This is a genomic window from Phyllobacterium sp. T2-21, from assembly GCF_055378485.1.
Genome location: NZ_AP027912.1, coordinates 2745325 through 2970346, shown reverse-complemented (window position 1 = coordinate 2970346; position 225022 = coordinate 2745325). Strand labels below are relative to the sequence as shown.

At 59.7% G+C, this 225022-nt stretch carries 218 protein-coding genes, 1 pseudogene and 1 riboswitch (2 of these 220 running past the window's edge); of the genes and pseudogenes, 110 read left to right on the top strand and 109 right to left on the bottom strand.

Translation table 11 applies throughout. From position 1 onward, the window contains the following. The 6 genes from ACZ5FP_RS14910 to moaA form a co-directional block, all read right to left on the bottom strand. Positions 1–188, bottom strand: partial view of an ABC transporter permease gene (locus tag ACZ5FP_RS14910; RefSeq protein WP_346305436.1) — the 5' portion only. The gene continues 523 nt to the left of window position 1, outside the view; 188 of the gene's 711 nt are visible here — the first part of the coding sequence; the start codon lies at positions 186–188; its stop codon lies beyond the left edge, outside the window. A gap of 156 nt (positions 189–344) precedes the next feature. Continuing rightward, on the bottom strand, positions 345–1136 hold the full coding sequence (locus tag ACZ5FP_RS14905; RefSeq protein ID WP_223612901.1) for an ABC transporter substrate-binding protein: 792 nt from the start codon (positions 1134–1136) through the stop codon (positions 345–347). A gap of 233 nt (positions 1137–1369) precedes the next feature. Further along, complete coding sequence (mobB, locus tag ACZ5FP_RS14900) at positions 1370–1879, bottom strand: molybdopterin-guanine dinucleotide biosynthesis protein B (protein ID WP_223612902.1); 510 nt, start codon at positions 1877–1879, stop codon at positions 1370–1372. After that, the gene (gene mobA / locus ACZ5FP_RS14895) at positions 1876–2523 is read right to left on the bottom strand and encodes a molybdenum cofactor guanylyltransferase MobA (protein WP_464661057.1); all 648 of its coding nucleotides are present in this window, start codon (positions 2521–2523) and stop codon (positions 1876–1878) included. Before mobA ends, mobB begins: the two co-directional genes overlap by 4 nt. A gap of 3 nt (positions 2524–2526) precedes the next feature. Further along, complete coding sequence (locus ACZ5FP_RS14890) at positions 2527–3456, bottom strand: DMT family transporter (protein ID WP_464661056.1); 930 nt, start codon at positions 3454–3456, stop codon at positions 2527–2529. A gap of 91 nt (positions 3457–3547) precedes the next feature. Continuing rightward, the gene (moaA, locus tag ACZ5FP_RS14885; RefSeq protein WP_464663286.1) at positions 3548–4537 is read right to left on the bottom strand and encodes a GTP 3',8-cyclase MoaA; all 990 of its coding nucleotides are present in this window, start codon (positions 4535–4537) and stop codon (positions 3548–3550) included. A gap of 182 nt (positions 4538–4719) precedes the next feature. On the opposite strand from moaA, the gene ACZ5FP_RS14880 reads away from it, so the two are divergent. Then, positions 4720–5100 carry a gamma-butyrobetaine hydroxylase family protein gene (locus ACZ5FP_RS14880; RefSeq protein WP_464661054.1) on the top strand — a complete coding sequence of 127 codons (381 nt, stop codon included), beginning with the start codon at positions 4720–4722 and terminating at the stop codon, positions 5098–5100. A gap of 276 nt (positions 5101–5376) precedes the next feature. Here ACZ5FP_RS14880 and ACZ5FP_RS14875 read toward each other — a convergent pair whose 3' ends face one another. Then, the gene (locus tag ACZ5FP_RS14875) at positions 5377–5610 is read right to left on the bottom strand and encodes a hypothetical protein (protein ID WP_464661052.1); all 234 of its coding nucleotides are present in this window, start codon (positions 5608–5610) and stop codon (positions 5377–5379) included. Here ACZ5FP_RS14875 and ACZ5FP_RS14870 point away from each other — a divergent pair. Next, positions 5591–7465 (top strand): L,D-transpeptidase family protein, encoded by a 1875-nt coding sequence (locus ACZ5FP_RS14870; protein WP_464661050.1) that lies wholly within the window; start codon positions 5591–5593, stop codon positions 7463–7465. The genes ACZ5FP_RS14875 and ACZ5FP_RS14870 overlap by 20 nt on opposite strands. 172 nt (positions 7466–7637) lie before the next feature. Here ACZ5FP_RS14870 and ACZ5FP_RS14865 read toward each other — a convergent pair whose 3' ends face one another. The 7 genes from ACZ5FP_RS14865 to ACZ5FP_RS14835 form a co-directional block, all read right to left on the bottom strand. Continuing rightward, a complete protein-coding gene (locus tag ACZ5FP_RS14865; protein ID WP_464661048.1) occupies positions 7638–7964 on the bottom strand; it encodes a hypothetical protein in 327 nt (108 codons plus the stop codon). 431 nt (positions 7965–8395) lie between these two features. Further along, the gene (locus ACZ5FP_RS14860; protein WP_105732382.1) at positions 8396–9127 is read right to left on the bottom strand and encodes a proteasome-type protease; all 732 of its coding nucleotides are present in this window, start codon (positions 9125–9127) and stop codon (positions 8396–8398) included. Positions 9128–9158: 31 nt separating this feature from the next. Continuing rightward, the gene (locus ACZ5FP_RS14855) at positions 9159–9956 is read right to left on the bottom strand and encodes a transglutaminase family protein (RefSeq protein WP_464661046.1); all 798 of its coding nucleotides are present in this window, start codon (positions 9954–9956) and stop codon (positions 9159–9161) included. 5 nt (positions 9957–9961) lie between these two features. Then, complete coding sequence (locus ACZ5FP_RS14850; RefSeq protein ID WP_346305865.1) at positions 9962–10903, bottom strand: alpha-E domain-containing protein; 942 nt, start codon at positions 10901–10903, stop codon at positions 9962–9964. Between the two features lie 72 nt (positions 10904–10975). After that, complete coding sequence (locus tag ACZ5FP_RS14845) at positions 10976–12388, bottom strand: circularly permuted type 2 ATP-grasp protein (protein WP_223612911.1); 1413 nt, start codon at positions 12386–12388, stop codon at positions 10976–10978. Between the two features lie 226 nt (positions 12389–12614). Beyond that, the gene (locus tag ACZ5FP_RS14840) at positions 12615–13100 is read right to left on the bottom strand and encodes a BA14K family protein (protein ID WP_464661043.1); all 486 of its coding nucleotides are present in this window, start codon (positions 13098–13100) and stop codon (positions 12615–12617) included. Between the two features lie 185 nt (positions 13101–13285). Then, entirely contained in the window at positions 13286–13969 is a 684-nt protein-coding gene (locus tag ACZ5FP_RS14835; RefSeq protein WP_464661041.1) for an HAD family hydrolase, read from the bottom strand. Between the two features lie 243 nt (positions 13970–14212). Here ACZ5FP_RS14835 and rpiA point away from each other — a divergent pair, with 243 nt between their 5' ends. The 3 genes from rpiA (at position 14213) to gor (ending at position 17078) form a co-directional block, all read left to right on the top strand. Further along, complete coding sequence (gene rpiA / locus ACZ5FP_RS14830) at positions 14213–14908, top strand: ribose-5-phosphate isomerase RpiA (protein WP_288192507.1); 696 nt, start codon at positions 14213–14215, stop codon at positions 14906–14908. A gap of 36 nt (positions 14909–14944) precedes the next feature. Then, a complete protein-coding gene (locus ACZ5FP_RS14825) occupies positions 14945–15565 on the top strand; it encodes a DUF2059 domain-containing protein (RefSeq protein ID WP_403176289.1) in 621 nt (206 codons plus the stop codon). 121 nt (positions 15566–15686) lie between these two features. Further along, positions 15687–17078, top strand: coding sequence for a glutathione-disulfide reductase (gor, locus tag ACZ5FP_RS14820; RefSeq protein ID WP_464661038.1), 1392 nt, complete (start codon positions 15687–15689; stop codon positions 17076–17078). 41 nt (positions 17079–17119) lie between these two features. On the opposite strand, the gene ACZ5FP_RS14815 is transcribed toward gor, so the two are convergent. Continuing rightward, positions 17120–18619: an FAD-dependent monooxygenase gene (locus tag ACZ5FP_RS14815; protein ID WP_464661036.1), complete on the bottom strand. Its 1500-nt coding sequence runs from the start codon at positions 18617–18619 to the stop codon at positions 17120–17122. Positions 18620–18724: 105 nt separating this feature from the next. Here ACZ5FP_RS14815 and ACZ5FP_RS14810 point away from each other — a divergent pair, with 105 nt between their 5' ends. After that, positions 18725–19363: a TetR/AcrR family transcriptional regulator gene (locus tag ACZ5FP_RS14810; protein ID WP_464661034.1), complete on the top strand. Its 639-nt coding sequence runs from the start codon at positions 18725–18727 to the stop codon at positions 19361–19363. Positions 19364–19380: 17 nt separating this feature from the next. Here ACZ5FP_RS14810 and ACZ5FP_RS14805 read toward each other — a convergent pair whose 3' ends face one another. Then, entirely contained in the window at positions 19381–20265 is an 885-nt protein-coding gene (locus ACZ5FP_RS14805) for an alpha/beta hydrolase family protein (protein ID WP_464661032.1), read from the bottom strand. A gap of 196 nt (positions 20266–20461) precedes the next feature. Here ACZ5FP_RS14805 and ACZ5FP_RS14800 point away from each other — a divergent pair, with 196 nt between their 5' ends. The 7 genes from ACZ5FP_RS14800 to gltX all read left to right on the top strand — a co-directional run bounded on the left by ACZ5FP_RS14800 (position 20462) and on the right by gltX (position 29794). Next, positions 20462–21841, top strand: coding sequence for a class II 3-deoxy-7-phosphoheptulonate synthase (locus ACZ5FP_RS14800; protein WP_464661030.1), 1380 nt, complete (start codon positions 20462–20464; stop codon positions 21839–21841). Between the two features lie 158 nt (positions 21842–21999). Next, positions 22000–23187, top strand: coding sequence for a Na+/H+ antiporter NhaA (nhaA, locus tag ACZ5FP_RS14795; protein WP_464661028.1), 1188 nt, complete (start codon positions 22000–22002; stop codon positions 23185–23187). Between the two features lie 78 nt (positions 23188–23265). After that, positions 23266–23685, top strand: coding sequence for a GFA family protein (locus ACZ5FP_RS14790; RefSeq protein ID WP_223612922.1), 420 nt, complete (start codon positions 23266–23268; stop codon positions 23683–23685). A 78-nt stretch (positions 23686–23763) separates the two neighbouring features. Further along, positions 23764–24114 (top strand): diacylglycerol kinase, encoded by a 351-nt coding sequence (locus ACZ5FP_RS14785; protein ID WP_223612923.1) that lies wholly within the window; start codon positions 23764–23766, stop codon positions 24112–24114. Positions 24115–24167: 53 nt separating this feature from the next. Continuing rightward, the gene (locus tag ACZ5FP_RS14780; RefSeq protein ID WP_464661025.1) at positions 24168–25841 is read left to right on the top strand and encodes an NAD+ synthase; all 1674 of its coding nucleotides are present in this window, start codon (positions 24168–24170) and stop codon (positions 25839–25841) included. A 549-nt stretch (positions 25842–26390) separates the two neighbouring features. Next, on the top strand, positions 26391–28205 hold the full coding sequence (locus ACZ5FP_RS14775) for an ABC transporter ATP-binding protein (RefSeq protein WP_464661023.1): 1815 nt from the start codon (positions 26391–26393) through the stop codon (positions 28203–28205). Between the two features lie 215 nt (positions 28206–28420). Beyond that, a complete protein-coding gene (gene gltX, locus ACZ5FP_RS14770; RefSeq protein WP_464661022.1) occupies positions 28421–29794 on the top strand; it encodes a glutamate--tRNA ligase in 1374 nt (457 codons plus the stop codon). Here the strand turns inward: gltX and ACZ5FP_RS14765 are convergent. Both ACZ5FP_RS14765 and ACZ5FP_RS14760 read right to left on the bottom strand, forming a co-directional pair. Further along, positions 29712–30752: a DUF2865 domain-containing protein gene (locus ACZ5FP_RS14765; RefSeq protein ID WP_464661020.1), complete on the bottom strand. Its 1041-nt coding sequence runs from the start codon at positions 30750–30752 to the stop codon at positions 29712–29714. The genes gltX and ACZ5FP_RS14765 overlap by 83 nt on opposite strands. 92 nt (positions 30753–30844) lie before the next feature. Continuing rightward, positions 30845–33142: an NADP-dependent malic enzyme gene (locus ACZ5FP_RS14760; RefSeq protein WP_464661018.1), complete on the bottom strand. Its 2298-nt coding sequence runs from the start codon at positions 33140–33142 to the stop codon at positions 30845–30847. Between the two features lie 227 nt (positions 33143–33369). Between ACZ5FP_RS14760 and ACZ5FP_RS14755 the strand changes: the two genes are divergently transcribed. Together ACZ5FP_RS14755 and ACZ5FP_RS14750 are read left to right on the top strand one after the other, a co-directional pair. Then, on the top strand, positions 33370–34191 hold the full coding sequence (locus tag ACZ5FP_RS14755) for a UDP-2,3-diacylglucosamine diphosphatase (RefSeq protein WP_223612928.1): 822 nt from the start codon (positions 33370–33372) through the stop codon (positions 34189–34191). 27 nt (positions 34192–34218) lie between these two features. Beyond that, positions 34219–35277 (top strand): glycosyltransferase family 4 protein, encoded by a 1059-nt coding sequence (locus tag ACZ5FP_RS14750; protein ID WP_464663285.1) that lies wholly within the window; start codon positions 34219–34221, stop codon positions 35275–35277. Positions 35278–35294: 17 nt separating this feature from the next. Here the strand turns inward: ACZ5FP_RS14750 and ACZ5FP_RS14745 are convergent, their stop codons facing one another. Next, on the bottom strand, positions 35295–36035 hold the full coding sequence (locus ACZ5FP_RS14745) for an RDD family protein (protein WP_464661016.1): 741 nt from the start codon (positions 36033–36035) through the stop codon (positions 35295–35297). Between the two features lie 277 nt (positions 36036–36312). On the opposite strand from ACZ5FP_RS14745, the gene ACZ5FP_RS14740 reads away from it, so the two are divergent. Continuing rightward, a complete protein-coding gene (locus ACZ5FP_RS14740) occupies positions 36313–37515 on the top strand; it encodes an MFS transporter (RefSeq protein WP_463012216.1) in 1203 nt (400 codons plus the stop codon). A 17-nt stretch (positions 37516–37532) separates the two neighbouring features. Here ACZ5FP_RS14740 and dgcA read toward each other — a convergent pair whose 3' ends face one another. Next, positions 37533–38516: an N-acetyl-D-Glu racemase DgcA gene (gene dgcA / locus ACZ5FP_RS14735; RefSeq protein ID WP_464661014.1), complete on the bottom strand. Its 984-nt coding sequence runs from the start codon at positions 38514–38516 to the stop codon at positions 37533–37535. Between the two features lie 190 nt (positions 38517–38706). On the opposite strand from dgcA, the gene ACZ5FP_RS14730 reads away from it, so the two are divergent. The 3 genes from ACZ5FP_RS14730 to ACZ5FP_RS14720 all read left to right on the top strand — a co-directional run bounded on the left by ACZ5FP_RS14730 (position 38707) and on the right by ACZ5FP_RS14720 (position 41242). Beyond that, complete coding sequence (locus tag ACZ5FP_RS14730; RefSeq protein WP_288192495.1) at positions 38707–39579, top strand: ABC transporter ATP-binding protein; 873 nt, start codon at positions 38707–38709, stop codon at positions 39577–39579. A gap of 12 nt (positions 39580–39591) precedes the next feature. After that, a complete protein-coding gene (locus tag ACZ5FP_RS14725; protein ID WP_105732406.1) occupies positions 39592–40584 on the top strand; it encodes an MlaD family protein in 993 nt (330 codons plus the stop codon). A gap of 103 nt (positions 40585–40687) precedes the next feature. Then, positions 40688–41242, top strand: a complete 555-nt coding sequence (locus tag ACZ5FP_RS14720; RefSeq protein ID WP_374042692.1) for an ABC-type transport auxiliary lipoprotein family protein — start codon at positions 40688–40690, stop codon at positions 41240–41242. Positions 41243–41251: 9 nt separating this feature from the next. Here the strand turns inward: ACZ5FP_RS14720 and ACZ5FP_RS14715 are convergent, their stop codons facing one another. After that, complete coding sequence (locus ACZ5FP_RS14715) at positions 41252–41677, bottom strand: rhodanese-like domain-containing protein (protein WP_464661012.1); 426 nt, start codon at positions 41675–41677, stop codon at positions 41252–41254. An 85-nt stretch (positions 41678–41762) separates the two neighbouring features. On the opposite strand from ACZ5FP_RS14715, the gene ftrA reads away from it, so the two are divergent. Continuing rightward, on the top strand, positions 41763–42764 hold the full coding sequence (gene ftrA / locus ACZ5FP_RS14710; protein WP_464661010.1) for a transcriptional regulator FtrA: 1002 nt from the start codon (positions 41763–41765) through the stop codon (positions 42762–42764). Positions 42765–42927: 163 nt separating this feature from the next. On the opposite strand, the gene ACZ5FP_RS14705 is transcribed toward ftrA, so the two are convergent. Beyond that, positions 42928–44460 carry an FAD-dependent monooxygenase gene (locus ACZ5FP_RS14705; RefSeq protein ID WP_464661008.1) on the bottom strand — a complete coding sequence of 511 codons (1533 nt, stop codon included), beginning with the start codon at positions 44458–44460 and terminating at the stop codon, positions 42928–42930. 320 nt (positions 44461–44780) lie between these two features. Beyond that, entirely contained in the window at positions 44781–50009 is a 5229-nt protein-coding gene (locus ACZ5FP_RS14700) for an apolipoprotein A-IV repeat region-like domain-containing protein (protein WP_464661006.1), read from the bottom strand. Positions 50010–50310: 301 nt separating this feature from the next. Between ACZ5FP_RS14700 and ACZ5FP_RS14695 the strand changes: the two genes are divergently transcribed. From ACZ5FP_RS14695 to ACZ5FP_RS14685, 3 genes are all read left to right on the top strand, one after another. Further along, the gene (locus tag ACZ5FP_RS14695; RefSeq protein ID WP_223612938.1) at positions 50311–50685 is read left to right on the top strand and encodes an Hpt domain-containing protein; all 375 of its coding nucleotides are present in this window, start codon (positions 50311–50313) and stop codon (positions 50683–50685) included. Between the two features lie 105 nt (positions 50686–50790). Next, positions 50791–51111 (top strand): 2Fe-2S iron-sulfur cluster-binding protein, encoded by a 321-nt coding sequence (locus ACZ5FP_RS14690; RefSeq protein ID WP_240370589.1) that lies wholly within the window; start codon positions 50791–50793, stop codon positions 51109–51111. A 109-nt stretch (positions 51112–51220) separates the two neighbouring features. Further along, positions 51221–52246, top strand: a complete 1026-nt coding sequence (locus tag ACZ5FP_RS14685; protein WP_464661003.1) for an NAD(P)/FAD-dependent oxidoreductase — start codon at positions 51221–51223, stop codon at positions 52244–52246. Positions 52247–52277: 31 nt separating this feature from the next. Here the strand turns inward: ACZ5FP_RS14685 and ACZ5FP_RS14680 are convergent, their stop codons facing one another. After that, on the bottom strand, positions 52278–52898 hold the full coding sequence (locus ACZ5FP_RS14680; RefSeq protein ID WP_464661001.1) for a DUF922 domain-containing Zn-dependent protease: 621 nt from the start codon (positions 52896–52898) through the stop codon (positions 52278–52280). A 139-nt stretch (positions 52899–53037) separates the two neighbouring features. Between ACZ5FP_RS14680 and folP the strand changes: the two genes are divergently transcribed. Beyond that, positions 53038–53877, top strand: coding sequence for a dihydropteroate synthase (gene folP, locus ACZ5FP_RS14675; protein ID WP_464660999.1), 840 nt, complete (start codon positions 53038–53040; stop codon positions 53875–53877). Continuing rightward, complete coding sequence (gene folK / locus ACZ5FP_RS14670) at positions 53874–54398, top strand: 2-amino-4-hydroxy-6-hydroxymethyldihydropteridine diphosphokinase (RefSeq protein ID WP_464660998.1); 525 nt, start codon at positions 53874–53876, stop codon at positions 54396–54398. Before folP ends, folK begins: the two co-directional genes overlap by 4 nt. Here folK and ACZ5FP_RS14665 read toward each other — a convergent pair whose 3' ends face one another. The 4 genes from ACZ5FP_RS14665 to ACZ5FP_RS14650 form a co-directional block, all read right to left on the bottom strand. After that, the gene (locus tag ACZ5FP_RS14665; protein WP_464660996.1) at positions 54399–54941 is read right to left on the bottom strand and encodes a hypothetical protein; all 543 of its coding nucleotides are present in this window, start codon (positions 54939–54941) and stop codon (positions 54399–54401) included. Between the two features lie 106 nt (positions 54942–55047). Further along, the gene (locus tag ACZ5FP_RS14660; protein WP_464660994.1) at positions 55048–56133 is read right to left on the bottom strand and encodes a YcjF family protein; all 1086 of its coding nucleotides are present in this window, start codon (positions 56131–56133) and stop codon (positions 55048–55050) included. Further along, a complete protein-coding gene (locus tag ACZ5FP_RS14655) occupies positions 56130–57593 on the bottom strand; it encodes a YcjX family GTP-binding protein (RefSeq protein WP_464660993.1) in 1464 nt (487 codons plus the stop codon). Before ACZ5FP_RS14655 ends, ACZ5FP_RS14660 begins: the two co-directional genes overlap by 4 nt. Positions 57594–57671: 78 nt before the next feature. Beyond that, entirely contained in the window at positions 57672–58187 is a 516-nt protein-coding gene (locus tag ACZ5FP_RS14650; protein WP_464660992.1) for a SixA phosphatase family protein, read from the bottom strand. A gap of 638 nt (positions 58188–58825) precedes the next feature. Here ACZ5FP_RS14650 and dksA point away from each other — a divergent pair. After that, complete coding sequence (dksA, locus tag ACZ5FP_RS14645) at positions 58826–59242, top strand: RNA polymerase-binding protein DksA (RefSeq protein ID WP_091877580.1); 417 nt, start codon at positions 58826–58828, stop codon at positions 59240–59242. A 72-nt stretch (positions 59243–59314) separates the two neighbouring features. Here dksA and ACZ5FP_RS14640 read toward each other — a convergent pair whose 3' ends face one another. Further along, positions 59315–60403, bottom strand: a complete 1089-nt coding sequence (locus tag ACZ5FP_RS14640) for a hypothetical protein (protein WP_464660990.1) — start codon at positions 60401–60403, stop codon at positions 59315–59317. Positions 60404–60740: 337 nt separating this feature from the next. Between ACZ5FP_RS14640 and cckA the strand changes: the two genes are divergently transcribed. Both cckA and ACZ5FP_RS14630 read left to right on the top strand, forming a co-directional pair. Next, the gene (gene cckA / locus ACZ5FP_RS14635) at positions 60741–63329 is read left to right on the top strand and encodes a cell cycle histidine kinase CckA (RefSeq protein ID WP_464660988.1); all 2589 of its coding nucleotides are present in this window, start codon (positions 60741–60743) and stop codon (positions 63327–63329) included. A gap of 88 nt (positions 63330–63417) precedes the next feature. Next, on the top strand, positions 63418–64113 hold the full coding sequence (locus tag ACZ5FP_RS14630; protein ID WP_464660986.1) for an ArsR/SmtB family transcription factor: 696 nt from the start codon (positions 63418–63420) through the stop codon (positions 64111–64113). A gap of 180 nt (positions 64114–64293) precedes the next feature. Here ACZ5FP_RS14630 and ACZ5FP_RS14625 read toward each other — a convergent pair whose 3' ends face one another. Beyond that, entirely contained in the window at positions 64294–65007 is a 714-nt protein-coding gene (locus tag ACZ5FP_RS14625; RefSeq protein WP_223612951.1) for an SDR family oxidoreductase, read from the bottom strand. A 322-nt stretch (positions 65008–65329) separates the two neighbouring features. Here ACZ5FP_RS14625 and ACZ5FP_RS14620 point away from each other — a divergent pair, with 322 nt between their 5' ends. Next, positions 65330–65854, top strand: coding sequence for a GNAT family N-acetyltransferase (locus tag ACZ5FP_RS14620; RefSeq protein WP_464660983.1), 525 nt, complete (start codon positions 65330–65332; stop codon positions 65852–65854). A 70-nt stretch (positions 65855–65924) separates the two neighbouring features. Then, positions 65925–66584: a YiaD family glycine zipper/OmpA-like lipoprotein gene (locus tag ACZ5FP_RS14615; RefSeq protein WP_403176163.1), complete on the top strand. Its 660-nt coding sequence runs from the start codon at positions 65925–65927 to the stop codon at positions 66582–66584. On the opposite strand, the gene ACZ5FP_RS14610 is transcribed toward ACZ5FP_RS14615, so the two are convergent. Both ACZ5FP_RS14610 and ACZ5FP_RS14605 read right to left on the bottom strand, forming a co-directional pair. Then, positions 66577–67506: a pseudouridine-5'-phosphate glycosidase gene (locus ACZ5FP_RS14610; RefSeq protein WP_223612954.1), complete on the bottom strand. Its 930-nt coding sequence runs from the start codon at positions 67504–67506 to the stop codon at positions 66577–66579. The genes ACZ5FP_RS14615 and ACZ5FP_RS14610 overlap by 8 nt on opposite strands. 32 nt (positions 67507–67538) lie before the next feature. Further along, entirely contained in the window at positions 67539–68489 is a 951-nt protein-coding gene (locus ACZ5FP_RS14605) for a carbohydrate kinase family protein (RefSeq protein ID WP_464660981.1), read from the bottom strand. 318 nt (positions 68490–68807) lie between these two features. On the opposite strand from ACZ5FP_RS14605, the gene recA reads away from it, so the two are divergent. The 3 genes from recA to ACZ5FP_RS14590 all read left to right on the top strand — a co-directional run bounded on the left by recA (position 68808) and on the right by ACZ5FP_RS14590 (position 73629). Next, the gene (gene recA / locus ACZ5FP_RS14600; RefSeq protein ID WP_182549139.1) at positions 68808–69902 is read left to right on the top strand and encodes a recombinase RecA; all 1095 of its coding nucleotides are present in this window, start codon (positions 68808–68810) and stop codon (positions 69900–69902) included. 348 nt (positions 69903–70250) lie between these two features. Beyond that, complete coding sequence (gene alaS, locus ACZ5FP_RS14595; protein ID WP_464660980.1) at positions 70251–72908, top strand: alanine--tRNA ligase; 2658 nt, start codon at positions 70251–70253, stop codon at positions 72906–72908. A 166-nt stretch (positions 72909–73074) separates the two neighbouring features. Next, entirely contained in the window at positions 73075–73629 is a 555-nt protein-coding gene (locus ACZ5FP_RS14590) for a hypothetical protein (RefSeq protein WP_464660979.1), read from the top strand. A gap of 333 nt (positions 73630–73962) precedes the next feature. Here the strand turns inward: ACZ5FP_RS14590 and ACZ5FP_RS14585 are convergent, their stop codons facing one another. Beyond that, the gene (locus ACZ5FP_RS14585; protein ID WP_223612958.1) at positions 73963–75177 is read right to left on the bottom strand and encodes an NADP-dependent isocitrate dehydrogenase; all 1215 of its coding nucleotides are present in this window, start codon (positions 75175–75177) and stop codon (positions 73963–73965) included. Positions 75178–75391: 214 nt separating this feature from the next. Between ACZ5FP_RS14585 and ACZ5FP_RS14580 the strand changes: the two genes are divergently transcribed. Together ACZ5FP_RS14580 and murI are read left to right on the top strand one after the other, a co-directional pair. Next, entirely contained in the window at positions 75392–76261 is an 870-nt protein-coding gene (locus ACZ5FP_RS14580) for an RNA methyltransferase (RefSeq protein WP_464660978.1), read from the top strand. Further along, positions 76254–77054: a glutamate racemase gene (gene murI / locus ACZ5FP_RS14575; protein ID WP_288192477.1), complete on the top strand. Its 801-nt coding sequence runs from the start codon at positions 76254–76256 to the stop codon at positions 77052–77054. Before ACZ5FP_RS14580 ends, murI begins: the two co-directional genes overlap by 8 nt. Positions 77055–77096: 42 nt before the next feature. Here the strand turns inward: murI and ACZ5FP_RS14570 are convergent, their stop codons facing one another. Then, positions 77097–78161, bottom strand: a complete 1065-nt coding sequence (locus ACZ5FP_RS14570; protein ID WP_464663283.1) for an LLM class flavin-dependent oxidoreductase — start codon at positions 78159–78161, stop codon at positions 77097–77099. Positions 78162–78436: 275 nt separating this feature from the next. Further along, complete coding sequence (locus ACZ5FP_RS14565; protein ID WP_464660976.1) at positions 78437–79078, bottom strand: NAD(P)-dependent oxidoreductase; 642 nt, start codon at positions 79076–79078, stop codon at positions 78437–78439. Positions 79079–79227: 149 nt separating this feature from the next. On the opposite strand from ACZ5FP_RS14565, the gene ACZ5FP_RS14560 reads away from it, so the two are divergent. Together ACZ5FP_RS14560 and ACZ5FP_RS14555 are read left to right on the top strand one after the other, a co-directional pair. Beyond that, entirely contained in the window at positions 79228–79644 is a 417-nt protein-coding gene (locus tag ACZ5FP_RS14560; protein WP_464660974.1) for a winged helix-turn-helix transcriptional regulator, read from the top strand. A 264-nt stretch (positions 79645–79908) separates the two neighbouring features. After that, positions 79909–80100, top strand: coding sequence for a DUF3008 family protein (locus ACZ5FP_RS14555; protein WP_464660972.1), 192 nt, complete (start codon positions 79909–79911; stop codon positions 80098–80100). 19 nt (positions 80101–80119) lie between these two features. On the opposite strand, the gene ACZ5FP_RS14550 is transcribed toward ACZ5FP_RS14555, so the two are convergent. Beyond that, positions 80120–81016: an extensin-like domain-containing protein gene (locus tag ACZ5FP_RS14550; protein ID WP_464660970.1), complete on the bottom strand. Its 897-nt coding sequence runs from the start codon at positions 81014–81016 to the stop codon at positions 80120–80122. A 295-nt stretch (positions 81017–81311) separates the two neighbouring features. On the opposite strand from ACZ5FP_RS14550, the gene rpsD reads away from it, so the two are divergent. From rpsD to ACZ5FP_RS14530, 4 genes are all read left to right on the top strand, one after another. Continuing rightward, positions 81312–81929 carry a 30S ribosomal protein S4 gene (gene rpsD, locus ACZ5FP_RS14545; protein ID WP_105732437.1) on the top strand — a complete coding sequence of 206 codons (618 nt, stop codon included), beginning with the start codon at positions 81312–81314 and terminating at the stop codon, positions 81927–81929. A 178-nt stretch (positions 81930–82107) separates the two neighbouring features. After that, a complete protein-coding gene (locus ACZ5FP_RS14540; protein WP_464660968.1) occupies positions 82108–83037 on the top strand; it encodes a glutaminase in 930 nt (309 codons plus the stop codon). Positions 83038–83272: 235 nt separating this feature from the next. After that, the gene (gene ttcA, locus ACZ5FP_RS14535; RefSeq protein ID WP_464660966.1) at positions 83273–84136 is read left to right on the top strand and encodes a tRNA 2-thiocytidine(32) synthetase TtcA; all 864 of its coding nucleotides are present in this window, start codon (positions 83273–83275) and stop codon (positions 84134–84136) included. Further along, positions 84126–84953 carry an inositol monophosphatase family protein gene (locus ACZ5FP_RS14530; protein WP_464660964.1) on the top strand — a complete coding sequence of 276 codons (828 nt, stop codon included), beginning with the start codon at positions 84126–84128 and terminating at the stop codon, positions 84951–84953. Before ttcA ends, ACZ5FP_RS14530 begins: the two co-directional genes overlap by 11 nt. 9 nt (positions 84954–84962) lie before the next feature. On the opposite strand, the gene ACZ5FP_RS14525 is transcribed toward ACZ5FP_RS14530, so the two are convergent. Together ACZ5FP_RS14525 and grxD are read right to left on the bottom strand one after the other, a co-directional pair. Next, positions 84963–86168 carry a multidrug effflux MFS transporter gene (locus ACZ5FP_RS14525; protein ID WP_346305307.1) on the bottom strand — a complete coding sequence of 402 codons (1206 nt, stop codon included), beginning with the start codon at positions 86166–86168 and terminating at the stop codon, positions 84963–84965. Positions 86169–86308: 140 nt separating this feature from the next. Next, entirely contained in the window at positions 86309–86641 is a 333-nt protein-coding gene (gene grxD / locus ACZ5FP_RS14520; protein ID WP_105732441.1) for a Grx4 family monothiol glutaredoxin, read from the bottom strand. Positions 86642–86816: 175 nt separating this feature from the next. On the opposite strand from grxD, the gene ACZ5FP_RS14515 reads away from it, so the two are divergent. Further along, positions 86817–87560, top strand: a complete 744-nt coding sequence (locus ACZ5FP_RS14515; RefSeq protein ID WP_464660962.1) for a phosphodiester glycosidase family protein — start codon at positions 86817–86819, stop codon at positions 87558–87560. Between the two features lie 13 nt (positions 87561–87573). Here the strand turns inward: ACZ5FP_RS14515 and ACZ5FP_RS14510 are convergent, their stop codons facing one another. The 3 genes from ACZ5FP_RS14510 to ACZ5FP_RS14500 form a co-directional block, all read right to left on the bottom strand. Next, positions 87574–87807: a BolA/IbaG family iron-sulfur metabolism protein gene (locus ACZ5FP_RS14510; RefSeq protein ID WP_223612969.1), complete on the bottom strand. Its 234-nt coding sequence runs from the start codon at positions 87805–87807 to the stop codon at positions 87574–87576. A gap of 43 nt (positions 87808–87850) precedes the next feature. Continuing rightward, complete coding sequence (gene purL, locus ACZ5FP_RS14505; RefSeq protein WP_464663280.1) at positions 87851–90082, bottom strand: phosphoribosylformylglycinamidine synthase subunit PurL; 2232 nt, start codon at positions 90080–90082, stop codon at positions 87851–87853. A gap of 306 nt (positions 90083–90388) precedes the next feature. Further along, positions 90389–91810, bottom strand: coding sequence for an aminotransferase-like domain-containing protein (locus ACZ5FP_RS14500; protein WP_464660959.1), 1422 nt, complete (start codon positions 91808–91810; stop codon positions 90389–90391). 93 nt (positions 91811–91903) lie between these two features. Here ACZ5FP_RS14500 and ACZ5FP_RS14495 point away from each other — a divergent pair, with 93 nt between their 5' ends. Together ACZ5FP_RS14495 and ACZ5FP_RS14490 are read left to right on the top strand one after the other, a co-directional pair. Next, positions 91904–92149 carry a DUF1127 domain-containing protein gene (locus ACZ5FP_RS14495; protein ID WP_464660958.1) on the top strand — a complete coding sequence of 82 codons (246 nt, stop codon included), beginning with the start codon at positions 91904–91906 and terminating at the stop codon, positions 92147–92149. A 146-nt stretch (positions 92150–92295) separates the two neighbouring features. Then, positions 92296–92517: a DUF1127 domain-containing protein gene (locus ACZ5FP_RS14490; RefSeq protein ID WP_223612972.1), complete on the top strand. Its 222-nt coding sequence runs from the start codon at positions 92296–92298 to the stop codon at positions 92515–92517. Positions 92518–92562: 45 nt separating this feature from the next. On the opposite strand, the gene ACZ5FP_RS14485 is transcribed toward ACZ5FP_RS14490, so the two are convergent. The 5 genes from ACZ5FP_RS14485 to purC all read right to left on the bottom strand — a co-directional run bounded on the left by ACZ5FP_RS14485 (position 92563) and on the right by purC (position 95458). Next, complete coding sequence (locus ACZ5FP_RS14485) at positions 92563–92979, bottom strand: hypothetical protein (RefSeq protein WP_223612973.1); 417 nt, start codon at positions 92977–92979, stop codon at positions 92563–92565. Positions 92980–93011: 32 nt separating this feature from the next. Beyond that, the gene (locus ACZ5FP_RS14480) at positions 93012–93671 is read right to left on the bottom strand and encodes a glutathione S-transferase family protein (protein ID WP_105732448.1); all 660 of its coding nucleotides are present in this window, start codon (positions 93669–93671) and stop codon (positions 93012–93014) included. A gap of 77 nt (positions 93672–93748) precedes the next feature. Further along, a complete protein-coding gene (purQ, locus tag ACZ5FP_RS14475) occupies positions 93749–94417 on the bottom strand; it encodes a phosphoribosylformylglycinamidine synthase subunit PurQ (RefSeq protein WP_182549117.1) in 669 nt (222 codons plus the stop codon). A gap of 3 nt (positions 94418–94420) precedes the next feature. Beyond that, positions 94421–94660: a phosphoribosylformylglycinamidine synthase subunit PurS gene (gene purS / locus ACZ5FP_RS14470; RefSeq protein WP_105732450.1), complete on the bottom strand. Its 240-nt coding sequence runs from the start codon at positions 94658–94660 to the stop codon at positions 94421–94423. 33 nt (positions 94661–94693) lie between these two features. Further along, positions 94694–95458 carry a phosphoribosylaminoimidazolesuccinocarboxamide synthase gene (purC, locus tag ACZ5FP_RS14465; RefSeq protein ID WP_105732451.1) on the bottom strand — a complete coding sequence of 255 codons (765 nt, stop codon included), beginning with the start codon at positions 95456–95458 and terminating at the stop codon, positions 94694–94696. A gap of 312 nt (positions 95459–95770) precedes the next feature. On the opposite strand from purC, the gene ACZ5FP_RS14460 reads away from it, so the two are divergent. Continuing rightward, positions 95771–96088 (top strand): DUF1476 domain-containing protein, encoded by a 318-nt coding sequence (locus tag ACZ5FP_RS14460; protein ID WP_223612975.1) that lies wholly within the window; start codon positions 95771–95773, stop codon positions 96086–96088. Between the two features lie 195 nt (positions 96089–96283). After that, positions 96284–97060 (top strand): HpcH/HpaI aldolase family protein, encoded by a 777-nt coding sequence (locus tag ACZ5FP_RS14455; protein WP_464660954.1) that lies wholly within the window; start codon positions 96284–96286, stop codon positions 97058–97060. Positions 97061–97314: 254 nt separating this feature from the next. On the opposite strand, the gene ACZ5FP_RS14450 is transcribed toward ACZ5FP_RS14455, so the two are convergent. Beyond that, positions 97315–97863 carry an RBBP9/YdeN family alpha/beta hydrolase gene (locus ACZ5FP_RS14450; RefSeq protein WP_464660952.1) on the bottom strand — a complete coding sequence of 183 codons (549 nt, stop codon included), beginning with the start codon at positions 97861–97863 and terminating at the stop codon, positions 97315–97317. 172 nt (positions 97864–98035) lie between these two features. On the opposite strand from ACZ5FP_RS14450, the gene ACZ5FP_RS14445 reads away from it, so the two are divergent. Beyond that, positions 98036–98935 (top strand): VOC family protein, encoded by a 900-nt coding sequence (locus tag ACZ5FP_RS14445; protein ID WP_464660950.1) that lies wholly within the window; start codon positions 98036–98038, stop codon positions 98933–98935. 65 nt (positions 98936–99000) lie between these two features. On the opposite strand, the gene purB is transcribed toward ACZ5FP_RS14445, so the two are convergent. The 5 genes from purB to ACZ5FP_RS14420 form a co-directional block, all read right to left on the bottom strand. Then, positions 99001–100308, bottom strand: coding sequence for an adenylosuccinate lyase (gene purB, locus ACZ5FP_RS14440; protein WP_223612979.1), 1308 nt, complete (start codon positions 100306–100308; stop codon positions 99001–99003). A gap of 111 nt (positions 100309–100419) precedes the next feature. Further along, entirely contained in the window at positions 100420–101157 is a 738-nt protein-coding gene (locus ACZ5FP_RS14435; protein ID WP_464660947.1) for a DUF2259 domain-containing protein, read from the bottom strand. Then, a complete protein-coding gene (gene rpe / locus ACZ5FP_RS14430; protein ID WP_346305302.1) occupies positions 101157–101831 on the bottom strand; it encodes a ribulose-phosphate 3-epimerase in 675 nt (224 codons plus the stop codon). The genes ACZ5FP_RS14435 and rpe overlap by 1 nt, the downstream gene beginning before the upstream one ends. Positions 101832–101899: 68 nt before the next feature. Further along, complete coding sequence (locus tag ACZ5FP_RS14425) at positions 101900–102907, bottom strand: P1 family peptidase (protein WP_464660945.1); 1008 nt, start codon at positions 102905–102907, stop codon at positions 101900–101902. Beyond that, on the bottom strand, positions 102907–103989 hold the full coding sequence (locus ACZ5FP_RS14420) for a branched-chain amino acid ABC transporter substrate-binding protein (protein WP_464660943.1): 1083 nt from the start codon (positions 103987–103989) through the stop codon (positions 102907–102909). Before ACZ5FP_RS14420 ends, ACZ5FP_RS14425 begins: the two co-directional genes overlap by 1 nt. A gap of 228 nt (positions 103990–104217) precedes the next feature. Here ACZ5FP_RS14420 and ACZ5FP_RS14415 point away from each other — a divergent pair, with 228 nt between their 5' ends. From ACZ5FP_RS14415 to ACZ5FP_RS14380, 8 genes are all read left to right on the top strand, one after another. Next, the gene (locus tag ACZ5FP_RS14415) at positions 104218–104718 is read left to right on the top strand and encodes a flavin reductase (RefSeq protein WP_374042771.1); all 501 of its coding nucleotides are present in this window, start codon (positions 104218–104220) and stop codon (positions 104716–104718) included. A gap of 18 nt (positions 104719–104736) precedes the next feature. Then, positions 104737–105663, top strand: coding sequence for an AAA family ATPase (locus ACZ5FP_RS14410; RefSeq protein WP_403176049.1), 927 nt, complete (start codon positions 104737–104739; stop codon positions 105661–105663). 1 nt (position 105664) lies between these two features. After that, positions 105665–106921 (top strand): vWA domain-containing protein, encoded by a 1257-nt coding sequence (locus ACZ5FP_RS14405; protein WP_464660940.1) that lies wholly within the window; start codon positions 105665–105667, stop codon positions 106919–106921. 19 nt (positions 106922–106940) lie between these two features. After that, positions 106941–107273, top strand: coding sequence for an XdhC family protein (locus ACZ5FP_RS14400; RefSeq protein ID WP_464660939.1), 333 nt, complete (start codon positions 106941–106943; stop codon positions 107271–107273). 9 nt (positions 107274–107282) lie between these two features. Beyond that, positions 107283–107996, top strand: coding sequence for an XdhC family protein (locus ACZ5FP_RS14395; protein ID WP_464660937.1), 714 nt, complete (start codon positions 107283–107285; stop codon positions 107994–107996). After that, complete coding sequence (locus ACZ5FP_RS14390) at positions 107993–109612, top strand: NTP transferase domain-containing protein (protein ID WP_464660935.1); 1620 nt, start codon at positions 107993–107995, stop codon at positions 109610–109612. The genes ACZ5FP_RS14395 and ACZ5FP_RS14390 overlap by 4 nt, the downstream gene beginning before the upstream one ends. A gap of 15 nt (positions 109613–109627) precedes the next feature. Continuing rightward, positions 109628–110506 (top strand): alpha/beta hydrolase family protein, encoded by an 879-nt coding sequence (locus ACZ5FP_RS14385; RefSeq protein WP_464660933.1) that lies wholly within the window; start codon positions 109628–109630, stop codon positions 110504–110506. Between the two features lie 128 nt (positions 110507–110634). Continuing rightward, complete coding sequence (locus ACZ5FP_RS14380; protein ID WP_105732466.1) at positions 110635–111081, top strand: hypothetical protein; 447 nt, start codon at positions 110635–110637, stop codon at positions 111079–111081. A 47-nt stretch (positions 111082–111128) separates the two neighbouring features. On the opposite strand, the gene ACZ5FP_RS14375 is transcribed toward ACZ5FP_RS14380, so the two are convergent. Beyond that, positions 111129–112040 (bottom strand): diacylglycerol/lipid kinase family protein, encoded by a 912-nt coding sequence (locus ACZ5FP_RS14375; protein WP_464660931.1) that lies wholly within the window; start codon positions 112038–112040, stop codon positions 111129–111131. Between the two features lie 69 nt (positions 112041–112109). Beyond that, positions 112110–113399 carry a glucoamylase family protein gene (locus ACZ5FP_RS14370; RefSeq protein ID WP_464660930.1) on the bottom strand — a complete coding sequence of 430 codons (1290 nt, stop codon included), beginning with the start codon at positions 113397–113399 and terminating at the stop codon, positions 112110–112112. 169 nt (positions 113400–113568) lie between these two features. On the opposite strand from ACZ5FP_RS14370, the gene ACZ5FP_RS14365 reads away from it, so the two are divergent. The 6 genes from ACZ5FP_RS14365 (at position 113569) to ACZ5FP_RS14340 (ending at position 121563) form a co-directional block, all read left to right on the top strand. After that, positions 113569–114264: a fumarylacetoacetate hydrolase family protein gene (locus tag ACZ5FP_RS14365; RefSeq protein ID WP_464660928.1), complete on the top strand. Its 696-nt coding sequence runs from the start codon at positions 113569–113571 to the stop codon at positions 114262–114264. Between the two features lie 316 nt (positions 114265–114580). After that, entirely contained in the window at positions 114581–115063 is a 483-nt protein-coding gene (locus tag ACZ5FP_RS14360; protein WP_464660926.1) for a hypothetical protein, read from the top strand. A 297-nt stretch (positions 115064–115360) separates the two neighbouring features. Beyond that, complete coding sequence (gene mprF, locus ACZ5FP_RS14355; protein WP_464660924.1) at positions 115361–117892, top strand: bifunctional lysylphosphatidylglycerol flippase/synthetase MprF; 2532 nt, start codon at positions 115361–115363, stop codon at positions 117890–117892. Continuing rightward, complete coding sequence (locus ACZ5FP_RS14350; protein ID WP_464660923.1) at positions 117889–119283, top strand: virulence factor family protein; 1395 nt, start codon at positions 117889–117891, stop codon at positions 119281–119283. Before mprF ends, ACZ5FP_RS14350 begins: the two co-directional genes overlap by 4 nt. 147 nt (positions 119284–119430) lie before the next feature. After that, positions 119431–120315, top strand: coding sequence for a LysR family transcriptional regulator (locus ACZ5FP_RS14345; RefSeq protein ID WP_464660921.1), 885 nt, complete (start codon positions 119431–119433; stop codon positions 120313–120315). A gap of 84 nt (positions 120316–120399) precedes the next feature. Then, positions 120400–121563 carry a TDT family transporter gene (locus tag ACZ5FP_RS14340; RefSeq protein ID WP_464660919.1) on the top strand — a complete coding sequence of 388 codons (1164 nt, stop codon included), beginning with the start codon at positions 120400–120402 and terminating at the stop codon, positions 121561–121563. Here ACZ5FP_RS14340 and ACZ5FP_RS14335 read toward each other — a convergent pair. Beyond that, positions 121560–122579, bottom strand: coding sequence for a bile acid:sodium symporter family protein (locus ACZ5FP_RS14335; RefSeq protein WP_464660918.1), 1020 nt, complete (start codon positions 122577–122579; stop codon positions 121560–121562). The two genes, ACZ5FP_RS14340 and ACZ5FP_RS14335, sit on opposite strands and share 4 nt — an antisense overlap. A 92-nt stretch (positions 122580–122671) precedes the next feature. On the opposite strand from ACZ5FP_RS14335, the gene ACZ5FP_RS14330 reads away from it, so the two are divergent. Next, a complete protein-coding gene (locus tag ACZ5FP_RS14330) occupies positions 122672–123532 on the top strand; it encodes a LysR family transcriptional regulator (RefSeq protein ID WP_464660917.1) in 861 nt (286 codons plus the stop codon). On the opposite strand, the gene ACZ5FP_RS14325 is transcribed toward ACZ5FP_RS14330, so the two are convergent. The 4 genes from ACZ5FP_RS14325 to ACZ5FP_RS14310 all read right to left on the bottom strand — a co-directional run bounded on the left by ACZ5FP_RS14325 (position 123529) and on the right by ACZ5FP_RS14310 (position 128514). Next, positions 123529–125328 (bottom strand): GGDEF domain-containing protein, encoded by a 1800-nt coding sequence (locus ACZ5FP_RS14325; RefSeq protein WP_464660915.1) that lies wholly within the window; start codon positions 125326–125328, stop codon positions 123529–123531. The two genes, ACZ5FP_RS14330 and ACZ5FP_RS14325, sit on opposite strands and share 4 nt — an antisense overlap. Before the next feature lie 147 nt (positions 125329–125475). Continuing rightward, positions 125476–127269: a chloride channel protein gene (locus ACZ5FP_RS14320; RefSeq protein WP_464660913.1), complete on the bottom strand. Its 1794-nt coding sequence runs from the start codon at positions 127267–127269 to the stop codon at positions 125476–125478. A gap of 98 nt (positions 127270–127367) precedes the next feature. Beyond that, positions 127368–127670 (bottom strand): hypothetical protein, encoded by a 303-nt coding sequence (locus ACZ5FP_RS14315; protein WP_464660911.1) that lies wholly within the window; start codon positions 127668–127670, stop codon positions 127368–127370. Between the two features lie 223 nt (positions 127671–127893). Next, positions 127894–128514, bottom strand: coding sequence for a hypothetical protein (locus tag ACZ5FP_RS14310; protein ID WP_346307819.1), 621 nt, complete (start codon positions 128512–128514; stop codon positions 127894–127896). Positions 128515–128807: 293 nt separating this feature from the next. On the opposite strand from ACZ5FP_RS14310, the gene ACZ5FP_RS14305 reads away from it, so the two are divergent. Beyond that, on the top strand, positions 128808–129725 hold the full coding sequence (locus tag ACZ5FP_RS14305; RefSeq protein ID WP_464660909.1) for a GntR family transcriptional regulator: 918 nt from the start codon (positions 128808–128810) through the stop codon (positions 129723–129725). Here the strand turns inward: ACZ5FP_RS14305 and ACZ5FP_RS14300 are convergent. Both ACZ5FP_RS14300 and ACZ5FP_RS14295 read right to left on the bottom strand, forming a co-directional pair. After that, the gene (locus tag ACZ5FP_RS14300; RefSeq protein ID WP_464660907.1) at positions 129722–131599 is read right to left on the bottom strand and encodes a TRAP transporter large permease; all 1878 of its coding nucleotides are present in this window, start codon (positions 131597–131599) and stop codon (positions 129722–129724) included. The genes ACZ5FP_RS14305 and ACZ5FP_RS14300 overlap by 4 nt on opposite strands. 8 nt (positions 131600–131607) lie before the next feature. Next, positions 131608–132621 (bottom strand): TRAP transporter substrate-binding protein, encoded by a 1014-nt coding sequence (locus tag ACZ5FP_RS14295; protein ID WP_464660905.1) that lies wholly within the window; start codon positions 132619–132621, stop codon positions 131608–131610. A 329-nt stretch (positions 132622–132950) separates the two neighbouring features. On the opposite strand from ACZ5FP_RS14295, the gene ACZ5FP_RS14290 reads away from it, so the two are divergent. Next, positions 132951–133625: a GntR family transcriptional regulator gene (locus ACZ5FP_RS14290; RefSeq protein ID WP_223613010.1), complete on the top strand. Its 675-nt coding sequence runs from the start codon at positions 132951–132953 to the stop codon at positions 133623–133625. 3 nt (positions 133626–133628) lie between these two features. On the opposite strand, the gene ACZ5FP_RS14285 is transcribed toward ACZ5FP_RS14290, so the two are convergent. From ACZ5FP_RS14285 to ACZ5FP_RS14275, 3 genes are read right to left on the bottom strand one after another with little or no spacing between them, the layout of a single operon-like run. After that, positions 133629–134921 (bottom strand): MFS transporter, encoded by a 1293-nt coding sequence (locus ACZ5FP_RS14285; RefSeq protein WP_464660903.1) that lies wholly within the window; start codon positions 134919–134921, stop codon positions 133629–133631. A 41-nt stretch (positions 134922–134962) separates the two neighbouring features. Next, positions 134963–135088 (bottom strand): hypothetical protein, encoded by a 126-nt coding sequence (locus ACZ5FP_RS14280; protein WP_464660901.1) that lies wholly within the window; start codon positions 135086–135088, stop codon positions 134963–134965. Continuing rightward, positions 135085–135489: a VOC family protein gene (locus ACZ5FP_RS14275; RefSeq protein ID WP_464660898.1), complete on the bottom strand. Its 405-nt coding sequence runs from the start codon at positions 135487–135489 to the stop codon at positions 135085–135087. The genes ACZ5FP_RS14280 and ACZ5FP_RS14275 overlap by 4 nt, the downstream gene beginning before the upstream one ends. Before the next feature lie 149 nt (positions 135490–135638). On the opposite strand from ACZ5FP_RS14275, the gene ACZ5FP_RS14270 reads away from it, so the two are divergent. Then, positions 135639–136310, top strand: a complete 672-nt coding sequence (locus ACZ5FP_RS14270; RefSeq protein WP_464660896.1) for an HAD family hydrolase — start codon at positions 135639–135641, stop codon at positions 136308–136310. A gap of 168 nt (positions 136311–136478) precedes the next feature. Here the strand turns inward: ACZ5FP_RS14270 and ACZ5FP_RS14265 are convergent, their stop codons facing one another. Both ACZ5FP_RS14265 and ACZ5FP_RS14260 read right to left on the bottom strand, forming a co-directional pair. Then, positions 136479–138020: a malonate--CoA ligase gene (locus ACZ5FP_RS14265; RefSeq protein WP_464660894.1), complete on the bottom strand. Its 1542-nt coding sequence runs from the start codon at positions 138018–138020 to the stop codon at positions 136479–136481. A gap of 161 nt (positions 138021–138181) precedes the next feature. Continuing rightward, complete coding sequence (locus tag ACZ5FP_RS14260; RefSeq protein WP_223613014.1) at positions 138182–138490, bottom strand: PsiF family protein; 309 nt, start codon at positions 138488–138490, stop codon at positions 138182–138184. A 437-nt stretch (positions 138491–138927) separates the two neighbouring features. On the opposite strand from ACZ5FP_RS14260, the gene cml reads away from it, so the two are divergent. Continuing rightward, entirely contained in the window at positions 138928–140133 is a 1206-nt protein-coding gene (gene cml / locus ACZ5FP_RS14255; protein WP_464660891.1) for a CmlA/FloR family chloramphenicol efflux MFS transporter, read from the top strand. A gap of 63 nt (positions 140134–140196) precedes the next feature. Here cml and ACZ5FP_RS14250 read toward each other — a convergent pair whose 3' ends face one another. Beyond that, positions 140197–140718, bottom strand: a complete 522-nt coding sequence (locus ACZ5FP_RS14250; RefSeq protein ID WP_464660889.1) for a hypothetical protein — start codon at positions 140716–140718, stop codon at positions 140197–140199. Positions 140719–141022: 304 nt separating this feature from the next. On the opposite strand from ACZ5FP_RS14250, the gene ACZ5FP_RS14245 reads away from it, so the two are divergent. The 3 genes from ACZ5FP_RS14245 (at position 141023) to ACZ5FP_RS14235 (ending at position 143706) form a co-directional block, all read left to right on the top strand. Continuing rightward, entirely contained in the window at positions 141023–141868 is an 846-nt protein-coding gene (locus ACZ5FP_RS14245) for a MetQ/NlpA family lipoprotein (protein WP_464660888.1), read from the top strand. A gap of 118 nt (positions 141869–141986) precedes the next feature. Beyond that, complete coding sequence (locus tag ACZ5FP_RS14240; RefSeq protein WP_464660886.1) at positions 141987–143069, top strand: methionine ABC transporter ATP-binding protein; 1083 nt, start codon at positions 141987–141989, stop codon at positions 143067–143069. Continuing rightward, a complete protein-coding gene (locus ACZ5FP_RS14235) occupies positions 143050–143706 on the top strand; it encodes a methionine ABC transporter permease (protein WP_464660884.1) in 657 nt (218 codons plus the stop codon). The genes ACZ5FP_RS14240 and ACZ5FP_RS14235 overlap by 20 nt, the downstream gene beginning before the upstream one ends. On the opposite strand, the gene ACZ5FP_RS14230 is transcribed toward ACZ5FP_RS14235, so the two are convergent. From ACZ5FP_RS14230 to trhA, 6 genes are all read right to left on the bottom strand, one after another. Next, entirely contained in the window at positions 143703–145025 is a 1323-nt protein-coding gene (locus tag ACZ5FP_RS14230) for an LLM class flavin-dependent oxidoreductase (protein WP_464660882.1), read from the bottom strand. The two genes, ACZ5FP_RS14235 and ACZ5FP_RS14230, sit on opposite strands and share 4 nt — an antisense overlap. A 65-nt stretch (positions 145026–145090) precedes the next feature. Then, complete coding sequence (locus ACZ5FP_RS14225) at positions 145091–145843, bottom strand: ABC transporter permease (RefSeq protein ID WP_223613021.1); 753 nt, start codon at positions 145841–145843, stop codon at positions 145091–145093. Next, positions 145840–146781 (bottom strand): ABC transporter ATP-binding protein, encoded by a 942-nt coding sequence (locus tag ACZ5FP_RS14220; RefSeq protein ID WP_403175904.1) that lies wholly within the window; start codon positions 146779–146781, stop codon positions 145840–145842. Before ACZ5FP_RS14220 ends, ACZ5FP_RS14225 begins: the two co-directional genes overlap by 4 nt. Then, positions 146778–147935: an ABC transporter permease gene (locus tag ACZ5FP_RS14215; protein ID WP_464660879.1), complete on the bottom strand. Its 1158-nt coding sequence runs from the start codon at positions 147933–147935 to the stop codon at positions 146778–146780. Before ACZ5FP_RS14215 ends, ACZ5FP_RS14220 begins: the two co-directional genes overlap by 4 nt. 71 nt (positions 147936–148006) lie before the next feature. Continuing rightward, complete coding sequence (gene osmF / locus ACZ5FP_RS14210; RefSeq protein ID WP_464660877.1) at positions 148007–148918, bottom strand: glycine betaine ABC transporter substrate-binding protein OsmF; 912 nt, start codon at positions 148916–148918, stop codon at positions 148007–148009. Positions 148919–149128: 210 nt separating this feature from the next. Next, on the bottom strand, positions 149129–149779 hold the full coding sequence (gene trhA / locus ACZ5FP_RS14205) for a PAQR family membrane homeostasis protein TrhA (protein ID WP_464663279.1): 651 nt from the start codon (positions 149777–149779) through the stop codon (positions 149129–149131). 453 nt (positions 149780–150232) lie between these two features. Here trhA and ACZ5FP_RS14200 point away from each other — a divergent pair, with 453 nt between their 5' ends. After that, positions 150233–150934, top strand: a complete 702-nt coding sequence (locus tag ACZ5FP_RS14200) for an antifreeze protein (protein ID WP_464660876.1) — start codon at positions 150233–150235, stop codon at positions 150932–150934. A 55-nt stretch (positions 150935–150989) separates the two neighbouring features. Here ACZ5FP_RS14200 and ACZ5FP_RS14195 read toward each other — a convergent pair whose 3' ends face one another. The 5 genes from ACZ5FP_RS14195 to ACZ5FP_RS14175 form a co-directional block, all read right to left on the bottom strand. Then, the gene (locus ACZ5FP_RS14195) at positions 150990–151295 is read right to left on the bottom strand and encodes a hypothetical protein (protein WP_464660875.1); all 306 of its coding nucleotides are present in this window, start codon (positions 151293–151295) and stop codon (positions 150990–150992) included. Between the two features lie 495 nt (positions 151296–151790). Next, positions 151791–152534, bottom strand: coding sequence for a GGDEF domain-containing protein (locus ACZ5FP_RS14190; RefSeq protein ID WP_464660873.1), 744 nt, complete (start codon positions 152532–152534; stop codon positions 151791–151793). 111 nt (positions 152535–152645) lie between these two features. Further along, positions 152646–153881, bottom strand: coding sequence for a sensor histidine kinase (locus tag ACZ5FP_RS14185; protein ID WP_223613028.1), 1236 nt, complete (start codon positions 153879–153881; stop codon positions 152646–152648). Positions 153882–153883: 2 nt separating this feature from the next. Beyond that, a complete protein-coding gene (locus tag ACZ5FP_RS14180; RefSeq protein ID WP_464660870.1) occupies positions 153884–154540 on the bottom strand; it encodes a hypothetical protein in 657 nt (218 codons plus the stop codon). After that, a complete protein-coding gene (locus ACZ5FP_RS14175) occupies positions 154540–155187 on the bottom strand; it encodes a response regulator transcription factor (RefSeq protein WP_288193163.1) in 648 nt (215 codons plus the stop codon). The genes ACZ5FP_RS14180 and ACZ5FP_RS14175 overlap by 1 nt, the downstream gene beginning before the upstream one ends. 189 nt (positions 155188–155376) lie before the next feature. On the opposite strand from ACZ5FP_RS14175, the gene ACZ5FP_RS14170 reads away from it, so the two are divergent. The 4 genes from ACZ5FP_RS14170 to ACZ5FP_RS14155 all read left to right on the top strand — a co-directional run bounded on the left by ACZ5FP_RS14170 (position 155377) and on the right by ACZ5FP_RS14155 (position 157293). Beyond that, the gene (locus tag ACZ5FP_RS14170; RefSeq protein ID WP_223613031.1) at positions 155377–155751 is read left to right on the top strand and encodes a hypothetical protein; all 375 of its coding nucleotides are present in this window, start codon (positions 155377–155379) and stop codon (positions 155749–155751) included. Positions 155752–155861: 110 nt separating this feature from the next. Continuing rightward, positions 155862–156356: a hypothetical protein gene (locus ACZ5FP_RS14165; RefSeq protein ID WP_464660868.1), complete on the top strand. Its 495-nt coding sequence runs from the start codon at positions 155862–155864 to the stop codon at positions 156354–156356. A gap of 78 nt (positions 156357–156434) precedes the next feature. Next, positions 156435–157064: a TetR/AcrR family transcriptional regulator gene (locus tag ACZ5FP_RS14160; RefSeq protein WP_464660866.1), complete on the top strand. Its 630-nt coding sequence runs from the start codon at positions 156435–156437 to the stop codon at positions 157062–157064. 10 nt (positions 157065–157074) lie between these two features. Further along, positions 157075–157293: a YjiS-like domain-containing protein gene (locus tag ACZ5FP_RS14155; RefSeq protein ID WP_464660864.1), complete on the top strand. Its 219-nt coding sequence runs from the start codon at positions 157075–157077 to the stop codon at positions 157291–157293. An 86-nt stretch (positions 157294–157379) separates the two neighbouring features. Here ACZ5FP_RS14155 and ACZ5FP_RS14150 read toward each other — a convergent pair whose 3' ends face one another. Further along, positions 157380–158021 (bottom strand): glutathione S-transferase family protein, encoded by a 642-nt coding sequence (locus ACZ5FP_RS14150; RefSeq protein ID WP_464660863.1) that lies wholly within the window; start codon positions 158019–158021, stop codon positions 157380–157382. A gap of 313 nt (positions 158022–158334) precedes the next feature. Between ACZ5FP_RS14150 and ACZ5FP_RS14145 the strand changes: the two genes are divergently transcribed. Continuing rightward, on the top strand, positions 158335–158943 hold the full coding sequence (locus ACZ5FP_RS14145) for a PadR family transcriptional regulator (RefSeq protein WP_464660861.1): 609 nt from the start codon (positions 158335–158337) through the stop codon (positions 158941–158943). Between the two features lie 57 nt (positions 158944–159000). On the opposite strand, the gene ftsZ is transcribed toward ACZ5FP_RS14145, so the two are convergent. Further along, the gene (gene ftsZ, locus ACZ5FP_RS14140; protein ID WP_223613037.1) at positions 159001–160035 is read right to left on the bottom strand and encodes a cell division protein FtsZ; all 1035 of its coding nucleotides are present in this window, start codon (positions 160033–160035) and stop codon (positions 159001–159003) included. Positions 160036–160342: 307 nt separating this feature from the next. On the opposite strand from ftsZ, the gene ACZ5FP_RS14135 reads away from it, so the two are divergent. From ACZ5FP_RS14135 to sugE, 4 genes are all read left to right on the top strand, one after another. Next, positions 160343–161167 carry a mechanosensitive ion channel family protein gene (locus ACZ5FP_RS14135; protein ID WP_464660859.1) on the top strand — a complete coding sequence of 275 codons (825 nt, stop codon included), beginning with the start codon at positions 160343–160345 and terminating at the stop codon, positions 161165–161167. A 73-nt stretch (positions 161168–161240) separates the two neighbouring features. Further along, on the top strand, positions 161241–161555 hold the full coding sequence (locus ACZ5FP_RS14130; RefSeq protein ID WP_288193173.1) for a PepSY domain-containing protein: 315 nt from the start codon (positions 161241–161243) through the stop codon (positions 161553–161555). A 220-nt stretch (positions 161556–161775) separates the two neighbouring features. Continuing rightward, the gene (locus ACZ5FP_RS14125; RefSeq protein WP_464660857.1) at positions 161776–162525 is read left to right on the top strand and encodes a F0F1 ATP synthase subunit A; all 750 of its coding nucleotides are present in this window, start codon (positions 161776–161778) and stop codon (positions 162523–162525) included. A gap of 28 nt (positions 162526–162553) precedes the next feature. After that, positions 162554–162871, top strand: a complete 318-nt coding sequence (sugE, locus tag ACZ5FP_RS14120) for a quaternary ammonium compound efflux SMR transporter SugE (RefSeq protein ID WP_223613041.1) — start codon at positions 162554–162556, stop codon at positions 162869–162871. On the opposite strand, the gene ACZ5FP_RS14115 is transcribed toward sugE, so the two are convergent. Further along, on the bottom strand, positions 162828–163802 hold the full coding sequence (locus ACZ5FP_RS14115; RefSeq protein WP_464660855.1) for a DMT family transporter: 975 nt from the start codon (positions 163800–163802) through the stop codon (positions 162828–162830). The genes sugE and ACZ5FP_RS14115 overlap by 44 nt on opposite strands. A gap of 63 nt (positions 163803–163865) precedes the next feature. Between ACZ5FP_RS14115 and ACZ5FP_RS14110 the strand changes: the two genes are divergently transcribed. The 3 genes from ACZ5FP_RS14110 (at position 163866) to ACZ5FP_RS14100 (ending at position 166657) form a co-directional block, all read left to right on the top strand. Next, a complete protein-coding gene (locus ACZ5FP_RS14110) occupies positions 163866–164747 on the top strand; it encodes a LysR substrate-binding domain-containing protein (RefSeq protein ID WP_464660853.1) in 882 nt (293 codons plus the stop codon). A gap of 72 nt (positions 164748–164819) precedes the next feature. Further along, positions 164820–165662, top strand: a complete 843-nt coding sequence (locus ACZ5FP_RS14105; protein ID WP_464660851.1) for an NAD(P)-dependent oxidoreductase — start codon at positions 164820–164822, stop codon at positions 165660–165662. A 146-nt stretch (positions 165663–165808) separates the two neighbouring features. Continuing rightward, complete coding sequence (locus ACZ5FP_RS14100; RefSeq protein WP_464660849.1) at positions 165809–166657, top strand: universal stress protein; 849 nt, start codon at positions 165809–165811, stop codon at positions 166655–166657. Positions 166658–166696: 39 nt separating this feature from the next. On the opposite strand, the gene ACZ5FP_RS14095 is transcribed toward ACZ5FP_RS14100, so the two are convergent. From ACZ5FP_RS14095 to ACZ5FP_RS14075, 5 genes are all read right to left on the bottom strand, one after another. Then, on the bottom strand, positions 166697–167839 hold the full coding sequence (locus tag ACZ5FP_RS14095) for a PQQ-dependent sugar dehydrogenase (RefSeq protein WP_464660847.1): 1143 nt from the start codon (positions 167837–167839) through the stop codon (positions 166697–166699). A gap of 100 nt (positions 167840–167939) precedes the next feature. Next, the gene (locus tag ACZ5FP_RS14090; protein ID WP_223613047.1) at positions 167940–168350 is read right to left on the bottom strand and encodes a DUF2147 domain-containing protein; all 411 of its coding nucleotides are present in this window, start codon (positions 168348–168350) and stop codon (positions 167940–167942) included. Between the two features lie 194 nt (positions 168351–168544). Beyond that, positions 168545–171658 (bottom strand): efflux RND transporter permease subunit, encoded by a 3114-nt coding sequence (locus ACZ5FP_RS14085; protein ID WP_464660846.1) that lies wholly within the window; start codon positions 171656–171658, stop codon positions 168545–168547. Then, positions 171655–172896: an efflux RND transporter periplasmic adaptor subunit gene (locus ACZ5FP_RS14080; RefSeq protein ID WP_464660845.1), complete on the bottom strand. Its 1242-nt coding sequence runs from the start codon at positions 172894–172896 to the stop codon at positions 171655–171657. Before ACZ5FP_RS14080 ends, ACZ5FP_RS14085 begins: the two co-directional genes overlap by 4 nt. Positions 172897–173186: 290 nt before the next feature. Continuing rightward, a complete protein-coding gene (locus tag ACZ5FP_RS14075) occupies positions 173187–173888 on the bottom strand; it encodes a response regulator transcription factor (RefSeq protein ID WP_464660843.1) in 702 nt (233 codons plus the stop codon). 131 nt (positions 173889–174019) lie between these two features. Here ACZ5FP_RS14075 and ACZ5FP_RS14070 point away from each other — a divergent pair, with 131 nt between their 5' ends. Both ACZ5FP_RS14070 and ACZ5FP_RS14065 read left to right on the top strand, forming a co-directional pair. Beyond that, a complete protein-coding gene (locus tag ACZ5FP_RS14070) occupies positions 174020–174703 on the top strand; it encodes a response regulator transcription factor (RefSeq protein WP_464660842.1) in 684 nt (227 codons plus the stop codon). Next, positions 174690–176081 (top strand): sensor histidine kinase, encoded by a 1392-nt coding sequence (locus tag ACZ5FP_RS14065; RefSeq protein ID WP_464660840.1) that lies wholly within the window; start codon positions 174690–174692, stop codon positions 176079–176081. The genes ACZ5FP_RS14070 and ACZ5FP_RS14065 overlap by 14 nt, the downstream gene beginning before the upstream one ends. On the opposite strand, the gene ACZ5FP_RS14060 is transcribed toward ACZ5FP_RS14065, so the two are convergent. From ACZ5FP_RS14060 to ACZ5FP_RS14040, 5 genes are all read right to left on the bottom strand, one after another. Continuing rightward, positions 176066–176806: a polysaccharide deacetylase family protein gene (locus ACZ5FP_RS14060; RefSeq protein WP_464660838.1), complete on the bottom strand. Its 741-nt coding sequence runs from the start codon at positions 176804–176806 to the stop codon at positions 176066–176068. The two genes, ACZ5FP_RS14065 and ACZ5FP_RS14060, sit on opposite strands and share 16 nt — an antisense overlap. A gap of 120 nt (positions 176807–176926) precedes the next feature. Next, the gene (gene bamA / locus ACZ5FP_RS14055) at positions 176927–179305 is read right to left on the bottom strand and encodes an outer membrane protein assembly factor BamA (protein WP_464660836.1); all 2379 of its coding nucleotides are present in this window, start codon (positions 179303–179305) and stop codon (positions 176927–176929) included. Between the two features lie 212 nt (positions 179306–179517). Further along, positions 179518–180120, bottom strand: coding sequence for an invasion associated locus B family protein (locus tag ACZ5FP_RS14050; RefSeq protein WP_464660834.1), 603 nt, complete (start codon positions 180118–180120; stop codon positions 179518–179520). 238 nt (positions 180121–180358) lie between these two features. Continuing rightward, positions 180359–181618, bottom strand: a complete 1260-nt coding sequence (locus ACZ5FP_RS14045; protein WP_464660832.1) for an ATP-binding protein — start codon at positions 181616–181618, stop codon at positions 180359–180361. Beyond that, positions 181615–182340: a response regulator gene (locus tag ACZ5FP_RS14040; RefSeq protein WP_464660830.1), complete on the bottom strand. Its 726-nt coding sequence runs from the start codon at positions 182338–182340 to the stop codon at positions 181615–181617. The genes ACZ5FP_RS14045 and ACZ5FP_RS14040 overlap by 4 nt, the downstream gene beginning before the upstream one ends. Before the next feature lie 217 nt (positions 182341–182557). On the opposite strand from ACZ5FP_RS14040, the gene ACZ5FP_RS14035 reads away from it, so the two are divergent. Together ACZ5FP_RS14035 and ACZ5FP_RS14030 are read left to right on the top strand one after the other, a co-directional pair. Beyond that, on the top strand, positions 182558–183196 hold the full coding sequence (locus ACZ5FP_RS14035; RefSeq protein ID WP_464660828.1) for a hypothetical protein: 639 nt from the start codon (positions 182558–182560) through the stop codon (positions 183194–183196). A gap of 58 nt (positions 183197–183254) precedes the next feature. Further along, positions 183255–183413 (top strand): hypothetical protein, encoded by a 159-nt coding sequence (locus tag ACZ5FP_RS14030; RefSeq protein ID WP_464660826.1) that lies wholly within the window; start codon positions 183255–183257, stop codon positions 183411–183413. A gap of 26 nt (positions 183414–183439) precedes the next feature. Here the strand turns inward: ACZ5FP_RS14030 and ACZ5FP_RS14025 are convergent, their stop codons facing one another. Next, positions 183440–183913, bottom strand: coding sequence for a VOC family protein (locus tag ACZ5FP_RS14025; RefSeq protein WP_346306597.1), 474 nt, complete (start codon positions 183911–183913; stop codon positions 183440–183442). Between the two features lie 106 nt (positions 183914–184019). On the opposite strand from ACZ5FP_RS14025, the gene ACZ5FP_RS14020 reads away from it, so the two are divergent. Continuing rightward, entirely contained in the window at positions 184020–184757 is a 738-nt protein-coding gene (locus tag ACZ5FP_RS14020; RefSeq protein WP_464660824.1) for a pentapeptide repeat-containing protein, read from the top strand. A 76-nt stretch (positions 184758–184833) separates the two neighbouring features. Here ACZ5FP_RS14020 and ACZ5FP_RS14015 read toward each other — a convergent pair whose 3' ends face one another. Then, positions 184834–185763, bottom strand: coding sequence for a LysR family transcriptional regulator (locus ACZ5FP_RS14015; RefSeq protein ID WP_464660822.1), 930 nt, complete (start codon positions 185761–185763; stop codon positions 184834–184836). Between the two features lie 133 nt (positions 185764–185896). Here ACZ5FP_RS14015 and ACZ5FP_RS14010 point away from each other — a divergent pair, with 133 nt between their 5' ends. The 9 genes from ACZ5FP_RS14010 to ACZ5FP_RS13970 all read left to right on the top strand — a co-directional run bounded on the left by ACZ5FP_RS14010 (position 185897) and on the right by ACZ5FP_RS13970 (position 194353). Beyond that, positions 185897–186412, top strand: coding sequence for a hypothetical protein (locus ACZ5FP_RS14010; RefSeq protein ID WP_464660820.1), 516 nt, complete (start codon positions 185897–185899; stop codon positions 186410–186412). Between the two features lie 32 nt (positions 186413–186444). Then, entirely contained in the window at positions 186445–186723 is a 279-nt protein-coding gene (locus ACZ5FP_RS14005; protein ID WP_463012302.1) for a metal-sensing transcriptional repressor, read from the top strand. 13 nt (positions 186724–186736) lie between these two features. Next, complete coding sequence (locus tag ACZ5FP_RS14000) at positions 186737–188056, top strand: MFS transporter (RefSeq protein ID WP_464660818.1); 1320 nt, start codon at positions 186737–186739, stop codon at positions 188054–188056. A 162-nt stretch (positions 188057–188218) separates the two neighbouring features. Next, positions 188219–189037, top strand: coding sequence for a chromate resistance protein ChrB domain-containing protein (locus tag ACZ5FP_RS13995; RefSeq protein ID WP_464660816.1), 819 nt, complete (start codon positions 188219–188221; stop codon positions 189035–189037). Between the two features lies 1 nt (position 189038). Further along, positions 189039–190448: a chromate efflux transporter gene (gene chrA, locus ACZ5FP_RS13990; RefSeq protein ID WP_464660814.1), complete on the top strand. Its 1410-nt coding sequence runs from the start codon at positions 189039–189041 to the stop codon at positions 190446–190448. 185 nt (positions 190449–190633) lie between these two features. Next, entirely contained in the window at positions 190634–192085 is a 1452-nt protein-coding gene (locus tag ACZ5FP_RS13985) for a metal-dependent hydrolase family protein (protein ID WP_464660812.1), read from the top strand. A 41-nt stretch (positions 192086–192126) separates the two neighbouring features. Further along, positions 192127–192942 carry a hypothetical protein gene (locus tag ACZ5FP_RS13980; protein ID WP_464663277.1) on the top strand — a complete coding sequence of 272 codons (816 nt, stop codon included), beginning with the start codon at positions 192127–192129 and terminating at the stop codon, positions 192940–192942. A 102-nt stretch (positions 192943–193044) separates the two neighbouring features. Beyond that, positions 193045–193665, top strand: coding sequence for a 3'-5' exonuclease (locus tag ACZ5FP_RS13975; RefSeq protein WP_464660810.1), 621 nt, complete (start codon positions 193045–193047; stop codon positions 193663–193665). Positions 193666–194080: 415 nt separating this feature from the next. Further along, positions 194081–194353 (top strand): usg protein, encoded by a 273-nt coding sequence (locus ACZ5FP_RS13970; RefSeq protein WP_346306607.1) that lies wholly within the window; start codon positions 194081–194083, stop codon positions 194351–194353. A 104-nt stretch (positions 194354–194457) separates the two neighbouring features. On the opposite strand, the gene ACZ5FP_RS13965 is transcribed toward ACZ5FP_RS13970, so the two are convergent. Continuing rightward, positions 194458–195111 carry a hydrolase gene (locus ACZ5FP_RS13965; protein ID WP_464660808.1) on the bottom strand — a complete coding sequence of 218 codons (654 nt, stop codon included), beginning with the start codon at positions 195109–195111 and terminating at the stop codon, positions 194458–194460. 154 nt (positions 195112–195265) lie between these two features. On the opposite strand from ACZ5FP_RS13965, the gene ACZ5FP_RS13960 reads away from it, so the two are divergent. Further along, the gene (locus ACZ5FP_RS13960; RefSeq protein WP_464660806.1) at positions 195266–196153 is read left to right on the top strand and encodes a LysR family transcriptional regulator; all 888 of its coding nucleotides are present in this window, start codon (positions 195266–195268) and stop codon (positions 196151–196153) included. A 251-nt stretch (positions 196154–196404) separates the two neighbouring features. On the opposite strand, the gene ACZ5FP_RS13955 is transcribed toward ACZ5FP_RS13960, so the two are convergent. The 5 genes from ACZ5FP_RS13955 to ACZ5FP_RS13935 all read right to left on the bottom strand — a co-directional run bounded on the left by ACZ5FP_RS13955 (position 196405) and on the right by ACZ5FP_RS13935 (position 200562). Then, a complete protein-coding gene (locus ACZ5FP_RS13955) occupies positions 196405–196767 on the bottom strand; it encodes a ribbon-helix-helix domain-containing protein (protein ID WP_223613073.1) in 363 nt (120 codons plus the stop codon). A gap of 26 nt (positions 196768–196793) precedes the next feature. Then, positions 196794–197351 (bottom strand): DJ-1/PfpI family protein, encoded by a 558-nt coding sequence (locus tag ACZ5FP_RS13950; RefSeq protein ID WP_464660804.1) that lies wholly within the window; start codon positions 197349–197351, stop codon positions 196794–196796. A 404-nt stretch (positions 197352–197755) separates the two neighbouring features. Then, positions 197756–198601 (bottom strand): arylamine N-acetyltransferase family protein, encoded by an 846-nt coding sequence (locus ACZ5FP_RS13945; RefSeq protein ID WP_464660802.1) that lies wholly within the window; start codon positions 198599–198601, stop codon positions 197756–197758. Next, on the bottom strand, positions 198598–199935 hold the full coding sequence (locus tag ACZ5FP_RS13940) for a glycosyltransferase (protein ID WP_464660800.1): 1338 nt from the start codon (positions 199933–199935) through the stop codon (positions 198598–198600). Before ACZ5FP_RS13940 ends, ACZ5FP_RS13945 begins: the two co-directional genes overlap by 4 nt. A gap of 30 nt (positions 199936–199965) precedes the next feature. Further along, complete coding sequence (locus ACZ5FP_RS13935; protein ID WP_464660798.1) at positions 199966–200562, bottom strand: TetR/AcrR family transcriptional regulator; 597 nt, start codon at positions 200560–200562, stop codon at positions 199966–199968. 206 nt (positions 200563–200768) lie between these two features. Beyond that, positions 200769–200864: riboswitch (yybP-ykoY riboswitch) on the top strand. 77 nt (positions 200865–200941) lie between these two features. On the opposite strand from ACZ5FP_RS13935, the gene ACZ5FP_RS13930 reads away from it, so the two are divergent. Further along, entirely contained in the window at positions 200942–202372 is a 1431-nt protein-coding gene (locus ACZ5FP_RS13930; RefSeq protein ID WP_464660796.1) for a cation diffusion facilitator family transporter, read from the top strand. Between the two features lie 1054 nt (positions 202373–203426). Here ACZ5FP_RS13930 and ACZ5FP_RS13925 read toward each other — a convergent pair. Continuing rightward, positions 203427–204143 (bottom strand): annotated as a pseudogene (locus ACZ5FP_RS13925) (YoaK family protein); the annotation flags it as partial. Here ACZ5FP_RS13925 and ACZ5FP_RS13920 point away from each other — a divergent pair. Next, positions 204042–204251 (top strand): hypothetical protein, encoded by a 210-nt coding sequence (locus ACZ5FP_RS13920; RefSeq protein WP_464663350.1) that lies wholly within the window; start codon positions 204042–204044, stop codon positions 204249–204251. The pseudogene ACZ5FP_RS13925 and the gene ACZ5FP_RS13920 overlap by 102 nt on opposite strands. Here ACZ5FP_RS13920 and ACZ5FP_RS13915 read toward each other — a convergent pair. Next, the gene (locus tag ACZ5FP_RS13915; protein ID WP_113095787.1) at positions 204248–204511 is read right to left on the bottom strand and encodes a helix-turn-helix domain-containing protein; all 264 of its coding nucleotides are present in this window, start codon (positions 204509–204511) and stop codon (positions 204248–204250) included. The genes ACZ5FP_RS13920 and ACZ5FP_RS13915 overlap by 4 nt on opposite strands. An 83-nt stretch (positions 204512–204594) precedes the next feature. Between ACZ5FP_RS13915 and ACZ5FP_RS13910 the strand changes: the two genes are divergently transcribed. Both ACZ5FP_RS13910 and ACZ5FP_RS13905 read left to right on the top strand, forming a co-directional pair. Next, positions 204595–204846, top strand: a complete 252-nt coding sequence (locus tag ACZ5FP_RS13910) for a rhodanese-like domain-containing protein (RefSeq protein WP_464660794.1) — start codon at positions 204595–204597, stop codon at positions 204844–204846. A gap of 11 nt (positions 204847–204857) precedes the next feature. Next, on the top strand, positions 204858–205070 hold the full coding sequence (locus ACZ5FP_RS13905) for a hypothetical protein (protein ID WP_464660792.1): 213 nt from the start codon (positions 204858–204860) through the stop codon (positions 205068–205070). Positions 205071–205091: 21 nt separating this feature from the next. Here ACZ5FP_RS13905 and ACZ5FP_RS13900 read toward each other — a convergent pair whose 3' ends face one another. The 3 genes from ACZ5FP_RS13900 to ACZ5FP_RS13890 form a co-directional block, all read right to left on the bottom strand. Then, positions 205092–205214, bottom strand: a complete 123-nt coding sequence (locus tag ACZ5FP_RS13900) for a hypothetical protein (protein ID WP_464660790.1) — start codon at positions 205212–205214, stop codon at positions 205092–205094. A 104-nt stretch (positions 205215–205318) separates the two neighbouring features. After that, positions 205319–205846 (bottom strand): GNAT family N-acetyltransferase, encoded by a 528-nt coding sequence (locus ACZ5FP_RS13895; RefSeq protein WP_464660789.1) that lies wholly within the window; start codon positions 205844–205846, stop codon positions 205319–205321. Next, positions 205843–206238, bottom strand: coding sequence for a DUF983 domain-containing protein (locus ACZ5FP_RS13890; RefSeq protein ID WP_464660787.1), 396 nt, complete (start codon positions 206236–206238; stop codon positions 205843–205845). The genes ACZ5FP_RS13895 and ACZ5FP_RS13890 overlap by 4 nt, the downstream gene beginning before the upstream one ends. Positions 206239–206489: 251 nt before the next feature. On the opposite strand from ACZ5FP_RS13890, the gene ACZ5FP_RS13885 reads away from it, so the two are divergent. Beyond that, positions 206490–207236, top strand: coding sequence for a spermidine synthase (locus ACZ5FP_RS13885; protein ID WP_464660786.1), 747 nt, complete (start codon positions 206490–206492; stop codon positions 207234–207236). 191 nt (positions 207237–207427) lie between these two features. Here ACZ5FP_RS13885 and ACZ5FP_RS13880 read toward each other — a convergent pair whose 3' ends face one another. The 4 genes from ACZ5FP_RS13880 to ACZ5FP_RS13865 all read right to left on the bottom strand — a co-directional run bounded on the left by ACZ5FP_RS13880 (position 207428) and on the right by ACZ5FP_RS13865 (position 211203). Then, positions 207428–208351 (bottom strand): SphA family protein, encoded by a 924-nt coding sequence (locus tag ACZ5FP_RS13880; protein WP_464660784.1) that lies wholly within the window; start codon positions 208349–208351, stop codon positions 207428–207430. 260 nt (positions 208352–208611) lie between these two features. After that, complete coding sequence (locus tag ACZ5FP_RS13875) at positions 208612–209604, bottom strand: DUF1254 domain-containing protein (RefSeq protein ID WP_464663275.1); 993 nt, start codon at positions 209602–209604, stop codon at positions 208612–208614. 32 nt (positions 209605–209636) lie between these two features. After that, positions 209637–211043, bottom strand: coding sequence for a DUF1254 domain-containing protein (locus ACZ5FP_RS13870; protein WP_464660783.1), 1407 nt, complete (start codon positions 211041–211043; stop codon positions 209637–209639). A 16-nt stretch (positions 211044–211059) separates the two neighbouring features. Continuing rightward, positions 211060–211203, bottom strand: coding sequence for a hypothetical protein (locus ACZ5FP_RS13865; RefSeq protein ID WP_464660782.1), 144 nt, complete (start codon positions 211201–211203; stop codon positions 211060–211062). A gap of 913 nt (positions 211204–212116) precedes the next feature. Here ACZ5FP_RS13865 and ACZ5FP_RS13860 point away from each other — a divergent pair. The 8 genes from ACZ5FP_RS13860 (at position 212117) to ACZ5FP_RS13825 (ending at position 223591) form a co-directional block, all read left to right on the top strand. Beyond that, positions 212117–212497, top strand: coding sequence for a hypothetical protein (locus ACZ5FP_RS13860; RefSeq protein WP_464660780.1), 381 nt, complete (start codon positions 212117–212119; stop codon positions 212495–212497). A gap of 119 nt (positions 212498–212616) precedes the next feature. Continuing rightward, on the top strand, positions 212617–213015 hold the full coding sequence (locus ACZ5FP_RS13855) for a FixH family protein (RefSeq protein ID WP_464660779.1): 399 nt from the start codon (positions 212617–212619) through the stop codon (positions 213013–213015). Then, a complete protein-coding gene (locus ACZ5FP_RS13850; RefSeq protein ID WP_464660777.1) occupies positions 213012–214445 on the top strand; it encodes an efflux RND transporter periplasmic adaptor subunit in 1434 nt (477 codons plus the stop codon). Before ACZ5FP_RS13855 ends, ACZ5FP_RS13850 begins: the two co-directional genes overlap by 4 nt. Further along, entirely contained in the window at positions 214442–217633 is a 3192-nt protein-coding gene (locus ACZ5FP_RS13845; protein ID WP_464660775.1) for an efflux RND transporter permease subunit, read from the top strand. Before ACZ5FP_RS13850 ends, ACZ5FP_RS13845 begins: the two co-directional genes overlap by 4 nt. Next, positions 217633–218100, top strand: a complete 468-nt coding sequence (locus ACZ5FP_RS13840) for a DUF411 domain-containing protein (RefSeq protein ID WP_464660774.1) — start codon at positions 217633–217635, stop codon at positions 218098–218100. Before ACZ5FP_RS13845 ends, ACZ5FP_RS13840 begins: the two co-directional genes overlap by 1 nt. A 293-nt stretch (positions 218101–218393) precedes the next feature. Next, the gene (locus tag ACZ5FP_RS13835; RefSeq protein ID WP_464660772.1) at positions 218394–220916 is read left to right on the top strand and encodes a cation-translocating P-type ATPase; all 2523 of its coding nucleotides are present in this window, start codon (positions 218394–218396) and stop codon (positions 220914–220916) included. A gap of 61 nt (positions 220917–220977) precedes the next feature. Further along, positions 220978–222993, top strand: coding sequence for a bifunctional DedA family/phosphatase PAP2 family protein (locus tag ACZ5FP_RS13830; RefSeq protein ID WP_464660770.1), 2016 nt, complete (start codon positions 220978–220980; stop codon positions 222991–222993). A 31-nt stretch (positions 222994–223024) separates the two neighbouring features. Further along, positions 223025–223591, top strand: a complete 567-nt coding sequence (locus ACZ5FP_RS13825; protein ID WP_464660769.1) for a Chromate resistance protein ChrB — start codon at positions 223025–223027, stop codon at positions 223589–223591. A gap of 402 nt (positions 223592–223993) precedes the next feature. Here ACZ5FP_RS13825 and ACZ5FP_RS13820 read toward each other — a convergent pair whose 3' ends face one another. Next, positions 223994–225022: the 3' portion of an arylsulfatase gene (locus ACZ5FP_RS13820; RefSeq protein ID WP_464663273.1), read on the bottom strand. The gene runs 519 nt beyond the window's last position; only the last 1029 of its 1548 coding nucleotides appear in the window; its start codon lies off the right edge, out of view; its stop codon occupies positions 223994–223996.

The following is a 225022-nucleotide window of genomic DNA, read 5'->3' as shown; positions in this document are numbered from 1 at the left end:
GTGGTGTACATATTGGCAGCAAGCCGGATGGACGGTTCTTCGGCCTGTTTGCCGAGAGCGACGAAAAATCCGATGAGCAGTCCGACGGGCAATGTCGCAAGTGCAAGAGTGACAGTCACAAGAATGCCGCTTGCTATGCTCAGGCCCCAGCCGCCTTCACCAAATCCCAATAACGCAATTGAGCCCATAGGCTTCTTTCATTCTTTTGCAGGCCATTCCCCAGTGCCCGATTTTTCGGGCCGGCCCGTCATTTTTGAATTTAAAGTTCAGGTTCGAATTTGGAGTTCAGAAAGGGATGGCGGAACAGATCCGCCATCCCCCTTGGTCAATTCACAAGGCTAAAATCAATTTTCGGCGCCATAAACGTCAAGCTTGAAGTACTTGTCGTTGATCTGCTTGTATTTGCCGTTCTTGCGGATCGCAGCGATGGCAGCGGAGAACTTGTCAGCAAGGGCCGTGTTGCCCTTCTTGACAGTGACGCCAGCGCCCGGACCGTGGATGACCGGATCCGGCGTGATGGTGCCGAGGAGCTTGCAGCACTTGCCGGCATCGCTGTCGAGCCACTGGCCCAAAACGACGGAGTCGTCCATGGCAGCGTCGATGCGGCCATTGGCCAGATCGAGCTTATATTCGTCGGCGGTCGGATACATCTTGATGTCGGCGCCGCTGTATTTGGCTTCGGCAAAGTTGGAGTGGCTGGTCGATGCCTGCACGCCCAGTGTCTTGCCCTTCAGGGATTCCGGCGTGACGTCCTTCAGCTTGGAATCCTTCGGTACGGCAATGCCCGGAGGCGTGTTGTAGTACTTCTTGGAGAAATCGACCTTCTTCAGGCGCTCATCCGTGATGGACATGGATGCGATGATGGCATCGAACTTGCCGGCCTGCAGGGCGGGAATCATGCCATCCCAATCCTGGGTGACGAAGGTGCACTGCGCCTTCATCTCTTCGCAAAGCGCCTTGCCGATATCGATGTCAAAGCCTTCCAGCTTGCCGTCCGGCGTCAGGTTGTTGAAGGGCGGGTAGGCTCCCTCTGAAGCGATGGTCAGCTTCAGGGCGTCCTCTGCATGGGCCGCTCCCATGGACAATGCAAAGGCAACGGCAGCAACGCCGAGTGCGAGACGCTTGGTGATACGCATTATTCAACCTCTCTTTTGTGGCCCGGCTGTTCCCCTGTTCTTTTGGACAGCCTTCCGGGCAAGGTCGCAGTTTTTTCACTGCTCCTGACCGGCGATATTCCCACTAGTTTTCTGATAAAAGCAACCGGGAATCTTTTACCGGTCGGCGATTCAGGACGGCAAAACCACATAATTGTTTGAGGATTATATTTTTCTTGCGCAGCGTCCGCGCGAAACGTCATTTCCTGACCCGCCTAGCGGGCAAGCCCCATCTCATGCTCGATAAAGTCGGCCAATCCTGTCGTGTTATCCAGGTCGAAGACGGGAATCTGCTCGTCCGTCACCGGAAAATCGCTGGCGATGGCGACGATGCCGGGATCATTTTGCGCCAGGCTCCCGCCGGGCCGTCCCTCCAGCCGCCGCGTCTCGATCTTCTTGTGGCCTTCGCGCTTGTAGCCCTCCACCAGAACGAGATCGCATGGGGCGAGCCGCGCGACAATCTCTTCGAGGGAAGGTTCAGCCTCATCCGCCAGTTCATGCATGAGCGCCCAGCGGCGGTCGGAAACAATGGCCACTTCTCCGGCGCCCGCTTTGCGGTGGCGGAAGGAATCCGTGCCTTCCTTGTCGATGTCGAAATCATGATGGGCGTGTTTGACGGTTGAAATCTTCCAGCCGCGCCGCGTCAGTTCCGTTACGAGCTTGACCGTCAGCGTTGTTTTGCCGGAGTTCTTCCAACCGGTGATGCCAAAGATGCGGTGGGTCATGACCATGTCTTCCAATCGCGTGATTCTGCGATCATCGACCGGGCCCGGCCGAGTTCGTCCGGGCGATTGATATTGAAGAACGGATCGAATGAATCGCCTGATTGCGCCGTCATCAGCGGAAAATCCACCGTGCGGTGCGCGTGGTCTTCGATCCAGGTACGGACCCGCCGGTTCTCCGGATTGCGCAGCCATTGCTTCAGGTCCTCCTTCATCGCAACCGGCCAGAGCCCGAACACCGGGTGCCATGTCCCATCGGAGACAGCGACGGCGATGTGATCCGGAGCATCGGCGATGGCCCCGCCAAGTCTGGAGGCGAGATCATGGGGAAAGAAGGGCGTGTCCGTGGCGACGGTCAGGATATGGGTGAAGGGAAGCGCGCTGCCTGCGGCCCATTCCATGCCGGCAACGATACCGGCGAGAGGGCCGGCGAATCCCGAGATGCTGTCGGCGACAACGGGCAGGTGCAGATCGGCAAGGGGCGCAGGATCGCCATTGCTGTTGATGGCCAGGGTTTCCAGCTGAAGCGACAGGCGCGCGACGATGAAATCGATCAGCCGCGCCGTGCCGAACGGCAACAGCGCCTTGTCGTGCCCGTCCATGCGGCTCGACCGGCCACCGGCCAGAATGATCCCTGCAATGCGCACCGCTTACACTCCATCGGGCGAAGAACCGGCCGCCACAGCCGTTGCGGCGGACAGCCTCCGTCCTACAATCCGCTCACGGTAAAGCGTATAGAGGCCGCTGCCAATAACGATCATCGCGCCGATGATCATGAGAAGATCGGGCAGGTCGCCGAAGAACAGGAAACCCAGGAGAATGGCCCAGACGAGGCTTGTGTAGCGGAACGGTGCGACGAAGGAAATTTCGCCCTCGCGCATGGCGAGAATGATGAAATGGTAGGCGACGATCACGCAGCAGGAGGCGAAGAACAGGAGGCCGGTGTTCAGCCAGGTCATCGGCGTCCAGCCGCCCAGCGGGCCGATCAGGCCGATGCCGGCCAGCGATACGCCCGCCGATGTCAGGGCGGATATCATCAGCACCGGGATGGTTTTGGGCACGCGCCGCGTGGCGAGATCGCGCATCGCGGCGAAGATCACGGTTACGGCGATCAGCAGGACGTAGGGACTGACGCCCTCGTAACCCGGGCGAACAATGATCAGGACACCGCAGAAGCCGACGGCGATGGCGATCCAGCGCCGCCATCCCACGGGTTCGCCGAGGAACATCGCCGCACCCAGCGTGACGGCCAGCGGCAGGGCCTGCAGAATGGCCGAGGTGAGGGCGAGGGGAACATGAACAAGCGCGATGAGAAAACTTACGGTTCCCACGACTTCGCCGACGGCGCGCAGGATGGTCATGCGGTGCAGGGCGTGGCGCAGCGGTATCAGCATGCCCTGCCGCCAGGCGAGCAGCAGGATGAGCGTGGTCGCCATCACGCCGCGCACCAGCATCACCTGACCCATGTTCATATGCGCGCCAACCAGTTTGACCGTCGCGTCATTGAAGGTGAAACTGGCCATGCCGATGGCCATGTACAGGCTGCCGCGAAGATTGGGCGTAAGCGCCAAGGCGTTCATCCGAATGAGAGCAGGCGATTCTCCCCCGGAATCGCTCCGTTTGATATATCAAGCGGCGAGGCTTCATGCATCCGGAATATTGGAAAATGCTCTAGCCGCCGGTCACGCTCATATGGCGCGAGACCGCAGGGCGGTTGTGGCGGCGATCGATGATGAAATCATGCCCCTTCGGCTTGCGGCCGATGGCTTCGTCGATGGCCTCGTTCAAGAGGTCATTGCCTTCCGAGGCGCGCAGCGGCGCGCGCAGGTCAGCGGCGTCTTCCTGTCCAAGGCACATATAGAGTGTGCCGGTGCAGGTCAGGCGAACGCGATTGCAGCTTTCGCAGAAATTGTGCGTCATCGGCGTGATGAAGCCGATGCGCCCGCCCGTTTCGCGAATATGCGCGTAACGTGCCGGGCCGCCGGTCTTGTAGGGAATGTCATCCAGCGTGAATTGCCGGGCAAGGTCGGCCCTGACCATGGATAGCGGCAGATACTGATCGGTCCGGTCCAGATCGATTTCGCCCATCGGCATGGTTTCGATCAGCGTCAGGTCCATGTCGCGGCCATGGGCCCAGCGGATCATCTCCGGGATTTCCAGGTCGTTGAACCCCTTGAGGGCAACGGCATTCAGCTTGACCCGGATACCGGCAGCCTGCGCCGCGTCGATGCCTTCCATCACCCGCGCCAGATCGCCCCAGCGGGTGATCGCGTGGAACTTTTCCGGATCGAGCGTATCGAGCGATACATTGATGCGTTTGACGCCGTGGTCGGCAAGCTCCGCCGCATGGCGGGCGAGCTGCGAGCCATTCGTGGTCAAGGTCAATTCTTCGAGAGCACCGCTGCGCAAATGGCGCGACAGCTCACCGATCAGATGCATGATGTTCTTGCGCACCAGCGGTTCGCCGCCGGTCAGCCGCAGTTTTTTGACGCCTTTTCCGATGAAGGCGGTGCACAGGCGGTCCAGTTCTTCCAGCGTCAGAAGGTCTTTCTTGGGCAGGAAGGTCATGTGCTCGGACATGCAGTAGGTGCAACGGAAGTCGCAGCGGTCGGTGACGGACACACGCAAATAGCTGATCGTCCTGCCGAAAGGATCAACCATCGGTGTTTGTACAGCCGTTTTCTCGAGCAATGCGACGTGGTCCAAGCAAACCTCCTTGAGAAGAGATAGGGTGGCGGCCCCGGCTTGTCCAGTCTCTATAGGATTCCGCATGCGGACGATTGTTCACTTGCGACCAAATGTCGGGGCGCATAGAGAAGAGTGCGCATAAAGGAGCATCTGCCATGACCACTGCCTGGCCCAAGGAATTGCGGGTAAGCAAGGATCGCCGTTCCCTGACGATCGCATTCGATACCGGCGAAACCTACATGTTGAGCGCGGAACTGCTGCGCGTGGCTTCGCCATCGGCGGAAGTGCAGGGGCATTCGCCGGAACAGCGTGTGACGGTTCCGGGCAAGATGAATGTCGAAATCGCCAAGATGGACCCCGTCGGCAACTATGCGGTGCGCATCACCTTCGATGACATGCACAATACCGGCCTTTTCAGCTGGGATTACCTGATCGACCTCGGCCGCAACCGCGACGAGCGCTGGCAGGCCTATCTCGATGAACTGGCGGCGAAAGGTTTGAGCCGCGAGCCCGTCGTGACCCGTCACCGCCACTGATCCCTGCTGCGGAGCAATAGTACCGCTATCCGCGCGGGCTTTCCCGTGAGAAATATTTTCTTCAGAAGACTATAACCTGCTTTGGCGGGCGTGCTCAAAGTACTTATCAATGCTATAATGAACAACAGTAAGGTTACTTGGAAATATTTGTGCGCCGAAGAACGCAATTCAAGTTTCGCGTCACTTGAGCTGTGACATTATTGCATGTTCTGCAAAAGAATTGATTGGGTCAGGGGCGCGATGCGCGAATCGTTGTGAAAGCTGCGGTGAATTGCGTTAAATGAGCCGATAGCCATCATCACGGTGCTCGAGCGGCGCGCGCGAATATAAATCGAAGGGGCGGGTTATTGTTAAAAGATTGTAAATAGGATGCGGCGAAACTGGCTGTGAATCACCTTTCGTGGCCTGCATCCGTTGCGGGCGTGACTGTACCATCTGGGCGAGCATTATGAATTCCAATTCGAAAAAGCATGCGATTTTTGTAGCTGCCATGTTGTCGGCCACAGCCATTTCCATGTCTCCGGCACTGGCCGCCGACAATTTGATGGATTTCCTGTTTGGCAGCCGCCGCGTCCAGGCACAGCCGGTCTATGCGCCGAAGCCTGAACTGCCGCGGCAGCAGCCCGTTGCCCGGGCAGCGCCGGTCAAGCGCGTGACGGTGACCGCGCCGAAGAATTACGATTACAAACCCGACGGGCTGGTGCGGGTGGATTTTTCCAAGATCGACCTGCAACTGACGGCATCGGCCAATCAGAACCGGGATGCCGCACCGCCGATTCCGCTGGAACAGTTCGGCCTGAAGTTCGAGCAGATCAGGGAAGCCCATATTCTGGCGGAAAAGGACATAGCGGACGCTATCGTTGCCTATTATGCCCTGAAGCAGCAGCCCATCTGGACGTCCTCCTATGATGTTTCGGCCAAGGCCAAGGCGGTCGCGGCGGTGTTCAACGCGGCGGGCGCCGACGGGCTTGATCCAAAGGATTATGCGGTCAAGCTGCCGAGCGATGATTACGACCGGGCCAACATCCCGGCGCGGCTGAAGGAACTGGCGGATTTCGAACTGACCATGTCGGCGCGGGCGCTGCGCTATGCGATGGACCAGGGTGACGGGCGCATCAATCCGAACCGGCTGAGCGGGTTCCACGATTTCGCCGTTGACCGGGTCAAGCCGCGTGCGGTGATCGAGCAGCTTGCGTCGACCAATGATGCCGCTGCGCTGCTCAAGAGTTTTGAGCCGCAGAACAAATGGTACGCGGAACTGAAGCAGAATCTGCATGAGCTTGGCGGGACCAGCGCCGAGCCAACGGTGCGTGTTGCGCCCGGCACCATGATCCGTCCCGGCGAGGAAAACCCGGAAATCCGCAACGTGGTCGCCTTGATCAAGGCGAAGGCGCCGAAGGATTTTCTCGCCAAGCATGAAGCCGTGCTGCAGGAACATGAGAATGCGACGGTTTACGACCCGAGCCTGGTCGAGGCGATCAAGGATTTCCAGACCAGCCAGGGCAAGAAGCCGGATGGCGTGATCGGGCGCGGCACCATCAGTTCGCTGCAGGGCGAGACCAACAGTTCCAAGCGCGACCGCATTCTCTATTCCATGGAGCGCCTGCGCTGGCTGCCGCACGATTTCGGCAAGCGCTACGTCTTCATCAACCAGCCCGCCTATCGCGCGCAGTATTTTGACGACAATGCGGAAAAGCTGGCGATGAACATCGTGGTCGGTTCGCCGACCAACCAGACCTACTTTTTCGACAACACGATCCAGACCGTGGTGTTCAACCCGTCCTGGGGCGTGCCGCGGTCGATCATTCTCAATGAGATGATGCCGAAAATTCTCAATAACCCCTCCTATCTCGAGAACAGCGGTTACGAGGTCTACGACAAGTCCGGCCGTGTGATTCCATCAAGTGCGGTGGACTGGGCGCAGGTGGCTTCGAGCGGCGGCGGTGTCGGCATCCGCCAGAAGCCAAGCCTCGACAATGCGCTGGGCGAGCTGAAGATCCTGTTCCCCAACAGCCATGACATCTACATGCACGATACGCCGGCAAAGTCCTACTTCAAGCGGGATATGCGGGCGCTCAGCCATGGCTGCATCCGTCTGGAACGTCCGCGCGACATGGCTGCGGCCGTGCTCGGCGTGCCGGTCGAGGAGCTGAACCAGTATTTCGGCAAGAACGAGCGCAGCGTCCGGGTCAAGGACCCGTTGCCGGTCTACGTCTCGTATTTCACCGCGTGGCCGGATGCCAGGACCGGCGCCATCCAGTATTTCGACGACGTCTATCAGCGCGATCTCTATATGGAAAAGGCCATCGTCAAGACGACGGCGGTGCGCCAGGCGGACGTTCCGCAGACGACGGCAAAGCTGTAGGCTACCGGTTTGCGGGTGGTGGTGCGTGGTTCGACAGGCTCACCATGAGGGAGGGTGAGGATTGCAGGCAGTTATACTCTGCAACCTTTGCGATTGGCATTGAAACCAAACCACGTCCCTCATGGTGAGCTTGTCGAACCACGCACCAAGCAGTTGATGAAGCGCTCCAAAATTATCGTTTTGCGGATGGCGGTTCGACCTGCGGGTGTTCAAAAGCATCGCGGTCGCCCTGATCGAGAAAAAGCAGCGACGGGTTATGTCCCGCCGGCTTGAGGTGGCTGACAACATGCAACCGGCTTTGTGCGTCGCGGTGGATGGAATAGACCAGCTCGCCGTCAAAACGTCTTTCCACCTTCCTGCTCTCGATGCGAAAGCGCAGCGTTAAGGCGACGAGCGCCAGCATGAAGGCCGGCGGGACGATCAGCCACAGAATTTTGAGCCAGTCGGATAGCGACTGGTACGTATCGAACAAATCCTGCCAGAAATTGTAATTGTCCATGTGCACTCCCTTGTCTCGCGAGGAAAGTGGTCACCCGAGGTTTGGCCTCTGGTGACCGGGGAGCTGATAACTCTCGAGGGAGAGCGCCTTCGCCTTTAGGGTTGCCCCCTGAACATACGCGAAGGCCTCCCCGACCATAAGACCGGGAAGTGCATTTTACGGCAGCACAACGCCGCCCTCGAGGGGTTATCAAGCCCCAAGACCGATCCGTTTCGACCGGTCTCATCGCGGACCATAGTGGGAAAGTGAAGCGGGCGGAAGGGGTTAGGGCGCGGGTTTGTACAATGAAGCCCGCAAAAGATCCGGTGCGTGGTTCGACAAGCTCACCATGAGGAAGGGTGAGGATTGCAGGCAGTTATACTCTGCAACCTTTGCGATTGGCATTGCAGCCAAACCATACCCCTCATGGTGAGCTTGTCGAACCACGCACCCTAATCGATCTCGAAGGAAGGCAGGCTCTGGAACGCCAGTTTGAGAGCCTGCGACCAGCCGTCGGAAATGGCCTCGTAATAGGGGTCGTTGCGCTCGATGCGCTTTTCAAAGCCCAGTTTGAGGCTGTCCGCCGCGTAAAACTGCATGTCCAGGGGCAGGCCGACCGACAGGTTGGATTTCAGGGTGGAATCGAAGGACACCAGCAGCAGTTTGGTTGCTTCCTCGAATGTCATGGCCGGATCGTAGGAACGCACGATGATCGGCTTGCCGTATTTGTGCTCGCCGATCTGGAAGAACGGCGTGTCGGGTGAGGATTCAATGAAGTTGCCTTCGGGGTAGATCAGGAACAGGCGCGGCTCGCCGCCCTTGATCTGCCCGCCCAGAATGATCGAGGCGCCGAAGGAATCGGCACGCTGGCCATTGGAATCCACGTCGTGGATCACATTCTTGATCGTATCGCCCACCAGCTTCGCCGTCTGGAACATCGAAGGCATGTCGAAGATCGACGGCGCCCGCTCGGATGGTATCTTGGTGCGTTCGTTGAGAATGCTGATGACGGTCTGCGTCGTGGCAAGATTGCCTGCGGACAGAAGCGTGATGACACGGTCACCGGGCTTCGCCCATGTGTACATCTTCTTGAACGTGGAGATGTTGTCGACGCCGGCATTTGTTCTGGTGTCCGACATGAACACAAGACCACGATCCAATTTAAGCCCGACGCAATAGGTCATAGCGAATCCCGAATTTAAAAAATCCCGGCGATTACTGCTCTACATTGAGGTCCACGGCAAGCGATTCCATGCCCGGGCCGAAGCGCATGCCGGAAATGGGCGACGCTTCATTGTAGTCGAGGCCGCAGGCGATGCGCACATAATGCTCGTTCGGACAGATGTTGTTGGCGGCATCGAAACCAACCCAGCCGAGCCCGTCAATATGGGCTTCCGCCCAGGCATGGGTGGCGGTCTGTTCGATGCTGTCGAGCATCATGAGATAGCCCGAGACATAGCGGGCAGGAATTTTGAGGACACGGGCGACGGCGAGGAAAACATGGGTGTGGTCCTGGCAGACACCCGTTCCCAGTGTCAGCGCCTCTTCGGCCGTCGTGGCGATGTCGGTGGTGCCCGGCGTATAGGCGACGGCATTGTGCAGCGTGTCCATCAGCTCATGCATGAGCGCCAGCTTGTCGTCCTTGACGTTCAGGCTGGCCGCGAGCTGGCGGACGGCATCCCCCGGTTTCGTCAGTGCGGTTTCACGCTCATAGAGCCAGATCGGCATGAAATTATAGACCTTGCCGAGCACGCCGGAGCGGTCTTCCGTCTCCATCTGGCCCGCGGCCTCGATGACCAGTTCCCTCGCATCGCGGTCAAGCCGCACGAGCTGCGTCCGGTTGCCATAACCGTCGCGGTAATTCGCTTCCTGCTCGGCGCCGTGAACCGTCACGGCCCAGTCGATGACCTTCTGGCCGGGCGAGCTCGAGGGATGCAGGCGCAAACGCTGGACAGCATACTGCACCGGGAAATCATACTGGTAGCGCGAGGTGTGTTTGATGGTCAGGAGCATGGCGTTCAATCGAAATTGTAGGCTTCGGCAATTTTGCTGCCCAGGCCGTATGTCTGATAGATCAGGTCACTGAGAAACTCATGCAGGCCGTTGTCGAAGATGGTGCGGATGTCGTTGTTTTCGAGCCGTGTCATGATGCTTTCCGCCATGTCGTGGCACTCGTGCCGCTTGCCGTAATCATTGGCGAGAAACGTGAGATTGTCGACGATATTCGAGTAACAGAAGTTCAGCGAGCGCGGCATGCGCGAATTGAGGATCAGGTAATCGGCGATGTTCACCGGATTGTATTCGACATCGTAGACCCAGCGATAGGAGCGGTGGGCCGAGACGGAGCGCAGGATCGACTCCCACTGAAAATTGTCGAGTGTCGTGCCGACATAGGAAATCGACGGCAGCAGCACGTAATATTTCACGTCGAGAATGCGCGCCGTGTTGTCGGCCCGTTCGATGAACGTGCCGATACGGGCGAAATTGAAGATCTCGTTGCGCAGCATCGTGCCGTGGAAGGCACCGCGGATGATGGCGGTTTCACGCTTGATCTGGTCGAGGACGCGCGGAAGATCCGTTTCGGGAACCGCCTCGGCGAGCGTCGATTTGAGGATCATCCAGGTTTCATTGACGCTTTCCCAGGCTTCGCGGGTGAGGGCGGTGCGCACCATGCGGGCATTGGAGCGGGCTGTTTCGATGCAGGACATCACGCTGGACGGATTGCCGAGGTCGCGCAGCAGAAAATCCGAGACCAGGCTGGCGTTGTATTCGCCGTATTTCGCGTCGTAGCCGATTTTCACCCCGGCGCTCATCAGCACGGAGGACCATTCCTCCGGCGCATCGGAGGTTTTCGTCAAAGCCATCCGCAAACCGGCATCGATCAGGCGTGCCATATTCTCTGCCCGCTCGATATAGCGGAACATCCAGTAGAGACCATTCGCGGTGCGACCAAGAAGCATGTTTTGGTTGTATCCCTCTTTTATTTCTTGATGGGGCCGTCTGTGGCAGCCCTCATTCCCCATTCAGAGTGGTCAGTCGTCGAGAACCCAGGTGTCCTTTGTCCCGCCTCCCTGGCTGGAATTGACAACGAGCGAGCCCTCTTTCAGCGCCACGCGGGTCAGGCCGCCCGGCGTGATGCGGATGCGGTCGGATACGAGAACGAAGGGGCGCAGATCGACGTGGCGTGGCGCCAGGCCCTTTTCCGTCATGATCGGCGTCGTCGACAGGGCAAGCGTCGGCTGGGCGATGTAGTTCTTCGGATTGGCCTTGAGTTTCAGCGCGAAATCCTCGCGTTCCTGCTTGGTGGCCGCCGGCCCGACCAGCATGCCGTAGCCGCCGGAACCGTGAACCTCCTTGACGACAAGATCGGCAAGGTTTTCCAGGACATATTTCAGCGTATCCGGTTCCGAACAGCGGTGCGTCGGCACATTCTCGAGGATTGCCTTGCGTCCGGTATAGAATTCGACGATCTCCGGCATATAGGAATAGAGCGCCTTGTCGTCGGCGATGCCTGTGCCGGGGGCATTGGCGATGGTGATGTTGCCGGAGCGGTAAACATCCATGATGCCGGCAACGCCGAGCGCTGAATCGCGGCGGAAGGTGAGGGGATCGAGGAAGGAGTCATCGACACGCCGGTACAGCACGTCGATGGCGCGGTTGCCTTCCGTGGTCCGCATCACCACCTTGCCATTCTCGATCTTGAGATCGCTGCCCTCGACGAGCTCGACCCCCATCTGGTCGGCCAGGAAGGCGTGTTCGAAATAGGCGGAGTTGTAGATGCCGGGGGTCAGGACGGCGATGGTCGGCGTGCCGTTGCAGCCGGGCGGCGCGACGGCCGCCAGGGATTGGCGCAACTGCTTGGGATAGGTTTCGACGGGCCGTACCTTGATCTGCTGGAACAGCTCCGGAAACAGCTGCATCATCGTTTCGCGGTTTTCCAGCATGTAGGAAACGCCTGATGGCGTGCGGGCATTGTCTTCGAGAACGTAGAACTGGTTTTCTTCGGTCCGGACGATGTCGACGCCGATAATGTGGGTATAGACATTGCCGGGCGGGCGGAAGCCGACCATCTCCGGCAGGAAGGCATCGTTGTGGGTGAACAATTCCCGCGGGATGCGGCCCGCGCGGATGATTTCCTGGCGGTGGTAGATGTCATCGAGAAAGGCGTTGAGGGCCATCACGCGCTGTTCGATGCCCTGCGACAGGCGGCGCCATTCATTGCCGGTGATGATGCGCGGGATAATATCGAAGGGGATCAGGCGTTCTGCCGCTTCCTCGTCGCCGTAGACGGCGAAGGTGATCCCGGTTTTGCGGAAGACATTTTCTGCATCGCGCGCCTTCTGCGCAAACCTTTCCGGGTTCTGGGTATTAAGCCAGCATTGCAGTTGTTCATATGGCGGGCGTACCTGACCGCCGGTTTTGATCATCTCATCAAATGGCTTCACTCATAATCCCCTTCACACACGATCATTCAAGCGCGTTGGGAAAAAAATGCAAGCACATTCCGCTATTTACGCTGCAACGCGGATAATCGCCCAAAAAATGGGCAATGGTTGCGAATTTGAGGCAAATTGGCTGCTACTTCCGTCTAAAGCATAGGCGGCAATGCATCAGTGCGACCCCGGTCACAGCTGTGACCGGGGTCGTGAATCAAGCGCGTTCTGTTCCGCCTTATGGCGAAACGCACTGGCGTCGTGGGCCATTGTTGGGCTGGTATGTATTGTCATACGCCCGGTAGGACCGGTAGCGATTGTAACACCAGCGTGTGTGATAGCTCGAGCCGCGTCTGACAACGCGATCATTGTTGACGGCGTTGCCGATGATCACACCGCCCGCAAAGGCAGCCAGCGGGAACCATGCGCCGTTATAGTACCGATAGCCGGGACGGTAGTCGCGATATCCGCGATGGCCTCTGTACCAGTAGCGGTCGCCGCGATATCCCCGGTTGCCGTGCCAGCCGCGATTACCGTGCCAATGACCGCCGCCGCGCCAGCCATGGCGCTTATGCCAGTTGCCGCGATCCCGTACTTCCTTGACGGGACTCGAGCCTTCGATGGACAAGGGCACCATCGGGGCGGAATAACTGGCCACGGAGCTTGCGGAAACCATGCCGATCGACATGACGGCCGCAGTGAACAACGAAACAAGCTTTCTCATATTTCCTCCTGAAATCCCGAAGATGCACATCTTCGTTGTCATGAATGCGCGAATACTCTGCGGATACTACACCCATGGGCGTGGTATCGATCAAAATATGCAACGCATGATTGCAGACTTTGTTCCATCCCGGATCTTCAGGCGCTTGCCGTCGGGAAAGCTAAGCCTTTCCGATTCAAGCCAAATCAGGCATTGACCGCGTTGATCAGACGTTCGGCGAGGTCGAGGTTCAATTCACGATAGTGTGAAATGACCTTGCTTGGTTCATAGCTCGACACGTGCAGGTCGGAATAGCCGAAATCCACCGCGATCACGGGAATGCCCGCGGCTTTGGCCGTGTCGATGTCCGTCCGGCTGTCGCCGATCATCAGGGCGCGGTCGCGGTCGCCGCCCGCCTTGGCGATGGTCTCGAAGAGATGGCGGGGATCGGGTTTGCGGAACGCGAACGTATCGGATCCGCATATGGCGGCAAAGCGCTGCTGCTGGCCGAGCGCCGTCAGCAGGCTGACGGACAGGCCCTCGAACTTGTTCGTGCACACGGCAAGGAGGTAGCCGGCCTTGGCAAGATTGTTCATCACATCTTCCACGCCCTCGTAAAGCGCGGAATGGCCGGGCATGTTCTTGCCGTAGTGCTCGAGGAAAAGACCGACCAGCCAGTCGAGCTGTTCGGGGCTGAGAATTTTCTGCTGTGCCTCGAACGCCCGTTCGATCATCACGCGGCCGCCTTGCCCGACATAACGGCGCAGCGCAACCGGGTCTACTTTCTGCATGCCGGCCGCTTCGAGGCAGTGGTTGAGACTGTCGAGCAAGTCCGGGGCGGTATCGACCAGGGTGCCATCGAGATCGAAAACAACAATAGGTTTGGACATTCTGTGCACCTGCAAATTTAAGGTTCGGATGAGGAGTTCCGCGATTTATGCATTTCAGGCGTGGTACGATCCGCTTATGTATAGGGCGAAATCATGTATCGAGCCTTGACCCGTCTGTCTGACGTGTTAGGGAGCCAAGTGGAACGAATGTGACATTCGCATCCCATTTGACATCACGCGCCATATGCGAATGTCAGAATAGGACCACTAGTGTCAAGTCAAAGCAGGGAGAGGGCGCCAAGGATGGATGCCAGGACACTGAAGATCAAGGCGGCTGCCGAAGCGCTGACCTATGTCAAAGATGGCATGCGCCTGGGTATCGGCACCGGCTCCACGGCCGAAGAATTTGTGCGCCTTCTGGCGGAAAAAGTCGCCGCGGGCCTTGATGTCATCGGTGTGCCGACGTCGGAACGCACGGCGGCGTTGTGCCGGGAGCTTGGCGTCAGGCTGACCACGCTGGAAGAAACGCCGGAGCTGGACCTGACCATTGACGGCGCCGACGAGATCGGCCCGGAACTCGCCTTGATCAAGGGCGGCGGCGGCGCACTGCTGCGTGAAAAGATCGTGGCTGCCGCGTCGGCGCAAATGCTGGTGATTGCGGATGAGTCGAAGAATGTCGAGGTGCTCGGCAGGTTCCCATTGCCGATTGAAGTGAACCGTTTTGGTCTTGCGGCAACGCAAATCGCCATCGAAAAAGCTGCTGCGGCGCTTGATCTGTCCGGTTCCGTTACATTGAGGATGACGGGAGGCGAAGCATTTGTTACAGACGGCGGGCATTTGATCCTGGATGCATCTTTTGGCCGCATTCCGGATACAAGAGCGTTATCAAACGCTCTGCACGCCATACCAGGCGTTGTGGAGCATGGACTATTTCTAGGGCTGGCGCGCGTGGCTATTCTGGCCGGTGCTGACGGCATACGAACACGAACACAGCCTTGACAGGCAAAGTCTTGAGAAAAACGGAGCAATAAATCCATGAACCGAGCAACTGGCTTTCGCCGTTTGATTGCACCTCTGTCTATCGCGATCATGCTGGGCAGTCTTTGTACCGCGCAGGCGCAGGAAATCACCGCATCACATCTTGCTGCCGCACGCGCTGCAATTGCAGCGATGAAGAAGACGGATATGTTTGACGGGATTTTGCCAGATGCGGCACAGAACTTGAAAGTTCAGCTGATCGATAAAGATCCCAATCTTGAGTCCATCATCAGTTCCACCGTGGACGAGCAGGCATTGGCCCTGGCGGCGCGTCGCGCTGATCTCGAAAACGAAGCTGCCCGTGCTTATGCCGTGTCGTTTTCGGAAGAAGAGCTGAACGCCATCACCGGCTTTTACAATTCTCCTGCCGGCAAGAAATTCCTGTCGGAAGACCCAATCGCAATGCGCGAAGTGTTGAAGGCCGCCAGCATCTGGCGCGCCGGTATTGCCCGCGATCTCGCGCAGGCTGTGGCCGAAAAGGTCGTTGCGGCCGCTGCGGCGACAGCACCGGTAACGCCGGCACCCGCGCCTGAAGCACCGGCTGCGCCGGAAGCGCCTGCCAAAGCCCCGGCAAAGGCCCCGGCCAAGCCGGCAGCGCCTGCCAAGCCGAAGCCCTGATCCTTTCCGCTTCCTGACTGTTTGCAAAGCCCGGTGTCCAAGCCGGGCTTTGTTCTTTTAAAGCGGCGCTATAAACCCATATAAGGTGATCAGCAGCGGAACAGATTCGGAGTGAGTGCAAATGGCGACCTATGACTATGACCTCTTTGTCATCGGCGGCGGGTCCGGCGGCGTGCGCGCGGGACGCCTGGCGGGTGCCATGGGCAAGCGGGTCGGGCTGGCGGAGGAATACCGCATGGGCGGCACATGCGTCATTCGCGGCTGCGTGCCCAAAAAGCTCTTCGTCTATGCCTCGCAATTCCAGGAACATTTCGATGCGGCGGCGGGCTATGGCTGGACCGTTGGCAAGAGCACCTTTGACTGGCCGACGCTGATCGCCAACAAGGACCGCGAGATCGCCCGTCTCGAAGGGCTTTATCGCAAGGGGCTGGAAAACTCCGACGTGGAGATTTTCGAAAGCCGCGCCCTGCTGATCGACGATCATACGATCGAAATCCTCAAGACCGGCAAGCGGGTGACCGCTGACCAGATTCTGATCGCCGTCGGCGGTCACCCAAGCCCGCACCCCTCGCTGCCGGGCAATGAATTCTGCATCAGCTCGAATGAAGCGTTTCATCTGGATACGCTGCCGAAAGCCATTGTCATCGAAGGCGGCGGCTATATCGCGGTGGAATTCGCGAACATTTTCCATGGCCTTGGCGTCGACACCACGCTTGTCTATCGCGGCAAGGAGATATTGTCGCGCTTCGATCAGGATTTGCGCCACATGCTGCATGCGGCCATGGCGGAAAAGGGCATTCATATCCGTTGCACGGAAATCATCACCAGGGTCGAACGCCAGGATGATGGACGCAAACGGGTGCATCTGTCCGGCGGTGATGCGATTGTTGCCGATCAGGTGATGCTGGCCATCGGCCGCGTACCGAACACGACATCGCTCGGTCTCGAAGCGGCCGGTGTTGCCGTGGATGAGACGGGTGCGATCAAGGTGGATGGCTATTCCCGCACGAGCAGGGAAAACATCTGGGCGGTCGGCGATGTCACCAACCGGGTGCAATTGACGCCTGTCGCCATTCACGAGGCCATGTGCTTCCTTGAGACCGCCTTCAAGAACAATCCGACGAAGCCGGACCACGCGCTGATTGCAACGGCGGTGTTTTCGCAGCCGGAGATCGGTACTGTCGGCCTGACCGAGCAGGATGCGGCGCGCGCATTCAAAGCGGTCGAGGTGTACCGGGCGGTGTTCCGCCCGATGCGCAATACGCTGTCCGGCAGCACGGAAAAGATGCTGATGAAGCTGATTGTCGATGCAGACAGCCGGAAAGTTGTCGGCGCGCACATTCTTGGGCCCGATGCGGGCGAAATGGCACAGCTCCTGGCCATTCCCATGAAGGCCGGATGCACCAAGGAAGATTTCGACAGGACGATGGCGGTGCATCCGACTGCCGCCGAGGAACTGGTGACGATGTACAGGCCGACATACCGGATCGTCGACGGCGCGCGCATCGACTGATATCGAGCCTTTGCTGCTGTAAGGGCTCGACCCGGACGGGATCACGCTTGTGATGGCGCGAACCAGCGCCGGAGTGCCTGCTCCAAACCGTCCGTGCTGTCGTCGTCACCCGCCCAGGCAATGCAGGCATCCGGACGGATCAGCAGGGAAGGTCCTGCATCGATGGCGATGCACCGCACCCTTTCTGTGCGGGCGGCAACGAAGCTGGAAGCCTTCCCTCCGGCGGAGGCATCGAGAAGAACGCCCATGCCATCCTGCATCAGATCGTAGAGCGAGGTCCCGGCATCGCCGGGGCTGACCGGCCGGTCACCCGTCAGACGGCCAACCTCGTCCCGTTCCGAGCCGAGATCGTAGCGGATGGAGAGGCCGCTCATCATCTCGCCAATGAAGCGGTTGACGTCATCGAACTGCATGAGGTTGACGATGATGTCGCGCATCGCGCCCGCCTGCGGATCGGGCCGCATGATGGCCATCTGAGCAAGCGTGTTGGCCAGAACGGCTTCGGCAACGGGTCGCCGCTCGTCCGTATAGGTATCGAGCAGGCTTTCGGGCATCTCGCCGCGAATGACGGCGGCGAGCTTCCAGCCGAGATTTGCGGCATCCACGAGCCCGAGACCGAGGCCCTGACCGCCGAACGGGGTGTGGATATGCGCCGCATCGCCGGCCAGCAGCACCCGGCCTTGGCGGTAGGTGTCGGCAAGCCGCGTGTTGTCAGTCCACCGGCTGCCGCTTTCGAGCGCCTTGACGCGGACATCGGCGCCGCTGACGCGGCGCAGAACCGCTTCGATCTCCTCCTGTGTGACCGGCGCCTGCCGGTCCTGCGGCGTACCGGTGAATTCGATCATCACCAGCCGGCCGGGGAACGGCCCGTAGGAGAAGATGCCGCCCGATGTGCGCCGCCAACCCATCGGTGCCAGGCGGTCGGGATGATCGATTTCGGCAACGGCCTGGTAGAAGGTGGACGAGGGTGGCGTGCCGGGGAAATCGAAACCGGCCATCTTGCGGATCGAACTGCGTCCCCCGTCGCAACCGACGAGATAGGCGCAGCGAACACGATCCGTGCCTGCCGGAGATGTCCATTCCACGTCAACGCCGTTGGTCTGCGAGATGAAGCGGGTGACATCGCAGCCGCGGCGGACCTCGATCCCAAGCGCACATGCGCGGTCGGCCAGCATGGCTTCGAGGGCCTGCTGGTCCACGGGGCGGGCGCGCCGTTCCGGCTCTTTCTGCGCATCCTTCCGGATCAGCGAGAGGCCGGCGAAATGGCCGCTGTATTTCGATCCTTTGGCCCGCGGGTCCTGGCCGAACTGCGCCATCGCCGCGAAACTGCTCGTCTCAGCGGCGGCGATGGCAGCCGTCATGCCGCGCCGCTGCAATGCCTCAAGCCCCAATGGTCCGAGCCCACCGGCCTTCATTTCCAGGCTCGGCGCGGCGAGGCGCTCCAGCACGAGAACGCGCGCACCGCCCAAAGTCAGTTCAATGGCGGTGAGGAGCCCGACGGGGCCGGCTCCCACGACCACGATATCAATGTCATTTCTCATATACTTGATCCTAATATGTACTCAGTACACTTATATGGGATTATCCGGCACTGCGTGTCAATACAAAATTGTACTCAGTATATAAATCGTGCTATCAGCGGAGACATGACAGTGCCATCCGACCGCCGATCCCGTAAGCGCCTTGCCACCCGGCAAAGCATCTCCATCGCCGCCACCCGGCTTTTCATGCAGCGTGGCTTCGATCATGTGACGGTGGACGAGATTGCATCGGCCGCCGATGTGGGGCGGATGACGGTGTTCAATCATTTTCCCCGCAAGGAGGACATGTTCTTCGATCGCGAGGAAGAGGGGCGCGAGATGCTGCGCGACGCGTTGCGGCGGCGCGAGCCCGGCGTCACTCCGGTCGAGACATTGCGCCTGCTGGCACACCGGCTGGCTGCGGAGGACGTTCCCTATCTCAGGTTTTCGGTCAGGAGCCAGGCCTTCATGGCGACGATCGAGGGCAGTGAAACCCTGAAAGCCCGGGCGAGGGCGATTCGTGACGAGCTTGCGCAGACCATCAGTCTGGCCCTGTCCGAGAGCGCGGGGCGGGAACCGGCCGATCCCGATGCCGATCTGGCCGCCGGGCTGCTTCTGGCGACATGGACCACGGCTTTCGTCCAGGCGCACCGCTCCTTTCGGCTGAAACAGGACGCGCGGGAAGCGACAGCCGTCTTCCTCGGGCTTGTCGACCAGGGAACCCTCGGCCTGAAAGCCGCGATGGCGGGCACGCCCTACGCCTGAGATATCAACTGATTCCTTCAGGCAACGCGTTGTTCGGCGCGGCGCGTTGCTCCCAGCGGCACTTTCCCGTGCAGCAGCCAGTCGATGACCGGCGGCCACAGCGTGGCCGTATGGTGTTTGCGGAAGAAGCCGAGGTGGCCGATTGCGCCGCCGGTCGATTGCTGCGGGGATAGCCACAGCTGGTTTGTCGGCGCATTGCCGTAGTGGGTCAAAAGGTGATCGATTGCCTTCGGCGTCCCCCAGGGATCATCGGTCAATCCGACGGCAAGGAGGGGCGTGCGCACCGATTGAAAATGCTTCGACTCCGGTGTTTTGGCGTCCCCGAAAAGGAAATTGGGATTGCGGCACCAGCGTGCCCAGTCCTGGAAGACACTGCCGGGCAGTTCCTCGCCGATACCGCTCCATTTGGGCACGCGTCCGAGCGAGAGCGCCAGGGGCAGGGCGAGGAAGTTCATCTTGGCAAAGACGGAAAACGGTTCGGCCGTATAGCGGTAATAGCCGGAGAGCGAGGCAAGCGATGTATAGCGGGCAAAATCGGAAGACCGGTTGCTGAGGCCAAGCGCCAGGCCGCCATAGGAATGGCCGATGCCCACCAGCGGCCTGTCACCGGCCGCGCGCTTGAGAACGTCGACTGCCGCGGGAAAATCTAGCACGCCCCAGTCTTTCATGCCGAGGCGCGTGGTCCATCCCTTCGGCGTTCCGGATTTCGCGACGCCGCGATAATCGTAGGTGAGCACCGTGGAGGCGCCGCAATCGAGCAGCTGACGGGCAAAGTGCCGGTAGAATGTGTTGGGAACGGCAGCCGCGGAGGAGATCAGGACCGCCGGCCCGGTGCCTTTTCCGTCAAACATGGTGCCATGCAGGGGAAAGCCATCGGAGGCTTGAAAAGCAATGTCGCGCATCGGCCGCTCCAACTTTGACTTTAACGTTAACGTAAATCAAAATGCCGCCTGCGACAATCTCGATTTCGTGTTTCCGCCACAAACCTTAACGGGACTGGTATAATAGGGATATTTCCACTATATGAGCGCCTTCCGGAGCAACCGGAAAACGCAAACCACCGCTACCCAGTGCGGACAATAGAAAACAGGTGCAATAATGACGAAGAACTGGACACCGACTTCCTGGAGAGGCAAGCCAATCAAGCAGGCGCCTTTTTATCCGGACGCTCAGGCTGTGAGCGATGTCGAGGGCCGTCTTCGTACCTATCCGCCGCTGGTTTTTGCAGGTGAGGCGCGAAAGCTGAAGCGCCAGCTCGCAGCCGTGTCCAAAGGGCAGGGTTTTCTGTTGCAGGGCGGCGATTGTGCCGAGAGCTTTGCCGAGCACGGCGCGGACAATATCCGCGACTTTTTCCGCGTGTTCCTGCAGATGGCGGTTGTCCTGACCTTCGGCGCATCGCAGCCGGTCGTGAAAATCGGCCGCATTGCCGGTCAGTTCGCCAAGCCGCGCTCTGCCGATACGGAAACCAAGGATGGTATCGAGCTGCCGGTCTACCGCGGTGACATCATCAATGGCATGGAGTTCACCGAGGCTGCCCGCATCCCCGATCCGAACCGCCAGGAAATGGTCTATCGCCAGTCCGCCGCAACGCTGAACCTTCTGCGCGCTTTCGCCCAGGGCGGCTATGCCAACCTCGAGAACGTGCACCAGTGGATGCTTGGCTTCGTTTCGGACAGCCCGCAGGGCGAACGTTACGAATCCCTGGCCCGCACGATTTCCGATACGATGGATTTCATGCGCGCCGTCGGCATCACGTCGGAAACCAACCACACGCTGCGCGAGACGGATTTCTACACCAGCCACGAGGCCTTGCTGCTTGGCTATGAGGAAGCTTTGACCCGCGTGGATTCCACCTCCGGTGACTGGTATGGCACGTCAGGCCACATGATCTGGATCGGCGACCGTACCCGCCAGCCGGACCATGCCCATGTGGAATACTGCCGTGGCATCAAGAACCCGCTTGGCCTCAAGTGCGGTCCTTCGCTGGAGCCCGATGGTCTGATCAGTCTGATCGACCTGCTCAACCCGGAAAACGAACCCGGCCGCCTGACCCTCATTGCCCGTTTCGGCCATGACAAGGTGGGCGACCATCTGCCCAAGCTGATCCGCGCCGTGCAGAAGGAAGGCCGCGATGTGGTCTGGTCCTGTGACCCGATGCATGGCAACACGATCACGGCCAATGGCTACAAGACACGGCCCTTCGACCGTATCCTGAAGGAAGTCGAAGGCTTCTTTGCCGTTCATCATGCGGAAGGCACCTATCCCGGTGGCATCCACATCGAAATGACCGGCAAGAACGTGACGGAATGCACGGGCGGTGCACGGGCGATTTCGGCGGAAGATCTGTCGGACCGCTACCACACCCATTGCGATCCGCGCCTCAACGCCGACCAGGCGCTGGAGCTGGCGTTCCTCGTTGCAGAACTTCTCAAGAAGGAGCGCAACGCGCATCCGCAGAAGATCGCCGTCAACGGCTGATCCGTCTGAACAACAGGCATGAACGGCAAGGGCGGCCCTTTCAAGGCCGCCCTTTGTTTTGGGCGATCGGGGTAACAACCCTGACCTGATCACGCATCTGTCAGAACGCCGGGCCGTTTTGGCTGGAAATTTATGTCTTTGGATTCTATCAAGGTTCCATGACAATAAAACCCTCGCGCCGAATCCGCCTGACAGCGTCTTTCCGTTCCTTCATCGAGAGCGAAGCCTCCGGTGGCATCATCCTGATGGTGGTGGCCGCGCTGGCGCTGATCATTGCCAATTCACCGCTCAGTGACGGTTATTTCGGCCTTCTGAAGACCTATGTCGGCGGCCTGAGTATTCTTCACTGGGTGAATGATGCGCTGATGGCGATCTTCTTCCTGCTGGTCGGGCTGGAAATCAAACGTGAAATGATCAGCGGCCAGTTGTCCAGCTGGTCGCGGCGCGCATTGCCGGGCTTCGCCGCCGTCGGCGGCATGGTCGTTCCGGCGGCCATCTTCCTTGCCTTCAATGCCGGCACCGAAACGGCGCGGGGCTGGGCCATTCCATCGGCAACGGATATCGCCTTCTCGCTCGGTGTTTTGTCCTTGCTTGGTTCGCGCGTGCCTTTGTCCCTGAAGGTTTTCCTGACGGCGCTTGCCATTATCGACGATCTGGGCGCGGTCCTCATCATCGCGCTGTTCTATTCGGACGGGCTGAATATTCCCGCCGTTGCCGGTGCCGCCGGTGTTTTCGTCATCCTGATGGCCATGAACCGTCTCGGCATGGTGCGGCTCTGGGCCTATCTCGTCCTCGGCGTCATTCTGTGGATTCTTGTGCTCAAATCGGGCGTGCATGCCACGGTGGCCGGTGTCCTTTTGGCGCTGACCATTCCGATGCGCGGGGCCAAGGACGGGCAGGGGGCAACCGAATCGCCGCTGCTCAAGCTGGAGCACGCCATCCAGCCCTGGGTCGGCTTTGCCATCGTGCCGATCTTCGGTTTTGCCAATGCGGGTGTGTCCTTCAGTGGTGTCTCGCTGTCCAACCTTGCCGATCCCGTCCCTCTTGGCGTGGCGGCCGGCCTGTTCGTCGGCAAGCAGATTGGCGTGTTTGCCTTTGCGCTGCTGGCGATAAAGTTGCGGCTGGCGGAACGCCCGGCGGGAGCAAGCTGGTTCCAGATCTATGGGGTTTCGATGCTGTGCGGCATCGGCTTCACCATGAGCCTGTTCATTGGCCTTCTCGCCTACGCGAATTCGCCCCTGCTGCAGGATGAAACAAAGCTGGGCGTGCTGCTCGGATCGCTCCTGTCGGCGGTGATTGGCGCCGCGCTTCTGCGCGTGTCGCTGGTGCGGGCGCCGAAGGCGTGATTGCGCAAGGCACCGCCCGGCGCCGGGCCTAGGGTCCGGACCCTGATCTTTTTCTGTGTTGAGCGGGAGGCTGTCCTGATGTCGGAATTGCATAGTGGATCGTGTCTGTGCGGAGGCATCCGCTTCAAGGCGCATGGCAAGCTGCGCGGGATCGTCTATTGCCATTGCTCGCAGTGCCGCAAGCAATCCGGCCATTTCTATGCGGCGACGAATGTCCAGAAGGATGCCATCACCATCACCGGTGAGGAAAACATCAAATGGTATGCCGCCAGCGAATATGCGGCGCGCGGCTTCTGCCGCAATTGCGGATCGGTGATGTTCTGGAAACACCATGATCTCGACTACATCTCGGTGATGGCCGGATCGTTCGACAAGCCGACCAGTCTCAAGGGCGAAGTGCATATTTTCGTCGGCGACAAGGGCGACTATTACGAAATCGGCGACGATCTGCCGAAATATGTGGCGAGCGGCGGCGGTATCGTCGTGGCAGGCGACTGAGGGGCCGGGAACGCGTGAAGGATTGACGCCGCCCGATCTGGCTTTATAGCTGCCGTTACGGACGGACGGGAGCAAACCATGCAGCGGCTAATACTGGCATTCGTCAATTCCATGCGCGCGCTCAGGCACCTGGCGGTGCATGAAAAGGCGGTTCAGCAGGAACTCATCCTTTTCATCCTGTCGATTCCCGTCGCGGCGGCGATCGCGCCATCCGTGCTGGTTTTCCTGGTTCTGACCGGCTCGGTGCTTATCCTGATCATGATCGAGGTGCTGAACACCGGCATTGAAGCTGCGTGCAATGCCGTGTCGCGGGATTTCCAGCGCGATATCCAGATCGCCAAGGATTGCGGATCTCTGGCCGTGCTGATCTCGGTTGTTCTCGTCGCCATCGTCTGGTTCTATACGCTCTGGCACGTATTTTTTTCCTGAAACCGCGTGTGAGTCGCATTGTTTAATCTCCAGCGAAATGATATATGTTCAATATGAGCAAAAATCCCGACATCCTCCGTATCGCCATCGCCCAGCTCAATCCTGTCCTGGGTGACATCAAGGGCAATCTGGCAAAAGCGCGTGAAGCACGGGCCGACGCCGCGCGGCAGGGCGCCGATCTCATCCTGTTCACGGAGCTGTTTATCTCAGGCTATCCGCCGGAAGATCTGGTGCTGAAGACAGCCTTCATCGAAGCCTGCGAAAAGGCGGCGATAGAATTTGCGGCCGACACATCGGATGGCGGACCGGGGGTGATTATCGGCACGCCGCTGCGGCGCGACAGCGGCCTGCACAATTCGGTCATGGTGCTGGATGGCGGCAAGGTGATTGCGGAACGCTTCAAGGTCGACCTGCCCAACTATGGCGAGTTCGACGAGAAGCGGGTGTTCCAGCAGGGGCCGATGCCGGGGCCGGTGAATTTCCGCGGCATCCGCATCGGCATTCCGATCTGCGAGGATATCTGGGGCGACCTCGGCGTGTGTGAAACGCTGGCCGAGAGCGGCGCGGAGATACTCTGCGTGCCCAATGGCTCGCCCTATTACAACGGCAAGGTGGATGTGCGCCATCAGGTGGTGCTGCGCCAGGTGATCGAGACCGGTTTGCCGCTGATTTTCGCCAACCAGCTCGGCGGTCAGGACGATCTGATTTTTGACGGTGCCTCGTTTGCGTTCAATCCGGACAAAAACATCGTGTTCCAGATGTCGCAGTTCGAGGAACAACTGATCGTCACCACGTGGCGACGCGGCGCGGGCGGATGGTCCTGCTCGGAAGGCCCCATGTCGAAAATCCCCGAAGGCGAGGAGGCGCAGTATCGCGCCTGCATGCTGGGCCTGCGCGATTACGTCAACAAGAACGGCTTCAAGGACGTGGTGCTCGGCCTTTCCGGCGGCATTGACTCGGCGATCTGCGCGGCGCTGGCCGTCGACGCGCTGGGCGAGGAACGGCTGCGCGCCGTGATGATGCCGTATACCTATACATCGAAGGACTCGCTGAAGGATGCGGAAGACTGCGCCAAGGCGCTGGGGTGCCGCTACGACATCGTGCCGATCTTCGAGCCGGTGGAAGGCTTTCTGAAAGCGCTCGGGCCGACGTTCGAAGGTACGAAAGAGGGCATCACCGAAGAAAACCTGCAAAGCCGGGCCCGTGGCACGATCCTGATGGCAATCTCCAACAAGTTCGGCTCGATGGTGGTCACCACAGGCAACAAGTCGGAAATGTCGGTGGGCTATGCCACGCTCTATGGCGACATGAACGGCGGCTACAATCCGATCAAGGACATCTACAAGATGCAGGTCTACGCCATGTCGGAATGGCGCAACAGGAATGTGCCCGCCGGCGGCCTCGGTCCATCGGGTATCGTCATTCCGGAAAACATCATCAGCAAGGCGCCTTCCGCCGAATTGCGGGAGAACCAGACGGATCAGGATTCGCTGCCGCCCTATCCGGTGCTCGATGATATTCTCGAATGCCTCGTCGAGAACGAGATGGGCGTGGACGAGATCGTCGAGCGCGGCCATGAGCGCAAGACGGTCGAGCGGATCGAACACCTGCTCTATCTCGCTGAATACAAGCGCCGGCAGTCGGCGCCGGGCGTGAAGGTGACGCGGAAGAATTTCGGCCGCGACCGGCGTTATCCCATCACCAACAAGTTCCGCGATCGGGGGTAGGGCCGATTGCATGTGCCGGGTGCGTGGTTCGACAAGCTCACCATGAGGGAGGTGATCTGGCTGCAATGCCAATCACAAAGGTTGCAGAATATAACACGCTGCAATCCTCCACATCCCTCATGGTGAGCTTGTCGAACCACGCACTGATCGCCCTGCAACCGTCGTTTTTGACTACGACTAAAGTCTAGTGTTGCAATCGCGCCTCACTTTATTTCGAAAAGCGGCTGCACAAAAAATAGGCGCTTGGCGCGTGATTGCGATTCACCTATAAGCCATCTCTCCGGCAATCAAGCCCGGGAGGTTTAGAATGGCAGCTGTTTCAATGTCCCCTCGGGGCGGCGTCCGTTCCTGACATGTGATGATGAAAAGCCCCAGGGCTTTTCAATTGACTTCACCGGTCAAGAACACTCATCGCCGATATTGGCCTTTCCTGTATTCAGGCAAGTCGCCAAGCCAATTGTGCCGCATTGATTCCCTCGTTCTGTTGCGCGGCATTCTCGTCTGAAATTCATATTTGAGGCCGGTGCGTTTTGGCACCGGACGATCGTCATGGCATTTTTACGTAACGCCTTGCGCGGCGGAGCCTTCCGCAGCGTTCTCGGATTCACCTGGATTCACTGGCAGAAGCAGCCGGTGCGTCTGGCCATCATTCTTGGTGCAGTGCTGCTCTCGACACTGGCCGACGTGCTGACGCCGCTCTATTCGGGGCGGCTGGTCGACGCGGTGGTCAATGGCGCGGCAACGGATGCCATCGCCTGGGATGCGGCGATGGCCGCGTTCTGGACCCTGATGGCCCTGTCGCTCGGCGCCATCATCCTGCGGCACGTCACCTTCATGACGATCGTCAAGCTGACGCTGAAAATGATGTCGGAGATTGCTTCCGGCGCCTTCTTCCGTGTCCAGCGTTTCTCGACGGACTGGCATGCGAACAGCTTTGCCGGCTCGACGGTGCGCAAGATCACGCGCGGCATGTGGGCGCTTGACCTGCTGAACGATACGCTGCTGGTGGCCTTGTTTCCGTCCGTTGTCATGCTTGCCGGCTCGACCGTGCTGATGGCCTGGTACTGGCCCATGATGGGCGTCATCATCGGCCTGGGATCCCTCGTGTTCGTCGGCGTGACGGTGGCGATGTCGCTCGGCTATGTCGCGCCGATGGCGAGCCTTGCCAATCGCTGGGATACCAAGCTCGGCGGTTCGCTGGCCGATGCGGTCAGCTGCAACATGGTGGTGAAGGGTTTCGGCGCGGAAAAGCGCGAGGACGCACGGCTGCTGAAAGTTCTTGCCAAGTGGCAGGACCGGACGCGGCGCACGTGGATCCGCGGTACCCGCAACGGCACGACGCAGGGCTCGCTGCTGCTCATCCTGCGGGCATCGGTCATCGGCTTTGCCCTGTGGCTGTGGTCCAAGGGGCAGGCGAGTGCGGGTGACATCACCTTCGTGCTGACGTCGTTCTTCATCCTGCAGGGCTACCTGCGGGAAGTCGGCATGCACATCCGCAATTTGCAGCGTTCGATCAACGATATGGAAGAGCTTGTTGACATCCAGAGTCAGCCGCTCGGCATTGATGACCGGCCCGGCGCCAAGCCGATCCAGATCACCAATGGCAAGATCGTGTTCGACAATGTGACGTTCCATTACGGGGCGCATCGGGCACCGCTCTATGACCGGTTCTCGGTGACGATCCGGGCGGGTGAGCGCGTCGGCCTTGTCGGCCATTCCGGCTCGGGCAAGACGACGTTCGTCAAGCTGATCCAGCGCCTGCACGACGTGAAGGCGGGGCACATCCTGATCGACGGTCAGGATATTTCCACCGTCACCCAAGCATCGCTGCGCCAGCAGATTGCCATCGTGCAGCAGGAGCCGATCCTGTTCCACCGGACGCTGGCCGAGAACATCGCCTATGCGCGGCCGACAGCCACGCAAAGCGAGGTCGAGGAAGCGGCCCGGCAGGCCAGCGCGCATGACTTCATCATGGCCTTGCCGAAGGGCTATGGCACGCTGGTGGGTGAACGCGGTGTGAAGCTGTCCGGCGGCGAGCGTCAGCGCGTCGCCATTGCCCGGGCTTTCCTCGCGGATGCGCCGGTTCTGATCCTGGACGAGGCAACGTCGAGCCTCGATTCGGAATCGGAAGTGCTGATCCAGCAGGCCATGGAACGGCTGATGCTGGGCCGGACGACCCTGGTGATCGCGCACCGGCTGTCGACTGTGCGGGCACTCGACCGGCTGCTGGTCTTCGACCATGGCCGGATCGCGGAAGAGGGCAACCACGAAGCTCTGATCCGCCTGAACGGCGGCATCTACCGCAGCCTGTTCGAACGGCAGGCGCTGGAACTGACCAAGGGTCTTGTTCTCAATGACGGCTAGAATGCTGGCGTGATCATTGTGCGTGGTTCGACAGGCTCACCATGAGGGAGGCTGGAGATTTGCAGGGAGCGGAGGTTTTGTGACTTTCGTCAATTGCCTGCAACCCTTCCGTCTCCCTCATCCTGAGCTTGTCGAAGGACGCATGACGGTCTTGCAACGTACCTCCTCATGGTCCGCATATTGATCTTCACGCGTCGTTCCGATATGCCCGACGCATGACCATCACCGTCCGTTTTGCACCATCTCCGACCGGCTATATCCACATCGGCAACACGCGCACAGCCCTGTTCAACTGGCTGTTCGCGCTGAAACACAATGGCCAACTGATCCTGCGCTTCGATGACACCGACGTGGAGCGCTCGAAGACCGAATATGCCGAAGCGACCGCCGCTGATATTGATTGGCTTGGCATCAAGCCGGTGCGGGTCGAATACCAGTCGAAACGCTTTGCCTTCTACGATGCCGCCGTTGAAAAGCTGAAAGCCGCCGGCGTGCTTTATCCCTGCTACGAGACTCCGGAAGAGCTCGAACGCAAGCGTAAACTGCGGCTCGCGCGCCGTCTGCCGCCGGTCTATGGCCGCGATGCGCTGAAACTGACGGCGGAGGACCGCGCCAAGCTGGAAGCCGAGGGTCACCGCCCGCACTGGCGTTTCCTGCTGCCGAACTTCAAGGACGATCCGTTCGCGCCCGCGCGCACGATTGTCCACTGGGATGATATCGTGCGCGGCGAAGAGACCGTCGATCTCGCTTCGCTTTCCGATCCGGTGCTGGTGCGCGAGGACGGCACCTATCTCTACACGCTGACCTCCGTGGTCGACGATATCGACATGGGCATCACGCACATCATCCGCGGCGACGATCACGTCACCAACAGCGGCGTGCAGATTTCCATTTTCGAAGCGCTCGGTGCGAAGGCGCCGGCACTTGGCCACCACAATCTGCTGACGACTGTTTCGGGCGAGGGCTTGTCCAAGCGCACCGGCGCCCTGTCCGTCGGCAGCCTGCGCCGCGACGGCTATGAGCCGATGGCCGTGGTCAGCCTCGCCGTGCTGACGGGAACGTCGGAGAGTGTGGTCGCCATGCCTGACATGGCATCGCTCGCCGCAATCTTCGATCCGAAGGCAACATCGAAATCATCCTCGAAATTCGATCCGGCGGAACTCGATACGCTGAACCGCACGCTGATCCACGCCATGCCGTTCGACGTGGCCGAAGATCGCCTGCGCGACATGGGGATCACCGGCGAGAAGGCCGAAGCCTTCTGGCTTGCCGTGCGCGGCAATCTCACACGCGTCGCCGATGCGGCGCTGTGGTGGAAGATTATTCAGGACGGTCCCGTCAGTGACGAAGTCCTTGCCGAAGAGGACCGTGATTTCGTTGCGGCGGCTTTTGACGTGTTGCCGCAGGAGCCGTGGAGCCGCGAGACCTGGAAGCAGTGGACGGAAGCGGTGAAGGTTCAGAGCGGCCGCAAGGGCAAGCCGTTGTTCATGCCCCTGCGCATTGCCCTTACCGGGCTGGCGTCTGGTCCGGAGCTCGCAGATTTACTGCCCCTTCTTGGTCGGGAAGGAACGTTGGCCCGACGACCCTGACCTTGCGGTTGGGATCGATCGGCTTGTCCGGCGACAGCGGTTTCGGTTGTTCCGCTTCGACTTTCGGCACGGCGGGTGTCCCCAGCTGAATAATCGATGACGGTTTTTTCTCCGGCTCTACCACAGGCGCAGCCGGTTCGGCCTTGGCCTCGGCCGGTGCCGCCGGCTTGACCGGTTCGGGGTTTTTCGCCGGCTCTGCCGATGGCAGTGGTTCGGCCTTGACAGGCTCGACCGGTTTGATCGGTTCCGCCGGTTTGAGTGCTGGTTGTGTTTGTGCTGGCGCCGGTTTCGTCGCGGGTTGCCGGGCTATTTCCTTGGGATTTCCAAGCGTGGTGTAATTGCCCGCCGTGCGCTGGCAGGAGCATTGCGGCGTGCCATTGGCGCCGACTTTCCTGAATTTGAACGCGTTGGGCATATCCGTATAGGCCTGGCCGCGCAGGGAAATCATCTGATCGACGGTTTCACCGTTGGTCGAATGATAAAACAGTTTCGCGCCCGGGCATTGCGCCTGGCACTGCGCTTCGTCGCGGTGGAAATTCTCCGCGCCGGTCGCGTAGGAAATGGGGAAATAATAGCCGTCGCAGGTGCGCACGCAGAGCGTCTGATATTGTCCGCCGTAGACGGGGGCGGTGCTTTCCAGCGGCTCGTTTTCAACGGGCCGCTGGCCTCCGAGGACTTCATAGGGGCGACGGCGGGGCTCCCCGTCGCGCGGTTCGATTTCGCGCGGCAAGACTTCGCGGTCTGGCTCATAGGATGCCGAGCAATTGTTGGCGTCCATGGCAGCTTCCACCCGGTCGCGGCGCAGGTTCAGCTCATACTCATCCGTGACGAAATCATTGTCGAGTTCGCGCAGACGCTGTTCCATGCGGCTGCAAACGTCCGACTGGGCCGCTGCCAGCTGTGTTGACAACAGCAGCGTGCCCATGGCGAGTGCCGCGAAGTGTATGAACCGTTTCATATGGTCTAGTCCTGCAAGATCACGCGCAGCCTACCTGGCTGACTGCGCCTGAACCATCCATGAACGTGCGGCAGCAATAAGACGGCAGCGCGCTATTCCAGGCGCTGTGACGCCTCAACCACTGCCAGAGCCGTCATGTTGACGATACCGCGCGATGTCACCGACGGTGTCAGAATATGCACAGGCTTGGCGGCGCCGAGCAGAATGGGCCCGACATGCAGCGCATCGGTGACCGTCTTGACGACGTTCAGCGTGATGTTGGCCGCGTCGAGATTGGGGAAGACCAGAAGGTTGGCTTCGCCGCTCAAACGGGAATGCGGCAGCACACGCTCACGCAGGATTTCCGACAGGGCGGAATCGCCATGCATTTCGCCATCCTGTTCCAGATCCGGTGCCTTGGAGCGCAGGATTTCCGAAGCGGCGCGCATCTTGGCCGCACTTTCGGAATCGCGCGAACCGAAGTTGGAATGCGAAAGCAGGGCTGCCTTGGGCTCGATGCCGAAGCGGCGGATTTCGTTGGCGGCCAGAACCGTCTTTTCCGCAATTTCTTCGGCTGTCGGATCGATGCTGACATAGGTATCGGTCAGGAACAGCACGCCGCGCTGTGAAATCAGCAGGCTGAGTGCGGAAAAATTGCGGATGCCCTCGAGCTTGCCGATGATCTGGTCGACATTGCGCAGATGACGCTCGAAACGGCCTTCCAGGCCGCAGATCATGGCATCGGCTTCGCCGCGCATGATGGCCAGCGCTGCAATCACCGTGCCGCTGGCGCGGACCATGGTGCGTGCCACCTCCGGCGTGGTGCCGCGCCGGCCGGTAAGGTTCACCAAAAGGTCGACATAGTCGCGGTAGCGCGGATCGTCTTCCGGGTTGATGATGTCGAAATCGGTGCCGAGCTTGATCTTCAGGCCGTAGCGCTTGAGACGCGTCTCGATGACCTGCGGGCGGCCGATCAGCGTCGGGATCGCCGTGCCTTCCTCAAGCACCACCTGTGCTGCGCGCAGGACGCGCTCGTCTTCGCCGTCGGAATAGATCACCCGCTTCTTCTCGGCGGTCCGCGCTGCGGTGAAGATCGGCTTCATGATCAGGCCGGAGCGGAAGACAAAGCGGTTCAGCTTGTCGAGATAGACCTCGAAATCCTCGATGGGGCGGTCGGCAACGCCGGTTTCCATGGCAGCTTTTGCCACAGCTGGGGCGATGCGCAGGATCAGGCGCGGATCGAACGGCGAAGGAATGAGATAATTGGGGCCGAAGGTCGGCGTTTCGCCGGAATAGGCGCGGGCCGCCACATCCGATGGCTCCTCGCGGGCAAGCGCCGCGATGGCCTTGACCGCCGCCATCTTCATTTCCTCATTGATCGCCCGTGCGCCGCAATCCAGCGCGCCGCGGAAAATATAGGGGAAGCAGAGGACGTTGTTGACCTGGTTGGGGAAATCGGAGCGTCCGGTGCAGATCATGGCGTCGGGGCGTGCGGCACGTGCTTCCTCCGGCATGATTTCCGGATTGGGATTGGCCAGCGCCATGATCAGCGGGTTCGGCGCCATCTGCTTCAAAAGTTCCGGCTTCAGGACACCTGCGGCGGACAGGCCGAGGAACACGTCGGCACCGCCGATAACATCGGCCAGCACGCGCGCATCGGTTTTCTGGGCATAGACGGATTTCCAGCGGTCCATCAGCGTGTTGCGGCCGTCATAGACGACGCCGTCGAGATCGCAGACCCAGATGTTCTTGCGGTTGGCGCCGAGCTTGACCAGGAGGTTGAGGCAGGCGAGCGCTGCCGCACCGGCGCCGGACGCGACGATCTTGACCGTGGACAAGTCCTTGCCGGCCAGCTCCATGCCGTTGAGGATGGCAGCGGCGACGATGATCGCCGTGCCGTGCTGGTCGTCATGGAACACCGGAATGTTCATCCTGGCACGGAGGATTTCCTCCACGTCAAAGCATTCCGGCGCCTTGATGTCCTCAAGGTTGATGCCGCCAAAGGTGGGTTCGAGCGCGGCAACGACATCGACGATCTTGTTGATCTCCTGCGCGTCGATCTCGATGTCGAAGACGTCGATGTCGGCAAATTTCTTGAAGAGAACAGCCTTGCCTTCCATCACCGGCTTGGAGGCGAGGGGGCCGATATTGCCAAGGCCAAGGACGGCAGTGCCGTTGGAGATGACCGCCACAAGATTGGCGCGGCTGGTATAATCGGCTGCTGTGGCGGGGTTTTCATGAATGGCCAGGCAGGGCGCGGCGACACCGGGGGAATAGGCAAGGGCAAGGTCGCGCTGATTTCCAAGCGGCTTCGTCGCCTGGATTTCCAGTTTACCCGGCTGAGGAAAGCGGTGGTAAAACAGGGCGCTTTCTTCGAGGTCGGACTGGTTGGGCGAATTGTCCTTGGCCATGGATAATATCCTCCGGAAATTGGCTGGTCGCAACTTGGGATTTGCGATTCAATCTTTTTAGCATGCATAAATGACACGAAGAGCCATAAATGAAGTCCATTTTGTTACAAGTGTTTATCGCAGGAAACCATAGACTTTTTAGCGGCGTCATAAGACTGTGACATGAATCAGGTTTCTGTCAGACCAGAGGTACCGATGCGTACCGGCGCTGAACGGAGATCAGCCTCATGGTTGAGCCAGAGACACGTAAGTTTCGCACGCTCTTTTTGTCCGATGTGCATCTTGGTTCCAAAGGCGCCAAGGCGACCTTCCTCCTGGACTTTCTGAAGTATCACGATGCGGATACGATCTATCTGGTCGGCGATATCGTCGATGGATGGCGTCTGCGCCGCAGCTGGCACTGGCCGCAGGAGCACAACGACATCGTGCAGAAACTCCTGCGCAAGAGCCGCAAGGGCGCGCGCATCCTCTACATCGCCGGCAACCACGATGAATTCCTGCGCGATTTCCAGGGCACGCATTTCGGCGGCATCGAGGTCATGGACCGCACGATGCATGAAACCGCTGACGGCCGCAAATTCCTCGTGATCCACGGCGACCAGTTCGACGTCGTCGTGCGCAATGCCCGCCACATCGCCTATCTCGGCGACTGGGCCTATGATGCGGCGCTGGCCATCAACACCATCATGAACAAGGTGCGGCGCATGCTCGGGCTGCGCTACTGGTCGTTCTCCGCCTGGGCGAAATTCCGGGTGAAGAAGGCCGTCAACTTCATCGGTTCCTTCCAGACCGTCGTCTCCGACGAGGCCCGGCGCATCGGCGCCGACGGCGTCATCTGCGGCCATATCCACCACGCCACCATCGAAGAAATCGACGGCATCGAATACATCAACACCGGCGACTGGGTTGAAAGCTGCACAGCCATCGTCGAGCATCACGACGGCAAGATGGAACTCATCTCCTGGACGCATCTGATCGGGGAGAAGGCTGGCTTTGCGCCTGTCGTCAAACTCGAGGACAAGCGTCCCAAGGCGGCGAATGCGGCCTGAATGGCTTCTCCTGCAGAGATCGATCCGATGAAGCGGCTGGTCATCGTCTCCGATGCCTGGCATCCGCAGGTCAATGGCGTGGTGCGCACCCTGACCCAATTGCGCGAGCAGATGGAGGCGCGGGGCGTCGAGGTGACGATCATCTCGCCCGCGGACTATCCCTCGGCGCCATGTCCCACCTATCCGGAAATCCGGCTGGCACTGACCTATCCTGCGGCGGTGAAAGCCCGGATCGAGGCGTTGCAGCCCGCCTTCGTGCATATCGCCACGGAAGGCCCGCTCGGCATCATGGCGCGGCGTGCCTGCCTGAAAAACAAGTGGCGCTTCACCACGAGCTTTCATACGCGCTTTCCCGAATATCTGCGTGAGCGTCTGCCCATTCCGCTGGCCTGGACCTACGGCTTTCTGCGCCGGTTCCACAATGCCGCCGAGACCTGCCTTGTCCCGACGCAGTCCATCTACGAGGAATTGACCGAGCGCGGCTTCGACACGTTGCGCGTGTGGACGCGCGGTGTCGACCGCGATCTGTTCCGCCCGCAGGCGGACGTCGATCTCGGCCTCGCGCATCCCGTCTTTCTCTGCGTCGGCCGCGTTGCGCCGGAAAAGAATCTTGAAGCCTTTCTGGCGCTCGATCTGCCGGGAACAAAACTTGTCGTCGGCGACGGGCCGGATATGGATGAGCTGAAGCGCAAATTCCCCGACGCCGTGTTCGCCGGCAAGAAGGAGGGCGAGGAACTCGCCCGCCACTATGCGGGTGCCGATGTGTTTGTTTTTCCCAGCCGCACCGACACGTTCGGCCTGGTGCTGCTGGAGGCGATTGCCTGCGGGCTTCCGGTCGCGGCCTATCCGGTGGCCGGCCCGAAGGACGTCATCGGTGCGACAGGCGCTGGCGTTCTGTCAATCGACCTGCAGGAGGCTGCGCTGGGCGCACTTGCCATGGGGCGCGTCGATCCCGATGCCACCCTGCAGGGATTCAGCTGGGAAGCCTGCGCCGATATATTCGAGGATATTCTCACGGCGATTGCTGGTGCCAAGCCGCAGCTCGGCCACGAAGCGAACGCGGCGCGGGCGGTGTCGGCGGGCTAGATGGTTCCTGGCTATGGCTATATCCGTACCACTGCCGTTCCCACCAGTCGGTCGTAGATCGGGTCATTTTTTTGCGAAGCTGAAATTATGATCCACAGTACCCACGCCAATTGGATTATGCTGCCAATTACAAGCCATGGTACCAGATCCGAAACGCCGGGTTCTGGCCGCATGCTTCTAACAATCAAGATTATCCCAATCACAATGCCCGGTATGGACCCGATCCACATCGCCAAATTGCGCAACAGTGCCTTGCGAAAGGGCAATCCAGTTCTTGGTATTTCATTGCTATCGACAGCGCGAATTTTTACAGCACGTTTTCCAAGGGTAGCGCCGTGCCAATATTCCATCAAAACGAGGTACACCAATAGGATTAATATTGCTGGACCATCTGCAGGGAATCCGGAGCGCGGAACTCCATCTGGGCCGAGCCCGTAGGCACGAAATTCTGTCGTCGTTACAGCGCCGTCCTTTGTGCTTTTGCTGGCAAGAAGCCACCGGGACATATCAAAGCCAAGTAGTCCACGGTGGCAATCGGCAAACGAGTTGAAATCTGCTGGCGGTGGAGGATCAAGTTTGAAGCCCTCCGGCAGTGCTGATACTTCATAACAACTTGTGGTGGTGAAGCCAAACGTTCCCTGAACAGCACCGTTCGTTTGTGCGAAGAGGACGATCACTATTATCTGCAACGGGATCAATATAATGATGGCGTCCAGCAAAAGTGCGCCGAAACGACGCCAGAAACCGGCGCGATTCATGAGAGAGTCATAATAGACAGGCACCATTTTCGATCTTGCCCCCGCTTGATCAGACTGAGGCGATCTTGATGGGGTTGATGACGAAGTACAACTTGGGTTTTAAAATAAGCTGTGGACTGTTGTTGTTAGCGCGTCAGCTTATTGTGGTTTGTCTCGGAAACAATTTGATGCGAAAAAACCTTCAGCGTTTCTAGGCAGTTGGGCCAAATCATGGTAATTCGGAATACGGCTATTCATATATTCGTGCGCCGTTCCTCGATCCTCCGAAAGTCCTTCCATGACAGCCGCCACTGCGGACACTTTTCACGACAAGCCATCTCGGTTCGAGTTTCGGCTGGCTCTGGCTTATTTCGCGATTTTCATCTCGAGCGGCCTGCATCTGCCCTATTTTCCCCTGTGGCTGGAATTCCGTTCGCTGTCGCCGACGGAAATATCCATCGTCCTGTCCATGCCGCTGTTCGTGCGCGTCATCGCCGCGCCGCTGGTTTCCATTCTGGCTGATCAATCCAGCGACCGTGCGCATATCCTGACCATTGCCACCATTCTGGCGGTGATCGTCGCGGCCTTCTACTTTCTGCCGTTCAATTTCTTCGGCATTCTGGTCGTGTCGCTGGTGCTTGCCGCACCGTGGACATCGCAGGTTCCGCTGGCCGATACGATCGCGCTTTCAGGCGTGCGCCGCTACGGGGCGGATTTTGCCAGGATGCGCGTCTGGGGGTCCATCGCATTCCTGCTGGCCTCCTTTGCCGGCGGCGTGCTGATCCAGCACACGGGCGAGTGGATCATCCCGACGGTGCTGCTGGGTGCGCTGGTGGCCGCATGCGGCATGAGCTTCGTGGTGCCGCGCATTGGCAAGCCGCGGCGCCTGTCGCCGCTGTCGGATATCGACATGGCGGATGCAGGCAGGGCGCTGCGCCGCCCGGCCTTCGTGACCTTCCTGATCGCCACGGGGATCACGCAGGCAAGCCACGCCTATGGCTACAGTTTTTCGGCCATCTACTGGAAGTCCATCGGCATCGAAGAGACGGTGATCGGCGCGCTCTGGTCCATCGCCGTGGTGGCCGAGGTGATCATGTTCACCTGCTTTCGCCGGGTTTTCGGACGCCTGCATCCGGCCAGGGTGCTGATGATCGGCTCAGCCGTCGCCATATTCCGCTGGACCGTCTTCCCGCTGATCGTGCCTGCAGGTCTCGGCGTGGCTGGCTTTTTCGTCGTGCAGAGCCTGCATGCCTTCTCCTTCGCCCTGTCTTTCCTCGGCATGCAGAAAATGATCGCCATGACCATTCCCGAGGAGAAGGGTGGAACGGCGCAGGGCATATCCACCTTCTTCATCGGCACGTCGCTGGCCATCGTCACCATGGTGTCCGGACCGCTCTACAGCGCCACCGGCATCTATGGCTTCTATGCCATGGTGGCGCTGGCGGCAGTCGGGCTTGTCCTGGCCAATGTTTCGCTTCGATTGGAGCAGCGCGAGCGCTAGTTGTTGAGGCTCTACACCTAGCCCCAAAGCTCCGATTGCGGCGGCGAGACGCGGCTGCCTTCAAAGACGAGGCCGGGCTGGCGGTCGTCCTTCAGGATCAGCGGACCGTCGAGATCGACGAAGTCGGCGTCCTGCGCGACGAGGATGGCAGGCGCCATGGCCAGGGACGTGCCCACCATGCAGCCGACCATGATGCCGAACCCGAGTTCGCGCGCCCGTTTCTGCATGCGCAGGGCCTCGGTCAGCCCGCCCGTCTTGTCGAGCTTGATGTTGATGCTGTCGTAGCGGCCAAGGAGCGTATGCAGATCGTCCGTACCGTGGGCGCTCTCGTCGGCACACAGGGGGACGGGGTGGGGGATTGTCGAGAGAATGCCGTCCTTGCCAGCCGGGAGCGGCTGCTCGATGAGCACGACCCCGGCCTTTGCGGCGGCCAGCATATGCCGGACGATATTCCGGTCGGTCCAGCCCTCATTGGCATCGAGAATGATGCGGCTGTCGGGTGCAGCTTCCGCTACGGCCCGAATGCGATCTTCGTCATCCTCGCCGCCCACCTTGACCTTGATGACCGGACGGCCGGACAGGGCGCGGGCCGAGGCAGCCATGGTCTGTGCGTCGCCGAAGGAAACGGTCACGGCCGTGGTGAGGGCTTTGAGCGGCGGCAAGCCGATGATATCGGCAACGCGCCGGCCAGCCCGTTTGGCTTCGAGATCCCAGAGCGCGCAATCGACGGCATTGCGGGCCGCGCCGGCGCCGATCAAACCGGGCAAATCCTGCCGGTTGGCCCCTGCGGCGAGCACGCTGCGCAGTTTTTCGATTTCGGCACAGACGGAATCGAGACTTTCGCCATAGCGGGCATAGGGAACGCATTCGCCGCGCCCCGTGTGCAGTCCGTCGCGCAGGGTACAAACCACCACGGCTGCTTCCGTCTTGGAACCCCGCGAGATTGTAAACGTTCCGGCAATGGGCCAGCGTTCAACGGTAATCTCCATATTAACAGTCATTATATGCGCCTTAATTGCTACAGTGACATCAAGTCCGAGACTCGATATGTGTGAGGGATGTTGACCGATAGAGCAAACAATTCAAGTGCTTCTGCCGCCGCAGGGTTCCACGTCGATACCGGCGTGTGTGCTGCGGTGCTGACGACGCTCTCTATCCATTGATTTTCAGATCCAGGGACGCCCGAGGCGAATGAATTCGACAGACAACGGCCAGAGCAGAGAGCAGGAGCCCAGCGATATCATCCTTTCGGTCAAGGATGTCAGCGTGTCCTTCGGCCGTTCATCAGTGCTGGAGCACCTGAATCTCGACGTTTATCGCGGCGAGATACTGGGATTTGTCGGCGCATCAGGGACGGGCAAGTCCGTCCTCATGCGGACGATCCTCGGGCTCAATCAGAAACAGCACGGCAATATCAGCATTTTCGGCCATGATATCGATCACGCGACGGAACAGGAAAAACTCAGCGTAGACATGCGCATGGGCGTCCTGTTCCAGCACGGTGCGTTGTTCTCGTCGCTGACGGTTCTGGAGAACATTCAGGTGCCGATGCGCGAATATCTCGACATTCCGCACAGCCTGATGGACGAACTGGCGCGCCTCAAGATCGATCTGGTCGGATTGAAGCCGGATACGGCGGAGAAATTTCCGTCGGAGCTGTCCGGCGGCATGATCAAGCGTGCGGCGCTCGCCCGCGCTTTGTCACTCGACCCGGACATCGTCTTTCTCGATGAGCCGACATCGGGGCTCGATCCCATCGGTGCCGCGGATTTCGATGAACTGATCGCAAATCTGCGCGATACCATGGGTTTGACGGTCTATATGGTCACGCACGATCTCGACAGCCTGTTCGCCGTTTGCGACCGAATCGCGGTATTGGGTAAGAAAAGGGTTCTTGTGGAAGGAACCATCGACGACATGCTGACGTTTGATGACCCGTGGGTTCAGGAATATTTTCATGGCAAGCGCGCGCGCCAGATCGTGCCGAACGGCAGCAGCAGGCGAAAGTCTGATCGTGTGCAAAGCGCCCGGCAATCCGGGCCGTTGCTGAAGGAACAGGGTTAGGTGGAATAATCGATGGAGACCAAAGCCAACTACGTTCTGGTCGGGATTTTCACGCTTGCGGTTTGCGTCGCGGCGTTCGTCTTCGTGTACTGGATCGCCCGCTATGGCGACAGGCAGGAAATGACGACGCTGGAAATCCGTATCGCCGGTTCGGTCACCGGCCTGGCCGAGGGCAGCCAGGTGCTGTTCAACGGCATCAAGGTTGGCACCGTGCGGCGCCTGAATATCGACAAGACCAATCCTGACGCGGTGATCGCCACTGCGGAAATTGACAGCACGACACCGATCACCCGCTCGACCCAGGCAACCCTCGGCTTTACTGGCCTCACCGGTCTGGCCTTCGTGGAGCTCAAGGGCGGCAAGGTCTATGAGCCCAATCTGCTTGAAGAAGCCGACAAGGATGGCGCCGTCGCGCGTATCGATGCCGATCCGTCCGTGGTCAACAACCTTTTGCAGAAGGCGCAGGACATTCTCGAACGCGTTAACACGGCGATGAGCTCCATCGAGAGTTTCATCACGGAAGTGAAGGGGCCGCTGGTCGATACGGTCAACAACACGAAGAAGTTCACCGATGCGCTGGCCAAGAACTCCGATGTGATCGACAAGTTCAGCCAGAGCGCCGAAGACGTGCAGTCGGTGGTGCGCGAGGCGCGTGAAATGATGACGCGCCTGAATGCCGCTTCCGCCCGGGTCGATGGCGTCCTGGCCAAGGTCGACAATCTGGTGTCCGACGGGGATGGCAGCGTTGTGGCTGAAGCGCGGAACACGCTCAAATCCTATCGTGCGGTTGCCGACAATCTGAACACCAAGCTCGGCCCGATCACGGACAACCTCAACCGCTTCTCCGGACAGGGCCTGCGCGACGTGCAGGCGCTCGTTACCGAGAGCCGCCAGTCGGTCCAGCGCATCGAGCGGGCGATCAGCGATCTAGAGAAGAATCCGCAGCGGGTGATTTTCGGTGGCAGCGGCAATGTGCCGGAGTATGACGGCCGCACGCGCCGTTGACTTTGACAAAGCTGCATCGCATGAAGGTTAATGAATCGTGAAGCTTTGCGTGACAGGGATGATACCATTGGTGAATTCAAGAACGACAATTGCCGCTCTGCTGATGGCTTTGTCCGTTTCCGCCTGCGCCGGAACCAAGAAGCTTGATACATTCGATCTGTCCGGCCCGTCGCTGTCCGACACTTCATCCAGAAAACATGGCAGCCGCCAGATCCTGATCGCCGCGCCGTCGGCCCTCAAAGCCCTTGACGGCGAGAATGTCGTTGTCCGCTCCGGACCGAACGCCATTTCGTTCCTAAAGGGCGCGCAGTGGTCCGACCGCCTGCCGAACATCGTGCAGACGCGGCTTGTGCAGGCCTTCGAGAGCTCGGGCCGCTTCGGCGGTGTCGGCCGTCCCGGCGAAGGCCTTGCCATCGATTATCAGGTGATCAGCAATATCCGTACGTTCGATATCGATGCCTCGGGCAAGGAAACGGCCGTTGTCGAGATCGCCATCAAGATCCTCAATGACAAGAACGGCACCGTGCGCGCCACCCGCGTGTTCCGCTCGACATCGCCGGTCAGCGGCCAGGGCAATGCCGCCTATGTCACCGCGCTGAACCATGCGTTTGACAGCGCCGCAGGCGATATCGTCACCTGGACGCTGTCAGTTATCTAAACCGGAAACTCAAGCGACCTTTTTCAGTTCGCCTGCTGCCGGACCGGTGGCGAAGGGGAGTTCCTCGTCGGCCCAGCCGGTAATGCCGCCGATCATGATCTTGACCGGGCGTCCCAGTCTTGCGAGTTTCAGCGCCGCCTGATCGGCTCCATTGCAGTGAGGGCCGGCGCAATAGGCGACGAACAGCGTATCGTCCGGCCAGCCCGCCATCCGCTCGGCGGTGATCTCGCGATGCGGCAGATGGATGGCTCCCGGCACGTGACGGCGTTCATAGGCCGCCGGTGTTCCCACCACGTGCAGGAGGACAAAGTCCTGTTCGCCCGCCTTCAGCGATGCGGCCACGTCGGCACAATCGGTCTCAAGCGCGAGACGCCGGGAAAAATGCTCGATGACAATCTGTGGTGCGGCGGCAGGGGTTTCGGTAACGTAGCTCATGGGGTTCTCCTGTGTTGCTGCCCAATTCGTAAGGCAAGCAACAAGGCACTGGTAGTTGGCAAGATTGCCATATATCGTCGATATCATGTCAAACGCATCCCTTGCCCCCCGCCTTGAGAATCCGCTGGTTGTCGCCGTTGCCTATGACGGGCTCTGCACGTTCGAGTTCGGCCTGGTCGTCGAAATGTTCGGACTGCCGCGCCCGGAAATGGGCGATGACTGGTACAAATTTGCCGTGGCCAGTATCGAGGTGGGCGAGTTGCGCGCTACGGGCGGCGTGCGCATTCTGGCCGATGGCGGGCTCGACCTGTTCGAACAGGCGGGCACCATCATCATGCCGGGCTGGCGCGGCGTCGAGCATGCAGTGCCGGACGCTTTGGCACAGGCCCTTCGGCGGGCGCATGCCAATGGCGCGCGGATTCTTTCCATCTGCTCCGGCGTGTTCGTCCTGGCGGCCGCCGGTCTCCTGGCCGGTCGCAGGGCGACGACGCACTGGCGTTATGCCGATCTCCTGGCAGAGCGCTATCCGGATATCGCGGTTGAGCCCAACGTGCTTTACGTGGATGAGGGCAGCGTCCTGACCTCTGCCGGGAGCGCGGCGGGCATTGACCTCTGCCTGCATCTGATCCGCCGGGATTTTGGTACCGAGGCCGCGAACAAAGTGGCGCGCCGGCTTGTGGTGGCGCCGCATCGTGAAGGCGGGCAGGCGCAGTTCGTTGAACGGGCCGTGCCGCCCCCGCATGAGGGGATACGCCTGTCGCCGCTGCTCGAGCGGATGCGCACCGAGCTCAGGCAGGATTTTTCCATTGCAACGCTGGCCAAGGCGGCGGGCATGAGCCCGCGCACCTTCCTGCGCCGCTTCGAGGCCGCGACCGGCACGACACCGGCCAAATGGCTGCTGTCGGAACGGCTGGCCAAGGCGCGGGAACTGCTTGAGCAGTCGGTGCTTTCGGTCGAGATCATCGCCGAGACCACCGGGTTCGGCACGGCTGCCACCCTGCGGCATCATTTTCGCCAGCAATTGGCAACCACGCCCACCGCCTACCGCGAGATGTTCGGCGGAGAGAAGACGTTGCAGACGGCGTGAGGACAACGGCAGGGAACATCGTGCGTGGTTCGACAAGCTCACCATGAGGGATGACGTGGGCTGCAGGGAGTCATGTTCTGCAACGCCTGTGACTGGCTTTGCAACCAAACCACTTTCCTCATGGTGAGCTTGTCGAACCACGCACCACGTATCGTTCACCTGCCTATTCAGGCTCGCCGAACCATTGCGCCGCGGTCTGCGCAAGGTCTTCCAGATCGGAAGCAGTCGCACCGGCCCAGGCGACGATACCGTCAGGGCGTATGAGCACGGCGCGCAGGCCAAGCCGGTTTCTGGCATCCCGTGCGAGATAGCCGATCCGGCCGCCCCAGCGGCGTGCCAGCTCCTGAAGCGGTGCCGTGGCGTCAAAGTCCAGGAGGAGGCCTTTCCCGCTTCCAAGATGCCCGCCAAGGAACGTCCCGTCGGCCAGCTCGAAGTCGGGCGCACTGCGGCCGACCAGCGGGTGGCTGCTCCCAAGATCGTAGCGGAGAGACACGCCCCAGACGCGTTCGGCGAAGTAGGTTGCACCATCGCGCGTGTCGATGAGATCACGGATGATGGCTTCGAGCGCACGGGAACTGCGGCTCGGCCGCATGAGCGCAACCTGGGCGCGCGACCAGTCAAGCACCTGCGCTCCGACCGGATGCCGTTCGCTCTCATAACTGTCGAGCAGGCCGGACGGCGCGGTGCCGCGGATCGTTGATGCAAGCTTCCATCCCAGGTTCATCGTGTCGCCAAGCCCGAGATTCAGCCCCTGTCCGCCGAGCGGGGAATGGATGTGCGCGGCGTCACCGGCGAGCAGCACCCGTCCGTTGCGGTAGGCGGTGGCCTGACAGGCGCGATCCGTCCACGTGGTGGCAAGCGTGAGCGCCGTTACCGTGATGCCGGTGCCGGAGACGCGGCGCAGCACCGTCTGCATGTGGTCGAGCGTGATCGGCCGGGTCCGGTGGTAAACGCCGCCGTCGAAATCGACCATCGCGATGGTTCCGGGCTTCTGGTAGGTGTACATGCCCGTCGGCGTATAGTGACGGCCGGGGACAAGCATGTCCGGATCAGCCATCTCGACCTCAACGGAATAGCCGGTGAATTCGGGATCGGTGCCGGCGAATGTAAAACCTCCAGCCTTGCGCACGGTGCTGCGTCCGCCATCGCAGCCGACGAGCCAGCGTCCGTGAAAGGCGGTGCCGCCGGCATGAACGGTCACGCCATCATCCGACTGCTCGAAACTCTCCACGCCGAGGCCGCGCCTGATCTCGACGCCCATCGCGTCAGCACGGGCGGCCAGGACGGATTCCACGCGCTGCATGGTGGTGGCCAGGTTGGCGGCGGCAGGGCCGGGCAGCCGATAGGGCCATTTTGAGGTGTCGATCGTGTCCTGGAAAAACTGGATGCCGGCGAAATGGCCGCCCGGGCGGCGCGGCTGTTGCACCCAATGCGCGGCAGCCGGTGTCCTATCCGATGGTTCTTTTTGCGGGGCTGAGATGTCATCCAGCAGCCCGCGGCGATAGAAGGCTTCGACGGTGGGGGCGGAAAGGCCGCGCATGCCGAACGGCAGCCCTTTCAAGGGGGAGTGCGGGGTTTCGGCTTGCTCCAGCACCAGGACCGAGAGGCCGGCGAGGCGCAGCTCGCAGGCGAGAAACAGGCCAACTGGGCCTGCACCGGCAATCACAACATCATAAATCCTGGGAAAATCGGGCATGAACTACTCCTTTGTGGTCGTTCGACCGGAGCGGTTCATCGTTCTGCGAACCACACGGACGAACAAGAAACGCTTGGACAGCGTTGGCTGTTCGTCGAGGGGAACACATGCACGAGGCAGGGACAGAGCTTCCGTTTCCGAAAGGACTTGGGCTTACCAAACCAAGTCTGCCTTTTCCGACGCGGCATATATAGCGCCGGAGCCGCCGGCCTGCAACGGGAGATGTTCCATTTGCTGCAGGCCTGTCTCCGGCGCTGATGCACCGTCAACAAAAAACGCGGCCCCGAGGCCGCGTTTTTCAGTTCTGACAGGACACCGCCTTAGCGCAGGCGGTTACTCGCATGGGCCAGCATGGTGTAGACCTTGCCGGTATCCGACGTCAGGTAGTTCTGGGTCAGGACATTGTCGCGATCATTGCGGGCAACGTCTTCCAGCAGGCGTTCGAAGTCGTCCATGTAGCGGTCGACGGCACGGCGGAATTCGCTGTCTGCCTGGTACTTGCGCTTGATCTCGTCAAACGTCTGCTGACCCTTCAGCGTGTAGAGGCGGCGGGTGAACACATTGCGTTCACCGGCGCGGTAACGCTGCCACAGTTCAACCGAAGCCTCGTGGTCGATGGCGCGCGTGATATCGACCGAAAGCGAGTTCAGCGATTCAACCACCTGACCGGGCGAGCGTGCCTCGGGCGCCTTTGCCTTTGGCTCGGCCGGAGCTTCATCGCTGGATGCACGACGGAGCAGGTCGGAAACCCAGCCATTGCCCTGCTTGGGCTGTTCCGGGTTGCCGCGCACGTCGAGGCTGCCGCGCATGGCCGGGGCCGGAGCAGCGGGTGCCGCAGCAACGGCGCGTGGTGCGGCAACCGGTTCGCTGCGCTGCGGCTGCGGGGCCTGTGCAACAGCTGCTGCCGTACGGGCAGGAGCAGGGGCGCGGGCTGCCCGGGCTTCGCCGACGTCGGTCAGGCGTCCGGACTTCTGCACGATTTCCGACAGTTCCTTCAGCGCATTGATCTGCTCGGAAACAGCCTTGCGCATCTGCGCGGTCGACTGCTTGGCTTCTTCCGGCATGTCCATGACACCGCGCTGCAGTTCGGAGCGGGTCTCTTCGAGTTCCGCACGGATGGCAGCGGAGGAGCGGCGGATTTCGTCCGTCGCATTGGCGAACTTCTGCGATGCCTGTTCGACAACTTCCGCGATCGAATTGCGGATCTGTTCGGTTGTCTGCGTGGCACGGCCTTCGGCCCGGTCGAAGGCGGAGGAGACGAGGGATTCGAACGACCGCATGGTCTTTTCGATGTGCTCGGATTTCTCCACCAGACCGGTTGCCAGATTCTGCAGGGCGGCCTGACGTTCGTCGAAGGTCGACGCGAGGTTCGACTGCGACGAGTTGATCAGTTCCGATGCAGCACCCAGCATCTTGCCATGCTCGTCGAAACGCTTGGCGATGGAAGCAATGTCGACGAGTGTCGTGTTCGACAGCTGCGAGAGCTTGCCGATATTGCCGTCGATCAGGCGTGTCGAAGACTGGAAGGACTCGGCCGCACGCGTTGCGTTTTCGGCAAAGGTGGTTGTCGTGTCGAGCAGGCGGCCGTCGATGTCGCCAAGGTTCTTGGTGGCCATGTCGATCAGCTCGCCCAGCTTCGCATTGGAAGAGGAGAGGCGGTCGATCAGGTTGCTGACGTCGTCGGTCAGACCTGCCTTGGCTTCCTGGACAGCGGTGATGGTTTCCGCAGTGCGGCTGGCGATGGCATTGATCAGGGCCGCATTTTCCACGCGCAGGCGTTCTGTCGCCGCCGTGGTGGCTTCGACAAGCTGCGAAGCGAGCGTACGGCCATTGTCAGCAAGGCTCTCGACGAGCGGCTGCGCCGTGTTGTCGAGGATGCTGATGATTTCCTGCGAGCGGGCTGCCAGCACTTCGTTGAGTTCGCGGGTGCTTTCGGCCAGCTTGGAGGCGGTGGAATCCGTGGCCGCGGTGAAGCGGGCTTCCAGTGCTTCCAGATTGGCTGCGGCTTCCGTTGCCCGCTGACCAAGACGCTTCTCGGTTTCAGCCAGGCTTTCGTTCATGCGCTGGCTGAATGCCTCGCCGTGACCGTCGAGCGCTTCACCGGCCTTCTGTGCTTCGCCGGTAAGGGTGGAAGCGGCTTCGGTGATCTTGTCGCGCAGGGTGCGGGCAACGACCGAGGCGCTCTGTTCAAGCGACTTGCGGACATTGTCGACACCCATGGCGAGCGCGCTCTGCATGGTCGTCGTGCGTTCGTCGATGGTGCCGCCATGGGTTTCGAACGCCTTGGCGAGCACTTCGGCGCTGTCGTGCAGAACGGCCTGCAGGGCAACGGTACGATCGCTGATGGCGCTGGCCTGACCGTCAAGGGTCTGGCTGAGCGTCGTATTGCCATGTTCCATCGCCGCGCGAATACCGCTGATACGGTCGTCGAGCACGCTGGCATGGGTGTTGAGTGTCTCACCAATGCGGGCATCGCTGTCGGCGAGGCTTGCCGCGATGGCCGCGGCCCGCTCGTCGATCGTACCGACATGGGCGGCAAGCGTATCGCTGATACCGGCATTGCTGTTGGCAAGCGTTGCCTGGATGGCTGCCGCGCGCTCATCGAGCGTGTTGACGTGCGAGGCAAGTGTGCTGCCGATCTTGGCGGTGCTGTTGGCAAGCGTCGACGTGATCGTCGCAGCCCGCTCGTCAATAGCGCCGACATGTGAGGCGAGCGTGTCATCGATGCGCGCACTGCTGTTCGAAAGCGCTGCCGAGATTGCGGCAGCCCGTTCGTCAATCGCATTGACATGCGAGGCAAGCGTATCACCGAACTGGGCGTTGCTGTCGTTGAGCGTTGCCCGGATTCCGGCGGCACGTTCGTCGATGGCGGTGACGTGCGAGGTGAGCACATTGCCGATCTGTGCATTGCTGCTGTCGAGAACAGAGCGGATGCCGGCAGTGCGTTCGTCGATGATCGACGCATGACCGGCCAGGGTCTGGCCGATTTGCGCATGGGTGTTTTCAAGCGCCGCCTGGATGGCCGCCGTGCGCTCATCCAATGCCGAGGCATGGGAAGAAAGCGTGTTGCCGATGCGTGTATCGCTGTTGGCGAGCGCCTGTTCGATACCGGCGGTGCGGTCCTCAATGGCGCTGGCATGCGATGCCAGAACATTGCTGATGCGCTCGTCACTGCTGGTCAGGGCGCTTTCAATGCGGCTTGTACGGCCATCAACGGATTCAATGAAGCCGCTGAGCGTGCCGTCGATGCGCGCACCGCTGTTGAGCAGGGTCGACTGGATTTCCGCGTTGCGGGCGTCAATGGCCTGCGTGTGGGCGGCCAGCGTCTCGTCAAGCTTGGCGTCGCTGCCAGCCAGAGCGAGCTGGATGTCCTGATTGCGCTCATCAAGGCTCTTGGCATGATGGTCAAGAGTCTGGGCAATCTTGGCGTGCGTGTCGACAAAGGCGGCGCGCATACCGGACGTGCGGTCGTCCATGATCTTGGCATGGGCTTCGAGCGTCTGGCCGATGCGGGCATCGCCAGCCAGGATCGCGGCTTCAACGCCGGCACTGCGGGCATCGATGCTGCGCGCATGTTCGTCCAGGGTCTGGCGGATCTTTTCATCCGTGTCGGAGAATGCAGCGTGCATGCCCGACGTACGGTCCTCGATGGCCTTGGCATGGGAATCGAGCGTCGCGCCGATGCGGGCATCATTGTCAGCCAGTGCCGCACGCAGACCGGAGGTGCGGTCATCGATCGATGCGGTGTGACCGTCGATGATCTGGCCGATGGCTGCCGTGCTGGTTTCGAGAACGGAGCGCAGGGTCGACGTATGGTCGCCAAGCTGTCCGGCCTGATCGCGAATGATCGAGGCAGCCCGTTCTGTTTCGCCGGAAAGGGTCGCAGCGAGGGCTTCGCGGCTTTCGGCCAGCCTGTCGGCAAAGAGCGTCGTGTTGGTGGACAGCAGGCTTCCAACCGATTCGGAAAGGCTCGACAGGTCGTTGCCGATCTTTGCCTTCGTCTCGTCGACGATACCGTCAATCGAAGCGCGGCCGTCAGTGAAGGTCTTGGCGATGTCGCGGGTACGTTCGATCAACTGTTCATTGATCTGGCGCGCACGGGCTTCCAGCGCTGAATTCAGGCGTTCGGTGCTTGCATCCAGCGACTGGGCGCGGGTTTCGAATTCAGCGAGCAGGGAACGGCCGCGCTCGTTGATTGTGGTGTCGAGCCCGGCGAGACGCGTATCGAATTCACCGACCAGGGTCTGGGTGGCGTTGCCCAGCAGCGAGAGCATGCTGTTGGTACGGCCATCCAGCGTATCGGCCAGCTTCATCGTTACCGAATCGGTCTGTTCGGACAGCGCTGCAATCCGCATTTCCAGAAGATTTGCAAAGGCTTCGCCCGAAGTGGTGATCTTGGCCGAGATGTCGTCGGAGCGCGAGCCGATCGATTCGGCAATTGTGTGCCCGCTCTGGGTCAGGCGATCGATGAGCGTATCGCCGGACTGGTTGATCGACATGGTCAGGTTGGTCGAGGCATTGAGCAGATTGTCGCGCAGCGAATCGCCAGCCAGGGACAGTTCATCCTTCAGCTGTTCATGTGCGCTGGAGATCGAAGCACGAACCCGTTCGGCATGGCCGATGACCGATTCGCGTTCGCCGCCAAGACGGTCGACCAGCGTGCGGATGCGGTGTTCGTTGTCGGTATAGACGCGTTCCAGCTGGTTGACCTCGGTCTGAACAAGCGTTTCCAGCTCAACGGCACGGGCGAGGGTGCGTTCGACACCTTCGCTCATCGCGGCGACTTCACGGCGAACGGCCTGGCCCAGCGAGGCCACGCGGTCGGACGAGAGCATTTCCGGCTCGGAAAGACGCATGGCGGCTTCGGCCATGGAGCGGGCGGCATACTGCATTTCCTGCGCGCGGCGCACCATCAGGGCAAAGGCCCAGAACAGCATGATCGGAACGATGATCGCGACGGCGAGGGCAATCGCATAGGGCGCAGCGGCAAAATCGGCGAAGGACCGAATCGACCACAGGGACGAGCCGTAGAGCGCCTGACCAAGCGCAAGAACGCCGGCGGCCCAGAGCACGCTGACGATTGCGGTGACCAGTCCATAGGAGCGCGGCGCCTGGTTTGAAACCGGCGAACGGGTCGTTTGGGTATTCTGCAGCAAATCGTCATTTGCCGGCTTGAATGTCTGCGGCGGCACGGCAGGCGCCTTTGGCGGCGCGGGCGGAGCAGCGGGAATCGGGTTGGCAGCCTGGATCTGCGGCTTGGGCGCCGGCAGCGGAATCGTGTTCTCCGCGGCAAGGCTTTCCTTGATTTCCACGGGCTTTACGGGTTCCGGAATGACGGGCGGATTGTGTTTTTCCGCTGCCAGTTCCTGCGCTGCCTGGGAAATCTGCGCTTCGAGATCGTTGAAAGAGATCAGATCGTCATCGACTGGCGAAAGATCCATATCCATGCCGAGTGTCGACTCATCGAAATCAATTTCTAGAGCCTTTTCAAGAGCTTCACCAAGTTCATCCTCGGCTTTCGCTGCTTTGTTCTTCGGGGCTGTGGCCATGTTTACCTCGCAATATTGGGCAGTGACCACATGTGGAGTCGACTGCGCCATACTCTTTACGCCTTAAGTCTATCGTACTGGCACATGGATTGGAAAGAAACAATGGATTCGGGAAATGCTTAAAAGTTTAAACACAAGGTTAATTTTTTTGGCCCGAACCAAATTTTGCCGGAATGCCTGAATTAACCCTTCGTTCACCACATCGGGCCAATTCGGGGGGTAGCGGCCACGCTTTAACCCAGAATATCCGGCATTTGATTAAACTTGTGCATTCATTTGAGTCTGAGTTCAGGAGAGTATCATGGCACTGCCACAACAAGCGTCAATGGCTTTTGCGCTGCCGGGCGGCGAAACGTCCAAACCATCGCGCAAACGGCCGATCGATCTTGTGCATCTTACCCGCGAGACATTCGGCAACCGGGCACTCGAGACCGAAATCCTCAGCCTGTTCTCCCGGCAGATCTCCGGAATCGTCAACCGGCTGAGCCAGGCGAACGCGGATGAACGGGTTCGTCTCGCCAAATCGCTCAAGGGTTCGGCGCGCGCCGTCGGTGCCTTTCGTGTGGCCGATCTGGCCGAATCGATTGAACAGTCGCCCGGCAACACGAAGCTGTTGAGTGAACTTCATCCAGAAATCGACGATGTGCGTGATTATATAGCGGCGATCACGCGCTAGGGCCTCAGTCCGGGGGCGGCCCCTCAGGCTGCGTCAGGGAGTGCAATTGACTTCCCTGCCCAAATCCCTATCTCAGCGGTAACTTTTCTGCTTGGGGCTTTTTTCATGGCAAAGATCACGTTTGTCACTTTCGATGGCGTCCGGATTGAAACGGAAGCCGAGAACGGCTCGACCGTGATGGAAAGTGCCATCCGCAACGCCGTGCCGGGCATCGACGCGGAATGCGGCGGTGCCTGCGCCTGCGCGACCTGCCATGTCTATGTCGACGGTGCATGGAAGGACGCGGCCGGAGAGCCGGAAGCCATGGAAGAAGACATGCTGGACTTCGCCTATGACGTGCGTCCGAGCTCGCGTCTGTCCTGCCAGATTCGCGTTTCCGATGAACTGGACGGGCTTGTTGTGCATGTTCCGGAACGTCAGGCCTGACATTCCGCATATTTTGCCTGATATTTTCTCACCGACCGATTAGAATTGCTCCATTCCAGACCGCGGGCGGGTATGAAATACTGCACTGGTTTGTCATGAGGAATTGTCGATGAGTGAAATAACCAAAACGGACGTTGTGATCATTGGTGCCGGGCCTGTCGGCCTCTTTGCCGTATTCGAACTCGGCCTTTACGATCTCAAATGCCATCTGATCGATATTCTCGACCGTCCCGGCGGCCAATGCGCCGAGCTCTACCCGGAAAAGCCGATCTATGACATTCCGGCCTGGCCCGAGATCAGCGGGCAAGGTCTGACGGACAAGCTGATGGAGCAGATCAAGCCGTTCGCGCCGCAATTTCATTTCAACCGCATGGTCACGCGGCTGGAACGCCAGCCCGATGGCCAGTTCCACGTGGAAACGGACGAAGGCGAGATTTTTGAGACCAAAGTGGTGGTGATCGCCGCCGGCGGCGGCTCATTCCAGCCGAAGCGCCCGCCGGTTCCCGGCATTGAAGCCTTCGAGGGCAAGAGCGTCTTTTATTCGGTGCGCCGCATGGAAGAGTTCCGTGACGAAGACGTGCTGATTGTCGGCGGCGGCGATTCGGCCCTGGACTGGGCGCTGAACCTGCAGCCCATCGCCCGCAGTTTGACCGTGGTGCATCGGCGTGCCGAATTCCGCGCGGCGCCCGACAGCGTCAAGAAAATGTTCGAACTGGTCGAACGTGGCAGCGTGCGGTTCGAGCTTGGACAGGTTTCCGGCCTGACGGGCACCGACGGGCAGCTGTCCAGCGCCACGATCAAGGCTGCGGAGGGAGAGACGGAGATTCCGGTCACCCGCCTGCTGCCGTTCTTCGGTTTGACGATGAAACTCGGCCCTATCGCCGATTGGGGGCTCAACCTGCATGAAAATCTCATACCGGTGAATGTCGAAACCTTCGAAACCTCTGAATCGGGGATTTTCGCCATCGGCGACATCAACTGGTATCCCGGCAAGCTCAAGCTGATCCTGTCCGGTTTCCACGAGGCCGCGCTGATGACCCAGGCGGCCAAGCGCATCGTCAGCCCCGGCGAGCGGGTGGTGTTCCAGTATACGACCTCATCGACCAGCCTGCAGAAGAAGCTGGGCGTCGCTTGAAAGATGAACCGGCGCGTCAGCGCCGGTCACACTATCCCTTTTTCTTTTCCATCTCACGCTGGATGCGGAATATGAGCAGCCGTTCGAAGCGGCGCTCAAAATTCTTTCCCTCCACGCGGTCAAACTGAATCTGCGCAGCGTCCTGCTCCTTCATCAGCTTGACCATGAGCTTGGCCGCATCGGCTTTCATCTCTTCGCAATTGCTGCGCCAGGGCAGGGCTTTCATCGCCCGTTCCATATCGCCGGCGGCGGTGCGGGCGATCACGATATGGCTCTCTTCATGACGTTTGATATCGGCCGACAGCGTATCCCAGATCATGGCGAGATCGGGCTTGGCCGAAGCGCGCTGTTTCCAGCGCGGCAGGTGGACCTGAGCATGAATGGTGATGTTTGCATCGACAACCCGGCAGCTCTTGCCGTCGGAGCCGTATTTGACCTTGGTGTTGAACCGCATCTGTGTCGCGCCGGGATGGCGAGGCCCGGTCTTGTGCAGTTGCGGCCCACGCCGGCTCAACTCGCGGTCGAGATCGGCGGCGGTCGTGCCGGACAGGGTGAAATACTTGTAATTGCGCAGGACCACGGCCGCATTGGCGCTTTCTGTCGCGAGCAGGCATGCAAGTGCGAGAGCCGCCGTTCTGACAATCGTTTTCATGGGGACTGGTCCTTCATTTCGGCCAAAAGCCTGCCTGTGCTCCCGATACTGTAGCGCCAAAAACGTTGCGGATGAATTGACGTGACGGCCGTTCTGTTCAAAAACAACTGCAGCAGTACAGTCTTGAAAGGAGCATCCCATGCAAAGAGAGTGGCGTCTGGCGCATGGGCGATCCCTCACCCTCGGGCCGGTGTCTGTCATCATGGGTGTTCTCAATGTCACGCCGGATTCGTTTTCCGATGGCGGCGTGCATCTGGCGCTGGACAAGGCCATCGAGGGGGCGAGGGCGATGATTGCCGAGGGGGCAACCATCATCGATGTCGGCGGCGAATCGACCCGTCCCGGCGCAACCCGCGTCGATCCGCGGACCGAACAGGCGCGGGTACTTCCGGTCATCGAGGCCCTCGCACGGGAAACCGATGTCCTCATTTCCGTCGATACCTATCGCGAGGAAACCGCGCGGCTGGCCGTTGCCGCCGGTGCGCATATCGTCAATGACGTGTGGGGTGTCCAGCGCGAACCGGCGATTGCCGATCTTGCGGCGGAAACCGGTGCCGGGCTCGTCATCATGCATACGGGCCGGGAGCGGGAGCGCGATCCGGATGTCATCGTTGACCAATTCGCTTTCCTCAACCGGTCACTGGAGATCGCAAGGCTGGCCGGCGTGGCGCGCGAGCAGATCGTCCTTGATCCGGGATTCGGCTTTGCCAAGGAAACCGAGGAAAACCTTGCTTTGATGCGGCGGTTCGGTGAGCTGCAGGCCTTTGGTTATCCCTTCCTGGCGGGTACGTCGCGCAAGCGTTTCCTCGGCGCGGTGACCGGGCGCGATGCGGACCAGCGCGACGTGGTCACGGCCGCGACATCCGCGATCCTGCGGCTGGCCGGTGCGGATGTGTTTCGCGTGCACGATGTCAGGATGAACCGGGATGCGCTGGCCATTGCCGATGCCATGCTTGCAACCCGGAGTGCCGGGACATGAGCCTCGTGCACAAGGCGTGGCTGGGACTGGGCGGCAATATCGGCAAACCCGTTCAGTCGATGGCGGAAGCCCTGCAGGCCCTCGACCGCCGCGATGATACACGGGTCACCGCCGTTTCGCCGGTTTACCGGACGCCGCCGTGGGGAAAGATCGATCAGGCGTGGTTTCACAATGCCTGCGCCTGTGTCGAAACATCCCTCGAACCGGAAGCTTTGCTGGCGGCCACGCTGGATATCGAGCGCCGGATGAAACGGGAGCGGATCGAACGCTGGGGACCGCGCATCATCGACATCGACCTTTTGGCCTATGAGGGCAGGGAGCACTTTGAAAGCCCGACGCTGACACTGCCGCATCCGCGCATGACGGAACGGGCCTTCGTGCTGGTGCCGCTCGGCGATATCGCGCCGGACCTTGTGGTCAGCGGCAAAAGCATTGCCGGATGGGCTGTCCTGTGTGACCGTTCCGGCATAGAAAAAGCCCGCGACGAGGCGGGCTGGTGGCGCGACAACCGAACGGATTGATCAGTTCTTGGCGATGCTGCTGACCGCGGTGTTGTCCACCCGCTTCAGGGTCATGCCGACAACCGGGATCAGCGTATCTTCCAGCCGCACGGATATGGTGACGTTCAGCGTGTTGTCGCCGGTAAACTTGGCCAGCATTGCGCCGGTCAGCTGTTTGCGGGTGATGTTCAGGACAACCCGGTCGCCGGCAACGCTGCCGCCGGTGATATCAAGGCCCTTGCCCGCCGCACCGTCGAGGAACGTGCCCTTGTAGGTGCCGCCGGAACGGGCGATGGTTGCCTTCATCGGCTGGTTGAAAATGCCAACACGGCAATTGCCGTCCAGCGTCATGCCTGCGGTCTCATCGGGCGTTGAACCGTCGAGCGTGCAGGTGAATTTCGTGCCTTTGTACTTGCCGGCAACGATCTCGCCGGGACCAACCCACTGGCCTTCGACGGTCTGAAAGAACTCGGTGTCCTTGTCTTTGTCCTTGGCTTGTGCGGAAAACGCGAAGAGCGCGCATGCGAACAAAGATATGGTAGCGGCAGCTGCGCGTGTTTTCATTGGGGTTACTCAACACAAATCATTGAAATGACGATGACCGATCATCGGTTGGAATGGTTAACGGATGGTTGCCATTCCTGCCGAAATTGCAACCCCGTCCACAGGATTATTGTTTTTTCCCGCCGCCGATACGGGCAAGATCCCCAATAAAATCGCTGATCCCCGGGCGTTTTTCCGCATTGAACGGAAACGGGCGGACCAGATCCATTGCGGAAATGCCGATGCGCGCGGTCATCAGGCCGTTGATGACGCCTTCGCCCAGCCGCGCTGAGAGCTTTGCGGCGAGCCCGTGGCCGACAAGCTGCTGGACGATGCTGTCGCCCATGGCCACGGTGCCGGTGACGGCGAGATGGGCGATCACGTTGCGGGTCAGCTTGAGAAAGCCCAGTGTGCCGGGGCGTCCGCCATAGAGTTCCGACAGGCGGCGGATCAGCCGGGCCGACTCGAAAATCACGTAGCCGATATCGACGAGCGCGCGCGGACTGACGGCGGTGACAACCGAAACGCGCTTTGCTGCGGCGAGAATGAGCTCGCGCGCCTGCCGGTCGAGCGGGCGCAGCAATTCGGTTTCCGTCAGGCGGATGAGATCGCGTCCGTCGATCACGTCGTCGCGCAGGTCGTGCAGCAGGGCACGGCCCTTGGCGGTCGCCGGCATGGTCTCGGCGATGGTAACCAGCCGCGCGACGGCGGTCTTGGCCTGCCGTGCGTCATTGTCGGCCGCCGCCTTGGCCGCCTCATCGCGCAGCGATTGTACCGACGCGAGGCGGCGCAGGGCTAGGGTTTCGCGGATGACGATGGCCAGAAGCGAGAGGGCGGCGACGATGCCGACGGCAAGCGCCGCCCAGCCAAGCCAGGGCGCGCGCTCGAACAGGGTGCGGATCAGATTGTCGGCCCAAAGCCCGACGGCCAGCGATACCAATACGCCGAGGGAGCCGGTGAGCACGGACGCAAAGGAGAACCGTTTTTTGCGCGGCAGGGCTGGTGGCGGGGTCAAGGCATCCAGTTCATCTGCCGTTGCGGCATCGAGGTCGAACACATCAACGGGTGCCGGTGTGATCACCGCGATATCCCTGATTGCGGTGGGCCTGCGGGCTTCGGCGGGTTTGTGCGTCGTTTCCGTCCTGGCGCGCGCGGTTGCCTCCGGCGGGGCCATGCGGAAGGCTGCAGGTTTGCGTGGGGTGCTGTCGGTCATGCGAGGCGGTCTCCGATCAGGAACTGAAGCGCGCGATCAAGCCGGATATGTGGCAGCGACAGTGTAAACCCTTCTGCGGTCTTTTCGAGTACCGGCGGACGGAAACGGACGAAGCGAATGGCCGGATCTTCAGAAGCCGATTCCGGTCCTTCGAAAATTGAATCCGGTCTTTCCGGTAAGTCACCGGGAAATATGGCTGTTTCCGTCTTGCCGTCGAAGTGTTCGCCGTCGATCGTTTCGCCCTTCAGCGGCGTTCCGACGATGACGGGGAGGATTTCCTTGCCCTGGGTGACGGTTGCCTCGCGCGTGGTGCGCACCGCCGCCATGGCCAGCACGTCGACATTCGCGCCGGAAAAGTCGGCACGGCCGACGGCCCGGTCCACCAGGCGGCGGACGATGGCCTGCAGCCGGTCATGGCTTTCATGGTGCAGATGATCGGCCTTGGTTGCGGCGATGAGAATGCGGCCGATGCGCCGCTGGACAAGCCCGGTGAGGAAATTGGTGCTGCCGGGACGAAAGCAGGAGAGGATTTCCGTCAGGGCACGCTCGAGATCGGCGATGGCGGACGATCCCGCATTCATCGCCTGCATGGCATCGACCAGCACGATCTGCCGGTCGAGCCGGGCAATGTGCTCGCGGAAAAACGGTTTGACCACATGGGTCTTGTAGGCCTCGTAGCGGCGCTCCATCATGGCGGCCAGCGAGCCGGGGCGGAACTTGCCGGATTTGAGATTGGGCAGGGGTGCGAAGGTGAGGGCGGGTGAGCCGTCGAGATCGCCGGGCATCAGAAAACGGCCGGGCGGCAGCGTCGACAATGCGCGCTCGTCTGCCTTTCCCGCTTTGAGGTAGCCGGTGAAACTGCGCGCAAGTCGCTGCGCCGTTACTTCGTCGGCCTGCGCATCGGCGTCAATGGCGTCCGCCACGGCAAGCCACTCGCTTGCGAGCTCGCGGCGGCTTTCAAGGCGCGCCAGATCGAAGGAGTCGCTGGAGAATTCGGTATAGGACTTGTTGAGGAGCGGCAGGTCGAGCAGCCATTCGCCGGGATAGTCGACAATATCGAGGGAAAGCTTGCCGCCGGAAAACATGCGGTTCCACATCGACGCGGATTCATACTCGATGGTCAGCCGCAGCTCCGAAATGGCTCGGGTGGAATCCGGCCAGATACGGTCCTCGATGAGCGCCTTGAGGTGGTCCTCATACTGGAAGCGCGGTACGGCGTCGTCCGGCTGCTCCTCCAGATAGGCCTTGGCGATCCGGCCGGATTTCTGCGCTTCGAACATCGGCAACCTGCCGCCGTGGATGAGATTGTGCACCAGCGCGGTGATGAAAACGGTCTTGCCCGCCCGAGAAAGGCCGGTCACGCCAAGCCGGAGCGAGGGCGAAACCAGTCCCGCGGTCCGATCCGCCAGGGTATCGAGGGCGATCTTTGCCTCGTCGGTCAGTGTTGTCAGTGTTCCCAAGTCAATCGTCCTGCACTTTCGCCCGTTCTCGGCCCGGATATAGGGGTGACACGTCTAATGACAAGACGTTGGCTTTTTTCAGAGGTGCTCGGACGGCGACAGGAACGTGCTCAGCGTCCCGGTTCCATGGCGGATTTCCGCCAGGGGAGCGGCAAAATCAATGACGGCGAGCCCCGCCGTGGGAAAACCGGCTGCGAAGGTGGGGTGAGCGGGCGGATCGCCGCGCCCGGCAAGGGCAATGGCCACATCCTCCATCATCGGATTATGGCCGACCAGCATCACGGAATGGGCATCTTCATGCTCAAGCCCCGCCATGCGGATGGCTGTCAGATAGTTGTCGGCGCTGCCGGAATAGAGTTTTTCCAGATCTTCCAGAATGAAGGAAGGTTGCAGGGCGATATGCTCCAGTGTCTGCCTCGCCCGAACGGCGGTCGAGCAGAGGACGATGTCCGGCCGCAGCCCGAACCGCTTCATCTCTTCGCCCAGAACGGTTGCCGATTGAATCCCAACCGAGTCCAACGTCCGGTCAAAGTCTTTTTGCCCGGGAGATGGCCAGACTGCTTTGGCATGGCGGAGTAAATAGACCTGGCTCATCTTTAGGGTCCGGACCCGTTAATCTGGTCGAAATGGTATGAGGCTTTTCGTTCGGATACAAGGAGCAAAGGCGATGGCAATGTGGTTCATTTTCAAGCCTTTGCGACGATGTAGCCGGGCGAAAAGACCATATCCTCCGGACGCCGAAACGGCTGCAAGCTGCAGTGTCGAGCCGCTCGGTCGGGGGAAAGGCCCCGCCCTTCACGCCTCTCCTCGCATCTTCTTGCCGTTTCAGGCGCCCTTTCGATCAGATTAATGGGTCTGGACCCTTAACCCCACAGTGTTTTGGTTCTTTTAGGACACAATGAATGGATAAACCTCCGCGGCAAATGAGGCAATTCTCAAATAATTGTGCAAAACCGGCCTGTCCTATTTATGGACGGCCTGCATTTCTGCGAGGCATTGGTTAAACAGCGCCAGCGGATACTGGCGGCCAAAACCGGTATTTTGCCGTATTTTCGACTGGAATATCGCATTTTATGTCGAGATGGCCCGCATTTGGCGGATTGTTTGCCGATTATTTAAGCAAAATCGCTTTGTTCGAATCCCTTAACAGCCTGTCGTTTTGCAGTTGTGCGGCTTTGTGACACGACCTATATAGGCCTCCTCGCGTCTCATAGGTGCAGGGTGATTCAAAGATGAATAAACTTATCGATCTTGACTATAAGCCCACGGATGACGAGCCTTTCATGAGTGATCGGCAGAAATCCTATTTTCGTGAAAAACTAATCAACTGGAAGAACGACATTCTGCGGGAGGCGCGTGAAACGCTTGAGATCCTGCAGCAGGAAAATGCGAACCTGCCAGATATCGCTGATCGTGCATCGTCCGAAACGGACCGTGCGATCGAGTTGCGGGCGCGTGACCGGCAGCGCAAACTGATCTCAAAGATCGATGCAGCCTTGCAGCGCATTGATGACGGAACATACGGGTTTTGCGAGGAGACCGGTGATCCGATCAGCTTGAAGCGTCTGGATGCACGGCCGATAGCTACACTTTCCATCGAGGCGCAGGAACGTCACGAACGACGCGAGAAAGTCTACCGCGACGATTGATGCGACCTTGATGAACCAATAAAAAAGCCCGGATCGTTCCGGGCTTTTTTATTGGAGAAGCCGCTTTGAAGACTAACGCTTTTCCGGCCTGGACAGATCGCCGAGCAGGCGCTCCATTTCGTCCTCGATGCTGCCGGTCTCCTTGCGCACTTCCTCATCGGGCGTGATGTGGAGTTCGCCTTCGAGATCCGACTCGAACGCATCGCCGAAATCAAGGTCCGCCAGATTGATGTCCGGTTCCTTAGCCTTGGCCGGCCCGAGAATTTCCAGCGACGAATCTTCGTGGATGGACCTCACGCCTTCACTCTGCACGGCGAAGGGGAACGCCGCCGCCGTGGTGGTTCTGGTTTCCACGGGCGTCTTGGTTTCCGGATGTGTCTCATCAAAATGGGGCAGGGCATCGATGTGCGGTTCACTGCGCTGGCTTGCACCAAAGGACGGCGAGGCCGTCCGCTGCCAGCCATTGTCCCTATGCGGCGCCTCGATATGGGGTGTCCCGGCAGGCTGCTGTGCGGCGGGGGGTGGCGATACGGCATCGGGCGCACTGGCGATCGGAGGAATGGGCGCCATGGGTGGAACGGGCGGCAGCGGCGTTGCTGCCGTGATGGGGCGCTGTGGTTCGGGCTGCACCATTTCGCGTTGCGGAGCCGCCGCTTGAACCGGAGCGGCCGGACGAACCGGCGCGGGCGGTGTTGCGGGCTGCACCGGCGCTGCGGGCCGGCTGACCGGAGTGACGGGCGGTGAAACGCGCGCCGGAGCCACGGGCTGCGGGCGGGGTGCCTCAACCGGCCGCGCCTCGGCTTTCGGCTCGGCATCCGCCGGAGCGATGGTGGCCGCGGGTTCGACGCGGGACTGCGGCTTGGCAAACTGACGGATATTCTGCTCGATCACCAAATCGCTGGGACCGCCGATCAGGATCAGATGTTCCACGTCGTCGCGCCGCACCAGAACCAGGCGGCGGCGATTATCGACAGCAGCGGCATCGGTCACCGACAGGCGGACCTGACGGTTGCGCCCGCCGGCGACGAAGGTTCCGCCGGTGACGCGCCGCAGAACGGCAAAGACGAGCAGCAGAAGGACAATGACCAGTGCGAAAAGAAGGATGAACCCGACAATCGGGGCAGCGGTTTCGCCGACGACAGCGACCAGCCAATTATGCATGACGAACTCTCCTATACATTCTCCGGGCCAAAACGCACGTCCCCCGACATGGAACCCGGAGCAATAATCTGTGTGACACTAGTGCGAGCCTTTGCCTGCTGCAACCCTGACGCATCGTCTGGCCTGTGGCTATCGGCTGGTCCCGCCGATCTTGTGCCGCAATTGCCGTGCGAAACCGTGGAATAATGGCTGGTTCTGCACGCTTGGGGTTTATACGGCATCAAAGATATGATCCAAACGATTCGGAACCAGCATTGGTCATACGGACCTCAGCCGGTTCAAAATATTGTGGCCTGCCTGGGCAGCTTCCGCGATGAAAAGAAGGGGTTTGAGACGGATGTCTCAAGAGACGAACAACGATCTTTATCCAGAACCGATCATTGCCAACACAAAGTCGATCAAGGCGGCCTTGCGTCTTGTCATTCTCGGCATCGTGCTGGTCGGCGTTTCCATCCTTTATTTCATCTACCGCGACCAGCTGGGGCAGCAGTTCCTGCTCGGACTGCTCGGCACGCTGGCCATGACCGGCGTGTTCTATCTCTTCGGTTCGGCCATCAATGTCATCCAGTTCACACCGCGCGGCACCAGCGATGAACTGACGCGCGCCTTTGTCGATACGTTTCCCGAGGGCACGGTTGTCACCGATCAGAAGGGCCGTATCGTCTACGCCAACCGCGCCTATGCCCAGCTGACGGGCGTGACCAATTCCAGCGATGTCCGGGCGATAGAGCACATACTTTCCAGTGAAAGCGCCGCTTCCGATCCGATCTACCGGCTGGCCAATGCGGTGCGGGACGGTATTTCCGGCCAGGAGGAGCTGCGCCTGTCGCGGCCGCTCGACCCCGCGCGCGCGCCGATACCGACCTGGTATCGCGTCAAGGCTCGTGCCGTTGCGGGTATTCCCGGTCAGACAGCGCCGGTTTTTGCGTGGCAGATTGCCGATATTTCCGCCGAGCGCGCCGAGCAGGAGCGCTATTTCCAGGATATTCAGGAGGCTATCGATCACCTCGACCATGCCCCGGCCGGGTTCTTCTCCGCCGACCCTGACGGGCGCATCACCTATATCAATGCGACACTGGCCGAATGGCTCGGGATTGACCTGACCAAGTTCACGCCGGGTTCCATGACGGTCCGCGATATCGTCGCGGGCAACGGCATGGCGCTGATCAATGCGGTGAAGACAGAACCGGGTACCAGCCGCAACACGGTGATCGATCTCGATCTGGCCAAGGCGAACGGCCAGAGCCTCGCCGTGCGCTTCTATCACCGTGTGCAGGCGCAGCGCGACGGCAAGCGCGGCCCGACCCGCACAATCGTGCTCAACCGCGCAGAGGGCGAGGACAATTCCGCCGCCCTGCGCGCCGCGGAAGTGCGGTTCACCCGCTTCTTCAATTCGGCGTCCATGGCGATTGCCGCCGTCGATGCGTCCGGCAAGATTTTGCGCACCAATGCGCGGTTCCTCGGCCTGTTCTCGCCCGTGGTGGACCGCGATGCCATCGACCGGCGTGCGCCGCTCGAAACCGTCGTGCATGAGCGCGACAGAGAAGCTTTCGATCGGGCGCTGGCCGCTGCCTTTGCCGGCAAGGCGGAGATTTCGCCGGTGGATACGGTCATTCCCGGGCATGAGGAGCGCCATCTCCGCTTCTATATCAGTCCGGTCTTCGATGCCGGCTCGGAAGAGGGCGCCGAGGAGGCTGCCATCGTTTCCGTCGTGGAAACCACGGAGCAAAAGGCGCTGGAAGCCACCATGGCGCAGAGCCAGAAGATGCAGGCCGTCGGCCAGCTCGCGGGCGGTATCGCCCACGACTTCAACAATGTGCTGACGGCAATCATCATGTCGTCCGATCTGCTGCTCACCAATCACCGGGCGTCCGATCCGTCCTTTGCCGACATCATGAACATCAAGCAGAACGCCAACCGCGCGGCATCGCTGGTGCGGCAGCTCCTGGCATTCTCGCGGCGCCAGACCCTGCGTCCGGAAGTGCTTGACCTCACCGATGTCATCGCTGATGTGCGCATGCTGCTGACACGGCTTGCGGGGACGCAGGTCAACCTCAAGATCGAGCATGGCCGCGACCTGTGGCCGGTGCGCGCCGATCTCGGCCAGTTCGAGCAGGTGGTGGTCAATCTGACTGTCAATGCGCGCGATGCCATGCCGGAAGGCGGCGATCTGACCATCCGCACCCGCAATATCGGCGAGAGCGAAAGCGCGGCGCTGAACTACCGCGATCTCCTGCCGGGCGACTATGTCCTGGTCGAGGTGCAGGACAGCGGCACGGGCATGCCGCCCGAGGTCATCGAGAAGATTTTCGAACCGTTCTTCACCACCAAGGAAGTCGGCAAGGGCACCGGTCTCGGACTTTCCATGGTCTACGGCATCATCAAGCAGACCGGCGGTTCGATCCATTGCGAGTCCGAGCTCGGCAAGGGCACCACATTCCGCATCTTCCTGCCGCGCCATGTGGAGGCTCCGGTCCTCAACGCGGCGGGTGAAGTGATTGCGGTTGAAGCGCCGAAGAAGGAAAAGAAGGTCGAGAAGGCCACCGATCTTTCCGGCTCCGCAACGGTTCTCCTGGTCGAGGACGAGGATGCGGTGCGCATGGGCGGTGTCCGGGCCCTGCAGTCCCGCGGCTATACCGTGCACGAGGCGTCCAGCGGTGTCGAAGCGCTTGAAGTGATGAAGGAACTGGGCGGCAAGGTCGATATCATCGTGTCCGACGTGGTGATGCCGGAGATGGACGGCCCGACGCTGCTGCGCGAACTGCGCAAGGAATACGGGGATATCAAGTTCATCTTCGTTTCCGGTTATGCGGAAGACGCCTTTGCCCGCAACCTGCCGGAAGATGCCAAATTCGGCTTCCTGCCAAAACCCTTCTCGCTGAAGCAGCTGGCGACGTCGGTCAAGGAAATGCTGGAAAGCGAATAGAGGACGCACTTGATACTTCGAGCGTTTTCGAAGCATTCTTGCCGTGGATAGGCCAGTATCGGCCCGGAAACAGCCACGGAAGAATGCCATGTCGAACACTGCCAGATTTGCCGAAATCGCCGCGCTGGCCGGAGATCCCGGCCGCGCCAGCATGCTCACGGGCCTGATGGATGGACGCGCGCTGACCGCGGGCGAACTGGCGCAGCTCGCCGGCATCACCGCGCAGACGGCCAGCAGCCATCTCACGCGCATGACGGAGGCCGGGCTTCTGCAGGTGGAAAAGCAGGGCAGGCACCGCTATCACCGGCTGGCATCACCAGCGGTTGCACAGATGATCGAAAGCATCATGCAGATTGCAACACCCGGCACGCCCAGCAAGACCGTGCGCACCGGGCCGCGCGACGCCGCATTGCGGGCCGGGCGCACCTGCTATGACCATCTGGCGGGAAAGCTCGGTGTGTCGATCACCGATGCGCTCGTCGGGGCCGGGCATCTGGAACTCGGGCTCGATGCGGGTGAACTGACGGATAGCGGCCTGTCGCTTTTCGACAGGCTGGGCATGGATATCGGTGCGATCCATCAGAAGAAGGGCCGCGTCCTGTGCCGCCCCTGTCTCGACTGGAGCGAGCGGCGCCCGCATCTGGCCGGTGCAATGGGCGCCGCATTGTGCAGCCACTGCTTCGACAAGGGGTGGATCCGGCGCGTCGACGGTACGCGCGCCGTATCCGTGACGCCGAACGGCCAGCGGCATCTGCGTGAAGCCCTCGGCGTCAACCTGGTGTAGATCGGGATTAAGAGGTGCGTGGTTCGACAAGCTCACCATGAGGGAAGTGGTTTGGCTGCAAGGCTACTAGGAAACATTGCAGGATTAGCTCCCTGCAACCTACTCCATCCCTCATGGTGAGCTTGTCGAACCACGCACCATATGGCAGGGCAGCCTTCGATGTGCTGCCCTTAACGCTGTCTAGACGTGTTTGGTGATCCCGCCATCCACGCGAATGTTCTGCCCCGTGATGTAGCCCGCATCGTCCGACAGCAGGAACGCGGTTGTCTTGGCGATCTCGTTCATGGTGCCGACGCGTTTCATCGGAATGCCGCTCTCGGTGCCCGGCTTGTGATCGAGACTGTCGATAAAGCCGGGAAGCACCGCATTCATGCGGATATTGTCGGCGGCGTAGCGATCCGCGTAGAGTTTTGTATAGGCGCCGACGGCGGCGCGATAGGCGCAGGACACCGGGAAGACGAGGCTGGGCTCGAAAGCGGCGAAGGTGGTGATGTTCACCCAGGCGCCTTTGCCCTGCTTCAGCATATAGGGTGTGACGAGCCGCGCCATGCGCACGACGCTCAGCACCATCAGATCATTGCCAAGCGCCCATTTCTCGTCGGTGATGTCGATGAGGTCACCCTTCGGCGGATGGCCGGTGTGGTTGACCACGGCGTCGATGCGCCCATAGGCTTCCGCTGTCTTGGCGACGAGCGTTTCCAGATCCTTGGCTTCTCCAGCCGAACCCTTGATGCCGATTGCACCCAATTCCGCTGCCAGCTCGATGGCGCTGCCGGATGGCGACATCAGGCCGAGCCGGTAGCCTCTGGCGTGCAGCTCGCGCGCTATGCCTGCACCCATGCCGCGTCCGCCGCCGGTGATGATTGCTACGGGTGATTGTGAGGTCTCAGTCATGCGAAATCCTGTCGATGTCGTTTGGGTGCGGCGGAGCATGTTGGAATAAGACCGGCGGCGCAAATGAATTCCGCCCGGCATATCCGTCAAATTTTTTGAACCGGGATCAGATTTTGAATCAGAAACTCTCTTGAAATCACTGATATTGTGGTGAAAGATGGCGGCATGATCCGTCGTTCGAATATCGTGATGCTGTACACCGCACTCCTTTCCAGGGGTGGTGGAGAGCTGTTGCGCTGACGTCGACGCGATCTTTCACCAGACCCTGCCACGAGGCGAGCAGGGTCTGACCTTCGCTCTCCTCGAACAAACGGAGAGCAAGATGCAAGACCAACCTTTATCACCACCCCACGATAGCGCATTCTCGATCCGGGCGGCGCGTGTCGCCGATTTTGAACAGATCAACGCATTGACCAATTTACCCGGTTTTCGTGCCGGTACGCTGCGTTTGCCCTTTCAAAGTGCGGAGCAGACCCGCAAATGGCTCGAAAGTCTGGGCGCGGGGACGACAAGCATCGTTGCCGAGATCGATCAGCAGATCGTTGGCCACGCGGGCTTGCATCGCTCCGATGGCAGGCGGGCCCATACGGCGCATCTCGGGCTCGGCGTGCATGACGATTTCACCGGGCGCGGCATAGGCAAGGCGCTGCTGCTTGCCCTGATCGATGCGGCGGACAACTGGCTCAACATCCGGCGCCTGGAATTGACGGTCCATGCCGACAACGTCAAAGCCATCGGTCTCTACGAAAAATGCGGCTTCGAGCGGGAAGGCGTGCACCGGGATTATGCCTTCAAGAACGGGCGGTTTGTCGATGCTCTGGCCATGGCGCGGCTACGGCTGATTTAGCCGTTTGCTTTCCATATTTTGCCGTATTCGATGCTATATTTCGCAACATTTCCAACGGGGACCTGATTCCATGATCAAGAAGTTTGCCATCGGCTGTCTTGCCGCGACGTTTTTGGCCGGTTGCACCACCACCGATCCCTATACCGGCGAGCAAAAAATATCGAATACGGCCGGTGGCGCGGCAATTGGCGCAGCGGTTGGTGCGCTGGGTGGTCTCGCCGTTGGCGGCGGTGGCAAATCCGGCCGCAACGCGGCGCTGATCGGTGCCGGTATCGGCGCATTGGCCGGCGGTGCTGTCGGCAATTACATGGACCGCCAGGAATCGGAACTTCGGGCCCAGCTGCAGGGCACGGGCGTATCGGTGACCCGTAACGGCGACCAGATCATCCTGAACATGCCGTCGAACATCACCTTCGCTACCGATCAGGATGCGGTGAAGCCGCAGTTCTTTGCAACGCTGAATTCGGTTGCAGTGGTGCTGCGCAAGTTCGACCGCAGCATCATCGACGTCTATGGCCATACGGACAATGTCGGCGGCCAGCAGTACAATCAGCTTCTGTCCGAGCGCCGCGCGCTGTCCGTTTCGAACTACCTGACCCAGCAGGGCATCGACAATCGGCGTTTCTCCGTTCGCGGCTTGGGCATGGACCGGCCGATTGCTTCCAACAATTCGGAAGCCGGCCGGTCGCAGAATCGCCGCGTCGAACTGCAGATTTCGCCGCTTACCTGACCAGTGTCAGGGCGACAGCAATGCGCGCTGCAAGGCGTGCATTGTTTTCCACCAGGGCGATATTCGCCTTCAGGCTTTCGCCCTTGGTGATGTCGAGAATTTCCGAAAGAAGATATGGCGTTACGGCCTTGCCCGTGATGCCATTTTTTGTGGCGCGCGACAGGGCTTCACGGATGTATCCGCCCATGATGTCGGCCGGAATTTCGCTTTCCAGCGGAATCGGGTTGGCGATCAGCATGCCGCCGTTGACGCCGATGGCGCTGCGCGTCGCCTGGAACCTGGCGATGGCTTCCGGCGTGTCGAGACGCAAGGGGGCCTTGAGATGCGACTGGCGCGACCAGAAGGCCGGCAGAACATCCGCTCCATGCACCACAACGGGTACGCCTTTGGTTTCAAGCACTTCCAGCGTCTTTTCAATATCCAGAATCGCCTTGGCGCCCGCCGAGACGACGATTACCGGGGTGCGGCCCAATTCTTCCAGATCGGCCGATATGTCGAAACTGGTCTCCGCGCCCATGTGCACGCCGCCGATGCCGCCCGTGGCAAACACCTTGATCCCGGCCATGTGTGCGGCCAGCATGGTGGCGGCAACGGTGGTGCCGCCGGTGCGGCCTTCCGACAGCGCAAACGCCAGATCGGCGCGCGACAGCTTCATGGCGCCCTTGACCTGCGCCAGCGCCTCACGTTCTTCGGCCGAAATGCCGATCTTCAGGCGGCCATCGATAATGGCGATGGTTGCCGGGACTGCGCCGCCATCGCGGATGATCGTCTCGACATCGGCGGCCATGCGGCTGTTGTCCGGGTAGGGCATGCCGTGGGTGATGATCGTGCTTTCCAGCGCCACCACCGGCTGCCCGGCGGCAAGTGCTTTCTGCACCTCCGGTGCAATGTCGGTGAACGGGTTGAGGGCTGTTGTAGTCATGGTTCTTTCCTTTGTCGTATCAGGCCGTTGGCTCATGCGAGCGGGATGGCCTCCGGTATGGTCGCGAGGGCCGCGTCGAAAATCCTGGATGTGAAGATCGGCGTTGCCGAATGGGTTTGCAGTGTCAGCGCCGAGGCGGCAAAGCCTTCGCGCACGGCTTGCGCGAGGGGAAGGCCGCGCATCAGCGCCGATATGGTGCCGCCGGCCAGCGCATCACCCGCGCCGGTCACATCGGCGATACCGGTCAGCGCGGGCGGAAGCAGGGAGAATGCACCGCCGCTGGAATAGACCAGCGCAGCCTGCCCGCCATTGCTGACAACGGCAGTGTGCAGACCCTCTGCCGTCAGGGCGCGGTGCAGATCGGGCAGGCTGGCATCGGCGCCCAGTCCCGTCAGCGCAAAGGCTTCACGCCGGTTGAGGAACAGGCAAGCGAGATCGCCGAGAACCGGCCGCAACCGCACTGCCTTGGCCGGGGAAATCGCCAGCGCATAGAGCGGTTTGCCGCCGGCAAGCTCGGCCAGTTTCTGCAGCGCTTCCGACGGCAGATTGGCATCGCCGAAAACCGCATCGGCGGCATCGATGGAATCGCGCACCTTGCGCCGCCTGAGCTGCCGGGGCAGGGCGAGTTCATACAGCGCCATGTCGGCAATGGCCGCAACCACATCGCCCTGTTCATCGAGGATCGCCGTATAGCTCGGGGTTGCCCGGTCGATGAACACGGCGGAACTGTCCTTGATTCCGGCGGCCTCAAAGGCGGCGCTGATGACATCGCCAACCCGGTCGCCGCCGCGCACCGACAGCATTTCTGCCCGTACACCGCGCCGCACGGCAAGGCGCAATGCATTGAACACGCCGCCGCCGGGCTCTTCGCGCATGATGCCGGGGTTGGACGCGCCGGGAATGAAGGGAACGCTGCTCTGGCCGCGCCGGTCCATATGGGCGCCGCCGACAGCAAACAGCAGCGGTGTGTAATCCTGAGTCATGGTTGGTGGCTTTTGCTGAACAAAATTATCGGTTGCAAGACACTTGGTCCTTTCCTTCTCTAGATGGCCTGCTGCCCTGACGCAATCGCCGCAACGATTCGAATTTGCCGGGCGCGGTTTTCCCGTTCATGCGGCCCGAACATGAGGAACATGTGGACAAGCGCAGGCAGCCAACTTTCGGAACATTTTAAGAACATTTTTGTGTTATCATTGTTTTTCAATGGCTTGTGCATATTGCCAAATGAGAACAAAACAGATACAAATATCTTCAAAGGCCGGAGCATCCGGGCTTCATGGATAGCACAGGGGTGGTGTAACATGGCTCAAAATTCTTTGCGGTTAGTTGAGGGTAATTCGGTGGATAAAACGAAAGCGCTGGATGCGGCATTGTCACAGATCGAGAGAGCCTTTGGTAAGGGTTCGATCATGCGGCTTGGACGCAATGAGCAGGTTGTGGAAATCGAGACGGTTTCGACCGGGTCGCTTTCCCTGGATATAGCCCTTGGCGTTGGCGGTCTGCCGAAAGGCCGCATTGTCGAGATTTACGGGCCGGAAAGCTCGGGTAAGACAACCTTGGCGCTGCATACGATTGCGGAAGCCCAGAAGAAGGGCGGTATCTGCGCCTTTGTCGATGCGGAACATGCGCTGGACCCGGTCTATGCCCGCAAGCTGGGCGTGGATCTGGAGAATCTTCTGATCTCGCAGCCCGATACGGGCGAGCAGGCGCTGGAGATCACCGACACGCTGGTGCGTTCCGGTGCGATCGATGTTCTGGTGGTCGATTCCGTTGCCGCTTTGACCCCGCGTGCGGAAATCGAAGGCGAGATGGGCGATTCTCTCCCCGGCCTGCAGGCCCGCTTGATGAGCCAGGCACTGCGCAAGCTGACCGCATCCATTTCCCGCTCCAATTGCATGGTTATCTTCATCAACCAGATCCGCATGAAGATCGGCGTGATGTTCGGTTCGCCTGAAACCACGACGGGCGGCAATGCGCTGAAATTCTATGCTTCGGTGCGTCTCGATATCCGCCGCATCGGTGCGCTGAAGGAACGTGACGAGGTGGTCGGCAACCAGACCCGCGTCAAGGTGGTCAAGAACAAGCTTGCGCCCCCCTTCAAGCAGGTCGAATTCGACATCATGTATGGCGAAGGCGTATCCAAGACCGGCGAACTGGTCGATCTCGGCGTCAAGGCTGGTATCGTTGAAAAGTCGGGTTCGTGGTTCTCCTACAATTCCCAGCGTCTGGGGCAGGGCCGCGACAACGCAAAACTCTTCCTCAAGGACAATCCCGAAGTCGCCAATGAGATTGAGCTGGTCCTGCGCCAGAATGCCGGTCTGATTGCCGAGCAGATGCTGGACAAGGGCCCGGACGATGTCGAGGACAATGACGGACCCGAGGCCGCAGAAGGCTGATCTCCCAGGACGACCGTTCCGGTCTGCAATTCAAACCCGTATCCGGCCGCCGGATGCGGGTTTTTCTTTTAAAATGCTCTCACGCTGTAAGACCGTCTTTCATATTGGGGCTAACTTCCCTCATGCTGAGCTTGTCGAAGCACGCACAACCGCTCTGCGTGCTTCGACAAGCTCAGCATGAGGGAGAGTGCACGCATTCGAAGACTGTGCTGTTCATAAGCGGAGCCTATTATCACAGGGATTTTCTGGACAGGCCGCGGTCGCATCGCTACAAGCGTTGCGTTCCGCCCTTTGTTGCAGAAAGGGGCTATTTCGCTTTGGTTAGAGACAAGTCAGAAGGCAATGCACATGAGTGGCGTCAACGAAATCCGGTCGACATTTCTGAACTATTTCAAGAAGAACGGCCATGAGATCGTGGCGTCGAGCCCGCTTGTGCCGCGCAACGACCCGACGCTGATGTTCACAAATGCCGGCATGGTGCAGTTCAAGAATGTTTTCACCGGTCTGGAGCAGCGGCCCTACAGCCGGGCCACGACATCGCAGAAATGCGTGCGCGCCGGCGGCAAGCACAATGACCTGGACAATGTCGGCTATACCGCCCGCCATCACACCTTCTTTGAAATGCTCGGCAATTTCTCCTTCGGCGATTACTTCAAGGAAGAGGCGATCAGCCTGGCCTGGAATCTGATCACCAAGGAATATGGTCTCGACAGGAACAAGCTGCTCGTCACCGTCTATCACACGGACGATGCGGCTGCCGGATTCTGGAAGAAGATTGCCGGTCTGTCCGATGACCGCATCATCCGCATCGCCACCAGCGACAATTTCTGGGCGATGGGCGATACCGGCCCATGCGGCCCATGCTCGGAGATTTTCTACGACCATGGCGAAGACATCTGGGGCGGCCCTCCCGGCAGCGCCAACGAGGATGGCGACCGCTTCATCGAGATCTGGAACCTCGTCTTCATGCAGTTCGAGCAGATCACCAAGGAGGAGCGCATCGAGTTGCCGCGTCCGTCGATCGATACAGGCATGGGGCTGGAGCGCCTGGCGGCGGTGCTGCAGGGCGAACATGACAATTACGATATCGACCTGTTCCGGGCGCTTATCCGCGCGTCGGAAGATGCGACCGGCGTCAAGGCGGAAGGAAAATTCCGCGCCAGCCACCGGGTGATCGCCGATCACCTGCGTTCGTCGAGCTTCCTCATTGCCGATGGCGTGCTGCCGTCGAATGAAGGCCGCGGCTACGTGCTGCGCCGCATCATGCGCCGCGCCATGCGCCATGCGCAGCTGCTGGGTGCCAAGGAGCCTCTGATGTGGCGCCTGCTGCCGGCACTGATCCGCGAGATGGGCCAGGCCTATCCGGAACTGATCCGCGCTGAATCGCTGATTTCCGAAACGCTGAAGCTCGAGGAAACCCGGTTCCGCAAGACGCTGGACCGCGGCCTCGGCCTGCTGAGCGATGCCACGGAAGGTCTTGGCGAAGGCGATCGTCTCGATGGCGAAACCGCGTTCAAGCTCTATGACACCTTCGGTTTCCCGCTGGATCTCACCCAGGATGCGCTGCGCCAGCGCGGTATCGCTGTCGATACCGATGCTTTTGCGGCGGCCATGGAGCGGCAGAAGGCGGAAGCCCGCGCCCATTGGTCCGGTTCCGGCGATGCAGCGACAGAAACGGTCTGGTTTGCGGTGCGCGACAAGGTCGGCGCCACCGAATTTCTCGGCTACGAGACGGAAAAGGCCGAAGGCGTCATCACCGCGCTGGTGCAGGACGGTGCGCAGGTGGACAGCGCCGGGGAAGGCGAGGCCATTGCCCTCGTGGTCAACCAGACGCCGTTCTATGCCGAGTCCGGCGGCCAGCAGGGCGATACCGGCATCATTTCCGGTGACGGCTTCACCGTTGTTGTCACCGACACGCAGAAGAAGAATGACGGCGTGTTCGTGCATCTGGGCAAGGTGCTCAAGGGCACGGTAAAGCTGGATGTACCGGTGGAGCTGACGGTCGACAGCGGGCGCCGCACGCGTATCCGCTCCAACCATTCGGCGACGCACCTGCTGCATGAGGCGCTGCGCGAAACCCTTGGCACCCATGTCGCGCAGAAGGGCTCGCTCGTTGCGCCGGACCGGCTGCGTTTCGATTTTTCCCATCCGAAGCCGATTTCGGACAAGGAACTGGCCGTCATCGAGGACCTCGCCAATGAAATCGTCCTGCAGAACGCACCGGTCAGCACCCGCCTGATGGCGGTTGACGATGCCATCGCGGAAGGCGCCATGGCGCTGTTCGGCGAGAAGTATGGCGATGAAGTGCGCGTGGTTTCCATGGGAACGGCGCTGCATGGCGAGAAATCGGGCAAGAGCTATTCGACGGAATTGTGCGGCGGCACGCATGTGCGCGCCACCGGCGATATCGGCCTGATCCGCATTGTCTCGGAAAGCGCCGTGGCGGCGGGCGTGCGCCGCATGGAGGCGCTGACCGGCGAAGCCGCGCGCCGCTACCTCGAAGAACAGGACGACCGGGTCAAGGCGATTGCCGGTGCGTTGAAGTCCACGCCCGCCGACGCGCTGGCGCGCGTGACGGCGCTGCTGGATGAGCGCCGCAAACTGGAACGCGAACTCACCGAGGCGCGCAAGCAATTGGCGCTTGGCGGCTCCGGCAATGGCGCCGCGCAGTCCGAAACGGTCAATGGTGTCGGCTTCATCGGCAAGGTGGTCACCGGCGTCAATCCGCGTGACCTGAAGCCGCTGGCCGACGATGCCAAGAAGACCGTCGGCTCCGGCATCGTGACGTTCATTGGCGTGTCGGAAGACGGCAAGGCCAGCGCGGTCGTCGGCGTCACCGACGATCTCGTCGGCACGTTCAGCGCCGTCGACCTGGTCAAGATCGCGTCCGCCGCGCTCGGCGGTGCCGGCGGCGGCGGCCGCCCCGATATGGCGCAGGCCGGCGGTCCCGATGGCTCCAAGGCCGAGGCTGCCGTGGCTGCCGTGCGCGACGCGCTCGCCGGCTGACACCAAGCATTGTCTTTCCGGCCGCAGCGTGATGCGGCCGGAAATGCCACCCGCTCATACTAATTGCTGGGTGGGCAAAAGATTGATTTTCCGGTATTTTTGCTGCATCGCAATTTTGTTTCGCATTTTCAAAAACTGTTTTTAGCCATTCATTTCGAGAACTGACGTGAAGACAATACTGGCTCTTCTGCTCGCCGCGGTGCTGCTTGTTTCCTGCCAGACCTCGACGGTCGTCAAGGATGTTCATATGCGCAGCGATACGGCCTTCGGGCCGGATGTCCTGGCCTATCTGGATCTGTTCATGTCGCTGAACGCGCAGCCCTACTATTCGACAACGGTGGGATATGGATTCAAGACGCTTTATACCGGCCAGGGCAAAAGTCACCTCTCCCAGGCCTGGAGCTATGGCCGGCAGATGCGGTTCGAAAAGGGAGTGAGCAGACGGGCGGCCTGTTTCTTTCGGCCTTGCCTGCCCACACGCGAGGAAACCGGCGTGGTGGCCATGGATGAGGCCGATTTTGTGGCCGCCGCCACGAAGGGGCTCGACTTCGAACTGGCGGGCAAGGCCGGGAAAATTGTCGGCAGGATTCCGGCCCATGCCTTCCGCCGGGTGTTGGATCTCAAATCGAGCATGAAGCTGCCGCCCGCGGCCGCAAACAGGGCGCCACCGGCAAAAGCGCAGGCGCCTGCCGAAGAGGACGCGAATATTGACGACGACTAGTGCCCCGTAAACCTCGGCTTGCGGTATCGCTTGGGGCAGTAAACAGAAGGCGATTTCTGCGGATGGGCGGCGAGGGACGGGGAGATAAGGAGATCGGTTGATCAGGATATCGGCGAAAGAAATTGCGGGATAACCGGATGATCGGATGAGGAGTCCGGCCAACCGGAGGGCCCGTGACAAGCGCTGCCGGATCGGCAAACCGCAGGGAGAGGGACCTGCCGGGAAAGCTGGGGAGAGGAACGAACCGGCCGGAAGGCCAGGCGATCAAAGAAAAGCCCCGGCGAACCGGGGCTTGTGTTGTTTGATGGCGATGCCTGATCAGGCAGCCCCAGATCAGGCAGCCATGGCCTTGCGCAGGTTCTCGTCGATCTTGTCGAGGAAACCCGTGGTGGACAGCCAGGGCTGGTCCGGACCGATCAGCAGCGCCAGATCCTTGGTCATGTAACCGGATTCAACCGTATCGACGCAGACTTTTTCCAGCGTGTTGGCAAAGCGGTCGAGTTCGGTGTTGCCGTCGAGCTTGGCGCGGTGGGCAAGGCCACGCGTCCAGGCGAAGATCGAGGCGATGGAGTTGGTCGAGGTTTCCTCGCCCTTCTGGTGCTGGCGGTAGTGGCGTGTCACGGTGCCGTGGGCGGCTTCCGCTTCCACCGTCTGGCCATCCGGCGTCATCAGCACGGAGGTCATCAGGCCGAGCGAGCCAAAGCCCTGTGCCACGATGTCGGACTGCACGTCGCCGTCATAGTTCTTGCAGGCCCAGACATAGCCGCCGGACCATTTCAGCGCCGAGGCAACCATGTCATCGATCAGGCGATGCTCATAGGTGATCTTCTTCTCGGCGAACTTGTCCTTGAACTCGGCATCGAAGACATCCTGGAAAATGTCCTTGAAGCGGCCGTCATAGGCTTTGAGGATGGTGTTCTTGGTCGAGAGATAGCAGGGGACGCCGCGGTTATAGGCATAGTTGAGCGAGGCGCGGGCAAAGTCGCGGATGGAATCATCCAGATTGTACATGGCCATGGCAACGCCGGCGCTTGGCGCATCATAGACGTCGTGTTCGATGGTCTTGCCGTCTTCGCCGACAAACTTGATCGACAGCTTGCCCTTGCCGGGGAACCGGAAATCGGTGGCGCGGTACTGATCGCCGAAGGCATGGCGGCCGACGATGATCGGCTGGGTCCAGCCGGGAACCAGACGGGGAACGTTCTTGGCAATGATCGGTTCGCGGAAGATAACGCCGCCGAGAATGTTGCGGATCGTGCCGTTGGGCGACTTCCACATCTTCTTCAGGCCGAACTCCTCAACGCGCTGCTCGTCGGGCGTGATGGTGGCGCACTTGACGCCGACGCCATACTGCTTGATTGCATTGGCCGCATCGATGGTCACCTGATCGTCGGTCGCATCGCGATGTTCGATGCCCAGATCGTAATATTTCAGGTCGATGTCGAGATAGGGATGGATCAGCTTGTCTTTGATATACTGCCAGATGATGCGGGTCATCTCGTCGCCGTCAAGTTCGACGACCGGGTTTGCAACCTTGATCTTTGCCATGAATATTCAGCCTCTTTATTACTGGTCTGGGAATGCCAGCATCGGTTTTCATTGAGGGTTCGCGCCCCTATAGCACTCGCAAACCAGAACGCAAAGACTGGCTTTAAGTGTTTAATCGCAATCTTGGCGGAATATGAGCCGGGCATAGGCCCGATGCGCGATTGCCCGTTGAAAAAACGCGTTGTATGAGGGCGGCATTCACAATGGATTGATCATGGCAGGTACAGACAGACAGCGCACACTCATTGCCGAAGGGCCGGCGATCATCCTGGTCGAGCCGCAATTGCCGGAGAATATCGGCATGGTGGCGCGGGCCATGGCCAATTTCGGGCTGGCGGAGCTGCGCCTCGTCAAGCCGCGCGAGGAATTTCCCAACGACAAGGCACGCTCCGCCGCAAGCCGTGCCGACCACATCATCGATGGGGCGAAGGTCTATGACGATCTGCCGTCGGCTATCGAGGATCTGCATTTCGTCTATGCGACGACGGCGCGGGAACGCGATGCCTTCAAGCAGGTGCGCGGACCCGTCGAGGCGGGCCAGACGCTGCGCCAGCGCTTCAACCGGGGCGAGAAAACCGGGATTCTTTTCGGGCGTGAGCGCTTCGGCCTCAATAATGACGAAGTCAGCCTCGCCGATGAGCTGGTGACATTTCCGGTCAACCCGGCATTTTCGTCGCTGAACATCGCACAGGCGGTTTTGCTCATGTCCTATGAGTGGATGAAGTCAGGGTTGGAGAAGGAAACGGACACGGCCTTTCGTGGTCCCGAACTCGAGCCCGCGCCGAAGGAACAGCTGCAGGGCTTTTTCAACCATCTGGAAGATGCGCTGCAGGCGCGCGGCTATTTCCGGCCCATGGCCCGCAAGGAGATCATGGTCAACAATTTGCGCGGCGTGCTGACCCGTGCGGGCTTTTCCGACTCGGAACTGAAGCTGTTGCGGGGTGTCGTTGTCTCGCTGGATTATTTCAGCCCGAAGACGCCGCGCGGCTCCGGTGCACCGGAAGGGCGCAAGCGGGAAAAACCGGCGGCCAGGAAAACGGCCGCCAAGCCAGCGGGACGCGAGGACATACCAGGCGATGAATGACACAGCGGACCGGCCGATCATTGCGTTTGACAGCGGCATTGGCGGCTTGACCGTCCTGCGCGAGGCGCGGGTGCTCATCCCCGACCGGCGCTTTGTCTATATCGCCGACGATGCCGGTTTCCCCTATGGCGACTGGGATGAAGAGCCGCTGCGCGCCCGCATTCTCGGCCTGTTCGAGGGCTTCATTGCCACGTACGATCCGGAGATCGTGATCATTCCCTGCAATACGGCGTCGACGCTGGTGCTGGACGATCTGCGCCGGGCCTTTCCGGCCGTGCCTTTTGTCGGCACTGTTCCCGCCATCAAACCGGCGGCAGAGCGCACCTCGTCTGGCCTCATCACCGTTCTGGCAACGCCGGGCACCGTCAAGCGCGCCTATACGCGTGATCTCATCCAATCCTTCGCCACGAAATGCCATGTGCGGCTCGTCGGCAGCCAGAATCTGGCGCGCATGGCGGAAGCGCATATTCGCGGCGATCATCTCGACGATGCGGCGATAGAAGCGGAAATCGCGCCGTGCTTTGTCGAAATGGATGGCAAGCGCACCGATATCGTCGTTCTGGCCTGCACGCATTATCCGTTTCTGGCCAATGTGTTCCGCCGCCTTGCGCCGTGGCCGGTGGATTGGCTCGATCCGGCCGAAGCGATCGCCCGCCGCGCCTTGTCGCTGCTCAAGCCAAACGGTGCGGGCAGCGAACCGGAACATGGCGACGACATTGCCGTGTTCACCTCGGGCAATCCCGACTTCTCCACGCGGCGCCTGATGCAGGGTTTCGGGCTCGCCATGGCTTGATTTTCAGTGAACGGCGGGACCGAAGCCCCGCCGTCATTGGCTCTATGCCAATGCCGTTTCTTCCGCCTTCACGGGCTGGCCAAGCTCCTTGCGGATGACCGGGGCAACCTTTGTTCCGAACAGCTCGATGGCCTTCAGCGTGTTCCTGTGCGGCAGGCTGCCCAGATCGATCTGCAGCAGGAAGCGATCATGCTTGAAGTAGCTGTGCTGCAGCATGATCTTGTCGATGACCTCCTGCGGTGAGCCGACCAGAAGGGCACCGCGCGGCGTGCGGCCCGCTTCGAACTGCGCCCGGTTGCTTGGCGGCCAGCCGCGTTCGCGGCCGATCTTGTTCATCACCACCTCGTAGGACGGCCAGTAGCCATCCGCTGCGGCCTGCGATGTCTCGGCGACATAGCCGTGCGAGTTGATGCTGACCTTCAGCGTCTCCGGCGCATGACCAGCCTTGGCCCCGGCTTCACGGTAGAGATCGACCAGCGGAGCAAAGCGATGCGGTTCGCCGCCGATGATGGCAACGGCGAGCGGCAGGCCGAGCGTGCCCGCGCGGATGACCGAAGCAGGGGTGCCGCCAACGGCAATCCATACGGGCAGCGGGTTCTGCAGCGGGCGCGGATAAACGCCGAGATTGCTGATCGGCGCACGCAGATTGCCTTTCCAGGTCACGCGTTCGCTGGCACGCAGTTTCAACAGGAGATCGAGCTTTTCCGTGAACAGCTCGTCGTAGTCGTTGAGGTCATAGCCGAACAGTGGGAAGGACTCGATGAACGAGCCGCGCCCCGCCATGATTTCTGCACGGCCCGAGGAGATCAGGTCGAGCGTCGCATATTCCTGGAACACGCGAACCGGGTCTTCCGAGCTCAAGACAGTCACGGCGCTGGTCAGCCGGATGTTCCTGGTGCGTGCAGCACCCGCCGCCAGAACCACGGCCGGCGTGGAAATGACGAAATCCGGGCGGTGATGCTCGCCGATGCCGAACACGTCGAGGCCAACCTGATCCGCCAGCTCCATCTCTTCCAGTAGGTTCTGCATGCGCTGGTGCGCATCGATGGCAACGCCGCTCGTCGGGTCGGGGCTCATGCCCGCAAATGTATAGATGCCGAGTTCCATGATCTTCACCTTCATGTCTTGTGTTGCTGCTTAGGTAAGCACAGCCCGGTTGCTTGTGAAGAACGCACATTGGGGTTGCCGAGGCACCAAAAGGAAACCGCCCCGGAAGGGGCGGTCTGCATAATGTTACGGTGCGTGGTTCGACAAGCTCACCATGAGGGAGTGGGAGGATTGCAGGGAGCCAGATTCTGCAACGTTCATGATTGTCATTCCAGCCAAATCACCTCCCTCATGGTGAGCTTGTCGAACCACGCACCATGATCGTGCAATCGATATCAGTATCCGACGGTGAAACGCTGCCTGACGTGTTTTGGCGTCCCGGCTTCATCGAGAATGGCGACGGCAAGGTCAGCCACGCTGACGGTGCTGTGGCCTTCGGCGTTGACCACGGGATTGTCCTTGCCAAGCCGGTAGGTGCCGGTGCGTGGGCCGGGCACGAGGGCGAACGGCGGAGAGACGAAGCTCCAGTCCAGACCGTTTTCCGTCTTCAGGTCGTTCAGGGCCTGCCGGGCACCGAGGGCGCCTTCACGATATTCGGCAGGAAAATCAGGGCCATCGACAAATTGCTTGCCTTCCTGATTCAACAGGCTGCCGGCGCCGCCGACGACGATCAGGCGCTTGACGCCCGCCTGCTTGGCGGCCTCGGTGATTGCCTTGCTCGCCTTGATATGAATGGCCTGAATATCAGGCTCGCCCCAGCCCGGATTGTAGGCCGAGACTACGATGTCGTGGCCCTTCAGCTTTTCAGTGAGGTCGGCGACATCGAGCACATCCGCCTTGACGGCCTTGACGCCCTCGCGCTTTTCAACCTTGTCGGCATTGCGAACGAGCGCTGTCACGCTATGGCCGCGCGAGACAGCTTCCGGCAGAAGTTCCTTGCCAATGAAGCCGGTGGCGCCGATCAGTGCGATTTTCATTTTGATCTCCTGGGTGCTTGGGTACGGTTTGTTTTCTGGTTACTATTGATAACCATCTATGCTAGAAGTTGCTTCCTGTGAAGAACGCACTTTTTCCGTTTCAGGGAACACGGAAGTAACCTGCCTGGAGACACTGGAGATTTTATCCGATGAGTATACATGCGAAACCCGATGGCGATGTGCCCCTGCTGTCAACCTCGGCCGCGATGGTCGCCGACAGTGCAGGCAGATGTCCGATGCGGGAAGTGCTCGACATTGTCGGCGACAGCTGGAGCCTTCTGGTGATCATCAATCTTCAGGACGGTCCGCGCCGCTTCAATGTGCTGCGCCGCATGGTGGAGGGGATTTCGCAGCGCATGCTGACGGTCACGCTGCGTTCGCTGGAGCGTGACGGTCTGGTGTTGCGCACCGTCAAGCCGACATCGCCGCCGGAGGTCACCTATGCGCTGACCCCGATCGGCCATTCGATTGCCGTTCCCATCGGTGCGCTGGGCGACTGGGCGGTGAAAAATCGTGATCATTTGCGGCAAGCCCGCACGGTTTTCGACGAGGCGCAGCAGGGATAGGGATTCAGACACTCTGCTGCATCGGATGTTGTGCGTGGTTCGACAAGCTCACCATGAGGGAGAGGGGGGTGGCTGCAATACAAATCTCAGCCATTGCAGCACATGGCAATTATCCGTGCTGGAGAATATAGTTCCCTGCAATCCTTACTCTCCCTCATGGTGAGCTTGTCGAACCACGCATGATGGTTTTGCAGGTTGCTGTCTCGGAACCCTCCCGCAGCACGAGCGTTGTTTCCCTGTAGGAAACTGACAGGGAGACGGACAATGCCTGCAAAATCCCAGGCGCAGCAGAAGGCAGCAGGGGCCGCCTTGTCGGCCAAGCGTGGTGAAACCCGGAAAAGCCAGCTCAAAGGTGCATCGAAGAGCATGTATGAATCGATGAGCGAAAAGCAGCTGGAAGAATTTGCCGAGACGGCGCGTAAAGGTCTGCCCGAGAAGGTCAAGCCAAAGACATGACATGGCGGCGCATCTGCCGCTACTGGCAGATGCGCGCCTTGCATGCCTTGCCGTGGCAGCCGAGATCAAGATGCAGATTGCCCTGATGCGCGGCGTCACCCTCCGGTCCGATCACCGTCATGAACCGCTCGCAGCTCGTCTTGTGGATCGAGCGCCAGAAGTCCTGCTCTTCCGGCGTGCCTTTCCAGCCGGAGCCGAGTTCCGTGGTTTTGCCGTTGGTGAACTTGAATGAAACGATATCGAGCGCATTGGCAAAAGCGTGTTCCGATACGCGGCCCTTATTGCCGTTGTTGACCTTGCGGCACTGGTAGTCCGAACCGGTTGCAATGCTTGCGATCCCGGCGCCGAAGGATGCCTGCGCGGCTTTCTCCACATCGCCGATCCAGCCGGCGAGCGTTCCGGCCATGGTGCAGTTGGTGGTGATGGGCGCGGCAAACTTTACAGGATTGTCCTTGCCGATGGCGGTGATCCTGAGCGGCGAGCGTTCGCCGCAGGTGCCTTCGGCAAGCGGCGGGACGATTTCGCCCTGGACATCGCCGTTCATCAGCGCGGGGCAGGCATTCTGGTATACCCGGTCGGGCGATGTTGCGGGATCGGCTTTCTCCGCCGTGTCCTCGTCATCCGGCTTTGAATCAGCCTTGGCATCCGCCGGACGATCCGGGCCGAACTGTTCCGCCGGTTTTACCTCGGGCTTTTCTTCCGGTTTGGGCGCTTCTTGTGCAGGTTCGCTGCCCGGTTTGCTTTGCGGGACCGGTGGTACAACGGGTAGCGCGGGCCGGCTGGTCGCATTGTGATGCCGCCGCTGGCGCGCATCGGCAATGTCAGTCGTGCCGAGCAAAGCCGTTGTTGCAAAACATGCGGTGAGGGATAAAAGGATCAATGTCGAGCAGCGCGACTGCTGTAAGGATAGGGTCATTTCCGGCTCCACTCCTGTTAAGCGTCTAGCCTAACGTCTGATGCGCCGGATCGGTTTCAAACTTTATAAACCCGTGAAATGCGCCGTCTCGCTTGACATCGCGAAACCTTCACACTAGAAGCCACCCCAGCGCAGGGCTTAACAGCTCTGCGTTTCATTTGACGTGTCCCGTGAGTGATTTCGCAAAGCGTGCGTGAATCATTCTGTCAGTCTTCAAAAACAGGAGGCAGAGGAGGGCGCGTTTCCTTGAATCGGGGCGCAAGCTTCGATTTGTGTTTGGTTGAAAGGAAATGCGATGAGCAAGCGCGAATCGTCCAAGTATAAAATTGATCGCCGTATGGGCGAAAATATCTGGGGCCGTCCGAAGTCCCCGGTTAACCGTCGTGAATATGGTCCCGGCCAGCACGGCCAGCGCCGCAAGAGCAAGCTTTCCGATTTCGGCGTACAGCTGCGCGCCAAGCAGAAGCTCAAGGGCTTCTACGGCGACATCTCGGAAAAGCAGTTCCGCAAGACCTACGAAGAAGCCGCCCGCCGCAAGGGCGATACCGGCGAACAGCTGATCGGCCTGCTCGAGTCGCGCCTGGATGCAGTGGTGTACCGCGCCAAGTTCGTTCCGACGATCTTCGCTGCGCGCCAGTTCGTCAACCACGGCCACGTCAACGTCAACGGCCGCCGCGTCAACATCCAGTCCTACATCTGCAAGGCAGGTGACGTGATTGAAGTGCGCGAAAAGTCGAAGCAGCTCGTGATCGTTCTGGAAGCCGTTCAGCTTGCTGAGCGTGATGTTCCTGAATATCTCGAAGTTGATCACAACAAGATGGTTGCCAAGTACACCCGCGTTCCGGCCTTCTCCGATGTGCCATACGCCGTACAGATGGAACCGAACCTGGTTGTCGAATTCTATTCGCGGTAACGCATAACCCCAAAAATCTTCTTGAATTTTTGGAAAGGATTATGCGTCACTCATGTTGGTACTGCGTCCTTTATGCGTCCAATAGGACGCATGGCGCAGTACGCAGTTCTGAGTTTAAGAAAAGCCGCCCCGAGAAATCCGGGCGGCTTTTTTTGTCTTATCCCTTGCCGGAGCGCGCATGACCGATCTTCAGGATGTCGTCGATAGTGTCTATCAGGATCTTGCCAGCCGCATCGGCGAGGGCAAGCTGGCGGATTACATTCCGGAACTGGCCACGGTCGATCCGAGACAGTTCGGGCTGGCCCTGTGCACCGTCGATGGTCAGGTGCATACAGCAGGCGATGCGGATACGTCCTTTTCCATCCAGAGTATTTCCAAGGTGTTCACGCTGACGCTGGCGCTCGGCAAGATCGGTGACGGGTTGTGGAAGCGCGTTGGCCGCGAGCCCTCGGGCAATGCCTTCAATTCCATCGTCCAGCTGGAGCAGGAGAAGGGCAAGCCGCGCAATCCGTTCATCAATGCCGGAGCGATCGCCGTGGCCGATGTCGTCCTGGCAGGGCATCTGCCGAAGGAGGCAATCGGTGAAATCGTCCAGTTCATCCGCTATCTCGCCGATGACGAGACCATCGCCATCGACCACGATGTGGCGCGGTCGGAGACCAATACGGGTTATCGCAATGTGGCACTGGCCAATTTCATGCGCTCCTTCGGCAATCTCAACCATCCGGCCGAACACGTGCTTGGCGTCTACTTCCACCATTGCGCGATTGCCATGTCCTGCCGGCAACTGGCCCATGCGGGGCTGTATCTGGCCTCGGCGGGCCGCAATCCGCTGAGTGGCGGCAGTGTTGTGTCATCGGGCCGGGCACGCCGCATCAACGCCTTGATGCTGATGTGCGGGCACTATGATGGCTCGGGCGATTTCGCCTATCGCGTCGGCCTGCCCGGCAAGAGCGGCGTTGGCGGCGGAATTCTCGCCATCGCGCCGGGCAAGGCATCGATTGCCGCGTGGTCGCCGGGGCTGAACGAAAACGGCAATTCACTGCTTGGTTCGGCTGCACTGGAACTGCTGGCGCAACGGACAGGCTGGTCGGTGTTCGGGCATTAGGGTGGTTTTCACCCCCCTCTGGGTTGCCACCCATCTCCCCCACAAGGGGGGGATCACATCGGCATTGGGGATATCGCGTCATTTTCAGCGTTGAAGATTAACTGAAACAATTGTGAAGGCTGATCTCCCCCCTTGTGGGGGAGATGGGTGGCAACCCAGAGGGGGGTGATTGAGCCGCAATCATCCCTTGCCTTCGCCTTCAAGCCAAGGCAATGAAGGCGCCAGAGGTGTTACGATGACCATTCACGATCAGGAATTGACCGATGCTGCCGGTTGCCACCCGATGTTTCTCGGGGTGCCGTCCAGCGTCGAGTTCAACAAGCTGCGCAAGCGCCTGTTGCGCAATACGCGGCAGGCCATCGACGATTTCGCCATGGTCAAGCCCGGCGAGCGCTGGCTGATCGGGCTTTCCGGCGGCAAGGATTCCTACGGGCTCCTCGCATTGCTGCTCGACCTGAAATGGCGGGGCCTGCTGCCGGTGGAACTGCTGGCCTGCAACCTCGATCAGGGACAGCCGAATTTCCCCAAGCATATCCTGCCGGATTTCCTTGCGAAGAACGGCATTGAGCACCGCATCGAATACAAGGACACCTATTCGATCGTCACGGACAAGGTGCAGGAAAACCAGACCTATTGCTCGCTTTGTTCGCGTCTGCGGCGCGGCCATCTCTACCGTGTGGCGCGGGAAGAGGGCTGTTCGGCGCTGGTGCTCGGCCATCACCGCGAGGACATTCTCGAAACCTTCTTCATGAACCTCTTCCATGGCGGCAGGCTGGCAGCGATGCCGCCGAAACTGCTCAATGACGAGGGCGATGTCATGGTGCTGCGGCCGCTCAGCTACTGCGCTGAGGACGATCTGGAAAAGTTTGCCGCGGCGATGCAGTTTCCGATCATCCCCTGCGATCTCTGCGGCAGTCAGGACGGCCTGCAGCGCAACATGATGAAGGCAATGCTGACCGATATCGAAAAGCGCATGCCGGGCCGCAAGGAAATCATGATCCGCGCGCTTGCCAATACGCGACCGAGCCATCTTCTCGACCGGAGCATCTTTGACTTTGCCGGTCTTGCCACACACGGAGCCGAAGCCAGTGCAGTTTAATGACAATGACATCGATTGGTTGAGTGATCTGCTTGCCGCCGTTGCGGTTCAGGAAATCATGCCGCGCTTTCGCCAGCTCGGCACCGGCGATATCAAGCAGAAGACCTCGGCGCTTGATCTGGTGACGGAAGCCGACACCAGCGCCGAACGGGTGATCACGGCGCGGCTGCGCGAGCGTTATCCCGATGCCTTCGTGCTGGGCGAAGAAGCCTGCGAACTCGATGCATCGCTGCTCGGCAAGCTGAAGGACGCGCCGCTGGCTTTCATCATCGACCCGGTCGACGGCACCTATAATTTTGCCACCGGCGTGCCGCTGTTCGGCGTGATGCTTGCGGTCGTGGTCAATGGCGAGACGGTAGCCGGGATTATCCACGATCCCGTCGGCAAGGACTGGATCATCGGCGTCAAAGGGGCGGGAAGCCACATCCGCTCGGCCTTTGATATCAGGCAGAACGTGTCTGTCGCGCCGCCAGCAGCGGTCAGCGAGATGCTGGGGGCCATTTCATGGCAGTTCCTGGCCGATCCCCTGCGGTCGACGCTGGCGCGCAACCATGCCAAGTGCAAGGCATCGTTCGGTTTCCGCTGTGCCGCGCATGAATACCGGTTGATTGCTTCGGGCAATGCGCATTTCGCCATCTTCAACAAGCTGATGCCGTGGGATCATCTGGCCGGTGTTCTCATCCATCAGGAAGCGGGCGGCCATGCAGCCCGCTTCGATGGTTCTGCCTATCTTCCAAGGCATCTGGACGGCGGCCTGCTGATTGCGCCCGACAAGGCGAACTGGCAGGATTTGCGCCGGACTCTTTGGTCCGAATAATCCGCGGATCTAAACCCGCGGATTGTGAGGATGGAAGAGCTTGCCCTTCTCGGCAATCAGCACGAACATCAGACCGATCACCGAAACAACGAAGAAGCCCATGACCAGCGGCAGGGTTGTCCCGTCATAGGACTGGCCGATGATGGCGCCGATGGCGCCGCCGCCTGCCGTTCCCATAAACCCAAGCACTGACGACGCCGTGCCGGCGACATGGCCGAGCGGCTCCATGGCAAGCGCATTGAAGTTGGAGCCGATCCAACCGAACTGGAACATCGCCATGGCGAAGAGCAGGAGGTAGATCGGGAACGGTGTCGGATGCGGACCGAATATGGTCAAGAGCAGCCAGACCGTGTTGATCGTCAGGAAGCCCATCAGCGCACCATGCGACAGGCGGCGCATGCCGAACCGGCCGACGAAACGCGAGTTCACGAAGGACGAAAACGCCATCATGATCGCGATGGATGAAAACGCCACCGGGAACCAGATGCCGAGATCATAGATGCCGATATAGATCTGCTGGGCCGAATTGATGAAACCGAACAGCGAGCCGAACAGGAAGGCGCTGGCCAGCGTATAGCAAAGCGCCACCCGGTTGGTCAGAACGATCTTGAAGCCCTGCGCCACCGATGCCAGCGTAAACGGACGCCGGTCGGCGGGATCAAAGGTTTCCGGCAGGCGGAAATACATCCAGACGGTCACAGCCGCCGCCACGACAGCCATGAACATGAAGATCAGGTGCCAGTCGCCGAACAGCATGACGGCCTGACCCGTGCCCGGTGCGATAACCGGTACGATCATGAACACCATCATGATCAGCGACATGACTTCGGCCATCTGCCGCCCGCCATAGACGTCACGGACGATGGAAATGGTGATGACGCGGGTGGCGGCCGAACCGATACCCTGGATCAGGCGGAAGAGAAGCAGGGAGGCAAAGCTTGGCACGAAGGCCGCGCTGGCTGCGGCGATGACATAGACAACCAGACCGAACAGAAGCGGCTTGCGGCGGCCGAAGCGATCGGACAGCGGACCATAGAACAGCTGCGATACCGAGAAGCCCAGCAGATAGGCTGAAATCACGTATTGCCGGTGGTTTTCATTCGTTACGCCAAGGCTTGCGCCGATCTGCTGCAAGCCGGGCAGCATGATGTCGATGGCAAGCGCGTTGATCGCCATGAGCATGGCCATCATTCCGATGAATTCGACCTTGCCCATGCCCATCAGGCGCGGCGCTGTCGTTGGTGTGGTGGTATCCATTATGAGACCTGCAAAACAAAGACAAAGGCGTCGGAATAGCCGACGCCTTGAGAAAATGATTCCGGATTTCCCCGGAACCGATTGAAACTGTTGCGTAGTCAGGCCGCCTTGGTGGCGATGCCTTTTTCGCTGAGCAGGGTTTGTAGCTCGCCTGCCTGGAACATTTCACGGATGATATCACAACCGCCGACGAATTCGCCCTTCACATAAAGCTGCGGGATGGTCGGCCAGTTGGAATAATCCTTGATACCCTGACGCAGCTCATTGGAGGTCAGAATATTCACGCCTTTGTAATCGACGCCGATGTAGTCAAGAATTTGCACGACCTGGCCCGAAAAGCCGCACTGCGGAAAGCCCGGCGTTCCCTTCATGAAAAGGACGACGTCGTTGCTCTTGACCTCATTGTCGATAAATTCATTGATACCGCTCATTTCGGCAACCTTTCATACCAAATGACAACGAATCGTCATCAATGGTCCAAATTGATCTCGTTTAAACAAATAGCGCTTCAAATCTGGCAAAACAAGGCTGGTCACTGTGTCATCTCGTATCATTATAGCGGTCAGCTTCGTCGTTCTGGCAATTTTGGGAGGAATTTTCTGGTTCATGCGCCCGGTATCACCGCCCAAGCCTGCCCCCAACCCGCCGATCAATATCTCCGATGGCGATCTGCCCGACATTTGCCGGAAGATGACCTTCGAGGATGTCGATTCCATCGTCTGCGAGATCGACCTGCGCTCGCATCGCATCGATCTGGTGCGCACGGGAACCGACGGCGAACCCTACGGATCGCTGAAGACGTTCATGGAATCCCGTCTGCTGGACACACGCCCGATCCTGGCGATGAATGCCGGCATGTATGAAAAGGACCTTTCTCCGGTCGGCCTCTATGTCGAGGATGGCAAGGAGACATCGGAACTGCAGACCGATGACGGCGACGGCAATTTCTACATGAAGCCGAACGGGGTTTTCTTCATCGGGAAGGACGGTTCCGCCGGCATTCTGGAAACAGCGGCGTTTGATGCGGCAAGACCCGATGTCCGCATCGCCACCCAGTCGGGGCCAATGCTGGTCATCAACGGGCAGGTGCATCCGCGGTTCGAGCCGAACGGAACATCACGCCTGATCCGCAACGCCGTCGGCGTTCGTGACGCCAATACGGTCATTCTGGCAATATCCATCGAGCCGGTGAGTCTGGGAAGTTTCGCCCGTCTGTTCAGGGACGGGCTGAATTGCGCCAACGCGCTCTTTCTCGACGGTACGATCTCGGCAGTCGCCAATAACCGCAAGACCCTGATTGGCGGGATCGACCCGGTGGGGCCGATTCTCGCCGTGTTCGCAAAGAAGTGATTACTCGAAGTGATTATTCCGGGGCGCTGGTCTGCAGGGCGAGGGCGTGCAGGACGCCCCCCATATTGCCCTTGAGCGCATCATAGACCATCTGGTGCTGCTGAACGCGCGACTTGCCGCGAAAACTCTCGGCGACGACTTCCGCGGCATAGTGATCACCATCGCCTGCCAGATCGCGAATGGTCACCTGCGCGTCAGGAATCGCGTCCTTGATCATTTTCTCGATGTCGCGCGCGTCCATAGCCATGTTCTGTCTCCCAAACTTTCGCCTGTCCTTTACCGGGACAGGATCATGCAGCCTGTGTTTCTTCGCCGTCCTGACCGCTCATGTAGCCAGGGAACCACGATTCGTGTGCTTTTGTCAGGTCTGCTACTGATATGGAGGCGAGGCCCTCGATCGTCAATGTGCTGCCGCCGACCGTGCCCAGCTTGCGGAACGGAACGCCCGACCCCTCGGCATTGAGCGTGACGAAGTTGGCCATGTCAGGCGCAACGGCAATGAGATAACGCGCCTGATCTTCACCAAAAAGCAGGGCATGTGCCGGGCCTTCACCGACGGTGACCTTGGCGCCCTTGGCCGCAGCCATGCACATCTCGGCGAGCGCAATGCCAAGCCCGCCGTCGGACAGGTCATGGCAGGCGGTGATCTGGCCGTTGCGGATGGCCGAGCGGACAAAATTGCCGTTGCGCTTCTCGATGTTGAGGTCGACCGGCGGGGGTGGGCCGTCGGCACGGCCATGCAGGTCGCGCAGGTAGACCGACTGGCCGAGATGCGTGCCGTCGCCGCCGATGAGGATCAGCACGTCACGCTCGTGCATGCCGCCGATCTTGGCTGTCTTCGACCAGTCAGGGATCAGTCCGACACCGGCAATGGTGGGTGTCGGCAGGATCGCCTGGCCGTTGGTTTCGTTATAGAGCGACACGTTGCCGGAAACGATGGGGAAGGCGAGCGCGCGGCAGGCATCGCCGATGCCGCCAATGGCCTTGACCAGCTGTCCCATGATTTCAGGACGTTCCGGATTGCCGAAATTGAGATTGTCGGTGGCAGCGAGCGGTTCAGCGCCGACAGCCGTCAGGTTGCGCCAGCATTCGGCGACAGCCTGCTTGCCGCCCTCATAGGGATCGGCTTCGCAGTAGCGCGGGGTGACGTCGGAGGAGAAGGCAAGCGCCTTGCTGCGGTGACCTTCGACACGCACCACACCGGCATCGCCGCCGGGAACCTGCAGCGAATTGCCCTGAATCAGCGTGTCGTACTGTTCGTAGACCCAGCGGCGCGACGACAGATCGGGTGAGCCGATCAGCTTCAGCAGTGCGGCGCCATAATCATCGACATCGGGAACGCTGGCGGCGGGCAGCGGTGCATGCTTGCCGGGTTCCATCCATGGACGGTCATATTCGGGCGCCTGATCGCCAAGATCCTTGATCGGCAGATTGGCGACTTCCTCACCCTGATGGATGACGCGGAAACGCAGATCGTCCGTGGTGTAGCCGACGATGGCGAAATCCAGGCCCCATTTCTTGAAGATCGCCTCGGCTTCCGCTTCCTTTTCCGGACGCAGAACCATGAGCATGCGCTCCTGACTTTCCGACAGCATCATTTCATAGGCGGTCATGCGCTCTTCGCGCACCGGCACGTCATCGAGGTTCAGCCGGATGCCGAGATTGCCCTTGGCGCCCATTTCCACGGCGGAGCAGGTGAGACCCGCCGCGCCCATGTCCTGAATGGCGATGACGGCACCCGATGCCATCAGTTCCAGCGAGGCTTCAAGCAGGCATTTTTCCGTGAAGGGATCGCCGACCTGAACGGTCGGGCGCTTCTCTTCGATCGATTCATCGAATTCCGCCGATGCCATCGTGGCACCGCCGACGCCATCGCGGCCGGTCTTGGCACCGAGATAGACAACGGGAAGGCCGACGCCCTTGGCTTCGGACAGGAAGATCGCATTGGTCTTGGCAAGGCCGGCGGCAAAAGCGTTGACCAGGATGTTGCCGTTGTAGCGGGCATCGAAATTGACTTCACCGCCGACAGTGGGAACGCCGAAGGAATTGCCGTAACCGCCGACACCTTCGACCACGCCCGATACGAGGTGGCGCGTCTTCGGGTGCGATGGAGCGCCGAAGCGCAGCGCGTTCATGGCCGCGATTGGCCGGGCACCCATGGTGAACACATCGCGCAGGATACCACCGACACCGGTCGCCGCACCCTGATAGGGCTCGATATAGGACGGGTGGTTGTGGCTCTCCATCTTGAAGACAACGCAGTCGCCATCGCCGATATCGACAACACCGGCGTTTTCGCCGGGACCCTGAATGATCTGCGGTCCGGTTGTCGGCAGGGTACGCAGCCATTTCTTCGAGGATTTGTAGGAGCAATGCTCGTTCCACATGGCCGAGAAGATGCCGAGCTCGGTAAAGCTGGGTTCACGTCCGATCAGGTCGAGAATGCGTTGATATTCGTCCGGCTTGAGCCCGTGCGAAGCAACGAGTTCCGGCGTGATCTGGATTGTGTTGGAGAGAACCATCGGTAATACCAATTCCATTGCGCTTTTCTTGGGTTCTCTTAGAGCAATTTGCACGGGGAATACACCGTCTAACGCGGAAAAATTGTCGCTTGCCGCGTTTCGTCAACAGGTGGTGTCGGATGGTAAATCGTATCAGCCTTGCATGGCGCTTGGTACGTGGTTCGACAAGCTCACCATGAGGGACGTGGTTTGGCTGCAATGCCAATCGCAAAGGTTGCAGAATATAACTCCTTGCAATCCTGACCCTCCCTCATGGTGAGCTTGTCGAACCACGTACCAAGCGCCATGCAATAGCCTTCAGAGCACTCACGAATAGCTGTCATAGCTCGCGTTGTCGGTTTCCATCAGACGGCGCAGGATGGACAGGCCGTTTTCCACTTCACCGCGCGTTGCGGGTACCGAATAGCCAAACCGCACCCGGTGAAAGGTCTTTTCCGTCCGGCCCGGCTTGAATTCGTCCTCGTCGTCAATGAGGACACCCTCATTGAGCGCAGCGCTCTTGAAGGTCGCCGACAGCCATGGTTCCGGCAGTTTCACCCAGATAAACGGCGAATAGGGATGCGAGTTGATATCGAAACCGGCAAAGATCGATCGCGCCAGTGCTTCCCGCTCGGTGGTTTCTTCCCGGACCTTGACCCTGATGGCGTCGGCCTCGCCGGAATTAACCAGTTGCGCCCCGAGTTCCGCCATGAGGAACGGCATGCCGCCGGTGACCATCTTGTGGGCCGTCAGCACGCGCGATGCCAGATGCGGCGGGCAGGCAACCCAGCCACCGCGCACACCCGCCGCAACGGATTTCGACAGGCCGCCAATATGAAAGGTCCGCTCCGGCGCCAATTCGGCAAGCTTGACGTGATCAAGGCAGAGCAGCGAACCGTAAATCTCGTCCTCGATGATCCAGACATTGTAACGCCGGGCAATTTCGACAATGGCGCGGCGGTGTTCCTCGGAGAGGGTTGTGGCCGTCGGATTCTGCAGCGACGGCATCAGAAACACCAGCTTCGGGTGCTGCTGGGCGCAGAGCCGTTCAAAGTCATCCGGTGTGGCGCTGCCGTTCTCGGTGTTCATGATGATGCTGCGCCGCCCCATCAGATTGACGCTGCGCGCGGCGGAACAATAGGTCAAATCCTCGAAGGCGATACGGTCACCCGGTGTGGTAACGGCGGCAATGATCGCCAGAATGGCGGAATGCGCACCGAGCGTCGGTACAATCGAAGCGGCATCGGGCCGCCATTCCGCCGACCCGAGCCAGCGGCTTCCCGCCACTTGCCATGACAGGGGCAGGGTGCGGGAATAGCTGGCGATTTCGCCGGGATAGGACCGGGTGATATCCCGCAGAAAGCGGTCCATCACAACCGATTGCCCGACATCGATTGCCGCCGTGCTGTCGAGCCGGATATTGCCGGGCGCAATGACGGCGCTGCGCGTACCGCCGAAGGGTTCGGAGTGCTGGGCGGGTGGAAGCTGGATCAGCTTCGTCTCCTTGTGGTCAATGACATAGGTGCCCCGACCCACTTCGCCGCTGACAAGACCGCGCTCGCGGATGAGATTGTACGCCCGACCGACTGTGCCGATTGTCACCCCGATATCGAAGGCAAGATTGCGCTGCGGAGGCAATTTCGTGCCCGGTGCAAGCACGCCGCCGGCAATGTCCGATTCAATCCGCTCCGCAAGCTGCAGATAGAGCGGGCCTTTGCCGTGTTTCAGTTCCGGAAGCCAATTTGTCATGGTGACAATTATGTATGTTGCGATTCCAATTGAGTCAATCCATTACAATTAGCGATACAATTCGAGTCAATTCGGCTTGATAGGATGGATGTGATGAGTACAATTGGTGCAATCAGAAGGAAATCCGCCGGTGTAAGCAATGCGCGCGGCATTGCTTTGCCCAAATTGTCCCGGAGCAGGACGACAGTCCTGCGTCAAATTCTGGGCTGGATGTTGCATGCTGCCGCCAAACGGCGCAGCCGCGTGCATTTGAGCGAACTCAGCGACGAGCAATTGCTGGATATCGGTGTATCGCCTGCGCAGGCACGGCAGGAGTCCAAGCGATTTTTCTGGGATTGAACATCCGGTATGGCTGGCTGCTTCTTGAATTAAGCAACCGCCGTCGCTGCCAATGAGAATTACTGATACCCGCCCTCAGTAATATTGAATGAATCTTTTGTGATTTACCTATATATTGCATATTCAATCGTTTCAGGGAGGCGCATATGGGTACGACTTTTGTAGAACCTAACCGTCCCGCTATCCGGGGGCTGACCTATGCTTCACAGCCGGACTTCCTGTCACAGTTTGCCGGCTGGGTGGAAAGCGCCCTGATGAAACGGCGCACGCGGCTTCAGCTCGGCAAGCTGAGCGACGAAGGGCTCAAGGATCTTGCCTTGACCCGCGATCACGTCGAAGCCGATCTCGACCGTTATCTGTCGATGTGATGCCTCAAGCCGGCGCGTGACCGCACCGGCTTGCGTTTCCATTTATCAGCCGCGCGCGGTGCAGGACGGTTGCCCTGCTGCCCAGCGGCGTATGTCGGATTCAATGCGATTTCCCATGGAATGTCCCATCAGCGGGCCAAAGGCCTCAACCTTGGCCGGGTTGCCTTCCGCGTGAACAACCAGCAGCGGACGGCCGCCGGGATTGCCCGCCGGGACGACCAGGATGCGCGGGCGGCCGGAATAGGAATTCAGCTCCGGCGCGAGATGATAGGGCTTGAACGCCGAATCCTTCGACTTGAACCAGCAATTATTGGCGGCAAGGGCCACCCTCTCCATGGTGGCGAGGGCGGCCTTGTCCGAACCGAAGGCCAGAGAGCCAGGCCCCGGCTTGCTGGGTGATTGGCATCCGGCGAGCGCCACGAGCGAAATCATCATGGCAACGCCAATCGTCTGCATTTTCATCCAGCTATCTCCAATGATACAAGGGCGGTTGATCAGCTTGCCTCAAGTTCCCCGAGGAACACTTTCAAGGCATCCGTCATCTCGAACCAGACCAGCGATAGCACCGGATCCTGAACAATCAGTTGCTCATAGGCATCGAATTTCGGAAATGGCTCGAGCAGGCGCGAGCGGCGCGTCATCACCCGGAAATGGTTGAACAGAAAGCGGATCGGCGTCAGCCAGGCATCCGCCATGGTCATCTGCTTGCCCAGCGCATAGGGGCCATCTCCCATGCGGTGTTCGATTTCACGCAAACCGGCTTCCAGCTTGGCGAACAGTTTGGTGATCCGTGCGTCGTCCTTGGATTTGGTGTGAACGAGCTCGAAAAGCTCCATGACGGGAACGAGGATTTCCAGTTCGGCGATACGGGCGGCCATGCGCACCACGGCGCGGTCACGCGAGTCCGCCGGCAACAGAACCGGTTCGGGAAAATGCTCTTCGAGATATTCGGAGATTACCGTCGCTTCGATGATGGTCAGGCCCGAGCCTGTAATCAGCACCGGAATACGGTTGAACGGGGAAATGCTGCGGAACTCTTCGGGTATCGGAAAACCCGGCGGCGGCGCTACGACCTTGATGGGTGCCTTTTTGTAATAGGCGATGCAACGAACAATCGAGGAGTAGGGGGAGAGCGGCCGCGAATACAGTTTCATTCTCAATTCCTCCGTTTGAGTGCCGTTCCGGCCCATGGCGGGCCGGAACGGCATTGCTCAAGCGTATAGAATTTTACTCAGGCGGCAATCCCAAGAATGCCCGCAAACAGGGCGCGGCCATCGGAGCCGCCATGGGCAGCCTCAATCAAGTTCTCCGGATGCGGCATCATACCGAGAACATTGCCTTTTTCACTGATGATACCGGCGATGTCATTCATCGCGCCGTTCGGGTTTGTACCCTCCGCATAGCGGAAAACCACCTGGCCTTCGCCTTCGATGCGGGCCAAAGTCGTTTCGTCAGCGAAGAAATTGCCGTCATGGTGGGCAACCGGGCAGCGGACGATCTGGCCATGCGAATAACCGCGGGTGAAGGCGGTGTTGGCATTGGTCACTTCCAGCTTCACTTCGCGGCAGACGAATTTCAGCGATGCGTTGCGCATCAGGGCGCCGGGCAGCAGGCCTGCTTCCTGCAAAATCTGGAAGCCGTTGCACACGCCCATGACCATGACGCCCTTGTCGGCCTTTTCGCGGATCGCCTGCATGACGGGCATGCGCGCGGCAATGGCGCCGCAGCGCAGATAGTCGCCATAGGAGAACCCGCCGGGAATGACGATCAGGTCGACATCGGGAATTTCGGTGTCCGTCTGCCAGACCGTCTGCGGTGCATGGCCGGAGATTTTCGTCAGCGCCGCAATCATGTCACGGTCGCGATTGAGGCCCGGGAGAAGAACGACAGCTGATTTCATCGCTTAAACGAGCTCCACCGCGTAATCTTCGATGACCGTATTGGCGAGCAGCTTTTCGCACATCGCCTTGACGTTGGCTTCGGCAACGGCGCGGTCCTTGGTGTCGATCTCCACATCAAAGATCTTGCCCTGGCGTACGGATGCAACGCCATCGAAACCAAGACTGCCCAGCGCGCCGACAATTGCCTTGCCCTGCGGGTCAAGAACGCCATTCTTCAAGGTTACAGTGACACGTGCCTTCATCGATCGTCTTCTCCGAGATTGTTCAATCAGCGATTATTTAACGAGAACCGGCCCGGTTGGCCGCAACTGTTCATTTTCATTCATGATGCCCAGACGGCGGGCGACTTCCTGATAGGCCTCGATCAGACCGCCCATATCACGACGGAACCGGTCCTTGTCCAGCTTTTCGCTGGTCTGGCTGTCCCACAGGCGGGCGGAATCGGGGGAAAACTCGTCGGCGACGACAATACGCATCATGTCGCCTTCCCACAGACGGCCGCATTCGATCTTGAAATCGACGAGCTGGATACCGACGCCGAGGAACAGGCCGCTGAGGAAGTCGTTGACGCGAATGGCCAGTGCCATGATGTCATCGATTTCCTGCGGCGCAGCCCAGCCAAAGGCCGTGATGTGCTCTTCGGAGACCATAGGATCGTCCAGAACGTCGTTTTTGTAGTAAAATTCGATGATCGAGCGCGGCAGGACCGTGCCCTCTTCGATTCCAAGACGTTTTGCCAGCGAACCCGCCGCAATGTTGCGGACGACCACCTGCAGGGGAATGATTTCGACTTCCTTGATCAGCTGCTCACGCATGTTGAGGCGGCGGATGAAGTGCGTCGGAATACCCATGCGGTTGAGCTGGGTGAAAATGTACTCGGAAATCCGGTTGTTCAAAACACCTTTGCCATCAATGACTTCGTGCTTCTTTGGATGCAGCACGGTGGTGTCGTCTTTGAAATGTTGGACAAGCGTTCCTGGCTCGGGTCCTTCGTAAAGGATTTTGGCTTTGCCTTCGTAGACACGGCGGCGACGGTTCATTGCAGGTCTCTGGTATTGGAGTTATCGGTCGGCCTTGGTCACAGCCGTCATGTTGGCGCGCTAACTATCGTAAAAGCAAGCATTCTACAATGATACTTTATGTAGGTCCCCGGATTTATGGGTTATATGGGCTTTTTACGACAATGTGACCCATGTTTGCCTGAAGAGGTTCATTTCAGACTTCCGATTTCGTGCAGAATGGTTATATGAACCTAAGAAACAATGCCTATCAGGGACTTGCCCTAAAAACGCCAAGACCGGGGAGGCATCTTTCACCGGAATGACCAATTCATTTTGCGGGAGCAAGAGAGGATGACAATGGAAGATCGCGAAAATGCCTTTGAAAGCAAATATGCGCATGACGCGGAGGTTCGCTTTCGGGCAGAAGCACGGCGCAACAAGCTGATTGGCCTTTGGGCAGCGGAAAAGCTGGGCAAGACCGGCGAAGAAGCGGAAGCCTATGCGCTTGAAGTCATCAAGGCGGATTTCCAGGAAGCCGGTGATGACGACGTTTTCCGCAAGATCCGCGCCGATTTCGATGCGGCAGGTGTCGACAAATCCGACCACCGCATCCGCCGTACAATGGATGAAATGCTGGAAGAAGCCATCCGCCAGATCCAGGGATCCTGATCTGTCCTGATCGGTCTTCGTAAAAACCGCCCTTCCAGGGCGGTTTTTTGTTGGCACTATCCCGTTGTTTTTGCTTCGCTCCCAATGGTCCTTTGATTCTGACATTTGCCTGAATGGCTTGTGTCAAAGGGGGGCAAATGTCAGAATCGGACTACAAGCCGAGTCGGCCATCAGCAACAATTTCCGGGAGAGATCATGTCGCTAGCATCACGTCTGAGGGCGGGAGAAACGGTTTTTTCCGCCTGGTGCAACCTGCCTCATCCGCTGGTCATGGAAACCCTGTGCCGGACGGATTTCACCGCCTTCATGCTCGACATGCAGCACGGCCCGTTCGATACGGAATCGGTTCTGCAAAGCATCGGTATCATCCAGAGCGCAGGCAAGCATACGGTGGTGCGCATTCCCGTCGACCGGTTCGACATGGCAAGCCGGGCACTGGACTTCGGCGCCGAGGGCATTATCGCCCCGATGATCAATTCGGTTGAAGATGCGCGGCGTTTTGCTGCTTCCATGAAATACCCGCCAGTCGGTGAGCGGTCTTGGGGGCAGTTGCGCGGGCGTCCGGCAAGCTATGGCGCCAGCGGTTCCGGCGGGTATCTGACCGAAGTCAATGCCAAGACGCTGGCTTTCGCGATGATCGAAACCCGTGCCGCCTTTACTGCGCTGGACGGCATTCTGACTGTCGACGGCATTGACGGCGTCTTTGTCGGCCCCGCGGATTTTTCCATCGGCTGGAGCAACGGGGCTGAGGTGGATGCCGGATCGCAGGCGATCATCGAACCGCTGCGGGAAATTGCCGCCAAGGCACGCGCCGCAGGCAAGCTCTGCGGCATCTACGCGCCCAATGCCGAACTGGCAAAACGGTTCACCGGTCTCGGTTTCACCTATGTTCCCGTTTCCGTCGACACGGCCTATCTGCAGCTCGGTGTGCAGACATTGCTGGCAGCCGTTAGAGCATCGGGCGATAAATAAGACGTGTTCTGCCGGAGGGAATTTGGTTCAAGGTCGAGGGGGTTGGCGAGACCGATGCCTTTCCATCGGGCGAAGCCGAGGCCCGATGGAATTGGGCCAAATTTACCCGGCCCTTCGGGTTTCCGGCTGGCGGACACCCACTTTGTCAGGCAGCTTCGTCCGATGGATGAACATCGGCCTCGCTACCTTCCGCGTGGATTGTCTCGCCATCCGCGAAACAGAACTACGTCCGATTTACCGCCCGATGCTCTAAATCATAGTTGCGAAATAAATTTCGCAAAGACCATCGTGCCTTCCGGCCAGGGTCCATGGCCGGATTCGGCATTGAGGTGGCCTGATTCACCGGCATCGATGAACAGGGATCCCCAGGCCGCCGCCAGGTCTTCTGCAACGGCATATTCGCAATAGTGATCATTGCGGCTGGCAACGACGATGGACGGAAATGTGAACGGCTCGCGCGGGTAGGGGCCGAATGTCATCAGGTGCTTCGGCCGGATTTTCGGGTTTGACACGTCGGGCGGTGTCACCAGGAAAGCGCCTTTGATCTTGCTGCCGATCTGCGGCAATGCCTGCACAAAGGTCGGCACCCCCAGGGAATGCGCGACAACGACAACGGGCAGGGTCGCTTCGTTGACGGACTTGACCACTTCCGCCACCCAGGCCGCAAGCACAGGCTTCGACCATTCCTTCTGCTCGACGCGCCGTGCCGTGGAAAGCTTGGCCTCCCAGCGCGTCTGCCAGTGATCGGGACCGGAATTGGTGTAACCGGGAATGATGAGGATATCAGCGTCTTTGACTTTCATGCTCCCCATTTAGGAAAAATATCGGGGAACCGCAACGCCACAAGATTGTAAACAATCCGGATTTGATGGTTCGCGAATGGTGAACATGCTGTTCGCCGCTGCGCGGCTTGTATCTGTTGATGTAACGACCGACTTTAGATGCGATGTAACAGGTGGATCGCCGGGAGTGCACATGAAGGTCACACGCAGAGATGTTGTCGGCGGTGCCGGAATATTGGCTTTCCAGGCGATTGCGGGATCAGCCCGCGCGGAGACAGATATGAACAGTGTTCCCTTTGCAGCAACGGCCCCGACCCATGTGTCAAAAGTTGGCATCAAGGCGAGGGATGCCGATCAGCTGGCGAAATATTACAGCGAGGTTGTCGGCTTGCGGGAACTCTCCCGCAAGGGGCAGACGATCATCCTTGGAGCAGGTGAGATGCCTTTGCTCGAAATCGAGCAGGCGGCGGCGATCCGTGCCGACGATCCGCACAGCGCTGGCCTCTATCACACAGCTTTTCTGCTGCCGCGCCGGGTCGATCTTGCCCGGTGGGCGCGGCGCGCCATCGACCAGCGTACGCCGATTGTCGGCGCATCGGACCATATTGTGAGCGAGGCCATCTATCTGACGGACCCGGAAGGCAATGGCATCGAGATTTATGCGGATCGCCCGCATGAGAACTGGAAATGGAACGGTTCATCCGTCGAGATGGGCACCGCTGCGCTGGATGTCGGTAATCTGCTTGGCGCGCTGAAGCCGGATACGGCGGAATGGAATGGCGCGCCCGATGGCGCCATGGTTGGCCATCTGCATCTGCGGGTCGGCAATGCCGGGGACGCGGAGGCATGGTGGCATCGTGAGCTCGGCATGCAGACTGTTGCCGGTTTCGGCGGCAGTGCCGTGTTCCTGTCCACCGGCGGCTACCATCACCATGTTGCTGCCAATTCCTGGCAGAGCAAGGGTGCAGGCAAGCGGGACAATGACCGTTCCGGTCTCGCCTGGGCCGAATTCGTGTCGAGCGATGCCCGGGACGAGCGGGAAATCGTCGATCCCTGGGGCAATGTGATGCGCATCGTACCGGCAAAGGCCTGACCGCTTTCTGCCACAACAAAAAGCCCGCGAAACCGCGGGCTTTTCTTTTGATCAATGCGACGCGTTCAAGCTTCGCCGAACACGCGCCTGAAAATCGTGTCGACATGCTTGGTATGATAGCCAAGGTCGAATTTCTCGCGGATGGTCTGTTCCGGCAGCGCGGCGCGGACGTCCGCGTCGGCCAGCAGCTCCTCGAGGAAGTCCTTGCCCTGTTCCCAGACCTTCATCGCGTTGCGCTGAACGAGGCGGTAGGAATCCTCGCGGGACACACCGGCCTGCGTGAGGGCAAGCAGAACGCGCTGGGAGTGGATCAGGCCACGGAACTTGTTCATGTTTTTCAGCATGTTGTCCGGATAGACCAGCAGCTTGTCGATGACGCCGGTCATGCGGGCAAGGGCGAAATCAAGCGTGATCGTCGCGTCCGGGCCGATCATGCGCTCGACGGACGAATGCGAAATGTCGCGCTCGTGCCAGAGCGCCACATTTTCCATGGCGGGCAGGGCAAAGGCGCGCACCATGCGGGCGAGGCCGGTCATGTTTTCCGTCAGCACCGGATTGCGCTTGTGCGGCATGGCGGACGAACCCTTCTGGCCGGGGGAGAAATATTCCTCCGCTTCCAGAACTTCCGTGCGCTGCAGGTGGCGAATTTCAACGGAAAGGCGCTCGATGGACGAGGCGATGACGCCAAGCGTGGCAAAATACATGGCGTGGCGGTCACGCGGGATGACCTGCGTGGAGACCGGTTCCGGCTCCATGCCCAGCGACTTGGCCACATGCTCTTCGACATAGGGATCGATATTGGCGAACGTGCCGACAGCGCCGGAAATGGCGCAGGTGGCGATCTCGGCGCGTGCGGCCACGAGACGGGTGCGGCAGCGCTCGAATTCGGCATAGGCCTGTGCCAGCTTGACGCCGAACGTGGTCGGCTCGGCATGGATACCGTGGCTGCGGCCGATGGTGACCGTGTCCTTGTGCTCGAAGGCACGCTTCTTGAGGGCTGCCAGCAGCTTGTCGAGGTCAGCCAGAAGGATGTCGCTGGCGCGCATCAGCTGGACGTTGAAACAGGTGTCGAGCACGTCGGACGAGGTCATGCCCTGATGCACGAAGCGCGCGTCAGGACCGACGATCTCAGCCAGATGCGTCAGGAAGGCGATGACGTCGTGCTTGGTCTCACGCTCGATCTCGTCGATGCGGTCGATATCGAATGTCGCGGCGCCGCCTTTTTCCCAGATCGTTGCAGCGGCTTCCTTGGGGATGACGCCGAGTTCCGCCAGCGCATCGCAGGCATAGGCCTCGATTTCGAACCAGATGCGGAATTTCGTTTCCGGGGACCAGATGGCGACCATTTCGGGCCGCGAATAACGCGGGATCATTGTGTGTTCCTATAGGCAATCGATGGGCGGATGAGTGTGAGACCTGCTCTAACAGACCAAGCCGCAGTACTCAACGTGGCTTTTCAGCCTGCAAAGCTATATGGCCGTGAATCACTGTTGCGTGGTGACCGCCAGCCAGCGGTAATCGGGGCCTTCAAAGCCGATGGAACGGACTGCGATCAGAATGGCAAGGGCAGGTTTGCCATCCGGCAGATAGAAGGTCTGGACGGCGCCGATGCTGTAGCCTTGCGGGCAATTGCGGCTCGACGGGATGGATTTGTCTTCGTGCAGCGTCCTGATATCGGCGGATGCGCCCTGCTGGATCGTCAGGCGAAACCCTTTGTACATCTCCGGTTCCGGGCATTTGTCCGGGCGCGGGACATCGATTTCCTGCAGTTGCACCGTCAGCGGCTCGTCCATGGGAGGGAAAACCGGGCGCGGATTGAACGTTGTCTTGAACTTGTCGGCCGACAGTTCGGTGATCGGGTTGGCTGCGACCGTATCGCCTGCATTGGCGCGCAGTTCCGTGTCGGCAAGCCCGGTCAGCCCCTGTGCATCCCGGCCAGCCTTTTCGCGGGCATCGGCGAGAGAGGCCTTTTCATCGTCGAGGCGCACCCGCACCGGTGTCTTGGGAAGAAAGGCGTCGGTTGCCGTGTCGATATAATAGCGGTTGGCGTAAGGAAAACCGGAACCATCCTGGACGCCGTATTCCTCGAAGGCAAAAACCTTGCCGTCTTTGGAAAAGCCAAGAATGTCAAGTTTTGCAACATCTCCTGCCCGTGCCGCCACTGGCGAAAAACCCACGACCAGAACGGCGAGGGCGGCGCGAAGCAGGAGGGAAAGGCGCATCACGAGCCCTTGATGGTTGCGTTGCGGATCAGCTCGATATTGGCGCGGTAGCTTGCTTCCGATCCGCCCTTGAACACGGCAGAACCGGCAACCAGCGCATTGGCGCCCGCCTGTGTTGCCAATCCGGCGGTGTCGGCGGTAATCCCGCCATCCACTTCCAGATCGATCGGGCGGTCGCCGATCATCGCCTTGACCTTGCGGATCTTGTCCAGGGTTTCGGAAATGAATTTCTGGCCGCCAAAGCCGGGATTGACGGTCATGACCAAGATAAGATCGACGTCATTCAGCATGTATTCGATGGCAGATTCCGGCGTTCCCGGATTGATGGCGATGCCGGCCTTCTTGCCAAGGGCGCGAATGGCCTGCAGCGAGCGGTGGGCGTGCGGTCCGGCCTCGGCATGAATGGTGATGATATCTGAGCCAGCCTTGGCAAAGGCTTCGAGATAGGGATCGCACGGCGCAATCATCAGATGGGTGTCGAAAACCGCTGAGGTCAACGGGCGGATTGCCTTGACCACTTCGGGGCCGAAGGTGATGTTCGGCACGAAATGGCCGTCCATGACGTCGATATGCACCCAATCGGCCCCTGCCTTGAGCACGGTGGTGACTTCCGAACCGAGCTTCGAAAAGTCGGAAGCGAGAATGGACGGGGCGATGACAAGCGGGCGGCTCATGGCGTTCTCCGGTAGAAATGTTGTGCGCGCCCGTTACCACGCGCGTCCGGACCGCACAATGAAAACCGTCAGGGCCGGGTGTTCCACACAGGAAACAGGTCGTTTGGAGCCGCTGTTGCCGCAAACACGCCGCGCGCGACGGCCCGTGCCATGGTGGAAGCCGCTGCTGCGCACAATTCGATGAATTCGTCGATCTCGGGCGCGCGGCCGGCGGTGCCGGTTGCAAGGGCAAACACCAGATCGCCGTCGAATGGCGTATGCGAGGGCCAGATGGCGCGGGCAAAGCCGTCATGCGCCGCAATGGCGAGACGTTTGGCCTGTGCCTTGGTCAATTGCAGGTCCGTGGCGATGACACCGATGGTCGTGTTGGTGTCCGTTGCCGCTTCCTTGAATTTTGTCTTGATCTCCGCCGCGTCGGCGGGAAGCGGATGCGGCAGGCCAAGTCCGCCGAACTCGTCGCCAATCTCGAAGGGAGCGGCCCAGAAGTGGCGGCTGCGCCCGACGGTCACCGATCCCAGCGCATTGACGGCCACCAGCGCGCCCATTGTCGCGCCGTTCGGCAGGATGGATGAGGCCGAACCGAGCCCGCCCTTCAGGCCGGTCACCAGCGCGCCCGTACCGGCGCCGGTGCTACCGAGGGCAAAATCGCGCGATGCGGATTGCACGGCCTGATAGCCAAGCTCGCGATAGGGCGGATAAAGGCCCCAATCCTTGTCGCCGCCATTGATCAGGTCAAACAGGATGGCGGCAGGGACGATCGGAATGCGCTGGCCGCCAACCTTGAAGCCGATGCGCTTTTCGCGCAGGGCCGCCTGCACGCCCGATGCGGCATCGAGGCCAAAGGCCGAACCGCCTGACAGAACCAGTGCATTGATGGTTTCAACCGTGTTGTGCGGCTCGAGCAGATCGGTTTCCCGGGTGCCGGGCGCGCCGCCAAGAACCTGTACGGCGGCCGTCGCAGGTTCATCGCAGAGGATGACGGTGGTTCCCGATTTGATGGTTGCATCCGCGGCATTGCCGATGCTCAGACCAGCGACATCGGTGATGAGGTTGCGCGGCCCTGTCTTCAGCGGCATCAGTTGGTCTCCTGCACGAACTGTTTTCCATCATAGCGCTGCAGGCGAAACGTATCGGCAATGCGCTCGCCGCGGGCGTCGAACTGCACGGGGCCGATGGCGGTTTCAAAGACGTTTTTCCTGAGAAGATCGGATAGGGAAGCGGCCTGGGCCTGCGCGGTTGTCAGCAGCTGGACGGCAACTTCCGCTGCGGCGTAGGCGGGAATGGCATAACCTTCGGGCACTTTGCCGGCGAGTTCCATGGCGTTGCTGGCATTGCGGGCGCTTTCGAGGGTCTCCGGATCGCGCGGTGCAATCATCAGCGTTCCCACGGACAGATCGCCGCCGCTGGCGGTCGCTTTCAGCGATTCACCACCGATGATCGTCAGGGGATAGTTGAGCACGACGGCGCTGCGGCCGATGGCAGCGACGTCATCCCGTTCGCCGCCGACGAAAACCTGTGTCGCTCCGGCCCGCTTCAGGCGCCCGACCAGCGCGTTCTGATTGTCGAGGCCGGGGCGATAGGTATCGGCAAACACAGGCTTCAGTCCCTTTTCCTCGAGGCGCCCCCGCACCGTGGCGGCGATCTCACGGCCGAAAATCGTGCCGTCGTCGATGATGGCGAAGGGTGTTGTCCGCCAGAGGTTCACCAGTATGTCGCCGGTCTCACGGGCGGCATTGCGCTCGGAGGAGGCAATGCGGAACACCGGATAGGGCGTATCTGCGCGCATTTCCGTCAGGGTCAAATCCCGAACCCCGGGTGTAATGACGGCAATGCCCTTCTGCCCGAGGATGGGCAGGGCGGCTTCAAGCGATTCCGTGCAGAGAAAACCGATCACAATCGTCGCATTGGCCAGCACCATTTCCCGGGCGGCGGCGGCCCCGCCTGCCGCATCGCATTTGTCGTCGGCGGTCACAACGCTGATGTCCTGCCCCTGCTTGTTGCCGGCAACCGCGGCATTGGCACCGTCGACCAACTGATTGCCAAGCCGCGCAAAGGAACCGGAGAGCGGTGCAATGACGCCGATCTTGTCCTGTGCATAGGCGACGCTGCCGAACAACAGGCACAGACCAAGCGTCGCGGCTCGTATAATGGGATTCATTGCGATATTGCCGTACCTTCGAGATGGCGGATGACGAAACTTTCGATTTGGGTAACTGTTTCCTTCACTCTGTGCAATCCGGCTCTATATAAAAGGGTAAGCATAGCGCGATAATATTGGCTCGTTCCGCCGGAAAGAGTCCAAGCCGCAGAAAAAATATTCTACAGCTATAGTTCGGGCGCGTGTTGCGTTAGTGATGATTTGGACAACGGAAATAAAACTGTGCTCATCGCCAAGGACCAGAAAATAGAACCTCTCGCATTCCGCAATGCCATGAGTCATTTTGCGGAAGCGGTCCACGTCATTACCACCGATGGACCGGCGGGCAGACGCGGCGTGACCATTTCTGCCGCATGTTCCGTATCCGACAATCCGGCCACCATTCTGGTTTGTTTGAACCGGCAGCACGAATTCAATCATCTCTTCATCGAAAACCAGGTTTTCGCGCTGAACGTGCTTTCGGCGGACCAGCGGGCGATTTCCGAGGCCTTTTCCGGCAAGGGGGATTTGCCGCAGGAAGACCGGTTTGCCCTCGGGCAGTGGCAAACGCTGCAAACCGGCGCGCCGGTGCTGATGAATGCATTGGCCAGTTTTGATTGCCGCATCATTGCCACCCATGAGGTTGCCACGCATTATGTCATCTATGGCAAGGTCACCGCGCTCAACACCGGGGAGCGCGGCCAGTCGCTTGTCTATCTCAACCGCTCCTATCATGGTGTAGGGGAATAGGTCCAAAACGGAGATTTCATGGCCGACCAGACTGTTTCATCATTGCCGCAATCGATCGACGCGACGCTGGCACTGCTTGAAACCGGCGGCTATGTGGCAGACCGGGCGCTGGCGACGGTGCTGTTTCTCAGCCTGCGGATGAAACGGCCCCTGTTTCTTGAAGGCGAAGCCGGTGTCGGCAAGACCGAGATTGCCAAGGTTCTTGCGTCGACGCTGGATCGGCCGCTGATCCGCCTGCAATGCTATGAAGGCCTCGATATCTCCTCCGCCGTGTATGAATGGAATTACGCCGCGCAGATGATCGAGATCAGGCTGGATGAGGCGACCGGCATAGCCGACAAGACAGCCATCGAACGCAATGTCTTTTCCGAGAAATTCCTGATCCGGCGGCCGGTTCTGCAGGCGCTTTCGGGCCAACCTGGCCGGGCGCCGGTGTTTCTGATCGATGAGCTGGACAGGACCGATGAGGCCTTCGAGGCTTTTCTGCTGGAAGTTCTGTCGGACTATCAGGTGACGGTGCCGGAACTCGGCACCATTGTCGCCGCCGAACCGCCGATTGTCATCATCACCACCAACCGCACGCGGGAAATCCACGACGCCCTGAAGCGCCGCTGTCTCTATCACTGGGTGGATTATCCCTCGGCGGAACGGGAGCTGGAAATCGTCCGGCGCAAGGTGCCAGCCGCCAATGAGCGGCTGTCGGCGGAAATTGTCCGCTACGTGCAGAAATTGCGCGACATGGACCTTTTCAAGCTGCCCGGCGTCGCCGAAACCATCGACTGGGCGGGGGCCTTGACCGAAATGGACAAGCTGGCGCTCGATCCGGAAACCATCTCCGACACCATCGGTGTGCTGCTCAAATATCAGGACGATATTGCGCGCATCGCAACGGGCGAAGGGCGGCGCATTCTCGATGAGGTCAAGGCAGAATTGAACGCGGCTTGAGATGGAGACATTCGCTTCTTCCCCGCAAACTCCCCGGCAGGACAGTCGGCTGGCGGACAATATCGTCTATTTTGCCAGGACCCTGCGCAAGGCAGGTTTGCGGGTCGGCCCGGCAGCGGTCAAGGATGCCATCGAGGCGGTGCTTGCCGGCGGCATCGGTGCGCGCGACGATTTTTACTGGACGCTGCACAGCGTGCTTGTCACCAGACGCGAGGATCACGCCACCTTTGACGAGGCATTCCGGCTGTACTGGCGCTCGCGCGAGCTGATCGAGAAAATGCTGGCGATGTTCTCGCCGGTTGCCGTGGCACGGGAACGGCCGAAGCCGAAGGCGGCGGAAGCGCGTGTTGCCGAAGCGCTGTTCAAGGGCACGGCCCGCAACGCGCCGCAAGAGCGGCCGCCGGACATCGATATCGATGCGCGTTTCACCTTTTCCGGCAGGGAAGTGCTGCGGTCGAAGGATTTCGCCCAGATGACCGCCGATGAACTGGCGCAGGCGCGGCGCGCCATGGATCAGCTCCGCCTGCCGGTCGATGAAGTGCCCACGCGTCGCTTCCGGGCCGATCCGAAGGGCCCGCGCATCGATCCCAGGGCGATGATGCGGTCGAGCCTGAAAACCGGCGGCGACCTCATCCTGCCGAAATTCCGGTCGCGGCGGGAAATTCACCCGCCCCTGGTGGTTCTTGCCGATATTTCCGGCTCGATGAGCCAGTATACCCGCATTTTCCTGCATTTCATGCATGCGATGATGGCCAAGCGCCGCCGCGTGCATTGTTTTGTCTTCGGAACGCGCCTCAGCAACATCACCCGCCCGCTGCGTTACCGCGACCCGGACGATGCGATTGCGCACTGCACCGGCGCCGTGCACGACTGGTCGGGCGGAACGCGCATCGGCGAGACGCTGCGTGTGTTCAATCGTCAGTGGTCGCGCCGGGTGCTCGGGCAGGGAGCGGTGGTGCTGCTGATTACCGATGGCCTTGAGCGCGAGGAAACCAGCGGGCTTGAAGCGGAGATGGAACGGCTGGCAAAATCCTGCCGCCGCCTGATCTGGCTGAACCCGCTGCTGCGCTTTGAAGGTTTCGAGCCGCGCGCCCGCGGCGTCAGGGCCATGCTGCCCTATGTCGATGATTTTCGCGCCGTGCACAATCTCGATGCGCTGGAGGATTTGTGCCAGGCATTGAGCCGCCCATCGGAAAAGCGCGATGATCCCAAGCGCTGGTTGCAAAGTTCTTCCCAGCAACCCAGCTTATACGCATAATGGTGCGGGAGGCATGGTCATGACACAACAAAGCACAAGTGAACACGATCCGCTGCTCGTTGCCGAGCGCTGGATGTCCGGCGGCCGTGACGTTGCTATTGCCACGGTCGTCGAAACCTGGGGATCGGCGCCGCGTCCGGTCGGCAGTCACCTTGTCATTGACGAAAAGGGCAATTTTGAAGGCTCGGTTTCCGGCGGCTGCGTCGAGGGTTCGGTGATCGCCGAGGCCATGGACGTGATCACCACGGGCGAACCCCGGCTGCTGGAGTTTGGTGTTGCCGACGAAACGGCCTGGCAGGTCGGGCTGTCCTGCGGCGGCCGCATCAAAGTCTATGTTGAACGGCTTGGCTGAGAGTGCATCATGGATCCCTACTGCCTCAAGAAACTGAATATTGAACGCCGGGCCCGCAGGGCGGCGCTGCTGTTGACGGATATCGGCGACGGCCGCGACCGGGTCATCCGGGAGGGCGATCCCGTCGCCGGGCAACTCGGCGAAGTGATCGCGAAGGCATTCCTGTCCGGACAGTCCGGTGTCGCCGCGGTCGACGGCCGGTCGTTCTTTCTCAACGTTCACCTGCCGCCGCCGCGTCTCGTGGTGATCGGCGCCGTGCATATCAGCCAGGCGCTGGCGCCGATGGCACGGCTGGCGGGCTACGACATGGAGATCATCGATCCGCGCACGGCCTTCGCCACGCCGGACCGTTTTCCCGATGTGCGGCTTCTGGCCGAATGGCCGCAGGATGCGCTGAAAGCCCGTCCGCTCGATGCCTATACGGCTGTTGCCGTGGTGACTCACGACCCGAAGATTGACGATTATGCGCTGGAACAGGCCGTGAAGGCCGGATGCTTCTATATCGGTGCGCTCGGCAGCCGCAAAACCCATGCCAAGCGGGTGGAGCGGTTGCAGGCACTCGGCCTAGACGAGCAAAGCATTGCCGCCATCCATGCGCCGATCGGCCTCGACATCGGTGCGGCAAGTCCGGCGGAAATTGCCGTCGCCGTGCTGGCTGAAGTCATCAAGGCCTTCCGGGCACGCCGGCTGCGTACGGCCCAAACACTGGAAAAGACCGCATGATTTTCGGCGATATACCTCTCGATCAGGCCATCGGTGCCATTCTCGCCCATTCCACCCATGCGGGCGCGGTGAAGCTGAAGAAGGGCCATGTCCTGACGGCGGACGATATCGGGCAATTGCGCGGTGCCGGCGTTACCCATGTCACGGCGGCGCGCCTTGATGCCGGTGACGTCGAGGAAAATGCCGCTGCCCGGCAGATAACCGCTGCCCTGCGGTGCTTCGGCATTCAGGCCGGCCCTGCCTCCACCGGACGGGTGAACTGCTACGCGCAGACCGGTGGGCTTTTTACGGTGGATGCCGACCTGATCAATGCGATCAATTCGGTGGATGCATCGGTCACGATAGCCACGCTCAAACCGTTCGAGCGGGTGGAGCCGGGGCAGATGGTTGTCACCATCAAGATCATCCCGTTTGCCGTATCGAAGGCCGTTCTCGATGAAATCGCCACGCTTGCACAGCAGCGTGATGCTTTTGGTGTTCATGCCTTTTCCGGTGCCCGCGTCGGCCTGATCCAGACGACGCTTGCGTCGGTGAAACCCTCCGTGCTCGACAAGACCATGCGGGTTGTCGATGCGCGCGTGAGCGCCAGCGGCGGGAGCCTGATCGGAGAATTGCGCCCGGTCCACGAGACAGCTGCGCTGGCGGCATCCATCCGGCAGATGCACCGAAACAGCGATATGGTGATCATTTTCGGCGCGTCCGCCGTGGTCGACAGGGATGACGTGGTTCCTGCGGCCATCCGGGATGTGGGGGGCATTGTTCATCATGTCGGCATGCCCGTCGATCCCGGCAACCTGCTGGTGCTGGGCGAACTCGGCGGCAAGCCGGTTATCGGCGCGCCCGGCTGTGCCCGAAGCCCGAAGGAAAATGGATTTGACTGGGTGATCGACCGGCTCCTGGCCGATATTCCGGTCACCAAGGCGGATATTGTCGGTATGGGCGTTGGCGGCCTGCTGATGGAAATTCCAACCCGGCCACAGCCAAGAGACCCCAGGCCGCCGCTGCCAAGACCGGCGGTCGCCATAGCCGTTCTCGCCGCCGGGCGGTCGAGCCGCATGGGCGGCGCCAACAAATTATTGGCCACGTTCGACGGCGTGCCGCTGATCCGCCGGTCAGTGGAACTGGCAGTCCAGGCCGGAGGCGAGCCAGTGATTGCCGTGCTCGGCTACATGGCGCAGGAATGCAGCGCCGCGCTGGACGGGCTGCCCGTGAGCATTGTGCTCAACACGGATCATGCCAGCGGGCTTGCCTCGTCATTGCACGCGGCCATCCGTCACGTTCCGGCATCCTCGGACGGCGTCATGATCATGCTTGCGGATATGCCTGCCTTGTCAGCATCCGATCTGCAAACCATGATCCGGCAATTCCAGGGTGTCGGCGGGCAAACGGTCGTCCGCGCAACCTTCAAGGGCAAACGCGGCAATCCCGTCATCCTGCCGCGCTTCCTCTTCGACGAGGTTTTTACGCTGGCCGGCGATGTCGGCGCACGGCATCTGGTGGAGCGTGGCGATATTCCGGTCATTGATGTAGAGCTTGGCGAAGCGGCGGCCATTGACGTCGACACGCCCGATATGCTTCGGCTGGCCGGCGGCACCATCGTGGCAGCGGCACGATAATCAGAGGATTTGCATTTGTTCAGGACTATTTTTCTTGGCGCGCTGGCTGCCATCGGTCTTTCCAGCGCGACACTTGCCGCGCAGCTTGCGCCTTTCAAGGATGACTTGTTTGCCTATCCCGGCATCATGAAGACAGCCGATGGCGGCGACTATACCGTGGTCGATTACAATGAGATGCGCGATATCAATGGCCGCGACGATGTGCCGGAACTGCGGGTCAAGCGCCGGTATATCGATCTTGCCGCCAAGCGGATGCAGAAGGATCTGGTGGTGACCACCGCCAGCGGGCCGGTCAAGGTGATGGCTGCCGGGAAAATCGACCCCGGCGCATCCGTGATCACGATCTATCTGCACGGGCAGGGCGGCAACCGCCAGCAGGGCATGAATGATTTTACCTTCGGCGGTAATTTCAACCGCATCAAGAACCTGATGGTTCTCAATGGCGGGCTCTATCTCACGCCCGATTTCCGCGACTTTGGCGACAAGGGGGTGGCGCAGGTTGCCGGGCTTATTGCCTACTTCAAGTCGCAATCGCCGCAGGCAAAGCTGTTCGTTGCCTGCGGTTCCATGGGCGGCTCGCTGTGCTGGGGACTGGCGCAGGATGCGGAAGCAGCGAAAAACATTGCCGGATTGGTGATGCTGGGTTCCCTGTGGGAGGACAAGTTCATCGGTTCGCCCGCCTACAAGCGGCGCATACCGGTTTTCTTTGGTCACGGCAGCCGCGATCCGGTGTTCGCGATCGACAATCAGGAAGCGTTTTACCAGAAAATACGCAGTACCACGAAAGGTTATCCGGTGCGGTTCGTCCGTTTCGAGACAGGCAACCACGGAACGCCCATCCGCATGTCGGATTGGCGCGGCGTTCTGAACTGGATGCTTAGCGTTTCACCTTAGGGAGCGATCTGGGGATTGTGGCAATAAAGTCCCATTGTGGCGATTGTGCCACTAGACAAATGGGTAAAAGCGAATAGTTTCCGGCCTAAACAGACATCATCCTGCGACGAGACTTTGCGGAGAAAGCCATGCGCCTGCCTACCTCTATTCTAAGCCGGATTGCCCCCCTGGCAGTTCTCATTCCCCTTGCCGCATGTTCCACAACCGGCGAGCCGAGTGCAGGCCCGACATTCGCAACATTCTCTCCGGTCCGCCCGCCCGTCAGTTCGGAACTCGCAGCGCCGTGCATTGCTGCCGCAGCGAGCAAATACGTGCTTTCGGCGAGCAATATCAAGGCCGTCGATGAACGCGCTGTCGGTGGTGGCGTCAATGAAGTCTCCCTGAAAGTCGATATCCGCAATGCGCTGTGCACCGTCACCGACAAGGGCAAAGTCCGCTCCGTAGTCGACACCATGCCGAAGAGCGCCGATCAGGTTGCTGCGGAAGAGGCGGCTGCTGCCAAGAAAGCCGCTGGCGGCACGGCAGCTCCAGCCAAGAAGTCGAAGAAGAAGCAGGCGCAGCAGCAGGAAGGCTGATTGCCTCCAGGTTTCGTTCAAACGGCGTGGCGAGGGTCACGCCGTTTTCATTTGGGTGAAGGCTCTGCCGGAACCAGCACCCGCAATGCGCCCGCATGCACCTTGATGACGACGTCGCGCTCCAGCGGGACGAGCTCGCCATCTATGGTGGCTCTTTTACGGCCATGAAGATGCGGAAAGTGCAGATCGACTTCCCGGGCCAGTATCTCGTCCACGTCGTTGTTGTTGCGCCATGACCCCATCAGGACGGTGGCGGCCAATTTGGCGAGGGATGAAAGCGATATCCGGTCGGCGATGTACACACCCAGCTTCCCCTGATCGAGGCTGTCGGCAATCGGCAGCAAGCCCCGGCCATAGGGGTTGTTGGAGACGGAAATCGCCGAGACTGTCCGTTCGGTTGGTACGCCGTCGATGGTCAGCCGGACGGCAAAGCGGGGCGGGCGCCCTATCACCTTGGCAAATGCCCGCATGCTGGCCAGGCGCTTTCCCCACTGGGAACTGTATTCCAGCGTGTTGCGCAGCTTGATCATCCGCGGTTGAAAGCCGATGGCGAACTGGTGCACGAAAGCGCGCTCATTGGCGGTCGAGATATCGGCTGCGGTTATCACACCGCTGGCGAGGCTCTCGAGCGCCGCATTCAGCTCAAGCGGTATTTTCAGCGACCGGGCGAAGAGGTTCATGGTTCCGGCGGGCAGCACTGCCAGCGGAATTCCGGTCTTCCAGGCGACGGCTGCAGCGGCGGAGATGGTTCCATCGCCGCCACCGGCCATCAGCACGCCGTCCCGATCCCTCGCGGCCGCATTCTCGAGCGCCTTCACGATATCCTTGCCGGCCACGATATCGCTTTGGAAGGTATGGCCATGCTGTTCGAAGATTTCTTTCGCCTTCAGGGCGAATGCCGCAATGTCGAGGGTGCGAAAGGTGCCGCCATCGCGGTTGAAAACGGCATGAACCTGCATGAATACTCCCCGATGGCTGCCGCGATCCGGCAGAATGTGGCCGCCCGCTCCGCTTGTGGCAATGCACAATCAGCCCAATGGTTCCAAAATTTCCTGCCGGGCAGCGGCGAGATGCGGGCTGGAAAAACCGAGTTTGCGCAACCCGTCCTGAATTTCCGGGGCGCTCATGAACAGGTTCCACAACAGGCCGGTGCGATGGTTCTCGATCATGGCGACCACGGGTCCCTGATCGATACCGAGATAGGTACGGGCAAACCATCCGCTGGTCTGTGAAAACGCATCGACGAAGCCAAAGCGCCCCCACATCTTTGCCCGGGGAAGCTGGAAAAAGTGCCGCAAGGCATTCATGGCCTCCTCGGGCAGATAGGGCAGGCTGCAAAGGGCGGCCGTGGGCGCGATCAGGCCGAAATCCGAGGCCGGAGAGCTGACGACATAGCCGGTGGGGCCATGGCTCGAGGTCAGGCCCCAGCTGTCCGGGCCATAACCGCGATACCCATGCGGGTTCTCGACGCAGTGCTGGTAATTGATGCGGGCATGGTTGCAGTTCTGCTGCCAATAATCGGCATAGCGGTCGGAAAGCCCGCGCGGATCGAGGCCGCAGAACGAATAATGGGCGAAGAACAGCGGCCCGCCATAGTCGGGGCCGAGCGGCAGGGTGATAGCGTAATAATCCCGCCCGTTGATGAACTGGCTGCCGGTGGCAAAGCCCTCATGATAGATGTCGGCATCAATGCCGTGCCTGGGGGCACCTGCCGCCAGGACATAGGCGATCAGCGCTTCATTCCAGCCGCGGATCGGTACATTGCGGGCGAAATGATAGCGGGGGCTGTGATGCCAGTACAGGACCTTTTCGTCATGCTTGATGTGCGCTGTCCACTCGACGGCGTGCCAGAGATGGTTGATCCGGTCGCGCAGCGCCGTCTCGACCTGGGCTGGCGCGGCAAAATACTGCCGCACGCAGATCAGACCCTGCAGCAGGAACGCGGTTTCGACCAGATCGCCGCCGTCATCGCGCATGGAAAAGGGGATGGTGGACCCGTCGCCGCCATGGAAGAAATGCGGAAACACCCCGTGATAGCGTTTGGTCTGTTCGAGCGCCGTCAGCATTGTGGCGATCCGGCCGATAGCCGCCTGCCGCTCGATCCAGCCGCGCTCGATGGCCACCAGAATGGCCATGAAACCAAACCCGCTCGCCCCTGCGGCAACGAGATCGTTGTTCGGGTCGGCAGTTTTACCGGTGCGGTCGCGGGCCAGCCCGCTTCGGGGATGAGCACCGTCCCAGAAATACTGGAAGCACGCGTGCTGGACGCTGTCCAGCAACCCCGCGTCATCGTCGGTGACGCCTGTTCTTTGATGCACGAATCTTTGATCCATAAAGGCTGAACATTCCTGCTACAGGGCACAATGACGCTGCATTTGCCGGATTGCATTGGACGATTGTCTGACTTCTATACCATGTGTAGCGTGCCAAACAGCTTGCCAAGATCGAATCCGATCACGGTCATCAATCTCATGTGAAGGGCCCATAATGCCGAACGATCAATTTGTTTTCCAGCCCGTTTCCCAGCCGGTTTTGCAGGTGACCGGCTCGGAAAAGCTGTTCCCCGTGCACCGGATTTACTGTGTCGGGCGAAATTACGCCGATCACGCCATCGAAATGGGGCATGATCCGAACCGCGAACCGCCGTTCTTCTTCCAGAAGAATCCGGATGCGCTGGTCACCGGCAATGGCGACTTTCCCTATCCCAGCGGCTCCAGCGACGTCCATTACGAGATGGAAATGGTCATTGCACTGGGGAAGGGCGGAACCGACATCGCCGTCGACAGCGCACTCGATCACGTCTTCGGCTACGCGGTCGGCCTCGATATGACCCGGCGCGACTTGCAGGGGGAAGCCAAGAAACTGGGGCGCCCGTGGGACGTGGCCAAGGCATTCGAGGCTTCCGCACCCTGTTCCGCTATCGTTCCGGCAGCAAAAATCGGCCATCCGTCGTCCGGTGCCATCTGGCTCAAGGTGAACGGTCAGGAGCGCCAGCGTGGCGATCTCAGGCAGCTGATCTGGAATGTCCCGGAAACCATCGCCTATCTCTCGACATTGTTCACGCTCCAGGCGGGCGACCTGATCTTTTCCGGAACGCCTGCCGGTGTGGGCGCCATCGTCCGCGGCGATGAAATGCATGGCGGCGTCGATGGTATCGGCGAGATTCGGGCGCGGGTCGTCTGATCTCAAGAGCCGTTGCGCTGAATTTTGCCAGCGAAAGGAAGTGTTTTCGCCATGTCAGCAGCGAAAACGTGAAAAATAAATTTTGACGCTGATCTGCGGGGATATCTCGATCAGTTTTATGCGGGTCAGCGTCAAACCGGTCCAAAATGGACCGGCAGGCGCTCAAGTTTGACAGTTTTGTGTCTATACGCTGATGGTGTTCCGGCTAAACAAATCCGCATAACATTTTTGTTAGAAACGCGCCTGTTGTCTTTGAAATCAAATGGTCTATTGAAGATTCTGATTTCCTCGAACCAGAACTCCAGAGCACCCGTTTATGAACCACCGCATTCTCTTTGGCTCCTATCCGATCCCGCGCTTTGCCGGGATTGCGAGCCATAATTTTGTGGTGTGGACCGACGAGACGGGCAGGCCGCTTTATGAGATCAATGGCGGCGCAGCCAATGCGGACGGCAGTTTCAACTACTGCGCCATTCGCGGCCGGCTGACAGCTGTGGTAACCGACTATTCCAAGCGCGACCTGATCTACTGCCCCGAGTTCTATGTGCGCCCGACATCGCGCACCACACTGCTGCTCGAAGGAAATTATACGGCCATCGCCACAAAATGGCGTGCAGCGGTGGATGTGGCGTTGCGCATCCGCGCATCCGGTCTGGGCTATTCGTTCCTGATCCAGAACAGCAACTCGGTGGCAACGGCCATTGCCGAAGGGATGGGGCTTGCTCCGCCATCCGCAGCCGTCGGAAGAGTACGGGCTCCGGGGTCGTACCGCCATCTTGCACTGGACCAGGCGGCCTAGCGCAGCAAATCCGGCTCCCAGTAGCGCAATTCATCAGAATGCAATAACTAGCACACAATAGTGCACTCGATTTTGGCCCGGCCAAAATCGAGCGTTTCTGTTGTGGCATACTGCCGCCATTATTACATAGCTTATCACGCCTGGCCAAAGTCATGGGGATTTTGGCGCCATTGGAAAGACGACGCATTGATTTCTGACCCCGCCACGTCTCCGGTTCATAGCAACGAGAAAGCGCTGCAGAGAATTAACGCGCGCTCGCAGCTCAAATTGCCGTGGGGAAAACGGACGAAATCGGCGATGTTCGCCTTCTTCGGCGTCGGCGTGGCTGTCCTCAGCCTGCTGGTCCTGACGCATTTGTCGAGCGAGATTTCGTTCAAGGCCGTCAAGCATTCGATCCATGCGATACCGAACAGCACATTGCTGCTGGCGCTGTTCTTTACCTTTGTCAGTTTTGCCGCGGTTGCGCTCTATGATGTGGTGGCGGTGGAAACCATCGCGCCCAAACGTGTGCCCTATTATATCTCCGCCATGGCCGGCGGCGCCGGATATGCCATTTCCAACGCGCTCGGATTCTCGCTGCTGACCGGCGGCGCGCTGCGTTACCGGGTCTATGCCGCCGAAGGCATCAATGTGGCCGATATCGGCCGGATCATCGGCACGTCATGGCTGGCGATCTGGTTTGCCTTCACCATCATGATTGCCGTTGCGCTGGTGATCGACCCCACGCGCATTCCCTGGATTGTGTCGTTCGGTCCGGCGATCGACCAGATGATCGGTGCGTCCGTTCTTCTCGCGGTCGCGGTCCTGCTTTATTGGCTGTCACGCCGCGAGCGCACGCTGCGTATCGGCCGTGTTTCCGTGCGCCTGCCGTCGTCGCAGGGCGCCATGCTGCAGATCATTGCGGGATTGATCGACGTAGCCGCAGCGGCGGCAACCCTCTATGTCCTGATGCCCCACGGGGCGGTGCCCAGTATCGCCGCCTTTGCGCTGATCTATGTGGTCGCCGTGGCCCTCGGCATCATCAGCCATGCGCCGGGTGGTATCGGTGCGTTTGAAGCCACGATGATTGCCGGTCTGGGGATTGGCACTAATCCCGACGCGATTGCTGCGTTGCTGGCGTACCGGGCGATCTATACCCTCATTCCGTTCCTTGTCGCCATCATCGGCTTCGTCATCTCGGAAATACTGCGCCGCCGTCACCTTATTGCCGGGCCGACCATGCTGGCCGTGCGGGTGTTCGAAACGCTGATACCGCCGCTTTCCGCCGGTATCGCCTTTCTCGGCGGTATTGTCCTGCTGATTTCCTCGGTCACGCCGGACTTCACCCGCCGCCTGGAGGTGCTCTCCGATTTCGTGCCGATGCCGTTCCTGGAAATGTCGCATCTCGGTGCGAGCTTCGTCGGTCTGGCACTGCTCATCGTGGCGCGGGGACTGGCGCGGCGGCTCTGGCGCGCCTGGGTGATGGCCGTTGTTCTCTTCAGCCTTGGAGCGGTCTTCTCCCTGGCAAAGGGGCTCGACTGGGAAGAAGCACTGGCCCTGACCCTGATGGCAGGCGTCCTCCTGCTGTTCGGCGATTCCTTTTACCGCAAGCCGATGGGGGAAAGCTTCAAGCTGACCTGGGGCTGGCTCGCCAGTATCGGCACCACGGCATTCGCCGTGCTGTGGCTCGGCTTCTTTGCCTATCGCCATGTGGAATATGCCAACCAGCTCTGGTGGGAATTTGCCTGGGATGCGCAGGCATCCCGCTTCCTGCGCGGCAGCGTGCTGCTGCTGACCCTGCTGGCGGCGATCACCATCAACACCGTGATCAATGGTGTCGGGCGCGGTAAATTGCGTGCCCAACCCATTCCGGAAGATGTGCCGGATCTGGTGGCGCAGTCGCCGCGCGCCTCCGATGCGCTGGCGCTTCTGGGCGACAAACGGTTTTTGATGGACGGCAAGGGGCGTGGCTTTGTGATGTTCGCCCGCTCCGGTGGCAGCCTGGTGTCGATGGGCGAACCGGTCGGCGGGGATGACGGGGTCGTCGGGGGGCTTGCCTGGGCATTTCGCGACATGGCGGACCGCACCGGCGCCCGCACCGTCTTCTATGGCGTTGGACCGGAACGCCTGCCATTGTTCCTCGACATGGGCCTGACGGCACTCAAGCTGGGCGAAGTTGCGCGCGTCGAACTGCGCGATTTTTCGCTGGAGGGTTCAAAACGCCAGCCGCTTCGCTATGCGGCGAGACGGCTGGAAAAGGAAGGCATTTCCTTTGAAATCCTGCCCAAGGAGCAGACACCGGCGGTCATGGACGAATTGCGCGAGGTGTCCGATGCCTGGCTGGAAATGAAATCAGGTTCCGAAAAGCGTTTCTCGCTCGGCTCGTTCGAAGTGGCGTATCTCTCACATTTCGACATTGCGGTCCTGCGCAAGGATGGCGCGATCGTCGCCTTTGCCAATGTCTGGCGCGGCGCGGGGCAGAAGGAAATTGCGGTTGACCTGATGCGGCACCGGCCGGATGCGTCGAGCGTCATCATGGATGGCCTGTTTGCCAATCTGCTGATGGCGGCGAAGGCAGAGGGCTATGAGTGGTTCAATCTTGGTGCGGCTCCCTTGTCCGGCCTTTCCGACAGCCATCTTGCGTCCCGCTGGAACCGCATCGGTTCGTTCATCTACCGGCGCGGTGCTGAATTTTATCGATTTGACGGATTGCGCGCGTTCAAGGATAAGTTCGGTCCGAAATGGACACCCTATTATCTGATTTGCCCCCCAGGCCTTGCCACACCACGTTCCCTGATCGATGCAACCAATTTGGTGAGCGGCAGCCCCTTCGAGGTCTTTAAACGATGAAATTTCTACGCAGGCCTTATCTGTATCTTGTTGCTGCGCTTGTGATCATCAGCATCATTCTTTCCGTCACCTATCGCTATGTGCCAAGGCTTGCTTTCTGGACATCCGGACGCATTCTGGTCACGTCCGAACGCCTGAGCGAAGTCCCGCTGCTGCAGCCGAGCATGAAACCAACCGGTATTGCCATCCTCGTGTCGCAGACCGGCGGTATCCGTGCCGATGACGAGGCGCTGTCCAAGCTGCTGCTTGATCGCGGTTTCCTCGTCCTGACGGTCGATCTGGAAAGATGGCGTCAGCAACTCAATCAGGATACGGGCGAATGCACCTATTTCGTCTCCGATCTTGAGGGCCTTGCGAAGGAAGCTCAGCGCATGATTTCTCTTGATACCTATATGCATCCTGTGATGATCGGCATTGGTGAAGGCGGCGTGATGTCCTACGCCTCGGTCGCCAATTCACCGGCGGCAACCCTTGCGGGGGCTGTCGCGCTCGATCCGACCGTTGCGCTCAACACCAAGCTGCCATCCTGTGAAGGGGCGGATTTCGAGCCCGTGGCCGGACAGGGCTACAGCTATTCCTATGATGCTGACCTGCCCAATCCGGCGGTCATCGTACGGGAAAAGGCCGATCCGGCACCGTCCGGCCCGCCGACCCCCGGCTATTTCAAGGCTCAGGAGAAGCTGGCCGCAGGCAAGCCTGAGCGCATGCAGATGGCCGCCGATGCGGCGGTGGAAATTGCCAAGGAAGATGCCTCCGCCGACACCCTGCCGATCGTCGATATTCCGAGCAGCAACGGCCCGGCGAAATATCTGGCCGTGTTCTTCTCGGGCGATGGCGGCTGGCGCGATATCGACAAATCCGTCGGCGATATCATCGCCAAGGAGGGTGTGCACGTCGTCGGCGTCGATTCCCTGCGCTATTACTGGTCGGTGCGCAAGCCGGAAGACATCGCCAAGGATATCGGCCGCATCATCAAGAAAGCCGATCCGACAGGCAAGCTGCCCGTGGTCCTTCTCGGCTATTCCTTCGGGGCCAACACGGTACCTTTCGCCTGGCCGTTCATTCCCGAGCATCTGCAGCAGCGCATCGCCATGGTCGGTCTGATCGGCACGGAGGAAACCACGCCGTTCCAGGTTTCGGTCGGCGCGTGGCTCGGTCTCGGCGGCGACAACGAGGTGGCACCCGCCGTTGCCAAACTGCCGCCGGCAAAGGTGCTGTGCGTCTATGGCACGCAGGAAGATGACACCGCCTGCAATGACCCGTCGCTCAGCACGGTGCAAAAGATACAGCTGCAGGGCGACCATCATTACGATGAAAAATATGACACCCTGGCTGCCAAGCTGATGGAAGCCATTGCGTCCCGCGTGCAGGCACAGCCGCAGGCGCAGTAATAGGCGGCCGGGCTGGACGAAACAAAGGGGCCGCACGGTGTGCGGCCCCTTTGTTTCGTCTGCCGTCCGGAAATTTAGGCCCCGCGCGGCTTGGCAATATGTGTAATCTGGCAAAGCTGTTGCCGAATCCTTGCTGAGAGACTGTTTATGACGCTGGACCAGTTGCGCATCTTCATCGCGGTTGCCGAGCGCGAGCACATCACCCATGCGGCGGCGGCTCTCAACATGACGCAGTCGGCGGTGAGTGCAGCCATCACCGCGCTTGAGACCAGGCATGGCGTCACCCTGTTCGACCGGATCGGGCGTTCCATCGTTCTCAACCAGACCGGGCGTGTGTTTCTGAAGGAAGCTGTCGCGGTCGTTGCGCGGGCCAAGGCGGCGGAAACCGCATTGACCGACCTGGCCGGTCTGATGCGCGGTGAGCTCTCGATCATGGCAAGCCAGACGATTGCCGGATACTGGCTGCCGGACATGCTGGCCGCCTACAGGAAACGTTATCCCGGCATTACGCTCGATATCCGCATCGGCAACACCCGGCAGGTTGCGGCGGCTGTGGAAGCTGGCGAGGCGGAACTGGGGCTGGTGGAGGGCAGGGTCGAGCATGCGCTGCTGTCGACCAGGGTCGTGGCGACGGATGACATGGTGATCGTGGTTGCTGCCGGTCAGCCCTGGGCTGCGCACCGCACTGTCGACGCAAGGGATTTCCGCGATGTCGCCTGGGTTCTGCGCGAAAAGGGCTCCGGCACCCGCTCGGCTTTTGAACAGTTGCTTGGCGCAGTGAACATGGACGTGACCATGCTTGATGTCGCCATGGTGCTGCCGGGCAACGAGGCAGTGATCGGAGCGGTCGAGGCCGGTGCGGGGGCGACGCTGATATCGCGCAGCGTTGCCTCATCCAAGCTTCGCGCCAAGCTGTTGCGGGAAATTGCCTATCCGACCATGCCGCGGCCGTTCTATCTCCTGCATCACCGCGAGCGCTATCGCAGCAAGGCGGCGGATGCCTTTGTTTCCCTTGCGGAAGAGCGGGCATAAGCGATCATTCGATTTTATCGATTGGTTTGACAAGTTTAATGCGTTGGAATTGATGAGTTAGCGCTTGCTAAGGATGTTCTGCCAATGACGCAGAGATTCATCATGACCACGCTCGATACATCCACACGCTCCGTTCCCCGTTCGATTGCGCCCAAAAGACTGGGTATTGTCCGCCAGTTCACGCCCAACTGGTTTGCAACGACGATGGGGACGGGCATTCTTTCCATTGCCTTGGGGCAATTCCCCGACCAGCCGGCGATCTTTGCCTTGGGTGAGGCGCTGTGGCTGGGCAACATGCTGCTCTTCACTGCCTGCAGCCTGGCCTATGTCACCCGTTGGCTCCGCTATCGCCAAGAGGCAGCGCGGGTGTTCGATCATCCCGTCATGTCGATGTTCTTCGGCTGCATTCCCATGGGGCTTGCGACCATCGTCAACGGTTTCCTGGTCTTCGGTATTGCCCGGCTGGGTGAAAGTGCCGTTGCCATTGCCTATGCGCTCTGGTGGCTTGACGTGATCCTTTCCGTGGGAATCGGGCTTGCCATACCGTTCATGATGTTCACCCGGCAATCCCACGCGATGGAGCAGATGACGTCCGTCTGGCTTCTGCCGGTGGTTGCCAGCGAAGTGGCGGCGGTCAGTGGCGGCCTGCTCCTGCCGCACATTGCCGATGCTTCCACGCAGCTCTCCGTCCTTCTTGCCAGCTATGTGCTCTGGGCCCTGTCCGTGCCGCTGGCGATGTGCATTCTCGTTGTGCTGTTCCTGCGCATGGCGCTGCACAAGCTGCCAGCGCCGAACATGGCCGCATCGAGCTGGCTTGCCCTCGGACCGATCGGGACCGGCGCGCTCGGCATGTTCGTGCTTAGCACCAATGCACCCGATGTCCTCGCCACCCATGGATTGGGCGCTGTCGCCAGTGCTGTCTCCGGCGCGAGCCTGCTTGCCGGCGTGATCCTCTGGGGCTACGGCCTGTGGTGGCTGGTCATGGCCGTGATGATCACCATCCGGTATTTCCGTGACGGCATTCCATTCAACATGGGCTGGTGGGGCTATACATTCCCGCTGGGCGTTTATGCCGTGGCAACCCTGCGTCTGAGCCATATTTTACCGGTTGCCGGCATTGGCCTGTTTGCGGAAGTGCTGGTGATCGCCCTTGCCATGGTCTGGCTCGTGGTCAGTGCGCGCACGCTTCGCGGCGTCTGGCTCGGTCAGGTGTTTGCCGATCCGAGCCTGGAAACCCGCGCCGCCTAACCGGCAGCGCTGGTTGCAGCCTTTTTATCCCCGGCGGATTGGACCGCGGATGCCTGCTTCTTGCGGGCATCCGCATAGCGCTGGGCAATGACGGCACAGGCCATCAGCTGGATCTGGTGAAAGAGCATCAGCGGCAGCACGATGCTGCCGATGTTCTGTCCGGCGAAGATCACCGTGGCGATGGGCACGCCGCTGGCAAGGCTCTTCTTCGAACCGCAGAAGGTGATGGCGATCTCGTCCTCCTTGGAGAAACCCAGCCAGCGGCTGCCATACATGGTCGTGAGCAGCACAAGCGCCAGAAGCACGATGTTGACGGCAATGACCACACCGAGATCGCGCAGCGACATGGTCTTCCACAGGCCTTCATTCACCGACTCGCTGAAGGCGAGATAGACCACCATCAGAATGGAGCCGCGATCCACTGGCATCAGGATTTTCTTCTTGCTGCGGATGAAATCGCCGATCCATGGCTGCAGCACCTGTCCGAGGATGAAGGGCGCCAGCAATTGCAGCAGAATGGATTGCAGCGCATCCAGCGAGAACCCGGCGTGACCGCTGGCGGAAAACAATACGCCGGCCAGAAGCGGCGTCAGGAACATGCCGAAAATATTCGAGGCGGATGCCGAGCAGATGGCGGCCGGTACATTGCCACCGGCAATCGATGTAAAGGCGATGGAGGACTGAACCGTCGAAGGCAGCACGCACAGAAACAGGATGCCCGTATAGAAGGCAGGCGGCAGGATTGTCGGAACAAGCACACCGGCAGCCAGGCCGAAAATCGGGAACAGCACGAAGGTGGCCGCGAGAATCGTCAGATGCAGCTTCCAGTGCAGAAACCCGGCAATGACCACATCCCGCGACAGGCGCGCGCCATGCAGGAAGAACAGAAGCCCGATGGCCACTTTCGTCGCCAGACCGAAATAATCGGCGGCGACGCCGCTGACAGGGAAAAACGATGCCAGCACGACGGTCGCAACAAGCATCAGGGTGAAATTGTCAGGCAGGAAACGGGACATGGCTGTTATTCCGGTACGATAGATTTGCGGCAGCATCCACTATCATGATATAGGATGCAAGGAATAACACTTATCATGATTCAGGATTTCAAATGCTTGACCTCATGCAATTGCGCAGTTTCGTCGCCCTGGAGCAGATGGGCAGCTTTTCCCTGGCGGCGAAAAAGCTGGGGCTGGGGCAGTCCACGGTCAGCCAGCACATCCAAAGGTTGGAGACGCAGCTTGGCCGCAGTCTGGTGCAGCGCGATACGCACCGTCTTGCCCTGACGCCGGATGGCGAGGCGCTGCTTGCCCATGCGCGGACCATGCTGACGATCAATGGCGAAGTGCAGGCGCTTTTCGCCGAGAACAGCTTGCGCGGCCATCTGCGCCTTGGCGTTTCGGAGGATTTTGTCACCAGCCGTCTGCCTGACGTGCTGGAGGATTTCGGCCGGGCGCACCCGTCCGTCGACCTGGAACTCACGGTATCCTTGAGCGGTGTCCTCTACGAGATGCTGGACCGGGGCGAGATCGACCTGGTGCTGGCCAAGCGCCGCCTTGGCGATCCGCGTGGCGAGCTGGTCTATCGCGAACCGCTGGTCTGGCTGGCGCGCGATCCGGCGCGTCTTGGCGGAAAGCAGAAGGCGCTGCCGCTGATCGCCTTTCCGCCGCCGAGCATCACCCGCCGCGTTGCGCTGGAAACCCTGGAAAAGCACCAGATTCCGTGGCGCATCGTCTGCACCTGCGGCAGCCTCAGCGGGCTGATTGCGGCAGCGAGAGCCGGCATGGGCGTTCTGGTGCAACCGCGCAGCATGGTTCCGGCAGGCTTGCAGGAGCTTCCCGCGGGCCGGTTGCCCACACTCGAGGACGTGGAATTCGTGCTGGTTCCGCGCAAGGGCGCCGACGGCGAACTGATCGCGGCGCTGTCGAAGGAAATCCTGTCGAATGTCCGCAATTTCCAGAACGCCGGCTAAACCTCGGTAAGGCTGCTGAACACCAGTCCCGACGGATTGGCCTTGGCGGATGCCTTGATCGCCGCGATGGATGCGCTGACCCGATTGACATCGGCATGCATGAGGCCTTCGGCGATCTCCAGCACGGCAATGCTGCAACGCATGAGCGGGAAGTGGCGCTCGCCGCCCGACCGGTCGTGGGCGCGGATGGCGCCGGCGGCGCGGTCTTCCGGCGTATAGAGATCGAGCACATTGGTCTGGAAATCGCTCAAGAGCGCGGTCAGCCGCTCCTCGATTTCCGCCCGGCTGCCGCCGCTCATGCCGATGAAGAAGTCGTCGCCGCCGACATGGCCGAGGAACTTGTCTTCCCCGACAAAATGATGGCGGAGCAGTGAGGCAAACAGGCCGATGGCCAGATCGCCCTTCTGGAAGCCGTAATGGTCGTTGAACGGCTTGAAATTGTCGAAGTCGCAATAGCAGAAGAAGCGGGTCACCGAACTGTCCCGCATGATGTCCTGCACGTAGTCGCGGATGGACCGGTTGCCCGGCAGGCCGGTCAGCGGGTTCTGGTCCTGTGCCGTCTTCAGCTGCTTTTCGTTGATGATTTTCAGCAGGGACGAGGCGGAGAGCACACCGGCATAGCGCAGGTTTTCGGTAAGGATCACGCAGTCGCTGCCGTCGATCCCGGCGAAAATCTTGAGCATCTGCTCGGCGGGCGTATCGAGATCGGCGATGGGGGTGCCGGTGACGAAGTGCGAGATGCCGCGCTGATAAATGCGGTTCTTCAGGAGATCGCGGCCGAAGGGATGATAGATCATCGCCTTGACGTGGTATTCGTGCAAAACGCCGCGTGGCTCGTCATTGGCGCTGAGCACCGGAAAAAAGCTCTGCTGCGGGTTTTTGCGGAACAGCTCGAAGACATTGTCGAGATCGTCGTTCTCGCGCACGGCGGGAAGGCGCTGCACCTGCGCCCGGATGAGAATGCTGTCGAGCGTCGTGGTTTGGCGGCGCCCGCTACCGGCCTGTTCCAGATGGGGATAGATATCCTGCAGCTCCCCGACATTGGTGGTGGGGCGCGCGATGTAATATCCCTGAACGAGATCGCAGCCGAGATCGCGGCAGACAATATATTCCGCTTCGGTCTCCACGCCTTCAGCGATGACGCGTGCACCCAGCATATGCCCCATCTGGACAATCTGCTTGACGATGTGGCGTTTGCGCGGGCTGGCATCGAGGCCAGAGATGAAGTGGCGGTCGATCTTCACATAGTCGGTCGGATAGTCGCAAAGCAGTTTCAGCCCGTTGAACCCGACGCCGAAATCATCGATGGCAAGCTTGAAGCCGCCATGGCGCAGCTTGTTGATCAGCGCGGTGAACGCCGCATCCTTGGTGTTGTCGAAGCGCTCGGACAGTTCGAAACAGATGGAGGAGGGGCGGATGCCGGCCTTGATCAGCTGCTGGGTCAGACGTTCGATGAAATTGGTGCCCAGGCTGATCAGCCGTGCATCGATGTTGATGAACAGCATGCGGTGAGTGAAGCCGGGCAGGCCGGAAAACCCGGCAAAGGCCCGGCCATTGATCATCTGTTCCAGTTCGGCCAGCTGGCCGACATCATGCGCCTTGTCGAGCAGTTCGGGCGGCGAGCCGAAACCCAGCCGGTCAAACCCGCGCATGAGCGATTCATAGCCGAAGGTCGCTCCCGTTGCCGCCTCGACGATGGGCTGGAAAGCGGTTTCGATGGCCAGCTTGGCGAGGGTCACGAGCTGATCGTCACCAAAACGGCGCAGGACCAGCATTTCGGCAGGTTGGAAGGACATGAGGTACTCCGGCATGGATGCAAATTGCCGCCGGATAATTTCCGCCTATCCTTGAATATTCCGTTTCTGCCAGATGACAGTTTTATGAAGTTTGCCGCAGGTATCGGGCCCGGGCGTGCCGGTGGTGGTTTCAGCGCGTTTCCGGCCTCACAGTTCACCCGAAATCTCCCGCCGCCGCTGGTCGAGTTCTTCGCTGTAGCGGCGCAGCGTATGGCTTTCCGTAAGAAGCCCGACGACGTTGCGTTCGATGAGGTTGTCGATGACGGCCAGCGCTTCGCTTTCCGTCTTGTCGAAGATGCCGACCGCCTGCTTGGCATTCATCTGCGGATGCAGATAATCGCTCTGGTATTTCATCAGGCTGCCGATCTCCTGGGTACTGGCCGATTCATCGACAATTTCCGAATGGGCTTCGGGTACGAGAACAATACCGGCATATTTGCCCGCATCGTCGAGAACCACGACGCGCTGGGTGGAGCCGAGGGGAAAATCGTGGCGGAAATCGGCGATGGTCATATGCGTCGATGCGGTGCGCACGTCCCGGCGCATCAGACGGTCGACGGTGAGATTGCGGATCCAGCCGACATCGTGTGCGCTGCGGATGCTTTCCCCGCGCAGATGAAAGCGCCACGTGGCGAAGGAATAGCCAAAGGTGTTGCGCACGGTCAGCGATGCGGTGATGACGGCGGCCAGAACCAGCGCGGTGATCGGAAAATCCCCGGTGATTTCCAGAGCCAGGAAGGTCATGGTCAATGGTCCGCCGATGACGGCGACCGCGAGGGAACTCATGCCGACCACGGCGTAGATCACCGGTGTCAGCGTGGCATGGGCGAAAATGAAGGGCGCGGAATAGGCGAATATCTTGCCGAGCAATGCCCCCATGAACAGCGACGCGAAAAACAGACCGCCGCGAAAGCCAGAACCGATGGACACTGCCGAGGCCGTCGATTTGAGCAGGAGGATGCCGAGCAGCGAGGCGATGGTTGCGGTATGATCGAGATTGAGATGCAGGGCGCCGTGGCCGCCGGACAGCACCTGCGGCGAAACCAGTGCGAGCGCACCCACCACAGCGCCGCCGATCGCCGGACGGATCGATGATGGAACCGAGCTCTTGCGGGCGAGTTCCTCGACAAAGGAGACGCCCTTCATCAGCAGGATGCCTGCACCGGCACAGAGGATGCCGAGCAGCAGGGCCGGCACATAATCGGCGGGAACGACAGTGCCGAAACTGCCGACGTCAATCATGAAATCGCTGCCGACAAGGGCGCGCGCGACAATGGTGGAGACAAGGGCGGACACGACAACCGGCGCGAGGCTGGTGATGGTGTAGGAGCCGATGATCAGCTCGAAGGCGTAGAACGATCCGGTCAACGGCGCGTTGAAGGCCGCCGAAATGGCGCCCGCTGCGCCGCATCCAACGAGAATGCGCAGTTCAGCCCGGCGCAGCTGCAGGGACAGGCCAAGTTTCGAGGCCAGGCCCGATGCCAGCTGGGTATAGCCGGCTTCCAATCCCACGGATGCGCCAAAACCATTGGAAATGACATTCTGCACCGCGACAATGATGCTGTCGTTGAGGGAAAGGCGGCCGCCATGCAAGGCGTTGGCTTCGATGGGATCGACCATGGGACGCTTGCGCCAGCGGGCCAGGATCAGCACCAGAATTCCGAGCAGAACGCCTCCGGCGAGCGGAGCGGAAAAAACGATCATCTGATCCAGCGCGCTCATGGAACTCAGGCGTTCGCCTTCTTCGATCTTGAAAATGAGCTGATGCATTTCCTGGGTGATCAGGCTCATGCCCGTGACCACGACGCCCGCAACCAGACCGATCAGCGCAGCGGCCAGAACAAGCCCGAGCTCGCTGCCGCGCGCAAAGGCCCGGAGCCGGCTGGGTGCCAGAAGAATGGAAAGGACACCGAGGCGGCGAATGTTGAATTTTCGGAGCATTTTAGACTGCAGGGACGAGGAAAGTTGCCCGTGCAGGTTTATACCCAAGGCGCTGCCACGTCAAAACAAGAGGCACGCCAAGCGACCGGATTTTGGCTTCAGCCGCGTGTGTAGCCGGGCCGGTACGGCGCGCTGGGCCCCGGCTTCGGCAGGGCAGCCTTGCGTGCCGCCGCCTCGGCCTGTTCGCGGCGCAGCTGATGGGCTCTTGCAGCATCGAGCGTCAGGCGCAGTTCAAAATTCCTGCGGACCGCACGGTCAAGCGAAAGTGCGGCAAGCCGCGTCACATCCGATACACCTGATGTATAGATCTGCAGGATGATGAGAGAGATTTCCTGCGCATAGACCTTTGAGCGCGGGCCAAGATCCAGCATGCGGAAAGCTTCAGCATAAGCCTTTCGCATGATTGCCAGGTCTTGCGGCGAGTAGACCGGTCCCGCTGAATCGCAAAAAATCATTTTTACCCCCGAAACGGCACGCAAAACATGCCGTCACAACCCAATCAGCCCGTCACCAAACTATTGGTAATAGGCGCGGAGAACAACTGGAAATTGCGCTGAGGCATGCAGCCCATTGCAACGACCGTTGATGGGCTGATGCGATGGCGTGAATTCGACGGCTGTGCCGTCAGTGCGGGCAGGTCTGCGGCTGTCCGTTCAAGCCCTGATGCTTGATTTCGAACGTCGATTTTGACGTTTCGCCGTTTCGGGTGATCGTGACGACATAGATGCTGTCAAAATCATCTTTCTGCCATTTCGGCACGGCTCCGGCGTCGCCATTGTTGGCTTCGAGAAGGTCGCTGACGATATTGTCGATTTTCTTGTGTTCCCAGGCGACCAGAATGCGGGCATTGCGCAATTTTTGCTTGCTCAGGGCCTTGGTAAGGTCCTTGCGCTCGGACACGCCGATGCTTGCGTTGACCGGCAGGCCGAACGAGATGGCCGTCGGCTCGATCGTGGCCAGAGGGCGGATGTAGTCATAGTTCTCGCCGCCGTCTTCCTTCTGATCGGAGGGGTTCGGTGCGAAAATATAATCGGGCTTGCCCAGTGTCCTGGCAATCACGGGGGGAAGGGCGAGGGCGCGATTCAGCCCCTGGCAGTTGAGCTGGCCCAGGCCTTTTTCCGGCTTTTCACCATGCCTGATAAAGGCGATCGTCTGGACGCTGTCGCTGCTCCAGGCGGGCGCCGTGCCGGCTGTCAAAGCCAGCATGGCAATTGCGGTGAGTGATCCGAATAAGCGTAGAGCCATGGTTGATTCCTTCCTTTGCCAATTCCTATTCCGGCTAACATGGAAGCGCTACAGGATTCTTCGAGCGGCAACCCGTCAGGGCATACAGGCTGGCACATGGGCCAACGCCATGATCCGGATGGATGATTGCCGTAGCGCCAGCCTGGAGATATCCCCATTGCGGTCCGCAATTGAACAAATGTGATGATTTGAAGCAGAAAAGTGCGTTTTTATTTTGGAAATGACCGCATAAGGATTGATAAAAGTTCTTTGTTGGGGAAAAGTACAATTAATATTACAAGGGGTATTGGAACTTGACCAAGCACACACCACTTCAGACACGGATTCGCGATCAATTGCAACGACGGTTCGGTGAGGACCTGCATGTCGGCGACCGGGTGAACGAGGCGGAAATTGCCGATGCCCTGGGGATTTCGCGCACGCCCGTGCGCAAGGTGCTCTGGCAGCTGCAGAATGAAGGTGTCGTCAGCTACGAGCAGCATCGCGGGTTTCGCCTCGCGGATGCAAGCGCCGACGTGTTTGATACGGATGCCGAGAAGAATGAGCTGCTGGATGAGAGGGTGATGCGCGACATGGCGCTCGGCCAGCTCGGCAGCGTGATCAGCGAGCGGGCGCTGATGCAGAAATATGCGGTCCCGCACGGCATTCTTATGTCGACCCTGCGCCGCCTGATGCGCGACCAGCTGGTCGAGCCTTCTGTCGGTCACGGATGGATTTTTGCCGACGTCAGTGCCACCGCCCTGGAGAGCGGATACAAGTTCCGCCAGATTCTTGAACCGGCCACCATTCTGGCCGATCCCTACTTTGTTGATGTCGAGGCCTTTCAGGCGATTGACCGCGACCATGCCAATACAATCGCCAATATCGAAAAGGTTGATCAGCGCCGGCTTTTCGATCTGGATGCCAAATTTCACCGGCTGATCGCGCTCGGCGCCAAGTCTGCGCATCTGGTTGACGCCATCGAGCGCCAGAACAATATCCGGCGGGTCAACGAATATATCGGATTTGTCCGGCTCGACCGCATCCGTGACTCCCTCGGTGAGCACCGCAACATCATCGCAGCCCTGCTGCGCGGCGAGAGGCAGGTGGCTGCGGCCCTGATGCGGCTGCATCTGCAAATTTCCAGGGATGAGACATTCAAGTACATCGAGGACGATCTGGAGCGGGTCCGGGCAGGCGCTCGAACGCTGGCATCCGGTGGTCCCGGCTAATGCACAAAGCCCATATGGCGCGGCAGCGACAATGTGATGTCCGGGATGAATGCGATCAGCAGGAGGCATATGAACAGGATCGCCAGATATTTGGCGATTGGCTTGACCGTCGCTTCCAAGGACACGCCGCCCACCGCACAACTCGTGTAGAGCCCGAGCCCCAATGGCGGCGCGAACAGGCCGAGCCCCATCGCGACGATGAGCACAATGCCATAGTGCAGGGGATGGATGCCAAAGCTCTGCGCCACCGGAATGAGCAGCGGGCCGAAGATGATCAGGGCCGGAGCGCCTTCCAGTGCCGCCCCCATGACGATGAGGATCAGGATGGAGGCGACGATGAACGCCCAGGAGCCTGCGCCGTGGCTGAGGTTGATCATGGCTTCCGCCAGCATGTGCGGCACCTGGTCGATGGTCAGCGAGAAGGCAACGGTCTGGGACGCAGCCACCACGAACAGGATCATACCGGCAAGTGTCGCGGAGCGGATGAACAGGTGCACCGTGCTGCGCCATGTCAGTTCCCGGAACACGAGGCGCCCGACCAGCAGCGCATAGGCCACGGCGAAGGCGCCGATTTCAGTCGCCGTTGCAAAGCCGGAGCGGTAGCCGCCGAAAATGATCACGATGACACCAAGGCTGACTGCACCGCTCCACAGCAGATTGTTGAGGCTGCGGCCCGATGTTTCCACCGGGGCGGGTGGCGCTTTTTTGGAGAAGATGATGACGCCAAGGATCAGGGCACCGGCCATCAGGATCGCCGGATAAATGCCTGCGGCAAACAGGCCGCCGATGGACAGGTTGGCCACATAGCCGAGAATGATCAGGTTGATGCAGGGCGGAATGGTTTCGGCCATGACAGCGCTGGCCGCCAGGAGGGCCACGCCTTCCGACGGATCATGGCCCGACCGGCGCATGGCCGGGATCATGACCGTACCGACGGCGGTCACATCCGCCAGCTTCGAGCCCGAAATGCCTGAAAACAACACCATGCTGAGAATGGTGACGATGTTGAGCCCGCCCTTGCGCTCGCCGACACCCCGGCGCAGCAACTCGATCAGCCGCACCGACATGCCGTTCACTTCCATGGCAAGGCCGGTCAGGACAAAGAACGGTACGGCAAGCAGCACGAAATTGTCGATGCCGCTGGATGCCTGCTGGGCAAACACCGCGAATGGAATGAAGCCATCGCCCAGAATGTAGAGCAGGGCGCCGACACACAGCGAAAAGGCGATGGGAATACCGCTGGACAGGCAAATGGCAAACCCGCCGAGCATGAGAACGAGCGGGCTGGGCGCATGATCAGGCAGAAGCGTTGTCCAGAGTGTCACCACACCTGCCAGAACAAGAAGCCCGGCCAGGCCCATTGCGATATCCGCCCTGGGATAGGCCAGCAGCCGTGCCGCGGTGAAAATGGCCATGCAGAAGCCGCCGACAATGAGCGGATACATGAAGAGGTTTTGCGGCAGGCCGGTGGAGGTGACCTGCGTGGAGGCAGACTCGCAATATTCAATGGCGAAAACCGCCACGGCGAGCGTCACGCCGAGTTCGATCCACAAGCCGGCCGCTTCCACGCGGGACGCATGCTGCGGTGCCAGCTTGTCCCGCAGGATACGGATACCGACATGATTGCCCTTGGCGACCGCTGCAGCGCCACCCAGGAAGGCGAGGGTGATAAGCAGCATGCGTGCGACTTCATCGGCCCACAGAATGGTGTCGTTGAAGACAAAGCGCCAGAGGACGGCGATGATGACCAGCGCGAGATCGGCGGCCAGGGCGATGGCAGCAAGAATTTCGACGATGCGCAGGAGAGCGCCGACAAACGGCGCCCCCCTGACAGCTGGTGCATGGGCGGTGGGCAAGGCGGCCTCGACTGACATGGGCGACCTCAGGCCTTGGTGATGGATTCAAGCACGGGCTTGGTGCTTGGGTAGGTCTTGGCGAACTCGTCCCAGAGCGGCATGACAAGTTGCTTGAAGGCGGCACGGTCGACCTCGTGCGTCGTCACGCCATTGCCGCGCAGTTTTGCCAGCGCGCTGGCTTCAATCTCGTTTGCCTTGCTGCGCTGGAAGGCGGAGGCTTCCGCCGCGGCCTCGCGGAAGGCGGGCAGGTGTTCCGCCGGTATTTTGGACAGGGCGCGCCTGCCGATGACGATGGTCTGCGGATTGCAGATATGCTGCGTGAGGGAAATGTGCTTGGCCACCTCGTAGCACTTCAGCGCCAGGACGGTCGGCGCATCGTGCTCCAGTCCGTCAATGACGCCCGTCTGCAGGGCGGTGTAGACTTCGCCCAGTGACATTGGCGTGGGTGAAGCCCCCATCGCCTTCAGCGTCGCGACGAAATTGGCGACCGGCAGGACGCGAATCTTCTGTCCCTTCAGCAGTTCGGGCGTGTTGGCGGGCTGGCGCGCCGTCACATTGCGCCCGCCAAGACTATAGGCCCAGCTGACCACCTCGACACCAATCTTGTCGGCAAAAATGCCGTTCAGCACCTTGCCCGCGCTGCCATCGAGCACTGGTCCGGCCGCGTCCATCGAATTGAAGAGATAGCCAAGATCGAGAACACCGATTTCCGGCGCAAGCGTGCCCCAGATGGAGGAGCCGGAGATCATCATGTCGACAATGCCGAGCTTCACCTGGCCGACAATGTCGGCTTCCTTGCCAAGCTGATTGTCGGGGAAATATTTGATCTCGACGGCATCGCCAATCTTGTTCTTCAGGCTGCTCTGGAAACGGTCATACCACAGCCAGTGCGCCGAGTTCGGATCGGCGGGCAGGGACGACGACATGCGCAGGCTCACCGGGGCGGCTTCGGCGCGTGTCGCGCGGCCAAGAATGGCAAATGTTCCGGCACCGGCAAGGCCAAAGCCGAATGCACGGCGTGTCAGGCGAAAATCATTCATAGTCTCTCCTCCACATCGGCCACTCCCCGTGGCCTTGATTGTTCCCGACGCCAGACATGATCGGCGTCACCCCATGCTGCCGTTCTTCCTCAGGACGGCTTCGGACACGATGGCGGACTCCTCAATCCGCCTGCCGTGTTGCAGGCTCTATGCAGGCTTTGCTTGGTTCAGGCGGATTCCTGTGCGAAACAGCATGGGTGCCATCTTTATCCGGCACCGGATTCTGGTTCACAAACAGGCCGTCGCTTGACCGCGGCTGGCACGGCATATACTAGTATGGTAGTATGATATGGTAATCGATGCAATGCAAGCGGATTGGAGGAGCAGGTTTGACGATTGATCTCAGCCGTGGTGGCTCAACGGCGCACCGGCTCGAAAAAGAGCTGCTCAGGGCCATTGTTTCGCTGGAGTTATATCCCGGCGTGCGCTTGTCGGAGCAGGAGATTGCCGAGCGCTACGGCGTGTCGCGCCAGCCCGTGCGCGAAGCCCTGATCGCGCTCAGCAAACAGCAGTTTGTCGAAGTGCTGCCGCAGCGGGGCACGATGGTGGTCAAGATTTCCATTGCCAAGATGCGCGAGGCACGGTTTCTGCGCGAGGTGATCGAAAGCGCCGTTGTGCGCCGCGCCTGTGAAGCGTTTGATCCGGCAAGCCGGGAAAAGATCGACGAGGCGCTTGAAGCGCAGGCCCGTGCGGCCGCCCGCACCGACCACAGTGCTTTCCAGAGATTTGACGAGCAGTTCCACATTGCGCTTGCGGAAGGCGCGGGCTGTCCGATGGCGTGGTCGGTCGTCGGCAACCTCAAGGCGCATATGGATCGGGCCTGTCAGCTTACCCTGCTGAATGCGGCAGCCATGCAGCTTCTCATCCAGCAGCATCAGGCGATCGTCACCGCTATCGATGCGGCTGATCCGGAAGCGGCGGAAGCGGCCATGCGCCACCACCTCACCGAAATATTGCGGGCTCTGCCGGAGGTGGAGAAAAACCACCCGGACCTGTTCGAATAAGGGTCAGCTTATCGCATCGTGCCGGCTCGACTTCAGCTCCCGGCCGAGAAACAGGACCATGACTGCTGCTGCCGCAAGGCAGCAGGCAAGCACGCCCATACCGATCTGGAAACTGCCGGTGCTCTGCTTGATCCAGCCGACGAGATAGGGGCCGACGAAACCGCCGAGATTGCCGACAGAATTGATCAGCGCGATGCCGCCGGCCGCCGCTGTTCCCTGCAGGAAGACCGGCGGCATGGCCCAGAAGGGTCCGAGGCTCGCATAGATGCCGACGGAGGCGATGCCGAGACAGAGCAGGGCCACCAGATTGGACTGGAGATAGACGCTGCCGATGAAGCCGATGGCGCTGACCGCCGCGGCAATGGCGACATGCCAGACCCGCTCGCCGGTTTTGTCGCTGTGCCTGCCCCAGAGCAGCATGGCGATGGCGCTGACGAGATAGGGGAGCGCGGTGATGAAGCCGACCTGCGTGTTGGTAAAACCCATTGCCTTGATCATTTGCGGCAGCCACAGGCCGATGCCGTAGAGCCCGATCACGATGCCAAAATAGACAAGGCCGAGGAGCAGCACCCGCCTGTCGACCAGGGCAGGCCAGAGCCTGTGCTGGGCGCGGCCGGAATGGGCGAGGTGATCCTTGTCCAGTCTCTCCTGGACGATGCGGCGTTCGGTCAGTGTCAGCCAGGGCGCCTGCGCCGGGCCATTGGGCAGCAGGCGCAGCACCGCAAGGCCGAGCAGGCATGACGGGATGCCCTCGATGATGAACAGCCACTGCCAGCCTTTGAGCCCCCAGGCGTGCTCGATCCCGATGATCAGGCTGGAAAGCGGTGCGCCGACGGCGCTGGCCAGCGGCACCGCCGCCATGAACAGGCCGATGAATTTCGCCCGCTGCGCCGCCGGAAACCAGTAGGTGAGGTAAAGGATCATGCCGGGAAGAAAGCCCGCCTCGGCAAGGCCGAGCAGAAAGCGCAGGATGAAGAAACTCCATGGCCCCTGTACAAAGGCCATCGCGGCGGAGACAAGTCCCCAGGTGATCATGATGCGGGCGATCCACAGCCGCGCCCCGACCTTTTCGAGAATGACGTTGCTGGGCACTTCAAACAGGAAATAGCCGAGAAAGAAGATGCCCGCACCCCATCCATAGACATAGGGCGTCAGACCGACATCGTCGTTCATGGTGAGGGCAGCAAAGCTGATATTCACCCGGTCGAGAAATGCGACGAGATAGAGCACCATCATGAAAGGAATGATGCGCAGGCTTATTTTACGGTACGGATCTACCGTTTCGTTCAGTGACATGCGTGCCTCCCAACCCACTGTCGTGATCTGCCGCTTCTTTGTCAGGCCAGATCGATCGTCTTGTTCTTGAATTCCTGCAGAATCATCTCATTGATATCAGAAATGATCGCGATCCGGCCATTGTTAGGATCACCGATCCAGAACTGCGCCAGAAACGTGATGCTCATGCGGGCAGCGCTGGCGCATCGTGGTGGCAAACACAGATTTTGTTGCCGTCCGGATCGCGGAAATAGGCGCCGTAATAATGCGCGTGGTAATGCGGCCGAAGGCCGGGCGGGCCCTCGCAACGGCCGCCGCTGGCCAGAGCCAGGGCATGGATGCTGTCGACACTTGCCCGGTCCGGCGCCAGGAACGCAATCATCTGGCCGTTGCCGGATTGGGCGGGTTCCCCGTCAAAAGGTGTTCCGATGAGAAAGAGCGGGCGCCCGCCATTCCGTGGCTGCCAGCCCGCCCACGGTTTCTGCGGGTCGGAAAAGCGCAACCGATTGCCCAATATCTCCATGATCGGGGTGTAGAAGGCCACCGCGCGCGCGAAATCATTGGTGCCGGCGTAAACATGCGAAAACATGGATGTCCCCCTTGGTCGCTCTGCGCTCCGGTTGTGGGGCTGCACAGCACCCTCAGATTCGGATTTGCGCCGGAAATTAGCACGGCGGGCGTTGCGGGCAAGTGCTGCAATTGTGTATCGGTGGTTTTGCCCATGAAAGGAAATTCAAATTGTCTCCAACCACTTCCGCCGTTTTCAGCAAGCCGTTTGCGGCACTGCTTTTCGACATGGATGGCACGATCCTCAATTCGCTGGCTTCCGCCGAGCGCATATGGGGCAACTGGGCACGCCGCCGGGGCCTTGATGTGGAAACGTTCCTGCCAACCATGCACGGCGTTCGCGGTGTCGACACGATCCGCCGGCTGGCTTTGCCGGGGGTGGACCCGGAAGCGGAGGCAGCGGAGATCGAGCGGGAGGAAATCGACGATGTCGAAGGCATCGTCGCTATTGCCGGAGCGGTGGCGTTTCTGAATTCCCTGCCGCCGCAGAGCTGGGCGATCGTGACCTCAGCGCCCCTTGCACTGGCACAGCGGCGGCTGGAGGCTGCAGGCATTGCCGTACCCCGGACCATGGTGACGGCCGAGGATGTGTCGGCCGGCAAGCCGAATCCGGAATGCTATCTGCTCGGTGCCGAAAAACTCGGCGTGGATATTGCGGACTGTCTGGTTTTTGAAGACGCGCCAGCCGGTATTCAAGCCGGTGAGGCGGCCGGTGCCGAGGTCATCGTCGTAACGGCGACACAGGTGCACGCGATTGCCACCGCTCACCCGACAATCGCCAGCTACGACACCATCGCCGCCAGTGTCGGCACTGACGGGAAAATCTCCATCGTCAGCCGGTAGGGCGAACGGGACCGGGCGTTCAGCGTTCGCCCGGCTAGTGGAACGAATTTGACATTCGCATCCCATTTCACATGACGCGCAGCATGCGAATGTCGAATTCAAAGTTCCACTAGAATCTTATCGCTGCTAGTGGTCCTTTGATTCTGACATTTGCCTGAACGGCCTGTATCAACGGGATGCAAATGTCAGAATCGGACCACTTGCATAGAGATTGCCGTACTGTTCGCGCAGCACATTCTTCTGCACCTTGCCCATGGTGTTGCGCGGCAGGTCATCGACGAAAATGATCCGTTTGGGCTGCTTGTAGCGGGCAAGGCGATCCTGCAGCGCGTCGAAAATGGCTTTCTCATCGATGTCGGCGCCGGGGTGCCGGACCACGACGGCGGTCACGCCTTCGCCGAAATCCGGATGGGCAACGCCGATCACCGCGCTTTCCACGACGCCCGGCAGTTGATCGATTTCGGTTTCCACTTCCTTGGGATAGATGTTGTAGCCGCCCGATATCACCAGATCCTTGCCGCGGCCGACAATGTGCACATAGCCACCCGCATCGATCTTGCCGAGATCGCCGGTGATGAAGAAGCCGTCATCGCGGAACTCCGCCTTGGTCTTCTCCGGCATGCGCCAGTACCCCTTGAACACATTCGGCCCCTTGACCTCGATCATGCCGGTTGCATCGGCCGGGAGCATCGCGCCGGTTTCCGGATGGGTGATGCGCACGGCAACGCCTGGAAGCGGGAAGCCGACCGTTCCGGCAATCCGCTCGCCGTCATAGGGATTGGAGGTGTTCATATTGGTTTCGGTCATGCCGTAACGTTCCAGAATGGCATGGCCGGTGCGCTGCTGGAATGCCCGGTGCGTATCGGCAAGCAGAGGCGCCGAGCCGGAGATGAACAGCCGCATTCCCTGGGCGGCATTGCGGGTCAGTCCCTCATTCTGCAAAAGCCTGACATAAAAGGTGGGAACGCCCATCATGGTGGTGGCGCGCGGCATCAGCGACAGGATTTCCGCCGGGTCGAACTTCGGCAAGAGGAACATTGATGCGCCGGACATCAGGATGACGTTGGTGGCGACGAAAAGCCCGTGGGTGTGAAAGATCGGCAGGGCATGGATCAAGCGATCCTTGGCTGTGAACTGCCAGTAGGCCCGCAATGTCAGGGCATTCGACAGGAGATTGTCATGGGTCAGCATCGCGCCTTTGGAACGGCCTGTCGTGCCCGATGTGTAGAGGATGGCGGCGAGATCGTCCGGTGCTCTTGGACTGTCGGGAAAATCCGCCGGTTGACCGCTTGCGATATGCATGAGCGAGCCGCCGCCGTGGTCATCGAGCGTCTCAACCAATGCTCCATACTTCGATGCCACGGCCTTGATGCCATCGGCTGCCTGCGGCGTTGCCACGACGAGACGCGGTTCGGCGTCACCGATGAAGTAGTCAAGTTCAGCGAGGGTGTAGGCGGTGTTCAACGGCAGATAGACCGCACCGCAGCGGATGCAGGCGAGATAGAGCATCAAGGCTTCGGCGCTTTTTTCCACCTGAACGGCCACCCGGTCGCCGGGCACAACGCCCAGGTCGCTGAGGGCGCCCGCAAACTGGCCGGAGCAGCGCAGCATGTCGCCATAGGTCAATGTGCGGCCGTCGCCTGTTTCAATGAACACCGTGTTGCCGGCTGGAATGGCATGCCGGATGGCGTCAAACAGGTGGTTGCTCATGAACTCAGTTCCTCGTCGTCTGCTCTGGTTTGCCGCGGCACAAACGACTGTAGCAGAACGCAAACGATACCGCCCAAGCGATATCGGGCTGAAAGCCTGACAGGCGGGTACAAATTGGCGGGAGGCGGATTTGCCGCTCCCGCCAGCAGAGAGATCAGGCGTTAGCTCTTGCCGCCGTTCTTCTTGCATTCGGCGCGGAACTTGTGGCGTTCCTTGCCGTGCAGGCCCTTGGCATCAGCCTGAGCCGAGCAAGCCTTGGAGATGGCTGTCTTGGCCGGAGTGGTGGTTGCTGTGGCAGCCGGGGCAGTAGCGGGCTTCTTGGCCATGGAATTGGCCGGCGGCTTCATCGTGGTTGCCGGTGCGGTTGTGGTCGCTGGCGCTGTCGTTGCGGGGGCTGCAGTCTGTGCCATTGCGCTTGTGCCGACAAAGGCAAGGATCGCGGTGGCGGTAAGGGTGGCAACTAGTCTCATGGTCGTTTCCTTTGAGTTACAAACCCGTTTTGTAGCGCGTCATGACGCGAAGTTTTCTCGCGCTACGGTTGCACCTGAGCACTGCTTGCATTTCGCCAAGCCCTTGCAAATCAATGAGATGCGCGGTGCTATACGTCATGCCAACATTGCTCGAGTCACAGAATATTGATCGACCGTGTTTTCTTTGTGTGCATCAACATTAATTTTTTTCCATGAAACGGCCATGTTTGCAGTTGCTTGACGCTCGCCCATCACGGCTCTATATCGGCGCTTCAACCGAGAGCTGCACCGACGATGAAAGCCACCACGCTCGCAACCCGCTAGGCCGTAACAACCGTTTTCAACCGTTGTTGCGGCATTCAAAGCTCTCACCATGCTTCTTGCGTTGGGATCAATGATCGCCGCCGAACTTTCCTGTTCGCGTGGGATTTTTTGTTATGCTTTACCCCAAAGTTTGGACTTATTCGCTGCCGGCGGCCTTGCTGCTGATGGCTCCCTTTGACCTGCTCGCTTCGCTGGGCATGGATATCTATCTGCCCGTCGTCGTCCGCATGCCCGCGGTTCTCCGAACCACACCGGCAACGATCCAGCTGACACTCAGCCTGTACATGATCGTTCTTGGCTGCGGGCAATTGCTGTTCGGCCCGCTGGCCGACCGAATCGGACGCAGGCCCGTCCTGCTCGGCGGGGCGCTTCTGTTCGCGCTTGCCTCCGCCGGATTGGCCATGACCAGTTCGGCCGGCGTTTTCATAGCGCTGCGGGTTCTCCAGTCGGCGGGCGGAGCGGCGGCCCTGGTGGCAACCTTTGCCACAGTCCGCGACGTCTATGCGGCGCGGCCGGAAGGCGCCATCATCTATGGCCTGTTCGGCTCCATGCTGGCCTTCGTCCCGGCTTTTGCACCCATGATCGGCGCGCTGGTTGACCATATGTTCGGTTGGCGGGCCGTTTTCTGGCTGCTTGCCGGCCTTGCTGTTTTGTCCGGGCTGCATGCGCTTCTGCGGTGGCCCGAAACATGTCCGGTACAGACACATCCGGCGACACTCCAAGGCAGTTTTGGCAGGGTGTTCTCCAGAGTCACGTTCTGGACCTATACAATGGGTTTCAGCACGGCCATGGGGACATTCTTCACCTATTTCTCGACGGCGCCGCGTATTCTCATGCAGGCGCTTGGCTTGTCCTCGACCATGTTCAGCCTCGTCTTTGCAACCGTTGCCCTTGTCATGATCGTGTGCAGCCGCTTCGGCGGTGTATTTGTCCGGCGTTGGGGCCAACAGGGATGTCTGGTCAGGGGCATGGCATTGTTCCTGGCCGGCGCGGTGTTGCTGATTGCTGGGCAGATGGTCCTGCCAATCTCTATTGCAACGTTCATGGTGCCAATGTGGATCATCGCGTGCGCCATATCATTGACATCCGCCGTTGCGGCAAACGGGGCTTTGCGCGACTTTGGCGATATAGCAGGAACGGCGACAGCCATCTACTATTTCATCCAAAGTGTGATTGTCGGGGCTGCTGGGACGCTGGCTGTGGTCCTGCTTCCCGAGGCGAGCTTTTGGCCTGTTGCGGTGTTTGCAGCCGTCGCGGCCGTTGCCACGCTTGGCCTGGCGAGCCTGTCCGGACGTGATGAAAGACCTGTAACCCTTTAATCGCACTGCATCATTTGCGATCCCGACCAGATGACGGCCGGGGTCGCGGATATGGCAATCCGCTCATGCCCTGTAGGAATGCAGCTCCGGATCAAGCTCCACCTCCACCACATTGGTGAAGACCGCCGTGGCGATCATGATGCCGGCAAAGGCGACGAGATTGACCAGCGTCGGCTCGTCATAACGCGCGGCCAATTTGCTCCACAGCCTCTCGGGTACCGCATTGGCATCGGCAACGACGGCCTTGCCGAAGTCCATCAGCACCGTTTCATCCGCATCCGGGACGATGGTCTCGGGCTGCAGGCCGGAATCGATCAGGGCGCGGCGGAAAAAGGTAACGGGCACATCCGCATGGCTTGCCTGCGCGATGGCGAGCGACAGAAGCCAGATGGCGCGATCCGGCAGGGCCGGGCGCAGCAGGTCGCGCAAGGTGAACCATTCGGCATAGATGCGGTGGGCGACGGGTGAATGCAGCATGATGCGCTTCATATTGGTCATGCGTCCGCGCAACTGCAGCTCGCGGTCATGCTCCGCGCGAACATCCGGTGCAGCGTGTTCATAAACGATCGGGGAAATGCGGCTCATGGGAAATATCCCTCTGTAACAGGTTTGCGGGGGTAGCGGGGCAGGATGCTCAAAGGCATATATTTTCTGGCGGCGGTGCGCCATGCAAAACCCGCTGGCAGATTCATTTCGCGGCAAAACCCGGATGTATTCCACATTGTGGAAAATTCTAGCTCCGGTTGCGGCAATTGTTGAAAGGTTTTTCGCCTGCTGCTCTGCACAAAAGATAGCCATCCCTCGCTCAATCCGTGTGCATTCGCGAATATCCGGGACGAAACAAGACGTTTCTCTTTTCGCTATTCACACTGCCTACGGGGGCCAGCACATGACAAAAACCATAGAAAATCTCGGAAACAACGGGAAAATCACGCGGCGCGCGGGCCTGTTTGCGCTGGTGGCTTCGGCCATCGCCATTGCCAGCTTCACCGCGCCACAGCCATCCCAGGCGGCTGACAAGGCCATCAAGGTCGGCATCATCAGCGGTGAGGACGAAGATGTCTGGAAAGTCGTGACGGCGGAAGCGGCCAAGAACGGCCTGAAAATCCAGACGGTCGTTTTCAATGACTACACCCAGCCGAACGAAGCGCTGGAACGTGGCGATCTCGACGCCAATGCATTCCAGCACAAGCCCTATCTCGACAACCAGATCAAGACGCAGGGCTACCACATTGTTCCGGTCGGCTACACCGGCGTCTGGCCCATCGGCCTCTATTCCAAGAAGTTCAGCAAAATCGCCGAACTGCCGCAAGGCGCCGTGATCGGTGTGCCGAATGACCCATCGAATGAAGGCCGCGCCCTGCGGGTGCTGGAAGACCAGGGCGTCATCAAGCTCAAGCCCGGCACGGGCATTCTCGCCACCATTGCTGACATTGCCGAGAACCCGAAGAAGGTGAAAATCAAGGAACTCGACGCCGGTATCGTCGGCCGTTCGGTCGAAGATCTCGACGCAGCCGTGGTCAATACGGATTGGGCGCTGAAGAGCGGCCTGACACCGGCAAACCGTATCGCCCAGGAAAAGATTGCCGACAATCCTTACCGCAACTTCATTGCCGTGAAGGCCGGGCAGGAGAAGGAGCCATGGGTGAAAACCCTCGTGTCCTCCTATCAGAACGACAAGGTCAAGGCTGAATTCGACAAGGTGTACAAGGGAACAGGTATTAGCGCCTACTGATAACCGGTTGATCTTGCAAGCAATCACGACAAAGCGGTTCGCAGCATCGATGTATGCCGCGGGCCGCTTTCCCGGTTGAGGCGGGTGTCGTTGCGGCATCCCTCCAAGAGGAAAACATATGAACTCGCATGTCTCCGTTCCCGGCCAGACGGGTGCAATCATAGCCGATACGCCGCTTGCCGACGCTGTCGTGCGGCTTGAGAATGTCAAACGGCATTTTGGGGACACACCGGCTTTGGACGGTGTGTCCCTGACCGTCCGCAAGGGTGAAATCCTCGGCATCATCGGGCGCAGCGGTGCGGGGAAGTCGACGCTGATCCGCTGCCTCAACGGGCTGGAACGGCCGGAATCCGGCGCCATTTTTGTCGAGGGCCGGCAGATCACCGGGCTCAGCGAGCGGGAGCTGCAGCCCTTCCGCCGCCGTATCGGCATGATCTTCCAGCATTTCAACCTGCTGTCGGCCAAGACGGTGGAAGAAAATGTGGCGCTGCCGCTGAAGATCGAGGGCCGGCCGAGGGCGGAACGTCTCAACCGCGCGCGCGAACTGCTCGACCTTGTCGGCCTTTCCGACAAGGCAAAGGCCTATCCGTCCTCCCTGTCCGGCGGGCAAAAGCAGCGCGTCGGCATTGCGCGGGCGCTGGCGGCGCGCCCGGCGCTGCTGCTTTCGGACGAAGCGACATCCGCGCTTGATCCCGAGACGACCCGTTCGATTCTTGCGCTGCTTAAGGATATCAACCGCAAGCTTGGGCTCACCATTCTGCTGATTACGCATGAGATGGAGGTGGTCCGCTCCATCGGGGACCGTGTGGCGGTCATCGACGCCGGAAAGATCGTCGAAGAGGGGCCCGTCTGGTCGGTGTTCGCCGATCCGCAGACGGATATCACCAAAAGCCTGCTGGCAGGTATTCGCCCGCAGCTTCCGGCACATATCGCCGATGCCCTATCGCCGGAACCCGGCGGCGAAGCCGTGCTGGGCGTCGATCTCGCCGGTGCGGCGGCGCAGGGCACCTTGCTGGCCGAGCTGCCACGGCCGTTCCGCCTGCTGCATGGCGGTGTCGATCATGTGCAGGACCAGGCGGTTGCCCGGCTTTATCTTGCGGTTCCGGCAGCACCCGCCGGTGCCGTCCAGACATTCATTCAATTTCTCGAGGCCCGTTCGGCCCGTGTGGAGGTGCTCGGCTATGTCACCGGTCATGCTTGATCTTCTCGTTCAATCCATCTGGGAAACGCTTGTCATGACCGGCGCCTCCGGTCTGATCTCGCTGGCCGCCGGTTTGCCGCTGGGCCTCGCTCTCGTGGCAACGGACCGTGGCGGCATTGCACCCAATCCCTGGGTCAACAGCGTGCTCGGTGCTGTCGTCAACGCCTTCCGGTCCGTGCCCTTCATCATCCTGCTGGTGGCGCTGATCCCGGTGACGCGGCTCATCGTCGGAACGTCCATCGGCACGTGGGCGGCCATCGTGCCGCTGTCCATCGGCGCGACGCCCTATTATGCCCGCATTGCCGAGGTGTCGCTGCGGGAAGTCGATCGCGGGCTGATCGAGGCGGCACGCGCCATGGGCGGCAACCGCTGGACGATCATCCGCGAAGTGCTGGTGCCCGAAGCGCTGCCGGGCATCGTTGCCGGGTTCACGGTAACGCTGGTCACCCTGATCGGCGCATCGGCCATGGCCGGTGCCATCGGTGCCGGCGGGCTCGGTGATCTGGCCATCCGCTACGGTTACCAGCGCTTTGAAACCTCGATCATGATTGCCGTGGTGATCGTGCTGATTGTCCTCGTCTGCGGCATTCAGTGGGTGGGCGACAGGCTGGTCAAGCGGCTCGATCACCGCATTTAGAAAAAGCGGTTGGCGGGGCGCTGCAGGCCAAGATTGTCGCGCAGCGTCCTGCCTTCATACTCGGTGCGGAAAACGCCGCGCCGCTGCAGTTCCGGCACGACCTTTTCGACAAAATCATCAAGACCTTCCGGCAGATAGGGGAACATGACGTTGAAACCGTCGGAGCCTTCCTCCTCAAGCCATTGCTGCATCTCGTCGGCGATGGTTTCCGGCGTGCCGACGAAGGCGAGACCGGCATAGCCGCCGAGCCGCTGTGCCAGCTGGCGCACCGTCAGGTTCTCCCGCCGCGCCAGATTGACCGCGCGTTCGAGGCTGCTCTTGCTGGCATTGGTGTCGGTGATCTCGGGCAACGGCCCATCGGGATCGAAACCTGAGGCATCATGGCCAAGCGCAATCGACAGGGAGCCGACGGCGTTGGCATAATGCACGAGGCTGTCGAGATGCGCGCGCTTTGCCTTGGCTTCTTCAACCGTATCGCCCACCACGACAAAGGCAGCGGGGAGAATTTTCAACTGATCGCGCGGGCGTCCGATTTTATCCATGCGGGCCCTGATATCGGCATAGAGGCTTTGACCATCGGCAAGACGGGCTGGCGCGGCAAAGACCAGTTCGGCGGTTTCGGCCGCAAGCTGGCGCCCCGGCTCCGATGAGCCCGCCTGCACGATGACCGGCCAGCCCTGCACAGGACGGGCGATGTTGAGCGGGCCGCGCACCGAGAGGAATTCGCCCTTGTGGTCGAGGACGTGCATGCGCTCCGGGTCGAAATAGATGCCGCTCTCCGCATCGCGGATAAAGGCATCATCGGCAAAACTGTCCCACAGGCCCGTAACCACATCGAAGAATTCCCGGGCGCGGCGGTAGCGCTCATCATGCTCCATGTGATCTTCCAGCCCGAAATTGAGCGCGGCATCGGGATTGGAGGTGGTGACGATGTTCCAGCCCGCACGTCCGCCGCTGATATGGTCGAGCGAGGCGAAGCGGCGGGCGATGTGATAGGGCTCGTCAAAGGTCGTCGAAGCGGTGGCGATCAGCCCGATATGCTCGGTGGCGCCCGCTAGCGCGGCAAGCAGGGTGAACGGTTCGAAGGATGTCACGGTGTGGCTGCGCTTCAGCGCTTCCACCGGCATGTTCAAGACGGCCAGATGGTCGGCCATGAAGAAGGCGTCGAACTTGCCGCGCTCCAAGGTCTGGGCAAAACGTTTGAGGTGGGTGAAATTGAAGTTGGCATCGGCATAGGCACCGGGATACCGCCATGCGCCGGTATGGATGCTGACGGGCCGCATGAAGGCGCCAAGATGCAGCTTGCGTGTCGTGCTCATCGCATATCCTTTTACAATCCTGCCTGTGAGGGGAACAGTCTGTGGCTCGTTTGCATATGGGGTGGTCAGCTTTGCTGGAGAAGGCCCATGCGCCGCGAAATGAAACGTTCCATCGCCGACAATCCGTCATAGATCATGACGGCGAGAACGCCGACGATCAGGCCGCCCTGCAGGACAAAGGAAAGGTTGTTGGATTGCAGCCCGGCAATGATCACTTCGCCCAGCGTTTTGGCGGCAACCGTGGAGCCGATGGTGGCCGTCGCCAGATTGATCGTCACGGAGAGGCGTATGCCGGCAAGAATGATCGGCATCGCCAGCGGCAGCTCGACTTTGACAAGCCGCTGCCAGCCGGTCATGCCGACGCCGCGCGCCGCATCGGTGACGGTCGGCGGCAGGGTGGTCAGGCCGGTCAGCGAGTTCTCGAAGATCGGCAGCAATCCGTAGAGAAACAGCGCGATCAGCGTGGGCTTTTCACCAAAGCCGACGGCGGGGACGGCAAGCGCGAGCACGGCCACGGGCGGAAATGTCTGGCCGATGTTCACCAGACTGCGGGACAGCGGCAGAAACTCCGCGCCGAAGGGGCGCGTGACCAGAATGGCCAGCGCGACGGCCACAATGGTCGCGCCCGCCGTTGCAATGGCAACGGTGCGCAGGTGGAGCAGCGTCAGGGTCAGCAGGCTGCCCTGATTGTAGATCACCGGAGCATTGTTCTGCGTCAGCGGGCGAAAGATGGGCTCAAACCAATCGGGCCGCAGGAGAAACACGATCAGCAGCGCCAGAATGCCGATGCGCAGAATAGTGGGCAGGCGCAGTTTCATGCGGCGGGCCTCGATGCCCGCTTGACCAGGCCATCGACGGTGACCCGGCCGATGGCTTTTCCGGCCTCGTTGACGACAGGCAAAGCGGGGCGGCCCGACCAGAGAAGCTCGGCCAGGGCGTCGCGCTGGGTGGCGGAGGCCGGAATGGCTTCGCCCTCGGCTGTGCCGGGTTCCACCGCATCACCCGCAGGGCTTAGAGACAGAAAGCGGAACGGCCGGTCGCCGGTGCCGACCAGCGTCGCGACGAAATCCGTTGCGGGATTGGCGAGAATTTCGGCTGGCGTCGCATATTGCAGCAGGTTGCCCCCATCCATCACCGCGATCTTGTGGCCGAGATGGATCGCTTCCTCCATATCATGCGTGACGAGGATGATCGTGGTGCCGAACCGTTTCTGGATGGCAAGCAGGTCCTCCTGCGCCTTCGAGCGTATGACGGGATCGAGCGCGCCAAAGGGCTCATCCATCAGCAGGACATTGGGTTCGGCTGCCAGCGCCCGGGCAACGCCGATGCGCTGCTGCTGGCCGCCGGAGAGTTCATGCGGATAGCGCGGGCCGAATGTTTCCGGGTCGAGCTGGAACAGGGCAAGCAGTTCACGCACGCGGGCATCGATCCTGGCCTTGTCCCAGCCGAGAAGCTCGGGAACGACGGCGATGTTCTGCGCCACGGTGCGGTGCGGGAAAAGGCCATGCCCCTGAATGGCGTAACCGATGCGGCGGCGCAGTTCGTATCCGGGGAGGGTGCGGTTGTCCTCGCCATCGAGCTTGATCACCCCCGCTGTCGGTTCGACCAGCCTGTTGATCATGCGCATCAGCGTTGTCTTGCCCGAGCCCGACGTGCCGACGATGACGGTGATCGTTCGCGGCTGGACGACCAGCGAGACGTCATTGACGACCGTTGCAGCACCATAGCGCTTGGTGATGTTCTCGATTTCAATCATGCGGATGTCCTTGAGTGAAAGGGGGAACTGAGTTCGACCGCCGCGTCGAGAATGATGGCTGCGGCAAAGGCGAGAAGCACGGTGGGAACGGCCCCGAGCAGAACCAGGTCCATGGCGGTCTGGCCGATGCCCTGAAACACGAAGACACCGAAACCGCCGCCGCCAATCAACGCGGCGATGGTGGCAAGGCCGATATTCTGCACAAGGACGATGCGCACGCCGGTCAGGATCACGGGAAAGGCCAGGGGAAATTCCACCCGGAACAGGCGCTGCCATTCCGTCATGCCGACACCGCGCGCGGCGTCATTGGCCTGTGGCGGCACGCCGGCCAGACCGACCACCGTGTTGGCCACCACCGGCAGCAGGGAATAGAGAAACAGCGCGACGAAGGCGGGTGCCATGCCGATGCCCTTGATGCCGATTTCCGCAGCACCCGGCACGTGTGCCGCGATCCAGCCGAGCGGGGCGATCAAAATGCCGAACAGAGCGATGGACGGGATGGTCTGGACAATGTTGAGGACATTGAGAACGGCGGCGCGCAGCTTCTGCACCCGGTGACACAGGACGCCAAGCGGTATGCCGACGATCACGGCAGCGGCGAGCGAGCCGAGCGCCAGCGTCACGTGCTTGCTGGCCTCCGCCCAGAAACTGTCGGCGCGGGCGCTGTATTCCTTGAGAATCGACAACTTGTCCCAGCTGCCGGTGAACAGGACAAAGCCGAGGAAGGCCCCGGCCAGAACCAGGACAAGGATGCGGAACGGCGGTGTCGGGCGCAGACGCGTCAGGGCATCCGCCGCAAGCAGGGCGAAGGCAAAGAGCAGCAGCCAGAAGCCCGATGCGGGAGACACGCGCGCATAGGTGTTGCCAGGCGGTGTCAGATGGTCGGCCGCCGTGCCGATCAACAGGAGGAGGGCGGCCAAGGCGGCAAAGCTGGCTGCGAGCCGCAGTGTCGAGGGGGTGCGGAACAATCCAACGAGAACGGCTGCTGCAATGACCGCCAGAAGCGTGGGGCCCGCCCAGGAGGGCAAGGCCGCCAACAGCGTTTGCGGTTCACCGGCGACGATCCGGTTGGCACGGAACGTGGCGAAGGGTGCCGCCGCCACGGCATATCCGGCGATCAGGGCAATCGCGACACCGAGTTTGTCCAGACGCACGGCATGGCCTCCTTTTCGCCGGAACAGGGTGAGATTCCGATTGGCGCACCCTATTCCGGCAAAGAGCGGATTTACTTGAGGAAGCCGTTTTTCTTCAGAAAGTCTTCCGCAACGGCCTTTGCCGGTTCACCGCCAACCTGTACGCGGCCGTTGAGTTCCTGCAGCGTGACAAGATCGAGCTTTTCGAACACTGGCTTCAGCAGGGCTTCGATCTGCGGATGTTCCTTCAGAACCGCTTCGCGAATGATCGGCGCCGGCTGGTAGACCGGTTGAACACCCTTGTCATCCTGCAACACCACAAGCCCGGACGGCGCAATGCCGCCATCGGTGCCGTAAACCATGGCTGCATTGGCACCGTTGGTCTTGTTGGCCGCAGCGGCAATGGTCGCAGCGGTATCGCCGCCGGAGAGGGTGATCAATTGTTCGGGCTTCAGCTTGAAGCCATAGGTTGTCTGGAACGCCGGCAGGGCGGCAGCCGAATTGACGAATTCGGAGGAGGCGGCAAGCACCACCGTTCCGCCCTTGGTGACATATTTGCCGAAGTCGGAAAGGGTTGCCAGCTTTTCCGCGTCCGCCACTTCCTTGCGCAGGGCGATGGCCCAGGTATTGTTGGCGGGCGAGGGTGTCAGCCAGACGATCTTGTTGGCATCGTAGTCGAGTTTCTTGGCGGTCTGATAGGCCTTGGCCGCGTCTTTCCAGGCTGGATCATCGGCCTTCTCGAAGAAGAACGCGGCATTGCCGGTATATTCGGGATAGATGTCGATTTCCTTGGCCGTGATCGCCTTGCGCACGATCGGGGTGGCGCCCAGTTGGATGCGATCGGTGGTTGGAATCCTATTCGCGTTGAGAACGGCCAGGATAATGTTGCCGAGGACACCGCCTTCGGTATCGATCTTGGAAGAAACAACGACCTGCGCACTGGCAGATCCGAGAGAAAGCGCCAGAGCAAGCGCCACGCCGAGAAAGGTTTTGCTGGTAGACATTCTTTTCGTTCCCTTTGCATATCCCGAGTTGAGGCGACCTTTTAATCACGATTACAGTGATCGGTCCGGGCATTTATTTTCGCGAAAAGATCATGCAACGAAAAATTTGCAGCTTTTCGTTCGCCCGTGAGCTTGTCCTATTTCAGGCTATGTCTCAAGCCTGATATGTCAGCATTTATCACCGGAATGGCAGGAGTGTGCCGGGCGGACTCAGGCGACCGCCGTGCATATGGCGGCAAAGTGAATGCTTGCCGCCGTCAGAACGAAGCCGTGCCATATCGCATTGTGAAAGGGCAGCCGTTCCAGCACATGAAAGATGACGCCGAAGGAGTAGACGAGGCCGCCGGCGAGGATCAGCCACAAGACCGTGGCGGACAGGGCAATCGTCAGTTCCTGATAGGCGGCAACGCCGCTCCATCCCAGGGCGAGATAGAGAACAATGGAAAGCCTGTCGAACCTGTTGGGCATCAACAGCTTCAACAGGACGCCGGCTATGGCAATCGACCAGACGATGGACAGGAGCCACCATGTGCCGCTCTTGGCCATGAGGGGGGTATAGGTACCGGCGATCAGCAGATAGATGGCCGAATGGTCAAAGCGCCGCAGAAACCCCTTGGTCGGGGAAATCGGCCATATGTTGTACATCGCCGACAGGGCCATGGAGAGAACGAGGGTCGCCAGATAGATGGCGGTTGCCGCATAGGCGCCGGCGGTTGCTTCCTCCGGAACAAAGGCAAGCAGTAGAATCGATCCGACGATTGCCAGCGTGACACCCGCTATGTGGACGACGCCATCGGCCCACAATTCTGCCACGCTATAGTTGCGGAAGGTGAAAACCGGCAGCGGGCGGGGCGAGGAGATGGGCAATGCGGCGTCCTTGATGAAACAGTTTTTCCGGAGATTAGGCGTTTATCCCATATAACAACGAAAGACCGTGCTGCGTAAATGCCGCATAAATGTGTCTTGGCGGCAAGGATCCATTCAGCAACTGCAGATTGATCTGCGCACCTGCGGACGGTTATTCGCAGGCGATTCTTTCGATCTGGTCCGATTGCTTTTTCTCCGGCCATTTTCTTGTTATTTGCCGGACATGTTTGATAAAGTAGTATTTTAACAAAACTCGTTCGTAATCATTTGAAATCTTGTAATAATTTGTCATGTTTGGTGAATATTTTCCCCGAACGATTCTGGTTGGTTACTTCTCCAATTTAAGCCATAATCATTTCATCACATGGGAAGACTATGGGTTCTGGGGAAACCTGTAGTTGGTGACAGTTTCTGAATCTGCACTGTTGAAATTGAGGGAGTTCAAAAATGACTATCACTCGGAATCTCATACTCGCCGGAATTATTGGCGCGGCATCATTTACGGTTGTGCCAGCCTACGCACTGACCGCGAAGGAATGCAGTGTCAAATATCAGGCGGCCAAAACAGCCGGTACGCTCGGCAACGTGAAGTGGAACGACTTCCGTAAGACCCAGTGCGCCGATGCTTCACCGGCCGCTGCAGCAGCGCCGGCGGCTCCTGCTGCCACGACCAAGCCCGCTGCCAAGGCGACAGCCGCAGCACCCAAGGCCGCCGCGCCAGCCGCTGCAGCCGCACCGGCTGCGACAGCCACGGGCCTGAGCATGAAGGACTGCAGTGCCAAGTATCAGGCTGCGAAAACCGCCGGTACACTTGGCGGCATGAAGTGGAATGATTTCCGCAAGGCACAGTGCGCCGCCGGTGCAACAGCTGCCGCTGCTCCTGCTGCCGCCGATGAGACGGCACCAACACCGCAGACGGCGACCTACAAGGATGAACCGCCGGCAGCCACGACCGCTGCTCCAAAGGGTGTTGTTTTCCCGAGCGCCGTTTCCAGCAAATATTCCACCGAAAGCGCCGGCAAGGCCCGTATGCAGACGTGCCTTGAGCAGTATTACGCCAACAAGCAGAACAACACGCTTGGCGGCCTCAAGTGGATCCAGAAGGGCGGCGGCTATTACAGCCTCTGCAATTCCCGCCTGAAGGGCTGATCACGGCAGACCAAAACAAAAAGCGGGATGAATGTCCCGCTTTTTCCTTTTGAGCCTATCGGCTGCGGTCTTTCGCTTTTTCCGTGCCTGCCGGATCGGGCAGGAGCAGTGCGGGACTTTCCCCCGCGCCCGGACCATGCCGGAGAATGTGAACGCGGTTATCCGCATCGCGGTGGATGGAATAGACAAGCTCGCCGTCAAAACGTCTTTCCACCTTCCTGCTCTCGATGCGAAAGCGCAGCGTTAAGGCGACGAGCCCCAGCACGAAGGCCGGCGGGACGATCAGCCACAGAATTTTGAGCCAGTCGGATAGCGACTGGTACGTATCAAACAAATCCTGCCAGAAATTGTAATTGTCCATGTGCACTCCCTTGTTTCGCGAGGAAAGTGGTCACCCGAGGTTTGGCCTCTGGTGACCGGGAGGTTCGTAAGCCGCCGCAAGACGACCGCCACGGCCTTTAAGCCGAAGCTCTGGACATACGCCGAGGCCCCCCCGGCCATAGGGCTGAGGAGGTGCCTTTGCGGTCGACACCGACCGCTTGCGGAGGGGTTACGAGCCCCAAGACCGATCCGTTTCGACCGGTCTCATCGCGGACCATAGTGGGAAAGTTCTGCAGGTGAAAGGGGTTAGGGTGCCAGTTTGTGTTGATGGCTGCAAAACCTCTGGTGCGTGGTTCGCCCTTCGACAAGCTCAGGAAGCTCACCATGAGGAGGGGTGAGGATTGCAGGCAGTTATACTCTGCAACCTCTGCGATGAGCATTGCAGCCCACCCAACTCCCTCATGGTGAGCTTGTCGAACCACGAACCACGCACCAAAAATCTGCAAAGGGAACACCTGAACCGGACGAAAATGCCCTAGCCGTAAACCACGCGGTTGCGGCCCTGATGCTTGGCTGAATAGAGATATTTGTCCGCCACCGCCAAGGTTTCCTCGAGCGATTGTCCGGGTTCATGCAGGGCAATGCCGATGCTGACGGTGGTTGGCGTTCTGTCGAGTTCCAGTTCCCTGCCGATGGTGCGGGCTGCAATGAGGATTTTATGCGAGATCCAGTTGGCCCGGCCAAGATCCGCATCGGTCAGAAATACGGTAAATTCCTCGCCGCCGATCCGCGCCGCCAAATCCCGTCCGCCGATGTTCGCCTTGATCACCTGGCCGATCTCATGGATGACCTCGTCGCCGGTGGCATGGCCAAACCGGTCGTTGATTGCCTTGAAATGATCGGCGTCGATGTAGAGGAGGGCCCCGGCACTGTCCATGGGCCTTGACGCGAGAAACAAGCGCTGCGTCTGCAGATAGAATTCCGCCCGGTTGAGAAGCCCGGTCAGATCGTCACGGCGGGATTCCAGATCAAGCTGTGCGGCCAGCTGCTTCAGCTTGAAGTTCAGGCCGATAAGGAATGCGCCAAGCGGGAGGCTGACCAGCACAACGATGACGGTGGTGACGCCGACAACGCGATAGGGCGTCTGCAGGCCAATCACGAAAAAGGCCAGAGCAGCCAAAATATCTGATGATATGGTGGCCATGCCAACCATGATCGCGACCTGTCTCAAGGGCGAGAGCGCGCCGAATTTGGTCATCCATAGAGTGTAGATGTTCATCTGATTTGCCGGGCCGGTTGAAAGCACCGGTATTCAAGCCCGAAACAAATGAAGAAAGCCATGCCCGCTTGTGTTTAATTCGAATTATTCTGTTCGGAAATGGCCAGCACCCTAACTGTCCAGGGCGTAACTGATGCGCACGGTGGTTCCGACATCGGGCGTCGAGGTGATTTTGAACTTGCCGGCCATGGTTTTCACCAGTTCCATGCAGTTGGTCAGTCCGAGACCAAGATGAACGCCTGCCTTGGTTGAAAAGAACGGCTCCTTGGCCTTGGCAAGCGTCGACGGGCTCATGCCGATGCCGTTGTCGGCAACGACCAGTATCAGCCGCGGGCGCTGCAGAAAGCGCCGGTGGATACTGGCCTTGATGGCAATGACAGGGGTGGCGCGGGTAGCGACGGCATTGATCGCATTGCGGACAAGTTCATCGATGATCAGGTGGAATTGCGATGCCGGAATAAGCGAATTGCGCGCGGCCTGATCGATGTCCAGCTGCAGGTTGACCGCGCTCTTCGACACGATGTCCGCAAGCAATTCGCCCAATGGCACCTTGCGGAACTGCGTCTTGGAGTGCCCGATCATCATCAATCCCTCATTGATGCTTTCAAGCTCGGCAATGGTGTTGCGGGCCGCCGCGGTCATTTCAGAGGACGGAATGGCGTTGTTGCCGACATAGCCGAGAAAAAGGCGCAGGGCGGCAATCCGCGTCCGGGTCATGTGGGCAAACAGGGTGGAGAAAGAGCGGATATGCTGATCCTTGCGCCGCGCCAGAAGGCTGCGCTGATGCATGAGCAATCCCACCAGGATAAGTGCGCCGGCGGCGCCGAGGAGCTTGTTTCTGGCGACGTCCGCGGCAATTGTCGCGGTTCCCTGAAGGGTGATGCTGTGAGCCAGTGTCGAACCGGCAGTGCGAAAAATGTCCGTTTCGATTGTCTGTATGGTTTTCAGTGCCTTGTCGAACTGGTTTCCCGCCTTGATCTGCGGAACCAGTACGGTATCCACCGTCGAGATCGTCTTTTGCAGGGCCGCAATATCGGGTGCATCGAGGAACCGGTCGGCATAGTCCAGCTGCTGCAGCGATTTGAGGTTGAAGTTCATGAGCGTGACCTCCGACAGCAGGCGCGGCTCGACTTCACCTGTCCGGGTTGCCAGCGTCAGGTAACCCTTGATGCTGGCAATCTTTTCGCGCGCCTGCGAAGCCCGGACCTGGACCTCGAAGCTCTGGCTCATGATTTCGTTTGACTGGATACGATACGTGTCCGCCCGGATGAATGACCAGCAACACACCAAAGCTGCGCTGATCAGAATGATGTAGAAGAGCGGATCGAGGTACTTATCCAGCTTCATGTTCAGTCAACCGGACGGATCGAGGTAACAAACCAAACCCATATGGTGTTGCGTGCTGGGACGTAAGCTTTCGGAAGCTTGGAGAGTGGCCAGACAATATAGAACGGGCCACCATCATCGAGCGACAACGGTCTGAAATCCTGATCCTTGGTGCAGGCTCCGCTTTGCTTGTCGGCATCGGTACAAGCTCTCTCGATTGCGATGATGGGCGCAAATTCAACAACTTCTTCCATCGTGACTTTTACAATGAAATTGTCGAATGCAGCAACTTCGAGATTGGCTTTGTCGCCGATTTTGTATTTCGCAATCATTTCCTGCAGGGAAGGGCCGCGAAAATGCACCTTTGCACCGTTGGTCCAAGGCGTTTCCGTGACCAGATCATGCATGGGAAACTGCTGCCTCAGCTGCTCCTGGGTAAAGGTCCCCAGAGGCTTGCCTGACGTATCCTGCATTTGAATGACCGCAGGGTCGTCATTGGCGAATGCCGCGCCGTACCAGAGCGGCGAACCGATCCAGAGTGCCGCGAAAAAGAATGCAAGATATTTCCAGGCGCGCGATGCGCCTTTGTCTTCGTTGGAGATGGCGGCAGGGAAGGGTTCTTCCGACACTGCCTTTGCCATCGATTCTTCAGTTTTTTTAATGTCCAGAGCCAACCCCATTATAACCCCTTTGGTAGGAGCCCGGTTTTTAAAAGCTTTGCGCGTGCTCGCTTGTAGTATTTTTCTGCCGATGCCGCGTCTATATCAAAGCGTTCCCCAAGCTGTTCGTATATTTCCTTGCGGCTGATCCCCGACGGTCTTTGTCGCATCCAGCCGAGTATTTCCTGTTCACGCGGCGTGAGGCCGGAATGGTAAAATTCCGGTGGAGCCGTTGTTTCGTTGGACAACCTCACGCTGTAGCCCCGTTCTGCAACCTCCTGCAGAACGTCTACGAGGGCTCCGGGCCTTATATTGTTCTTGGCCAGGTAGCCAACCACGCCAAGTTTCTGACAATGTTCCCATTCTTCATCCGTATCGGAACCCGTGACGACAAAATGGATTGCGTCCGGTGAAAGATCGAGGATGACTTGTACAACGTCCAGGCGGTCGTCCTGCGATTTGGGGTCATAGCCGGGCATGCCGGGGTCAATGACCACAAGGTCGAACTGATGTGACTCCAGCAGGTCCAGCGCAATGGTGACATTGGCCGCGCCGTGAACAATGGATGCAGGCAATGCTGCCTGCAATTCATGGATCAGGGCCAGCCTCATGAGGTGTTGATCTTCAATGACCAGCACATGTGTATGCTTGGACGTTTGTTCCGACATCGCTCTCACGCGTACCAACAGTTGCACGCCACTCTGTTCAAATTACAGCAGTTGCGTCTACAGAGTAGTGCGATTTATGCAAAGCGCAAAATAGGGACAGGGTTGTCCCTATTTTTCTGGACATAACCGCATAGTGTTCCGACCGAAACGCGAAACGGTGCATTGAGTTGCATTGAGAGGGTATGCGGCGTGACTTTGGCTATCATTACCATCGATGGTGTCCGGGTTGATCCGACCGAACGCGTTGCTTCGATTGCAACTGTGCTTGAATGGCACAGGCATTCCAGACGTGAATTGCAATGGATTGTCCGGACATGCACCGATCGTGCGGACTCCGAACAGGACAACGCATCGTCAGACCGGCGCCTGGCGGCGGCAACCGACGCGGAACATCGTGCGCGCGTTGCCATGTTGAGGTATCCGGCAAAAACGCTGGAAGAATTTGCGGCGAAGGCACAGCATATCTGTTCTCTTCTGCTGGAGGACGATGACAGTTTGGACAAGTACGAACTGTTTTCAATCCTGCAGAGGCTGATCGCACAACCACAGTCGGAATGCCAGTAAATCGAACCGGTACATGCGGTGAAATTCTGGTCCTGCCCGCGTGACAGGACTTCGCATCGCATAGGAAAACGCCTCCTCAAGTGCCTCCATTTTCGAGGGAATCGACCACTATGCCGAGCAATTGGGATAAATCCCAACCCATAGATGCCCATCCGGAAACCGCAAAACTGATCCAGGGTGCGGAAGCGGTCATTCAACAGGAGATCGGACCGCTGGCCGCGCTCTGCGATGCGTTGCGCCTGCGTCTGGATTCGTACCACAGTGCCGCCAATGCGGCTGAGCGTCTCGAGCGATGGCGGCTAGCGGTCGCCCTGCACAGCGAGATCATGGAAGTCTGGAAATCGGCGTTTCTGAATGCGCGGGCCGCCGTCGACGCCTATCTCTCCAACTGTGATCTGGGCACTTTTTTCTCTTGCCGCGAAATTCTGGTGGCATCCCTGCATGGGCGCTGCAAGCCCTCCGTCGGCATTGCATTGTCGGTGATGCAATTTGAAAGCGAGCGCAACCTGCGCAGATTGGCAGATGCTTCGCCCGACGCGGTGACGCACAACGAGCCTGTCGACCGGCGGTTCCTTCGGGCTGCTGCTACGGGCCGGCATCGGTAATTTTCGCCCCGTTTTCCACGAGGGGTGCACAAGGCCTGCCGACCGGCAGGCCTTTTTGCTTTTATGCGCATCGTGCGGATGTTTGACTTTACTAGACGACTGGTCTATTCTGCCGGAATGGCAAAGATCGACACACGCGCAGTGCTGATTGAGGAAGGGCTGAAAGCCCTGCTTTCGCATGGCTATGAAGGGGCGGGCATCGGCCCCGTGCTCAAATCGGCTGGCGTGCCGAAGGGGTCGTTCTATCATTTCTTCGCCAGCAAGGAGGAATTTGCCTCTGCGGTCCTCGGCTTTTACACCGAGGGCAACCAGATCGTCCGGACGCGGATCCTGGGCGATGAAAGCCAGACGCCGCTCAAACGCCTGCGTGCCTATTTCGAATATTATGAGCAGGAGTTCGCCCGGGAGAATCCGATTGGCGGCTGCCTGCTCGGTAATCTCGCCCAATCGATTGCCGCCCATAGCGACGTCCTCAGGCAGGAACTGCACCGGGCTTTCGCCGCGTGGCAACGCGATTTCCAGACGGTTCTGCGGCAGGCGCGCGCACAGGGCGAATTGCCCGCGCATCTCGATCCCGACGAGACGGCAGCCTTTCTGATCGATGCCTATGAAGGGGCACTGGTCCGCATGAAGACGGAAGGCAGCATCGCACCGCTCAAGCGGTTCACGACCATGACGCTCGATTGCTTGCTCACAAACCATCCATAGGAGATTTATCATGTCCCATATAGAGACGACTGGTCTACTACAAGCGCGTAGCGGCGGAGGGTTTGCGGCATTCGTCAAAACCGCCGCGACGGCTATCTGGAACATCTATCTGCGTTATCGCGGAGAACGGGCGGGCGATCCGAGGGTCAGCAAGCTCAGCGATCATCTGCTCGACGATATCGGGATAACGCGGGAGCAAGCCCGGGAAATTGATCGCCGTCGCCGCTGATTGGGCCGTAACCTCATGGGCCCGCCGGTCATCGACACGCGGTACGCCGCCCGTGCAAATCCCTTTCATGGATTCACGACTTGGCACTACAACGTCGGTGATCGCTCCGCCCAAGCTTTGGTTGCTTGGCAGATATCCATCGCTCGGGCGTATGCGGGGCGTGCCGTCGTGCGGGCGAGATAGGCACGCTCGACTGAACCCGGGGTATAGTTGCCGGTGCGCAGACCAAGCAGGAGAGCGTAGCTCACTGAAATGTCAGCAGCGGTGAACTGGTCGCCAGCGAGAAACGGGCGATCTGCGAGACGCCGGATGACCAATCCCAGCCGGCTATGAAAGGTCTCCAGGGCCCAGCTTGTGACCCTGGCATTTCGCTCCGCTTCGGGCGCGAGCGCGCGACCAACGAAGACGGCATTCATTGGTTCAGCGAGCCCAGCCTCTCCCAGATGGAGGAATTGCAGATAGGCGGCGAAAGCCGGATCATCCGGGGCGACGGCGAGCGGGCTCGGGCCGTGGCGGGCGAGCAGGTATTCGAGGATCGCGATCGATTCGACCATGATCGTCTCGCCGTCCTGTAGCGCCGGGATAAAGCCGGCGGGGTTGATGGCAAGAAAATCGGGATCATTTCCGACAGTGAGCAGATCGACCGGGCGCAGCCGATACGCCACTCCCAATTCCTCGAGCAGCCAAACGACACGGAACCCACGACCTTCGCCATAGACAGTGAGCATACTTGAGCGTCCTTACGTTGGCTTAAGCGCTTCATTCGCAGGAGCGAGATTTCCGCATATACTGCTATCGCCCGGCCGCGATATGCGCAAGGCTCGTCACACACGCGCCATCATGCGGCGCCGGTCCTCCGTTCACGGCCTAGCCTGTTTTTGCGGTTTCCGGGCCATTTTGCCGGTTCGCCCTGCAATTTTTTCCTCAGCACAATCATGCACGTAGCTCTTCCAACGAAGCAGGCGCTCGATGCATATTGAAGTTTGTATTTACAGATAGACTCAAAAGATATATCGTTTGCGTATGAAAGGAGAATTTGCAATGTTTGGAAATTGTCATCACGAACGGCACGAACGCGATGAGCGTTTTGTCATGTACGGCATGGGACGCGGCTTTGGCCGCCACGGCGGCGGTCACGATGGCCCCGGCGGCGGCGGACGTTTCGGCCGCAGGGGCGGCGGAGGCAGGGTGTTCGCATCGGGCGACCTGCGTCTGGTTCTGCTGGCACTGGTCGCCGAGCGGCCGCGCCATGGCTATGAGCTGATCAAGGACATCGAAGAACTGTTCGGCGGCGCCTATGCGCCGAGCCCCGGTTCCGTCTATCCGTCCCTGACTTTCCTCGAGGAAATCGGGCAGGTAACGGCAGCGGCGAGCGAAGGCTCGAAAAAGCTCTATACCATCACGGAGGAGGGGCTTGCCTATCTCGCCGAGAACAAGAACCTGGTGGATGCGGTCCGCACGCGGATGGGCATGGTTGCCCGTTCCATGGCCGGACAGCGCGCACCGGAGGCTATTGCCCACGCGATGGACACGCTGCGCACCGCGCTCCACCTGCACAGTCACGGCTGGGATGCGGAAGAGGCGGACCGGGTTCGCAAGATCCTCGAGCAGGCGGCGCTGGACATAGAATCAGGCAAGAAAAAAGACTGATGTCTAAACCCATGCGGCGCCGGAAGCGGCGCCGCATGGGAATTCATGCAAGGGGATTTAGGCCTGGCGTCTTGTCATCGACAGAACGGAGCCGGGTGTGCCTGCATCAGACAGTGCGGCAGCGCGGGCAACATCGATGCCGGTTGCAACCACCGATACCCGGAATACGCCTTCCAGCGCATCGTCAAACGTCGCACCGAGAATGATGTTGGCCTGATCGTCGACTTCTTCGCGGATACGGGTTGCGGCTTCGTCAACCTCGAACAGGGTCATGTCGCGTCCGCCGGAAATCGATACCAGGACGCCCTTGGCACCCTTCATCGATTCCACGTCGAGAAGCGGATTGGCGATTGCAGCTTCGGCGGCCGCCTGTGCGCGGCCTTCGCCGGTGCCTTCGCCCGTTCCCATCATGGCGCGGCCCATGTCGCGCATGACCGAGCGCACGTCGGCAAAATCCAGATTGATCAGGCCTTCGCGGACCATCAGGTCCGTGATGCAGGCAACGCCGGAATAGAGAACGCGGTCGGCCGTGGCAAAGGCATCGGCAAAGGTCGTGGACGCATTGGCGACGCGGAAAAGGTTCTGGTTGGGGATGACGATCAGCGTATCGGCGCTGTCGCGCAGTTCTTCCAGACCTTCTTCAGCCATGCGCATGCGGCGCGTGCCTTCGAACGAGAATGGCTTTGTCACGACGCCAACCGTCAGGATGCCGGCCGAGCGGGCTGCGCGGGCAATGACCGGCGCAGCGCCGGTTCCGGTGCCGCCGCCCATGCCTGCCGTCACGAAGCACATGTGCGTGCCGGCAAGGTGATCCATGATTTCGTCGATGCTTTCTTCCGCAGCCGCCCGTCCGATTTCCGGATGCGAGCCTGCGCCAAGCCCCTGCGTCACATTGGCGCCGAGCTGGATCAGCCGGCTTGCCTTGGACATGGCCAGTGCCTGGGCATCCGTATTGGCCACAATGAACTGCGTGCCCTGCAGGTTTTCACGGATCATGTTGTTAACCGCATTGCCGCCGCCGCCGCCGACACCGAACACGGTGATATTCGGCTTCATCTCGGAAATTTCCGGCTTCTTGAGGTTAATTGACATCGTGCAATCCTTATTCCCGGCCGATGGTCTGTATCGGCGTGCAGGTACGTAATGTTATGACGGAGCTCACTCGGAGAATCAAAGCCTCTCCGTACCCCAATGTCCGGCAAAGAATCAGACAGCGGGTTTCGGCGCAAGCCCTGAAATGGCATATCGCCCGGATGGGTTGTCAAAAGTATGTCCGGAACGACGGGCGAAAGGACATCGCGGATGCAATGTCCTTGAGATTGACGCAATAGTTCACCAAGGAACCATCCCGGCACTCTGATGTTTCCCACCTACAGTTTCTGATCAGGAGAATTGGCCTATGGAACTTGATCCCCAAAACGCTGTCACCGCCATACAGACCGGTATTCACCAGGCAAGCGCGCTTGTTGTCACCTATTCATTCTCGGTCCTTGGCGCCATATTGCTGCTGGTGATCGGCTACATCGTTGCCGGACTGGTGGAACGCTGGCTTTATGCCGGATTGGGGAAGGTCGGCGGCTTCGACCTGACACTGCGCCGCTTCTTTTCAAAAATCGCCCGCTATGCGGTTTTGGGACTGGTGGCGGTCATGGTGCTCGGCCAGTTCGGCATTCAGACCGCGTCGGTCATTGCCGCCATCGGCGCTGTCGGCCTGGCCATCGGCCTTGCCCTGCAGGGGACCCTGCAGAATATTGCGGCCGGCATCATGCTCCTCGCCTTGCGGCCGCTGCGTATCGGGGAATATGTCGAAGTCGGCAGCATTTCCGGCACGGTGGAGGAAATCGGGCTGTTTGCCACCCGCTTGCGGGCTGCAGACGGCGTCTATGTCCTCGCGCCCAATTCAACCCTTTGGACCCAGCCTGTCAAAAACTACACGCGCAATGGTGTCCGCCGCAATGACATTACACTCGGGGCCGATCATGGCGAGGATATCGACCGGATGCGCAAGAGCCTGGTGGCGCTGACCGCCAATGACAAGCGCATCTTGCGGGATCCGGCGCCGCAGGTCTTCGCCTCGGATCTCACGGATGAATCCATGGCCATCACCCTGCGATACTGGACATCGGCCAGCGACTTCGCCGCGGTGAAAGCCGATTTGACCATGGGAACGGGAGAACTGTTCTACGACAAGAAGCCGGCAGATCAGCAAGCCTCGGGCATTTGAACGGAACAACATCCCTCGCTTGGCGTTTCCCTTGGTGAGCATGCATTTCAACAATGTTCTTTGGGAGGCTATCATGTTTAAACATTTTGCTATTGCAGCCATTGCGGCGGCGACAGTCCTGTCGGCGGCCCCGTCTTTCGCGCAATCACTCGAAATCGGGCCGGGCGGTGTGCGTCTTGTCGAACCGGGTGCCGAGCGGCCCATGCGGCGCGGCATGGATATCAGCGAGCGTGAAGCAGTGCGGATCGCCCGCGCCGAAGGCTTGCGCAACGTGGACAATATAGACCGGACGAGGTCCCGTTTCATCGTGGAGGGGACTGACCGGCGCGGCAATGATGTTCGCGTCAGCGTCGACCGGCGCACGGGCGAAGTGATTTCCGTCGACTAGCCGGCCCTTCGATCGCATCTGACGATTTGTTGACTTGAATTGTTGCCGGTTGGCGGCTAGGACAGCCATGCACAGGACGACCTGTGTCATGGTTGCGCATGGGGACGGCCCCGTTATCTCGATTGAAGGAGATGATGGTGTCCCACACCGGACTGAATTTTTCCTATTTGACTGTCGCCGTTCCAGCCAGCTCTCATCGTCAGACCGGGCGAGGTCTGTAATGGCTGGCCCTATCGAACAATTCGAAATCAAGCCGCTCGTCCGCCTGGCCGAGATCGCGGGCCATGAGATCAGCTTCACCAACGCGTCCGCCTACATGGTCCTGACCGTTGCAGTTTCCAGTGCGTTCCTGATGATTTCCATACGCAAACGCAGGCTCAATCCGGGGCGTCTGCAGTCCACGACGGAGATGCTGTACGAGTTCGTCGCCGGCCTGCTCCGGCAGAATGCGGGCGAACAGGGGATGCGGTTCTTTCCGTTTGTCTTCTCGCTGTTCATGTTCATCCTCGTGGCAAACCTGATCGGCATGTTTCCCTATGCCTTTACGGTGACCAGCCAGATCATTGTCACCTTTGCCCTGGCAATTCTCGTTTTCCTCACGGTCACCATTTACGGCTTCCGGCGGCACGGTTTGAAATTCCTGCGGCTGTTTATGCCGGCTGGCGTGCCGGTTGTGCTCGCACCGGTGATTATCCCCATCGAGATCATCTCCTACCTGTCACGCCCGCTCAGTCATTCGGTGCGCTTGTTTGCGGTGATGCTGGCAGGACACATCACCCTGAAAGTGTTTTCCGGCTTTGTGGCTGATCTGGTTGACGCGGGCGGCGTCGGACTTCTGGCTGCCGTTCTGCCGCTGGCCATGGCCGTCGCCCTGACCGGTCTTGAACTGCTAATGTCCTTCATCCAGGCCTACGTCTTCGCCATGCTGACATGCATGTATCTGAACGACGCGCTTCATCCCGGCCACTGAAACCAACACCCCTGTGAAAGGAACGATCATGGCATGGATCTATCTTGCCCTTGCTGGCCTGTTTGAAGTGATTTGGGCTTCCACAATGAAACAGTCCGATGGTTTCACACGGCTTGTGCCGAGTGTCATCACCATCGTCACGATGATCATCAGCTTCGGCTTGCTCGCCGTGGCGATGAAATCCCTGCCGCTCGGCACCGCCTATGCCATCTGGACGGGCATCGGAGCGGTTGGCGCATTCCTTGTCGGCATATTCTTCCTCGGTGAAGCGGTCACGCTTTTCCGGCTTGCAAGCGTCGGCTTCATCGTTGCGGGACTGATTGGTCTGAAACTATCGACGCTGTAGGCAATGGTGCGGTATCGGTCGCCGGCGTTTCGGTGCGGACGTCAACCGGTGCCTGCACAGTCTTGCCGCGCATGTTCACGATCACAACCCCGGCCAGGATGAGCATGCCGCCGAGGACCGTGCTCATTTTCGGTGGTTCGCCGGCAATGAGCCAGGCGATCAGCATGGCGATGGGGGCAATGAGGTAGAGAAAGTTTCCGGCCCGGGCGACGCCAAACGTGCCGAGCGCATAGGCCCAGCAAACCAGGCCGATTGCGGTGGGAAAAATGCCGAGGAAGCCGATCCAGCCCCGTACGGCAAGCGATGCATTGCCGGTTTGCGCTATGGCCTGCGACAGCCATGGCGAAAGGGCGAGCGCAGCTGATATAAACATGATGGCCGCCACATGCAGGGCACCATAGCGCGAAACCAGCTGGCGCTGCACCGTGAAGCCCGTTGCCGAGCACAACGCAGCGCCGAGCACAAAGGCGGCACCTGAGTTCAGGGTCAGCCCGCCAGCCTGTGCGCTGGCTATCAAGCCAATGCCGATAATGCACAACAGGGTTCCGCCCCAGGCAATGGGCGGAAACCGCTCCTTCAGGAGCACGACGGCGAATGTCGCCATCCAGAGCGATTCAGTCTTGATGAGGAAACTTGCCGCGCCCGCCGCGACGGTTTGCTGTCCGATATTCAGGAGAACGCTGTAACCGGCGCCGCCCACAATGCCACAGCCGGCACAGAGCAGGAGATGCGGCAGCGGCATGCGGGCAGGGCGCTTCCAGACCAGCCATATCGCCGCCAGCAGTGCGGCGATGGCATAGCGGATCGATGCGAGTGGCAAGGGCTCCAGTTGTGTGAGCGCAAGCTTGATTGCGGGAAAAGCTGTCGCCCAGACGAGAATGGTCGTGGAGATAGCCAGGATCGGTAAAAGTGTGGGGCGGGATGAGGTCATGGGGAGACTGTAAAACAGGTTCCAGACTTGACATAGAGTGCTGATATGGCGTGAGCTGTGAGAATGAAGCACAGCTCATATCTTCCGTCCTTCGACGCCATACAGGCGGTTCTGTCGTCCAATCGCACCGGCTCGTTCTCCGGCGCCGCCGATGAACTCGATTTGACGCATGGAGCTATCAGCAGGCGCGTCGCCATTGTCGAGGCATGGGCCGGGACGGCATTGTTCGAACGGCATGGGCGCGGGGTTCGCTTGACGATTGAAGGGCAACGGCTTGTGCGGCTGTTCGAGCAGGCGCTTGACCTGATCGATAGCGGGGCGGCTGAATGGCGGGAGAACCGCCAGCCCGAAACCGTCAGGATCAGTGTCCTGCCGTCCTTCGCGCGGCTGTGGATTTTGCCGAACCTTGTCAAATTGGAAGGCTCTCCACCCGATCTGCGGATCGAACTGGAGCTTGACCGCCGGTACGCGCCGCTCGGCGAGGTCGACGTGGCGATACGCTATGGCCGCGGTGACTGGAGCGATGGTGTGGCCATGCCGCTCTTCGACGAAGTCCTCCTTCCCGTCGCATCGCCCGAACTGGCTCTCGTCTTGGGAGATGAACCTGAGCCAGCCGATATTCTCCGCCATCCCCTGATTCACGACGCTTATCCCGATGCGTGGCGTATCTGGCTGGCCGAGCGCGGGCACCGCTATCGCCCGCGTCCGCAGGATCGCCGCTATCCGGACTATGATCTGGGTTTGCATGCGGCGGCTGCGGGGAGCGGCGTGGCCCTCCTGCGTGCGCCCTATGGCGAGATATTTATCCAAAACGGCAGCCTTGTGCCGATTTCCAGCGCTCCGGTAGCCAGCCAATTGAAATTCCATGCCATCACGGAACGGGGGAGCCAACGGCGTGCCGTCCGCACGCTGCTGGAGCGCATCCGAGGGCTCTCGGCGTCTTGATTGCGCCGTTGACAATCGGACGGTGCTTGGCGAGGCTTGGCCGGAGTGTTCAGATCATGCGAGGACGAACCCATGCCGACAACCATCGCCATCATCGGAGCCGGGGCCATGGGCAGCGCCGTCGGGCAACGCCTGATACAGGGCGGAGCCCGCGTCCTTTCCTTCACCGAAGGGCGAAGCCAGCGGACACTGGACCGCGTCCGGGCGGCGGGCATTGAACCGGCAGCCATCGCCGATATCGCCGGGGCCGACCTGATATTCTCCATTGTTCCACCGGCGGAGGCGGTCGGCGTCGCGCACGGGTTCGCGCCGGTTTTGTCGGCAGCAGGTGCCAAAGGCACTTTCATCGATTTCAACGCGATCAATCCGCATTCGATGCGCGAAGTCGGATCGGTTCTGTCCGGGACCGGGTGGGATATACTCGATGGCGCCATTATCGGCCCGCCGCCGAAACCCGATAATGCAGGACCGAAATTCTATGTGAGCGGCGGTGACGATGGGATTGTCAACCGTCTCAAGGCGCTCGGCCTGCGGACGCACCGCGTCGACGGTTCGATCGGTGCAGCCTCCGCCCTGAAGATGGTCTATGCCGGCATCAACAAGGGACTGGTCGGGCTTGGTACGACCATGCTGCTGGCCGCAGCCGGATCGGGTTCCGCGGCAAGCCTGCACGCCGAGATGGCGGAGAGCATGCCGGAGCTTCTCGCCCGTTTTCAACGCTCAATACCCGATATGTATCCCAAGGCCTATCGATGGGTTGCCGAGATGGAAGAGATCGCCGAATTCCTTGGACCTGACGATCCCGGCGCGGCGCTTTTTCAGGCCATGGCTGAGGTTTTTGCCAGGATGGCCGGTGATCAGAACGGCGATGGACGTCTCGCTTCAACACTGGATGGTGTGCTTGCCGGGAAGTAAGCCGCAAGGCGAATGACACCTGACGGACAGGTGGTCAAGCATTTCAGCCATATCGACAATTTAACACGCCGCACGCCCCATGATGGGTGACAAACGGAAATCCCGATACCATATCTTGAGAAGGACATGGTTCAAGGAGTATTCCGATGCTTTCCGTGTGGCGTGATATCGTCGTTTTCCTGGATGCCTCTCTCCCCGGCGAGAAAGTTGGTGCGCATGCGGCGCGCCTCGCCAAGAAGCATGGGGCTTATCTCGTCGGTGTTTACGGTTTGACGCGGGCCGCCTACGGCTCGGCATCCGAAAATTTTGCGCGTGGGTCGGAAGCAATCCGACAGGTGATCGTTCGCCAAAGAAGCGCTGACGAGAACAAACTGATCAGGTCCGGCCGGCACTTCGCCCGGATAACCGAAGCCGAGGGCGTCGGTTCCGAGTTTCGTGTTGCATGGCAGGACAGGCTTGACGACCAGAACATGGTCCGCGGCCTGAATGCGGACCTCATCGTTGCCGCGCAACCGCCGCTGGGTGATCTTCCGATGAGCTGGTCGGCTGAACAATTGCTCCTTGCAACGGGAATTCCTGTTCTGGTTGTTCCGCGGGAGTGGGATGGAGGGACTATCGGTGACAAGGTGGTAATTGCCTGGAATGGCAGCCGCGAGGCGCGCCGGGCTGTTTACGATGCCATGCCGTTTATCGTGACGGCAAAGCAGGTCACGATACTGGTCATCGAAAACGGTCGCGCTGCGGCCGATTACAATCATGAGCCGGGCGCGGATCTCCTGAGCCATCTGGCTAAGCACGATGTGCCGGCAACCGTTCTCGTCGTTTCGTCAAATGAACCGGTTGCCCACACGATTGTGCGGGAAGCGCGTGGGGTAGGGGCAAATCTGCTGGTCATCGGCGCCTATAGTCACCCGCGCTCCACCGAAATCCTGTTTGGCGGCGTGACGCGATCGCTGTTGTCCAACACCGAACTGCCGATGCTCATATCGCGGTGAGCATGGTGTCAAAGCTACGGCGCTGAAGATGCCATTCTCCTATTTCGGCGTCAGCCGCAGCAGGCGGCCGTTGCTTTCGTCTTCGATCAGCCAGAGCGCGCCGTCCGGTGCCACGGCGACATCGCGGATGCGATGGCCAAGCACCCATCGGTCCGCTTCCCTGGCGCCGCCATTGGCGTCGAAGCTGATCCGCACGAAGCCCTTCTCGACCAATCCGCCGATAAAGGCCGAGCCTTTCCATTGCGGGAAGAGGTCGCCCTGGTAAAATGCCAGGCCGGCGGGAGCGATGACTGGCGTCCAGTAGACAAGAGGAGCTTCGAATTCCGGGCGGGTATCATGGCGCGGGATGGGTGTCCCATTGTAATTGTCGCCGTTGGAGACAATCGGCCAGCCGTAATTCCGTCCCGGCTTCAGGAGGTTGAGCTCATCGCCGCCCTTCGGACCCATTTCATCCAGCCAGAGCCTGCCCTTGGCATCAAAGGCAAGGCCGTAGGGGTTGCGATGCCCCAGGGTCCATATCTGTGCTCTGATGCCGCCTTGCTTGGCCCAGGGATTGTCGGGAGGGGTTGATCCGTCGAGATTGAGCCGCAGCACTTTTCCCAGCGCCTGATCGGGGTCTTGGGCGGTGTCTGGCCGCATGCGATCCCCCGATGTGAGGAACAGGTGCCGACCGTCAGGGGAGAATGCGATGATTCCGCCGGGCTGGCCGCCGCTGCCCTTCGGCATCTGCCGCCAGATGACGTCGAGCCCCTTCAATGCGGCGGTCTTTCCGGCCAGCGAGAGTTCGGCGCGGGCGAGGGCGAGACTGCTGCCGCCAGCGCCCGGTTCCACGTAGGTCAGGTAAATGACGGGTTTCTTTGCAAAATCCGGCGCGACCGCCACGTCGAGCAGGCCGTTCTGGCCGCTATAGGCCACTTTGGGAACGCCGCTTATCTCCGTCTTGCTTCCCTCGCGGCTAACCAGAAAAAGTCGGCCGGGCTTTTCCGTAACAAGCATGCGGCTATCGGGGAGGAAGGCTATGGCCCACGGCGTATCAAAATGCGCGACGGTCGTTGCCGTAAATGGGGTGGTGGTGCTCGGCGCATTCCTGCCCGCATTGACCGATGCGGCAGCCCATGCAATCGAGCTTGAACCGGCAATGCCAAGGATTGCAAGGACGATAGCTGCAGCACGACGACTCATGAAAGCCCTCCAGTGAATGCCGGTTAATGCCTCACGTTGCACATAGGTGTGCTGTCGGCGGCATGCAAGCGCTGGCCAGCGGATAGAGGTTGGCGGCGGCTCAGTCGGCGCGGCGCCAGACCGAGACCTTGCAGATCAATCCGCCAAGGACGCAGCCGGACAGTTCTATGCCCTGGTCCGAAACCTTTGCCTTGCCCGTATAGGTCTGGCCATTTTCGGTGTTGTAGAGGGTTCCGGAATAGGTTCCTTCGCCGTTTGGCTTCAACGTTACGGCCTGAATGCCGACAACAGGCCGGTTGCGCTTGGACGCATCGGGATTTTTCACATCGTTGACGGGCGCGCTCATCCAGACGACCGTGCCGCAAATCCCGGCGCCGCAGTCGCTGAGCCGAACCTTCGTGCGGCCGGTATCATTGACATAGGTTCCGGCGATATCCTGTGTCTCGGCGACGGACTGGCCAGTCAGCGCCGCAAGAAAAAGACACGAGAAAATAGCGTTTCGCACAGTCATCAATGGGTATCTCCTGGCCATCACGGGCCGTTGGGTTTGCAAGCCGGTTAACAACCGTAACCTGCGCACCCTTACAGGACAAGTATGGCATTCCTGTGCACACAGGGCGCGCGGCCGCCGCCACGCGGAGAACAAAAACAATCAGGCGTGCTCTCCGGTCATCCCGGGAGTGCCGCCTGAAAGTATATTCTGTATCAATGGGTTAGAACTGTTCCTTTGCTGGGAACCATATCAGGTGTTGCATCGTCCAGCGCATAATCCTTTTTGCCCGAACCGCCGAGCGCCAGATATATGACCGGCGTCGTAAAGAGCGTGAGGATCTGCGAGACGACAAGTCCGCCGACGATGGCAATGCCAAGCGGCGTGCGCAGTTCCGCGCCGGGGCCGGTGCCGAGCGCCAGGGGCAATGCGCCGAGGAGAGCGGCCATGGTCGTCATCATGATCGGCCGGAAGCGCAGCAGGCAGGCCTGATGGATCGCCTCGGCCGGTGCCAGACCCTGATGGCGCTCGGCTTCCAGGGCAAAGTCGATCATCATGATCGCATTCTTCTTCACGATTCCGATCAGGAGAATGATGCCGATCATCCCGACGATGGACAGGTCCTGGCCGAACAGCAGCAGGGCCAGCAAGGCGCCGAGACCGGCTGAGGGCAGGGTGGATATGATCGTCAGCGGGTGAATGGCACTTTCATAGAGAACGCCGAGCACGATGTAGACCGCTATGACCGCCGCCAGGATGAGCCATGGCTGGGTGCTCAGGGAACTCTGGAAGGCCTGTGCCGTACCCTGGAACGTGCCGGTGACGGTGATCGGGAGCCCCGCCTTCAACTCCGCGGTGTGGATGGCCGTCACCGCGTCGCCGAGGGCTATGTTGGGCTTCAGATTGAAGGAGAGTGTCGTTGCGGGCATTGACCCCTGATGATTGATCGTCACCGGCGACACGGTTGTTTTCACCGATGCCAGCAGGCTCAGCGGAACGAGCTGGTTCAGCGTCGACGAGCGCACGAACAGATGATTGAGTGCATCGGTGGACAGGCTGTAACGCGGGTCAACCTCAAGCACGATGTGGTTCTGGCTGACCTGCGTGAACTGGGTTGCGACCTGACGTTGTCCGAAGGCATCGTAGAGCGTGTCATCGATGGCCTGAACACTTACGCCGAGACGCGATGCGGTGGCACGGTCGATGTTCAGTGTCGCGCTCGTGGCTTCGTTCTGCTTGTCGGAGATCACGTCCTGGACCTCGGGCAATGAACTGAGGGCTTTGGACATGACGGCGGCCCATTTGGTCAGTTCCTCCGTATCCTGAGCCTGAAGCGTATACTGGTATTGCGATGCCGATGAGCGGCCGCCGACCTGAATATCCTGACGTATCCGCATGCCGAGGGTCAGCCCCTCCATGCCCGCGACGGCTTTCTTCAGGCGCGCTATGACCGCCTGGGCGGTGCTGCGCTGGCCGAACGGCTTCAGATTGATCTGGACCTGTCCCACGGCGGTCGAAGGGCTGGGATTGATCCAGTAAGCCACGTTGTCGACGGCCGGATCACGCATGATGATGTCGCCAAGATCCTGCATTTTGACAGACATCGCATCGAAGGAAATATCTGTTGCGGCCTGTGCCTGCGCCTGGATGAAACCCGTATCCTGTTCCGGCAGGAATCCCTTGGGGACGATGACGTAGAGCCACACCGTCAATACGAGGGTGATGCAGGTGACGACGAGCGTGATGTTGTGATGCCGGAGAACGAAATCCAGTCCGCGGCCATAGGCGCGCGTGATCGAATTGAACAGCCGCTCGGACCAGTTGAAGATGCGCCCGTGCGATGTGTGTTTCTCGTCGCGGATCAGCCAGGCGCACAACATCGGCGTGACGGTCAGGGATATCAGGCCGGACATCAGGATCGCGACGCTGACGGTAACGGCAAATTCGCGGAACAGGCGCCCGACGATACCACCCATCAGCAGGATGGGGATGAAAACGGCGACAAGCGATATGGTCATCGAGATGATCGTGAAATTGACTTCACGCGCGCCTTCGATGGCAGCCTGCAGCTTGGATTTTCCGTTTTCGAGGTGGCGCACAATGTTCTCGATGACGACGATGGCATCGTCCACGACAAAGCCGACGGCAATTGTCAGTCCCATCAGCGACAGATTATCCAGACTGTAGCCGAGAAGGTACATGACGCAAAACGTGCCGAGCAGCGACAGCGGGATGGTTATGCTCGGAATGAGCGTTGCCCAAAAGTTTCGCAGAAACGAAAAGATGACCATGACGACGAGCGCGACGGTGATCAGCATCGTGATCTGCACGTCGAACACCGATGCATCGATGATCTGCGTGCGGTCGCCGACGACTGACAGTTTGACGCCAGCTGGCAGCCCGGCTTCCAGTGCGGGCAACCTGGCCTTTATGTTGCTGATGGTTTCGAGAATGTTCGATCCGGCCATTTTGTGCACATCGATCATGACCGAGCGTTTCGTCTGCAGCCATGCGGCCTGCTTGTTGTCTTCAGGCCCTGCGATCACCTTGCCCACATCCTTGAGGTAGATCGGAGCGCCGTTGCGGTAGGCGATGATGGTGTTGCGGTAGGTCGGAACATCGACGATCTGGTCCGTGGCATCGAGAACCGTGGTGCGGCCGTCGCCGCTGATCGAGCCTTTGGGTGTATTCACTGTCTGGCTGCCAACGATGCTGCGGACATCCTCCAGGGTGAGCCCGCGCGCGGCCAGTTTGTCCGGGTCGATCTGAATGCGCACGGAAGGACGCTGCGGTCCGTGAAAATCCACGAGCCCCACACCGTTCATCTGCGATACCTGCTGCGCAACGATGTCTTCGGCGTAGTGGTCGAGTTCGGTGAGCGGAAGACGGTCGGAGGTCAAGGCCAGCGTGAGCACCGTGGCTTCGGCGGGGTTGGATTTATGATAGGTGGGAGGGCTTGGCAGGCTCTTGGGCAGGCTGCCAGCCGCCGCGCCGATGGCCGCCTGGATATCCTGCGCCGCGGCGTTGATGTCCCGCGACAGATCGAATTCAATGGTGATGTTGGTTCGGCCCGAAGAACTGGTCGAGGTCATCTGATTGACCCCGGAAACATTGGAGAGCTGGTTTTCCAGTGGCGTGGCGACCGACGTGGCCATGGTGTTGGCACTGGCGCCGGGAAGGGTGGCTTCCACCTGAATGGTTGGAAAGTCCACCTGGGGCAGCGAGGCGACGGGAAGCATGAAGTAAGCGACCGCGCCAAGAAGCATCATTCCCAGTGCAAGTAGGCATGTTCCCACGCGGCGGCGGATGAATACCTCGGAGATGCTCATGGCTTTGTCTCCGCTGCGCTTGCAACATTCGGCTTGGCGTTCTTTGCCGAAATCGAAGCGCCGTCGCTCAGGCGGGATTGTCCGCTGACGACGATGTCCTGTTCCGGCCCGAGACCGGACTTCAAGGCGGTAAATCCGCCCGCAGTCACACCCGCTTCGACGGAAACGGTCGCCACCTTGTTATCGGGCTTCACAACGAAGACGTACGGTCCGCTCTGCCCGTTCTGGATCGCCGAGGCGGGAGCGGCGACAACGTTGCGGTCCGTTCGTGTCACCACCCGCGCCGTCACCAGCTCGCCGGGCCACAGGCTCAGGTTTTCGTTGGGAAAGGTGGCCTTCAGCTTGATCATGCCGGTATTCTGGTCCACCTGGCTGTCAATGGCGGTGATCTTGCCGTCAGCAAGATGCTGCCGTCCGTCACGGCTGTCGACGGCGACCGTCAGCTCGCCGCTGTTCTGGCTGGCCAGGAGGTCGGGAAGGTCGTCCTGCTGCAGTGAGAACTGGACTGCAATCGGTTTCATCTTGGTGATGGTCACGAGACCCGCGGCGTCCGATACATGAAGCATCGAGCCTTCGTCGACCAGCTTCAGGCCGGTGCGGCCGCTCACCGGTGCAGTGATCGTCGCAAATTCCAGATTGAGTTTGGCGGCATCGATGGCGGCCTGATCGCCGGCAATCGTTGCTTCCAGAATAGCCACCTGACCTTTGGCGGTATCGGCGATCTGGACTGCACCATAGCCCGAACTCGATAGCTTGGACGCGCGGTCATAATCGGCCTTTGCAACGATCAGCTGGGCACTGTCCTTGGCCAGCGTGGATTGGGCACGGGCGAGTTCGGCTTCATAAGGGCGCGGATCAATCCGGGCCAGCACGTCGCCGGCTTTGACATCCTGACCTTCCTGAACGGCCAGATTGAGCAGCTGGCCGTCGACCTTGGTTCGCACCGTCACGGTGGACAGCGCTGTCACGGTGCCGAGGGCAGAACGCTCAATCGATAGATCGCGAATGTCGGTTTTCCCGGTGGTGACGGGGATAGCAGTCGGCGCGGCGGCTAATTTTACCGGGTGACCGTTAAGGGACGACCAATAGTGCTGTCCGGCGAAACCGGCTGCGGCCAGCACGACAAGGCCGCCGATCACAAAAAACCGGCGGCGGCTGCGGCCACCCGGCTTCGGCTCGGCGGGCTCGTTCAGATGACCATCGTCCTGACGGAATTCATTGGGGCCGCGGTTCAGCATGGGCACGCACCAAGATAGGCAACGGCGCAATCAACCGATGGCGAGCGTGCCGCGTGAGCAACACATGACGGCCCATGGGGTCGTTTTCGGTCAAAGTGCCCGATAGGCCAGAACCGGCAAGGGTTCTGTACAGAAACAACAGCGTCTAATTCCATCTTTGGCACCACCGAGGCAAGAAAATGCGGCAATCAATTTTGCTGCTGCCCCGATAATGGATGCCTGGTCATGCTCTCGACTTCGCGCGAACATGAAATGTATTTTAGAAAGTGCGCACTGGGTACCGTGTGAGGTCAATCGCCGCCGAGCGCCTGGTCTTCCGGCATCCGCCCGATGAGATAACCGGCACCGGCGATGGTATGCAGAATGGACTCTTCGAAACCGGAGTTCAGCTTCTTCCGCAACCGGTGAATATGCATGTCGACGATGTTGCCCTTCGGCTCGAAATCATAATCCCACGCCGCCTCGAGCAGCATGGACCGGGTGACGACCGCATTGGCATGCTGCATGAGCGTGCGCAGAAGAAGAAATTCGCGGTTCTGCAGGTCAATGGGGGAACCGGCGCGCGCGGCCTGCCGCTTCTTCACGTCCAGAGTCAAATCTCCGACGCTCAGTATATCGGCCCCAGCCGTCCGGTCGTTTCGTCGCTGCAATGCCTGGACTCGGGCAAGAATTTCCGAAAATGCATAGGGCTTGCCGAGATAGTCATCGCAACCGCTGCGCAATCCCTCAATCCTGTCCTTGGCGGTGGCGATGCCGCTGAGCATCAGCACCGGCAGGTTGATCTTCAGCCGGCGCAGTTCCGCAACGACGGCCAGGCCGTCCAGGCCCGGAAGGATGCGGTCAATGATGGCCACGTCGTAAATGCCCTCCATTGCAAGGGTCAGCCCGAGTTCGCCGCCCGCAGCATGATCGGCCACGTGGCCGCTTTCGTTCAGGCCGCGCGTCAGGAAGCGCGCCGTCTTTTTGTCATCTTCGACGATCAGTATTCGCATGGATGACGTTTCCATTTATAAAATGCATTTAATGTTTTGGCGAAGTCGCATCAGGGTCGCACCAATTATGGTGTATAGCAAAGGCCCGCCTCTCAGATTCAATCTCAATTGGGCGTTTTCATGGAGGTGACGTGTCGACAATTCTTGTAATCGAGGATGATGTCCGGACAGCGTCCGAAATCGAAGCGGCGCTGATCGACAATGGCTGCGCTGTCAAAATAGCCGCCGATGGCCGAGCGGGGCTGCTCGAAGCCGTGACGGGCAAATATGATGCCATCGTTCTTGACCGCATGCTGCCGGGAGAACTGGATGGGCTGGGCGTCCTGTCGACCCTGAGAGCTGCCGGCATCCACACGCCGGTGCTGATCCTGAGTGCGCTTTCCGCCGTGGACGAGCGGGTCAGGGGATTGAAGGCAGGGGGTGATGACTACCTGACCAAGCCGTTCGAATTCCTGGAGTTGACGGCACGCATCGACGTGCTGGCACGGCGGCGGTCGGTCGCCATGCCGGAAACGTCGCTTCGCGCCGGTGATCTGGAAGCCGATCTCCTGACCCATACCGTGAAGCGGGCCGGAAAACTCATCGATCTCCTGCCAAGAGAGTACCGGTTGCTGGAATACATGATGCGCCATGCGGGCCAGATCGTGACCCGTACAATGCTGTTTGAAGAAGTCTGGCACTATCGTTATGACGAGCCGACGAATGTCATCGACGTCCATGTCAGCAAGCTTCGCAAGAAGATCGAAGCCACCGGAGCGGTGGCGGTGATCAGAACAGTCCGCGGCTCGGGATATGTGCTTGATGCGCCTGATTGAACTCGTACACACAACAAGTTTCCGGCTGGCTATCGCTTTTCTGGTTCTCTTCGCTGTCGCGTCAGGGGCGCTGTTTGCCTTTCTTTCATGGGAAACCCGCGACTTTCTGACAGACCGCACGGATGAGTGGCTGCTGCGGGAGGTCACTACCTTTTCCCCGCTTGACGATCAGGCCATCACGTCGCGATTGGCGACGAGGGAATCCGTGAACGCCGTCAAGGAACGCCCGATTTCCTTGTTCGACTCGCACGGTGTGCTTCTTGCAGGCAGCCCGATGACTTTGCCTGCAGCGGACAAGACCAAACCAGATCCCCACAATTTCGCGACGTTGAGGGCTGGCAAACGTGCGCATTTCCGCGGGGTTATGAGATCATTGCCATCCGGCAACACGCTTCTCATTGCGCAGGATGTCGGGGAGCTGCGCGAATTCAATGATGTCCTCACCAACGCCATGATCCTGGGCGCTGCCGTGACGGCAGCCCTGGGCTTGCTCGGTGCGGCGTTTATCGGTGCCGGTTCCGTCAGGCAGATCCACACGATTTCAGATGCGACCCGCACCATCATGAGCGGAGATCTGACACAGCGGCTGCCCGCCCTGGGCGGCAGCGGCGATGTGCGCCGGCTGGTGAAGGTCGTCAATTCGATGCTCGACGAGATCGAGCGGCTGATGCACGAAGTGAAAGGGGTTTGTGACAATATCGCGCACGATATGCGGACCCCGCTGACGCGCATGCTGGCAGGACTTGAGCGCGCCCGCCGCAGGGCGGTTACGGCAGATGATTATGCCGAATATGTCGATGGCGCGATTGTGGAAACGCAATCAATGTTGAAGACGTTCAGCGCGCTCCTGCGTATTTCGGAGATTGAAGACGGTGCGCGCCGGGCAGGGTTTGTGCCGGTGGATATGAAAACCGTCGTATCGGATGCGGTGGACCTGTACGAGCCGCTTGCCGAGGAGCGCGGGGTCGAACTGTCCGTTGATTTCGGTACGGTTCCCCTCAGCATTCTCGGCGATCCAAGCCTGCTGTTTGAAGCCGTCGGCAATCTTGTCGACAACGCCATCAAATTCACGCCGCGTGGCGGTGCCGTCAAAGTCACCCTCGACGGACATCTGAAGCGGCCGCGGCTTTCAGTGGAAGACACCGGCCCCGGCATTCCCCCACAGGAAAAGGAACTGGTGCTGCAGCGGTTTCACCGGGGTGAAAGAAGCCGCCATGAACCGGGCAACGGGCTTGGCTTGAGCCTCGTGGCGGCGATCGCGCGCCTGCATGGCATCGACTTGAGCCTTGGGGAGCAGAAAACCGGCTGCAACGTCATACTGGAGTTCAACAGCCATGAGCAGGGGCGCACGCCGGGGCAGGTTCAGCCGGCGTCATAATCCTTGATCCGGCCAAAGCTATAACCCCGGACCTTCAGTCCTGTAATCAGCGCTTTCAGATTGTCCGCACCGTTGAACGTGTCCTGAAACATCTCGTCATGCATCAGAAGTATCAGCTTGTTGGGCTGGGCCAGTTTGCCGAAGCCGAAAAGATGATCGATTTCACCGAGCAAATGATCGACGGTCTGGACGGGTTTGCCGCTGTTCTCATGCACCCATTCATGGTCCCAACCGTAGAGAAAATAACCGCTCGCCGCGACAAATTCGAAGTCCGGTTCTTCACGCCGGTCTTCCGGCTTGCCAATCGATAAATCGTCCGATGACAGGTCGGGAAGGCGGAAGACATTGCGTCCCGGCAGACGCGCATGGATTGGGTTGCCGGTCAGCCCCAGCGCCGTGTTGGCGCGCGCCAGGTCGGCCAGCAACTCCTCAACGGAGGAATAGAAAAGGCGGTAGTGATTGTTCGCATGGGTGTAGCTGTGGTTGCCCACCGTGATGAAGGGTATCGACTTGGCCTTTGTCACCAATGCTGCCCGCTCGCTGCTCGCGTCGGCATGCAAGCCCACCATGAACATCGTGGCCGGAACGTTTTGCGCTTGAATGACGTCCAGGATGTTCGACGTTCCCTCAAGCGGGCCATCGTCGAAGGTAAGGTATATCGTTCGTTGTGCGAAAGCAGCGGACGAGAATATGCATAGGATCAGGCACAGAAATACGGTCCGCATGGGTTTCTCTGAAACGGCAGCAAAGTACAATGTGATTGCTTTCAGCAATTAGTACGGGGATTTGTTTCATGCGGGGCAGGAGACTGTCAAGCGAGACACCAGCGCATATCAAACGAGCCGTCAGAACTTGCTTGACATGTTGAAGCTGAAGTTCTGCACCTGGTCTCCATCGACTTTCAGCACCGGAATGGCGTAGTCAAACCGGAGGGGCCCGAATGGCGATGCCCACATGATGCCGGCGCCAACGGAAGCGCGCCATTGCATGTCCGTATTGGTGGCGTAGGCATTGTCACTGCCGAACAAGGTGGCGACATCGGAAAAGACAGCGCCCCTGATTCCAACGCTTTCGGGTATCAAAGGCACGGGGAATTGGGTTTCGGCGGTTGCATTGACGTAGGTCGTGCCGCCGACGAAGCTGCCGTCCGCATCGGTAACGCGGGAGTCGCGGGGGCCGATTCCGGCATAGCTGAAGCCGCGGATCATGTCGCTGCTGCTCTGGAACGTATCAAAGACGCTCAGCCCGTTGTTGCCGAGCTCCTTGATGTAACCGCCGCCGACGCGAACCAGACCGACAATATCCTGCTGTGCCGACAGCGTCTTGTAGAAGCTGCTTTTGAAGGTGGTTTTGAGAAAGCTGGCATCGCCGCCAAGCCCGGCCGCCTCCTGTTCGAATTTCGCGTAGAGGCCGTCATGCGGGTTTTTTGCATCATCGATGGTGTTGTAGACAAGTGACCAACTGACCGACGACTTGATCCACGTTCCCCGACTGGCGGCATCGATATAGGCTTGCGACACCAGTGTCGGGTCAGGAACGCCGCTTGCGGTCAGGGCCGCATCATCGATCGTTATTTTCTGCTGCGACAGGTTGTATGCCACGCCAGCGGTGAGATCCGTGCTGATCGGCAGGCCGAACCGGATCGATCCGCCCGTTGTGTCCGTCAGGTATTTGTCGGTTACACCGGACTGCCGCTTGTAGATATCAAAGCCGGCTGAAATGCGCTGGCCGAGGAAATAGGGCTCGGTGAAGGACAGGGCATAGGACTGATAATTCTGGCTGTTGAAGAGCGTTGTGCCAGCCGACAGGCGCAGATACTGACCGCGCCCGAGAAAGTTCTTCTCGGTGATCGAGCCCTCAACCGAGGGACCGGACTGATCCCCGCTGGTGGTGTAGCCGCCGCCGATCGAAAAATCGCCGGATGATTTCTCGACGACATCGACGATGAGCACGACCTGATCGGGCTGTGAGCCGGGTGTCGTAGAGATATTGACGCTCTGGAAAAAGTCGAGCCGCTCCAGGCGCTTCTTGGCGCGCTGGATCAGAACCTGATTGAACGCGTCGCCTTCGCTCACATCGAATTCACGGCGGATGACGTAATCCCGGGTTTTCGCGTTACCGCGGATTTCAATACGTTCGAGATAGGCACGCGGACCCTGGTCGATGTTGTAGACGACCGAAATCGTGTGGTTCTGGAAGTTGCGATCACCGCGCGGGTCGATCTTGGCAAAGGCATATCCCTGGCCGGCAACCTGCTCTGACAGCTTGCTGACGGAATCCTCGACTTCCCTGGCGTTGTAGGTCGTACCCTGCGCTGTGCGCACCAAACCGCCAAGTTTCGATGTATCGACACCGTCGACCGAACTCTGGATCTCGACACCGCCGAACGTGTACTTCTCGCCTTCGTCGACCGTAACGGTGATCGTATATTCATTGGTTGCCGCATCGAGATTGGCCGTCGATGAAATCACGCGGAAATCCGCATAGCCGTGCTCGTAGTAGAACCGCTGCAGGATTTCTTCATCCGCCCGCATGCGCTCTTCGCTGTAGACGTCATTGCGCGTCAGCCAGGACAGGAAATTGGATCGGCGTGTCGTCATCAAATCGCGCAACCGGCGCGTGTTGAAAGCGCGGTTGCCGACAAACACGATGTTGGCGATCTTGGTGCGGTCGCCTTCGTTGATGTCGAAGACAACGTTGACGCGGCCGCCATCCAGATTCATGAGGCGCGAACTGACCGTCGCATCATTGCGGCCGATATTGTGATAAGCGGCGCGGACAGCCTCGGTGTCGGCATCGAGCGTCTGCTGATCAAACGGGCTGCGCGGCTTCAGCTTTACCGCTTGGGCAAGCTGCGTATCCTTGATCTTCTTGTTGCCCTGAAAAATGACCTGATTGACAATCTGGTGTTCAGACACCGTCACAATCAGCGCGCCGCCGGACTGGGTGATGCGCACATCGCTGAACAAGCCGGTATTGAACAGCCGTTTGGTTGCCGCATCGATATCGGTGCTGGAAAATGGCTTGCCCGGCGTGATGCCGAGATTGTCCTTGACCGTTTGGGCATCCACCTGGGCATTCCCGCGCACGTCGATGCGGCTGACGGTTGCCGCCTGCGCCGCCGTCGTCCCCGCGACCGTCGCAATCATCGCTGCCGAATTTATCAGAACCGCTGAAATGGCGAGCGCCGACGCTGCACCAGTGAATTTTGAACTTGCCGCCATCAACTATCCAAACTCTGTCTTGTCATTCCGGGAAGGGCACTCAAGAATTGCGGCAACCGGATGCGCGCGTTGGGCTCGAGATTCCCTGCGGGCGATGTCCAAAATCAGTCCGTATTGTCTCGAACTTTTGCTGCGGGCGGCCGTTTTGTAATCGAACATTGCTGGTGGTCAGGCTGAACCGGAAACAGTGTTGGCGCGGTGCAGCGAAAATCCTATGGACGGATGGCCGCGCTCATCTTCTGGAATGCGGATTGAAACCCCTGCAGTGCGAACGGGAAATGCATGGCTTCGCCGGATCTGAGTATGATCGCGATGTCGACCTGTGCGCTGGTTTGCAGCAACGCCAATTGCTGCTGATTGAAACGGATATCGGCAACACATCCTTCCGGTATGCACGACATCAGGGGGAATTGCAGGGATGCTGCGCCAATGCGGATGGTGATGCCTTCCTGCAGCAGGAAGCCGGATGGCAGCATCACGTGCCCGCGCACGCCGTTTTCATCAATGCCGTTGATCTGCAACAGTATTTTGCCGTCGGGCACCCGATTGTCCACAAGGGTCTGCGACAGGAAACAATCATTCCCGGCCTCCATTGCCTGGCAAAGCAGCGACCAGTTCTGGAATGTTTCCTCCTGCGACGGCGACAACAACTTGACGGTGAGCGGATCCCGCGGGCTCGCATGAGCCTGTCTGGGTCCCGATGCCTGCCTGCGCTCGCTGAGCACCTGATCAAGCAGGGGTTTGTTGTCGACACCCGCTTGAGCGGACATCGGCAACAGTCCGGCAAGAGCGAAGACGAGGCAGGCGCCGCGCATGAATCTCGCACTGTTCCGGCATGGGTGATCTGGCGTCATGGCGTTCCGCAAATCGCTTTGCGCCGCATTCGAGCGGCCCGTTTAACCTGTACGGGCAACGGCTGGACCCTGTCGGTCCAACGGTGGCCTGCCGGTCAAAAGTTGCAGGATATGATGTTGAGAATGCGTTCCGCCGGTTTCAGAAGATTTCTGGCCGTCGCGGTTTGGTTAACCAGTGTTTCCCGTACCGCTGGCCAACCTAAACTTGCGGACGCGTTTCGGCGGTGAACAGGATGGTCTGGAGAAGACCCGACGGTTCGCGGTTGGCAATGGTGACCGTACCGCCGAAACGCTCGATGATCTCCTTGGCGATTGCCAGCCCGAGACCGGCGCCAAGCACGGTCTTGCGCCGCGAACGGTCCGCGCGGAAAAATGGTTCAAACACCTTGTCCAGAAGTTCGGACGGAATTCCGGGCCCATTGTCGCTGATGGTGATCACAGCCGCTTGCTGCCGCTGTTCCATGGCGATGTCAGCACCATTGCCATGGGTTGCGCCATTGATGATGAGATTGCGCAAGGCCCGCTTCAGCGCCAGCGGGCTCGCCGCAATCGACAGCGGCGCAAGGTTCTGGACATTCACCTTCATGTCCAGACCGGAAAGTTCGTCGGCTATCTCCCGCAGGGTCAGATCGAGCCGCGTGCTTGCGAATGTATCCCGGACTGTTTCCTCACGAACGAGACTGATCGCGCTGTCGGCGATATTGCTGAGTTCCTCCAGGTCATTCAGCCATTTCTGGCGGTCGGGATCATCCGGCAGGAATTCGGCGCGCAGCCGCATGCGGGTCATTGGGGTGCGCATGTCGTGACCGGCCGCCGCAATCAGCCTCATGCGGCTTTCCGTGGCGGTTTTCAGCCTCTCCGACAGCCGGTTGATCGTCTGTGCCGTGGCGCGGACTTCCTGCGAACCGGTCTCCGGAACATGGGGCAGGGTCCCGTCAGCGCTGACCGCCGTCACCGCATTGTCCAGGAGCAGAAGCGGCCTGGTGATTTTCGATGCGGCAAAGATGGATACGGCGGTGCTGCCCAGGGTGATGAGGGTTATCCATGCCGTCAGTATCCACCACATGCGCGGTGTCATATCCGGAACATCGACAACCAGCCACATGCCTGTCCGCAGCCTGACCGAAGCGGCAAGGCCCTGCTGCCCGGCATTGCGGGTGACGATGACTGTCCGGGTAAGCCCGGCTTGGGCAAGCTCGCGCATGAACATGCCGGACAACCGCCTGTCGTCAAAGCCGGGGGCCTGCATGGGTTGTATTGCAAATTCCTGCGACGCCGCGCTGGCCGGACTTGCCTCGATCATGCGGATGACGGGACTGATCTTCTGGATTACCGGCGACAGCACGGCTTCGGGCGGAGGCCCGCGCAGCACGGTCACAGCTGTCAGCGTGGCCAGAAGCACCACGGTGACAATCGCCAGAAACAGCAGAAGGGCGATCCGGTTGCGCAGGGAGTTCATGGTTCGGCGGCAATGCGTTTGACGGGAACAGTCAGTTGATAGCCGCCGTTGCGCACGGTCTTGAACAAGGGACGCTGCTCGCAGTCGCCGAGTTTCTTGCGCAGGCGGCTCATCAGGACATCGATGGACCGGTCGAGCGGATCGCGGTCACGCCCCTGTGTCAGATCAAGCAGCTGGTCGCGTGACAGCAGTTTTCCCGCTCTTTCCAGGAAAACCTTCAAGAGGTCGAATTCCGCGCCGGTCAGATCGACCGCACTATCCGACGGACCAAGCACCCGGCGCAATCGCGGCTCGACGACAAAGCCGGCAAATTCGAACGTGCTGATTTCTTCCGTGGCGGGCTTGTCACCGTTTGACCGGCGCAGCACTGCCTTGATCCGGGCGGTCAGCTCACGCGGGTTGAATGGTTTGCTCATATAATCATCGGCACCGATTTCGAGGCCGATGATCCGATCGACGTCTTCCTTGAGCGCGGTCAGCAAGATGATCGGAACCTGCTGCCTCTGGCTGCGCATGACCCGGCAGATATCGAGACCGGATCCGTCAGGCAGAAGGACATCGAGCACAAGCAGGTCCGGGCTGCGCTCGGCGAAGAGCGCATCGAACTCGCGCCGGTTGGCGGCCACTGAGACGCGGAAACCCTGCTCCCTCAGATAGCGCCCGAGAAGCGAACGGATTTCGGCATCGTCATCGACGACCATGATATGGGCTGCAGTTTGCATCGCTCAACGCATTTCTAATCGCATCGCCGTTCCTAACGGTTTTTCCAAAGGCCCGGCAGAACAATTTTGTAACGAAACATTGCCGGGTATGCGCCTGTTTACGTTCGGTTACAAAAATAAGGCCGCGAGCAAGTTTCCGAAATGATTGAGACGGATTTCCGACGCCCGCGCGTTTCATGTTCCAGCAGCAAGACTTTCCCCTGATACGAGGTGACGAATGACACATACGGTTCTGACGGCGGGATTGGCCGCAGTGATGGTACTTGGCCTGTCAACGGGCTTGAGCGGGGCGGGCCCGATGGCTCTTCCGGATAATGTGATCCCGGATAAAACCGTTGCCCGCATATCCTTCACCCAGCTCGCCCGGTCCATTCTCGGCGACGATGACGATTACAACGGCGAGAATGCGTGCGGCGGGGAGCAGACAGACAAGTCGGCTGTCCCTGAGCATAGTCGCGAGCGGCATGTGGGGCCGCCGAAGGATGGCGCCTTTCCCCTGGCAAGCTGGCTGTCGGCCCAGGAGACCATCGTCGGTATCCAGAGTGCGCAACTGGATGCCTGGAGACGCTATACGTCGACGCTCCTGGCGTTTGTCGATCGGTCGCCGTCTGGTCGCGGCACTGATTCCTTGCCGGAAAAACCAAGAGACGAACCCGGCAAGCCGCATGAAAGGCCACCATTGACGGCGGATCGCATGGCGGACCTTGCGATAGAGCGCGGTGCGAAAGCACAAACGTTCAAGCAAGCCAGAACGGCATTGCTTGAGGTGCTGACGCCGGATCAGCAGGCGATGTTTCTCGATTCCGAGCGGAAACACCCGTGGGCGCCGCATCGTGTGCCGCCGCGGGCGCAATGAGCCGTTTTCCCGGGGCAGCGCCCGATTTTCATAGGATGTTTGCAAATGGACGGCACAGATGGACGCTAATCTGATTTTGACGTTTTGCGGTCTGGCGATTGCCTTTCTTAAAACGGCGTGCGCGCCCTACGTCTGGTCGGGGCTGGGTGTCTTGCGCATCCGCAGCAAGCGTGCGGATGCGGAGCTCGGCACCGGGACATCCAAAGTCAGGACATAGGCGTCCTTGGCGATCGCGTTGCAGCGTCAACCACGCCGGGCTGCCTCGATTGCCGCGACGTCGATTTTCTTCATGCCCATCATTGCATCGAACGCGCGCTTTGCTTCGCCGCCGCCAGCCACCAGCGCGTCGGTCAGCACGCGCGGCGTAATCTGCCAGGAAATCCCCCACTTGTCTTTGCACCAGCCGCAGGCGCTTTCCTCGCCGCCATTGCCAACGATGGCATTCCAGTAGCGGTCGGTTTCCTCCTGATCGTCGGTGGCGATCTGGAACGAGAAGGCTTCGTTATGCTTGAACACAGGGCCCCCGTTGAGACCGAGACAAGGAATGCCGGCAACCGTGAAATCGACCGTCAACACATCGCCCTGTTTGCCGGATGGGTAGTCGCTGGGTGAACGAAACACGGCACGCACCGTGCTGTCAGGAAACACCCCGGCGTAGAAGCGGGCGGCTTCCTCGGCATCCTTATCGAACCAGAGACAAATCGTATTCTTTGCCATTGCGTGATCCTTTCGCTGTGGAACTAAGTTTTCTGTCTTGTTTGAGCCTTCCATGCGCATAAAAGAGAAGCAGATTTCGTAACGCGGAGCCAAGGGCGCGAATAAAATGACCAATGAAGCTTTAGAGACCGCGTTGCAATCAGCCGGTTTGATCGAAAATCTGAGCTTCAATGGCGATGACGTGAGCGAATATCACATCGTAGAAGCGCAATTCCGCAATTGTCACTTCAAGAATTGCAATTTTGACCTGAGTAAAATCCATTCGTCCGAATTTATCAATTGCCGTTTTGTTCATTGTTCATTTCGCGAGGCCGAATTTCAAAACTGTTCATTCTACGATGAGGTCGAACAAACGGGATCCCAATGGTCGTTTTGCAATCTGACCGAGGCCAAGTTTTCACGCAGCAATTTAAGCCTGAACAAACTTGATAAATGCGACGCTTATCTCCTCGAGTGCATGGAATGCGCAGCCAGCGGCATGTCATTGGAAATTGGGGTCCATCGAGAGGTCGGCAAACGGATATTGACCGGGGGCGTGCGCTTTTCCGATTGCAAAATGCAGTATGCGGTTTTTGTACCTGGAAACTACGAGGAGAGCAGGTTTGAACATTGCGATCTCCGCGATGTCTCCCTCGCTGGAAGCAACCTGACCCGAACAAGTTTTATCGGTTCCAGCATCAACAATATCGATCTGTCGGGGGCCACGCTCGACAATGCGGTTCTCGCAAACGCAACTTTCGATGAGATCGACCTCGCGTCGATGTTTTCCTATAAGGCAATGGTGGTGAGCCGTGACCAGCACGAGAATATTCTGGCGTCGATTGGCATCGTGACGCTCAACTGACACCGGGATTGCCGCTTCCTCGGGAAACCGGCCCCATGTCAATACTGTCATCTCGCGTGTTGGCTTGTCGTCCCTATCACTGGGGCTTGTTGCCGGCACCCGGGCGGCTCTTCACGTGATCGATGAAAGCGCGCAGTTTCGGCAGCATTTGATGGCGGCTGGGATAGTAGAGATAGACACCGGGCATCATCGGCGCGAACCGGTCGAGCACCCCGATGAGTTTGCCCGCTTTCACCGCGCTGGAGGCGACGGGCCCGGGCACCTGCGCAAGCCCCAATCCTTCCACCGCCGCACCGAGCACCGTCGGCATGTCGTTGGCGATAAACGGTCCGGAAACCATGACGTCGACCGGCTCGTTGCCGCTGACAAAGGACCAGGGAGCGATCGACCCGTTCGAGCGGCGCATGCGTATGCAGGCATGATGGCGCAGATCGTCGATGCGCTCAGGCCGTCCCCGCCGGTACAGATAGTCGGGGCTGCCGACCACGGCCAGCGGGAGCGACGGCGTCAGCTGCACCGCGATCATATCGGCCTGGATGAACTGGCCGAGCCGGATGCCGGCGTCAAATCCCTCCGCAGCGATGTCGACGAGCTCCGCGCCCGTGGCGATCTCCACCTCGACATCGGGATAGGCTTGGCAGAAGGAAGCGATCAGCGGCTCCAGCAGGATCGGCACCACGGCCCGGGGGGCTGCAAGCCGCAGCAGTCCGGCCGGCCGCCGCCCAAGATCGCGTGCAATCTCGCTTGCGGCGACAAGCTCCTCGAAGGCGGGTTTTGCGCGCGAAAGGAACCGTTCGCCGACTTCGGTCAAGCCGACACTGCGCGTCGTGCGGATGAAGAGTGCCGCGCCAAGACGCGACTCAAGCGTGCGCACCGCCTGGCTGATCGCAGACGGCGTCACCGCAAGATCCGCAGCCGCCTTGCGGAAATTGCGGTGCTGCGCGACGCTCAGGAACGCCTCGACGCCGTCGAGTGCACCCTGCCTGACTGTGAAGTTCCGTTTCATAACCCGTCAACATTATCGCGAATAGTCGATCGCGGGAAGCAGTCCTATATCGGTATGCAGGTCAGGGCATCACGCGGCGGCCGGTCATGGCCACCATGCCACCTGACATCCGGCAGAATGGATAGGAACCCAAATGTCCCCGGCATTCATCTTCAATGTGCATCTGGTTCTCGGTTACATCCCGTGGCTGCTTTGCTTTGGCGCCTATGTCTGGCCCAGGCTCAAGTCCATGGACCAGGCCGAGGCGCAACGCGCCATCGCCACGCTGCACAGTTTTCGCTTCTTCGGTCTCGTCTTCATGATTCCGGGCGTTGTTGGCCCCAATCTGCCCTCCGACTTCGCAACAGTCGCCGCCTATGGCGACTTTGCCACCGGCCTGCTGGCCATGCTGGCTCTTCTCAGCGTCAGGACGCGCCCGCTTTTCCAGCTGTTTGTCGTTGCATTCAATCTGGTGGGGGCGGCCGACATCCTCATTGACTATTATCACGGCATCCAGCTCGGTCTTCCCGCGCTCGCGGGGCAGTTGGCCGGCGCGTACTGGATTCCGATCATCTATGTCCCCCTGCTGATGATCACACACGTCGCCGCACTGTATTTGCTGATGCGTTCTCAGCTCAGCGTCGTCGGATATCCTGAGTCTCGCACTTGACTGTATCCCCCCTGGGGGGATATGGACGCTTGATGAATATCGATCAAAAACATTCCCACCACAGAGAAATAGCTCTTCGCCTGAAGCGGGCGGATGGCCATTTGAAGAAAGTCATCGAGATGATCGAGACGGGCCGAGCCTGTGTCGACATCGCCCAGCAGTTGCATGCTGTCGAAAAGGCCATCAGCCAGGCCAAAAAGACACTGATTCAGGACCACATCGATCATTGTCTGGAAGATGCCGTCAGTTCGATTTCGGCTGAACAGCGCGGTTCGATTGATGAGTTCAAGACCATCACCAAATATCTGTAAGGCGTGATCGACGATGCTTTTCGTTCTCTATAACCGAACATACCGGCATTTGTTCGCGGCACAGGTCATTGCCCTTATCGGTACGGGGTTGGCGACGGTTGCCCTCGGACTACTCGCTTATGACCTTGCTGGAAAAGACGCGGGCGCCGTTCTTGGTACCGCCCTGGCCATCAAGATGATTGCCTATGTGGGGGTTGCGCCGATTGCTGCCGCGTTTGCCGAGCGGTTGCCAAGACGTGCCATGCTTGTCAGTCTTGATCTGGTCCGCGCCGCCGTTGCGATGGCCTTGCCGTTTGTCAGCGAGATTTGGCAGGTCTATGTGCTGATTTTCGTGCTTCAGTCGGCATCGGCCGCTTTCACGCCGACATTTCAGGCAACGATCCCCGATGTTCTGCCCGAAGAGAGGGACTACACACGGGCACTCTCGCTGTCGCGGCTCGCCTATGACATGGAAAGTCTTGTCAGTCCGATGCTGGCGGCGGCGCTTCTGACGGTCATCAGTTTCCATAGCCTGTTTGCCGGCACGGTTATCGGGTTTCTGTTTTCGGCTGCACTTGTTGTCTCCGTCACGCTGCCCAGCCCGAAACCATCTGAACGGCGTGGCATCTATGACCGTACAACACGCGGGATGCGCATTTACATGGCAACACCACGCTTGCGTGGACTGCTTGCCATTAATCTGGGTGTTGCTGCTGCCGGGGCGATGGTCATTGTCAACACAGTCGTCATCATCCAATCCGAGTTTGGTCTGACGCAGCGGTCGACTGCGCTGGCGCTTGCAGCCTTTGGCGGCGGTTCCATGCTTGCCGCGCTTCTTCTGCCTCGTCTGCTTGAGACAGTTCCGGATCGCAGGGCGATGTTGGCAGGAGTTGTCGTCTTGTTCGCCGGCCTGCTTGCCGGTGTGGTGATGCCGTCATTTGTGCCACTATTGGTGTTGTGGTTTTTGCTCGGTCTCGGCTACTCGGTTGCGCAGACACCATCGGGCCGCCTGCTCAGGCGCTCCGCACATGCCGAGGACAGGCCGGCACTGTTTGCAGCGCAGTTTGCCCTTTCCCACGCGTGCTGGTTGATCACTTATCCCCTGGCAGGATGGCTTGGAGCGGAATTCGGGCTTTCATTCACATTCGTCGTACTGGCGGGCATCGCTGGTTTCTCTCTCCTGTTGGCCGCCCTGGTTTGGCCCGCAGGCGATCCTGATGTCGTTGAGCACAGTCATGCTGGACTTGCGCATGATCATCCGCACTGGGAGGAGGGAACCGGCAGAAGGGGTTTCAAACACGCACATGCCTTTGTTATAGACCGTTATCATGATGTGTGGCCGTGTGATTTCTGAACTTGCCACGGTGTGCCTATTCCCGAAACATATGTCCGCTCGGTTATACTTGACATAATTCCGGTTCGTGCCAATTTAATACGCATGGGGATTGCGATCTCCCCACGAGGCGTCAGCCCAAGTATCGCGTCCAAGAAACCCGATTTGACGGAAGGACGCGACATGTCTTCGACCACAACTATTACACATGATAAATTGGCACGGCTGATCGGAACACCCGGCAGCCCGGTTCTTATTGACGTGCGGATCGATGAGGACTTTGACCTTGACCCGCGATTGATCCCCGGCGCGCGCCGGCGATCCCACAGGAACGTCGACACCTGGGCCAATGAGCTTGAGGGCAAACGGTCAATCATCATCTGCCAGCAGGGCAAGAAACTGAGCGAGGGCACCGCAGCCCTGTTGCGGTATCACGGTGTCGCTGCGGAAAATCTGGTCGGCGGCCATGAAGCCTGGAGCAATGCCGGGCTTCCTCTCGTTCCCGTGGCAAAATTGCCTGCTCTCGACCCGAAGGGAAGGACGGTATGGGTGACGCGGGCACGGCCGAAGGTGGACAGGATTGCCTGCCCCTGGCTGATCCGGCGTTTTGTTGATCCGGATGCGGTTTTCCTTTTTGTCACGCCTGCGGAAGTGGAAGCGGTTGCCGACCGGTTCAACGCGGCACCCTTCGACATCGAGAATGTCTTCTGGAGCCATCGTGGCGCGCTGTGCACCTTCGATGTCATGATCGAAGAATTCGGATTGGACGCTGAGCCGCTGTCGCGGCTGGCGGCCATTGTGCGGGGTGCCGATACGGCCCGTCCCGATCTTGCACCGGAAGCACCCGGGCTGCTGGCAGCATCACTGGGTCTGTCGCGCATGTACTCCGACGATCTGGAGCAGCTTGAAGCCGGCATGATACTCTACGACGCGTTTTACCGATGGTGCCGGGATGCCACCGACGAAACACATAACTGGCCCAACAGAAGGCCGGGAGCGTGAGATGGTCCAGATTGTCGGCGCTGAAAGGGAGGTTGCTTCGGCAACCTCCGGGAACCACGATATTTCCTTTGCTGAAGCTGTCCGTGTCTGGGTGCGTATTGCCGCATTGAGCTTTGGCGGGCCAGCCGGGCAGATCGCGGTGATGCACCGCATCCTTGTCGATGAGAAACGATGGATCGGCGAGGGCCGGTTTCTGCACGCGCTCAATTATTGCATGCTGTTGCCCGGGCCTGAAGCCCATCAGCTTGCCATCTACATCGGATGGCTTCTGCACAAGACCAGGGGCGGCCTTGTCGCAGGCATTCTATTTGTGCTGCCGGGTTTCCTGTCGATACTTGCCCTAAGCTACATCTATGTCCTCTTTGGCAATGTTGGTGCCATCGAGGGATTGTTCTTCGGCCTGAAGGCAGCTGTCCTCGCCGTCGTGTTGCAGGCGGTCGCAAGGATCGGCAGACGAGCGCTCAAGAATAGGGTGATGGTGCTTATTGCCGTCGCGGCGTTCTTGGCAATATTTGCATTCCGCGTGCCGTTCCCGCTCATCATTCTGGCCGCTGCAATCATTGGATATTTTGGCGGGCGTGCGGGATCGCCATTGTTTCAGGTGGGTGGCGGACATGGACGTTCGGGTCCCGGACTTGCGGATCGGGATTCTGCCCTTGGCGAGGAGACGCCGGCCCACGCGCGTCCAAACCTTCTCTGGTCGTTGCAGATATCGGCCGCCTTCCTGCTGCTGTGGCTCATCCCCGTGGCAGCCCTTCTACTGATCCTCGGGCCGGATAACGTGTTCAGCCAGATCGGTATCTTTTTCAGCAAGATGGCGATGGTGACCTTCGGCGGCGCTTATGCGGTGCTGTCCTATGTGGCACAGGAAGCCGTTCAGAATTACGGCTGGCTCAAGCCGGGCGAAATGCTCGACGGCCTTGGTATGGCTGAAACCACGCCGGGGCCTTTAATACAGGTTGTGCAATTTGTCGGTTTCATCGGCGCATTTCGTGATCCGGGTGTGCTGTCTCCGCTGACCGCTGCCACACTGGCGTCGATCCTGACGACCTGGGTGACCTTTGTTCCGTGCTTTCTCTGGATATTTCTTGGAGCCCCCTTCATCGAAGGCTTGCGCAACAACAATGCGCTGACGGGAGCCATGTCGGCTATCACGGCGGCAGTTGTTGGTGTGATCATGAACCTGGCAATCTGGTTTGCCCTTCACCTGCTGTTCAGCGAAATCATCCACTGGCAGGCATATGGCATCAATCTGGATGTTCCCGTGGCGCGTTCAATCAATGTGCCATCGTTGCTGCTAACGCTTGCTTCCGTCGTTGCCATCTTCCGCTTCAAGCTTGGGATGATCCCGACGCTTCTGATTTCGTCAGCGGCGGGGATTGGGTGGTATTTTGTCATGGCTTATATTTGAGTACTGATAGGAAAATGGAAGACGAAGGTCGGCTGAATTGCAAAATGGCTGCCTTTCATTCCGCAGAGCAAAGTATTTACCACCACATACTGGAAGGTCTCCTTGTTAAAGGAAGTCAAATCGGCTTAATTGCCTTATCGATCATCGACCAGGCTTGAGCCTGGGACCGGGTGGGAGTGTATCGCTTGCTGTTTTGGCTGGGCCAGAAATATCAGCACTTGACCCATAACGGGGGCTGCGCCTGCCACAGCCCGCGAGCGCAGCAGCTATTTGCACGCGTCGACAAGGGACTGTCGCGCCGCTCCGTTTTGAAAGGTGTCGCAGCGAGCCTTGCCGCTCCTGTGCTTGGAATGGTCAGCCCTGGCTTCGCGCAGACTCCTGCCAAACCGATCCTGCTCACCAATGTGAATATTTTCGACGGGACAAGCGGAAAACTTGTCGAAGGTCAGGGCGTCCTGGTCGAAGGTAAATTCATCAAGGCCCTGGTCACGTCCGCTGACACGGTTGCCGATGCCGACGTCGTTGACTGCGGCGGACGGACGCTGATGCCGGGCATGATCGACGCGCACTGGCATTCGATCCTGGCGGGCATTTCACAGATTGCGGCCATGACCGCCGATATCCCTTACGTCCATCTTGTCGCCGCGCAAGAGGCAGAGCGCACGGTGCTGCGTGGCTTCACCACGGTCCGCGACGTGGGCGGTCCCTCATTCGCCTTGAAACGCGCCATCGACGAGGGGCGCATTGCGGGGCCGCGTATCTATCCTTCCGGCGCCATGATCTCGCAGACGTCAGGGCACGGCGACTTTCGCATGCGCACGGATCTGCCGCGAACGGCGCAAAGCGATCTCAGCGTGGCCGAGCAGGCGGGGATTTCGGCTATCGCCGACGGAGAAGCGGAAGTGCTGCGCCGGGTGCGCGAGCAACTCATGCTGGGCGCCAGCCAGATCAAGATCATGGGCGGCGGCGGCGTTGCTTCTGCCTACGACCCGATTGATGCGCTCCAATATACCGAAGCCGAGATGAGGGCGGCAGTGTCAGCGGCGACGGACTGGGGCACCTATGTTTGCATCCACGCCTACACCTCCGCCGCCGTTCAGCGCGCCCTCGCATGCGGTGTCCAATCCATCGAGCACGGCCAACTTGCCGACGAGGATACCGTCAGGCGCATTGCGGATGCGGGTGCATGGTGGAGCATCCAGCCATTCCTTGCCGATGAAGATGCCAACACCTACGCGTCGCCCGAACAGCGCGCACAGCAGCAGAGGATCGCAGACGGAACGGCCCGGGCGGTCGAACTGGGGCGCAAGCACAACGTACGGATGGCGCTTGGCACTGACATATTGTTCAGCCCGAAGGGCACCGCCACGCAGGGCAAGCAGCTTGCCAAGTTCGCCCGGTGGTATGACAACGCCGACGTGTTGCGGCTTCTGACCAGCGGCAATGCCGAGCTCGCGGGTCTTTCCGGACCGCGCAATCCCTATCCGGGAAAGCTCGGCCGGATCGAGCCCGGTGCCTATGCCGATATTCTCGTGATCAACGGCGATCCGCTCAAAGACATCGCCTTGATCGCCGATCCAGAGCGAACGATGCAGCTCATCATGAAGGACGGGCGCATCCACAAGAATACACTGTAAGCGTGGAGGGGGCCTTGAACAGATTTACCGTTGCCGTTGTCCTGGGTCTGTGCGGCGTTCAGGCTGCATATGCTGCCGATGTGCTTCCGAGCCAACCAGAAGAAGCGGCGCCGATGCCCGTCGAACGTCCGAACTGGGCCTTGCAGATTTCTCCGTATATGTGGGCGGCCGGTCTGAAAGGAAACGTATCGCCGTTCCGTCGCGGCCCGACCATCGGCGTCGAGAAATCATTCTCGGACGTTTTGGACAACTTCAACATCGGCGGCTTTGTCAATGTGTGGGGGCGCTATGATCGGTTCGTCTTCTCCGGCGACATCATGTATGTCGACACGACCGACAGCCACGGTGCCGGGCCGTTGCCCTCGTTTCAGCTTCCCGGTGGCATTGTCGTGCCTGCCGGAACAAACATCGATGCGACGGTCGACACGAAGCAGTTCATGGCGACATTGCAGGGAGGCTACCGTGTCGTTGACAGGCCGAGCTTCACGCTTGACGCGCTCGCCGGTGCGCGTTTCTGGCATATCTCCAACGATGTGACGCTCACCGTAGGCCTTGGCGGCGGCAGTGTGACCCGCAGCTATGGCGAGAGTTTCGGCTGGGTGGATCCGGTGATCGGCGCGCGGGCATTCCTTCCGGTGACGGACAAGCTCTCCGTGCAGGCTCAGGCGGATATCGGCGGCTTTGGCGCAGGGTCGAAGCTCACATGGTCGGCGCTCGCGACGGTCAACTACCTCGTCAACGATCACCTCTCCGCCTCGGCAGGCTATAAAGTGCTTGATGTCGACTACGAGCACGGCGGGCATGTCTATGACACGCGGTTGTCCGGGCCAGTTCTGGGCTTGACTTACCGGTTTTGAAACGAGGCTACGGCCCACGGCGGCTGCAAGGAGATGAATGGGATGCTGTCAGCCGCCGTGACAATCATAGTCAATCACCCGCTTTAATCGGAAGCGCTGACCATGCAGACTGCTATCATTTTCGATTGCGAGTTTCTTTGCCGCGAAGGGTCCCAGCGTCGATTCTGGTGTGCGGCTGATGATCCTGATCCGGTTATTGCACAAATCGGGGCGGTGAAACTCGGGCTGGAGGGAGATTTCCCTCTTTTGGGCACGTACCGATCTCACGTTCAGCCGGTGGACCGATTTGGCAACAGGTATGCACTCGATCCGTTTTTCACCAAGCTGACGGGGATCACCGATGAAACCATGGAAGCGGAAGGCGTATCGCTGCAGGACGCACTGGCAGGCGTCGATCGCTTCTCAAATGGTGCGCGATTCTGGTCGTGGGGGAAGGATGAGCTGAACATGGTTGCCATCAGTTGCTATGTCGCCGGCATTCAGCCACCCATTCCGGCTGGCCGGTTCGACAATGCGGTAAAGCTGCTGATTGCGGCTGGGATGCCAATTGAGGATTTGGCCAAGACGCCCAGCAACAGGCTTGCTGATTACTATCGTGTGAAACATCCCCCGTTGCGGGGACACGATGCACTTGATGATGCCCTTTCCGTGGCATACACGCTCCAATATTTATTGAAATCTGGGAAATTGCAGCCAGACTTTTTCGATCACAGCGAGCCTTGAAAGTCAGCCGCTTGGTGCCCAATCGCATGCGTCAGCTCACGATGGAGACAGGTGGGAGCGCGATCTGTTATGGACGGCCAAGGAATGACCGGATTGGCTGGGCATCACAGACCCGAGCCCCGATATAGCCGCCGCCGCCAAGAGAGCTTGGCCTTGCGGGCAAGCCGTGGCGAGCAACAATCCCTCCGATATCCGGCAGAGTGAAGACCTGGCCGCGACATGGAGATTTGACACGTGAATTGCCATTCACCGGGATAGGCACACAGGTGGCATTCTCCAGACATTAGCAGTCACCGTCGATCGCTGCTAATATATTGTATTCTAATGGTTATTATGTGTATCCCATCGATTTTTCATTGAAGTCGGCGAACAAGTGCGGCATCATATTTCCAATGTGAGAACAACGGAGATTGCGATGCACTTTTCGTCAGAGATGGAACGCCAGCTGAAGGGCTACGGTATCACAACTGCTCATATTCTATACCGCATTCCCCATTTTCAATCCGTTCTGCAGACCTATATCTGGCAGGACTACGATCTTGCTCCGGAATTTCCCGAGATGAGGAAATTCCTGGACTTCTGGCAAAGAAAACTGGATGGCCCGCTGCATTCCGTTCGCTATTGCCATCGACGCCTCATTGGCCCCAGTGAGTGGCGTCATGTCGATGGTGAGTTCAAGTTGAACTGAGTGACCTGACGATCTGCTGGGCACGGAACGGGGATGACGCAGTTCGATAGGCAGTCTGCGTGTTGGCGCTGGATCGCTCAAGCCTTTCGTCATCCCCGCCCAAATCAACCCGCGGTGCGCGGTACCGGCGTGTTGAGCAACTGCTGCTCCCATAGATAGGCGATGCCGCTGCCGCCGGCGTGCTGCTTGAGAACTTCGGTCAGTTCTGCGGCGTGCTCCGTCCTGGCCCAGTCACGTTGCCACTCCGAGGCCACCGCCAACCAGGTCATCATGTTCGCACCCGCGCGGAGCATGCGCTGGATCGCCACCTCGTGGGCCTCAACCGAAGTGCCACCCGACGCATCCGTGACCACCGTCACATCCCAGCCTTCGCCCAGCGCCTGGATTGTCGGCATCGCAACACAGATCTCGGTCCACAGGCCGGCGATGATCAGTTGCTTGCGGCCCGTCGCCTTGACCGCATCGACGACCTTCCGATCCTCCCAGGTGTTGATGAAGGTCCGGTCAATCACCTCCTGGCCAGGGAACACGTCAGTGATGTGCGGAAAGATCAGACCGCCGCGCGCCGCGATCACGCTGGTCAGGATGGTGGGGACGCCGAAGGCCTTGGCGGCCTTCGCCAAGGCGGTCGTGTTGTTCACCACGGCCTGCGGGTCGTGGCTGTTCAGATTGGCGAGCTGGTAGGGCTGGTGGTCGATGAGAACGAGTACGGAATCTTCGGGACGTAGAAGAGAATCAAGGCCGTTACGAAAGGTCATTATTGCTTCCTTATGCTGCCGTTGTTGGTGAGGTTGGTTTGCGGGAAGACATGCGCCAGCGGCGACGTTGCCTGAAAGGGACATTGCCGTTCCCGGACGCGATGCGGTAGTGTCCCTTTAAGGCAAGCTGTGTCGCGAAATGGGGAACGCTGAATTGGATATCGAAGAGCTAGAGACATTCGTCGAAGTTGCTGACGCTGGGGGCGTTTCGCCCGCTGCGCTGCGCCTCGGCGTCTCCAAGTCGATTGTCAGTCGTCGGCTCTTCCGGCTTGAAGCGGAACTTGGCGTCCAGCTTCTTGCACGAACCACCCGCGGGGCTGCTCTGACAGAAGCCGGGGCCACGTTCCGAGACTATGCAGCAAGAGTGTGCGCCGAGGTCGACGCGGCCAAGGAAGCGATCCTACCCGCCGGTGACCTTCGCGGCCGCTTGCGCGTTGCTGTGCCGCTTTCTTTCGGATCGACGCATTTCGCTCCCATCCTTGCGGAAATGGCGCGACGCCACCCCCAGCTCCAAATCCACACCTGCTACAGTGATCGTTTCGTCGATCTCATCACAGAAGGTTACGATTGTGCGATTCGGGTTGGCTATCTTCAGGACTCCAACTTGATCGCAAGACGCGTCGGACCGATCCATGGGAAGTTCGTCGCGAGCCCGGACTATATCAAGGCGCATGGGTCGCCCGAAACGCCGGAGGAACTCGTCGCCCACGAGGCCCTCATGCAGGGCACCGAAGCCTGGCAGCTCTTGGATGGCGACAAGATCGTCACGGTTCGTCCGCAGGGGCGCTTTAAAGCCGACAACGGCATTGCTCTGGTCGCCGCCGCGGTGGCAGGACTCGGGATCGCTTACCTGCCCGATTGCCTTACCCATGAGTATATAGCCTCCGGCGCGCTTGTGCCGGTCATGACGCATTATCCGCCGCCTCCGGCAGGTGCCTATGTCATTCGCCCGCCAGGTCAGCATCCCGCACGGAAGATACGGGTCCTCACCGAATTGCTGATTGAGTATTGCGACCCTGCTCAGCCGCCCGCGGGTGAATGACACAGGCACCTGCCGGCGTGGTGCATCGACCATGGCGGTCTGGATTACGAAGGGGATGACGAATGCCGAGCAAGAAACGTTGGCTGTCTGGCCGCCTCCCGCCAGTTCAAATCATGTAGGCGGAAACTGGTTCCCCGATGGCAGAGGTCAGCGACTTAAGACAATTGGTGACAAGCTGCACGCGCATTTCCTGCTCTTGGCTGCGGCGCTACCGGCCCCATGCCGCAATCGGCTAGCGTGTGGCAACGAGTTCAATTCATGATGGTATTGCGCCGGGCCGTTTCACGGGCAAGGATTTCACGGGCGGCGTGGTCCGCAATTGGGATGTTGAGGTCTTGTGAGATTTCGCCAGCGGCGATCAGGGCATGGTAACGCGCACAGCATACGCGCAGGAACGATGTGAAGTTGCCGAGGTCGTGGTCAGCGTCCATCGCCTCGTGCCAGAGCCGCGTGATGAGTTGCGCGACGGTCATGCCGTCGCGCTGGCCGATCTCGGTGAGCGTATCCCAGAAATGGTTTTCGATCCGGATCGAGGTGGCGACCCCGTCAATGCGCAGGCTGTGCGTACGGCTCTGCCATTGACTGGCATCGGCCTTGATGAAGAGCTCGCACATCGTAAGGGCCTCCCGTCTTCTGGATGTCAGAGGATCGCCAGAAACTGCTTCAGCCATGCCGGATGGGCAGGCCACGCAGGTGCTGTCACCAGATTGCCATCAGTGACGGCCTCTGTCACCGGGATATCGGCAAAGGTGCCGCCTGATGCCGTCACCTCGTACGCGCAGGCAGGATAGGCCGAGCAGGTCCGCCCCTTCAGAACGCCGGCAGCGGCGAGCAATTGCGCACCATGGCAGATGGCGGCAACGGGTTTCCGGGCTTCGAAGAAGTGCTGCACCATCTTGATGACGTCCGGGTTCATGCGCAGATATTCCGGCGCGCGGCCGCCGGGAACGACCAGCGCATCATAATTTGCGGGGTCGACGGCATCGAAATCCGCATTCAGTGCGAAATTGTGGCCGGGTTTTTCCGAATAGGTCTGGTCACCCTCGAAGTCATGAATCGCGGTCTTGACCGTATCGCCGGCCTTCTTGCCGGGGCAAACCGCAGCAACGCTGTGGCCGGTTGCAAGCAGCGTCTGGAACGGGACCATGGTTTCATAGTCCTCGGTGAAATCGCCGGTGATCATCAGAATCTTCGCCATCGCATATCCTCCCTTGCTGATGGATGAGGCGGCAAGGATAGGCCGTAAGGTGAGAAGGCAGGTGTTAACCCGATACTACGGGAACACTCGACTGTTGCTCTCGGCCATTACTGTTGGGCCTCACTGGGCTGAACATGCGGTTTTGGTCATTTGAAAGAACAGATGGCGCGCTCCCCGCTATTGGATCACGCATCGCCACCAGCGGTACATTTATCGCACTAAATTGAGCAGCAATATGATGCGACGGTGCTCCCTTCATGTCCCAAAGTCACTATTCCTCGCTGTCTGATGTCTTGCCGCATCTTCTCCAGAAGTAGTCTGAAATACGGACGCAACAAAATGAAGAATGTAACCCGATGCCCATGCCCATGATAGTCTTCGGGAAGCAGGATAACGGTGTCGCGTCAGTCGCTCTTGTCGCAGCCGATCGTCTGGATCTTGTCCCAGATCTTTGCAGGCTTGGGAACGTCCAGGCTGAAAATCGTTTCGAACGTGTCGGCAAGATGATCCGCGCTCGTGATGCGCTGTTCGCTGACGTCCTCTGCCGTCACGCGGCACAGGCAATCGTTCTTCAGGGCGAGATAGCCATCCGCGGTATGCCGCAGGATCGCCAGCGCGTTCGTGAACGGCGAGCCGGGATCCTGCGTCAGCCAGCCAAGCGTGGCGGTGATGGCGGCCTCATCGCTGTGATCGGGCCGGAAATCGAAGCTGTGCGCCATGCCGCGCGCATGGTTCCTGAAACGCAGCCAGCCGTCGTCCGTCGGCATGATCGAAAAATCGAAGCCGCGCTGGCTGATCGGCCCGACGGCAAGCGGCACAGGCTCGACGATGGCGTCCGCCAAGCCGACCTCGGCAAGGTACGGGCGATCGAGATCGACACGCAGCGTCAGATGGTTGCCGATGGCGTTGTCGCCCAGTGTTTCACGATTGACGCCGCCGCACAGGCGGGTCACGCGGAATCCGAGCGCGGCAAGCGCCGCGCCGAACAGGCCATTCATCTCGTAGCACCAGCCGCCGCGCTTGCCCTCCACCATCTTGGCGAAGGCGGCGGCCGGGACGAGCGAGGACGGCCATCCCATGAAAGCATCCAGTGCCTCCCAGGTGAAGGCCAAGAGATGGGCGCGGTGAAGTTTCGACAGGCTGGCGACGTCGAGAGAAGACGGCCGTTCGACCCCGATCCTTGTAAGATAGGCGTCCAGTTGGCCGGACGTCAGGGTCATTCCACTTTCGCTTGAAGAGGCGTGCGTCATGCTTCTGTTTCCTTTCGATGGACGGTTCGAGCTCTGTGTGAAGACCCCGCTGCGAAGTCCTCGATTTCTGCCACGAGGCGTGCGGGTCCCGGGCCTTCCTCGGCGATGGCACGCCCAAGTGCCAACGCCCGCTCGGCAAAGCTCGGCTCGCAAAGGACGCGCCGCACGGCCTCGCCGAGCATTTGCGCAGGTGCCGAAGGGTCGAGGCGCAGGCCTGCGCCGTGATAGTCCACACGCGCGGCGTTGTCGTTCTGATCGCGCCCCATCGGAAGAACGACGAGGGGGACGCCATGGCGCAGCGATCGCATGATCGTGCCGTGTCCGCCGTGGGTGACGACGGCGCGGGCCTTGGTCAAAATGTCGTCATGCGCTGCATTGGCAAGAATGGTGACATTCGCCGGCGATTGAAGGCGAAGTCCCTCAAGTGCTTTGCCGAGGGTGAGGACCAGCTCGATCGGCTCCCCGGCCAGACCGGATATCACCCGCTGGAGCACGTCGGCCTGCCCCTGATTGGTGGTGCTGAACGATACGAGCACGAGTGGCCGTATCTCGCCCGCTGATGGGGCCGTCCAGCGTTCGTGCGCCCAGCTCGGCATCTCCAGAAGCGGCCCCACATAGCGCACACGGTCCGGCAGGCGCTCGGTGGGGAAATCGAAGCTGGCGCTGGTGGCAAGGAGATGGCGGCCGGCGCTCAAGCGCTGTTCGTGGACATGGGCCAGCGGCGCGACGCCGAAATGAGCACGGGCGGCGTTGAGGCAAGGCAGGAAGGCGTCCCATACTTGCTCGACCCTTGCCGAAACCTCGGTGTCGCGCGCTCTGTCCGCCGCCGACCGGGCAGGCTGAAAGCCCGGACCGAACGGCGGATGTCCGGGGAGAGGCCAGAGCGAGATGTTGCTTGCGAGCAGAGCCGTCGGAACCTTCGCAATTTCGCCCGCGAGCATGCTGCCGAACAGCAGATCCGAGCCGAGAAGGATGTCGGATGGCTCCGTTGCCAGTGCTTCAAGAATATCCTCGGCATAGGATTGCGCTGGTCCGACGAAGATCCGTTCGCACCCTCTTTGGAAACCGGCCAAGGGATCGGCGGTTTCCCAATCACGCACGAAGCAGCTCTCGGGTGAGCGATCAGGACGGTTCGGCGCGTGCGTCCATCGGAGGAAGCGAGCTCCCGCCTCGATCGCCTCCGCTCTCATCGTGTCGTCGGCGATGAGGCGCACGTCGTGGCCCCGGCCAGCGAGCGCGCGCACGGCCCCGAGCGTCGGCGGCACGTTGCCGCCGCCTTCCCAGCAGACTGCCAGGATACGCAGATGGGCCTCCGCATCTGTCGTCTTCATCATTGCCTTGCTCCTTTCTCGATGAAGACCGGATCAGTTCGTCTTATCCTCACGCAGCAGGCGCTCGATCGCCTGCGTCATGAGCCGGTGTGTCTGCGCGGCCGAATGCCCTTGCGCCCGGCGCAGCAGATGCCAGATCCAAACATCGGTCAGGGCCAACAACTGCGCGAGCCGATCCGCGCGGGGCTGGCCGTCGAGCTTGTCGAGCCAGCCCTTGAACATGTCTTCGATCCACTCGCGATGACCTTTGCGTCCGCGATCGAGGACGGCGGCGAACTCGGGAGTGCGCGCTTCCTGCCCGAGCGTCCGCACGATTATGTCGCCCGTGCGTTCGTAATCGTCCATCAGGAGTGCGACGATGTCCGCCTCGCTTTGGGCCGGCGTGCTCCAGCGTTGGTCCCGGATCGAGACATCCATCTGGGCCGCCATGGCGCTGAGCACGCCGGTCTTGCCGCCGAACCGCCGTATCACAGTTTGACGGGTGGTGCCTGCCGCGGCAGCGATGTCGTCGAGAGTGATCTCGTCGAACCAGCATTCTCCGAGGAGTGCAATCAAGGCGTCGACGATCTGTTGCTCGGTATCCTGAACAGCGTTGGCGCGCGCCGACTGGCGATAGGCTCGTGGAGACATGGTTGTCGCCCTCAATTTCATGTTACATAGAGTAATTCCAAATTGAAGGGGATGTCAACGGCGGTTGGCAACGCACGCAGTTGCGACCTTGCATAAAGCATCTTGGTCAAGGTGTGAGCTGTCTTTGGCTGCATCTATCTGCAAATGAATATCACATGCATCTAACTAATTGATTTTGCTTTGACTTTTTATTCATTGTCAACTAGATGGGTGCCATCGGGGAGTAGCTACCGTCCATTGGGCGGGGTCGCGTCAACACACTTGCGCAAAGGCGCGTGGTGCGATCAGCCGATCTGTCGGCCAAGCAAGACCGTGGCGAAAGCACCAGACGAGCGGGGTGTGTCTTCGCCCGGTCCAAGGCTCGACTGGAGCAAATTCCATGTCCCGAAATCATAGCGATACTCAAATCTCCAACGACAACGCGGCACGCAAAGAACGCGTGGCCTTGTTATCGATCCTGGCCAGTGCCGCGATTGCGATTGGCAAGTTTGTCGCCGGTATTCTTTCCGGATCGCTTGCGCTGATATCGGAAGCAGCACACGCACTTGTCGATACGGGCGCGACGATCATTACCTATTTCGCCGTGCGCACAGCCAACAAGCCCGCCGACGAAGAACATCATTACGGGCATGGCAAGTTCGAAAGCCTTGCGGCGCTGGCCGAGACCGTCATCCTGTTCATCCTGGCGACGGTCGTCATCATGCATGCCTATGATCGCCTGATGCAGGGCGGCGGTGAATTCGAGCCGACCATTCTGGCCTTCTCCGTGCTGATCGTCTCGATCATTATCGATATCAACCGTGTCTATACGTTGCGCAAAGTGGCACGCGAAACTGGAAGTCAGGCACTTGCGGCCGATGCGCTGCATTTTGCATCCGATCTGGCCGGGTCGACGCTGGTGCTTCTCGGACTCGTCGCTGCACTTTTCGGCTTCAAATATGGCGATGCGCTTGCCGCAATCGGTGTTGCGCTGTTCGTCGCCATCGCGGGTTGGCGTCTTGGCCGCAGCACGATCGATACCCTTCTCGATACCGCTCCGAAAGGCATGGCCGAACGGGTCCGGGCAATCGTGAATGATGTGCCAGGTGTCGTCGAGGTTGCCGGTGTCCGGTTGCGACCGGGAGGGACCGGGAACTTTGGCGAGATTGCGGTTGCAATCTCACGGACACTGCCGCTGGAGAGGGTGGTCGCGATCAAGGAGCGCATTACCAAAGCGGTCCGGGAGGAGTTCGCCGACACAACCTTGACGGTGACCACCGAACCAAGAGCCCTGGATGATGAAACGGTGCTTGATCGCGTCTTGATTGCGGCCGCCAAGCGGCGATTGCTGGTGCATCATATCACTGTTCAAGAGGTGGAAAACCGCCTGTCGATCAGTCTCGATCTGGAGGTCGACGGGCGATTGAGCCTTGGCGCGGCCCACGTCGAAGCAACCAGGCTCGAAATCGCTATCCGGGACGAACTGGGGCCGGAGACGGAGGTCGAGACCCATATTGAACCCTTGGAAGTCTCACATCTCTCCGGTCTGGATGTGCCCCAAAGTGAAGCATCTGAAGTCAGCGGTATTTTGGAAGCGACCGCTGCCAAGATACCAGCCATCGAGAGTATTCATGATGTGCGTGTACGGCGTACCCCGGCCGGGCTCGTGGTCAACTATCATTGCTATTTCGATGACGCGCTTGACGTAGCCACCATGCACAAGAACGTCGACCTGCTCGAACGCCGTTTCAGAAGGCAGTATCCGGGAGTGGTCCGGGTGGTCGGTCATGCCGAGCCGCGCTTGGCGACAATCCTGTCCCAAGAGTCATGATCGCAACCGTTCGCATTTGATCTTGTCCTCCTGGGGAGGGTATCGGTAACCGATGAACAGCGATCAAAAGCATTCCCACCACAGAGAAATAGCTCTTCGCCTCAAACGGATGGACGGCCATTCGACGACCATCCGCTTTGCTTCGTTGCTGATTGCATCCTGATCGCAACGACGATGCCCGTGCGCCTCAATTCAATCGTCGTCTTCGTCGCGGTGCCTCCACTTGTGCTTGTACCAACCCTTGTGTCGGCCGTTGTCGTAACGCCAGTCATCCCAGCGATGCCACCGCGGGGGCGGGGGCCCCCAACCCCAGAAAGGCGGTGGGGGCGGGCGGTAGTAGCGGCGCACGCAGTAGCCCCTCTGTGACAAATACGCGCCCGGACCGCACCAATAGTCGGCACGCTGCACCAAAACACCATGATCCGAGGGGGGTAGCGGGATGCGAGGAGAGGCTTCGGCACCAAAGGAAAAGGCAGACAATGCTGCTGCCAGCGATAGTACGAACGCTCTCATATCCGTCACTCCTTTCATATTGCTTGCTAACAATAGCCTTGCAACTTCAGGCGGAGAAAATACGCAACATCGATTGCATGGCACAAAACTTGAGCCTCGAAGATGTCGAATTGCTCCAGTGTCCCGCCTGTGAGGCCTGCAATACAGACATCTCGATAACGAAAAATGGTGGTCTTTTCATGATTACCCCATTGCTTCAATTCGGTACTTTTCAGGAGATGCCGGTCGTTTTCCCCGATGGGCATGCCGGCATGGCGCCGCTACTCACGCTTCAACGCAGGCGCTGTCACATTCTGACGATCCGGAATGTGACGGCTTGGTGGCACCCGATGCATTGCCACGGACACACCCTCAAGGCGCTGAGCGAAATGGCTTGCCCGTCCCGCACCACCAATGGAGCGACACCATTCTGTTCGCTCCAAAGGGCACAGTCGAGTAAATCGTGTCGGGTTTCCTGAAAAAATGTCTGGGATGAGCACTGATGGGAGAATGGGGCTCGCAAAAGTGTAATTCAGTCGAGTCCAAGACCAAGCTTGCTCCACCTGGTTTTAAGATCATCAAGCACAGGCACAATCGCCAATACGAGAAGGATGGCTGCAAGCGCAAGCGATGCGGCAAAACCGAGATGCTTGAAACCGATTGCGCCGGCGATACCGCCAACAAGAAACAGCGCGACAAGGGACGCCAGCAGCTTGAGCTTTTTGCGGTCAGCCTTGACGAAAGGCGTATCGGGGCTGCTGGGTGATGCATTCCAGTAGAAGAGCTTGCCCAATTCGATGCCCATGTCGGTCACAAGGCCCGTCACATGGGTTGTCCTTATGCGTGCGCCGGAGAGTTTGGTGATGATGGCGTTCTGCAGGCCCATGATAAAACACAAGAGCATGACTGTTGCCGGAACGAACAGCCATTCACGGTGCTCCAGGTTGCGGCCGAGCAGTCCAAAGCAGATCAGCAGTATGGCTTCAAACATAAGCGGCAGAGCGTATTCGCTCTGGAGTCTTTTCCGCCGCGCCCAATTGACCAGTATGGCTGAGCAGGCGGCTCCGGCCACAAAGGAGAGAAAGGCAGCGAGGCCTGCAAGCAGCAGACTTGTGTCACCGAGCACCAGATTATCGGCCATGGCAGAGACAATCCCTGACATATGAGAGGTGTATTGATGAACGGCCAGAAAGCCTCCGGCATTTGCAGCTCCAGCCACAAAAGTCAGGAACTGCGCAAGATGCCGATCGGTCTTTTCAAACCGTTCTCTCCCGGCAATCTTGCGCAAATAGGGGATCATCAATCGACAGCGACAGGAATTGAGTTGCACAGGTATGTTGTGAAAGTCCTGCCGCTGCACGGTGCATCCCACAGCATCTGCATTTAGTTGAACTTTTGCGACGGTTGACGGTACCTTACGCCTCTGCCACCCGTTTCGCTGCGCGCATGTTCGCCGATCAGCTCAATACCTGCGCGATCAAGGGCGTTGACGACCTTCATCAGGCTGTCGACGATGCCGCGCACATCGCCTTCACTGGCTTCCATCCGTTGAATGGTCGGCAGGGAAACCCCCGACATTTCCGCGAGGGCTTTCTGATCGATACCGAGAAGTGCTCGCGCTGCCCGCATTTGGTTTGCAGTAATCAAAATCGTATCCACTTTTATCATTGAGTAGTTAGCTGCATCACCTTACCACTGATGTATAAAACATCAATATGAAACGATAAAATATGCGCGCCCTCTTGGCAGGAATGAAAGTGGGCGTTATTCTCATCTTTATGACTCAACGTTACAAACCACAGCAAGATCTCAATGATACCTGGACGGTCATCGACGCGCGCACGGCACGGGCGGCCGAGATGGGCAGCCGTACCATTATTGGCATGAACCGGCGGGATGCCGAGGAACTTGCCGAGCTTTTGAATAGGCTGGAAGCGCAAAAGCCGGTAACCCAGCCTGATCAAGGCAGCGGCTGCGACTGAAGGGGATGAACATGGCGATCAATGAAACGTCGGTCGAGATCAAAACGTCCGCAGACTCGTCCGTGGGCATCGTTGTGGCGACGGGTCTTCATTACGTGCAAGTCAATGACCGCGGCGTAAAGCATGAACTCATTGGGCCGTTTAGAACCCGTGAACAAGCGCAGGCTGAAGTCGCAAAATGGGTTGACCGCTTCAGAGCGGAACTGGAGCCACAATCCTGTTGATCGCAATCGGCCGATGCGCGGTTACATCCGCAAGACGAAGAACACCAGCAAGGCAATTGGTGTCGCGATGCTCAATGCCAAAAGAGTGTCATAACCGATCGTTTCCCAGTCCCTCTGACGATCATCCCTGTCCAGATAGGCCATCTCCGTAACCTCCACTGAAAGGCGCTGAATTTAGCACGGCGGCGCTCGAAAATCCCGTTGATCGGGAGGATTGCATCGACAATTCGGACGCGCCAATCTGACTATCATGCCGTTTTGATGCGCCTGCTCATGTTGATACCAGTCGTCCGGAATCCCCCGGCCTGGTAGACGTGCTGCGCGCGCGTGTTGTCCGCGGCGACGCGCAGCCGGATCTGCTCAAATCCTTCCCTGGCGAGCGCACTTTCCAGAGTATGTAACGCTTTCTTGCCATGGCCGTTACCCTGATAGGCAGGAAGGATATGAAAATCACTGATGAACACTATCTTGGAATCCGTATCGGCGCGGTACCAAAGATAACCAATGGTTTCGGCATTTTCTCTTTCGCCATCCGTTATGCAGAGCAAGACCTGTCCGAATGTATCGGGACCGTTGGGCAGGTCTTTGGCGATTTCGCGTTTCGCCTGCACCACTGCTTCTGGATTGGACAGGCCGTAATTTGCCGAGATCTCCGCAGCATAGTCAGGGATGAAATAATCGAGATAGCTCGAAAACTCGTCTTGGCGCATGGGTCTGAAGCCAATCATCGGCTGTATTCCTTTTGGGGCATCTGTGTCATCTGGATGCGACATCATTTGGATTTTGCCGAGCGGTCGATCTGCCCTTCGGCCGCATTGTGCTTGTATTGGAGCGCAATGAGAATTCCCTTCATTGTGCGCAGCGCCGTGAGGCACAGAGCAAGCGCAAGGGGTATCCACAGAATGAAATGCAGCCACAGGGGCGGGGCGAGCGTTACTTCCATCCAAAGGGCAAGGCCGACAACAATGAAGCCGACGAGCAGCATCACCAGGACTGCGGGCCCTTCGCCCGTGTCGACAAAGGAATAATCAAGGCCACAATTCGTGCAGTGTTTGGGCAGCTTAATGAAGCCGTCAAACATTTTGCCCTGGCCGCAGCGTGGACAGCGGCCCTTGATCCCTGCGGAGACGGGATCAACTGGTGGATAGAGCGCTTTGTCTTCACTCATGATTTGTCCTTGCTGTTTCTCAAACGGCACTGAGGTTTCTGCACCTATGCTACGCCCGTGCGGTTTATCCCGGATGGAAATTGATGTTTGCCAGTTGCAGCATATATAGGAACGTTTTATAGTCAATTAGTGATGTTTTATACATTATAATTGATTCCAGGTGCTGAGATCAGATTGTTTGCTGAATTGACGCAAGCGCGGGTCTCCGGCCGAGGCCGGTCGATGGCAAGATTATTGAGGTTGACGGCATAATGATCCGGCTGGCGAAGTTTCATTCCGAATTTGGCAAAATCGAAGTATTGCAAGCCAAGAACACCGGCTCGGTTATTTACCGCCAGGGCGGTTTCTACCAATCCGAAAGCGACATAAACGGAGTCAGTGTCGCGCCCTATATTCATGCGATTTTTGGCCTTCTTGCTCAAACACAGGCCAGGAATGTCCTGATGATCGGCTGTGGCGGCGGCAGCCTGGGTACGATGCTCGACAAGACGGGTGTTCGGGTGACGATCGTGGACATCAATCCCACTGCCTTCTTCATCGCCCGGAAATATTTCAACTTACCGCGCAACATAGAATGTTACGTCGCGGATGGTTTGAACTTTCTGCATGCTGTTCGCCATCGCTACGATGCGATCATTTTGGATGCCTATACGGGAGGGGATATCCCTGATCACCTATGCACCGAAACCTTTTTTGAACTCGCGCATGCACGTCTTGACGAAACCAACGGTTGTTTGATCAGCAATATCTGGGCCCACAATGATCGCGACCTGTTTCCCAAACGGATGGCGGCAAAACTCAGCAATTTCTGGGCGGACGTGCGTCTTCTGGATACCCCTGGCCTGTGGGATCGTAACACCCTGCTTGTGGCGGGGCAGGTTGAGCATTTCGACGAGCCTACGCTTTTAATGCCGCCAACAGAGGTCGCAGATGATGTTGCGCGTGACCTTGAGCGTTTCAGGTTTATCCCCTGGCAGCAACCTGAACAGTTGGTGTAAACGTTCTTCGGGCGGTTTCAACCGACAACGCAACAGCATTGCGTCGGCTGCAAAACTTGTTGCCTCATCCTTATCGTCGGATGCAATGGCTTTCTGGAGCTTCGCAACGAATTCCGCGTGGTCCTCGTGCGAGCCCAGCGGGAAAGTTCGGTGAGATAGCAACTCATAGAGCGACTATCCACCGCGTTCGGTTAGAATTTGCCGCTGATGTCGAAGAAGACGGCGTCGCCTTTCATCCGGTTCTCGACCTCGACCTCATGCGCCCAGCGCAGGCCGAAACCGACCTCTGTTGTCTTGCCGAATTTGGCTTTGTATTTCACGAATGGACCAATCGCGATGGAGCGCCCGCGGAACCCGTCATGGGCATCGGCGAAGGTGCCACGATCATCCTGGATCTGATGCAGAAAGCCGGCGAGGCCGCCCACCGAAAAATTCTCGCTCAGGCTTTTGGTGACCGCCAGGTCCAGATGGGCCACGGCCCCGCTATAGTAATCGGTGTCGTTGTTTTTGGTGTTGATGTCGACGCCGAGCTTGGCTGAGAGGTCCAGGCCGTATTCGGGCAGCAGCCGTGTGTACGCGACCGCTGGCGTGAACGTCCAATAATTGAGGCCGATGAAGGCAAGGTCGCCTTCCTTCCATTCGCCGGTTGGCGCGGTAACCGTCAGTGAAGCCGAGAAGAACGTGTTCAACGCATCATTATGCCAGCCGAGCACGACGGGAGCGAACGAAATATCTCCTAAGGCTCCGACCTCCTGCTCAGTCCCGAACCGCCCCAGTGTCGCCTGCGCCCTCGTCCAGCCGATCGGGATGACGGCTTGGACCGCATAGGTCCAGTTACCGGGAAGATGCAGTTCGGGAACATAGACCGCCGCCAGGGCGGTGGTCCAGATATCGGCCTCGAGCCCGACTGCGACCGAATTCCTGCCGATCGGCACGTCGCCGCCCGCCTTGCCATGATAATAGATGTTCGAAATGCCCCAATAGACGCCTGGAACGGGCGGGACGACACCTTCTCCAGGCCCGGCGTAGACGCCGGGAATGTAGCGGCCCGCCACGGCCTCGGTGGCACGCGCATCGCCTGCCCAAACAATCGCCGCAGCGGCCATGGCTGCCATACCGAATATGCGTGACATCGCTCTTGAATTCATCCCCTCGTTCCCCTGCTAAAAACTCACCAGTGTAATGCCAGCCTCAATGTTTGCGTGGTAAGGCCGATCCGAACCTATCCCAACGCCCGGCCGTACATAGGATGTTGATTTCCCTTGAGAAGTGTCCCGGCATGTCCACCGAGATTTGACCCGCCTTGTATGGATGTTTCGGGTCTGGTGTTGTGGTCTGGCACCTGCTTTTCTCCATTGTGTTTTTCGGCTGCGGGCTATTGTTCGGCAACGGGGAAAGTCCAGCTTCCATCGAGTATCGGCTGTTGGGGGCGATAAAGCCGGACCATGTAGTTCCACCCCTTCATGACCGGCAGGCAGTTCGGCACTTTTCCGTCGCAACCGCCGAAATGAACGATGATGGACCCGTCGCCTTCCTTCTTCGCGGTGATGTCGTTAAGCGAGTAGGCGTCGTACTCGTTCTTAACGTAATAGCCGTTCTCGTCGTAAAGGCTGATCGACCAGAAGCCATCTACCGGAACGTGCTTGACCAGCAACGTGTAGTTTGTCTTCCCATCATTCTTTGGGGGGACGACGTTGAGATAGATTGCGTCGCGAGGCGGATTAGCGCCCCAAGCCGAAGCGGCACCGATCAGGTATTGCACCGGATCGACTTCCTCCCGCGTTCCAAAAGCCTTGCGGGTATCATTGACGGTGCTGGCCAGAACCAGCAGCGCCTCTCTCACTTTTTTCTGGCTTTCCTTGTCCCAGTCCGGAACCTCGAACTGTCCGGGGCCACCAGGCTGATCAACCTTTATAGCGTCCTGTAGCGCGTGGACCCGTCCGAGATCATCGGGATCGTTCGGATCGACGAGCGTCCGGACGCCGACCAGCGCGTACCGGGTGCCGATCTTCTCCCTGTCAAGCTTGTGCGCCCCAGCTCCGTATTCCGTGGTCGTGTATTGATCCTCGCTGATGATTTGCATCGACATGAAGCGCTTCCCGGCATCCGGAAGCGTCACCGTCACGGGCCCGGCGTCAAGATCGAACACCCGCGTCGAGTAGAGCGTGTCCCTGTTGCCGCGGATCACGGTCTGCTTGTCGATCGGCAGGAGTTCGCGGATGTGATGCCATCCTCCAAATCCTCCTCCTTTGACGGAGTTGGTGAAGTAGAGGTCTGTTTCTGCGCGAACGAAGTTGTCGACCGTGACGGGAACCGGCGTCTCCGCCAATACTGCCGGCGAGAACAGTAGTGCCGCCGTGAAGGCCATCAAAATTCTGATTTGCATGGTTTCCCTCGCCACTACCTTGCCGATGTTTTTTCGATGTCCGGGAGCCGCCATGTCTTCTCGAAAAGCGGCTTCTTCGGCCCGTAGAACCGGAAAATGATCTCCCAGCCGGAACCGTCCTTCGTCGGCACCCAGTTCATTTCCTTACCTTCCGGGGCTTTGGGCCCGAAATAGACGTCCACCGATCCGTCCGCATTCTTCTGGAGGCCGGGCGTGTTGGAGCCACGGCTCGACCATTTCTGGTCTCGGATGAGGCCGTGGGTCTCGCGATCATAGACGGTGCCTGACCAGTAGAGCGATACGGGCGCGTCCGCAGGCACCGTCAGGCGATAAGTACTGCCGCCATCAAGAGCGTTGCCATCCTTGTCCTTGATCGTCACCAGATAAAACTGCCCGGTGCCGAGATGCTTGATGCTGGAAAAGGCGAACGAGAAGAACGTGCCGCGGCTGTCGAGGGGATAGACGCCAGGCGTGCTGAACAGGTTGGACAGGCCCTCGCTCAGGTCGTGAGGGACCGGCAGCGCCCATTGAGCGCCTTCATAGAAGGGCGGCTGGAACAGGGCTTCGTACTGCTTCTCCAGCAGCCCGTGAGCCTCGACCGCTGACCGCTCCAAGGTTTTGCTGGCGTCTCCGTCCGGAGCGAACGGCTTTCCCTGCTCGATGCCGACCGATTTGAGTTGGTCGATCATCGCTTTGTCTCGTTCGAGCCAGGGTTCGCGCTGCACGAAACGGTCAAGTGCCTGGAAGAAGCGCAGATCGTAGGGGATCGTGCTGTCGAAGACAGTGTCGGCGGCGTCCACGAACGTGGTTGCGGGAGGCTTCCCAGCCTGTGACAGCGGATAGAGCTTGATCTTGCGGGCATAGTCGACCGCCTTGGCGACATCGGCCGCGCTGCCGCTGCCAACATTGGAGCGCAAAAGCGCGTAGGCCATGTTGGTGTCGGAACGAAGTGGAATGTAACCCTTCGAAACCTTGCCCGAGTAGCCCGGAGGCAGGATCAGGTATTTGCCGCCACGGCCCTTGTCGACACCCGCTGGTCCGACGTCTTCGAGCGCGGCCTGCCAGGCGTCCATGATCGTGCCGGTGATTTCGCCGTCCTTCGCTGCAGGAATCTCCAGAACCATCGGCCCGACGTTCTTCGTGTCGATGAACGGCATCAGATAGATGGTGCTGGGGTTCGGCGTGAGCGTCTGATTTCGCCAGTCCGGTATCCTTGACCAAAGAACGATCTGGTTCTCCTTGCCGCCCGCCTTTGTCATCGCCTGGAACATCAGGTCAAAGTTGACTGCGGGCATGCCCCAAACGACCGCTTCGATCGCCCGGCTTGCGCGCTGCTTGCCCTCTGAGCCTTCTGCTGCGATTCCCGAGTGTGGAAGGAAAAATACGACGCCTGCCAGGAGCGCCACCGCAAACGCTTTCATCTTGTCCTCCGATAGGTCAGAAATGGAACACAAGTCCGAGGATCGGGCCATGCTTGACGATGCCGTTGGTCAGGCTGCCGTTGGAGTAGTTCACGCCAAGGGCGCGATAGCCGATCACAGCCGAAACCGTTTCCTTCCATTTGTACCCGACGCCTCCCACGAGCGCGCATCCTACGCCCAGCATAGCGGCAATCTTCGAACCCCCCGAAAGCATCTTGGTCAAGGTGCGACCGGGACACCGCTTACGGTTCACATCGAAGTGCTGGTGGTATGATTTGAATATGGAAACGGCCGAGGGAGGAAGTACGTAACTGTTACATACGTTGCAGGGTCGTTGTTTGGGGGCTGTCCGTCAGGATCTGCCAACTCCACATGATAAAACGAGCCAGGGCGCGCCCGTACTCCTCTATATCTGCGCGATCATCCGAGCGTTTTCTTTGGCGTCGATCCTCAGGGTAACAATTTCGGTGTCATAGGGCCCGATGTCAAAACCAAGATCGCGGGCTTCCGGGTGGCCAGTGTACTCGACTGGAACATGCCCGCACCGGCAGGCCGTCCGCTTCCATCAAATTCAAACACGCGTAGTTGTGACAACACTTAACGAAGGAGACTAGAAATGAGAAATTCCATGCGTTTCCTCGGCTTGGCGATGGCCCTGACATTCAGCGTCGCCAACGTATCCCCCATTCTTGCTGCGCCCCATCCCGAAATGAACGGTTGATCGATAACCCTGGTCCGATGGCGGCCTTTCTGCTGTCATCGGACAGCCGGCATCCTGTTGATAAATGAAAGGTTTTTGCGATGATGATGAACGGGATGTCTGAAGGAATGGGTTGGGCCATGGGAGCCCTTGGTGTTCTGTTTCTTGTCGTTTTGCTTCTCTTGGCCGCAGCCCTCGTCAAATATCTCCTGCGTCATTGAGAAGGCCGCGTCGAATTCTAGGTTTGGTATCGACGCCAAGTGCTTCACGATGCCATGGCAACAAGTGGGCGCTGGATGGTCCGTGCGGCAAATTACATCAACTTCCGGTGAGCACCTGTTCAGGTCGAGACGCTTATGTCAGATAGAGATCAATGACGAGATATTCTGCCATCCGTATGTTCATGTTTGCTTTCGCTTTGCTCGGGCTTCTCCTCGGGCCGATGGCGGTTTTCGTGAGCGGTGCGGCTATGGCTGACCAGAACATGCCCGTCACGATGGGCATGGGGGACAAGGTCGAAACGGCAGGCATGCCAGTCGACATGTCATGTTGCCCGGAAAAGCAGGTCAAGGTTCCCGACTGCTCCAAGGACTGCCCGCTGAATGTTCTGTGTGTCACCGGCTTCTCCAGCCTGTCGACAGTCGATGTCGATACCTTTTCGATCTTCGGGCAAAAGAACCTCTTTCATCTCGCTGTCTTTGAAGCCTTGGCGTCACGCATAGGCGATCCGCCACACCGCCCCCCAAGCCTCTGATTGTCATCGACGCGTGAGCGTCGTTCCGCCGAGTGGTACCACCGCTCGTCACGTTGCGTAGCGTTTGCTGCGCTGACCGCCGTGTACGCCACGGTTCATGACAATCGGAATTTGAAACTATGAAAATCAACCGTTCTGCTTTTGCGGGCCTCGCGCTCGCCTCTCTCTTCGCGGCCGTAACTATGGCCCATGCCGCCCCGTCCGACTACGAGTTCAAGCTGGTCACCAGCGAAATCCAGAAGAACGACGCGGCGACTATTGCCGTCAAGCTGATCGACAAACGCTCGGGAAAACCTGTCGAAAATGCCGTCATTTCGGCAACCCGCATCGACATGCAGCCCGATGGCATGGAAATGATGACCACGCCGGCCAAGGCCATGCCAACAACGGAAGCGGGCGTCTATTCCTTCAAGACGAACCTGTCGATGGCGGGAAACTGGCGCTTCTCGGTCGCTGCAAAAGTGCAGGGTGAAGAGGGCACTGTCGAAAATAAGCTTGTTTTCAAAGTCGTGCAGTGAAACGCACAACGTCCGCACTCGTTCTGGTCGCCGTCATCACGGCGGCCGGAACGGGCGGCTATTGGGTAGGCCAACATGGCCTGCCCACGGCCGTTGTTGCACTCCTGCCGAAAACCGTCATGCCGGAAACCGCTCTGGCCGAAACTGCCGGGCCAATTCCGGCGTCCGGTCCGGTCATCTATTACCGTCATCCCGATGGGTTGCCGGAATATTCCGGCACTCCGGCCAAAACAAAGGATGGGCGGGCATTTCGCCCGGTCCTTGCCAGCGAAGATGTAAGTTTCGACGATGCTAAACCGGCCGCTGGGAAAATGCCGGATAAGCCCGGTGAACGCAAAGTGCTCTATTACCGCAACCCTATGGGCCTGCCCGATACATCGCCGCTGCCGAAAAAGGACTCCATGGGAATGGACTACATTGCCGTTTTCGACGGCGAAGACACCAATGATGGTTCGGTAACGATATCGCCGGGTAAACTGCAGCGATCGGGCGTGAGAACGGCGGTTGCCGAGATGGGCACGATCATCCGGCCCGTGCGGGTTCCCGGAACCGTCCAGCTGGACGAGCGCCGCGTCAGCGTGGTCTCCACCCGCACGGAGGCCTTCGTTGAAAAGGTCGCCAATGTTACGACAGGGGATGTCATCGCCGAAGGAGCGCCGCTCGTCAGCTTTTATGCCCGTGAGATCGCAACGGCGGGCGCGCAGTACATCACCGATCTTAGAGCCGATAATTCTGGTTCGAATGGCGGCAGCAGGTTGCGCCTCGAAAACCTCGGTGTTCCCGTCCAGGTGATTGCCGATATCAGGGACAACCGGAAAGTGCCGTCATCCATCACGTTGACTGCGCCTCGTCGTGGCGTCGTTCTCGAACGCTCGGCCGTTGAAGGCATGATGGCTGCACCCGGAGCTGTGCTGTTCAGGATCGCCGACATTTCACATGTCTGGGTCATGGCTGATGTGCCCGAATATGAACTTGGGTCTGTGCGGGTTGGTGCTGACGTGACGGTCAGGGTCCGCAGCCTTCCCGGCAGTGAGTTCAAGGGAAAGGTCGATCTGATCTATCCGGATATTCAGGCGCAGACGCGTACCGCCCGCGTCCGGATCGAGTTATCCAACCCGGACGGAATATTGCGGACAAATATGTATGCGGACGTTGAAATCGCTTCCGGCAACGGCGATCCGGTTGTCACCGTTCCCGATAGCGCCGTTATCGACAGCGGTGATCGTCAGGTGGTGATCCTCGACAGGGGAGACGGCAAGTTCGAACCGCGCAAGGTCAAGGTCGGCAAGCGCGGCGGCGGTATGGCCGAAATCAGTGATGGAATCAGCGCCGGAGACAAAGTCGTCGCGTCGGCAAACTTCCTGATCGATGCCGAAAGCAACCTGAAGTCAGCGCTCAATACGCTTGCTCCTTCTGAGGTGAAGCCATGATCGCACGTATCATTGACTGGTCAGCCCGCAATCTCATCATTGTTTTCTTTGCGTCGATCATGGCGGTCGGTGTCGGCATTTACGCCATCCGCACTCTGCCGCTGGACGCGATCCCGGACCTTTCCGACGTTCAGGTCATCGTCTTTACCAATTATCCCGGCAAGGCACCGCAGGTTGTCGAGGATCAGGTGACCTATCCGCTGACGACATCGATGCTGACGGTGCCGAAGTCCAAAGTCGTCCGCGGCTTCTCCTTTTTCGGTGTGTCGTTCGTCTATGTGATCTTTGAAGACGGAACGGACATGTATTGGGCACGCAGCAGGGTGCTCGAATATCTGAATGCCGCCGCAAGCCGTCTGCCGGCAGGCGTTACGCCGACACTCGGGCCCGACGCGACAGGTGTCGGCTGGGTCTATCAGTATACGCTTGTTGCCAAGGAACAGTCGCTTGCCGAGCTGCGCTCGATGCAGGACTGGATCGTCCGTTTCGGCGTATCGAAGGCCGAAGGCGTGTCGGAAATTGCCGGGCTCGGCGGTTTCGTCAAGCAATACTCCATCGTCGTCGATCCCGCACGACTGAAGTCGCAGGGCGTCACTCTGGACGAGGTTGGCGCAGCAGTCCGTGCCAGCAACATGGATACAGGTGGCCGGACGGTAGAACTGTCTGAATTCGAGTTCATGGTGCGCGGGCGCGGTTATCTCAAAAACGTCTCAGACATCGAGAATATCGTTCTGAAAACGGAGAATGGCGTTCCGCTCAGGCTTTCGGATGTTGCTGCCGTGGAAATCGTCCCCGACGAGCGGCGCGGCATTGCCGAAATGGACGGGACTGGCGAGGTCGCCAGCGGCATCGTGCTTCAGCGCGTCGGCTCCAATGCGCTGACAGTCATCGACAACGCCAAGACAAGTCTGGCGGAAATCAAGAAGAGCCTGCCGGCAGGCACCGATATCGTTCCGGTCTACGACCGTTCGACGTTGATCAATTCTGCGATTGAAACGTTGAAGAGAACATTGGTGGAGGAAAGCATTGTCGTTGCGCTGGTAACGATCATTTTTCTGCTTCATGTCAGAAGTGCGCTTGTTGCCATCATCATGCTGCCCGTTGGTATTCTGATGGCCTTCATTGCCATGAAATGGCTGGGGCTGGGGGCCAACATCATGAGTCTTGGCGGTATTGCCATTGCCATCGGGGCAATGATCGATGCGGCTATCGTCATGATTGAAAACGCCCATAAACATCTGGAGCGTGCGCCGCCCGGCAAACCCCGGGTCGAAATACTGATCGAGGCGGCGGGGGAGGTTGGACCGGCCCTGTTCTTCAGCCTGCTGATCATCACAGTGTCGTTCATCCCGATCTTCACACTCGAAGGTCAGGAGGGCAAACTGTTCGGGCCGCTGGCATTCACCAAGACGTTCTCGATGGCTGCCGCAGCGCTTCTGTCGGTTACTCTGGTGCCTGCACTGATGGTCCTGTTCGTGCGCGGCCGGATTATTCCGGAGCACAAGAACCCGGTGAACCGCTTTCTGATCGCCATCTACCGACCGCTGATCACTATGGTTCTCAAGGCAAAGTATCTCACCATCCTGATCGCACTTGCCGCTCTTGTCGTCACGATTTGGCCTGCGCGCCAGCTTGGCAGCGAGTTCATGCCCAACCTCGACGAAGGCACGCTGATGTATATGCCCACGACGTTGCCGGGAATATCCGTCACCAAGGCCGCGGAGTTGCTGCAGACACAGGACAGGATCATCAAGTCGTTTCCGGAAGTCGAATCCGTCTTTGGCAAATCGGGAAGGGCGGACACGGCGACCGATCCAGCACCGACTGAAATGTTCGAAACCATCATCAACCTGAAACCGAAGTCGCAATGGCGGCCGGGCGTCACTGCCGACAGTCTGAAGAACGAAATGGATGCTGCCTTGCAGTTTCCAGGTGTTTCGAATGCCTGGACCATGCCGATCAGGGCGCGCACCGACATGCTGTCGACGGGTATCCGCACACCTGTTGGCGTCAAAGTGTACGGTACGGACCTTGCTCAAATGGAAGGGGTGGCAAGACAGATCGAGCGGGTGCTGAAATCCGTACCGGGGACGTCGAGCGCCTATGCCGAGCGGGTCATCGGTGGATACTTCCTCGATATTGTTCCGGACAGGGTGGCGCTCGGACGTTACGGCCTGTCGATCCAGAATGTTCAGGATGTCATCTCCATGGCTCTGGGCGCGCAGCAAATCACCCAGACGGTGGAAGGACGGGAACGTTACGGCGTCACCATCCGTTATCCCCGGTCGCAGCGCAGTGACCCGCAAGCCATCGCCCGCGATGTGCAGATTGCTTTGCCCGGCGGCGGAACGGTTCCGCTCGGTGAAGTCGCCAAGGTCGAATTGACCCGCGGCGCAACCTCCATCCGCACTGAAAACGGCCAACTGGTAGTCTATATCTTTGTCGATATCACGGGCAGGGATCTCGGCGGCTATGTTCATGAGGCCAAGCAGGCTGTGGCCGATCACGTCAAATTGCCGGCGGGCTATTCCGTTGCCTGGAGCGGTCAGTTTGAATACCTTGAGCGGGCCGAAGCCAAGCTGAAGATCGTGGTGCCGCTGACGCTGGCGATCATCTTCCTGCTGCTCTACCTCAACTTCAAGGCGCTCACGGAAACCTTGATCGTCATGCTGTCGCTGCCATTCGCCCTGGTGGGCGGCATTTGGCTGATGTGGTGGCTCGGCTTCAACACGTCGGTCGCCGTGGCGGTCGGCTTCATCGCGCTGGCGGGGGTGGCGGCCGAGACGGGCGTGATCATGCTGATCTACCTTGATCAGGCGTTGAAGGAAGTGCAGGCAAGACGGGCGGCAAGCGGCGGCGTGTTCACACGAGCTGATCTCAATGAAGCCATCATGATGGGAGCGGTCGAACGTGTCCGGCCGAAGATGATGACCGTCGTTGCCATCATGGCAGGGCTTCTGCCCATCCTGTGGAGTACGGGAACAGGATCGGAAGTCATGCAGCGCATTGCCGTGCCGATGATCGGCGGCATGATCTCATCGACACTGCTGACGCTTATTGTCATTCCTGCCGTCTATGGCATCGTCAAAGGATGGAAGTTGAGGGTGGCAGGTGTGGTGGAAGCGCACGACACAGGCACACTGCCGATACCGGCGACAATGAATCCGCAAGCTGGAGGTACACGCTGATGAAGAGACGCGAATTCTTATGTACAGGCATCGGGGCAGCTTTTGTTGCCCTGACCGTTGGTAAGTCCAACGCTGCAACGCCATCGGTGATGACAATATACAAGGACCCGAGCTGCGGATGCTGCAATCTCTGGGCGAAGTCGATGGAGACCGAAGGCTTCAGGGTCGAACGCGTGAACACGGACGACCTGCCGGGCATCAAGAAGCGCTTCGGCGTTCCGGCAGAGGTTGAAGGGTGCCACACGGCAACCGTCGAGGGCTATTTCCTCGACGGGCACGTGCCGTTGGAGGCGGTCAGAAAACTTCTTGCGGAAAAACCTGTCATCGCCGGGCTGGCGGTGCCAGGCATGCCCGCCGGGTCTCTCGGCATGGGCAATGACCCCAGTGCCAGTTATGATGTCCTTGCTGTTGCCAAAGGACCGGATCGGAAGGTTTCGGTTTATTACGAGGTCAGGCCAATGAGTTAGGGGAAGGCTACTGCTCGGACTTTTCATCGCGTTCGCATGAGCGTGTTTCTTCGTGTCTTATTGGATTCCCAGTTTTCGGGCAGAGATGTATTCTGACTTCTGGAAATCGATTAGCATCCGGATTGCCACCCAAGCCATGATTGCCCACATGCTCTTCGACAGTTGCTCGAACTGAGAAGTTTCCGCAACGCGTATTTTCTTACAGATTCGTAAGCTTTGAGACTCGGCGTAGACGGGTCTGGTAATTAGGATTATGTAACGGCCGTAACATTCATATAGTCAGAGTTCGTTCCATGATCGATGATATCCGCGGTGCGCAAGCGACTGTTCCAATGGAGAGTTATGGCCTGACAAGCCGCGATGCCCGTCGCCGCCTCGGCGAGGCCGGTCCCAATCGGGCTTCGTTGCGCAAGCAAGAGACATTTCTGGACGAGTTGCTGGAATCGTTGCGGGAGCCCCTTGTGCTGCTTCTGCTGATCATCGGGGTTCTCTATTTCATCTTGGGAAACCCGGGCGATGCCTTCATCATCTTTGGCGTCATCATTGCCGTTGCCCTGGCGGAAACTGCGATTGAGTGGCGGGCAGGGCGTGCGGTTGAAGCACTGGCGGCCATGGCGGAACCCAAGGTTCTGGTGTGGCGTGACGGTGAAGTGGTTGAGCGCCCTGTGGAAGAAATTGTGCCGCAGGATGTGGTGGAATTGCGCGCGGGTTCGCAGATACCAGCCGACGGGCGTCTGTTGGATGCCGAAGATTTTGCGGTAGACGAGTCCATCGTCACCGGAGAATCCGAACCTGTATCGCATCAAAAGAATGCCTATCTGCTAGGGGGCACGCTCGTCGTCCGTGGTCGCGGTCGCGTCCTGATCACCAAAACGGGCCCGGAATCGACAATCGGTACGATCGCCGAACTGGTCGCCACCACCCGCGAGCCGAAAACGCCCATGCAGCTGCGTATGGCAAGCCTTGCCAAGGTACTGCTGTGGGTGGCCGTTGGCGTGAGCGGGGTCATTCCCCTTATCGGTTACTTCGCCGGCAGACCAGGCGACGAAATGATCCTGACGGGATTGTCAGTGGCATTTGCCACGGTCCCGGAAGAACTGCCGGTGTTGATTGTGGTCGTGCTTGGCCTCGGCGGGCTGCGCTTGGCGCAACGCGGCGCGATCGTGCGCCGGCTCAGGGCGGCCGAGACCCTTGGTGCCGTCACCATCATCTGCACCGACAAGACGGGAACGCTGACCCATAACAAAATGACGGTCGCGGGAATTATCAGCCCGAACCAGCTGCTGGGTCAGCGTCCCGATCCGGAGGCGAATGAACCTGTGTTGGCGGCCGCCAGCCTTGCCAGCGAACCACACCGCGGCGATCTTAAACTGTTTGATCCGGTGGAAAGGGCAATAGAGGATGCCTGTTATCACTGGCAGGTGCCAAATGCTGCCCCGACCCATAATTACCCGTTTGACCGTGCCCGCCGCATATCGTCCGGCTATTTTCAAACGGGTGCGTTTGTTGAGATCGGTGCGAAGGGCGCGGCGGAAGCCATTCTTGCACTTGCCGTTTCTTTCCGCGACAAGACACAGGCCGTACCACTGGATGAGGCGACCCGCGCAAGGCTGCTGGCAAAGGCCGCGGACTATGGCAAGGCCGGGCGTATCCTGGCCGTTGCCTCCAGGCAATTGCGACAAGGCGGCGACGTCTCCCGGCAAGACTGCGAGACCGATTTGGTATTTGAAGGTCTGTTGATCCTTCAGGATCCGATCCGGGCGGATGTGAAGGAGGCGATCGCCGCGCTGGATACAGCCGGCGTGCACATTTCGGTGATCACGGGCGATCAGGCGAGCACGGCACACGCCGTCGCAGACGCAGCCGGGATCAAAAATCACGTGACGATCAATGCGTCCGAGCTTGAGGAAATGGGCGACTCGGCAATCGCCGCGATGATGAGCAAAGGCGCGGTGGTTGCCCGCTCGCAACCCGTCGACAAGCTCAGGATCGTGCAGGCGCTATCGGCCTTTGGTCACGTTGTCATGGTCACGGGCGACGGCGTCAATGACGCTCCGGCGCTGAGGGCCGCCGCTGTTGGTGTTGCCATGGGACGCGCCGGCAGTGATGTGGCGCGTCAGGCGGCCGATGTCGTGTTGACCAATGACAGCTTTGCCACACTGGTGGAATCCATTCGGGAAGGCCGACGACTGATTGCCAATTTCAACAAGGCCATTTGCTTCTACCTCGCGGTCAAGCTGGCTTTGATCCTGGTCAGTGCCGCAGCCGCCATTCTGGGACATCCCTTGCCGTTCACCCCGGTCCAGATCGTTATTCTGGAACTGTTCATGGATCTGGGGGCTGCACTTGCCTTTGTCAGCCAGCCGGCCGACGAAGACGTCATGCGCATACCGCCGCGTGACCCCAACGCGCCGTTTTTCACGAGGCCGCTCATCCAGGGTATCGTGTGCGGCGGCTTCACGCTGGCGCTGTTGGTCTTTGCGGTGTTTCAGTATGGCTTGACGCATTTTGGTCTGGATTCAGCGCGTACGCTCGCGCTCATCAGCTGGTTTGTCGGGCATGCCGTCATCGGTCTTACAATGGCAGGCGGTCAGGGTGTAACCAACCTGAAACACATCCTCGCCAACCGCGTCTTGCTGATCTGGTTTGGTGCCAGTGTGATGTTTGCTGCGCTGATCGCCGTCGTCGAAACGATCAGCACCTTTCTTGGCGGCGAAGCCGTTCCGCTCACCGTGGCGGCGGCGTGTGCATTGGTGTCGTTGATTGTGCCCCTGTGGTTGAATGTCTTCAGGCTTGGCAATGGTGTTGCGAGGTGAACATGCGAGCGGATCAACATGCAAACAGCCCTGCCAGTCAAAAGCCAAGGGATGACATTTGATGTCATTTGTCAGCAGCATCATCGAGTTCATTTCAGCGCATCCCGGACTTGCCTATGCGGCGGTTTTCCTGCTGGCTTTGTCCGAGGCCATTCCGGTTATCGGCGCAATTGTGCCCGGTTCCGCCATCATCATTGGCATCAGCGCATTGGTGCCGACGGGCGCAGTCACCGTCTGGCCGCTCCTGATCACCGCCATTACGGGTGCTATTGCGGGTGACGGCATCTCCTATTGGTTTGGCCGGCAGTACCACCAAGCCATTCTCAGCCGCTGGCCTCTCAATCGGCAACCGGGACTGCTTGCCAAAGGCGAGCGCTTTATCGAGCTGCACGGCGGCAAGAGTATCTTTCTGTCGCGATTCACTCCGGCCCGGGCCTTCGTTCCACTTATTGCCGGTATTCTGCACATGCCGGTTCGAAGATTTTACATCGCCAATATCGTCTCGGCATTCGTCTGGGCACCAGCCCACGTCATACCGGGTCTGCTTGTCGGCGCAAGCTTGAGCCTTGCCGGAGACGAAGCGGGCCGCCTCGCGGTTCTGCTGATTGCTCTCATCATTCTGGTCTGGATGATCATCTGGTTTGTCCGCCTGACAATCCGCTACGGCGTTCCCAGGCTCGCCGCCGGCCAGCAAAAGCTCTGGCAATGGACGCAGACAAAGGAGGGCTGGATCGCAGAGGTGATCAAGCCGCTGATCGATCCATCCCGTTCCGAAACACGGGTCCTGACCCTTTGGGCAATCGCCATTATCGCCGCCGCATGGCTGTTCCTCGGGATACTCGAAGACGTGGTGACCGGGGATACCCTGGTGACGGTCGATGCTGCTATTTACGCCATGCTGCAACAGCTGCGAACATCCGTGGGTGACCGTCTCCTCATCGGTGTGACGGAACTGGGCGACACGGTCGTCGTGCTTTGTGTTGCGATAAGTGTGTTTCTCGTGCTGCTCTGGCAGCGCGCCTGGCGCACTGCCGCATACTGGATCGCGGCAATCGGATTTGCGGGCGCACTCAACACCGGAATCAAGTTCGCGATCCACAGGGCTCGCCCCGGTGAAATGGCCTATACGGGCGTAAGCGAGTTTTCCTTTCCAAGCGGACACACAACGGTCAATGCCGTGATGTATGGTTTCCTGGCGTTCATCATCGCCCGCCAATACCGGGCAATCGTACAAATTCCGGTTTTTGCCGTTGCCCTGTCATTCATCGTTCTCATCGCTTTTTCGCGCATCTATCTCGGCGCGCATTGGTTTTCCGATGTATCGGCAAGCCTGACATTTGCCGCGATGTGGCTGATCGTCATGGGCCTCGCCTATCACTATCACGTCGGGGAAATTAACGTCCGGCCCCTTGCATTCGTGGCTATCGCGGCATTGATCACGGCAGGCAGCATCAACATTTACTGGCGCTATCCGTCCGATGTCGTCCGTTATTCGATCCAGCGGGAAATCACGACCATTCCCGCGGATGAATGGTGGCGGGGCAGTTATCATCTGCCTGCCCAAAATCGTCTGGATATCGAAGGCGAACGCCAGGAACCCATGACCGTGCAATGGAGCGGCAGCCTTCAGTCGCTGCAGGCACAACTGGGAGCGGCGGGCTGGAAACAACCTGTTCCCTGGTCGCTGGCGAGCACCATGGCCTGGACAACGGCGACAACCGATCCTGCCTTGTTGCCCGTCTTGCCCTTCATGAATTCCGGCCGGTTGCCGTCACTGGTTCTGATCAGGCCTGCCGGGGAGGGTGGCAGCGCTCCGTCGCGCTCTGTCCTGCGGCTCTGGCGCGTGGACACGCAAGTAACGGCCAGCATCAACGAACCGCTATGGATCGGCTCGGTGGTTACGGAACAGCTGAGTTTCCCCTATGCGCGAGCAACTCTTGTCTCGGAAAAGCCGAACTATAATGAGCCCCGGGACGCTGTTGCCAGTGCCCTTGCGGGTTCCAAGCTCTTGCCGCTGAACAAGCCCTATAGTGATGGCAAATGGGATGGACGGGTACTGCTGGCCAAGGAATATTGACCGGCGACGGCTGCAACATGAGGACTGAAACATGACTTCCTTGTCCTGGATATTGTTGACATACAAAGTTCCCGCAGAGCCTGCGAAGAAACGCATTTGGCTGTGGCGGAAGATCAAGGGCATGGGTGCGGTTTATCTGCAGAACGGCGTGTGTCTCCTGCCCAAGACCGACGAACATCTGCGCCGTCTCAAAGTGCTCGAGCATGAGATTGCGGAAATGGAGGGCGAGGCGGTTCTGCTGGAGACGACGGGTCTCGATCGTGCCCAGGAGGAAAAAGTCGTCGCCCGCTTCAATGCCGATCGTGACGAGGCCTATCAGGAGTTCTTTGAACGCTGCCGCGACTTCCATGCCGAGATTGATCGGGAGTCGGCAGCCGAAAAATTCACCTATGCCGAACTTGAAGAAAACGACGAGGACCTTGAGAAGCTTCGCACCTGGCTTGGAAAGATAAGGGCGCTCGATTTCTACCAATCGCCGAAGGGCGGGGAAGCTTCCACAAAGCTCAACGAGTGCGAAGCGCGGCTCGAATCCTTCGCACAACAGGTATTTGCGGCGCAGGACGAGAATAAATCCAGCCCAACACTGCCTTCCCCATGATGCAGATGTAGGGGAGTAACATACTTCGTCGATTGGAGGTGTCACTTTCAGGAGTCTTCGTCAGTATGGCCATGGCGCCAGTTCGAACAACGCACGAAAATATACTGAACAGGAGCACTGGTTGAGGTCGACGGATACTGAACAGGTCTATTAGCTTTGATCTCGCTGCTCGCACTTCTTGAGCAATTGGAATGGCCATTCACTTGAAAAGAACTTGCGACTGAAACAATGTGTGTGGTCCACCACCCGTCTCGAGACAATGAGTGGGCGTGGCGGACATCGCGATCCATGCTGGAATTCGGCACGATGGAGGTCTTGATGCCCGAGAACGCACGTTCTCCACTGTGATCCTCGTATCCAATCCGGCCAAAGGCCTTTCTTTGGCCGGATGCTGCCGCATCGCTATTTTGCGGTGTCGAAACTCCGTTGCAACTTCTCGACCATTTGATCGATGCTGAAGCTCGATGGGCGCTGACTGGGTGGATATTCCTTGAAGGTCGCCAGAAACGCACCGACGATGGGTGGTGCGGCCAGGAAAATTCCCGCGCCGTCCGACATGAGCCAGTCATAGTAGGTGTTTGACGTGACATCGGCGCGTTCATAGGGGTCGGATCGCAGATTGAATAGCTTTGGGACACGCAGGGGCGTGAACGGCTCGGCCCAGATTCGTAACGTGCCCTCGACACGCTGTTCCTCGAACACGACCTTCCAGTTCTCGAACCGCAGCGCCACGACCGCGCCATCATCATTGAAATAGATAAATTCCTTGCGAGCCCCGCGTTCCTCTTTGCCCGTGAGGTAGGGGAGCTGGTTATAGCCGTCGAGATGCACCTTGAAGGTCTTGTTTCCGGCCTGATGGCCTTTGAGCAGCTTGTCCTTGATGTCGGGATCGCCCGCCGCTGCCATCAAGGTCGGCAGCCAGTCAAGCCCGCTGATCATCTCATTGGAGACCGAGCCGGGTTTGATCCGTCCCGGCCAGCGGATCATGCAAGGCACGCGGAATGCACCTTCCCAGTTGGTGTTCTTCTCGCTGCGGAACGGCGTCGTTCCGGCATCCGGCCAGGAGTTCTGATGTGGGCCGTTGTCGGTGGTATAGATGACGATGGTGTCGTTGCCGATGCCGAGATCGTCCACTGCCTTGAGAACCTGGCCGATGGTCGCATCGTGCTCGATCATGCCGTCGGCGTATTCCGTTCTCGAATTGAGGCCCGGCTTGTCGCGATGCGATTCGCGCACATGTGTGCGAAAGTGCATGCGCGTCGAGTTGAACCAGCAGAAGAATGGCTGGTCCGCCTTCGCCTTGCGTTGCATGAAATCAATGGCGGCGGCCGACGTCTCGTCGTCAATCGTCTCCATGCGTTTTTTCGTCAGCGGCCCGGTGTCCTCGATCTTGCCATCGGCGGATGCTTTGAGCACGCCACGGGGACCGAA

What these genes read in the sequence shown, in the direction of transcription:
- ACZ5FP_RS14760 (WP_464661018.1), bottom strand. Translation starts at nt 33,142, where the DNA reads ATGGCCAAGGACAATTCGCCCAACCAGTCCGACCTCGAAGAAAGCGCC.
- dksA (WP_091877580.1), top strand. Translation starts at nt 58,826, where the DNA reads ATGAATAAACTTATCGATCTTGACTATAAGCCCACGGATGACGAGCCT.
- ACZ5FP_RS14720 (WP_374042692.1), top strand. Translation starts at nt 40,688, where the DNA reads ATGGCTTTGTCCGTTTCCGCCTGCGCCGGAACCAAGAAGCTTGATACA.
- ACZ5FP_RS14715 (WP_464661012.1), bottom strand. Translation starts at nt 41,677, where the DNA reads ATGAGCTACGTTACCGAAACCCCTGCCGCCGCACCACAGATTGTCATC.
- ACZ5FP_RS14085 (WP_464660846.1), bottom strand. Translation starts at nt 171,658, where the DNA reads ATGAGCATCTCCGAGGTATTCATCCGCCGCCGCGTGGGAACATGCCTA.
- gor (WP_464661038.1), top strand. Translation starts at nt 15,687, where the DNA reads ATGGCGACCTATGACTATGACCTCTTTGTCATCGGCGGCGGGTCCGGC.
- ACZ5FP_RS14855 (WP_464661046.1), bottom strand. Translation starts at nt 9,956, where the DNA reads ATGCTCCTGACCATCAAACACACCTCGCGCTACCAGTATGATTTCCCG.
- ACZ5FP_RS14010 (WP_464660820.1), top strand. Translation starts at nt 185,897, where the DNA reads ATGTCCCCGGCATTCATCTTCAATGTGCATCTGGTTCTCGGTTACATC.
- ACZ5FP_RS14835 (WP_464661041.1), bottom strand. Translation starts at nt 13,969, where the DNA reads ATGTCCAAACCTATTGTTGTTTTCGATCTCGATGGCACCCTGGTCGAT.
- ACZ5FP_RS14840 (WP_464661043.1), bottom strand. Translation starts at nt 13,100, where the DNA reads ATGAGAAAGCTTGTTTCGTTGTTCACTGCGGCCGTCATGTCGATCGGC.
- ACZ5FP_RS14705 (WP_464661008.1), bottom strand. Translation starts at nt 44,460, where the DNA reads ATGCCCGATTTTCCCAGGATTTATGATGTTGTGATTGCCGGTGCAGGC.
- ACZ5FP_RS14750 (WP_464663285.1), top strand. Translation starts at nt 34,219, where the DNA reads ATGAAGCGGCTGGTCATCGTCTCCGATGCCTGGCATCCGCAGGTCAAT.
- purQ (WP_182549117.1), bottom strand. Translation starts at nt 94,417, where the DNA reads ATGAAATCAGCTGTCGTTCTTCTCCCGGGCCTCAATCGCGACCGTGAC.
- ACZ5FP_RS14020 (WP_464660824.1), top strand. Translation starts at nt 184,020, where the DNA reads ATGACCAATGAAGCTTTAGAGACCGCGTTGCAATCAGCCGGTTTGATC.
- ACZ5FP_RS14785 (WP_223612923.1), top strand. Translation starts at nt 23,764, where the DNA reads ATGCAGCGGCTAATACTGGCATTCGTCAATTCCATGCGCGCGCTCAGG.
- cckA (WP_464660988.1), top strand. Translation starts at nt 60,741, where the DNA reads ATGTCTCAAGAGACGAACAACGATCTTTATCCAGAACCGATCATTGCC.
- dgcA (WP_464661014.1), bottom strand. Translation starts at nt 38,516, where the DNA reads ATGACTGTTAATATGGAGATTACCGTTGAACGCTGGCCCATTGCCGGA.
- ACZ5FP_RS14015 (WP_464660822.1), bottom strand. Translation starts at nt 185,763, where the DNA reads ATGAAACGGAACTTCACAGTCAGGCAGGGTGCACTCGACGGCGTCGAG.
- ACZ5FP_RS14380 (WP_105732466.1), top strand. Translation starts at nt 110,635, where the DNA reads ATGCGCCTGCCTACCTCTATTCTAAGCCGGATTGCCCCCCTGGCAGTT.
- ACZ5FP_RS14060 (WP_464660838.1), bottom strand. Translation starts at nt 176,806, where the DNA reads ATGCGGACCGTATTTCTGTGCCTGATCCTATGCATATTCTCGTCCGCT.
- ACZ5FP_RS13940 (WP_464660800.1), bottom strand. Translation starts at nt 199,935, where the DNA reads ATGATGAAGACGACAGATGCGGAGGCCCATCTGCGTATCCTGGCAGTC.
- ACZ5FP_RS14525 (WP_346305307.1), bottom strand. Translation starts at nt 86,168, where the DNA reads ATGGGCAAGGTCGAATTCATCGGAATGATGGCCATGCTCATGGCGATC.
- ACZ5FP_RS13835 (WP_464660772.1), top strand. Translation starts at nt 218,394, where the DNA reads ATGATCGATGATATCCGCGGTGCGCAAGCGACTGTTCCAATGGAGAGT.
- ACZ5FP_RS14375 (WP_464660931.1), bottom strand. Translation starts at nt 112,040, where the DNA reads ATGCAGGTTCATGCCGTTTTCAACCGCGATGGCGGCACCTTTCGCACC.
- ACZ5FP_RS13975 (WP_464660810.1), top strand. Translation starts at nt 193,045, where the DNA reads ATGCAGACTGCTATCATTTTCGATTGCGAGTTTCTTTGCCGCGAAGGG.
- ACZ5FP_RS14125 (WP_464660857.1), top strand. Translation starts at nt 161,776, where the DNA reads ATGGCTGGCCCTATCGAACAATTCGAAATCAAGCCGCTCGTCCGCCTG.
- ACZ5FP_RS14880 (WP_464661054.1), top strand. Translation starts at nt 4,720, where the DNA reads ATGACCACTGCCTGGCCCAAGGAATTGCGGGTAAGCAAGGATCGCCGT.
- ACZ5FP_RS14615 (WP_403176163.1), top strand. Translation starts at nt 65,925, where the DNA reads ATGATCAAGAAGTTTGCCATCGGCTGTCTTGCCGCGACGTTTTTGGCC.
- folK (WP_464660998.1), top strand. Translation starts at nt 53,874, where the DNA reads ATGAGCCTCGTGCACAAGGCGTGGCTGGGACTGGGCGGCAATATCGGC.
- ftsZ (WP_223613037.1), bottom strand. Translation starts at nt 160,035, where the DNA reads ATGTCAATTAACCTCAAGAAGCCGGAAATTTCCGAGATGAAGCCGAAT.
- rpsD (WP_105732437.1), top strand. Translation starts at nt 81,312, where the DNA reads ATGAGCAAGCGCGAATCGTCCAAGTATAAAATTGATCGCCGTATGGGC.
- osmF (WP_464660877.1), bottom strand. Translation starts at nt 148,918, where the DNA reads ATGTCTACCAGCAAAACCTTTCTCGGCGTGGCGCTTGCTCTGGCGCTT.
- ACZ5FP_RS14130 (WP_288193173.1), top strand. Translation starts at nt 161,241, where the DNA reads ATGTTTAAACATTTTGCTATTGCAGCCATTGCGGCGGCGACAGTCCTG.
- ACZ5FP_RS14190 (WP_464660873.1), bottom strand. Translation starts at nt 152,534, where the DNA reads ATGAACATCTACACTCTATGGATGACCAAATTCGGCGCGCTCTCGCCC.
- ACZ5FP_RS14295 (WP_464660905.1), bottom strand. Translation starts at nt 132,621, where the DNA reads ATGAATGATTTTCGCCTGACACGCCGTGCATTCGGCTTTGGCCTTGCC.
- ACZ5FP_RS14450 (WP_464660952.1), bottom strand. Translation starts at nt 97,863, where the DNA reads ATGAAAGTCAAAGACGCTGATATCCTCATCATTCCCGGTTACACCAAT.
- ACZ5FP_RS14250 (WP_464660889.1), bottom strand. Translation starts at nt 140,718, where the DNA reads ATGAGCCGCATTTCCCCGATCGTTTATGAACACGCTGCACCGGATGTT.
- ACZ5FP_RS14480 (WP_105732448.1), bottom strand. Translation starts at nt 93,671, where the DNA reads ATGAAACTGTATTCGCGGCCGCTCTCCCCCTACTCCTCGATTGTTCGT.
- ACZ5FP_RS13825 (WP_464660769.1), top strand. Translation starts at nt 223,025, where the DNA reads ATGACTTCCTTGTCCTGGATATTGTTGACATACAAAGTTCCCGCAGAG.
- ACZ5FP_RS14680 (WP_464661001.1), bottom strand. Translation starts at nt 52,898, where the DNA reads ATGAAAACGATTGTCAGAACGGCGGCTCTCGCACTTGCATGCCTGCTC.
- ACZ5FP_RS14090 (WP_223613047.1), bottom strand. Translation starts at nt 168,350, where the DNA reads ATGACTGTGCGAAACGCTATTTTCTCGTGTCTTTTTCTTGCGGCGCTG.
- ACZ5FP_RS14325 (WP_464660915.1), bottom strand. Translation starts at nt 125,328, where the DNA reads ATGTCCTTCCAACCTGCCGAAATGCTGGTCCTGCGCCGTTTTGGTGAC.
- ACZ5FP_RS13935 (WP_464660798.1), bottom strand. Translation starts at nt 200,562, where the DNA reads ATGTCTCCACGAGCCTATCGCCAGTCGGCGCGCGCCAACGCTGTTCAG.
- ACZ5FP_RS14080 (WP_464660845.1), bottom strand. Translation starts at nt 172,896, where the DNA reads ATGCTGAACCGCGGCCCCAATGAATTCCGTCAGGACGATGGTCATCTG.
- ACZ5FP_RS14245 (WP_464660888.1), top strand. Translation starts at nt 141,023, where the DNA reads ATGACAAAAACCATAGAAAATCTCGGAAACAACGGGAAAATCACGCGG.
- ACZ5FP_RS13845 (WP_464660775.1), top strand. Translation starts at nt 214,442, where the DNA reads ATGATCGCACGTATCATTGACTGGTCAGCCCGCAATCTCATCATTGTT.
- ACZ5FP_RS14110 (WP_464660853.1), top strand. Translation starts at nt 163,866, where the DNA reads ATGAAGCACAGCTCATATCTTCCGTCCTTCGACGCCATACAGGCGGTT.
- ACZ5FP_RS13920 (WP_464663350.1), top strand. Translation starts at nt 204,042, where the DNA reads ATGAACGGCCAGAAAGCCTCCGGCATTTGCAGCTCCAGCCACAAAAGT.
- ACZ5FP_RS13965 (WP_464660808.1), bottom strand. Translation starts at nt 195,111, where the DNA reads ATGACCTTTCGTAACGGCCTTGATTCTCTTCTACGTCCCGAAGATTCC.
- ACZ5FP_RS14660 (WP_464660994.1), bottom strand. Translation starts at nt 56,133, where the DNA reads ATGACCGACAGCACCCCACGCAAACCTGCAGCCTTCCGCATGGCCCCG.
- ACZ5FP_RS14485 (WP_223612973.1), bottom strand. Translation starts at nt 92,979, where the DNA reads ATGAAAATGCAGACGATTGGCGTTGCCATGATGATTTCGCTCGTGGCG.
- ACZ5FP_RS14700 (WP_464661006.1), bottom strand. Translation starts at nt 50,009, where the DNA reads ATGGCCACAGCCCCGAAGAACAAAGCAGCGAAAGCCGAGGATGAACTT.
- ACZ5FP_RS14410 (WP_403176049.1), top strand. Translation starts at nt 104,737, where the DNA reads ATGGCCGACCAGACTGTTTCATCATTGCCGCAATCGATCGACGCGACG.
- ACZ5FP_RS14620 (WP_464660983.1), top strand. Translation starts at nt 65,330, where the DNA reads ATGCAAGACCAACCTTTATCACCACCCCACGATAGCGCATTCTCGATC.
- ACZ5FP_RS14065 (WP_464660840.1), top strand. Translation starts at nt 174,690, where the DNA reads ATGCGCCTGATTGAACTCGTACACACAACAAGTTTCCGGCTGGCTATC.
- ACZ5FP_RS14570 (WP_464663283.1), bottom strand. Translation starts at nt 78,161, where the DNA reads ATGGAACTCGGCATCTATACATTTGCGGGCATGAGCCCCGACCCGACG.
- ACZ5FP_RS14755 (WP_223612928.1), top strand. Translation starts at nt 33,370, where the DNA reads ATGGTTGAGCCAGAGACACGTAAGTTTCGCACGCTCTTTTTGTCCGAT.
- purB (WP_223612979.1), bottom strand. Translation starts at nt 100,308, where the DNA reads ATGATCCCGCGTTATTCGCGGCCCGAAATGGTCGCCATCTGGTCCCCG.
- ACZ5FP_RS14740 (WP_463012216.1), top strand. Translation starts at nt 36,313, where the DNA reads ATGACAGCCGCCACTGCGGACACTTTTCACGACAAGCCATCTCGGTTC.
- gltX (WP_464661022.1), top strand. Translation starts at nt 28,421, where the DNA reads ATGACCATCACCGTCCGTTTTGCACCATCTCCGACCGGCTATATCCAC.
- ACZ5FP_RS14790 (WP_223612922.1), top strand. Translation starts at nt 23,266, where the DNA reads ATGTCGGAATTGCATAGTGGATCGTGTCTGTGCGGAGGCATCCGCTTC.
- ACZ5FP_RS14395 (WP_464660937.1), top strand. Translation starts at nt 107,283, where the DNA reads ATGGATCCCTACTGCCTCAAGAAACTGAATATTGAACGCCGGGCCCGC.
- ACZ5FP_RS14580 (WP_464660978.1), top strand. Translation starts at nt 75,392, where the DNA reads ATGGCAGGTACAGACAGACAGCGCACACTCATTGCCGAAGGGCCGGCG.
- ACZ5FP_RS14610 (WP_223612954.1), bottom strand. Translation starts at nt 67,506, where the DNA reads ATGACTACAACAGCCCTCAACCCGTTCACCGACATTGCACCGGAGGTG.
- ACZ5FP_RS14275 (WP_464660898.1), bottom strand. Translation starts at nt 135,489, where the DNA reads ATGTTTTCGCATGTTTACGCCGGCACCAATGATTTCGCGCGCGCGGTG.
- ACZ5FP_RS14115 (WP_464660855.1), bottom strand. Translation starts at nt 163,802, where the DNA reads ATGACCTCATCCCGCCCCACACTTTTACCGATCCTGGCTATCTCCACG.
- ACZ5FP_RS14335 (WP_464660918.1), bottom strand. Translation starts at nt 122,579, where the DNA reads ATGTCCCGTTTCCTGCCTGACAATTTCACCCTGATGCTTGTTGCGACC.
- sugE (WP_223613041.1), top strand. Translation starts at nt 162,554, where the DNA reads ATGGCATGGATCTATCTTGCCCTTGCTGGCCTGTTTGAAGTGATTTGG.
- ACZ5FP_RS13830 (WP_464660770.1), top strand. Translation starts at nt 220,978, where the DNA reads ATGTCATTTGTCAGCAGCATCATCGAGTTCATTTCAGCGCATCCCGGA.
- ACZ5FP_RS14030 (WP_464660826.1), top strand. Translation starts at nt 183,255, where the DNA reads ATGGACGCTAATCTGATTTTGACGTTTTGCGGTCTGGCGATTGCCTTT.
- ACZ5FP_RS14400 (WP_464660939.1), top strand. Translation starts at nt 106,941, where the DNA reads ATGACACAACAAAGCACAAGTGAACACGATCCGCTGCTCGTTGCCGAG.
- ACZ5FP_RS14320 (WP_464660913.1), bottom strand. Translation starts at nt 127,269, where the DNA reads ATGCTCCGAAAATTCAACATTCGCCGCCTCGGTGTCCTTTCCATTCTT.
- ACZ5FP_RS14780 (WP_464661025.1), top strand. Translation starts at nt 24,168, where the DNA reads ATGAGCAAAAATCCCGACATCCTCCGTATCGCCATCGCCCAGCTCAAT.
- moaA (WP_464663286.1), bottom strand. Translation starts at nt 4,537, where the DNA reads ATGGTTGATCCTTTCGGCAGGACGATCAGCTATTTGCGTGTGTCCGTC.
- ACZ5FP_RS14345 (WP_464660921.1), top strand. Translation starts at nt 119,431, where the DNA reads ATGACGCTGGACCAGTTGCGCATCTTCATCGCGGTTGCCGAGCGCGAG.
- ACZ5FP_RS13950 (WP_464660804.1), bottom strand. Translation starts at nt 197,351, where the DNA reads ATGGCGAAGATTCTGATGATCACCGGCGATTTCACCGAGGACTATGAA.
- ACZ5FP_RS14340 (WP_464660919.1), top strand. Translation starts at nt 120,400, where the DNA reads ATGACGCAGAGATTCATCATGACCACGCTCGATACATCCACACGCTCC.
- ACZ5FP_RS14265 (WP_464660894.1), bottom strand. Translation starts at nt 138,020, where the DNA reads ATGAGCAACCACCTGTTTGACGCCATCCGGCATGCCATTCCAGCCGGC.
- ACZ5FP_RS14285 (WP_464660903.1), bottom strand. Translation starts at nt 134,921, where the DNA reads ATGTCACTGAACGAAACGGTAGATCCGTACCGTAAAATAAGCCTGCGC.
- ACZ5FP_RS13885 (WP_464660786.1), top strand. Translation starts at nt 206,490, where the DNA reads ATGATCCGGCTGGCGAAGTTTCATTCCGAATTTGGCAAAATCGAAGTA.
- ACZ5FP_RS14800 (WP_464661030.1), top strand. Translation starts at nt 20,462, where the DNA reads ATGACGAAGAACTGGACACCGACTTCCTGGAGAGGCAAGCCAATCAAG.
- bamA (WP_464660836.1), bottom strand. Translation starts at nt 179,305, where the DNA reads ATGGCGGCAAGTTCAAAATTCACTGGTGCAGCGTCGGCGCTCGCCATT.
- recA (WP_182549139.1), top strand. Translation starts at nt 68,808, where the DNA reads ATGGCTCAAAATTCTTTGCGGTTAGTTGAGGGTAATTCGGTGGATAAA.
- ACZ5FP_RS13870 (WP_464660783.1), bottom strand. Translation starts at nt 211,043, where the DNA reads ATGAAAGCGTTTGCGGTGGCGCTCCTGGCAGGCGTCGTATTTTTCCTT.
- ACZ5FP_RS13855 (WP_464660779.1), top strand. Translation starts at nt 212,617, where the DNA reads ATGAAAATCAACCGTTCTGCTTTTGCGGGCCTCGCGCTCGCCTCTCTC.
- ACZ5FP_RS14540 (WP_464660968.1), top strand. Translation starts at nt 82,108, where the DNA reads ATGACCGATCTTCAGGATGTCGTCGATAGTGTCTATCAGGATCTTGCC.
- ACZ5FP_RS14690 (WP_240370589.1), top strand. Translation starts at nt 50,791, where the DNA reads ATGGCAAAGATCACGTTTGTCACTTTCGATGGCGTCCGGATTGAAACG.
- ACZ5FP_RS14105 (WP_464660851.1), top strand. Translation starts at nt 164,820, where the DNA reads ATGCCGACAACCATCGCCATCATCGGAGCCGGGGCCATGGGCAGCGCC.
- ACZ5FP_RS14235 (WP_464660884.1), top strand. Translation starts at nt 143,050, where the DNA reads ATGTCACCGGTCATGCTTGATCTTCTCGTTCAATCCATCTGGGAAACG.
- ACZ5FP_RS14100 (WP_464660849.1), top strand. Translation starts at nt 165,809, where the DNA reads ATGCTTTCCGTGTGGCGTGATATCGTCGTTTTCCTGGATGCCTCTCTC.
- purS (WP_105732450.1), bottom strand. Translation starts at nt 94,660, where the DNA reads ATGAAGGCACGTGTCACTGTAACCTTGAAGAATGGCGTTCTTGACCCG.
- ACZ5FP_RS14730 (WP_288192495.1), top strand. Translation starts at nt 38,707, where the DNA reads ATGAATTCGACAGACAACGGCCAGAGCAGAGAGCAGGAGCCCAGCGAT.
- ACZ5FP_RS13900 (WP_464660790.1), bottom strand. Translation starts at nt 205,214, where the DNA reads ATGGCCTATCTGGACAGGGATGATCGTCAGAGGGACTGGGAAACGATC.
- ACZ5FP_RS14390 (WP_464660935.1), top strand. Translation starts at nt 107,993, where the DNA reads ATGATTTTCGGCGATATACCTCTCGATCAGGCCATCGGTGCCATTCTC.
- ACZ5FP_RS14040 (WP_464660830.1), bottom strand. Translation starts at nt 182,340, where the DNA reads ATGCAAACTGCAGCCCATATCATGGTCGTCGATGACGATGCCGAAATC.
- ACZ5FP_RS14455 (WP_464660954.1), top strand. Translation starts at nt 96,284, where the DNA reads ATGTCGCTAGCATCACGTCTGAGGGCGGGAGAAACGGTTTTTTCCGCC.
- ACZ5FP_RS14180 (WP_464660870.1), bottom strand. Translation starts at nt 154,540, where the DNA reads ATGGGGTTGGCTCTGGACATTAAAAAAACTGAAGAATCGATGGCAAAG.
- ACZ5FP_RS14745 (WP_464661016.1), bottom strand. Translation starts at nt 36,035, where the DNA reads ATGAATCGCGCCGGTTTCTGGCGTCGTTTCGGCGCACTTTTGCTGGAC.
- ftrA (WP_464661010.1), top strand. Translation starts at nt 41,763, where the DNA reads ATGTCAAACGCATCCCTTGCCCCCCGCCTTGAGAATCCGCTGGTTGTC.
- ACZ5FP_RS14515 (WP_464660962.1), top strand. Translation starts at nt 86,817, where the DNA reads ATGCGCCCGGTATCACCGCCCAAGCCTGCCCCCAACCCGCCGATCAAT.
- ACZ5FP_RS14850 (WP_346305865.1), bottom strand. Translation starts at nt 10,903, where the DNA reads ATGCTTCTTGGTCGCACCGCGAATGGTCTCTACTGGATGTTCCGCTAT.
- mobB (WP_223612902.1), bottom strand. Translation starts at nt 1,879, where the DNA reads ATGACCCACCGCATCTTTGGCATCACCGGTTGGAAGAACTCCGGCAAA.
- ACZ5FP_RS14330 (WP_464660917.1), top strand. Translation starts at nt 122,672, where the DNA reads ATGCTTGACCTCATGCAATTGCGCAGTTTCGTCGCCCTGGAGCAGATG.
- purC (WP_105732451.1), bottom strand. Translation starts at nt 95,458, where the DNA reads ATGAACCGTCGCCGCCGTGTCTACGAAGGCAAAGCCAAAATCCTTTAC.
- ACZ5FP_RS14565 (WP_464660976.1), bottom strand. Translation starts at nt 79,078, where the DNA reads ATGAAAATCGCACTGATCGGCGCCACCGGCTTCATTGGCAAGGAACTT.
- ACZ5FP_RS14005 (WP_463012302.1), top strand. Translation starts at nt 186,445, where the DNA reads ATGAATATCGATCAAAAACATTCCCACCACAGAGAAATAGCTCTTCGC.
- ACZ5FP_RS13860 (WP_464660780.1), top strand. Translation starts at nt 212,117, where the DNA reads ATGACGAGATATTCTGCCATCCGTATGTTCATGTTTGCTTTCGCTTTG.
- ACZ5FP_RS14630 (WP_464660986.1), top strand. Translation starts at nt 63,418, where the DNA reads ATGTCGAACACTGCCAGATTTGCCGAAATCGCCGCGCTGGCCGGAGAT.
- ACZ5FP_RS14050 (WP_464660834.1), bottom strand. Translation starts at nt 180,120, where the DNA reads ATGCGCGGCGCCTGCCTCGTCTTCGCTCTTGCCGGACTGTTGCCGATG.
- ACZ5FP_RS14495 (WP_464660958.1), top strand. Translation starts at nt 91,904, where the DNA reads ATGAGTACAATTGGTGCAATCAGAAGGAAATCCGCCGGTGTAAGCAAT.
- ACZ5FP_RS14665 (WP_464660996.1), bottom strand. Translation starts at nt 54,941, where the DNA reads ATGAAAACACGCGCAGCTGCCGCTACCATATCTTTGTTCGCATGCGCG.
- ACZ5FP_RS14200 (WP_464660876.1), top strand. Translation starts at nt 150,233, where the DNA reads ATGACTATCACTCGGAATCTCATACTCGCCGGAATTATTGGCGCGGCA.
- ACZ5FP_RS14240 (WP_464660886.1), top strand. Translation starts at nt 141,987, where the DNA reads ATGAACTCGCATGTCTCCGTTCCCGGCCAGACGGGTGCAATCATAGCC.
- ACZ5FP_RS14175 (WP_288193163.1), bottom strand. Translation starts at nt 155,187, where the DNA reads ATGTCGGAACAAACGTCCAAGCATACACATGTGCTGGTCATTGAAGAT.
- ACZ5FP_RS14035 (WP_464660828.1), top strand. Translation starts at nt 182,558, where the DNA reads ATGACACATACGGTTCTGACGGCGGGATTGGCCGCAGTGATGGTACTT.
- ACZ5FP_RS14420 (WP_464660943.1), bottom strand. Translation starts at nt 103,989, where the DNA reads ATGAATCCCATTATACGAGCCGCGACGCTTGGTCTGTGCCTGTTGTTC.
- ACZ5FP_RS14155 (WP_464660864.1), top strand. Translation starts at nt 157,075, where the DNA reads ATGTCCCATATAGAGACGACTGGTCTACTACAAGCGCGTAGCGGCGGA.
- ACZ5FP_RS13875 (WP_464663275.1), bottom strand. Translation starts at nt 209,604, where the DNA reads ATGGCCTTCACGGCGGCACTACTGTTCTCGCCGGCAGTATTGGCGGAG.
- ACZ5FP_RS14260 (WP_223613014.1), bottom strand. Translation starts at nt 138,490, where the DNA reads ATGAGACTAGTTGCCACCCTTACCGCCACCGCGATCCTTGCCTTTGTC.
- cml (WP_464660891.1), top strand. Translation starts at nt 138,928, where the DNA reads ATGCTTTACCCCAAAGTTTGGACTTATTCGCTGCCGGCGGCCTTGCTG.
- ACZ5FP_RS13955 (WP_223613073.1), bottom strand. Translation starts at nt 196,767, where the DNA reads ATGTGCGAGCTCTTCATCAAGGCCGATGCCAGTCAATGGCAGAGCCGT.
- ACZ5FP_RS14165 (WP_464660868.1), top strand. Translation starts at nt 155,862, where the DNA reads ATGCCGAGCAATTGGGATAAATCCCAACCCATAGATGCCCATCCGGAA.
- rpe (WP_346305302.1), bottom strand. Translation starts at nt 101,831, where the DNA reads ATGAGCCGCCCGCTTGTCATCGCCCCGTCCATTCTCGCTTCCGACTTT.
- ACZ5FP_RS14805 (WP_464661032.1), bottom strand. Translation starts at nt 20,265, where the DNA reads ATGCGCGACATTGCTTTTCAAGCCTCCGATGGCTTTCCCCTGCATGGC.
- ACZ5FP_RS14625 (WP_223612951.1), bottom strand. Translation starts at nt 65,007, where the DNA reads ATGACTGAGACCTCACAATCACCCGTAGCAATCATCACCGGCGGCGGA.
- ACZ5FP_RS14500 (WP_464660959.1), bottom strand. Translation starts at nt 91,810, where the DNA reads ATGACAAATTGGCTTCCGGAACTGAAACACGGCAAAGGCCCGCTCTAT.
- ACZ5FP_RS14560 (WP_464660974.1), top strand. Translation starts at nt 79,228, where the DNA reads ATGAGTATACATGCGAAACCCGATGGCGATGTGCCCCTGCTGTCAACC.
- ACZ5FP_RS14195 (WP_464660875.1), bottom strand. Translation starts at nt 151,295, where the DNA reads ATGGACAATTACAATTTCTGGCAGGATTTGTTTGATACGTACCAGTCG.
- ACZ5FP_RS14220 (WP_403175904.1), bottom strand. Translation starts at nt 146,781, where the DNA reads ATGATTGAAATCGAGAACATCACCAAGCGCTATGGTGCTGCAACGGTC.
- ACZ5FP_RS14405 (WP_464660940.1), top strand. Translation starts at nt 105,665, where the DNA reads ATGGAGACATTCGCTTCTTCCCCGCAAACTCCCCGGCAGGACAGTCGG.
- ACZ5FP_RS14350 (WP_464660923.1), top strand. Translation starts at nt 117,889, where the DNA reads ATGAAATTTCTACGCAGGCCTTATCTGTATCTTGTTGCTGCGCTTGTG.
- grxD (WP_105732441.1), bottom strand. Translation starts at nt 86,641, where the DNA reads ATGAGCGGTATCAATGAATTTATCGACAATGAGGTCAAGAGCAACGAC.
- ACZ5FP_RS14045 (WP_464660832.1), bottom strand. Translation starts at nt 181,618, where the DNA reads ATGAACTCCCTGCGCAACCGGATCGCCCTTCTGCTGTTTCTGGCGATT.
- ACZ5FP_RS14435 (WP_464660947.1), bottom strand. Translation starts at nt 101,157, where the DNA reads ATGCGCCTTTCCCTCCTGCTTCGCGCCGCCCTCGCCGTTCTGGTCGTG.
- ACZ5FP_RS14185 (WP_223613028.1), bottom strand. Translation starts at nt 153,881, where the DNA reads ATGAAGCTGGATAAGTACCTCGATCCGCTCTTCTACATCATTCTGATC.
- ACZ5FP_RS14145 (WP_464660861.1), top strand. Translation starts at nt 158,335, where the DNA reads ATGTTTGGAAATTGTCATCACGAACGGCACGAACGCGATGAGCGTTTT.
- ACZ5FP_RS14865 (WP_464661048.1), bottom strand. Translation starts at nt 7,964, where the DNA reads ATGGACAATTACAATTTCTGGCAGGATTTGTTCGATACGTACCAGTCG.
- ACZ5FP_RS14150 (WP_464660863.1), bottom strand. Translation starts at nt 158,021, where the DNA reads ATGCTCACTGTCTATGGCGAAGGTCGTGGGTTCCGTGTCGTTTGGCTG.
- ACZ5FP_RS13910 (WP_464660794.1), top strand. Translation starts at nt 204,595, where the DNA reads ATGCGCGCCCTCTTGGCAGGAATGAAAGTGGGCGTTATTCTCATCTTT.
- ACZ5FP_RS14695 (WP_223612938.1), top strand. Translation starts at nt 50,311, where the DNA reads ATGGCACTGCCACAACAAGCGTCAATGGCTTTTGCGCTGCCGGGCGGC.
- ACZ5FP_RS14550 (WP_464660970.1), bottom strand. Translation starts at nt 81,016, where the DNA reads ATGACCCTATCCTTACAGCAGTCGCGCTGCTCGACATTGATCCTTTTA.
- ACZ5FP_RS13995 (WP_464660816.1), top strand. Translation starts at nt 188,219, where the DNA reads ATGTCTTCGACCACAACTATTACACATGATAAATTGGCACGGCTGATC.
- ACZ5FP_RS14640 (WP_464660990.1), bottom strand. Translation starts at nt 60,403, where the DNA reads ATGCATAATTGGCTGGTCGCTGTCGTCGGCGAAACCGCTGCCCCGATT.
- ACZ5FP_RS14490 (WP_223612972.1), top strand. Translation starts at nt 92,296, where the DNA reads ATGGGTACGACTTTTGTAGAACCTAACCGTCCCGCTATCCGGGGGCTG.
- ACZ5FP_RS14555 (WP_464660972.1), top strand. Translation starts at nt 79,909, where the DNA reads ATGCCTGCAAAATCCCAGGCGCAGCAGAAGGCAGCAGGGGCCGCCTTG.
- ACZ5FP_RS14280 (WP_464660901.1), bottom strand. Translation starts at nt 135,088, where the DNA reads ATGAGCATCACGTTTCTGGCGCAGTTCTGGATCGGTGATCCTAACAAT.
- ttcA (WP_464660966.1), top strand. Translation starts at nt 83,273, where the DNA reads ATGACCATTCACGATCAGGAATTGACCGATGCTGCCGGTTGCCACCCG.
- ACZ5FP_RS14300 (WP_464660907.1), bottom strand. Translation starts at nt 131,599, where the DNA reads ATGTCAGTCGAGGCCGCCTTGCCCACCGCCCATGCACCAGCTGTCAGG.
- mprF (WP_464660924.1), top strand. Translation starts at nt 115,361, where the DNA reads ATGTTCGCCTTCTTCGGCGTCGGCGTGGCTGTCCTCAGCCTGCTGGTC.
- rpiA (WP_288192507.1), top strand. Translation starts at nt 14,213, where the DNA reads ATGGATGCCAGGACACTGAAGATCAAGGCGGCTGCCGAAGCGCTGACC.
- ACZ5FP_RS13890 (WP_464660787.1), bottom strand. Translation starts at nt 206,238, where the DNA reads ATGAGTGAAGACAAAGCGCTCTATCCACCAGTTGATCCCGTCTCCGCA.
- ACZ5FP_RS14605 (WP_464660981.1), bottom strand. Translation starts at nt 68,489, where the DNA reads ATGACTCAGGATTACACACCGCTGCTGTTTGCTGTCGGCGGCGCCCAT.
- ACZ5FP_RS14685 (WP_464661003.1), top strand. Translation starts at nt 51,221, where the DNA reads ATGAGTGAAATAACCAAAACGGACGTTGTGATCATTGGTGCCGGGCCT.
- ACZ5FP_RS14825 (WP_403176289.1), top strand. Translation starts at nt 14,945, where the DNA reads ATGAACCGAGCAACTGGCTTTCGCCGTTTGATTGCACCTCTGTCTATC.
- ACZ5FP_RS13880 (WP_464660784.1), bottom strand. Translation starts at nt 208,351, where the DNA reads ATGGCAGCCATGGCCGCTGCGGCGATTGTTTGGGCAGGCGATGCGCGT.
- ACZ5FP_RS14815 (WP_464661036.1), bottom strand. Translation starts at nt 18,619, where the DNA reads ATGAGAAATGACATTGATATCGTGGTCGTGGGAGCCGGCCCCGTCGGG.
- ACZ5FP_RS14315 (WP_464660911.1), bottom strand. Translation starts at nt 127,670, where the DNA reads ATGCGAAAGGCTTATGCTGAAGCTTTCCGCATGCTGGATCTTGGCCCG.
- ACZ5FP_RS13905 (WP_464660792.1), top strand. Translation starts at nt 204,858, where the DNA reads ATGGCGATCAATGAAACGTCGGTCGAGATCAAAACGTCCGCAGACTCG.
- ACZ5FP_RS14460 (WP_223612975.1), top strand. Translation starts at nt 95,771, where the DNA reads ATGACAATGGAAGATCGCGAAAATGCCTTTGAAAGCAAATATGCGCAT.
- nhaA (WP_464661028.1), top strand. Translation starts at nt 22,000, where the DNA reads ATGACAATAAAACCCTCGCGCCGAATCCGCCTGACAGCGTCTTTCCGT.
- ACZ5FP_RS13840 (WP_464660774.1), top strand. Translation starts at nt 217,633, where the DNA reads ATGAAGAGACGCGAATTCTTATGTACAGGCATCGGGGCAGCTTTTGTT.
- ACZ5FP_RS14765 (WP_464661020.1), bottom strand. Translation starts at nt 30,752, where the DNA reads ATGAAACGGTTCATACACTTCGCGGCACTCGCCATGGGCACGCTGCTG.
- purL (WP_464663280.1), bottom strand. Translation starts at nt 90,082, where the DNA reads ATGGTTCTCTCCAACACAATCCAGATCACGCCGGAACTCGTTGCTTCG.
- ACZ5FP_RS14810 (WP_464661034.1), top strand. Translation starts at nt 18,725, where the DNA reads ATGACAGTGCCATCCGACCGCCGATCCCGTAAGCGCCTTGCCACCCGG.
- ACZ5FP_RS14025 (WP_346306597.1), bottom strand. Translation starts at nt 183,913, where the DNA reads ATGGCAAAGAATACGATTTGTCTCTGGTTCGATAAGGATGCCGAGGAA.
- ACZ5FP_RS14360 (WP_464660926.1), top strand. Translation starts at nt 114,581, where the DNA reads ATGAACCACCGCATTCTCTTTGGCTCCTATCCGATCCCGCGCTTTGCC.
- chrA (WP_464660814.1), top strand. Translation starts at nt 189,039, where the DNA reads ATGGTCCAGATTGTCGGCGCTGAAAGGGAGGTTGCTTCGGCAACCTCC.
- folP (WP_464660999.1), top strand. Translation starts at nt 53,038, where the DNA reads ATGCAAAGAGAGTGGCGTCTGGCGCATGGGCGATCCCTCACCCTCGGG.
- alaS (WP_464660980.1), top strand. Translation starts at nt 70,251, where the DNA reads ATGAGTGGCGTCAACGAAATCCGGTCGACATTTCTGAACTATTTCAAG.
- ACZ5FP_RS14890 (WP_464661056.1), bottom strand. Translation starts at nt 3,456, where the DNA reads ATGAACGCCTTGGCGCTTACGCCCAATCTTCGCGGCAGCCTGTACATG.
- ACZ5FP_RS14365 (WP_464660928.1), top strand. Translation starts at nt 113,569, where the DNA reads ATGCCGAACGATCAATTTGTTTTCCAGCCCGTTTCCCAGCCGGTTTTG.
- ACZ5FP_RS14510 (WP_223612969.1), bottom strand. Translation starts at nt 87,807, where the DNA reads ATGGCTATGGACGCGCGCGACATCGAGAAAATGATCAAGGACGCGATT.
- ACZ5FP_RS14725 (WP_105732406.1), top strand. Translation starts at nt 39,592, where the DNA reads ATGGAGACCAAAGCCAACTACGTTCTGGTCGGGATTTTCACGCTTGCG.
- ACZ5FP_RS14585 (WP_223612958.1), bottom strand. Translation starts at nt 75,177, where the DNA reads ATGGCAAAGATCAAGGTTGCAAACCCGGTCGTCGAACTTGACGGCGAC.
- ACZ5FP_RS14075 (WP_464660843.1), bottom strand. Translation starts at nt 173,888, where the DNA reads ATGCGAATACTGATCGTCGAAGATGACAAAAAGACGGCGCGCTTCCTG.
- ACZ5FP_RS14225 (WP_223613021.1), bottom strand. Translation starts at nt 145,843, where the DNA reads ATGAAACTGCGCCTGCCCACTATTCTGCGCATCGGCATTCTGGCGCTG.
- ACZ5FP_RS14095 (WP_464660847.1), bottom strand. Translation starts at nt 167,839, where the DNA reads ATGAGTCGTCGTGCTGCAGCTATCGTCCTTGCAATCCTTGGCATTGCC.
- ACZ5FP_RS14870 (WP_464661050.1), top strand. Translation starts at nt 5,591, where the DNA reads ATGTTGTCGGCCACAGCCATTTCCATGTCTCCGGCACTGGCCGCCGAC.
- ACZ5FP_RS14875 (WP_464661052.1), bottom strand. Translation starts at nt 5,610, where the DNA reads ATGGCTGTGGCCGACAACATGGCAGCTACAAAAATCGCATGCTTTTTC.
- ACZ5FP_RS13895 (WP_464660789.1), bottom strand. Translation starts at nt 205,846, where the DNA reads ATGATGTCGCATCCAGATGACACAGATGCCCCAAAAGGAATACAGCCG.
- ACZ5FP_RS14310 (WP_346307819.1), bottom strand. Translation starts at nt 128,514, where the DNA reads ATGGCTCTACGCTTATTCGGATCACTCACCGCAATTGCCATGCTGGCT.
- ACZ5FP_RS14230 (WP_464660882.1), bottom strand. Translation starts at nt 145,025, where the DNA reads ATGAGCACGACACGCAAGCTGCATCTTGGCGCCTTCATGCGGCCCGTC.
- ACZ5FP_RS13930 (WP_464660796.1), top strand. Translation starts at nt 200,942, where the DNA reads ATGTCCCGAAATCATAGCGATACTCAAATCTCCAACGACAACGCGGCA.
- ACZ5FP_RS14425 (WP_464660945.1), bottom strand. Translation starts at nt 102,907, where the DNA reads ATGCCGCTGAAGACAGGGCCGCGCAACCTCATCACCGATGTCGCTGGT.
- ACZ5FP_RS13945 (WP_464660802.1), bottom strand. Translation starts at nt 198,601, where the DNA reads ATGACGCACGCCTCTTCAAGCGAAAGTGGAATGACCCTGACGTCCGGC.
- ACZ5FP_RS14160 (WP_464660866.1), top strand. Translation starts at nt 156,435, where the DNA reads ATGTTTGACTTTACTAGACGACTGGTCTATTCTGCCGGAATGGCAAAG.
- ACZ5FP_RS14650 (WP_464660992.1), bottom strand. Translation starts at nt 58,187, where the DNA reads ATGAGCCAGGTCTATTTACTCCGCCATGCCAAAGCAGTCTGGCCATCT.
- ACZ5FP_RS14775 (WP_464661023.1), top strand. Translation starts at nt 26,391, where the DNA reads ATGGCATTTTTACGTAACGCCTTGCGCGGCGGAGCCTTCCGCAGCGTT.
- ACZ5FP_RS14860 (WP_105732382.1), bottom strand. Translation starts at nt 9,127, where the DNA reads ATGACCTATTGCGTCGGGCTTAAATTGGATCGTGGTCTTGTGTTCATG.
- ACZ5FP_RS14445 (WP_464660950.1), top strand. Translation starts at nt 98,036, where the DNA reads ATGAAGGTCACACGCAGAGATGTTGTCGGCGGTGCCGGAATATTGGCT.
- ACZ5FP_RS14905 (WP_223612901.1), bottom strand. Translation starts at nt 1,136, where the DNA reads ATGCGTATCACCAAGCGTCTCGCACTCGGCGTTGCTGCCGTTGCCTTT.
- murI (WP_288192477.1), top strand. Translation starts at nt 76,254, where the DNA reads ATGAATGACACAGCGGACCGGCCGATCATTGCGTTTGACAGCGGCATT.
- ACZ5FP_RS14135 (WP_464660859.1), top strand. Translation starts at nt 160,343, where the DNA reads ATGGAACTTGATCCCCAAAACGCTGTCACCGCCATACAGACCGGTATT.
- ACZ5FP_RS13970 (WP_346306607.1), top strand. Translation starts at nt 194,081, where the DNA reads ATGCACTTTTCGTCAGAGATGGAACGCCAGCTGAAGGGCTACGGTATC.
- ACZ5FP_RS14000 (WP_464660818.1), top strand. Translation starts at nt 186,737, where the DNA reads ATGCTTTTCGTTCTCTATAACCGAACATACCGGCATTTGTTCGCGGCA.